The 174,759-nt window shown below is 67.7% G+C and carries 163 protein-coding genes, 9 pseudogenes and 1 riboswitch (1 of these 173 only partly in view); of the genes and pseudogenes, 94 read left to right on the forward strand and 78 right to left on the reverse strand.

All coding sequences use genetic code 11. From position 1 onward, the window contains the following. Positions 1-166, forward strand: the 3' end of a protein-coding gene (locus CFB34_RS31910) for an ATP-dependent DNA helicase (protein WP_089440222.1). It extends 2,084 nt beyond the left edge of the window; 166 of the gene's 2,250 nt are visible here — the last part of the coding sequence; the start codon falls outside the window, past its left edge; its stop codon occupies positions 164-166. A gap of 120 nt (positions 167-286) precedes the next feature. Here the strand turns inward: CFB34_RS31910 and CFB34_RS31915 are convergent, their stop codons facing one another. Continuing rightward, positions 287-1,111 carry an outer membrane protein assembly factor BamD gene (locus CFB34_RS31915; protein WP_027784570.1) on the reverse strand — a complete coding sequence of 275 codons (825 nt, stop codon included), beginning with the start codon at positions 1,109-1,111 and terminating at the stop codon, positions 287-289. A 41-nt stretch (positions 1,112-1,152) separates the two neighbouring features. Between CFB34_RS31915 and CFB34_RS31920 the strand changes: the two genes are divergently transcribed. The 8 genes from CFB34_RS31920 (at position 1,153) to CFB34_RS31955 (ending at position 9,545) form a co-directional block, all read left to right on the forward strand. Next, positions 1,153-2,361, forward strand: a complete 1,209-nt coding sequence (locus CFB34_RS31920; RefSeq protein ID WP_089440221.1) for an RluA family pseudouridine synthase — start codon at positions 1,153-1,155, stop codon at positions 2,359-2,361. A 6-nt stretch (positions 2,362-2,367) separates the two neighbouring features. Next, complete coding sequence (gene pgeF / locus CFB34_RS31925) at positions 2,368-3,207, forward strand: peptidoglycan editing factor PgeF (RefSeq protein WP_089440410.1); 840 nt, start codon at positions 2,368-2,370, stop codon at positions 3,205-3,207. 360 nt (positions 3,208-3,567) lie between these two features. Beyond that, a complete protein-coding gene (phaC, locus tag CFB34_RS31930; protein ID WP_089440220.1) occupies positions 3,568-5,433 on the forward strand; it encodes a class I poly(R)-hydroxyalkanoic acid synthase in 1,866 nt (621 codons plus the stop codon). 99 nt (positions 5,434-5,532) lie between these two features. Next, a complete protein-coding gene (locus CFB34_RS31935) occupies positions 5,533-6,714 on the forward strand; it encodes an acetyl-CoA C-acetyltransferase (RefSeq protein ID WP_089440219.1) in 1,182 nt (393 codons plus the stop codon). Between the two features lie 149 nt (positions 6,715-6,863). Next, positions 6,864-7,604, forward strand: coding sequence for a 3-ketoacyl-ACP reductase (locus CFB34_RS31940; RefSeq protein WP_027784565.1), 741 nt, complete (start codon positions 6,864-6,866; stop codon positions 7,602-7,604). A gap of 119 nt (positions 7,605-7,723) precedes the next feature. Further along, entirely contained in the window at positions 7,724-8,290 is a 567-nt protein-coding gene (gene phaR / locus CFB34_RS31945; RefSeq protein WP_006485265.1) for a polyhydroxyalkanoate synthesis repressor PhaR, read from the forward strand. A 145-nt stretch (positions 8,291-8,435) separates the two neighbouring features. Next, positions 8,436-8,627 (forward strand): hypothetical protein, encoded by a 192-nt coding sequence (locus tag CFB34_RS31950; RefSeq protein WP_089440218.1) that lies wholly within the window; start codon positions 8,436-8,438, stop codon positions 8,625-8,627. Positions 8,628-8,759: 132 nt separating this feature from the next. After that, positions 8,760-9,545: a lysozyme inhibitor LprI family protein gene (locus CFB34_RS31955; RefSeq protein WP_242808715.1), complete on the forward strand. Its 786-nt coding sequence runs from the start codon at positions 8,760-8,762 to the stop codon at positions 9,543-9,545. Positions 9,546-9,672: 127 nt separating this feature from the next. Here the strand turns inward: CFB34_RS31955 and CFB34_RS31960 are convergent, their stop codons facing one another. From CFB34_RS31960 to CFB34_RS31970, 4 genes are all read right to left on the reverse strand, one after another. Further along, positions 9,673-9,921: a hypothetical protein gene (locus CFB34_RS31960; RefSeq protein WP_089440216.1), complete on the reverse strand. Its 249-nt coding sequence runs from the start codon at positions 9,919-9,921 to the stop codon at positions 9,673-9,675. Between the two features lie 116 nt (positions 9,922-10,037). Beyond that, on the reverse strand, positions 10,038-10,163 hold the full coding sequence (locus CFB34_RS39115) for a hypothetical protein (RefSeq protein WP_256979867.1): 126 nt from the start codon (positions 10,161-10,163) through the stop codon (positions 10,038-10,040). 290 nt (positions 10,164-10,453) lie between these two features. Then, a complete protein-coding gene (locus CFB34_RS31965) occupies positions 10,454-11,800 on the reverse strand; it encodes a pitrilysin family protein (protein ID WP_089440215.1) in 1,347 nt (448 codons plus the stop codon). Beyond that, positions 11,800-13,242: a pitrilysin family protein gene (locus CFB34_RS31970; RefSeq protein ID WP_242808716.1), complete on the reverse strand. Its 1,443-nt coding sequence runs from the start codon at positions 13,240-13,242 to the stop codon at positions 11,800-11,802. The genes CFB34_RS31965 and CFB34_RS31970 overlap by 1 nt, the downstream gene beginning before the upstream one ends. 275 nt (positions 13,243-13,517) lie before the next feature. Here CFB34_RS31970 and rimO point away from each other — a divergent pair, with 275 nt between their 5' ends. The 4 genes from rimO (at position 13,518) to CFB34_RS31990 (ending at position 17,757) form a co-directional block, all read left to right on the forward strand. After that, positions 13,518-14,879 (forward strand): 30S ribosomal protein S12 methylthiotransferase RimO, encoded by a 1,362-nt coding sequence (gene rimO / locus CFB34_RS31975; RefSeq protein ID WP_089440213.1) that lies wholly within the window; start codon positions 13,518-13,520, stop codon positions 14,877-14,879. A 3-nt stretch (positions 14,880-14,882) separates the two neighbouring features. Then, complete coding sequence (locus CFB34_RS31980) at positions 14,883-15,809, forward strand: sugar kinase (RefSeq protein ID WP_089440212.1); 927 nt, start codon at positions 14,883-14,885, stop codon at positions 15,807-15,809. Positions 15,810-15,919: 110 nt separating this feature from the next. Then, positions 15,920-16,462, forward strand: coding sequence for a hypothetical protein (locus tag CFB34_RS31985; protein WP_089440211.1), 543 nt, complete (start codon positions 15,920-15,922; stop codon positions 16,460-16,462). Between the two features lie 113 nt (positions 16,463-16,575). Then, positions 16,576-17,757, forward strand: coding sequence for a cystathionine beta-lyase (locus CFB34_RS31990; RefSeq protein WP_089440210.1), 1,182 nt, complete (start codon positions 16,576-16,578; stop codon positions 17,755-17,757). Between the two features lie 87 nt (positions 17,758-17,844). On the opposite strand, the gene serB is transcribed toward CFB34_RS31990, so the two are convergent. Together serB and CFB34_RS32000 are read right to left on the reverse strand one after the other, a co-directional pair. Beyond that, a complete protein-coding gene (gene serB / locus CFB34_RS31995) occupies positions 17,845-18,690 on the reverse strand; it encodes a phosphoserine phosphatase SerB (protein ID WP_089440209.1) in 846 nt (281 codons plus the stop codon). Between the two features lie 166 nt (positions 18,691-18,856). After that, positions 18,857-19,798: a LysR family transcriptional regulator gene (locus tag CFB34_RS32000; RefSeq protein ID WP_089440208.1), complete on the reverse strand. Its 942-nt coding sequence runs from the start codon at positions 19,796-19,798 to the stop codon at positions 18,857-18,859. A gap of 122 nt (positions 19,799-19,920) precedes the next feature. Here CFB34_RS32000 and CFB34_RS32005 point away from each other — a divergent pair, with 122 nt between their 5' ends. The 3 genes from CFB34_RS32005 (at position 19,921) to CFB34_RS32015 (ending at position 22,355) form a co-directional block, all read left to right on the forward strand. Continuing rightward, on the forward strand, positions 19,921-20,937 hold the full coding sequence (locus CFB34_RS32005) for a zinc-binding alcohol dehydrogenase family protein (RefSeq protein WP_089440207.1): 1,017 nt from the start codon (positions 19,921-19,923) through the stop codon (positions 20,935-20,937). Between the two features lie 159 nt (positions 20,938-21,096). Next, positions 21,097-21,648, forward strand: a complete 552-nt coding sequence (locus CFB34_RS32010) for a DUF6013 family protein (protein WP_089440409.1) — start codon at positions 21,097-21,099, stop codon at positions 21,646-21,648. 233 nt (positions 21,649-21,881) lie between these two features. Beyond that, on the forward strand, positions 21,882-22,355 hold the full coding sequence (locus CFB34_RS32015; RefSeq protein WP_089440206.1) for a PliI family lysozyme inhibitor of I-type lysozyme: 474 nt from the start codon (positions 21,882-21,884) through the stop codon (positions 22,353-22,355). A gap of 41 nt (positions 22,356-22,396) precedes the next feature. Here the strand turns inward: CFB34_RS32015 and fetB are convergent, their stop codons facing one another. Both fetB and CFB34_RS32025 read right to left on the reverse strand, forming a co-directional pair. Then, a complete protein-coding gene (fetB, locus tag CFB34_RS32020) occupies positions 22,397-23,200 on the reverse strand; it encodes an iron export ABC transporter permease subunit FetB (RefSeq protein ID WP_089440205.1) in 804 nt (267 codons plus the stop codon). Further along, on the reverse strand, positions 23,197-23,898 hold the full coding sequence (locus CFB34_RS32025; protein ID WP_089440204.1) for an ATP-binding cassette domain-containing protein: 702 nt from the start codon (positions 23,896-23,898) through the stop codon (positions 23,197-23,199). Before CFB34_RS32025 ends, fetB begins: the two co-directional genes overlap by 4 nt. Before the next feature lie 152 nt (positions 23,899-24,050). Here CFB34_RS32025 and CFB34_RS32030 point away from each other — a divergent pair, with 152 nt between their 5' ends. Next, positions 24,051-26,339: an AsmA family protein gene (locus CFB34_RS32030; protein WP_089440203.1), complete on the forward strand. Its 2,289-nt coding sequence runs from the start codon at positions 24,051-24,053 to the stop codon at positions 26,337-26,339. Positions 26,340-26,351: 12 nt separating this feature from the next. Here the strand turns inward: CFB34_RS32030 and CFB34_RS32035 are convergent, their stop codons facing one another. Beyond that, on the reverse strand, positions 26,352-26,804 hold the full coding sequence (locus tag CFB34_RS32035; protein ID WP_089440202.1) for a lipocalin-like domain-containing protein: 453 nt from the start codon (positions 26,802-26,804) through the stop codon (positions 26,352-26,354). A gap of 171 nt (positions 26,805-26,975) precedes the next feature. Here CFB34_RS32035 and CFB34_RS32040 point away from each other — a divergent pair, with 171 nt between their 5' ends. The 6 genes from CFB34_RS32040 to CFB34_RS32065 all read left to right on the forward strand — a co-directional run bounded on the left by CFB34_RS32040 (position 26,976) and on the right by CFB34_RS32065 (position 33,706). Continuing rightward, the gene (locus tag CFB34_RS32040; RefSeq protein ID WP_089440201.1) at positions 26,976-28,568 is read left to right on the forward strand and encodes an ABC-F family ATPase; all 1,593 of its coding nucleotides are present in this window, start codon (positions 26,976-26,978) and stop codon (positions 28,566-28,568) included. Between the two features lie 241 nt (positions 28,569-28,809). Further along, a complete protein-coding gene (locus tag CFB34_RS32045) occupies positions 28,810-29,559 on the forward strand; it encodes an FkbM family methyltransferase (RefSeq protein ID WP_089440200.1) in 750 nt (249 codons plus the stop codon). After that, the gene (locus CFB34_RS32050) at positions 29,560-30,552 is read left to right on the forward strand and encodes an aminoglycoside phosphotransferase (RefSeq protein WP_089440199.1); all 993 of its coding nucleotides are present in this window, start codon (positions 29,560-29,562) and stop codon (positions 30,550-30,552) included. A gap of 22 nt (positions 30,553-30,574) precedes the next feature. Then, positions 30,575-31,432 (forward strand): 4Fe-4S cluster-binding domain-containing protein, encoded by an 858-nt coding sequence (locus CFB34_RS32055; RefSeq protein ID WP_089440408.1) that lies wholly within the window; start codon positions 30,575-30,577, stop codon positions 31,430-31,432. Next, positions 31,429-32,490, forward strand: a complete 1,062-nt coding sequence (locus tag CFB34_RS32060; protein WP_089440198.1) for an asparagine synthase-related protein — start codon at positions 31,429-31,431, stop codon at positions 32,488-32,490. The genes CFB34_RS32055 and CFB34_RS32060 overlap by 4 nt, the downstream gene beginning before the upstream one ends. A 7-nt stretch (positions 32,491-32,497) precedes the next feature. Then, positions 32,498-33,706 (forward strand): glycosyltransferase, encoded by a 1,209-nt coding sequence (locus tag CFB34_RS32065; protein WP_089440407.1) that lies wholly within the window; start codon positions 32,498-32,500, stop codon positions 33,704-33,706. On the opposite strand, the gene CFB34_RS32070 is transcribed toward CFB34_RS32065, so the two are convergent. Continuing rightward, positions 33,663-34,352, reverse strand: a complete 690-nt coding sequence (locus CFB34_RS32070; protein ID WP_089440197.1) for a CmcI family methyltransferase — start codon at positions 34,350-34,352, stop codon at positions 33,663-33,665. The genes CFB34_RS32065 and CFB34_RS32070 overlap by 44 nt on opposite strands. A 25-nt stretch (positions 34,353-34,377) precedes the next feature. On the opposite strand from CFB34_RS32070, the gene CFB34_RS32075 reads away from it, so the two are divergent. Continuing rightward, positions 34,378-35,343 carry a phosphotransferase gene (locus CFB34_RS32075; protein ID WP_089440196.1) on the forward strand — a complete coding sequence of 322 codons (966 nt, stop codon included), beginning with the start codon at positions 34,378-34,380 and terminating at the stop codon, positions 35,341-35,343. A gap of 12 nt (positions 35,344-35,355) precedes the next feature. Here the strand turns inward: CFB34_RS32075 and CFB34_RS32080 are convergent, their stop codons facing one another. Both CFB34_RS32080 and CFB34_RS32085 read right to left on the reverse strand, forming a co-directional pair. Next, on the reverse strand, positions 35,356-35,931 hold the full coding sequence (locus CFB34_RS32080) for a polysaccharide deacetylase family protein (protein WP_089440195.1): 576 nt from the start codon (positions 35,929-35,931) through the stop codon (positions 35,356-35,358). An 85-nt stretch (positions 35,932-36,016) separates the two neighbouring features. Beyond that, positions 36,017-36,565, reverse strand: coding sequence for a hypothetical protein (locus CFB34_RS32085; protein ID WP_089440194.1), 549 nt, complete (start codon positions 36,563-36,565; stop codon positions 36,017-36,019). 284 nt (positions 36,566-36,849) lie between these two features. On the opposite strand from CFB34_RS32085, the gene CFB34_RS32090 reads away from it, so the two are divergent. After that, positions 36,850-37,329, forward strand: coding sequence for a DUF2501 domain-containing protein (locus CFB34_RS32090; RefSeq protein ID WP_089440193.1), 480 nt, complete (start codon positions 36,850-36,852; stop codon positions 37,327-37,329). Positions 37,330-37,448: 119 nt separating this feature from the next. Here the strand turns inward: CFB34_RS32090 and CFB34_RS32095 are convergent, their stop codons facing one another. Then, complete coding sequence (locus tag CFB34_RS32095; protein ID WP_069248063.1) at positions 37,449-37,814, reverse strand: hypothetical protein; 366 nt, start codon at positions 37,812-37,814, stop codon at positions 37,449-37,451. A gap of 314 nt (positions 37,815-38,128) precedes the next feature. Then, positions 38,129-38,890: a hypothetical protein gene (locus CFB34_RS32100; protein WP_089440192.1), complete on the reverse strand. Its 762-nt coding sequence runs from the start codon at positions 38,888-38,890 to the stop codon at positions 38,129-38,131. A 134-nt stretch (positions 38,891-39,024) separates the two neighbouring features. Here CFB34_RS32100 and CFB34_RS32105 point away from each other — a divergent pair, with 134 nt between their 5' ends. The 3 genes from CFB34_RS32105 (at position 39,025) to CFB34_RS32115 (ending at position 42,482) form a co-directional block, all read left to right on the forward strand. Beyond that, positions 39,025-40,461, forward strand: a complete 1,437-nt coding sequence (locus CFB34_RS32105; protein ID WP_089440191.1) for an aldehyde dehydrogenase family protein — start codon at positions 39,025-39,027, stop codon at positions 40,459-40,461. A 123-nt stretch (positions 40,462-40,584) separates the two neighbouring features. Then, positions 40,585-41,775: a nitronate monooxygenase family protein gene (locus tag CFB34_RS32110; protein WP_089440190.1), complete on the forward strand. Its 1,191-nt coding sequence runs from the start codon at positions 40,585-40,587 to the stop codon at positions 41,773-41,775. Positions 41,776-41,840: 65 nt separating this feature from the next. Next, positions 41,841-42,482 carry an OmpW family outer membrane protein gene (locus CFB34_RS32115; protein ID WP_089440189.1) on the forward strand — a complete coding sequence of 214 codons (642 nt, stop codon included), beginning with the start codon at positions 41,841-41,843 and terminating at the stop codon, positions 42,480-42,482. A 75-nt stretch (positions 42,483-42,557) separates the two neighbouring features. Here the strand turns inward: CFB34_RS32115 and CFB34_RS32120 are convergent, their stop codons facing one another. Continuing rightward, positions 42,558-42,761: a DUF1289 domain-containing protein gene (locus CFB34_RS32120; RefSeq protein ID WP_010095552.1), complete on the reverse strand. Its 204-nt coding sequence runs from the start codon at positions 42,759-42,761 to the stop codon at positions 42,558-42,560. A 418-nt stretch (positions 42,762-43,179) separates the two neighbouring features. Here CFB34_RS32120 and CFB34_RS32125 point away from each other — a divergent pair, with 418 nt between their 5' ends. The 4 genes from CFB34_RS32125 (at position 43,180) to CFB34_RS32140 (ending at position 47,261) form a co-directional block, all read left to right on the forward strand. After that, positions 43,180-44,274, forward strand: a complete 1,095-nt coding sequence (locus CFB34_RS32125; RefSeq protein WP_089440188.1) for a polyamine ABC transporter substrate-binding protein — start codon at positions 43,180-43,182, stop codon at positions 44,272-44,274. An 85-nt stretch (positions 44,275-44,359) separates the two neighbouring features. Next, on the forward strand, positions 44,360-45,520 hold the full coding sequence (gene potA / locus CFB34_RS32130) for a polyamine ABC transporter ATP-binding protein (RefSeq protein ID WP_089440187.1): 1,161 nt from the start codon (positions 44,360-44,362) through the stop codon (positions 45,518-45,520). Continuing rightward, a complete protein-coding gene (locus CFB34_RS32135; protein WP_089440186.1) occupies positions 45,517-46,443 on the forward strand; it encodes an ABC transporter permease subunit in 927 nt (308 codons plus the stop codon). The genes potA and CFB34_RS32135 overlap by 4 nt, the downstream gene beginning before the upstream one ends. Further along, a complete protein-coding gene (locus CFB34_RS32140) occupies positions 46,440-47,261 on the forward strand; it encodes an ABC transporter permease subunit (protein WP_089431135.1) in 822 nt (273 codons plus the stop codon). The genes CFB34_RS32135 and CFB34_RS32140 overlap by 4 nt, the downstream gene beginning before the upstream one ends. A 177-nt stretch (positions 47,262-47,438) precedes the next feature. Here CFB34_RS32140 and CFB34_RS32145 read toward each other — a convergent pair whose 3' ends face one another. The 3 genes from CFB34_RS32145 to CFB34_RS32155 are packed head-to-tail and all read right to left on the reverse strand — an operon-like array spanning position 47,439 to position 50,850. Further along, on the reverse strand, positions 47,439-48,245 hold the full coding sequence (locus tag CFB34_RS32145; protein WP_089440185.1) for a sulfite exporter TauE/SafE family protein: 807 nt from the start codon (positions 48,243-48,245) through the stop codon (positions 47,439-47,441). Between the two features lie 18 nt (positions 48,246-48,263). Then, positions 48,264-49,931, reverse strand: coding sequence for a bifunctional protein tyrosine phosphatase family protein/NAD(P)/FAD-dependent oxidoreductase (locus CFB34_RS32150; protein ID WP_089440184.1), 1,668 nt, complete (start codon positions 49,929-49,931; stop codon positions 48,264-48,266). Between the two features lie 34 nt (positions 49,932-49,965). After that, the gene (locus CFB34_RS32155; protein WP_089440183.1) at positions 49,966-50,850 is read right to left on the reverse strand and encodes an MBL fold metallo-hydrolase; all 885 of its coding nucleotides are present in this window, start codon (positions 50,848-50,850) and stop codon (positions 49,966-49,968) included. 249 nt (positions 50,851-51,099) lie between these two features. On the opposite strand from CFB34_RS32155, the gene CFB34_RS32160 reads away from it, so the two are divergent. From CFB34_RS32160 to CFB34_RS32175, 4 genes are all read left to right on the forward strand, one after another. Further along, positions 51,100-52,482 (forward strand): sigma 54-interacting transcriptional regulator, encoded by a 1,383-nt coding sequence (locus CFB34_RS32160; protein WP_089440182.1) that lies wholly within the window; start codon positions 51,100-51,102, stop codon positions 52,480-52,482. Positions 52,483-52,570: 88 nt separating this feature from the next. Further along, entirely contained in the window at positions 52,571-53,101 is a 531-nt protein-coding gene (locus CFB34_RS32165) for a hypothetical protein (protein ID WP_089440181.1), read from the forward strand. 165 nt (positions 53,102-53,266) lie between these two features. Further along, entirely contained in the window at positions 53,267-53,830 is a 564-nt protein-coding gene (locus tag CFB34_RS32170; RefSeq protein ID WP_089440180.1) for a DUF2975 domain-containing protein, read from the forward strand. A gap of 8 nt (positions 53,831-53,838) precedes the next feature. Next, the gene (locus tag CFB34_RS32175; protein WP_089440179.1) at positions 53,839-54,063 is read left to right on the forward strand and encodes a helix-turn-helix transcriptional regulator; all 225 of its coding nucleotides are present in this window, start codon (positions 53,839-53,841) and stop codon (positions 54,061-54,063) included. Positions 54,064-54,201: 138 nt separating this feature from the next. On the opposite strand, the gene CFB34_RS32180 is transcribed toward CFB34_RS32175, so the two are convergent. From CFB34_RS32180 to CFB34_RS32195, 4 genes are all read right to left on the reverse strand, one after another. Beyond that, positions 54,202-55,230 carry a MerR family transcriptional regulator gene (locus CFB34_RS32180; RefSeq protein WP_089440178.1) on the reverse strand — a complete coding sequence of 343 codons (1,029 nt, stop codon included), beginning with the start codon at positions 55,228-55,230 and terminating at the stop codon, positions 54,202-54,204. A gap of 118 nt (positions 55,231-55,348) precedes the next feature. Then, positions 55,349-56,905 (reverse strand): efflux transporter outer membrane subunit, encoded by a 1,557-nt coding sequence (locus CFB34_RS32185; protein WP_089440177.1) that lies wholly within the window; start codon positions 56,903-56,905, stop codon positions 55,349-55,351. A 2-nt stretch (positions 56,906-56,907) separates the two neighbouring features. Continuing rightward, positions 56,908-60,054, reverse strand: coding sequence for an efflux RND transporter permease subunit (locus tag CFB34_RS32190; RefSeq protein ID WP_089440176.1), 3,147 nt, complete (start codon positions 60,052-60,054; stop codon positions 56,908-56,910). Next, positions 60,051-61,160: an efflux RND transporter periplasmic adaptor subunit gene (locus CFB34_RS32195; protein WP_089440175.1), complete on the reverse strand. Its 1,110-nt coding sequence runs from the start codon at positions 61,158-61,160 to the stop codon at positions 60,051-60,053. The genes CFB34_RS32190 and CFB34_RS32195 overlap by 4 nt, the downstream gene beginning before the upstream one ends. A gap of 186 nt (positions 61,161-61,346) precedes the next feature. Here CFB34_RS32195 and CFB34_RS32200 point away from each other — a divergent pair, with 186 nt between their 5' ends. Then, a complete protein-coding gene (locus CFB34_RS32200; RefSeq protein WP_089440174.1) occupies positions 61,347-61,967 on the forward strand; it encodes a TetR/AcrR family transcriptional regulator in 621 nt (206 codons plus the stop codon). 74 nt (positions 61,968-62,041) lie between these two features. Here CFB34_RS32200 and CFB34_RS32205 read toward each other — a convergent pair whose 3' ends face one another. Further along, positions 62,042-63,775 (reverse strand): ClcB-like voltage-gated chloride channel protein, encoded by a 1,734-nt coding sequence (locus CFB34_RS32205; protein WP_218828636.1) that lies wholly within the window; start codon positions 63,773-63,775, stop codon positions 62,042-62,044. A gap of 103 nt (positions 63,776-63,878) precedes the next feature. Then, a complete protein-coding gene (locus CFB34_RS32210) occupies positions 63,879-64,946 on the reverse strand; it encodes a YeiH family protein (protein ID WP_089440171.1) in 1,068 nt (355 codons plus the stop codon). Between the two features lie 112 nt (positions 64,947-65,058). Here CFB34_RS32210 and CFB34_RS32215 point away from each other — a divergent pair, with 112 nt between their 5' ends. From CFB34_RS32215 to CFB34_RS32255, 9 genes are all read left to right on the forward strand, one after another. Then, a complete protein-coding gene (locus tag CFB34_RS32215; protein ID WP_089440170.1) occupies positions 65,059-65,952 on the forward strand; it encodes a LysR family transcriptional regulator in 894 nt (297 codons plus the stop codon). Positions 65,953-66,112: 160 nt separating this feature from the next. After that, complete coding sequence (locus CFB34_RS32220) at positions 66,113-66,877, forward strand: TIM barrel protein (RefSeq protein ID WP_089440169.1); 765 nt, start codon at positions 66,113-66,115, stop codon at positions 66,875-66,877. 28 nt (positions 66,878-66,905) lie between these two features. Continuing rightward, positions 66,906-67,898: a sugar kinase gene (locus CFB34_RS32225; RefSeq protein ID WP_089440168.1), complete on the forward strand. Its 993-nt coding sequence runs from the start codon at positions 66,906-66,908 to the stop codon at positions 67,896-67,898. 261 nt (positions 67,899-68,159) lie between these two features. Further along, positions 68,160-69,440 carry an MFS transporter gene (locus CFB34_RS32230; RefSeq protein WP_046545793.1) on the forward strand — a complete coding sequence of 427 codons (1,281 nt, stop codon included), beginning with the start codon at positions 68,160-68,162 and terminating at the stop codon, positions 69,438-69,440. A 5-nt stretch (positions 69,441-69,445) separates the two neighbouring features. After that, positions 69,446-70,411 carry an NAD(P)-dependent oxidoreductase gene (locus CFB34_RS32235; RefSeq protein WP_089440406.1) on the forward strand — a complete coding sequence of 322 codons (966 nt, stop codon included), beginning with the start codon at positions 69,446-69,448 and terminating at the stop codon, positions 70,409-70,411. Between the two features lie 98 nt (positions 70,412-70,509). Beyond that, the gene (locus CFB34_RS32240) at positions 70,510-70,719 is read left to right on the forward strand and encodes a hypothetical protein (RefSeq protein ID WP_089440167.1); all 210 of its coding nucleotides are present in this window, start codon (positions 70,510-70,512) and stop codon (positions 70,717-70,719) included. 166 nt (positions 70,720-70,885) lie between these two features. Further along, entirely contained in the window at positions 70,886-71,929 is a 1,044-nt protein-coding gene (locus CFB34_RS32245) for a LacI family DNA-binding transcriptional regulator (RefSeq protein ID WP_089440166.1), read from the forward strand. Between the two features lie 54 nt (positions 71,930-71,983). Continuing rightward, on the forward strand, positions 71,984-72,775 hold the full coding sequence (locus tag CFB34_RS32250) for a YhfC family glutamic-type intramembrane protease (RefSeq protein ID WP_089440165.1): 792 nt from the start codon (positions 71,984-71,986) through the stop codon (positions 72,773-72,775). Between the two features lie 13 nt (positions 72,776-72,788). Beyond that, positions 72,789-73,151: a DUF3022 domain-containing protein gene (locus CFB34_RS32255; RefSeq protein ID WP_089440164.1), complete on the forward strand. Its 363-nt coding sequence runs from the start codon at positions 72,789-72,791 to the stop codon at positions 73,149-73,151. 33 nt (positions 73,152-73,184) lie between these two features. Here CFB34_RS32255 and CFB34_RS32260 read toward each other — a convergent pair whose 3' ends face one another. Then, a complete protein-coding gene (locus CFB34_RS32260; RefSeq protein ID WP_089440163.1) occupies positions 73,185-73,616 on the reverse strand; it encodes a PGDYG domain-containing protein in 432 nt (143 codons plus the stop codon). Positions 73,617-73,752: 136 nt separating this feature from the next. After that, positions 73,753-74,304 (reverse strand): Spy/CpxP family protein refolding chaperone, encoded by a 552-nt coding sequence (locus tag CFB34_RS32265; RefSeq protein WP_089440162.1) that lies wholly within the window; start codon positions 74,302-74,304, stop codon positions 73,753-73,755. A 255-nt stretch (positions 74,305-74,559) separates the two neighbouring features. On the opposite strand from CFB34_RS32265, the gene CFB34_RS32270 reads away from it, so the two are divergent. After that, entirely contained in the window at positions 74,560-75,024 is a 465-nt protein-coding gene (locus tag CFB34_RS32270) for an Lrp/AsnC family transcriptional regulator (protein WP_006481526.1), read from the forward strand. A gap of 3 nt (positions 75,025-75,027) precedes the next feature. Here CFB34_RS32270 and CFB34_RS32275 read toward each other — a convergent pair whose 3' ends face one another. The 4 genes from CFB34_RS32275 to CFB34_RS32290 all read right to left on the reverse strand — a co-directional run bounded on the left by CFB34_RS32275 (position 75,028) and on the right by CFB34_RS32290 (position 78,451). After that, positions 75,028-76,458, reverse strand: a complete 1,431-nt coding sequence (locus tag CFB34_RS32275) for a HAMP domain-containing sensor histidine kinase (protein WP_089440161.1) — start codon at positions 76,456-76,458, stop codon at positions 75,028-75,030. Continuing rightward, entirely contained in the window at positions 76,434-77,099 is a 666-nt protein-coding gene (locus CFB34_RS32280; protein ID WP_089440160.1) for a response regulator transcription factor, read from the reverse strand. The genes CFB34_RS32275 and CFB34_RS32280 overlap by 25 nt, the downstream gene beginning before the upstream one ends. A gap of 81 nt (positions 77,100-77,180) precedes the next feature. After that, positions 77,181-77,621 (reverse strand): hypothetical protein, encoded by a 441-nt coding sequence (locus tag CFB34_RS32285; RefSeq protein ID WP_089440159.1) that lies wholly within the window; start codon positions 77,619-77,621, stop codon positions 77,181-77,183. Between the two features lie 47 nt (positions 77,622-77,668). Continuing rightward, positions 77,669-78,451: a hypothetical protein gene (locus tag CFB34_RS32290; RefSeq protein ID WP_089440158.1), complete on the reverse strand. Its 783-nt coding sequence runs from the start codon at positions 78,449-78,451 to the stop codon at positions 77,669-77,671. A gap of 247 nt (positions 78,452-78,698) precedes the next feature. On the opposite strand from CFB34_RS32290, the gene CFB34_RS32295 reads away from it, so the two are divergent. Then, positions 78,699-79,799, forward strand: a complete 1,101-nt coding sequence (locus tag CFB34_RS32295; RefSeq protein ID WP_039357959.1) for a saccharopine dehydrogenase C-terminal domain-containing protein — start codon at positions 78,699-78,701, stop codon at positions 79,797-79,799. Between the two features lie 96 nt (positions 79,800-79,895). Here the strand turns inward: CFB34_RS32295 and CFB34_RS32300 are convergent, their stop codons facing one another. Both CFB34_RS32300 and cydX read right to left on the reverse strand, forming a co-directional pair. Further along, a complete protein-coding gene (locus tag CFB34_RS32300) occupies positions 79,896-80,513 on the reverse strand; it encodes an ATP-binding protein (RefSeq protein WP_089440157.1) in 618 nt (205 codons plus the stop codon). Continuing rightward, positions 80,510-80,656: a cytochrome bd-I oxidase subunit CydX gene (cydX, locus tag CFB34_RS32305; protein WP_043182986.1), complete on the reverse strand. Its 147-nt coding sequence runs from the start codon at positions 80,654-80,656 to the stop codon at positions 80,510-80,512. The genes CFB34_RS32300 and cydX overlap by 4 nt, the downstream gene beginning before the upstream one ends. 177 nt (positions 80,657-80,833) lie before the next feature. Here cydX and corA point away from each other — a divergent pair, with 177 nt between their 5' ends. After that, entirely contained in the window at positions 80,834-81,811 is a 978-nt protein-coding gene (gene corA, locus CFB34_RS32310; protein WP_089440405.1) for a magnesium/cobalt transporter CorA, read from the forward strand. Positions 81,812-81,818: 7 nt separating this feature from the next. Here the strand turns inward: corA and CFB34_RS32315 are convergent, their stop codons facing one another. Both CFB34_RS32315 and CFB34_RS32320 read right to left on the reverse strand, forming a co-directional pair. Further along, entirely contained in the window at positions 81,819-82,112 is a 294-nt protein-coding gene (locus CFB34_RS32315; protein ID WP_039357977.1) for a YciI-like protein, read from the reverse strand. 224 nt (positions 82,113-82,336) lie between these two features. Beyond that, entirely contained in the window at positions 82,337-82,825 is a 489-nt protein-coding gene (locus CFB34_RS32320; protein WP_089440156.1) for an adenosine-specific kinase, read from the reverse strand. Positions 82,826-82,970: 145 nt separating this feature from the next. Here CFB34_RS32320 and CFB34_RS32325 point away from each other — a divergent pair, with 145 nt between their 5' ends. The 19 genes and pseudogenes from CFB34_RS32325 (at position 82,971) to CFB34_RS32415 (ending at position 108,422) form a co-directional block, all read left to right on the forward strand. Further along, a complete protein-coding gene (locus tag CFB34_RS32325) occupies positions 82,971-83,948 on the forward strand; it encodes a cysteine synthase A (RefSeq protein WP_089440155.1) in 978 nt (325 codons plus the stop codon). Between the two features lie 124 nt (positions 83,949-84,072). After that, positions 84,073-84,554, forward strand: a pseudogene (locus tag CFB34_RS32330) (YbaK/EbsC family protein). A gap of 822 nt (positions 84,555-85,376) precedes the next feature. Further along, positions 85,377-86,075 (forward strand): energy transducer TonB, encoded by a 699-nt coding sequence (locus tag CFB34_RS32335; RefSeq protein ID WP_089425491.1) that lies wholly within the window; start codon positions 85,377-85,379, stop codon positions 86,073-86,075. A gap of 86 nt (positions 86,076-86,161) precedes the next feature. Further along, complete coding sequence (locus tag CFB34_RS32340) at positions 86,162-87,073, forward strand: MotA/TolQ/ExbB proton channel family protein (protein WP_089440153.1); 912 nt, start codon at positions 86,162-86,164, stop codon at positions 87,071-87,073. 20 nt (positions 87,074-87,093) lie between these two features. Further along, complete coding sequence (locus CFB34_RS32345) at positions 87,094-87,516, forward strand: biopolymer transporter ExbD (protein WP_089440152.1); 423 nt, start codon at positions 87,094-87,096, stop codon at positions 87,514-87,516. Between the two features lie 226 nt (positions 87,517-87,742). Beyond that, positions 87,743-88,174, forward strand: coding sequence for a biopolymer transporter ExbD (locus CFB34_RS32350; RefSeq protein WP_089440151.1), 432 nt, complete (start codon positions 87,743-87,745; stop codon positions 88,172-88,174). A gap of 40 nt (positions 88,175-88,214) precedes the next feature. Then, the gene (locus tag CFB34_RS32355; protein WP_242808738.1) at positions 88,215-89,381 is read left to right on the forward strand and encodes a tetratricopeptide repeat protein; all 1,167 of its coding nucleotides are present in this window, start codon (positions 88,215-88,217) and stop codon (positions 89,379-89,381) included. A gap of 300 nt (positions 89,382-89,681) precedes the next feature. Next, positions 89,682-90,257, forward strand: coding sequence for a cupin domain-containing protein (locus tag CFB34_RS32360; RefSeq protein WP_011352155.1), 576 nt, complete (start codon positions 89,682-89,684; stop codon positions 90,255-90,257). 335 nt (positions 90,258-90,592) lie between these two features. Then, positions 90,593-93,385, forward strand: a complete 2,793-nt coding sequence (locus CFB34_RS32365) for a TonB-dependent receptor (protein ID WP_089440149.1) — start codon at positions 90,593-90,595, stop codon at positions 93,383-93,385. 238 nt (positions 93,386-93,623) lie between these two features. Beyond that, positions 93,624-95,546 carry an extracellular solute-binding protein gene (locus CFB34_RS32370; RefSeq protein ID WP_089440148.1) on the forward strand — a complete coding sequence of 641 codons (1,923 nt, stop codon included), beginning with the start codon at positions 93,624-93,626 and terminating at the stop codon, positions 95,544-95,546. 13 nt (positions 95,547-95,559) lie between these two features. Further along, a complete protein-coding gene (locus CFB34_RS32375; protein ID WP_089440147.1) occupies positions 95,560-96,609 on the forward strand; it encodes an ABC transporter permease subunit in 1,050 nt (349 codons plus the stop codon). Next, entirely contained in the window at positions 96,563-97,675 is a 1,113-nt protein-coding gene (locus tag CFB34_RS32380) for an ABC transporter permease (protein ID WP_089440146.1), read from the forward strand. The genes CFB34_RS32375 and CFB34_RS32380 overlap by 47 nt, the downstream gene beginning before the upstream one ends. Continuing rightward, positions 97,675-99,318, forward strand: a complete 1,644-nt coding sequence (locus CFB34_RS32385; RefSeq protein ID WP_089440145.1) for a dipeptide ABC transporter ATP-binding protein — start codon at positions 97,675-97,677, stop codon at positions 99,316-99,318. The genes CFB34_RS32380 and CFB34_RS32385 overlap by 1 nt, the downstream gene beginning before the upstream one ends. After that, a complete protein-coding gene (locus CFB34_RS32390; RefSeq protein ID WP_089440144.1) occupies positions 99,311-100,762 on the forward strand; it encodes a TldD/PmbA family protein in 1,452 nt (483 codons plus the stop codon). The genes CFB34_RS32385 and CFB34_RS32390 overlap by 8 nt, the downstream gene beginning before the upstream one ends. Continuing rightward, positions 100,762-102,123, forward strand: coding sequence for a metallopeptidase TldD-related protein (locus CFB34_RS32395; RefSeq protein WP_089440143.1), 1,362 nt, complete (start codon positions 100,762-100,764; stop codon positions 102,121-102,123). The genes CFB34_RS32390 and CFB34_RS32395 overlap by 1 nt, the downstream gene beginning before the upstream one ends. Before the next feature lie 21 nt (positions 102,124-102,144). Continuing rightward, positions 102,145-105,333: a multidrug efflux RND transporter permease subunit gene (locus CFB34_RS32400; RefSeq protein ID WP_242808718.1), complete on the forward strand. Its 3,189-nt coding sequence runs from the start codon at positions 102,145-102,147 to the stop codon at positions 105,331-105,333. A 620-nt stretch (positions 105,334-105,953) separates the two neighbouring features. Then, positions 105,954-107,369 (forward strand): ISNCY family transposase, encoded by a 1,416-nt coding sequence (locus tag CFB34_RS32405; protein WP_143329446.1) that lies wholly within the window; start codon positions 105,954-105,956, stop codon positions 107,367-107,369. 217 nt (positions 107,370-107,586) lie between these two features. Continuing rightward, a pseudogene (locus CFB34_RS32410) lies at positions 107,587-108,057 on the forward strand (helix-turn-helix domain-containing protein); the annotation flags it as partial. Positions 108,058-108,092: 35 nt separating this feature from the next. Next, the gene (locus tag CFB34_RS32415) at positions 108,093-108,422 is read left to right on the forward strand and encodes a hypothetical protein (protein WP_179243608.1); all 330 of its coding nucleotides are present in this window, start codon (positions 108,093-108,095) and stop codon (positions 108,420-108,422) included. Positions 108,423-108,530: 108 nt separating this feature from the next. On the opposite strand, the gene CFB34_RS32420 is transcribed toward CFB34_RS32415, so the two are convergent. Further along, positions 108,531-108,809, reverse strand: coding sequence for a hypothetical protein (locus CFB34_RS32420; protein ID WP_143329444.1), 279 nt, complete (start codon positions 108,807-108,809; stop codon positions 108,531-108,533). 183 nt (positions 108,810-108,992) lie between these two features. Between CFB34_RS32420 and CFB34_RS32425 the strand changes: the two genes are divergently transcribed. Further along, positions 108,993-109,700: an SDR family oxidoreductase gene (locus CFB34_RS32425; RefSeq protein WP_089440141.1), complete on the forward strand. Its 708-nt coding sequence runs from the start codon at positions 108,993-108,995 to the stop codon at positions 109,698-109,700. Between the two features lie 31 nt (positions 109,701-109,731). On the opposite strand, the gene CFB34_RS32430 is transcribed toward CFB34_RS32425, so the two are convergent. Next, positions 109,732-110,697 carry a LysR family transcriptional regulator gene (locus CFB34_RS32430; RefSeq protein ID WP_089440140.1) on the reverse strand — a complete coding sequence of 322 codons (966 nt, stop codon included), beginning with the start codon at positions 110,695-110,697 and terminating at the stop codon, positions 109,732-109,734. A gap of 213 nt (positions 110,698-110,910) precedes the next feature. Here CFB34_RS32430 and CFB34_RS32435 point away from each other — a divergent pair, with 213 nt between their 5' ends. The 5 genes from CFB34_RS32435 (at position 110,911) to CFB34_RS32455 (ending at position 113,232) form a co-directional block, all read left to right on the forward strand. Then, entirely contained in the window at positions 110,911-111,375 is a 465-nt protein-coding gene (locus tag CFB34_RS32435; protein WP_089440139.1) for a RidA family protein, read from the forward strand. 264 nt (positions 111,376-111,639) lie between these two features. Next, positions 111,640-112,059 (forward strand): organic hydroperoxide resistance protein, encoded by a 420-nt coding sequence (locus tag CFB34_RS32440; RefSeq protein ID WP_089440138.1) that lies wholly within the window; start codon positions 111,640-111,642, stop codon positions 112,057-112,059. Positions 112,060-112,130: 71 nt separating this feature from the next. After that, positions 112,131-112,457 carry a DUF4148 domain-containing protein gene (locus tag CFB34_RS32445; protein ID WP_089440404.1) on the forward strand — a complete coding sequence of 109 codons (327 nt, stop codon included), beginning with the start codon at positions 112,131-112,133 and terminating at the stop codon, positions 112,455-112,457. A 64-nt stretch (positions 112,458-112,521) separates the two neighbouring features. Beyond that, positions 112,522-112,848: a DUF4148 domain-containing protein gene (locus CFB34_RS32450; protein WP_089440403.1), complete on the forward strand. Its 327-nt coding sequence runs from the start codon at positions 112,522-112,524 to the stop codon at positions 112,846-112,848. Positions 112,849-112,902: 54 nt separating this feature from the next. Then, a complete protein-coding gene (locus tag CFB34_RS32455) occupies positions 112,903-113,232 on the forward strand; it encodes a DUF4148 domain-containing protein (RefSeq protein ID WP_089440137.1) in 330 nt (109 codons plus the stop codon). Positions 113,233-113,492: 260 nt separating this feature from the next. On the opposite strand, the gene CFB34_RS32460 is transcribed toward CFB34_RS32455, so the two are convergent. Both CFB34_RS32460 and CFB34_RS32465 read right to left on the reverse strand, forming a co-directional pair. After that, positions 113,493-114,209 (reverse strand): rRNA adenine N-6-methyltransferase family protein, encoded by a 717-nt coding sequence (locus tag CFB34_RS32460; RefSeq protein WP_089440136.1) that lies wholly within the window; start codon positions 114,207-114,209, stop codon positions 113,493-113,495. Positions 114,210-114,252: 43 nt separating this feature from the next. Next, positions 114,253-114,780 (reverse strand): VTT domain-containing protein, encoded by a 528-nt coding sequence (locus CFB34_RS32465; protein ID WP_089440402.1) that lies wholly within the window; start codon positions 114,778-114,780, stop codon positions 114,253-114,255. Positions 114,781-115,073: 293 nt separating this feature from the next. On the opposite strand from CFB34_RS32465, the gene CFB34_RS32470 reads away from it, so the two are divergent. From CFB34_RS32470 to CFB34_RS32480, 3 genes are all read left to right on the forward strand, one after another. After that, positions 115,074-115,739, forward strand: a complete 666-nt coding sequence (locus CFB34_RS32470) for a response regulator transcription factor (protein ID WP_089440135.1) — start codon at positions 115,074-115,076, stop codon at positions 115,737-115,739. Continuing rightward, entirely contained in the window at positions 115,736-117,121 is a 1,386-nt protein-coding gene (locus tag CFB34_RS32475) for an ATP-binding protein (RefSeq protein WP_089440134.1), read from the forward strand. Before CFB34_RS32470 ends, CFB34_RS32475 begins: the two co-directional genes overlap by 4 nt. A 74-nt stretch (positions 117,122-117,195) precedes the next feature. Then, positions 117,196-117,912: a GNAT family N-acetyltransferase gene (locus CFB34_RS32480; protein ID WP_089440133.1), complete on the forward strand. Its 717-nt coding sequence runs from the start codon at positions 117,196-117,198 to the stop codon at positions 117,910-117,912. Between the two features lie 47 nt (positions 117,913-117,959). On the opposite strand, the gene CFB34_RS32485 is transcribed toward CFB34_RS32480, so the two are convergent. The 7 genes from CFB34_RS32485 to CFB34_RS32510 all read right to left on the reverse strand — a co-directional run bounded on the left by CFB34_RS32485 (position 117,960) and on the right by CFB34_RS32510 (position 123,041). Continuing rightward, entirely contained in the window at positions 117,960-118,415 is a 456-nt protein-coding gene (locus CFB34_RS32485) for a MarR family transcriptional regulator (RefSeq protein ID WP_089440132.1), read from the reverse strand. 102 nt (positions 118,416-118,517) lie between these two features. Continuing rightward, positions 118,518-118,646: a hypothetical protein gene (locus tag CFB34_RS39120; protein WP_256979858.1), complete on the reverse strand. Its 129-nt coding sequence runs from the start codon at positions 118,644-118,646 to the stop codon at positions 118,518-118,520. Further along, a complete protein-coding gene (locus CFB34_RS32490) occupies positions 118,643-119,014 on the reverse strand; it encodes a GFA family protein (protein ID WP_089440131.1) in 372 nt (123 codons plus the stop codon). The genes CFB34_RS39120 and CFB34_RS32490 overlap by 4 nt, the downstream gene beginning before the upstream one ends. A 199-nt stretch (positions 119,015-119,213) precedes the next feature. Further along, on the reverse strand, positions 119,214-120,314 hold the full coding sequence (locus CFB34_RS32495) for a nitronate monooxygenase (protein ID WP_089440130.1): 1,101 nt from the start codon (positions 120,312-120,314) through the stop codon (positions 119,214-119,216). A gap of 265 nt (positions 120,315-120,579) precedes the next feature. Then, positions 120,580-121,836: an MFS transporter gene (locus tag CFB34_RS32500; RefSeq protein ID WP_089440129.1), complete on the reverse strand. Its 1,257-nt coding sequence runs from the start codon at positions 121,834-121,836 to the stop codon at positions 120,580-120,582. After that, complete coding sequence (locus tag CFB34_RS32505; RefSeq protein WP_179243635.1) at positions 121,833-121,997, reverse strand: hypothetical protein; 165 nt, start codon at positions 121,995-121,997, stop codon at positions 121,833-121,835. Before CFB34_RS32505 ends, CFB34_RS32500 begins: the two co-directional genes overlap by 4 nt. Before the next feature lie 117 nt (positions 121,998-122,114). Further along, positions 122,115-123,041, reverse strand: a complete 927-nt coding sequence (locus tag CFB34_RS32510; protein ID WP_089440128.1) for a LysR family transcriptional regulator — start codon at positions 123,039-123,041, stop codon at positions 122,115-122,117. A 156-nt stretch (positions 123,042-123,197) separates the two neighbouring features. Between CFB34_RS32510 and CFB34_RS32515 the strand changes: the two genes are divergently transcribed. After that, positions 123,198-123,905, forward strand: a complete 708-nt coding sequence (locus CFB34_RS32515) for a 5-formyltetrahydrofolate cyclo-ligase (protein ID WP_242808719.1) — start codon at positions 123,198-123,200, stop codon at positions 123,903-123,905. Between the two features lie 151 nt (positions 123,906-124,056). Here CFB34_RS32515 and CFB34_RS32520 read toward each other — a convergent pair whose 3' ends face one another. Both CFB34_RS32520 and CFB34_RS32525 read right to left on the reverse strand, forming a co-directional pair. Then, positions 124,057-125,190 carry an AAA family ATPase gene (locus CFB34_RS32520; protein ID WP_089440126.1) on the reverse strand — a complete coding sequence of 378 codons (1,134 nt, stop codon included), beginning with the start codon at positions 125,188-125,190 and terminating at the stop codon, positions 124,057-124,059. A 41-nt stretch (positions 125,191-125,231) separates the two neighbouring features. Then, positions 125,232-126,101 (reverse strand): RNA ligase family protein, encoded by an 870-nt coding sequence (locus CFB34_RS32525; protein WP_089440125.1) that lies wholly within the window; start codon positions 126,099-126,101, stop codon positions 125,232-125,234. 733 nt (positions 126,102-126,834) lie between these two features. Here CFB34_RS32525 and CFB34_RS32530 point away from each other — a divergent pair. From CFB34_RS32530 to CFB34_RS32540, 3 genes are all read left to right on the forward strand, one after another. Beyond that, a complete protein-coding gene (locus tag CFB34_RS32530; RefSeq protein ID WP_089440124.1) occupies positions 126,835-127,983 on the forward strand; it encodes an RNA ligase RtcB family protein in 1,149 nt (382 codons plus the stop codon). Further along, entirely contained in the window at positions 127,977-128,591 is a 615-nt protein-coding gene (gene prfH, locus CFB34_RS32535) for a peptide chain release factor H (RefSeq protein ID WP_089440123.1), read from the forward strand. The genes CFB34_RS32530 and prfH overlap by 7 nt, the downstream gene beginning before the upstream one ends. A 382-nt stretch (positions 128,592-128,973) precedes the next feature. Then, entirely contained in the window at positions 128,974-130,437 is a 1,464-nt protein-coding gene (locus tag CFB34_RS32540; RefSeq protein ID WP_089440121.1) for an MFS transporter, read from the forward strand. A gap of 243 nt (positions 130,438-130,680) precedes the next feature. On the opposite strand, the gene CFB34_RS32545 is transcribed toward CFB34_RS32540, so the two are convergent. The 6 genes from CFB34_RS32545 to CFB34_RS32570 all read right to left on the reverse strand — a co-directional run bounded on the left by CFB34_RS32545 (position 130,681) and on the right by CFB34_RS32570 (position 136,379). After that, the gene (locus CFB34_RS32545; protein WP_242808720.1) at positions 130,681-131,439 is read right to left on the reverse strand and encodes a PhzF family phenazine biosynthesis protein; all 759 of its coding nucleotides are present in this window, start codon (positions 131,437-131,439) and stop codon (positions 130,681-130,683) included. Positions 131,440-131,731: 292 nt separating this feature from the next. Further along, complete coding sequence (locus CFB34_RS32550; RefSeq protein ID WP_089440120.1) at positions 131,732-132,625, reverse strand: LysR family transcriptional regulator; 894 nt, start codon at positions 132,623-132,625, stop codon at positions 131,732-131,734. Positions 132,626-132,721: 96 nt separating this feature from the next. Next, complete coding sequence (locus CFB34_RS32555) at positions 132,722-133,549, reverse strand: alpha/beta hydrolase (protein WP_089440119.1); 828 nt, start codon at positions 133,547-133,549, stop codon at positions 132,722-132,724. 246 nt (positions 133,550-133,795) lie between these two features. Continuing rightward, positions 133,796-134,179, reverse strand: coding sequence for a VOC family protein (locus CFB34_RS32560; RefSeq protein ID WP_089440118.1), 384 nt, complete (start codon positions 134,177-134,179; stop codon positions 133,796-133,798). Positions 134,180-134,201: 22 nt separating this feature from the next. After that, positions 134,202-135,164, reverse strand: a complete 963-nt coding sequence (locus CFB34_RS32565; protein ID WP_089440117.1) for a hydroxymethylglutaryl-CoA lyase — start codon at positions 135,162-135,164, stop codon at positions 134,202-134,204. Positions 135,165-135,188: 24 nt separating this feature from the next. Further along, positions 135,189-136,379: a CaiB/BaiF CoA-transferase family protein gene (locus CFB34_RS32570; RefSeq protein ID WP_089440401.1), complete on the reverse strand. Its 1,191-nt coding sequence runs from the start codon at positions 136,377-136,379 to the stop codon at positions 135,189-135,191. Positions 136,380-136,629: 250 nt separating this feature from the next. Between CFB34_RS32570 and CFB34_RS32575 the strand changes: the two genes are divergently transcribed. Continuing rightward, positions 136,630-137,595: a D-2-hydroxyacid dehydrogenase gene (locus CFB34_RS32575; RefSeq protein WP_089440116.1), complete on the forward strand. Its 966-nt coding sequence runs from the start codon at positions 136,630-136,632 to the stop codon at positions 137,593-137,595. A gap of 287 nt (positions 137,596-137,882) precedes the next feature. Here the strand turns inward: CFB34_RS32575 and CFB34_RS32580 are convergent, their stop codons facing one another. From CFB34_RS32580 to CFB34_RS32635, 12 genes are all read right to left on the reverse strand, one after another. Continuing rightward, the gene (locus CFB34_RS32580; RefSeq protein ID WP_006497261.1) at positions 137,883-138,095 is read right to left on the reverse strand and encodes a hypothetical protein; all 213 of its coding nucleotides are present in this window, start codon (positions 138,093-138,095) and stop codon (positions 137,883-137,885) included. Between the two features lie 290 nt (positions 138,096-138,385). Beyond that, the gene (locus CFB34_RS32585) at positions 138,386-138,823 is read right to left on the reverse strand and encodes a hypothetical protein (protein WP_089425443.1); all 438 of its coding nucleotides are present in this window, start codon (positions 138,821-138,823) and stop codon (positions 138,386-138,388) included. Positions 138,824-138,945: 122 nt separating this feature from the next. Further along, positions 138,946-139,878 carry an ABC transporter permease gene (locus CFB34_RS32590; protein WP_089440115.1) on the reverse strand — a complete coding sequence of 311 codons (933 nt, stop codon included), beginning with the start codon at positions 139,876-139,878 and terminating at the stop codon, positions 138,946-138,948. Beyond that, positions 139,878-140,750 (reverse strand): sugar ABC transporter permease, encoded by an 873-nt coding sequence (locus tag CFB34_RS32595; protein ID WP_089440114.1) that lies wholly within the window; start codon positions 140,748-140,750, stop codon positions 139,878-139,880. The genes CFB34_RS32590 and CFB34_RS32595 overlap by 1 nt, the downstream gene beginning before the upstream one ends. Positions 140,751-140,787: 37 nt before the next feature. Continuing rightward, on the reverse strand, positions 140,788-141,873 hold the full coding sequence (locus CFB34_RS32600) for an ABC transporter ATP-binding protein (protein ID WP_089440113.1): 1,086 nt from the start codon (positions 141,871-141,873) through the stop codon (positions 140,788-140,790). Between the two features lie 49 nt (positions 141,874-141,922). Next, positions 141,923-143,089 carry an extracellular solute-binding protein gene (locus tag CFB34_RS32605; protein ID WP_089440112.1) on the reverse strand — a complete coding sequence of 389 codons (1,167 nt, stop codon included), beginning with the start codon at positions 143,087-143,089 and terminating at the stop codon, positions 141,923-141,925. 317 nt (positions 143,090-143,406) lie between these two features. Then, positions 143,407-143,982 (reverse strand): alpha/beta hydrolase, encoded by a 576-nt coding sequence (locus CFB34_RS32610; protein ID WP_089440111.1) that lies wholly within the window; start codon positions 143,980-143,982, stop codon positions 143,407-143,409. A 16-nt stretch (positions 143,983-143,998) separates the two neighbouring features. Next, a complete protein-coding gene (locus CFB34_RS32615; RefSeq protein WP_089440110.1) occupies positions 143,999-145,327 on the reverse strand; it encodes an MFS transporter in 1,329 nt (442 codons plus the stop codon). Between the two features lie 160 nt (positions 145,328-145,487). Then, complete coding sequence (locus CFB34_RS32620; RefSeq protein ID WP_089440109.1) at positions 145,488-146,543, reverse strand: 3-keto-5-aminohexanoate cleavage protein; 1,056 nt, start codon at positions 146,541-146,543, stop codon at positions 145,488-145,490. Between the two features lie 118 nt (positions 146,544-146,661). Beyond that, positions 146,662-147,510: a TauD/TfdA family dioxygenase gene (locus tag CFB34_RS32625; protein ID WP_089440108.1), complete on the reverse strand. Its 849-nt coding sequence runs from the start codon at positions 147,508-147,510 to the stop codon at positions 146,662-146,664. Positions 147,511-147,520: 10 nt separating this feature from the next. Then, positions 147,521-148,501: a quinone oxidoreductase gene (locus CFB34_RS32630; RefSeq protein WP_089440107.1), complete on the reverse strand. Its 981-nt coding sequence runs from the start codon at positions 148,499-148,501 to the stop codon at positions 147,521-147,523. Between the two features lie 19 nt (positions 148,502-148,520). Continuing rightward, positions 148,521-149,465 (reverse strand): universal stress protein, encoded by a 945-nt coding sequence (locus CFB34_RS32635; protein ID WP_089440106.1) that lies wholly within the window; start codon positions 149,463-149,465, stop codon positions 148,521-148,523. A 242-nt stretch (positions 149,466-149,707) separates the two neighbouring features. Here CFB34_RS32635 and CFB34_RS32640 point away from each other — a divergent pair, with 242 nt between their 5' ends. The 3 genes from CFB34_RS32640 to CFB34_RS32650 all read left to right on the forward strand — a co-directional run bounded on the left by CFB34_RS32640 (position 149,708) and on the right by CFB34_RS32650 (position 154,653). Continuing rightward, entirely contained in the window at positions 149,708-152,410 is a 2,703-nt protein-coding gene (locus CFB34_RS32640; protein WP_089440105.1) for a LuxR C-terminal-related transcriptional regulator, read from the forward strand. Between the two features lie 231 nt (positions 152,411-152,641). After that, the gene (locus CFB34_RS32645) at positions 152,642-153,766 is read left to right on the forward strand and encodes a porin (RefSeq protein WP_089440104.1); all 1,125 of its coding nucleotides are present in this window, start codon (positions 152,642-152,644) and stop codon (positions 153,764-153,766) included. 182 nt (positions 153,767-153,948) lie between these two features. Next, positions 153,949-154,653 (forward strand): glutathione binding-like protein, encoded by a 705-nt coding sequence (locus CFB34_RS32650; RefSeq protein WP_069247971.1) that lies wholly within the window; start codon positions 153,949-153,951, stop codon positions 154,651-154,653. 128 nt (positions 154,654-154,781) lie between these two features. Here the strand turns inward: CFB34_RS32650 and CFB34_RS32655 are convergent, their stop codons facing one another. Beyond that, the gene (locus tag CFB34_RS32655; protein ID WP_089440103.1) at positions 154,782-155,699 is read right to left on the reverse strand and encodes a LysR family transcriptional regulator; all 918 of its coding nucleotides are present in this window, start codon (positions 155,697-155,699) and stop codon (positions 154,782-154,784) included. A 139-nt stretch (positions 155,700-155,838) separates the two neighbouring features. On the opposite strand from CFB34_RS32655, the gene CFB34_RS32660 reads away from it, so the two are divergent. Further along, positions 155,839-156,603, forward strand: coding sequence for an SDR family oxidoreductase (locus CFB34_RS32660; RefSeq protein WP_089440102.1), 765 nt, complete (start codon positions 155,839-155,841; stop codon positions 156,601-156,603). Between the two features lie 93 nt (positions 156,604-156,696). Then, the gene (locus CFB34_RS32665; RefSeq protein WP_089440101.1) at positions 156,697-157,404 is read left to right on the forward strand and encodes a pirin family protein; all 708 of its coding nucleotides are present in this window, start codon (positions 156,697-156,699) and stop codon (positions 157,402-157,404) included. 217 nt (positions 157,405-157,621) lie between these two features. Here the strand turns inward: CFB34_RS32665 and CFB34_RS32670 are convergent, their stop codons facing one another. Next, complete coding sequence (locus tag CFB34_RS32670) at positions 157,622-158,137, reverse strand: MarR family transcriptional regulator (RefSeq protein ID WP_089440100.1); 516 nt, start codon at positions 158,135-158,137, stop codon at positions 157,622-157,624. Between the two features lie 133 nt (positions 158,138-158,270). On the opposite strand from CFB34_RS32670, the gene CFB34_RS32675 reads away from it, so the two are divergent. Further along, entirely contained in the window at positions 158,271-159,449 is a 1,179-nt protein-coding gene (locus CFB34_RS32675) for an MFS transporter (protein WP_089440099.1), read from the forward strand. Between the two features lie 202 nt (positions 159,450-159,651). Here CFB34_RS32675 and cobM read toward each other — a convergent pair whose 3' ends face one another. The 5 genes from cobM to CFB34_RS32700 form a co-directional block, all read right to left on the reverse strand. Continuing rightward, positions 159,652-160,380: a precorrin-4 C(11)-methyltransferase gene (cobM, locus tag CFB34_RS32680; RefSeq protein ID WP_089440098.1), complete on the reverse strand. Its 729-nt coding sequence runs from the start codon at positions 160,378-160,380 to the stop codon at positions 159,652-159,654. 43 nt (positions 160,381-160,423) lie between these two features. Further along, positions 160,424-161,155 (reverse strand): cobalt-precorrin-6A reductase, encoded by a 732-nt coding sequence (locus tag CFB34_RS32685; protein WP_089440097.1) that lies wholly within the window; start codon positions 161,153-161,155, stop codon positions 160,424-160,426. Further along, the gene (locus CFB34_RS32690; RefSeq protein WP_089440096.1) at positions 161,152-162,240 is read right to left on the reverse strand and encodes a cobalt-precorrin-5B (C(1))-methyltransferase; all 1,089 of its coding nucleotides are present in this window, start codon (positions 162,238-162,240) and stop codon (positions 161,152-161,154) included. The genes CFB34_RS32685 and CFB34_RS32690 overlap by 4 nt, the downstream gene beginning before the upstream one ends. After that, complete coding sequence (gene cbiE / locus CFB34_RS32695) at positions 162,240-163,493, reverse strand: precorrin-6y C5,15-methyltransferase (decarboxylating) subunit CbiE (RefSeq protein WP_089440095.1); 1,254 nt, start codon at positions 163,491-163,493, stop codon at positions 162,240-162,242. Before cbiE ends, CFB34_RS32690 begins: the two co-directional genes overlap by 1 nt. Before the next feature lie 141 nt (positions 163,494-163,634). After that, positions 163,635-163,931 (reverse strand): hypothetical protein, encoded by a 297-nt coding sequence (locus CFB34_RS32700; RefSeq protein ID WP_143329443.1) that lies wholly within the window; start codon positions 163,929-163,931, stop codon positions 163,635-163,637. 142 nt (positions 163,932-164,073) lie between these two features. Continuing rightward, a riboswitch (cobalamin riboswitch) is annotated at positions 164,074-164,265 on the forward strand. A 106-nt stretch (positions 164,266-164,371) separates the two neighbouring features. Between CFB34_RS32700 and cobG the strand changes: the two genes are divergently transcribed. From cobG to cobJ, 4 genes and pseudogenes are all read left to right on the forward strand, one after another. Then, positions 164,372-165,736 (forward strand): precorrin-3B synthase, encoded by a 1,365-nt coding sequence (gene cobG, locus CFB34_RS32705; protein WP_278190122.1) that lies wholly within the window; start codon positions 164,372-164,374, stop codon positions 165,734-165,736. Beyond that, positions 165,729-166,355, forward strand: coding sequence for a precorrin-8X methylmutase (locus CFB34_RS32710; RefSeq protein ID WP_046545711.1), 627 nt, complete (start codon positions 165,729-165,731; stop codon positions 166,353-166,355). Before cobG ends, CFB34_RS32710 begins: the two co-directional genes overlap by 8 nt. Next, positions 166,352-167,085: pseudogene (locus tag CFB34_RS32715) on the forward strand (precorrin-2 C(20)-methyltransferase). The gene CFB34_RS32710 and the pseudogene CFB34_RS32715 overlap by 4 nt, the downstream one beginning before the upstream one ends. Next, positions 167,082-168,808: pseudogene (gene cobJ / locus CFB34_RS32720) on the forward strand (precorrin-3B C(17)-methyltransferase). The pseudogenes CFB34_RS32715 and cobJ overlap by 4 nt, the downstream one beginning before the upstream one ends. A gap of 6 nt (positions 168,809-168,814) precedes the next feature. On the opposite strand, the gene CFB34_RS32725 reads toward cobJ, so the two are convergent. The 3 genes and pseudogenes from CFB34_RS32725 to CFB34_RS32730 all read right to left on the reverse strand — a co-directional run bounded on the left by CFB34_RS32725 (position 168,815) and on the right by CFB34_RS32730 (position 170,020). Further along, the gene (locus CFB34_RS32725) at positions 168,815-169,519 is read right to left on the reverse strand and encodes an MFS transporter (RefSeq protein WP_347404556.1); all 705 of its coding nucleotides are present in this window, start codon (positions 169,517-169,519) and stop codon (positions 168,815-168,817) included. Continuing rightward, a pseudogene (locus CFB34_RS39215) lies at positions 169,513-169,839 on the reverse strand (MFS transporter); the annotation flags it as partial. The pseudogene CFB34_RS39215 and the gene CFB34_RS32725, both read right to left, overlap by 7 nt. A gap of 43 nt (positions 169,840-169,882) precedes the next feature. After that, positions 169,883-170,020 (reverse strand): hypothetical protein, encoded by a 138-nt coding sequence (locus CFB34_RS32730; RefSeq protein ID WP_242808722.1) that lies wholly within the window; start codon positions 170,018-170,020, stop codon positions 169,883-169,885. Positions 170,021-170,114: 94 nt separating this feature from the next. On the opposite strand from CFB34_RS32730, the pseudogene CFB34_RS32735 reads away from it, so the two are divergent. Next, positions 170,115-171,016 (forward strand): annotated as a pseudogene (locus tag CFB34_RS32735) (LysR substrate-binding domain-containing protein). 249 nt (positions 171,017-171,265) lie between these two features. Further along, positions 171,266-172,617, forward strand: a pseudogene (locus CFB34_RS32740) (chitinase). Between the two features lie 117 nt (positions 172,618-172,734). Here the strand turns inward: CFB34_RS32740 and CFB34_RS32745 are convergent. Further along, positions 172,735-173,475, reverse strand: a pseudogene (locus CFB34_RS32745) (IclR family transcriptional regulator). 60 nt (positions 173,476-173,535) lie between these two features. Then, a pseudogene (locus tag CFB34_RS32750) lies at positions 173,536-174,698 on the reverse strand (acyl-CoA dehydrogenase family protein). Positions 174,699-174,759: the final 61 nt, after the last annotated feature.

Raw genomic sequence — 174,759 nt, forward strand, 5'->3', positions numbered from 1 at the left:
TCGTGCGGAGACGGATCGCGGCGTGCTGATGATCTGCGACACGCGGCTCGTCGACAAGCCCTACGGGCGCCGGATCTGGCAGAGCCTGCCGCCGTTCAAGCGGACCCGCGAGATCGCGGTCGTCCAGGACTTCTTCGACGAGCACCGTTCGGCAAAGCGCACGTGACGGTGCGCGCGGCGATCGTCGCGCGATTGCACCGGCGCCGCCTGAATGCGGCGCCCATAAAAAACCCGGCTCGATGGCCGGGTTTTTTGTTCGTGCGGCGCGTGCCGCACGGTGCTGTCGTCAGAACTGCCACCACGACTTCTTCGCGCCGGGGCGCGAGTGGCCTGTGACGTACGGGCTGTCGGGGAACGTGCCGGCGAGCACGCGCTTCGTGTCCTCGGCGAGTTCCGGCTGGTTCAGCTTGCCGTACGACAGGATCATGATGTGCAGCGCGTCCTCGATCGCCGGGGCGCCCTTGTAGTCCTTGATCGCGAGCTGCGCACGGTTGATGGCCGCGACGTAGGCGCCGCGCCGGTAGTAGTAGTCGGCCGCATGCACTTCGTGCGATGCGAGCGCGTTCACGATATAGCGCATCCGCGCGGCGGCGTCGGGCGCGTACTTGCTCTTCGGGAAGCGGTCGACGACGACCTTGAACGCATCGTACGATTCACGCAGTGCCTGCGGATCGCGCTCGCTCATGTCCTGGCCGGAGAAGCGGCCGAACAGGCCGAGATCGTCGTTGAAGTGGATCATCCCCTTCAGGTAGTACGCGTACGGGATATCCGGATGATCGGGGTGGAGCTGGATGAAGCGATCGACGGCCTGGTCGGCGGCGGCCGCTTCGTTATCCTTCCAGTTGCAGTATGCAACGTTGATCTGTGCCTGTTGCGCGAAATGGCCGAACGGATCGCGACCTTGCAGCGATTCGAAATATTTCGCGCACTTGCCCCAGTCGCCGCCGGACAGTGCGTCCTGGGCCTCTGAGTATAATTTGTTGTTCGACCAGGTAGCCGTCTCGTCCTGCTTCTGCGGCAAGCCGTGGCAGCCGGCGATGAGGGCCACGGCCGCTACCGCCGCAGCCCGGGCGGCGACGGTTCTGGCCGTGCGTTTGGTCGAATTCATCATGCTCGCATGTCCTAGCTTCAAGTCTCGGTGACCCAGTCTAAATGACCCGTTCAAGTTCGCAGAATGCCCAGCCGGGCACACCAAATCGCGAAGATTATAGCCCAAGCGATCGGCCCGCCGACGCTGCCTCGGGGGATTCCCTCGATGACGATCTGACCGGCGACGCAATGCAGCCGCCCGTCGTGCCGTCCGCGGCGGTCGATGAAGCGCCGCGCGTCGTCGAAGTGCCGATGTCGCTCGCGGGCGAACGCCTCGACAAGGCGCTCGCCCAACTGTTCCCCGAATTCTCGCGCAGCCGCCTGCAGAGCTGGATCGAGGCGCAGCGCGTGCTCGTCGACGGCGCGCCGGCAAAGATCCGCCAGCCGGTGCCGCTCGGCGCGAAGATCGAACTCGTGCCCGACCTGCTCCCCGAGCAACTCGCCTTTACGCCGGAGCCCGTGCCGCTCGACGTGATCTACGAGGACGACGCGCTCGTCGTCATCAACAAGCCGGCCGGCCTCGTCGTGCATCCGGCCGCCGGCAACTGGAGCGGCACGATCCTCAACGGGCTGCTGCATCGCTACGGCGACGCGGCGGCCGGCCTGCCGCGCGCCGGGATCGTCCACCGGCTCGACAAGGAAACGTCGGGCCTGATGGTGGTGGCGCGCACGCTGGCCGCGCAGACGGACCTCGTGCGCCAGCTGCAGGCCCGCACGGTGAAGCGCCGCTATTTCGCGCTCGTGTGGGGCACGATGCCCGAGGACGGCACGATCGACGCGCCGATCGGCCGCGATCCGCGCGAACGCACGCGCATGGCCGTCGTCACGGGCGCATCGGGCAAACCGGCGCGCACGCATTTCCGCACGGTTGACACATGCCTGTGGCAACGTCAGCCGGTTTCCGCGATCCAGTGCGATCTCGAGACCGGTCGCACGCACCAGATCCGCGTGCACTGCGCGCACGTCGGGCATCCGCTGCTCGGCGATCCCGTGTACGGACGTGCGCGCGGCAAGCGTTCGGTCACGCCGCTGCCGGACGGGTTCGCGCGACAGGCGCTGCATGCGTGGCGGCTCGGCCTCGTGCATCCGGTCACGGGCAAGGCGATGCAGTGGCGCTGCCCGCTGCCGGACGACATGAACGCACTCGTCGCGGCGCTCGGCTTCGGGCAGGGCGACGAGGAATTCGACGACGATGACGGTGTCTACGACGATGACGATTTCGGCGGCGAGTATCACGATGACGAGCCGGACCTGGACGATGAGGAGGAGTGAGTGCCGATGACGAACCTGGCGCCGCTGACGTGGCAGGACTGCGTACAGCCCGACTGGCAGGTGTCGCCGCGCGTGCGCGCGCTGATCACGACGCGCGACGGTGGGGTGAGCGAAGGCCCGTACGGGCGCTGGCAGCGCGGCGACGCGCTGCCGGGCGGGATGAATCTCGGCCTGCATACCGGTGACGACCCGGCCCATGTGGCAGGGAATCGCGCACGCTTGCTGGCGCTGGCGGGCCAGTCGAGCGCTGCGTGGCTCGAGCAGGTTCACGGCGCGCAGATCGTGCGCGCGGACGAGGTGATCGCGGCGGCGCCGATGGCGACGGCGCCCGTGCAGGCCGACGCGAGCGTCACCGACCGCGCGGGTGCCGTCTGCGTCGTGATGGTCGCGGATTGCCTGCCCGTGCTGCTGTGCGACACGCAGGGCCGTGCCGTCGGCGCCGCCCATGCGGGCTGGCGCGGGCTGGCGGCCGGCATCGTCGAGCAGACCGCGGCGCGTGTCGCGGCACTCGCGGGCGGTGCGACGGACGCGCTTCACGCGTACCTCGGGCCGGCGATCGGCCCGCAGGCGTTCGAGGTGGGCGCCGACGTGCGTGACGCGTTTCTCGACACGGCCCCGCAGTCGGAGCATGATGAAACCCGGCTTGCGTTCGCCGCGATCGATGGCGCGCCGGGCAAATTTCTTGCCGATCTCTATGCGCTTGCGCGCCTGCGTCTCGCGCGTGCGGGCGTTGTGCACGTGAGCGGCGGGACGGCCTGCACGGTCACCGAACAGGCACGCTTCTATTCGTACCGGCGCGATCGCGTGACGGGCCGCATGGCAGCGGCGATCTGGCTGGCCGATTGATGGAATGCGCGTGCGCGTGGAGTTTATTGCGTCGCAAAATCGGGTTATCTCGATATTTCGGCCGCGATGCCGCGCTGCATGCGCGATTGAATGAAAAATCCCGAAGTCAAGTCAACCAAAATGTTTTATGTTTCGCCGGAACCCTTGTCCCGTCTGTTGTGCGAGGATTATCTCCGTACGGAAATGTTCAGTGGTTTGACATGGCGCTTCACATGGGGAAAACGATAATGATAAAAATACCGCACTGCGGCAGAATCTGGAGACGCCTCTCCAGAGCATGACGGCCCGGCTCGCAGCCGGCATGCCGCGCGCGAGCAGGATTTCACGATAGACGCTCACGAATCACCGGTAAGGCAGGTAATGACAGCATCGAAAAAATCGTCGACGTCCGCTCAGGCGGGCACTTCCCCGGGCAGCATTGGTTTCGATCCGGCCGCCCAGCCGATGCAGCAGATGTTCGAGTCGTGGTTGAACGCGTGGCGCGGTTTTGCGGATCCGGCACGCGCCGCGACTGCGTCGGCCACCGTGAATCCGTTCGCCACATTCCAGTTTCCGACATCGTTCCCGTTCCAGATGCCGTCGATGCCCGATTTCGGCGCGATGGCGTCGCCATTCGCCGGGTTGAAGCTGCCGGCCGCCGCGATTCCGCCCGAGCGGCTGCAGGCGCTGCAGGCCGACTACGCGCGCGATTGCATGGCGCTGATGCAGCAGGCCGCCGCGGCGAAGCTGGAGTCGCCCGAACTGAAGGACCGCCGTTTCAGCGGCGATGCATGGAAGGCGTCGCCGGCGCATGCATTCGCGGCGGCCTGGTATCTGCTCAACGCGCGTTATCTGCAGGAACTGGCCGATGCGCTGCAGACCGATCCGAAGACGCGCGAGCGCATTCGTTTCACGGTCCAGCAATGGACGGCCGCAGCCGCGCCGAGCAACTTCCTCGCACTCAATCCCGACGCACAGAAATCGATCCTCGAAACGCAGGGCGAAAGTCTGCGGCAAGGGATGATGAACCTGCTCGGCGACATGCAGCGCGGCAAGATTTCGCAGACCGACGAATCGCAATTCGTGGTCGGCAAGAACCTCGGGTGTACTGAAGGTGCGGTCGTCTACGAGAACGACCTGATCCAGCTGATCCAGTACACGCCGAAGACGGACAAGGTGTTCGAGCGGCCGCTGCTGATCGTGCCGCCTTGCATCAACAAGTTCTACATCCTCGACCTGCAGCCCGAGAATTCGCTCGTCGCGCATGCGCTGTCGAACGGCCATCAGGTGTTCCTCGTGTCGTGGCGCAACGCGGACGCATCGGTCGCGCACAAGACGTGGGACGACTACATGAACGAAGGGCTGCTCGCGGCGATCGACGCCGTGCAGCAGGTCAGCGGCCGCGAGCAGATCAACACGCTCGGCTTCTGCGTCGGCGGCACGATGCTCGCGACCGCGCTCGCGGTGCTTGCCGCGCGCGGCGAACATCCGGCCGCGTCGATGACGTTGCTCACCGCGATGCTCGACTTCACCGATACCGGCATTCTCGACGTGTTCGTCGACGAGGCGCACGTGCAGATGCGCGAGCAGACCATCGGCGGCAAGAACGGCACGCCGCCGGGGCTGATGCGCGGCGTCGAATTCGCGAACACGTTCTCGTTCCTGCGGCCGAACGACCTCGTGTGGAACTACGTCGTCGACAACTACCTGAAGGGACGCACGCCGGCGCCGTTCGACCTGCTGTACTGGAACAGCGATTCGACGAGCCTGCCGGGCCCGATGTACGCGTGGTACCTGCGCAATACCTATCTCGAGAACAAGCTGCGCGAACCCGGCGCGCTGACCGTGTGCGGCGAATCGGTGGACCTGACGCTGATCGACGTGCCGACCTTCATCTACGGTTCGCGCGAGGATCACATCGTGCCGTGGCAGACGGCCTATGCGTCCACGTCGATCCTGTCGGGCCCGCTGAAGTTCGTGCTTGGCGCGTCGGGGCACATCGCGGGCGTGATCAATCCGCCGGCGAAGAAGAAGCGCAGCTACTGGGTCAACGACAGCGACCTGCCCGAATCGGCGGACGACTGGTTCGCCGGTGCCACGGAGCACCCGGGAAGCTGGTGGACGACCTGGGTCGAATGGCTCGACCAGTACGGCGGCCGCAAGGTGGAGCCGCCCGCCCAGCCCGGTACCGCGCAGTTCCCGGTGATCGAACCGGCGCCGGGCCGCTACGTATTGCAGCGCGATTGACGAAAACCGGACAGCGGCGCAGGCTGTCCGGTGCACCGCAGTTTTTTTAACAGGGCCGGTAGCGATGCGCCGTGTCGTGCGGGCCTGGAGGAAAGGGAAATGACGGACGTAGTGATCGTATCGGCCGCGCGGACCGCGGTCGGCAAATTCGGCGGATCGCTTGCGAAGATTGCGGCGCCCGAGCTGGGCGCGACGGTGATCCGCGCGGTGCTGGAGCGTGCGGGCGTGAAGCCCGAGCAGGTCAGCGAAGTGATCATGGGCCAGGTGCTGACGGCCGGTTCCGGGCAGAACCCGGCGCGGCAGTCGCTGATCAAGGCCGGGCTGCCGAACGCCGTGCCGGGGATGACGATCAACAAGGTGTGCGGCTCGGGCCTGAAGGCCGTGATGCTGGCGGCGAACGCGATCGTCGCGGGCGACGCGGAGATCGTTATCGCGGGAGGCCAGGAGAACATGAGCGCGTCGCCGCACGTGCTGCCGGGCTCGCGCGACGGGTTCCGGATGGGCGACGCGAAGCTGGTCGACACGATGATCGTCGACGGCCTGTGGGACGTGTACAACCAGTACCACATGGGCATCACGGCGGAGAACGTCGCGAAGGAGTACGGAATCACGCGCGAGGAGCAGGACGCATTCGCGGCGCTGTCGCAGAACAAGGCGGAAGCCGCGCAGAAGGCCGGCCGCTTCGACGATGAAATCGTGCCGGTGGCGATTCCGCAACGCAAGGGCGAGCCGCTGCAGTTCGCCACCGATGAATTCGTGCGTCACGGCGTGACGGCGGAATCGCTGGCCGGGCTGAAGCCGGCGTTCTCGAAGGACGGCTCGGTGACGGCGGCGAACGCGTCGGGGCTGAACGACGGCGCGGCGGCGGTGCTGGTGATGTCGGCGCAGAAGGCGGCGGCACTCGGCCTGACGCCGCTGGCGCGGATCAAGGCGTACGCGAACGCGGGCGTGGATCCGAGCGTGATGGGGATGGGCCCGGTGCCGGCATCGCGCCGCTGCCTGGAGCGCGCGGGCTGGACGCCGGGCGACCTGGACCTGATGGAAATCAACGAGGCATTCGCGGCGCAGGCGCTGGCGGTGCACAAGCAGATGGGCTGGGACACGTCGAAGGTGAACGTGAACGGCGGGGCGATCGCGATCGGGCACCCGATCGGCGCGTCGGGCTGCCGGATCCTGGTGACGCTGCTGCACGAGATGGCCAAGCGCGATGCGAAGCGCGGGCTGGCGTCGCTGTGCATCGGCGGCGGGATGGGTGTCGCGCTCGCGGTCGAGCGTCCGTAAGCGGCCCTCCGTAGGCGGCTGTTCTCAAGCGGCCATTCGCGACCAGCGAACCGAATTCGTGTGCCGGCCGATTGCGGCTTCGGCCGGCGTCACGTGAAGTCAGAGGGGGCCTCCGGCAGCTCTCGAAACCAAAAAATGGAGTGAGATTTATGTCTCAGCGAATTGCGTACGTAACGGGCGGGATGGGCGGCATCGGCACCAGCATCTGCCAGCGCCTGTCGAAAGACGGCTTCAAGGTGGTCGCAGGTTGCGGCCCGAACTCGCCGCGCCGGGTGAAATGGCTCGAGGAGCAGAAGGCGCTCGGGTACGATTTCATCGCGTCGGAAGGCAACGTCGGCGACTGGGACTCGACCAAGGAAGCGTTCGACAAGGTCAAGGCCGAAGTCGGCGAGATCGACGTGCTGGTCAACAACGCGGGCATCACGCGCGACGTCGTGTTCCGCAAGATGACGCACGAAGACTGGACCGCCGTGATCGACACCAACCTGACGAGCCTGTTCAACGTGACGAAGCAGGTGATCGACGGGATGGTCGAACGCGGCTGGGGCCGGATCATCAACATTTCGTCGGTGAACGGCCAGAAAGGGCAGTTCGGCCAGACCAACTACTCGACCGCGAAGGCCGGTATCCACGGCTTCACGATGTCGCTCGCCCAGGAAGTCGCGACGAAGGGCGTGACGGTCAACACCGTGTCGCCGGGCTACATCGGCACCGACATGGTGAAGGCGATTCGCCCGGACGTGCTCGAGAAGATCGTCGCGACGATCCCGGTGCGGCGTCTCGGCGGCCCGGAGGAAATCGGTTCGATCGTCGCGTGGCTCGCGTCGAACGATTCCGGTTTCGCGACGGGCGCAGACTTCTCGCTGAACGGCGGCCTGCACATGGGCTGAGCGTCCGCGCTGCGCGGGCCGGGTGGCCGCGCAGCCGGGCGTTTTCCGAAGGCCCCCGCCTCCCGGATTCGGGCGGCGGGGATTCGTCACTTCCGCTACGCTGCACTCAAAGGCGTTACATGACTACTACAAAGAAGACGGCCGAACGGCTCATCAAGAAGTATCCGAACCGTCGGCTCTACGATACCGAGACAAGCACGTACATTACGCTGACCGACGTGAAGCAACTCGTGCTGGAGCAGGAGGACTTCAAGGTCGTCGATGCGAAATCCAACGAAGACCTGACGCGCAGCATCCTCCTGCAGATCATCCTCGAAGAGGAAAGCGGCGGTGTGCCGATGTTCTCGTCGTCGATGCTGTCGCAGATCATCCGTTTCTACGGGCATGCGATGCAGGGCATGATGGGCACGTACCTGGAAAAGAACATCCAGGCGTTCATCGACATCCAGAACAAGCTCGCGGATCAGTCGAAGAACCTGTACGAAGGCAATGCGATGAATCCGGAAGTCTGGTCGCAGTTCATGAACATGCAGGCGCCGATGATGCAAGGGATGATGACCAGCTACATCGAGCAGTCGAAGAACATGTTCGTGCAGATGCAGGAGCAGATGCAGAACCAGGCGAAGTCGATGTTCAGTACGTTCCCGTTCAAGCAGCCGGGCGCGTCGGAGCCGGAAAAGAAGTAACGGTTTCGCGGCAGGCCGACCGCGGCGGGCAACCCGTCGGGCGTCGGTGCCGCGAAGCAGCGCGGCGCGGGTCGGCCGATCGTGCATTCTGGCGCGACGATGTGTGCGGCCGCCGCCTGCCGGTTCCTCTCGCCGACGGTCGTTCATGACCGTCGGCACCGAATGCGCATGCCGGGTTCGGGCGTGCGCGGACGTTGTTCAGTCGATCGAGATCCCGTCACTTGCGAAGGAACACTGGGGCGTGTCGTGCCTGATGGTGCGCGTTCGTGCACGCACGCGTACCATGAGCGGCGCCGCGCGGTGTGGCGTGGAAGCTGCGTTCGGCGAAATGCAATGACGCCGCCCGGGCAAGACAGGCCGTGATGCGCGATGCCGCGTCGAGGCAATGCGACCAAGAAAAAACCGACTGAGAGAAAGCATGCGTGGGATTCGAGTGGCACCAGCCGGCCGGCTGGCTGGTTTAGCTTCGATGTTCATGCTGGGCGTTGGCGTGGTGGTGCCTGCCTTTGCGATGGATTGCGCGAAAGCCGTGCAGTCGCTCGAGAAGCGCATCTGCGCGAGCTCCATCCTGCGCGCAGCCGACTCGCGGATGAATTCGGCGTACGCGGGTGCGCTGAAGGCCGCACCGGACACGGCGATCCGCGACATGCTGGTGCGCAGCCAGCGCCGCTGGATCAGCGCGCGCAACAATCGTCTCGACGCCGATTACGAAGGTCGTGCGCTCGCCGTCGACGAAGTGCGCAAGGCAATCGATCGGCGCACCGCCGTACTGGCCGATCAATCGAACAAAGGGTTGATCGCGCGTGCGCAGGCCGAGCGCCAGTGGCTCGCGAAATACACGGGCGGCCCCCTTACCGGTTTCGATGCAAACTGCGATTTCATTCCCGACGATGCGACTGGCGCGCACGTTTCCTACGCATGTTTCGGCGCGGTCCATGTGCAGCATCGCGCGCGGGTCTGCAGCCAGAGCGAGGACTGGGCGACCGGGGCGGTCTATCAGTACCGGTCGGTGAGCACGGCCGATGGCGCGAAGGTGCGCCCCGTTGCGTACTGCGAAGCGCAGGCCCATGGGAGTGCGTGCGACACCGGTGGCGCGCAATCGGCGTGGACGCGTGCGGGGGCTTCTGGCGGGGATAACCGCGCGTCAGCGCCGGTAGCCGGGCTGCCGCAACTCGATGCGGAAATGTGGCCGATCGGCGATGGAGACGATGCCTTGTGGTTCGAGCGGTGCCTGACGGCCGCGAAGTTTCCGTGAGCGCCGGATGGGATTGGTCCGTTGTGTGGGCCCGCTTCGGCGGGCTTTTTTACGCGCGCGTGGTGGGCGGTTCAATACGCGGCGGGCCGGGCGTGCGCAATGGCCGACGTTACCGGCCCGGCTTGTCTTATGCCGGGAATCCCTGCTCGTCGTCGTGCGGCGGCAGATCGAGCACGAGCTTGACCGCGCAGTAGTTCGCCTTGAGCGAAAACACGCGGCCGATCACGAGGAACGTCTGTCGCGAATTCTCGAGCTCGACGAAGTCGCCCGGTTGCGGCACGTGCGCGCCCTGGTCGTAGGAGAAGCTGGTGCTGGTTTGCTCGCCGATGGTTTCGGCTGCGTGTTCGGTGAATTCGATCGTGATGTGGGTGGTCATGCGAACCCCGTTGGGTAATGGAAGAGAGGGAAGAGCGTGGACGCTGCGATTTTCGCATAGCGACGGGGCGGTTCCGGCGGAATTGTCGGGAAGCGACGCGTGCGCGTGGATCCCCGTCACTTCGCCGATTTCCAGTCGAAGGCGGACCGCACGGTCCTGGCCGGCACATTGTGCAGCCCCAGCCAGAGCAGCTTGATCGCCGCCTCGTCGTTCGGGAAGTGGCCACGCATCTTGCCGCACATGGCGTTGACGGTAAGCCGACAGCCCCTCATCCCGCCTCAAACCGACGCGAGCGGCACGCACGTTGCCCATGCGTGTTTCGGCACGGTCCATGTGGAGCATCGTGCACGGATCGGCAGCCAGGGCGAGGACTGGGCGACCGGCGCGGATGATCAGAACCGGTCGGCGATTGCGACCGTCGGCGCGAAGGTACATCCGGTGGCGTTCTGCGAAGCACAGGCGCACGCACGATCGTGCGATGGCAGCGGCCCGGCCGAAGCCGGGCGGGGCACGGAACGAAGCGAGGCGGCGGTTATTTCTCCGCGAACGTGCCAGCTTCCACCAACGTCATCTTGTCGGGATCCAGGTACCTGCGGATGGCGGTGTTGACCTGCTCGACGGTCAACGCGCGGACGCGCTCGGGATAGGTGTCCAGGTCACTCAGCGGGCGATCCTGGAGTACCGTCTGGGCGATCATGGCGGCCATCTGCCCGGTGGTTTCCATCGCGACTTGATGGCGGCCGATCATGCCGTCCTTGCGTGCATCCAGTTCCGCTTGGGTCACGCCCTGTTTCCACCAGGCATCCAGAATCCGGCGCGTGCTGGCGACGCCCTTGTTCAGCAGGGGCGGGGCGAAGCTGCTCGTGATGACGAATCCGCCGTCCATCAGGGAGAGCCCGGACAGGCCGGCGCGGATGCCATAGGTCAGGCCTTCCTTGTCGCGGACCCCTGCCATCAGGCGGCCGGTGAAGCCGTTGCCCAGGATGTTGATACCCGCGCTGAGGGGCAGATAGTCGGCATCGTTGGCGCGCAGGTCGATGGCCTGACCCAGCATCACGCTGACGGATTCCTTGTCCCCCATGGCGATGCGCTGCGTGTCCGGCCGGCTTGCCTTGCGTGGCGGGCCCTGTCGCACGAGTGCCCGGCCCCCGCTCCAGCCCGCGAAGGCTTCGGTCACCATGGACTGCAGGCCGCGAGGGTCCGCGCCGCCGACCACGACCAGCGTCATGTGGGCGGGCCCGTAATAGGCTCGATGAAAGGCCTTGATGTCGTCCAGCGTGGCAGCGGCGATTGCGTCGAGCATCCGTTCGCGCGGCACCGGTGCATTGAGGTGGGCAGCGGGGTAAATGGAACGATCCAGCGCCTCGGTGGCCCGAACCGACGGGTTTTCTCCGGCGTGACGGATCGCGGCCTCCAGCCGGCTCTTGGCCTTGGCCAGCTCTTCCGGCTTGAAGGCCGGCAGGCGTAACTGCTCGGCCATCAGGTCGATCAGCGTCGGCAAATCCTTGGTCAGGCTTTGGCCGTGTATGCCGACATAGCCGCCGTCGGTCTGGAACGACAACTGGGCGCCCAGGCTTTCCAGCAGCGCGGAGATCGCCACCTTGTCGCGACGGGTGGTGCCCTCCTGCAGCAACATGCCCGTCAGCAACGGCACGGCGGGATTGGCCGCCTTGCTGGCCGTGTCGGCATCGCCCAGGGGCATCACCCCGGTCACGGACACCATTTCCTGCGGCGACATCGAATAGGTCAGTAGCGTGATGCTGCCGGCCTGGGCGCGCACGACGCGCTCGGCGATGCCTGCCTGAGCCGCAACAGGCAGGCACAGCACGGCGAACCACACGAGCCACGTCCGCAGAGGGTTGAAACGAACATGCTTCATCACGATTTCTCCGGGACGAACCAGCCGGTGGTGCTCTGGTTTTCAACGAGGTACTTGCGGGCGACGCGCTGCACGTCGGCGGGCGTCACCTTTTCGAGTTCTTCGAGCTCGGTGACGAACCGTGTCCAGTCGCCCTGCGAGACCGCGTTGCCCAATCGGGCGGACGTCGCGCGGACGCCGTCACGCTGGTAGACCTGATCGGCCCGGTAAGGACCCAGCACCCGCTGGATATCCTCGCGAGTGACGCCCTCGGTCTTGATCCGCTCCAGTTCGGTCCAGACGATTTTCTCGGCCTGCTCGTGTTTCGCGTCGGGCGGCAGGCTGATCGTCACGACGAACGGGCCGGGATCGCGCAGTGCATGGAAGCCGGCGCCGGCTTGCGTGGCAACCGTCGTGTCGACCAGTGCGCGGTACAGCCGGCTGCTCTTGCCCTGGCTCAATACCAGGCCCAGTACGGTCAACGCAGGCGCATCGGGGTCGAGCGCGCGCGGCCCCTTGAAGGCGATGATCAGACTGCCCGTTGCGCCCGCGCGTTTGAGCACCAGCCTTCGCGGCCCCTGCTGCGGCGGCTCTTCGGTCGTGACGGCGGGAATGGCCTGGGGCGCGCGCGGGATGCCGCCGTAATACTGCCTGACCCACCCCAACGCCTGGTCCGGCCGGAAATCGCCGACCAGGATGACGGTGGCGTTGTCCGGCCAGTAGAAGGTGTCGTAGAAACGGCGCAGCTTGTCCACGCTCGCATGCTCGATGTCGCTACGCCAGCCGATGGTGGGATGGTGGTAGGGATGCGCCTGGTAAGCCGTGGCCATGACCTGCTGGAACAAGGCGGTGAAAGGACTGTTCTCGCCTCGCTCGTACTCGTTGCGTACCACCGTCATCTCGCTGGCCAGGTCTTCCGGGCGCAGCAGGAGGTTGCGCATGCGGTCGGCCTCGATCGCGATGTAGCCTTCCAGCGCATCGCGCCCGAGCGTGCCGAAGTAGTTGGTGCGGTCCATCGAAGTGGTGGCGTTGAAGGTTGCGCCTACTCGCTCCATGTAGCTGTTCAGTGCATTGCCGAGCGCCTTGTTGTAGTGCTGGCTGCCCTTGAACATCAGGTGCTCGAGCAGGTGAGTGTCGCCGGTCGTGCCCGCGGCTTCGTTGCGTGAACCCACCCGGTACAACACCTGGAAACTGACCACCGTCGCAGCGGAATCGGGCACGGCAAGCACGGTAAGGCCGTTGGCATCCAGGCGGTATTCGTCGATGCCGCCCAGGGAGCGCACGTGGGTAAAGCCCGGTACCTCGACGGGTTGGGCCATCGCCGTGCCTGCAATCAACGGGCACAGCGAGAGCCAGGTGCATATCAAACGTCGTACTGACATGTAGCGTCCTTTTGTGTAGGCGCCGGCTCGGCGGTCAGTTGACTGCGATGCGTCGAGCGCGGCGAACGTGGAGTTTTTCATACTTTTCGATGCGTGTTGACCGATGGCGCGTTGCGGGGGCGTCGCTGCCGTGATGCGTTCGTCGACGGCCGTACGTGGCTTGACCGTCGACGCGTAGCGACAGACGGCGCGATTTCAAAGTGAAAGGGACGTATCGAGCAGTCGTCGCATGACGGCCCGCCGCCGCGTCGTGCATCCAATTCGACTATCGATGCCGCCGCCGATCGCCTGTTTTGCCTCGCCACCCCTAAATGGCTGTAAACTCACGCTTTTGCTGCCACGCCCCCACATTCCAGATGTCCCAATCCCCCAAAGTAGGGTTCGTATCCCTCGGGTGCCCGAAGGCGCTCGTCGACTCCGAACAGATCATCACGCAACTGCGCGCCGAAGGTTATGAAATCTCCGGCACCTACGACGGTGCCGACCTCGTCGTCGTGAACACCTGCGGCTTCATCGACGAAGCCGTGCAGGAAAGCCTCGACGCGATCGGCGAAGCGCTGACCGAGAACGGCAAGGTGATCGTCACCGGCTGTCTCGGCGCCAAGTCGAGCGCAAGCGGCTCGAACCTGATCGAGGAAGTACACCCGAAGGTGCTCGCCGTCACCGGCCCGCACGCAGTGGGCGAAGTGATGCAGGCCGTGCATTCGCACCTGCCGAAGCCGCACGATCCGTTCACCGATCTCGTGCCCGCCGCCGGCATCAAGCTCACGCCGCGCCACTACGCATACCTGAAGATCTCCGAAGGCTGCAACCACCGCTGCACGTTCTGCATCATCCCGTCGATGCGCGGCGACCTCGTGTCGCGCCCGGTCGCCGAAGTGATGCTGGAAGCCGAGAACCTGTTCAAGTCGGGCGTGAAGGAACTGCTCGTGATCTCGCAGGACACGAGCGCGTACGGCGTCGACGTGAAGTACCGCACGGGCTTCTGGAACGGCAAGCCGATCAAGACGCGCATGACGGACCTGGTCGCCGCGCTCGGCGAACTCGCCGCGCAGTATGGCGCATGGGTGCGCCTGCACTACGTGTATCCGTATCCGAGCGTCGACGAAGTGATTCCGTTGATGGCCGAAGGCCCGTTCAAGGGCCACGTGCTGCCGTACCTCGACGTGCCGTTCCAGCACGCGCACCCGGAAGTGCTGAAGCGCATGAAGCGTCCGGCGAACGCCGAGAAGGTGCTCGAGCGCGTGCAGAAGTGGCGCGAGATCTGCCCGGACCTGACGATTCGCAGCACGTTCATCGCGGGCTTCCCCGGCGAGACGGAAGCGCAGTTCGAAACGCTGCTCGACTTCATCCGCGAGGCGGAACTCGATCGCGTCGGCTGCTTTGCGTATTCGCCGGTCGAAGGCGCGACCGCGAACGAACTCGACGGCGCGCTGCCGGATGAAGTCCGCGAGGAACGCCGCGCGCGCTTCATGGAAGTCGCCGAGGAAGTGTCGGCGAACCGCATCCAGCGCAAGGTCGGCAAGACCCTCAAGGTGCTGATCGACGAAGTCAGCGACGAAGGCGGGATCGGCCGCACGGCCGCCGATGCGCCGGAGATCGACGGCGTCGTCTATGTCGAGCCGGCGGCGAAGGCATCTCAGCGCTACAAGGTCGGCGATTTCGTGTCCGTGAAGATCACGGGCGCCGACGGCCACGATCTGTGGGGCGAGGTATAAGCGATGGCCGCCGCATTTCCGGAGATCCTCGCGCTCGGCGAGGCGATGATCGAATTCAACCAGTCGCAGCCGGGCCGGCCTGAATTCCTGCAGGGCTTCGGCGGCGATACGTCGAACTTCTGCATCGCCGCCGCGCGCCAGGGCGCATCGACGGGTTTCGTGTCGGCGATCGGCGACGATCCGTTCGGCCGCCTGCTGGCCGACATGTGGCGCGCGGAACGCGTCGACACGACGTACGTGCGGATCGACCGCACGGCGCCGACCGGCGTGTACTTCGTCACGCACGGCGCCGATGGTCACCAGTTCGACTACCTGCGTGCGGGCTCGGCGGCGAGCCGTTATGCAACCGGTGATCTGCCGCTCGACGCGCTGGCTGCCGCGAAAGCGGTGCACCTGTCGGGCATCAGCCTGGCGATCAGCACGGCTGCGTGTGACGCCGCATTCGCGGCGACTGACCACGCGCGCCGCCACGGCGCGAAGGTCAGCTTCGACACGAACCTGCGGCTGAAGCTGTGGCCGCTGCCGCGCGCCCGCGCGGTGATGCGTGAGGCGCTGCGCCAGACGGACATCTGCCTGCCCAGTTGGGACGACGTGACGGCACTCACGGGCGCGAACGATCGCGATGCGATCGTCGATGCGATGCTCGAACACGGGCCGCAGGTCGTCGCGTTGAAGCTCGGCAAGGAAGGCGCTTACGTGGCGACGCCGAACGAACGGCGCGTCGTGCCGGGCTTCGCGGTCGAGGCCGTCGACGCGACGGGCGCGGGCGATTGCTTCGGCGGTGCGTTCGTCGCGCGGATCGTCGCGGGCGACGATCCGTTCGCGGCGGCGCGTTATGCGAACGCCGCGGCAGCGCTGTCGACGACGGGCTACGGCGCGGTCGCGCCGATTCCGCACCGCGATGCGGTGGAGCGCCTGATGCAGGGCTGACGCGGCATGCGCACGCCGGCCGCGGCAATGCGCTCGTGACGATGTGCATGGGCGGCGGGCAGGGCATCGCCGCGATTTTCGAGCGAATCTGAAGCAAGGAGCAACACAAGGTGGGTCGATATTCGCAATGGCAACGGGCGCTCGTCGTCGCGGGCGCGCTGGCGGCGGGCATGGCGATGCCGGGCGTCTGCGCGGCGCAGGCCGCCACGCCGGGCGCGCAGCAGGATGAACCGGCCATGGCGCGGCCGCTGAAGCCGAATCCCGAGTTCGCCCGCCTGCCGCGCTACGAAGGCACGCTCGGTGACCGGCCGATCGTCGTGCATCTCGGCCCGAAGACGGACGAGGAAGGCGTGCACGGCGAATACCAGTTCGCCGATACGGGCGAGGTCGTGCTGCTCGCGGGCGATCGCGACGGCGACACGCTCGAAATCGAAGAATCGAACGACGGCACGAACATCACGGGCGTGTGGATCGGCCGCTTCGACGCGACGGGTGCCCTGAAGGCCGACCGGATGAATTCGGACGAGTCGGATCCGCAGCCCGTCGTGCTGCGTCTCGCGCCGGGCAAGCGTGCGGCGCTGCAGGTGCGCGACGGCCGCGTGCAGGAAATCGAGACGGTGGGCGGCGTCGTCAACCTGCGCACCGACGACTGAACCCGCGCTGGCTCGGTGCGCGCGGCGCGCATTGTACCGGGCCAATTGCGCCGATTTTGGCTAATCTAGCTGCATATTCCGCAACCGAACGGCCTCGTGCCCGGCTTCCCGTCATGACTGCATCCACTCCCAAGCGCGCACTGCAAACCCGCATCGTTCAACCCGACGACGTGATCCCGGAAGGCTTCCGTTCGTTCGTGCCGCCGGTCGCGCGCGCGTCGACGGTCGTGTTTCCCGATCTGGCGACGATGCGTGCGCTCGTCTGGCACAACGACAACCAATGGCGCTACGGCCTGCATGCGACGCCGACGTCGCTCGCGCTCGCGCAGCGGCTGGCCGAGATCGAGGGCGGCACGCATGCACTGCTGCAGCCGTCGGGCCTCGCGGCGATCATGAACGTCTACTTCGGGATCGTGAAAGCCGGCGACGACGTGCTGATTCCGCACAACGTGTACGGGCCGAACGCCGATTTCGGCAACTGGCTCGCGAAGGATTTCGGCATCACCGCGCGCTTCTACGATCCGCTGATCGGCGCCGGCATCGCGGACCTGATCCAGCCGAACACGCGGCTGATCTGGATCGAGGCGCCCGGCTCGGTGACGATGGAAGTGCCGGACGTGCAGGCGATCACGGCGGCCGCGAAGGCGCGCGGCATCGTCACCGCGATCGACAACACGTTTTCGGCCGGGCTCGCGTTCAAGCCGTTCGAACACGGCGTCGACATCTCGGTGCAGGCGCTGACCAAGTACCAGTCGGGCGGCAGCGACGTGCTGATGGGCGCGACGATCACCGCGAACGCGGAACTGCACGCGCAGCTGAAGCTTGCGCGGATGCGCTGCGGCGTCGGCGTGTCGGTCGACGATTGCTCGCTCGTGCTGCGCAGCCTGCCGAGCATGCAGGTGCGTTTCGACGCGCACAGCAAGAGCGCGCTCGCGCTCGCGCAATGGCTGAAGGCGCGGCCGGAGATCGCGGCGGTATTGCACCCGCAGATCGCCGATTGCCCGGGGCACGCGTCGTTCATGCGCGATTTCACCGGCGCGGGCGGGTTGTTCTCGGTGGTGTTCGACGAGCGCTACAGTGCGGAGCAGGTCGACCGCTTCGTCGAGTCGCTCGAGCTGTTCGCGATCGGCTGGAGCTGGGGCGGCGCGTGCAGCCTCGCGATGCCTTACGATGTCGCGTCGATGCGTCCGGACTGGGCGCATCGCGGCACGCTGGTGCGTTTCTATGTCGGCCTGGAAGACGAGGGCGACCTGCGTGCGGACATCGAGCGCGCGATGCAGGCTGCGCTGGGCTGATCGCCCGCCAACAACGTTCGGCAGAAAAACAAGACGCCGGCGCGATGTTGCATCGCGCCGGCGTTTTTCATGTCGGCTGCCGTGGGATCAGAACAGTCGCAGCAGCCCGTCGAGGCCGACGTGATCGAACGCGACCGACGCCGCATCGCGCACGACGGGCTTCGCGTGGTACGCGACCGACAGCCCGGCTTCGGCCATCATCTTCAGGTCGTTCGAGCCGTCGCCCATCGCGATTGCGCGGCGCGGCTCGAGGCCGAGCGACGCGCACGTGTCGCGCAGCAGGCGCGCCTTCACGTCGGCGTTGACGATCTCGCCGAGCACCTTGCCGGTCAGCTTGCCGTCGACGATCTCGAGCGTGTTCGCATGCGCGTAGTCGAGGCCGAGGCGCGCCTTCAGCCGTTCGGTGAAGAACGTGAAGCCGCCCGACACGAGCAGCGTCTTCATGCCGGCGGCCTTCACGCCGGCGAGCATCTTCTCGGCGCCCGGCGACAGTTGCAGCCGTTCCTCGTACACGCGTTCGAGCGCGTGCGCGTCGAGCCCGGCCAGCAGCGCGACGCGGCGCGTGAGGCTTTCGTTGAAGTCGCGGATTTCGCCGCGCATCGACGCTTCGGTGATCTCGGCGACCTGCGTTTTCAGCCCGCAGAAATCGGCGATCTCGTCGATGCACTCGATCGTGATCAGCGTCGAATCCATGTCCATCACGGCGAGCCCGAAATCGCCGAGCGAGAGGCCGGCCTCGACGAACGCGAAGTCAAGTGCGTGCGTGCCGCAGTAGGCATCGATGTCGAGGCGCTGCGCCGGGTTCGCGTGGTCGATCCGCAGCGCATGATCGTCGGTCTGCACGATGCGGGTGCCGCGCGACAGCGCGAGCAGCGGTTTGTGATGGGTGTCCGACAGCGGCGCAAGACTCTGGATGACGAGGTTGTGGGTCATGACGGAATGGTTGGGAAGCGAATGAAATGCGTCTGCGGCCAACGGGCAGCCGCCTGCCGATGCGGGCCCCGTCCGGCGTCGGGCCCTTGCGTGGCGAACGCGCCATTGTAGCCGGTTGGCCGCACGCGGCGGTCGGGTGAGGATCGAAACCGTGCGCGGGGGGCGGTCATGGCCTGTCCGTGCGATCCCAGTACGGCGGATCGCCGAAATGCTCGGCCAGGAACGTGATGAAGGCGAGCGTCTTCAGCGGAACGTGCGCGCGGCTCGGGTAGACGGCCCAGATCGCGATGTCTTCCGCGAACGGATAGTCGTCGAGCACCGTGACGAGCGCGCCGCTCGCGAGCAGCGGGCCGACGTCCCAGGTCGACTTGATCGCGATCCCGAAGCCGTCGACGAGCGCTTCGCGGATCGCCTCGCCGTTGCTCGCGACGAGCCGGCCGCCCACCCGCACGGTGAGCGGGCCTTGCGGCGTGGCGAACGACCAGTCGCGCTGGTCGCCGAGGATCACGCATTCGTGCTGCGCGAGGTCGGCCGGATGGCGCGGCGTGCCGTGTTCGGCGAGATACGCGGGCGAGCAGCACAGCACGCGGCGGTTCGTGGCGAGCTTGCGCGCGACGAGCGTCGAATCCTTCAGCGCGCCGAGTCGGATCGCGACGTCGTAGCCGTCGTCGACGAGGTCGACGATCTCGTCCGACAGCCGCAGGTCGAGCGACACGGACGGGTAGCGGCGCAGGAACGCGGGAATCACCGGCGCGACATGCTGGCGGCCGAACGACGAGGACATCGACACCTTCAGCCGCCCGTACGGCTCGGAGCGGCCGTGGCCGACCGATGCGCGCGCGGCATCGGCGGCCGACAGCAGCGTGTCGGCGTGCGCCATGAAGACTTCACCATCCTGCGTGAGGCTGATGCGGCGCGTGGTGCGGTGCAGCAGCCGCGCGCCGAGCTGGCGTTCGAGTTGCGCGATGCGCGCGCTCGCGACCGCGGCCGATACACCGAATTCACGGCCGGCCGCGGTGACGTTCGCGAGCAGCGCCGCGCGTACGAACAGCGCGACGTCGAGCAGGTCGAGCGGCTTGTCCGGGGCCGGAATCGGATCGGAGGCCATTATTCTGAAATTCCTGAAAATGTTTCAGGAAATATAGCGCTTTTCTCGAATGATCGGGTTGCCTACGATGACGTTCATGGGGCTGCGCCGCGGCCCACAGGTTTCCTTGAAGGAGTGTCGTGATGAAAGCCGTTGGACTGACCCGTTATCTGCCGATCGACGACCCGCAAGCGCTGCTCGACGTGGAGCTGCCGCAGCCCGTGCCGGGCCCGCGCGACCTGCTCGTGAAGGTCGAGGCAATTTCCGTGAACCCGGTGGACTTCAAGGTGCGCGCGCCGAAGCCGCAGGTCGAGGACACGCCGCGCGTGCTCGGCTGGGATGCGGCCGGCACGGTGGTCGCGGTCGGCGCCGACGTCACGCTGTTCCGGCCCGGCGACGAAGTGTTCTACGCGGGCTGCATCACGCGGCCGGGCGCGAACAGCGAATTCCATACGGTCGACGAGCGAATCGCCGCGCTGAAGCCGCGCACGCTCGATTTCGCCGCATCCGCCGCGCTGCCGCTCACCGCGCTGACCGCATGGGAAGCACTGTTCGACCGGCTGCGTGTATCGCCGCAGGGCGCGGACGCCGGCAAGTCGGTGCTGATCATCGGCGGCGCGGGTGGCGTGGGTTCGATCGCGATCCAGCTCGCGAAGACGCTCGGCAAGCTGCACGTGATCGCAACCGCATCGCGGCCGGCGTCGACCGAATGGGTGCGCTCGCTGGGCGCGGACGCGGTGGTCGACCATTTCGGCGACTTGCCTGCGCAGCTGCGCGAGGCCGGGCACCCGAACGTCGACTACGTGCTGATTTTCAACGACACGGATCGGCACTTTCCGGCCGCTGCGGAGGTCATCCGGCCGCAGGGCGGCATTTGCACGATCGTCGAGAACGACAAGCCGGTGCCGGTCGAATTGCTGAAGGCGAAGAGCGCGGCGTTTCATTGGGAATTCATGTTCACGCGCGCGATGTTCGAGACGCCGGACATGATCGAGCAGCACCGGATCCTCGGCGAAGTCGCGCGGCTGGTCGACGGCGGCACGCTGCGCACCACGGTCGGCGAGCAGCTCGGCACGATCAACGCGGCGAACGTGCGGCGCGCGCACCAGTTGCTCGAGGCCGGGCGTTCGATCGGCAAGCTCGTGCTGAGCGGCTTCTGAGCCTGCCTCGCGTTTAAGGTCGCGGCGTCGCGAACGCAAGCGGGGTAACACCCGATGCGTTTGCGGCGCATTGCGTCCCGCTTGGCGGTAGACTGGCAGCGCATCATGCATCGAAAACCGCGCGGCACGCGCGTGCCGCCGCATACCAAGGAGGTCAGCATGAGCCAACGCAGCTTGTCAGTCGCCGCAACGTGGTCGGTCGTGTTCGCGGCGGCGTGCGTCAGCGCGAGCGTATTCGCGGCGCCGCCGGTCAAGGGCAGCCTGAAGGGCGGCGGTACCGGACAGCTCGAATACACCGTCAAGGTCGACTCGAAGACCTTCGGCAATACGCAGGAGACCCGCAAGATCCGCTCGGGCGAGACGGACGACTTCAACTGGAAGTCGGTGCCGCCGAGCGGGGCGGTCGCGATGCCGGACGGTTGCCCGAACGCCGACGGCCTGCCGCGCGACGAGAACGGCGCGATGGTGCGCCAGACCCAGGTGCGGCTCGCGCCGTCGATCGACGCGAAGGGGATCGCCAACGTGCAGTTGAGCTTCCAGGCGGCCGCGCCGAAAGGCACGCGCAACGTGACGGCCGGCGGCAAGTCGCTGCAGTGTCCGGACGTCGTGTCGGTGAGCCAGGTGAAGTGGGTGTCGATTTCGACCAACGGCGGGTCGAAGTCCGTCACGATGAGCGATGGCTCGAAGGTGACGGTGTCGATCAAGCGTTGAGCGGTGCGCATGGGCCGGCGTCGGAGCCGGTGCGCGCGCAACGGATTCGACTTGCGGTACCACGCGGCGACACGTGACCGTTTCGTGTCGCCGTCACCATGCTTTCTCGCGACCTGCTTCAGCGGCATGGCGGCCGTTCGCCGTGCGGTGGCGTCGCGTAGCGACCCGCGTGACGTCATGAGCGTGTCACGCTATGCTCGCCCGCATCATCACCTTCCTGTCACGACATCCCGATGAAATACCGAATGCGCGCGCTGTTGTGTGTTTTTGCGTTCGTCGCCGCGCACGCGCACGCGGCCGACGATTGCGGGTTCGTGAAGAAAGTCGGGCTGCCGTCGCGGCAGCAGGTGGCGGTCGTGTCGAGCGGCGCGCTCGAACCGTCCTCGACCGGCAGCTACGCGGTGCGCGTGTATTCGACCGCGCATGCCGCCCCCGGCTTCGATACCGACGATTACGTGACGGGCGCGCTGCATGCGCGTGATGGTACGGTCACCGATGCATTCACGGCCGACCTCGGTGCACGTGCGCCGCAGGCGCTCGTCGTGACGACGCGCTCGGCCGGCAGCGGCGGCTATGTCGGCGCGCAGGCCTATGTCACGACACCGCGCGCCGTGGAGCTCGTTGCGTCGGTCGACGGGCTCGCGCCCGACGCGGACATCGCGGCTGCGTTGCGGCAGGCACTCGGCAAGCGCCACGACCCGCGCTGAATGGCGAACCGCGCGAACGCGTCGCGCGATGGCACCGCGTGTCAGTGCGCGCGTTCTTCGAGCCGCGCGGCGAGAAAGCGGTGATCCGCCGAGAACAGCCGGCGATAGGTCATCAGCACCGCACCGACCGTGCCGAGCGCGGAGGCAGCGGCGATCAGGAACATGATCACGATCTGGTAGCGCACGGCCTGCAGCGGCGACTGGCCGGCCAGGACCTGGCCCGTCATCATCCCCGGCAGGCTCACGACGCCGACGACGGCCATCTGGTTCAGCGTCGGCAGCATGCCGGCGCGCACGGCCTGGCGCGCGGCGTCCTGCGCGGCTTCCCAGCGCGTCGCGCCGAGCGCCAGCGCGGTTTCGACGCGGTCGCGGCGCGCCGTGAGCTCTTCCATCATCCGCTCGACACCGAGCGACACGCCCGTGAGCGTATTGCCGAGAATCATCCCGAGGATCGGAATCGCGTATTGCGGCGCATACCAGGGGTGGATGCGGATCACGACGAACAGGCCGACCGCCGCGACGAACCAGCTGCTGAACCAGATCGACGCGATGCTGTCGATGCGCTGGCCGCGATACGTGCGCTTGCCGCGCCCCGCGCCGGCGAACCCGGCGATCAGCGTCATCAGCGCGGTGAGCGGCAGCACGATGTACCAGTGAGGATGACCGAACACCCAGCCGAGCACGTAGCCGATCGCGAGCAACTGCACGACGGTGCGTACGGCCGCGAGCGCGAGCTTGCGGCCGAGGCCGAGCGACAGGGCCGTCGAGATCGCGCCGTTGACCGCGACGAGCGCGGCGGCGATGCCGACGTCGACGAGGCTCAGGTCCTGCAGGGCGGGGCTCATTGCGTGGCCTCCGTCGGGTTGGCCGCGTGCATCACGCCGGCCTGCATCACGAGCCGCTTCGTGCCGATCCGCGCGGCCTGGGCCGGATCGTGCGAGATCCACATGTATGCCCGGGCGTCGGGTGCCGCGTCGAACCACGCGCCGACGAGCGCCTCGATCGCGCGCGCCGATTCGGGATCGAGCGCGGACGTCGGCTCGTCGAGCAGCAGCACGTCGGGATCGAGCTGCAGCACGCGCAGCAGCGCGGTGATCTGCGCTTCGCCGCCGGACAGGTCGCTCGCGCGCTTGTCGAGAAAGTCGGGACTCCGGCCGGCCTGCGCGGCGAGCGCTTCGGCGCGCGCGCGATCGAACGCCACGTCGCGATAGATCGCGAGCGAATACGGATAGCGCAGCTGCGATTCGACGGTGCCGTCCATCTGCGCGGGGCGCTGGCGCACATAGGCGACGCAGCGGCGGTAACGCGGGATCGCATTGCGCCGGATCCGCTTGCCGCGCCACAGGATGTGGCCGCCGTCGAGCGGATCGAGCAGCGCGAGCGCGCGCAGCAGCACGCTCTTGCCGGACCCGGACGGCCCGGTGATAGCAATTCGCGATCCCGCCGCGAGGCTGAAATCGGTCGGGGCGAGCAGGGTCTTGCCACTGCTGGCATCGCGCCGCGTGATGCGCGATGCATCGATGAGGCCGGTGGGGGCTGTCATGTCACAAATGAAAAAAAGCGTTAATGGCGCCGAAACGTCACCATGGCGTGCGTCATAATACCGATTGAAAAGCCGCGGGTGTCGTGCGCCGTTCGTCCACGCAAGCGGCCCGGCATGGTGCGGCAACATTTCAGAACAACAACGGAACCGCCATGACGCTAGCCCGAGCCATCGGCAAATCGGCTGCATGGATCGTCGGTATCGTCGCGGTGCTCATCGCGGCGGCCGGCGTCTTTCTCTTTATCTTCGACTGGAACCGCGCGAAGCCGTGGGTCAACGAGCAGGTCACGGCTGCGCTCGGCCGCCCGTTCGCGATCAACGGCGACCTGAAGGTGGGCTGGCGTCGCCCCGACGGCGAAACCGGCTGGCGCGCCTGGGTGCCCTGGCCGAGCTTCACGGCCACGCAGCTCGAGATCGGCAACCCCGACTGGGCGAAGATGCCCAAGTTCGTCACGCTCGACGCCGCGCACTTCGATCTCGCGATCCTGCCGCTGCTCGCGCATGAAATCGTGATCCCGTCGATCGACGTCGTGAATCCGGCCGTCGACCTCGAGCGGCATGCCGACGGCCGCAACACGTGGACCTTCCAGTTCAAGCAATCGTCGCAGCCGTCGCCGTGGAAGGTGCGGCTCGACAGCTTCGGCTTCGCGAAGGGCACCGTCACGTATCGCGACGCGATCACGAAGGCCGACCTGACCGTCGCGATCGATACGCTCGGGCAGCCGATTCCGCTCGGCGACGTGCTGAAGGAGCAGGAGCAGACATCGCGCGCGGCATCGGCGCAGCGGGTCGGCAAGCATGGCGCCGCGCAGTTGAGCGCGAAGGCCAACGCGGAGGCCGCGTCGAGTGCTTCCGCCGCGCAGGCTGCGAGTGCGGCGTCGGCAACGGGTGCTGCGGCCGGGGCTGCTGTGGTGTCGGCTTCGTCTTCTTCACCTACCTCTTCGGCATCGGCTGCCGCTGCCGCATCGAGTGCAAGCAGCGTCGCAGTGCCCGCGAAGCCGTCCGGCCCGACCTATGCGTTCGGGCTGAAGGTCGACGGCCGCTACAAGAACGTGCCGATCAGCGGCACCGGCAAGCTGGGCGGCGTGCTCGCGATCCAGGACGCATCGCGGCCGTTCCCGTTGCAGGCCGACGTGAAGGCCGGCGACACGCGGCTTGCGATCGTCGGCACGCTGACCGACCCGATGCATCTCGCGGCCATCGACCTGCGACTGTGGCTGCAGGGCACGTCGATGTCGCACCTTTACCAGCTGACCGGCATCACGCTGCCCGATACGCCGCCTTACGCGACCGAAGGGCGACTGATCGGCAACTTCAAGCGCAAGGCCAGCACGTTCCGTTACGAGCACTTCAACGGCCGCGTCGGCGGCAGCGATCTCGGCGGCACGCTCGTCTACGAGCAGCGCGAGCCGCGGCCGAAGCTGTCGGGCGAGCTCGTGTCGAACCTGCTGCAGTTCTCCGACCTCGCGCCGGTGATCGGCGCGGATACGGCCGCGAGCAAGGCCAAGCGCGGCGACACGACGAAACAGCCGTCGGGCCGCGTGCTGCCGGTGGAGACGTTCCGCACCGACCGCTGGCGTGCGCTCGACGCGGACGTCAAGTTCACGGGCCGCAAGCTGATCAAGAGTTCGGACTTGCCGATCACCAACCTGTACACGCACATCGTGATGACGGACGGCGTGCTGTCGCTCGAGCCGCTGCAGTTCGGCGTCGCGGGCGGCACGCTCGCCACGACCGCGCATCTCGACGGCAGCGGTGCGCCGCTGAAGGGCCGCTTCACCGTGGCGGCGCGGCACCTGAAGCTCAAGCAGTTGTTCCCCGCGCAGAAGGTCATGCAGTCGGCGCTCGGCGAGATCAACGGCGATGCGTCGCTGTCGGCGACCGGCAACTCGCCTGCCGCGCTGGCCGCGACGTCGACCGGCGAGGTGAAGGCGCTCGTGACCGACGGCCGCATCAGCCGCCTGCTGATGGAAGCGGCGGGGCTGAACGTCGCGAACGTCGTCTACGAGAAGCTGTTCGGCAACAACGACGTGAAGATCAATTGCGCGGCGATCGACTTCGTCGCGACCAACGGCATTCTCGACCCGAAGGTGTTCGCGCTCGATACGGACGACGCGCTGATCAACGTCGACGGCCCGATCAGCCTGCGCGACGAAACGCTGAACCTGAAGATCCATCCGCACACGAAGGGCTTCCGGATCTTCTCGCTGCGCTCGCCGCTGTACGCGAAGGGCACGTTCAAGAACCCGAACGTCGGCGTCGATGCAGGCGCGCTCGCGCTGCGCGCCGGCGCGATGGTCGGCCTCGGGCTGATCAACCCGTTCGCGGCCCTGATTCCGCTGATCGCGCCGAGCAACAATCGCGAAGTGCCGTGTTCGGAGCTGTTCGGTCAGATGAACGCGAAGGCGGCCCAGCGAGCAGCGGCGAAGGCCGGCAAGTGACGCGCGTGCGCGTCAGCGGCCCGCGCGCACCCAGAGCAGCACGGCATCGACTTCCCGGCCGTCGATCCGTACCGGGGCGGCCGTGCCGAGCTGCAGGCGATCGCCGTCGAGCCTGACGGCGCGCTGCTGGACGTTGCCGAGCCAGTTCGGGAACAGGCTGACGTCCATTTCGTGGGTCAGCGTGCCGTCGTCGGCGACCTGAAAGGGGCCGGAATACGCGATGTAGCCGCCGGCGGCCGCCGCGCGCTCGTCGGCGGTGCCGCCCTGCAGGTCGCCGTCCGCATAGGGCGGCCGGCCGGCGGCCATCAGCTGCGCGGACATGTAGCCGTCCGGCGTGTACAGGATCCAGCCGCGCGCGTCGCGGCCGAGCGGATAGGTGACCGCGCTGCCGTCGCGCGGGCGGACTTCGTAGGACAGGAGGCGCCATGCGCCGACGAGTTGTTCGCGAAGCTGGCTGGCAAGCATGCGGGATTCCGGTAAGGCGGCGGTGGGGCGCGTGCCGTCGTGTTGGCGGGGCCGCCGGGCGGCAGGCCGGGAGGCCGGAAATGCGCTGCCGGAACGGCGTGGTCGGCAGTTTCTCCGACACCTGCTAAAATACACGGTTTTCCGTCGATTTATCCTTTAACGGGACCTGCCGTGCTTTCTACTGCCAACATCACGATGCAATTCGGGCCGAAGCCCTTGTTCGAGAATATCTCGGTCAAATTCGGCGAGGGCAACCGCTATGGTCTGATCGGCGCGAACGGCTGTGGCAAGTCGACGTTCATGAAGATCCTCGGCGGCGACCTCGAGCCGAGCGCCGGCAACGTCGCGCTGGAGCCGAACGTGCGTCTCGGCAAGCTGCGCCAGGACCAGTTCGCGTACGAAGACGTGCGCGTGCTCGACGTCGTGATGATGGGCCACACCGAAATGTGGGCCGCCATGACCGAGCGTGACGCGATCTACGCGAACCCGGAAGCCACCGACGACGACTACATGCACGCCGCCGAACTCGAAGGCAAGTTCGCCGAATACGGCGGCTACGACGCCGAGGCGCGCGCGGGTGCGCTGCTGCTCGGCATCGGCATCGAGGAGAAATTCCACAACGGCACGATGAGCGAGGTCGCACCGGGCTGGAAGCTGCGCGTGCTGCTCGCGCAGGCGCTGTTCTCGAAGCCGGACGTGCTGCTGCTCGACGAACCGACCAACAACCTCGACATCAACTCGATTCGTTGGCTCGAGCAAACGCTCAACGAGTACAACTCGACGATGATCATCATCTCGCACGATCGTCACTTCCTGAACTCGGTGTGCACGCACATGGCCGACATGGACTTCGGCACGCTGAAGGTCTGGCCGGGCAACTACGACGACTACATGCTCGCGTCCGCACAGGCACGCGAGCGCCAGGCCGCGGCGAACACGCGTGCGAAGGAACGTGTCGCGGAACTGCAGGACTTCGTGCGCCGCTTCTCGGCGAACAAGTCGAAGGCCCGTCAGGCGACCAGCCGTGCGAAGCAGATCGACAAGATCAAGATCGAGGAATTCAAGCCGTCGTCGCGCCAGAACCCGTTCATCCGTTTCGAGTTCGAGAAGAAGCTGCACAACGTCGCGGTGGTCGCTGAAGAGATCACGAAGAAGTACGAGCGCACGATCTTCCAGAACTTCAACCTGTCGGTTCAGCCGGGCGAGCGGATCGCGATCATCGGCGAGAACGGCGCGGGCAAGACGACGCTGCTGCGTTCGCTGCTCGGCGCGCTCACGCTCGATCACGGCACGGTGAAGTGGTCCGAGAACGCGAACGTCGGCTACATGCCGCAGGACACGTACGAGGAGTTCCCGAACGACATCACGCTGATGGACTGGATCGACCAGTACCGCAAGGACGGCGACGACGAAACGATGGTGCGCGGCACGCTCGGCCGCCTGCTGTTCACGTCGGACGACATCAAGAAGTCGGTGAAGGTGCTGTCGGGCGGCGAGAAGGGCCGCATGATCTGGGGCAAGCTGATGCTCGGCCGCCACAACGTGCTGCTGATGGACGAGCCGACCAACCACATGGACATGGAGTCGATCGAGTCGCTGCAGATCGCGCTCGAGCAGTTCGAAGGCACGTTGATCTTCGTGTCGCACGACCGCGAGTTCGTGAGCGGGCTGGCGAACCGGATCATCGAAGTGCGTACGGATGGCACGCTGTTCGACTTCGGCGGCAATTACGAGGAGTTCCTGACGAGTCAGGGGCAGGAGTAAGTGTCCTGACGCTTCCGTCCGTGTGTTGCGGTCTGGCGGTGGTACGAAGCCGGAGCGTATAGCAGCGCGAAGCCGCGAGAAGCGCATCGGGCCCGCATCGACAGTGTTGTCGATGCGGGCTTTTTCATTTCCGTGCCGGTGACGCCCGGCAGTGTCGCGATTCCCGTTTCCTCCCGTCAATCGACTTCGGGTAAATTACGCTCCGGATACCACCCTCAATTCCGACCCGGAGCCGCCCTCGATGCAGGACCATCCTCTCCCGCTCGATTTATCCGGCCTTGCGCCAAGCCTCTATGCACAGGGCACCGAGGAAGGCATCCTGGCGCGCCTGATGGAACGGATCGCGCCGACCAACCGCTTCTGCGTCGATATCGGCGCGAGCGACGGGCTGCGCAACAGCAACACCGCGCGGCTGCTGCGCGAACGGGATTGGGCCGGCGTGCTGGTGGAAGGGAGTGCGTACCGCTTCGGCAAGCTGGCCGCCCACTACGCAGGTGTAGACCGCGTTCGCTTGCATCACGACCGCGTTCAGCCCGACACGATCGACACGTTGCTCGCCGATGCGAATACGCCAACCGACCTCGACCTGCTGTCGATCGACATCGACGGCAACGACTACTGGGTCTGGCGCGGCCTGCAAGCGTTCCAGCCGCGTATCGTCGTGATCGAATACAACCCGTACTACACGCCGCCCGAGCGCTGGGTCATGTGCTTCAACCCGGACCACGAATGGGACGGCTCGACCTATTACGGTGCGAGCCTCGAATCGCTCGTCCATCTCGGCAGGCAGAAGGGTTATGAACTCGTCTGCTGCGACGACATGGGCAACAACGCGTTCTTCGTGCGGCAGGACCTGTATCCGCTGCTCGGCATCGCGAACAACGATCCTTCGGTGCTGTTCCGCCCGGCGATGTACAAGGTGCGCTACGTCGGTCACAACACGTTCCTGAGCGGCCATCCGTATCGATACGGACCGGCCGAGCACATCTGAATGGACTCGCTCGCCGCGACCTTCGACGAGATCCGCGCGGCCTATGCGCTCGGCCGCAGCGGGCCGCCGCGCCAAGTCGGCGAACGCGTGTGGCACCTGCCGACCGACGACGGTGGCGTAGCGGTCAAGCTCTACGCGCTCGAACACCATGCGCGTGCGACCAAGGAGGCCGTCGTGCTCGCGCACTTCGAGACGCATCGCGATGCGCGTTTCCATGTGCAGGCACTGAAACGCACGGCGTCCGGCGAGCCGCTGTGGACGGGGCAAGGCTCGCACGCGATGCTGACGCGCTGGGAAGCCGGGCAGTTCAGAGCCTACGACACGTTTTCGCCGGCCGAATGGGATGCGCTCGGCGCGAGCCTGGCCGCGTTGCATCTGAGCCTCGAGCAACTCCATGTACCGCAGCTCGACACGCTCCGCGCACGCCTGACCGCGATCGACGCGGACGCGGTGCGCCGCAGCCTGCATGACGCACTCGATCGCGCACGCGCGAACCACGCCGCCGACAACCTGCGCCGCTACGTCGATCTCGCGCTGCGCATGCTCGACCGCTACTATCCGGGCAGCATCGACGCGTTTCCGGCCGACGATCCGCAGCACCCGATCCACAACGACTACAACCAGTTCAACTATCTGTTCACGGGCACGCTGCCGCCGCTCATCCTCGACTGGGAAGCGTCGATCGGCGCGCCGCGCGAATACGAGCTGGTGCGTTGCCTGAATCATCTGCCGCTGGAGGCGCCGCATCGGGCGGAAGCGTTCGTGCTGGCTTATCGGCGGACGCGGCCGATCGATCCCGCGCGCATTGCGTGGGCGGTCGATGCCGCGTGTCTGCAGCACGCGCTCAAGCTCTGGATCGTGCAGGGCTGGCTCGACGATCCGTCGCGCTTTGCATCGCATCTGAACGGCGCGGTGACGATGGCCGCCGCGATGGTGGATGCGCGCGACCGTCTGGTCGATTTCTTTTCCCGTTGTGTGGAAACAGGACGCTGAAGTGAATGCGAATTTGAACCGGATGTCGAAGCCGACGCCGCCCACCGAACGGCAGCATGTGTTTCCGCCGCCGCTGGATCGCGATTACCGCGTCGAAGATGGGCGCGTGCTGACGCGCTCGCTGGAAGCGCACATCGTCGATCACTGCAACCTGACCTGCGCGGAATGCTGCTCGCTGTCGCCGCTGCTGCCCGAGTGGTATGCCAGCCCCGAATCGATCGAAGCCGATCTGCGCCGCGCGGCGAAGGTGCTGCGCCCGCGTATGTTCAAGCTGGTCGGCGGCGAGCCGCTGCTGCATCCGGCGCTCGTCGAACTCGTCCAGCGCGTGCGCGCCACGGGCATCGCGCCCGTGATCTCCGTCACGACGAACGGCCTGAAGCTCGGCGAGATGAGCGACGCGTTCTGGCAGGCGGTGGACGCACTGACGATCTCGCGCTATCCGAAGCCGTCGCTGGCGCCCGACCTGGTCGCGCACATCGAGCGCCAGGCCGCGCGCTTCGACGTGCGCCTGAACTGGAAGGTGCAGGACGTGTTCACGACGATGAACCGCGCGCAGCCCGGTACCGATCGCGACGAAGCACGGCGCCTCTATCATGATTGCTGGATCCGCGAGCGCTGCCATATGATTCGCGACGGCATGTTCTACACGTGCACGCGCCCCGCGCATTTCCATACGCTCTACCAGGGCGAGAAGGATTTTCAGTCCGACGGCCTGCCGCTGCGCGACGACGCCGGCATGCTCGACGCGATGCTCGCCTATCTGCAACGCGAGGCGCCGCTCGAAGCGTGCCTGCATTGCCAGGGCGGCAGTGCGCCGGTGGCGCCGCATCGCATCCTCAAACGCATTGAAGTGGACGCCTTGAAGGCGCGTTATCCATGATCGTCGGCACGCGCGACCTGTTCGGTTTCGACCGGCTTCACTACCGTCCGCGCAGCGGTGCGGCGGCATCCGGCATCCGGGCCGTCCTGCGCGCGTCGGGGCAACCGGCCGGCGAGCCGGACGCAGCGGCCATCGCGGGCTACCTGAGCGGCGAGCGGCTGGTCGGCCGCACCGTATTGCGCGACGTGCGCGCGGTGCCGCCCGGCCATGCGTTGGTCCATTCGCCGCAAGGGCTGACGGTGCAGCCGGCACCGGGGCAGTCGCAGCACACCGATCTGGAAACCGTGCTGCGCGCATCGCTGCAGCGCGCGCTCGACAGCGGCAAGCGCGTTGCGCTGGCGCTGAGCGGCGGGCTCGATTCGGCGCTGCTGCTCGCGTTGCTGCGCGAACTCGGCGCGCAGCGGCACGTGACGTCCTACGTTCTCGTGACCGACATGCCGGACTATTGCGAGCGCGATGCCGCACTCGAGCTGGCCGCGCAGATGCAGGCGAACGTGAAGATCGTGCGCGCGAACGAGGCCGATTTCGTCGCGGCGCTGCCGAGAACGACGCATGCGGTCGAGGAGCCGATGTTCAATCTGCATCCGGTCGCGAAGCTGCTGCTCGCCGAGGCGATGGCCGCGGACGGCGTCGAGGTGGCCATCACCGGCGACGGCGCGGACCAGGTGCTGCGACGCGACCAGTCGGCGAACTATCTGCCGCTGTGCCATGCGTTGTTCGACGCGGCGTCGGTCGACCTGCATCCGCCGTTCGTCGACGCGGCCGTCGTCGCGCATCTGACGAGCATCGCGCCCGATCCGGACAAGCAATGCCTGCGCGATCTCGGTGCGCGCCTGAACCTGCCGGACCGTCTCGTGCACGGCCCCAAGCGCGGGCGGCTCGCCCCGGCGATGGATCTCACAGCGCTGCTCGAGCGCGACCGCACGCACGCGCTGGCCGATACGCTCGGCCTGGCCGCCCCCACGCTGCAGGCGGATACCGAACGCGTGCTGTGGACGACGCTTTCCCTGCTTCTCGATCATTTCGATTCCCTCGATGCCGCGCATCGCCCAACCTGAGCCGCTCATGAAACGCATCCTGTTCTGCATGGTGCCCGAAAAGGGGCACGTCAATCCGTGTATCGGCCCCGCCCAGCATCTGCGTACTGCCGGCTGCGACGTCGCGTTCTATGCGCCGGCCGATATCAGCGCACAGCTCGACGGTGCCGGCGGCTTCGAATTCGTCGGGCCGCGCGAGACGCCCGAGCGCCACGACCTGTCGCGCGGCGCGAGCTTCGCCGCGAACATCCGCGACGCGGACTGGCTACGGCACTGGATCCGCACGCTGCTGATCGATCTCGCGCCCGCGCAAGTGGACGGTATTCGCACGGTGCTGCGCGACTGGCGGCCCGATGTGGTCGTGATCGATCCGCTGCTCTATGCGGCGGCGATTGCCGCTGAACTGGAAGGGCTGCCGTGGGTCTCGATGTCGAATTCGCTGAATCCGGTGCTGCCGGACGATCTCGATTCGGAACTGCTGCGCACGGTGCGCTGGCTCACGCCGGAACGCACGCGGCTGTTCGCGCGCTACGGGCTCGATGCGCGTTTTCGCGGTTGCGACATCCTTTCGCCGCACCTGACGCTCGCGTTCACGACCGACGCGCTGGTCGGCGCGCCGCCGCCGGGTGTCGAGCTGGTCGGCCCGGCCATGCCGTCCGGCCCGCGCGGCGACGAGACGCCGTTCCCGTGGGATCGCCTCGATGCGGATCGTCCGTTGGTCTACATGTCGCTCGGCAGCCAGCTTTACTACCATCCCGACGTGTTTGCGAAGGTCATCGAGGCGACGCGCGCGACGTCGGCGCAACTGGTGCTGTCGGTGGGCGAGCTGGTCGATTCGGATCTGCTGCCGGCCGACGACGAGCGCGTGATCGCGGTGCGTTACGCGCCGCAACTGGCGCTGTTGCAGCGCACGCACGCGTTCGTCAGTCACGGCGGCGCGAATTCGGTGATGGAGTCGCTGGCGAGCGGCGTGCCGATGCTGCTGTCGCCGTTCTGCAACGACCAGTTCCATTCGGCGCACTTCGTCGAGCGGGCCGGCGCGGGGGGCGTGCTGGATCTGCAGCAGGCCGGCGTGGCGGACATCGCCGCTGCGCTCGAACGCCTGTTGCGGCCCGGGACGTTGCGCGAGCAGGCGGCGCGGATCCGCGCGAGCTACGCAGCGCGCGACGGTTCGGCCGAGGCGGCGCGCCTGATCAGCGCACTCGCTTCAGGAAGCCGCCGGGCGACAGCGTCATGAGGACGCGGTCCTCGATGTCGTAATCGACCTCGAAGCGCTTGTCGCGAGCGAGGAATTCGTGCGCGGCGGTGGCCGGGTTGTTGCCTTTGCCGTACGGCTTGCCGTCGAACATCGACGCGGGCAGGTACTCCATGATGGTGTCCATCACGATCGCGTAACTGCCGGGCGTCACGAGCGGCGCATAGCATTCGAGCTCGCGCAGCACGTGCGCGTGGGTGTGCGTGAGATCGAGGATCACCATCACGCGTGCGTCGTCATCGATCTGCGCACGCACCGAGGCGAGCGTATCGGCCGCGCATGATTCGCCTTGGATCAGCGTCATCCGGTGGGCGAGCCGGTGCGATTGCAGGCGCTGCCTGACTTCGTCGCGCAGGCGCGGCTCGATCGCGACGACGCGGCCGCTGTCGCCAGCGAGTTCCAGCATCGACGCGGAGAATACGACGCCGCCGCCCGCCGCGATCCCGGTCTGCACGATGCAGTCGGGACGCTCGCGCCAGATCAGCTCCTGGAGCGCGAGCATGTCGCCGGGCAGGTGGAAGAAGCGCTCGCCGAGCCAGCGCGTCTGGAACAGATGGTCGAATTCGGCAGCACGCGTCAGCCATTCGATATTGATGTCCCGCATGCGGGCCGAGGGACGCTCTGACATGGTCAATGCAACGAGTAGGAGTGACGTGAAAACGCTGGAACCGTGGCTTCACCGGTACTGGAACATCGGGCCGGCGCACCTGCAGGCGCTGGCGTCGGGCCATACTAACAAAACGTATCTCGTCGAGTGCGATGCGGGGCGCGCGGTGCTGCGCGTGTCGTGGTCCGGCAAGGCGATCGAGCAGGTGCATCGCGAGGCGGCGATGCTCGGCCATCTCGGCCGCTCGCGTGCGGCCGAGATGCTGCCTGCGCTGCCGAAGCTGCGGCCGACCGTGGACGGCCAGTCCGGTGTACAACTGCCTGATGGGAGCTGGCTGCATCTGTTCGAGCATATCGACGGCCGCCCCGGCCTGCCGGACGATGCGGAGGCGGGCGCGATCGATGCGATGCGTGCACTCGTGCATCTGCATGCGGCGATGGCGGCGATGCCCGTGACCGAATCGGCGCCGCTGGCCTGGCTGTCGGCACGCCACGCGCGTGTAGCGGCGCGCGCTGCGCCGTCGTTGCCGGGTGACTTGAGCGGCCACTACGAGACGATGATTCACCGGATCGGCGCACATCTCGACGCTGCTGCCCGCTGGCTGACGGGCGCGGTGCACTGGCTGCACGGCGACTATCACGCGGGCAACCTGCTGTATGTGGGGCACGCGGTGAACGGCGTGCTCGATTTCGACGATGTCGGGCAGGGCGCGCAGTGGCTCGAAGCGGCCTTTGCGCTGTTCGCGCTGTCGCGCGATGCGGGCAGGGACGATCGCTTCGTATTCGATGCGCAGCGCTGGGACGCCGGCCTGCGAGTCTATGCGGCGACGCGGCGCGATGACGTGCCGGACTGGCTGCACGACCGCCGCGATGCGCTGATGGCCTTGTTCTGCGCGGACCAGACGCTGATCCATCTCGAAGCTGCCCAGCGCGGCCTGTGGACACCGGGGCCGGGTATCGGTTTTCTCGGCGGCTGGTGGCAGTTGCTGGATGGTGCGGCGCCGGAACGTTAACCGGCTGCTTTCTCAGCGCGGCCGATTCAGAAACAGGCGCACCGCTTCGACCGTATGGGGCCGCGCCTCGCCGTGCCGCGATCCGTCGTGCATGCAGAACAGCACGTCACGTTGCCGTGCCGCGCTGGCTTCGACGTGCGCGCACATCGCGTCGAACAGCGCCTGCGGTGACGGCGCCGGCCGCTGCCAGTCGTCCAGTATCGCGGTCCAGCCCGTGTGTTCGCGCCGCAGCCGCGCCAGCACGCCGGCGCGACTATCCTCCGGCATCAGGCCGTAAGGCAGGCGCAATGGAATCGTGTCCGGCGCCGGAACGCCGGCTCGACGATAGGCCTCGCGGATCAGCGCGTCGGTTGCGTCGATTTCGTCGATCAGGGCGTCATCCGCCAGCGCGCCCGGCCTCGCGTGCGAATGCGTGTGATTGCCGAGCAGGTGGCCTTCGCTCGCCATTCTTGCCGCGACGTCGAGTGCGCCTGCGAGATTCTGGCCGAGCAGGAAGAAGGTCGCCTGGCAGGACGCGGCGCGCAGGACATCGAGCAAGAGGGGTGTCGAGGGACCGGGCCCGTCGTCGAAACTGAGGCGAATGGACATTGCGGGTGGGGGCGCCGTTCAACGTGTATCGGAGCAACGATAGCGCAAGTCGCGGCGAGCGGCGGCCGGCGCTTTCATCGGTCGGCTACTGGAGCGGCTCGATCGCCAGCGGACAGGTGCCGATCCGACGCAACTGCGTGCCGGTCCACTCGTAGAAGAACCGGGCGGCCTTCGCGCTGTTGTCGTCGCATTCGTCGTTGAAGCAGCCCGCGACGATCAGCAGCCTGCTGCCGGGACGGAAATCGACGCGCTCCTCGTCGTTGCCCATCACGCCTGCGATGGCCTGCACGCCGGGCATCGTGTACGTCGCGCCCGTGTACTTGTCGACGATCGCGAAATTCCGGCAATCCGTTCCGCAACCCCAGATCGCGACCCGATAGTGGCCGGCAAAATTGGCCGGTTGCGTGAATTCGTCGCGAATGACGGTGCGGTAGAGGCGGGTTTCTCTCGTGGTCAGGCGGGGTGCCGCAGCCGGCTTGCGTGGCGCGCTCGCCGCGAGTGCCGGATAGCGGTCGAACGAAGGCGACGGGCATGCGGCGGCCGCCGAGGCCGTCGCCGCGCGGGCGGTGCCGGAACCGCCAAGCAGCGCGGCCGACGCGCCGGCGATCAGCAGCAGTCGATGGGCAAGCATCACGCGAGCATCCTTCAGGTTCGGGATGGGGATCGGGCCGGAGGGTCCGAACGGCCGGCCCGACGATTCTATGACGCTTCACGCGCGCCGACGACCTGGCGCCGCGATCGCGAGCCTGCGTCAAGCCGACGTTGCGCACACGGCGCGCCGTCAAGCTTTGTCAAATTGCGGCGATATCACGATGCCTGACGTTTCAGGCCGCCTTCGAACGCTGTCATGCACGGTTCGATTGAGTATCCTTGGATTCGATTCGCGGTACTCATGCCATCACAACCGGGAGGCTTCACATGAATGCACGTCTATACCGCGCGACCGTTGCCGGCGCGCTGATCGGATTGCTCGCGCCGTTTTCGGTGGCGCATGCGCAGCTGGGCGATGTCCTGAAGCAGGTCGGCGGCGGTGGCGACTCAGGCGGCAGCGCGGGCGGTGCGCTCGGCAATCTCGGCGGCCTCGGCGGTGCATTGACGGGCGGGGGCGGTGCGTCGCTGACGCCGGGCAGCACGGGCAACGTCGCCGGCCTGCTGCAGTTCTGCATCCAGAACAACTATCTCGGCGGGGCGTCCGGCGGTGCGTCGTCGGTGAAGGACGCGCTGATCGGCAAGCTCGGCGGCAACGCATCGTCCGACAGCGGCTATACCAGCGGCGCGAGCGGGGTGCTCGATGCCGGCAACGGCAGCAAGCTCGACCTGAGCGGCGGCGGCCTGAAGCAGCAGGTGACCAAGCAGATCTGCGACAAGGTGCTGACGCAGGCGAAGTCGCTGCTGTAAGCGACTCGTCGCGGGGCGGTGCGATGCGCACAGCTTCCGCAGGCCATTCCGGCCGCCCCGCGCACATCATCGAGGAGAAGGCGGGCGGCCGCGCGATGCCGCGGCCCGCACGCATGGACTCAGTCGGCCAGCCGCTTGTCGGCGAGCGCCTTGCAGCAGTCTTCGTAGACCCATTGCACGAGTTTCGCCCGATAGTCGAGATCGTCGGTATCGACGATTTCCTCGACCGCGTCGCGCGCCCATGACGCATCGACGAACCCGGCATGCCGCTTCGCGATGTCCTGCGCGAGCGCCGCGAGCTTGGCAACGGCCAGCCAATCGGCTTGGCGATGATGGCGGTCGAGCCAGCGGTGCGCGGCCTGGACCTGGAACGTGGCGTCCGGCCACGATTCGTTGAGGTAAAACGCGCCGAGATTGCCGCAGGTGAGCCAGCAAAGCAGTTCCAGGCGGTCTTGCGAGCCGAGGATATGGGGTGCGTCGGACATGGCAGCGCTCACGAAATACGTCGATTCCGGGCGGCGCCGGTTGCATTGGGCCGGTGCCGATAATAAAAACATAGCACGATGCGGGCCCGACCGCGCACCCGGGCGGATGCTGACATCGCGATGGTGAAACGGACGCCGCGCCGGCGAGGATCGCCGACGGCGAAGTGAGGCGGTCGCGGGAACGGAAAGTGCGCCAGCGCGTGAGGCGCGGCGCGGGATGAGGCGGCCAGGGAACGGCCGCCGGCGCCATGAAGCGGGCCCGTTGGCGGGCCCGCCGCAGCCCGGCGCGCGGGCCCGGCTGCCGATGAGCGAACTCAGGTCGTCGTGTGCGTGGCCCGCGCGATCGAGCGGATGCTGCGCTCGACGCGGATCAGGATGATCAGCACCGCGAGCGACACGAACGAATACAGCGCGACGAGCGCGGCGACGCCCGCGTAGCGCGCGGTCTGGCCGTTCTCGGCAGCGGTCTCTTCCGCGGCCTTCTTCTCGTTGTCGAGCGCGGTGCGGCGTGCGTCGTAGCGCTCGGAGAAGTCGCGCATGACCGCCGATACGACGTCGGTGTACGCCTGCTCGCGCGCATATTCGTCGCCGTGACCGGTGACCTTCTTCTTGACGCTGGCCGCGACGTCCGTGCGCGACAGCACCTTGTCGAGATACGCGATCTGCTGCTCGTAGTACGCGACGTCCGGATGGTCGTCGTCGCCGAGCACGCGCTGGAACGACGGCTCGTATGCGTCGCGATCGACCGCGTAGTCCGGCGACAGGGCCGCGCGGCCGTGCTTCTGCACGATGCCCGACAGTTGCGTCGACAGGCGCAGCGCGGGCGACGCGTTGTCGTCCTTGGCTGCGGCGCCGCCGGCGGCCGGCGTGGCCTTGGCGGGCGCATCGTTCTCCCACGCGAACGATGCCGGATCGACCTGGATGGCCGAATCGACCTTCGGCGGTTTCGACAGGCGCGCATCGAGTGCGACCACGCCGAATATGACCCCGCCGATCAGGACTGCGGTCGCGAACAACAGCACGATCACGCGCAATACCTGAAGATAGCCGCCCTCGATTTTGGTCAGGATGCTCAAGGCATTCTCCTTTCTTATGATGAATGAGGCGCCGAGGCTAAAGACCTTTCGAATGGCTGTCAATCGTCACGCCGCGTCACACCGGCGGACGGGAACGCTCGCTAGAATGGCGGCTTTCCTGGAGGCGGAAAGCGATGAAAATCTACGACCAGTTCTATATCGACGGCGCGTGGCGCAAACCGGCCGGCACCGGCACGATCGACGTGATCGACTCGGGCACCGAGGCGGTGATCGGCCGGATTCCGGAAGGCGTCGCGTCCGACGCGCAGGACGCGATCCGCGCGGCGCGCGCAGCCTTCGACGCATGGGCGGCCACGCCGCCCGCGACACGCGCGGGCTACCTGCGCAAGATCGTCGAGCATCTGCAGGCGCGCAGCGAGGAACTCGCGCAGTCGATCACCGGCGAAGTCGGGATGCCGATCAAGCTGTCGCGCGCGATCCAGGTCGGCGGCCCGATCTACAACTGGAAGGCGTACGCGAAGCTCGCCGAGTCGTTCGAATTCGAGGCACAGGTCGGCAACTCGCTCGTCGTGCGCGAGCCGGTCGGCGTCGTCGCGGCGATCACGCCGTGGAACTATCCGCTCAACCAGATCACGCTGAAAGTCGCGCCGGCGCTCGCGGCCGGCTGCACGGTCGTCCTGAAGCCGTCCGAAGTCGCGCCGCTGAACGCGTTCATGCTCGCCGAAGCGATTCACGAAGCCGGGTTGCCGGCCGGCGTGTTCAACCTCGTGTGTGGCTACGGCCCGGTCGTCGGTGAAGTGCTGGCCACCGATCCGGACGTCGACATGGTGTCGTTCACGGGCTCGACGCGCGCCGGCAAGCGCGTGGCGGAACTGGCGGCCGCGGGCGTCAAGCGCGTTGCACTCGAACTGGGCGGCAAGTCGGCGTCGGTGATCCTCGACGATGCCGATTTCGCGACGGCGGTGAAGGGCACGGTCAACGCGTGCTACCTGAACGCGGGGCAGACCTGCTCCGCGCACACGCGCATGCTGGTGCCGGAAGCGCGCTACGACGAGGCACGTGAGCTCGCGAAGGCGGCGGCCGAAACCTACGTCGCCGGCGATCCGCGGCAGGATGCGACGCGCCTGGGCGCGCTGGCATCGGCCGTGCAGCAGCAGCGCGTGCAGGACTACATCCAGCGCGGGATCGACGAAGGCGCCGAACTCGTGACGGGCGGCACGGGCCTGCCGGAAGGGCTGGATAAAGGCTTCTTCGTGAAACCGACCGTGTTCGGCCGCGTCGATCCGAAATCGACGATCGCGCAGGAAGAAATCTTCGGGCCGGTGCTGTCGATCATCACGTATCGCGATGAAGACGAGGCCGTGCGGATCGCGAACGATTCGCCGTACGGGCTCGGCGGCGCGGTATGGGCCGGCAGCGACGAACGCGCGATGGGCATCGCGCGCCGCATCCGCACCGGGCAGGTCGACATCAACGGCGGCGCATGGAACATGGCCGCGCCGTTCGGCGGCTACAAGCAGTCGGGGCACGGCCGCGAGAACGGCGTGTACGGGCTCGAAGAATATCTCGAGTACAAGTCGATGCAACTGAAGCCCGCGAAGCCGGCCTGAGCGTTTGTCACGGCCTGAACCGGAAACGGCACGCTCGCGTGCCGTTTTTTTATTGACGGGCGTCAAGGTGCGCGTCGGTGGATCGTCGATCATCGCGGTTCCGATGTTCCGACGAGGTTTCAGATGACCGTACGCACTTCCTTTCCGCCGCTGACGATTCGCGGCCGCACCTTGTTGCCCGTCGTGCAGGGCGGCATGGGCGTCGGCATTTCCGCGCACCGGCTGGCGGGCAGCGTCGCGCGCGAAGGCGCGGTCGGCACGATCGCGAGCATCGACCTGCGCCACCATCATGCGGACCTGCTCGCGCGTTGCCGCGCGCAACCCGATCGCGCGACGCTCGAGGCCGCGAACCGCGAGGCGCTCGCACGCGAGATCCGCCTCGCGAAGACCTACAGCGAAGGGCGCGGGATGATCGCGGTCAACGTGATGAAGGCCGTGAGCGCGCATGCGGACTACGTGCGGGTGGCGTGCGACGAGGGGGCGGACGCGATCGTGATGGGCGCGGGCCTGCCGCTCGACCTGCCCGACCTCACGCAGGGACACGGCATCGCGCTGATTCCGATCCTGTCGGACAGCCGCGGGATCGCGCTCGTGCTGAAGAAGTGGATGAAGAAGGGACGCCTGCCCGACGCGATCGTGATCGAGCATCCGGCGCATGCGGGCGGCCATCTCGGCGTCACGCAGATCGACGACATGCACGACCCTCGCTTCGATTTCGCGCGCGTGCTCGACGAGACCGCCCAGGTGATGGCGACGCTCGGCCTCGCGCGCGAAACGATTCCGCTGATCGTTGCGGGCGGGATCAACAGTCACGACGCGGTGCGCGCGGCGTTCGACGCCGGCGCGAACGGCGTCCAGGTCGGGACGCCGTTCGCGGTGACGGAAGAGGGCGATGCGCATCCGCACTTCAAGCGCGTGCTGGCCGACGCGACGCCCGAGGACATCGTCGACTTCGTCAGCGTGACGGGGCTGCCCGCGCGCGCGGTGAAGACGCCGTGGCTCGATCGTTACCTGCGCAACGAGACGCGCATCCGCACCAAGCTCGGCGCGCTGAAGCAGCGCTGCCCGACCGCGCTCGAATGCCTGAGCGTATGCGGCTTGCGCGACGGCATCGAGAAGTTCGGCCATTTCTGCATCGACACGCGGCTCGCGGCCGCGCTGCGCGGCGACGTCGCGAACGGGCTGTTCTTCCGTGGCCGCGAAGCATTGCCGTTCGGCCGTGCGATCCGCAGCGTGCGCGATCTGCTCGACCTGTTGCTGACGGGCAGTGCGACCGAGCCTGCGGCAAACCGCCCCACGTTTACGCTGGCTTGACGAATATCAAGATGAAGAAAAGACCCTACAGGGAGAATGGAAACCATTCTTTGGGGGTCCGTACCATGCATAAAACGATTCGAACTTGTGTCACCGCTGCGGCCGTTGCGGCCGCTTTCGCCGCGCTGCCTTCGCTGTCGCACGCAGCCTCGCCGGGCGACGGCATCAACCAGGGCGACGTCCTGGTCCGGCTGCGCGCGATCAGCATCCAGCCGAACGAACGCGCGAGCGATACGCTGGGCGCGCTCAACGTCGGGGTGAACAACGCGATCGTGCCCGAGCTCGACTTCACGTACATGATCCGGGACTACCTCGGCGTCGAGCTGATCCTGGGTACGTCGCGGCACCAGCTGACGTCGAGCATCGGCAATCTCGGCGGCGTGGGCGTGCTGCCGCCGACACTGCTGCTGCAGTACCACTTCAACCATGCCGGCAAGGTGCGTCCGTACGTCGGCGCGGGCGTGAACTACACGTACTTCTACAACAACGGGCTCAACGTCGGCGGCGAGGGCGTGTCGATCAACAAGAGCAGCTTCGGCCCCGCGCTGCAGTTCGGCGTGGACGTGCAGTTGACGAAGAAGGTCTTCATGAACGTCGACGTGAAGAAGATCTGGATGAGCACCGATGCGACGCTGGGCGACAAGGGCATCGGCACGCTGCACATCGATCCGCTGATCGTCGGCGTGGGCGTCGGGATGAAGTTCTAGACGCGGCGGGAAAAAAACAGAGTTGGGGTTGGCGGCATGGCGGTCGGCATGCCGCTCTTTTTTTGCGCGGCGGATTTACAGCTTGTCGTACTGGAAGCGCATCGCGGTGCCTTCGCGCGAGATGCGCTCCCACACCGCGCGCTTTTCGTCGTCGCTCAGGAACACCCAGTTCGACACTTCGGCAGCCGTACGGCCGCAGCCCTTGCAGACTTCGTCGAAGAGGGTCGAGCACACGCCGATGCAGGGGCTGTCGGGCAGGTCGTGGAGATTGGAGGCCATCGGGAGGTTCACGCGGTTGAATCGTCAGCCGCCATTTTAATGCATCGCGGCCGGACGGTCGGACGGGTGCCGCCGGCATGCCGTACCGGTGCAGCGGCGTGACAGTACGGCGGGCTCGGGCACGGCCGCCGGGCGGTTCGCGTCCGGCCGACGGACGCGGGTGCGCCGCCGCCCGTTTTTCCCGGTGGACAGCCGCCGATTACCCGATAGAATTCCTTGGGAACGCCCCGCCGCACGGGCGGCCAGCCTGGCCGGCGGCGGTAATCTGTTCCGTTTGCGCGACACCGGCATGATTTTTTTGTGACGGGGCGCGAATGATGGTAGTTTTCGGGGTTTTCGAGGGGCGGCGCGCCAGAATGCGCCGTCATGACGAGGCAGACGGCAGCCGGACACACGGTCCGGCCGGAGGGAGAGCGGGATGAAAGCAAAGGTAGTGGGCCGGTTCGCAGCGCTCGCGCTGTGCGTGGGTGCATCGGCGGCAGCGGCGAAGGATACGCAGCTCAATGTCTATAACTGGTCGGACTACATTGCGAAGGACACGATCCCGAACTTCGAGAAGCAGACGGGCGTCAAGGTCCGCTACGACAACTACGACAGCGACGACACGCTGCAGGCGAAGCTGCTGACGGGCAGCTCGGGCTACGACATCGTCGTGCCGACCAGCAACTACGCGGGCAAGCAGATCGCCGCCGGCATCTTCGCGCCGCTCGACAAGTCGAAGCTGCCGAACCTCAAGTACCTCGATCCGCAACTGATGGCGCTCGTCGCCGGCGCCGATCCGGGCAACAAATACTCGGTGCCGTGGGCGTACGGCACGACCGGTCTCGCGTACAACCTGACGAAGGCGCAGCAGGCGCTCGGCAAGGTGCCGCTCGACAACTGGGACATCCTGTTCAAGCCGGAAAACATCTCGAAGCTGAAGACCTGCGGCGTGTCGGTGCTCGACGCACCCGACCAGATGTTCGCGGCGACGCTGCACTACATCGGCAAGGATCCGATGAGCACGAACCCGGCCGACTACAAGGCCGCGATGGACGTGCTGAAGAAGATCCGCCCGTACATCACGCAATTCAACTCGTCGGGCTACATCAACGACCTGGTCGGCGGCGACATCTGCTTCGCGTTCGGTTGGTCGGGCGACGTCGTGATCGCAAAGCATCGCGCGATCGAGGCGAAGAAGTCGTACAAGGTCGAGTACTACATTCCGAAGGGCGGCGCGCCGGTGTGGTTCGACGTGATGGCGATCCCGAAGGACGCGAAGAACAAGGATGCCGCGCTGCAGTGGATCAACTACATCGAGGATCCGAAGGTGCACGCGGCGATCACGAACGCGGTGTACTACCCGAGCGCCAACGCAGAGGCCCGCAAGTACGTGCGGCCCGACGTCGCGAACGACCCGGCCGTCTATCCGCCGGCCGATGTCGTGAAGACGCTGTTCCTGCTCAAGCCGCTGCCGCCTGAAATCCAGCGTCTGCAGACGCGTCTGTGGACCGAGCTGAAGTCGGGCCGCTGACGCGAGCCGATGTTCCCGGCAGTCATGAAGCCCCTGGTACCCCCGGGGGCTTTGTTCGTTCAACGCAGGAGAGAAGCAGCACATCATGAATAGCCAGTCGGGTGCGCCGGTCGCGGGCGCGCCGTCCTCCGTTTCCTCCTCCGGCGCCGATGCGCGCGCCGAGAACTTTGTCCAGATCGTCGACGTCGTCAAGAAATTCGGCGACACCGAAGCCGTGCGCAGCGTCAACCTGACCGTGCGCCAGGGCGAGCTGTTCGCGCTGCTCGGCAGCTCGGGCTGCGGCAAGTCGACGTTGCTGCGGATGCTCGCGGGCCTCGAGACGGTCACGTCGGGCAAGATCCTGATCGACGGCGAGGACCTCGCGCAGATGCCGCCGTACAAGCGGCCCGTGAACATGATGTTCCAGTCGTATGCGCTGTTCCCGCACATGTCGGTCGAGTCGAACGTCGCGTTCGGTCTCAGGCAGGAAGGCACGCCGAAGGCCGAGCTGAAGGAGCGCGTCGCATCGGCGCTGGAACTCGTGCAGATGAGCAAGTACGCGAAGCGCAAGCCGCATCAGCTGTCCGGCGGCCAGCAGCAGCGCGTCGCGCTTGCGCGCTCGCTGGTCAAGCGGCCAAAGCTGCTGCTGCTCGACGAGCCGATGTCCGCGCTCGACAAGCAGATCCGCCAGCGCACGCAGATCGAGCTCGTCAACATCCTGAACAAGGTCGGCGTCACCTGCATCATGGTCACGCACGACCAGGAAGAAGCGATGACGATGGCCAATCGCCTCGCGGTGATGAGCGAAGGGCAGATCGTGCAGATCGGCTCGCCGAACGAAGTGTACGAATATCCGAACAGCCGCTTCTCGGCCGAGTTCATCGGCTCGACGAACCTGTTCGACGGCGTGACCGTCGAGGACGAGCCCGACCACGTGTACATCGAGTCGCCGGAGCTGCCGAGCCGGCTGTACGTGAGCCACGGGATCTCGGGCCCGCTCGGGATGCCGGTCACCGTGTCGGTGCGCCCCGAACGGATCGCGCTCACGCGCAAGCCGCCCGAAGGCGCGTTCAACTGGGCGCGCGGCCGGATCAGCAACGTCGCCTACATGGGCGGCTACTCGCTGTATCACGTGAAGCTCGACGGCGGCAAGACGGTGATCGCGAACGTGTCGAGCCTCGCGATTTCGGAGCTCGAGACGCCGGCGCTCGGCGACGAGATCTACGTGCGCTGGAGCGCGACGGCCGGCGTGGTGCTGACGTCATGACCGCGTTCAAGTCCCTGCTCGAGTGGCCGGTGCGGCGCTTCAACCTGACGGGCGCCACGGCGGTTGTCGCCGGGCCGTTCACGTGGCTCGTGCTGTTCTTCCTCGTGCCGTTCGTGCTGGTCGTCAAGATCAGTTTCGCGGAGCTGCAGCTCGGCATCCCGCCGTACACGGAGCTCGCGTCGTACGCAGACGGCGTCGTGCACGTCGCGCTGAACCTGTCGCACTACGCGTTCCTGTTCACGGACAGCCTGTATTTCGCGACCTACGTGAATTCGGTGTGGGTGGCCGCGATCACGACGCTGCTGTGCCTGCTGATCGGCTATCCGATGGCGTACTACATCGCGCGCTCGAACCCGGCGACCCGCAACCTGCTGATGATGGGCGTGATGCTGCCGTTCTGGACGTCGTTCCTGATCCGCGTGTATGCGTGGATCGGCATCCTGAAGAACAACGGGCTGCTGAACAACTTCCTGATGTGGATCGGCCTCATGCATACGCCGATCGAGCTGTATCGCACCAATTACGCGGTGTACATCGGGATGGTGTACTCGTACCTGCCGTTCCTCGTGATGCCGCTCTACGCGCACCTCGTGAAGATGGACCTGCGCCTGCTCGAAGCTGCGTACGACCTCGGCGCCAAGCCGTGGAAGGCGTTCGTGCAGATCACGCTGCCGCTGTCGAAGAACGGGATCATCGCGGGCTGCCTGCTCGTGTTCATCCCGGCGGTCGGCGAGTACGTGATTCCCGAACTGCTGGGCGGCGCGAACACGCTGATGATCGGCCGCGTGATGTGGAATGAGTTCTTCAACAACGCAGACTGGCCGATGGCGTCGGCGGTGACCTGCGCGATGGTGTTGCTGCTGCTCGTGCCGATGGCGATGTTCCAGCACTTCCAGGCGAAGGAGCAGGGGGGCCGCCGATGAAGCCGAACCGTTACCTGCAGTTCGCGGCGCTGTTTGCCGGCTTCGCGTTCCTGTACATCCCGATCATCAGCCTGATCGTCTATTCGTTCAACGAGTCGAAGCTCGTCACCGTGTGGTCGGGCTTCTCGTTCCGCTGGTACGCGGCGCTCGTCGAGGACGACGAACTGCTGACGGCCGCGTGGCTGTCGCTGAAGATCGGCGTGCTGACCGCGTTCGCGTCGGTGTTCATCGGCACGTGGGCCGGCTTCGTGCTCGCACGGATGGGGCGCTTTCGCGGCTTCGCGCTGTTCAGCGGGATGATCAATGCGCCGCTCGTGATTCCCGAGGTGATCCAGGGGATCTCGCTGCTGCTGCTGTTCATCGAGCTGGCGAAGTGGATCGGCTGGCCGGCCGAGCGCGGCGTGTTCACGATCTGGCTCGGCCACGTGATGCTGTGCATCTCGTACGTCGCGATCATCGTGCAGTCGCGCGTGCGCGAACTGAATCCGTCGCTGGAAGAAGCCGCGCTCGATCTCGGTGCGACACCGCTGAAGGTGTTCTTCACGATCACGCTGCCGCTGATCTCGCAGGCGCTGATCGCGGGCTGGCTGCTGTCGTTCACGCTGTCGATCGACGACCTCGTGCTGTCGGCGTTCCTGTCGGGCCCCGGCTCGACGACGCTGCCGCTCGTGGTGTTCTCGCGTGTGCGGCTGGGCTTGAACCCGGAGATGAACGCGCTCGCGACGCTGTTCATCGTCGCGGTGACGGCCGGCGTCGTGATCGCGAACTTCGTGATGCTGCGCCAGGAGCGCAAGCGGATGGCGGGGTTCGCGGCCTGACGTCCGGGTTGGGATTGCTGCCGTAAAAAACGCCCGGTGCCGACGACGAGTCGGGCCGGGCGTTTTGTTTGGGTGGCGCGGCGTGTGGATCGGTGCCGGTCTATACGCGATTGCGACAGATGAACGGCATCGAAGACGGGACGCGGGTTCGATTCCCGCGCCCGGTCGCGCGCCGGCTTACCCGCCGAACGCCGCCTTCGCCAGCAGCCCGAGCGCGACGCACACGAGCACGGTCGCGAACCCGGCCTGCACGTGCCGCGCGGCGAGGTGGCGCGACGCGCCGCGGCCGGCGGCCATGCCGAGCGCGGTCGCGACGGTGAACCACAGCGTCACGTCGAGCGGCGCGCGTGTGCCGGACACAAGCGTGGCGAACACGCCGCCGGTGCCGACGAGCGCGATCACCATCAGCGACGTCGCAACGACGCCGTGCATCGATACGTTCGTGAACTTGCGCAGCATCGGCACGATCACGAAGCCGCCGCCGACGCCGAGCAAGCCCGTCATCAGGCCCGTCATCGCGCCGGTCGACGCCAGCGCGACGCCAACCGGCCAGGACCACACGAGCCGGCCCGTATCGGGATTCACGCGGCCGACGCATAGCGGCGACGCTTCCGCGTCGACCGGCGCGTGCCGCAGCGCCTGCCGCAACAGGCGGCCGGCGACGACCAGCATCGTCAGCGCGAACAGCGCGAGCAGCAGGCGTTGCGGCAGCACGTGCGCAAGCCGGACGCCGAGCGTGGTCAGCGGCACGCCGGCCACGGCCATCAGCAGTGCCGCGCGATAGCGCACGAGCCCGCGGCGGAAACCTTCGAGCGCGCCGAGCGCGGCGCTGCCCGCCACCGCGACGAGCGCGACGGGCGTGGCCTGCTGCATCGGCCAGCTCATGCCGACGACGAGCGCCGGCACCGCAAGGATGCCGCCGCCGGCGCCGGTCAGGCCGAGCACGGCACCGACGAAACCGCCCAGGACGAGGGAAATCAGCATGACGTCATCGTGCTCCGGTCAACGTACGATCGCGGGCTTCGCGAGCCATTCGCGGCCCTTGAGCATCGCCTTCCAGTAGAGCGGCGGCAGCACGCGTTCCTTGAGCAGCCAGGCGAGCCGCGACGGGCGCTTGCCGTCGATCAGCCACGCGGGGAAGGTCGGCGCGACCTTGCCGCCGTACAGGAACTCGGCGAGCACGATCTTGCCGCGCTCGACGGTGAGCGGACACGAACCGTAGCCGTCGTACGCGGCATCGCCGTGCGCGCGGCCGAGCGACGCGAGCAGGTTGTGTGCGACGACGGGTGCCTGCTTGCGGGCGGCCGCGGCCGTTTTCGCGTTGGTCGTGTTGGTGGCGTCGCCGAGCGCGTAGACGTCCGGATACTGCTTGTGCCGCAGCGTCGCCGGATCGACGTCGATCCAGCCGGCCGCGTCGGCGAGCGGGCTCGATCGCACGAAGTCGGGCGCCTTCTGCGGCGGCACGACGTGGATCATGTCGAACGCACGCACGACGGTTTCCTTGCCGCCGTCCGGCAGCGCGCGCGCGAACGTCGCGCGGCGCGCGGGCCCGTCGATCGACACGAGGTTGTGGCCGAACGACAGCGCGATGTCGTAGCTTTTCACGTACTCCATCAGCGCGGGCACGTAGTCGGCGACGCCGAACAATGCGGCGCCCGCGTTCAGGAACTCGACGTTCGCGGCTTCGAGCCGGCCCGCGCGCCGCCAGTGGTCGCACGACAGGTACATCGCCTTCTGCGGCGCGCCCGCGCACTTGATCGGCATCGGCGGCTGCGTGAAGAGCGCGTTGCCACCGCGGAACGTGCGGACCAGCTCCCACGTGTACGGCGCGAGATCGTAGCGGTAGTTCGACGTGACGCCGTTGCGGCCAAGCGTGTCGGCGAGGCCTTCGATCCCGTGCCAGTCGAGCTTGAGCCCCGGGCACACGACGAGCTTGCGATAGCCGATGCGGCGGCAGCCGTCGAGCACGACCGTGTGCGCGTCGGGCTCGAAGCCCGCGACGGCGGCCTGGATCCGGTGCACGCCGCGCGGCAGCACGTCGGTCATCCGGCGCGCGGTGGTCTCGGGCCGGAACACGCCCGCGCCGACCATCGTCCAGCCGGGCTGGTAGTAGTGGACGTCGGCCGGATCGATCACCGCGATGTCGAGCGACGCGTCGCGCGCGAGCAGGCTCGACGCGACCGCGATACCGGCCGCGCCCGCGCCGACGATCACGATGTCGTGCCGCGCGTCGATGGCCGGCGCCGCCTGCCTGCCGCCTTGCGCGACCCGCGATGCGATCGCGTGCAGATCGTAGCCGGCCGCAGCGGCCGTCGCGACGATGTCGTTCAGCGGACGCAGGCCGGCTTGCGACAGCGCCCACAGCGTGGCCGAACGCGTGCCGCTGCGGCAGTACGCGAGCACCGGCCCTTCGAGCGACGCGACGAGCGCGCCGAACTGCGCGGCCTGATCATCGGTCACCTTGCCGGTATCGACCGGCAGGTAATGCACGTCGATGCCGAGCGGCGCGGCGGCCGCGCGGATCTCGGTGACGGTCGGCTGGTCGGGGCCTTCGCCGTCGGGGCGGTTGCAGATGATCGCGCGGATGCCGGCCGCGTGAAGCGCGGGCAGGTCGGCCGCCGCGATCTGCGGCGAGACCGACAGCGTGTCGGTCAGCTTGTGGAGGGTCATGTCGGGGGTCTCCGGAGGGGGCGGGGCGTGTCGCTCAGATCGCGTCGAGCGGGATCTTCAGGTAGCGCACGCCGTTGTCTTCGGGCTCGGGCAGGTGGCCGGCGCGCATGTTGACCTGCACGGACGGCAGCATCAGCACGGGCATCGCGAGCGTGGCGTCGCGCGCGGTGCGCATCGCGACGAAATCGTCCTCGGTCACGCCGTCCTTCACGTGCACGTTCGCGCGGCGCTGCTCGGCCACGGTCGTCTCGAACTGCACGTCGCGCCCGCCCGGCTGGTAGTCGTGGCACAGGTACAGGCGCGTGTCGGGCGGCAGCGCGAGCACGCGCGCGATCGAGCGGTACAGCGTGCGCGCGTCGCCGCCGGGGAAATCGCAGCGCGCCGTGCCGTAATCGGGCATGAACAGCGTGTCGCCGACGAATGCCGCGCGCTGCGTCGCGTCGTCGACGCAGTAGGTCATGCAGGCGGGCGTGTGGCCCGGCGTATGCAGCGCGCGGATCGTCAGCGCGCCGAGCGCGAGCGTGTCGCCGTCGTCGAGCAGCCGGTCGAACTGGCGGCCGTCCTGCGCGAAGCCGGGGCCGGCGTTGAACAGCATGCCGAACACGTGCTGCACGCGGCGCACGTGCGAGCCGATCGCGATCCGGCCGCCGACGTGTTCCTTCAGGTACGGCGCGGCCGACAGGTGGTCGGCATGCACATGGGTTTCCAGCAGCCAGTGCACGTCCGCGCCGAGTTCGGCGACGCGGGCGATCAGCCGGTCGGCGCTCGCGGTGTGCGTGCGGCCGGATTTCGGGTCATAGTCGAGCACGCTGTCGATCAACGCGCACGCGCGGCTCGCGGTATCGAGCAGCAGATAGCTGACGGTATGGGTCGCCGGGTCGAAAAAGCCTTCGACCGACAGCGTGGTGGCATCGCTCACGGGGTGTCCTCGATCGGGTTCTGCATTTGCAATCGGGGGGGGGTAAATCAAGAAGCGTGCCAGCCTGCGCCGACGCACCGGTCGATCCGCCAGGGACTTGATTCGGCTCGGGTTTTCGGTGCAACGGCAGCGATGCGCGCGTGTCGGTGGCGCACAGCTGCCGCTGCCGACTGCCATGTTTGGCAGTGTCGTGGCAGAATTGGCAGTCTGCCTGGCAGTTCGTCGGGCACGCCTTCATCGAGCGTCCGCATGAATCCGCACGACACCATCCCGATCGTCCCCGCGCCGCGCCACGGCGCCATGCCCGACGTGCGCGCGCTCGTCGCGTATCTCGAGCAGGATCCGCAGCCGATGATCGTCGTCGATCCCGACTACCGCATCCTCGCGGCGAACGATGCGTACCGGCGCCAGTTCGGCGTCGCGGGCGTCGAGCACGTGGGCCGGCACTGCTTCCAGGTCTCGCATCACTACGACGTGCCGTGCGACCAGGCGGGCGAGCATTGCCCGATGAAGCAGGCGCTCGAATCGCGCGGGCTGAACCGCGTGCTGCACATCCACCACACGCCGCGCGGCCCCGAGCATGTCGACGTCGAATTGCGGCCGATCTTCGATGCCGACGGCAACGTGATCGCCTATGTCGAGCGGCTGACGACGGTGCGCAGTGCATCCGCACAGCCGAGCGCGGAAGGGCTCGTCGGCGGCGCCGACGCGTTCAACGCGGCGCTCGGCGCATTGCAGCGCGTCGCGCCCTCGATGCTGCCGGTGCTGCTGCTCGGCGAATCGGGCACCGGCAAGGAGCTGTTCGCCCGCGCGCTGCACGAGGCGAGCGACCGCGCGATGGGGCCGTTCGTCGTCGTCGATTGTTCGGGGATCGCCGAGACGCTGTTCGAGAGCGAACTGTTCGGTTACGAGAAGGGCGCGTTCACCGGCGCGAACCAGCGCAAGCCGGGCCTCGTCGAGACCGCGCAGGGCGGCACGCTGTTTCTCGACGAGATCGGCGACGTGCCGCTGCCGATGCAGGTGAAGCTGCTGCGCCTGATCGAGTCGGGCACGTTCCGGCGCGTGGGCGGCGTCGAGGCGCTGCGCGCGGATTTCCGGCTGGTCGCGGCCACGCACAAGCCGCTGCGCGAGATGATCGACGACGGCCGGTTCCGGCAGGATCTCTATTACCGGATCAACGCGTTTCCGATTCCGTTGCCGGCGCTGCGCGAGCGGCGCGGGGACGTCGCGCTGCTGGCCGAGTCGATCCTGCGGCGGATCGCGAACACGCGCGCCAGCGCGGGCGACGCGGGGGCCCGGCCATTCGTGCTGACCGAGCGCGCGCTCGCGTGTCTCGATGCGTATGCGTGGCCGGGCAACATCCGCGAGCTGCGCAACGTGCTCGAACGCGCGTGCCTGTTCGCGGACGACGGGACGATCCGCATCGAGCATCTGCCGGCCGAGCTGGTTGCCGCATCGGCGGCGCCGCAGGACCGGGTTGCCGATGCGCGCGGCGTGTCGGATGCAGAGCTCGTGCGCATCGCGCGCACGTTCGACGGCACGCGCAAGGCGCTCGCCGAGCAGGTCGGGATGAGCGAGCGGACGTTGTACCGGCGGATGAAGGCGCTCGGGCTCGGGATGCGCGAGCGCTGAACGGGCGCATGCGACGGGTGGCTGGCAGTGGCAGGCGGCTTTGTCGATAATGGCGCGTTCGATCCCGATCCCACCTCCCACGTCGCCGATGAAGAGACGCTTCCTTTCGCCTTGCCTGTTTCTCGCAGCCACTGCGCTGTGCAACCTGGCGCAGGCCGCCGCCGAGTACACGTGGACCGACGTGGCCGGCGCGCATGCGGTGACGCTTGCGAGAACCGAGTCCGGCGACGACGTCGAGCTCAAGGTCGCCGCGACGCTCGACGGCCGGCCCGACTGGACCGTGCGCGACTACGTGAAGGCATGCCCGGTCGACGTGATTCTCGACGTCGTACCTGCGTCGATCGAAATGCGCGACCTGCTCGGCAACGGCCGCAAGCAGTTCCTGTTCGCGTACAAGATCGGCTGTCGCGGCGACGTCAGCGCCGACCAGGTCAAATACTTCCTGATCGACCAGGGCACGAAGTACGTGCTGCGCGGCGAGGAGACGGTGACGGTCAACGGCAAGTTCATGGACGGCGGCGCGGCGCCCGTGCCGAGTGCGGACCTGAAAGGCCAACCCGCGTTTCTGCGCTACATGACGAAGCATTGGCACGGGATCAGTGTGCGCGATTATCGGTAGGCATGCGCAGGGCGATTGCGACGGGGCGTGCGACACGTGTCTGCTGAGGCGGGCAGAGAACACGCTGTACGATAATAAATCATGGCGAAGCAACAATTAATTATCGTTTTACGATAATTATCGGTGTACACTCGACGCACGTTCATTCCCCGTCGAGGACTTCGCATGCATTCCGATCGCATTGCCCGTATCAGCCAGTGCATGGCTGCCGTCACGCTGTCGTTGATCGTCGGCTTGTTGGTGCTTAACGCAGCGTTCTGGGCCTTTCCGTCGTTGATCCTGAGTCGAACTGGGCCCGGGTTTGCATTCGGCTTGTCCGACTCGGTGATCTCCAACCTGAACATCGACGTCGCTGCGTTCCCGTGGTGGCAGAAGGTTGGCGGCTTTCTGTTGTCGGGCGTACCGCTCGTCGCGCTTGCGAACGGCCTGCGTCACCTGCGTCTGCTGTTCCGCACGTATGCGCAGCGCGACTACTTCTCCGCGCAAGCGGCCGGCCATCTCGGCAAGACCGGCCGCGCGATCGGCCTGTGGGTATTGCTGAGCGTACTGTGCGAACCGCTTCTCAGTATGTGGGCGACGATGCTCGAACCGGTCGGCCAGCGGATGGTCAGCATCGGCTTCGGTCTGCCGTACGTCGTCGCGCTGTTCACCGCGGCCTGCATTGCCGTGATCGCACACATCCTCCGGCAGGCAAGTACGCTCGACGCCGAGCATCGGCAGTTCGTCTGAGGCGCGCCATGTCGATCGTGGTCAGGCTCGATGTGATGCTCGCGACGCGCAAGGTTCGCTCGAAGGATCTCGCGGCGGCCGTCGGCATCACCGAACAGAATCTGTCGCTGCTCAAGCAAGGGAAGGTCAAGGGCATCCGCTTCGCAACGCTCGAGGCGATCTGCCGCTATCTCGACTGCCAACCAGGCGACCTGCTCGCGTTCAGCGATGACGGTGTCGGCGAGGTGGACTGACGTACCGCTACTGTCACGTGCCGAGGTGACGACGTGGCGGGGCGCCACCGGTCCCGCGCCGCGCACGGGTTGCAGAGGTGAAACGGGCAGCACGCGGAAAACCCGCCTGCCGCCCGCAACCTCATGCGCTCAACCTGCTCAACGCGCCGGCGCCAGCTGCGCCATCGCCTCCCGCACGAAGCCGATCAACGTATCGTCGATCCACGAATCCTTCGTCAGCGACGGCTCGTTCGTCATCGCCTGGCGGAATTTCGCATGCGTGGCCGGATCGTTGCCGGCATAGCTGCAGAACAGCGTGAGCCAGCGCTGCGCGAGCGCGCGGCCTTCCGGTGAATCCGGTTTGGCACCCGCCTCGATCGCGTCGCGCACGTCGCCCATCAGTTGCGGCCATGCCATCGCGCTTTCACCGTAGTGCGCCCGCATGAAACGGATCTCGTCCGGCGTGAGGTACTTCTCGAAGATCCGCATCTTGTTCTCCGACGACGCGCGCAGCACGTAGTCGCGCAGCGCGGTCGAAATCCCGATCTTCGACTGCATCGCCGGTTCGTGTTCGTGCATCAGGTTCAGCTTCGCCAGCAGCCGCGGATCGTTGTTCGTGTCGCGCACGAGCAGCGCCATCCAGCGGCTGGCGAGCGCACGGGTGCGTTCGTCCTCGGCGGGCACGCCCGCGTCGTGCAGCGCGCGAACTTCATCGACGAGCGCGATCCATTCGGCGTCGCCCGTCTGGCTCTTCTGGTACATCGGCAGGCGCGCGAGTTCTTCCTCGGAAAAGTATTTGTCGTACACGGTCATCAACTCCAGTGTGGTGAGCCAATCGGCCAGCTCCGGCTCCGTGCCCGCGGCGAGCTGCGCATGCAGGTTCACGAGCCGCTCGCGCAGCTGCGCGGTCTGCGCGAGCTGACGGTCGAGCAGCGCGATCTGCTTCGCGACGATCTCGACGAGCGGCGTGTCGGGCTGGTTCAGGTGGTCGCCGATTTCGGCGAGCGACAGGCCGAAGCGACGCAGCGCCTGGATCTGGTGGAGCCGGGCGATGTCGTGGCGGTCGTACAGCCGGTAGCCGTTGTCGGCGCGCGCCGAAGGCGTCAGCAGACCGATCGCGTGATAGTGATGAAGCGTGCGGACGGTCAGCCCGCTGCGTTTCGCCAGTTCTCCCACTTTCAGTCGCATTCGTTCCTCCATTCGGGGCGCACACTGGAGTCTCGAACGTTACGCTACGTGAGGGTCAAGCGGAAGATCGGAAATCGGGTGCGCGGCGGAATTCCGCGCACCCGATCGCAGGGCCGGCTTATTGCGGCGAAGGCGGGGTGTCGGCGCCGGCGGCGCGCGCTTGCTGGCCGGTGGCGGAAGCGTCGGCCACCTTCCCGGACTGGCCGGCCTTGTCGACCGGCGGCGTACCCATCGCCTGGTAAAGCCGCGCGGTATCCGCGAACCGTGCGCCGGTCGCCCGGATCTCGTCGAGCCGTGCATTGCGATACTGCAGCTCGCTGGCGCGTGCGGCCGACGGCGGCAGCGCGCCGAGCCGCACGCGGGCCGCCGCGTCGTCGTACGCACCGCGCGCGGACAGCGCGGCGCGGGACGACGCATCGAGCGCTTCCGCGTCGTGCTCGAGCGCGGCGAGCGAATCGGCGACGTTCTGGAACGCGCCGAGCACGGCCTGCTTGTACTGGTCGACGGCGGCCTCGTAGGTCGCCTTCGCCGCGCGGCGCTGCGCGAGCAGCGCGCCGCCATGAAAGATCGGCTGGCTCAGCGACGCGCCGACGTTCCAGATCGCGCCGGCGCCCGACAGCATCGTCGGCCAGCTGAAGCCGCCTTTACCCATTGCGGCCGACAGCGACAGCTGCGGGAACATCTGCGCGGTCGCGAGGCCCACTTCGGCCGCGGCCGCCTTCAGCCCCGCATCGGCCGCCTGGATATCCGGGCGGCTTTGCAGCAGGTCCGACGGCACGACGACGGGCACCTGTTCGGGCAGATGCAGGTCGGCGAGCGTGAGATCGGCCGGCGGCTGGTCAGGCGTGCGGCCGACCAGCACCGCGAGCGCGTGGCGGGCCGAGTCGCGCTGCTGGCGCAGCGCGGGCAGGCTCGCCGCGAACGTGTCGGCGCTTTGCCGCGCGTTCAGCGCGTCGCTGCGCGAGGCGGAACCAAGCGCGTAGCGGCGTTCGGCATCGTGCGCCTGGTCGTTGGCGAGCGCGACGAGCCGCTCGGTCGTATTGATCTGCGCATTCAGCACCGACACCGTGATCGACGCGGTGACGATGTTCGCGGCCAGCGCGCGCCGTGCTGAGTCGAGCTGGAACGCGCTGACGTCGACGCGGCGCGCCAGCGCGCGGTTCGCGAAACGCGACGCGCCGAACAGGTCGATCGTGTAGCTCGCCTGCAGTTGCCCGACGAACGAGTCGTACAGCAGCGTCGAGTCGCCGAGAGCCGGAATCGGCACGCCGAGCGCGCGCTGGCGCGACGCCTGGCCGCCCGCATCGATCGACGGCAGCATCGAGCTGCCGATCTGCCCGCGCAACTGTTCGCGCGCGGCATCGAGCGAGTGGGATGCCGCGCTCAACGTCGGGCTGTTGCGCAGCCCTTCGTCGACGAGCGCGTTCAGCGCGTCGGAGCGGTACTGCTTCCACCAGTCGGGCACCGGCTTCGCGCCGACCTCGAACTGCTGCGTGACGCCTTGCGCGGACACGGTCTGCTGCACTTGCGGCGTGGCGCCGTAGTGCGCGGGCGACGGCATCGCGGGCGGCTCGCCGCTCGGCGCGAACCACGCGCAGCCCGCGAGCGGGCCGGCGAGGCTCGCCACCGCGAGTGCCCGCACGGCTTGGGTTTTCAGGTTCATCGATCGATCCATGGTCAGGCTCCCGACGGCGCGACAGGCGTGCCGCCAGGCGGCGGGCCGTCCTGCGGGTCGCGTTCGTCGTGCTTCACGCGGAACCACGTCGCGTACAGCGCGGGCAGGTAGAACAGCGTCAGCACGGTTGCACTCGTGATGCCGCCCATCAGCGCGGTCGCCATCGGCCCGAAGAAGTTCGAGCGCAGCAGCGGGATCAGCGCGAGCACGGCGGCCGCGGCCGTCAGCGTGATCGGGCGGAAGCGCCGCACGGTCGCGCCGATGATCGCGTCGATACGGCGGTGGCCGGCTGCGATGTCCTGCTCGATCTGGTCGACGAGGATCACCGAGTTGCGCATGATGATCCCGAACATCGCGATCACGCCGAGCATCGCGACGAAGCCGAACGGCTGGCCGAACAGCAGCAGCGTCGCGACCACGCCGATCAGCCCGAGCGGCGCGGTCAGCACGACCATCAGCACGCGCGAGAAGCTCTGCAGCTGGATCATCAGCAGCGTGAACACGGCGATCGCCATCAGCGGCATCTGCGCATTGATCGACTTCTGCGCCTTCGCGCTTTCCTCGACTGAGCCGCCGATGTTGATCTGATAGCCGACCGGCAGTTGCGCGCGCAACGTGTTCAACTTCGCGTCGACCGCGTGGGTGACGTCGATGCCCTGCGCGCCGGCGCGCACGTCCGACTGCACGGTGATGGTCGGCTGGCGGTCGCGCTCCCACACGACGCCGTATTCGAGCGTCGGCTTGAAGCGGCCGAGCGAGCCGAGCGGCACGGGGCCGTTCGGGGTCGGCAGCGCGAGGCCGGCGAGCTTGCCCGGATCGACGCGATCCGCCCGCGGCGCGCGCAGGTCGACCGCGATCAGCTTGTCGCGCTCGCGGTACTGCGTGACGGTCGTGCCGGACAGCGTCATCGCGAGGAAGCTCGACACGTCCTGCGACGTGACGTTCAGCTCGCGCGCCTTCTTCTGGTCGATCTCGAAGCGCACCGAGCGCTCGGCCGGCTCGTCCCAGTCGAACTGCACGTTGACCGTGCGTGCGTCGCCGCGCATCGTCGCCGCGACCTTCTCGGCGATCGAGCGCACCGTCGCGATGCTGTCGCCGCTCACGCGGAACTGCACCGGATAGCCGACCGGCGGGCCGTTCTCGAGCCGCGACAGCCGCGAACGCACGGCCGGGAACTGCTCGCGCAACGTGGTTTCGAGCCAGGTCGCGAGCTTCTCGCGGTCCTTCACCGATTTCGCGGTGATCACGAACTGCGCGAAGTTCGGCAGCTGAAGCTGCTGGTCGAGCGGCAGGTAGAAGCGCGGCGCGCCGCTGCCGACGAAGTTCACCGAATGATCGATCTCGGGGCGCTTGTCGATCGCTTTCTCGAGCTGTTCGGTCTCGCGCAGCGTCGCCGCGAACGACGCGCCTTCGGGCAGCCGCAGGTCGACCAGCAACTCGGGGCGGTCGGAGCTCGGGAAGAACTGCTGCGGCACGAGCGTGAAGCCCATCAGCGCGACGACGAAGAGCGCGCCGGTGATCAGCAGCACGACGAAGCGCCGTTCGATGCACCAGTCGATCCAGCCGCGCAGCCGCCGGTAGAACCGCGTGTCGTAGATGTCGTGCTCGTGGTCGTCGGGCAGGTGCGCTTCATGCGCCTGCCGCTTGCGCTCGGGCAGCAGGTGGAAGCCGAGCAGCGGGATCAGCACGACCGCCGCGAACCACGATGCGATCAGGGCGATCGCCGACACCTCGAAGATCGAGCGCGTGTATTCGCCGGTGCTCGATTTCGCGAGCGCGATCGGCAGGAAGCCCGACACGGTGACGAGCGTGCCCGTCAGCATCGGGAACGCGGTGCTCGTATAGGCGAATGCGGCGGCGCGGGCACGGCTGTAGCCCTGTTCGAGCTTCACGGCCATCATCTCGACCGCGATGATCGCGTCGTCGACGAGCAGCCCGAGCGCGAGCACGAGCGTGCCGAGCGACACCTTGTGCAGCCCGATGTCGAACAGGTACATGAAGAGGGCGGTGACCGCGAGCACGACCGGAATCGAGATCACGACCACCATCCCGGTGCGCAGGCCGAGCGACACGAGGCTCACGACCAGCACGATGGCGACGGCTTCGGCGACGGCTTCGAGGAAGTCGTCGACCGAATGCGCGACCGCATGCGGCATGCTCGACACCAGCGTCAGCTTGAGGCCGGCCGGCAGCTGCGCCTGCAGGTCCTTCGATTCCGCGTCGAGCGCCTTGCCGAGCCGGATCACGTCGCCGCCCGGCTGCATCGTGACGCCGATGCCGAGCACCGCCTTGCCGCCGGCGCGCATCTGCGTGACGGCCGGATCGTCGTAGCCGCGCTTCACCGTCGCGAGATCGCCGAGCCGGAACGTGCGGCCGTTGATGCGGATCAGCGTGTCGGCGATCGCATCGACGTTGTCGAACTGGCCGCTCGGCCGCACGAACACGCGATCGTCGGCGGTCGTCAGCGTGCCGGCCGACGAGACGTCGTTCTGCGCGTTGATCGCCTGCCCGAGCTGCTGCGGCGAGATGCCGAGGCGCGTGAGCTGCGCGTTGTTCACCTCGATGAAGATCCGCTGGTCGGGGTCGCCGAAATAGTCGACCTTGCCGACACCCGGCACGCGCAGCAGCACGGTGCGCAGCTGGTCGGCGTAATCGTGGAGCTGCGCGGGCGTGAAGCCGTCGCCTTCGAGCGTCCAGATGTTGGTGTAGACGTCGCCGAATTCGTCGTTGAAGAACGGGCCCTGCACGCCGGGCGGCAGCGTATAGCCGATGTCGCCGACCTTCTTGCGGATCTGGTACCAGGTTTGCGGCACGTCCTTCACCGGCGCCGAATCCTTCATCGTGAAGAAGATCAGCGATTCGCCGGGGCGCGAGTAGCTGCGCAGGAAGTCGATGGCGGGCGTTTCCTGCAGCTTGCGGCCGATCCGGTCGGTGACCTGTTCCTGCACCTGCCGCGCGGTCGCGCCGGGCCAGAACGTGCGGATCACCATCACGCGGAACGTGAACGGCGGGTCTTCGGACTGCGCGAGGCGGGTGTAGGCAAGCATGCCCGCGAGCGTCGCGAGCGCGATCAGGTAGACGACCAGCGCCTGGTGGCGCAGCGCCCACGCCGACAGATTGAAGCGGCCTTCTTCGTAGGAAACGCTCACGATGCGAAGTCCTCCGGATGCAGCGGCGCGATCGCGCGGACCTTCTCGCCCGCGCTGACCGTGTGCACGCCCTGCAGCACGACGCGCTCGCCGGGTTGCAGCCCGTGCGACACCGTGACCGTGCGCTCGTTGAAGCGCGCGACGTCGACGCGGCGCAGCTCGAGCGTGTCGTCCTTCGTGCGCACGACCCACACGGCCGGTTGCGGGCCGTCGTGGAACAGCGCGGTCGCGGGCAGCGTGATCGACGGCGCGCCGCCGGCGGCCGGTGCGCCGTCGAACGCGACGCTGGCCGTCATCCCGAGCCGGATCGCCGGGTCGGGCGCGGCGAGCGTGAGCTTCACGCGATACGTGCGGCTTTGCGGATCGGCGGCCGGTGCGATTTCGCGCACCTTCGCGGCGAACGGGCGGCCCGGCAGCGACGGCAGCGTGACGGTGGCCGCGTGGCCCGGCGTGAGCGATGCCAGCGCGGCCTCGGGCACGTCGCTGACGACGTCGACGTCGCCGGACCATGCGAGCTGGTAGACGGCCTGGCCGGCCGACACGTTCTGGCCGGTGTCGGCCTGTTCGGCGGTGATATAGCCCGCGTGATCGGCGACGAGCGTCGCGTAGCGGAGCTGGTTCTTCGCGAGCGCGAGCTGCTGCTGCGCCTGCTCGCGCTGCGCGAGCGCCGACGTGTAGCTGTTCTCGGTCTGCTCGAGCTGCGCGGTCGCGATCAGGTTCTCGCGCGCCTGCGCGCGATCGCGGTCGAGCTGCTGCTTCGCGAACGCGAGGCTGTGCGTTGCGGCATCGAGTTGCGCCTGCGCGCTCGCGGCGTTCTTCTCGACATCGGACGGATCGAGCAGCGCGACGACCTGGCCGACCTTGACCGTATCGCCGAGGCGCACCTTGCGCTCGATGATCTTGCCGGCGATGCGGAACGACAGCGGGGTGGCGTAGCGAGGCTGGATTTCGCCGGGGAGCGTGCGGGCGACGGCAGCGTCGTCGGCATGAGCGGGCAGCGCGACGACGGGGCGCGGGGCGGGCGGCGCGGAGTCTTTCGGATGACAGGCGGCGACGACGAGCGCGGCGCCGACCAGCAGCGCGACGCGGGAACCGGAGCGATTCACGAAACCCCCAGATGAGGTGAGAGCGAGAGCGGAACGAAGCCGGCAAGCGCGGCGGGCGCTTGCCCCGAGCGGCGTCGGCACGGCCGTGCGGACACCATCTTTCAGAAACTGTGGCGAATTCTAATGCACACCTGTATCTGAATGCAAAGATGAATCCGTAAGGGAAAGGGTGCTAGACTGCGCGCCATGAAACCTCAGCGCTTAACTCGCGAGCAGAGCAGGGACCAGACGCGTGAACGTCTGCTGATTGCCGCGCACCGTATTTTTCTGAAGAAAGGTTTTGTCGCCGCGAGCGTCGAAGACATCGCGGCCGCGGCCGGCTATACGCGCGGCGCGTTCTACTCGAATTTCCGCAGCAAGTCCGATCTGCTGCTGGCGTTGCTGGAGCGCGATCACGCGGAAGTGCAGGCCGACTTCCAGGCGATCTTCGACGGGGGCGGCACGCGCGAGCAGATGGAGTCGATGTCGCTCGCGTATTACCGGACGCTGTTTCAGGACGACGAATATTCGCTGCTGTGGGGCGAGGCGAAGCTGCAGGCCGCGCGCGACGCGAAATTCCGCGTGCGCTTCAACCAGTTCCTGCATGGCAAGCGCCTGCAGATGGCCGAGTTCATCCGGCGCTTCTCCGAGCGCGCGGGCACGCCGCTGCTGCTGCCGGCGGAGACGCTGGCGTTCGGGCTGATGTGTCTGTGCGATGGCGTGCAGTCGTACTACACGGCCGATCCGCAGCACGTGTCGGCCGAGGCGGCCGAGTCGGTGCTGGCAGGGTTCTTCGCGCGCGTGGTGCTCGGCCGCGCACCGGACTGAGCCGCCCCCGGCCCCGGCCTCGAGCCCCCTTCGTCACGCTGCCGGCCGCGACCCGACCGGTCAGCGTTCGCCGGTCAGCGTTCGCCGGTCATTCGCCGGTACGCATCGAGCAGCGACGTCTTGTAGACGACCCCGGCGAGCGTCGGCTCGGCTTCGCTTTCGATCACCGGCAGGCGTTCGCCCTGGAACGCCATGAAGCGTTCGAGCGCGGTGGCGAGCGGCATGTCGGGCGTGAGCAGCGGAAACGGCGTGTGCACATAGTGCGCGGCCGTCTTGTCGGCCGTGTCGCGCTTGTCGAGCAGGTCCGACGTGATGTCCTTCAGCGCGACCGCGCCGCGAAAGCGCCCGGCGTCGTCGGTCACGTACAGATACTTCACCGGATATTCGAGGAACACGCGCGTCATGTCGGCGACGCTCGCGGTGAGCGGCACGACCGTCTGCGCGGGCTGGATCAGTTCGCGCATCTGCGTGGTGCGGATCCGGCTGCGTTCCTCGGCATCCTGGTGGTGGTGCAGCGTGATCTCGTACATCGACGTCGTGCCGGTCGCGCGCGCGACGAAGTACGCGAATACGCAGGACACCAGCAGCGGCAGCACGACCTGGTAGCTGAGCGTCATCTCGAAGATCATCAGGATCGCCATCAGCGGCGCCTGCGTGGCGCCCGTCAGGAACGCGCCCATCCCGACGATCGCGTACGCGAAGTACGCGGACGTATGGCCGGGCCACACGGCTTGCATCGCGAGCCCGAACAGCGAGCCGAACACCGCGCCGACGAACAGCGTCGGCGTGAACACCCCGCCGATCGCGCCGGAGCCGACGGTGGCGGAGGTCGCGATCACCTTGAACACGAGCACCGCGACGAGTGCCTGCCAGGTCCACGGCGAGTGGAGGATGAGGTTCACCACGCTGTAGCCGTTGCCCCACACGTCCGGCACCCACACCGAGATCACGCCGACGACGAGGCCGCCGAGCGCGAGCCGCACGGGCAGCGGCACGGGCAGCCGCTTGAACTGGTTCTTCGATGCATCGAGCAGGTGCAGGAACTGCGGCGCGAGCACGCCGCACAGCGCGCCGAGCACGACGAACAGCAGCACTTCGGGGCCGGTGACGGCCGGAAACACCGGCATCTCGTACGGCGGCCGGTAGCCGACAAATTCGCGCATCACGATGTTCGCGACGACCGACGAGACGATCATCGGCCCGAGACTTTCCATCGCGATGCCGCCGAGCACGATCTCCGACACGAAGAAGGCGCCGGCGATCGGCGCGTTGTACGCGGACGTGATGCCGGCGGCCGCCCCGCAGGCGACCAGCAGGCGCAGGCGCGGCGGGTCGAAGTGCACGAAGCGGCCGACGAGCGACGCGGCGAGCGCCGCGAGCTGCACCATCGGGCCTTCGCGGCCGATCGAGCCGCCGCTGCCGATCGTCAGCAGCGACGACATGCTGCGCCATAGGCTCTGGCGGACCGGCACGATGCCGTTGCCGAGCGCGACCGATTCCATGTAGTCGGTCTTGGCGGCCTGTTTGGCGCCGCGGGTGGCGAGCAGCAGCACGCAGCCGGCGAGGAAGCCGCCCGCGGCCGGCATCCAGAACCGCACGTACCACGGCAGGCGCTTGGCCATCTGCACGAAGCTGCCGCTTTGCCCGGAGATCAGGTGCTGCATCAGGTCGATGCCTTCGCGGAACGCCATCGTGGCAAAGGCGCCGCCGACGCCGACGATGGCCGACCAGATCAGCATCGTATGGGCGTCCGACAGGCGGAACAGCGTTTGGGCGCGAGTGCGCAGCTTCAGCAGGAACGAGAGCACGGCTGAAAGAGGGCGATGGAAAACGACGCGAAGCATAGCACTGCGCCGCGCCCGCGGGACCTTCCCGTCGGGCGCGGCGCGCGAAGCGTCACGGGCGGGCAGCTCAGCCAAGCCAGTGCTGCACGGCCCAGGTGATCCCGTAGCCGCCGGCGATCAGCCACACGTACAGGATCAGGCCGGTCATCAGCGCCCGGGGGCCGGCTGCGCGGATCTGCGCGACGCGGGTTTCGATGCCGAGCGCGGTCATGGCCATCGTCAGCGCGAAGGTGTCGAGCACGTTCAGCGTGTGGGTGACGTTGGTAGGCAGCACGTTCAGCGAATTGACGATCACGAAGCCGAGGAAACCGAGCGCGAACCAGGGCACGGCCACCTTGCGCTTGCCGTGCGCGCCGCCGGCGGTCGCACGTGCCGAGCGGGCCAGCCACGCGCCGAGCACCAGCAGCACCGGGACCAGCAGCATCACGCGGGTCATCTTGACGATCGTCGCGACGTGCGCGACCTGCGGGCTGATGTCGCTCGCGGCGCCGACCACCTGCGCGACCTCGTGGATCGTGCCGCCGAAGAACAGGCCCAGGCCGGCCGGATCGAGGTTCAGCAGCCCGGCGTGATACGCGATCGGGTACAGGAACATCGACAGCGTGCCGAACAGCACGACGCTGCCCACGGCCATCGCGCTCTGGTGCGGCTTCGACTGCAGCGTCGATTCGAACGCGAGCACGGCGGCCGCGCCGCAGATCGCGCTGCCGGCGGCGGTCAGCAGCGCGGAATCGCGGTCGAGCTTCATGATCTTCATGCCGGCCCAGGTGCCGATCACGAGTGTGCTGACCACCACCAGTACCGACACCGTCAGGCCCGGCAGCCCGACCTGCGCGATTTCCTGCAGGCTCACGCGCAACCCGAAGAACGCGACCGCGATGCGCAGCAGCTTGCGCGCGGAGAAATTGACGCCGGCTGCCCAGCTGGCCGGCATGCCGTCGCGCAGCGCGTTGCCGTACAACGCGCCTGCGACGATGCCGACGATCAGCGGCGACAGGCCGAGCCCCGCGATCGCGGGAAGCTGGGACAGGCTCGTGACGGCGGCGGCGAACAGCGCGACGAACAGCACGCCGTTCAACTGGCCGCGCATCGACGGCGCGGCGGGGCTGAGATGGGGACTCGGAGCAGTGGACATGGAAGCACCGTGATGGAGCGTGTGGCGATGGTGTAATCCTAATTTCGTTATATCGATATGAAAAATTGTGATTTGTGACGTAAACTATCCGGAAAGCCGATAATTTATCCCCATGACCCCGGATCAACTGATAACGTTCGCCGCCGTCGCCGAGCACCTGAACATCAGCCACGCCGCCGTGGCGCTGCATCTGTCGCAGCCGGCCGTGTCGGGCCAGTTGCGGCTGCTGCAGGACGAATTCGGCGAGCCGCTGTACCAGCGCGAAGGCCGCGGCATCCGCCTGACTCCGGTCGGCGAGCAGCTCGCGCAGTACGCGAAGGCGCAGCGCGACACCTTCGCGCAGGCGCGTGCGTTTCGTGACGCGGTACGCGGCCTCGAGGCCGGCACGCTGCGCATCGGCGCGAGTACGACGCCCGCGAGTTACCTGTTGCCGTACCTGATCGCGGCGTTCCAGCCGCGTGCGCCGCGCGTGGCGATCCAGACGATGAGCGGCAACACGGCCGACGTCGTCGCGGCGTTGCCGTCGCTCGATATCGCGATGATCGAAGGGCCGCCCGGCGAGGCGCTGCCGCCGGGCACCGCGGTGCACGCGTGGCGCGAGGACGAGATCGTGGCGATCGTGCCGACCGGCCATCCGCTGGCCGCTCCGGACTATGCGTCGGGGGTCACGCTTGACGCGCTGGCCGCCCATCCGCTCGTGCTGCGCGAGGCGGGCTCCGCCGTGCGGCAACTCGTCGAGCGCGCGTTTGCGCAAGGCGCGGCGCCGATGCGCGTCGCGTTCGAGATCGCGGGCGTCGAGGCCGTGAAGGAGGCCGTGCGGGCCGGGATGGGCGTCGGGTTCGTATCGGCGATGTCGCTGCGTCACGACGATGCCGCGCTCGTCCTGCGCTCGCTCGCGCCCAAGCCGCTCACCCGTCACTTTTCCATCCTCGTGCCGCACGGCGGTGCGCCGTCGCGGGTCGCCGCCCAATTTCTCGAAATGAGCCTCGCGCACGACCTCGCCTGAGCGCCCGAACCCGGCCCGGGAACGCGCGTTGCGCGCCGTCGGGCGCGCGTTTGAGCGGTGCACCGTCTTAGGGATTTCCTCTATGGCGTGGGCCCGAAGCGAGGCGCACCATCCGTCTCAAGCAAATGGAACCGGTTCCATTCCGGTGAAAAAGGGCAACATGACAGACATCGTGATCGTGGCGAGCGCATTCGGAATGGACCGCGTGCGTCAGGAGGGCCACAGCGCATTCATCGCGACCGCGGCGGCAGCGGGTGCGACCGGCTTCGAGGTGCGGCGCGAGCTGTTCGCGTCGGACGAGGCGGCCGCGCCTGGCGCGCTGGCCGTGCTCGGCGCGCAACTGGCCAGCCACGGTCTGTGGTCGGTCTTCTCGACGCCGGCCAACCTGTACACGGAAACGGGCGCACTCGATGCGGACGCATTGCGCAGCGCGCTCGCGGAAGCCGACGCGCTCGGCGCGCGCTTCGTGAAATTCCAGCTCGGCGGCTTCGCCGGCGACGCGCACGCAGCCGAGATCGTCGCGCTGTCGCGCGGCGCGCGGGCCCGCGTGGTGGTCGAGAACGGCCAGCTTCCGGTCGGCGGCGCGCTCGCGCAGTTCCGCGGGCTGTTCGACGCACTGGCCGCGGCGGGCGTGCCCGATGCGCTCGGGATGACCTTCGACATCGGCAACTGGCAGTGGCCGGGCGAAGCGCCGCTTGAGTGCGCGCAAGTGCTCGCGCCGCATGTGGAATACATTCACTGCAAGGCAGTCGCGGGCGAGGGCGCGCGCCGTTTCGCCACCGCGCCGGCCCCGAACGATCCGCTCGTGACCGGCGTGCTCGCGGTGCTGCCGCAACACGCGCCGCGCGGCATCGAGTTCCCGTTCGACGCGGCCGACCTGGCGGGCGATGCATGCCGGCGCGTGGCATGGCTCGCCACGGCGTGACGGCGGCAGGATCCTGGAGAGTTCATTCATGAAAGCAGCACTCGATGTGGTGACCTACGGCGAAGCGATGGCGATGTTCGTCGCGACCGAGCCCGGCCATCTCGCGCACGCGACGCAATTCACGAAGCGGGTCGCGGGCGCCGACCTGAACGTCGCGATCGGCTTGTCGCGGCTCGGCTTCCGGGTCGGCTGGATGAGCCGTGTCGGCCGCGATTCGTTCGGCGGCTACGTGCTCGACACGCTGGCGCGCGAGGGCATCGACGCGTCGTGCGTGAGCGTCGATCCGCGTTACCCGACCGGCTTCCAGCTCAAGTCGCGCAACGACGACGGCAGCGACCCGACCGTCGAATATTTCCGCAAGGGCTCGGCCGCGAGCCACCTGTCGTGCGACGACTACGTGGCCGACTACGTGCTCGGCGCGCGCCACCTGCACCTGACGGGTGTCGCGCCGGCGATCTCCGCGACGTCGTGCGAGCTCGCGTTCAAGCTCGCGCGCGAAATGCGCGCGGCCGGCAAGACGATCTCGTTCGACCCGAACCTGCGCCCGACGCTGTGGCCGTCGGCCGACGTGATGGCGAAGACGCTGAACGCGCTCGCGTCGCTCGCGGACTGGGTGCTGCCGGGCATCGCCGAAGGGCGGCAACTGACCGGGCACGACACGCCGGCCGACATCGCGGGCTTCTATCTTGCACAGGGCGCGCGCGGTGTCGTGATCAAGCTCGGTGCCGAAGGCGCGTACTACCGGACGGCTGACGGCCGTGACGGAACCGTGGTGGGCGAGCGCGTGCAGAATGTCGTCGACACGGTCGGTGCCGGCGACGGCTTCGCGGTCGGCGTGGTCAGCGCGCTGCTGGAAGGCAAGACGGTCGAGCAGGCGGTGGCGCGCGGCAACCGGATCGGTGCGCTCGCGATCCAGGTGATCGGCGACTCGGAAGGACTGCCGACCCGCGCCGCGCTCGATCGATTCGAAAACGTCAGCAATCGCACCGATCGCTTAGAGGAAACCTTCACCGCGCAATGAGAGGCCGGACACGGCACAATCCGCGGACTCATTTCGTCGTGCATGCGCACGGCAAGGTACGGGATCAGAGTAAGCGCTAAAGCGCTAACTTTGATCGACCGCGAAGCATGGGATCCACGTAAGCACTAAAGCGCTAACGTGGATCGACCGCGAAGCATGGGATCAGAGTAAGCGCTAAAGCGCTAACTCCGATCGACCGCGAAGCATGGGATCCACGTAAGCGCTAAAGCGCTAACGTGGATCGACACAGGAGACATTCTGATGGCCAACACACTCGCTGCCCGCCGCTGGTGGACGATCATGCCGATCGTCTTCATCACGTACAGCCTCGCCTACCTCGACCGCGCGAACTACGGGTTCGCGGCCGCGGCCGGCATCAACCAGGACCTCGGGATCAGCAAGGGCCTGTCGTCGCTGATCGGCGCGCTGTTCTTCCTCGGTTACTTCTTCTTCCAGATTCCCGGCGCAATCTACGCGGAACGCCGCAGCGTGAAGAAGCTCGTGTTCGTCAGCCTCATCCTGTGGGGCGCGTGCGCGGCACTCACGGGCGTGGTCAGCAACATCCCGTCGCTGATGGCGATCCGCTTCGTGCTCGGCGTCGTCGAGGCGGCCGTGATGCCGGCGATGCTGATCTACATCAGCAACTGGTTCACGAAGAACGAACGCTCGCGCGCGAACACGTTCCTGATCCTCGGCAACCCGGTCACCGTGCTGTGGATGTCGATCGTGTCGGGCTATCTCGTGCACGAATTCGGCTGGCGCCACATGTTCATCGCCGAAGGCGTGCCGGCCGTCCTCTGGGCCGTGTGCTGGTGGTTCCTCGTGCAGGACAAACCGGCCGATTCGCCGTGGCTCAACGCGCAGGAAAAGCGTGACCTCGACGCCGCACTCGCGGCCGAGCAGGCAGCGATCAAGCCCGTGCGCAACTATGGCGAAGCGTTCCGCTCGCCGGCCGTGATCAAGCTGTGCGCCCAGTATTTCTGCTGGAGCATCGGCGTGTACGGCTTCGTGCTGTGGCTGCCGTCGATCGTCAAGAACGGCTCCGACCTCGGGATGGTCGCGACCGGCTGGTTGTCGGCGCTGCCGTATCTCGCCGCGACGATCGCGATGATTGCCGCGTCGTGGGCGTCCGACAAGGTCGGCTCCCGCCGCGGTTTCGTGTGGCCGTTCCTGCTGATCGGCGCGGCTGCGTTCGCCGCATCGTACGCACTCGGCTCGTCGCACTTCTGGATCTCGTATGCGCTGCTGGTCGTGGCCGGCGCCGCGATGTACGCGCCGTACGGCCCGTTCTTCGCGATCGTGCCGGAACTGCTGCCGAAGAACGTCGCCGGCGGCGCGATGGCGCTGATCAACAGCATGGGCGCGCTCGGCTCGTTCGTCGGCTCGTACTTCGTCGGCTACCTGAACGGGGCGACCGGCTCGCCCGTCGCGTCGTATGCGTTCATGAGCGCCGCGCTCGTCGCCGCGGTGATCCTCACGCTGTCCGTCAAACCCCAGGCGCGCGATACGCATCCGCTCGCGACGCCGCTGCAAGGAAAATGAATCCGATGAAGCCCCGTATCGTCGCGTACAAGCCGCTGCCCGATGACGTTCTCGCGTACCTGCGCGAGCATGCGGACGTCGTGCAGGCCGACGGCGCCGCCGCCCTCGCCGACGCACTCGGCGACGCGGACGGCGCGATCGGCGCGAGCCTGAAGGTCACGCCGGAAATGCTCGACCGCGCACCGCGGCTGAAGGCGTGGTCGACGATCTCGGTGGGCTACGACAACTTCGACGTCGCGGATCTCACGCGGCGCGGGATCGTGCTCGCGCATACGCCGGACGTGCTGACCGAATCGACCGCCGATACGGTGTTCTCGCTGATCCTCGCGTCCGCGCGACGCGTGGTCGAGCTGGCCGAGTGGGTGAAGGCCGGCCACTGGCATCGCAGCATCGGCCCCGACCTGTACGGCACCGACGTGCAGGGCAAGACGCTCGGCATCGTCGGGCTCGGGCGGATCGGCGGCGCGGTCGCGCGCCGCGCGGCGCTCGGCTTCCGGATGCAGGTGCTGTACGCGAACCGTTCCGCGCATGCGCAAGCCGAGACGCAGTACGGCGCGCGGCGCGTCACGCTCGACGAACTGCTCGCGCAATCGGATTTCGTGTGCCTGCAGGTGCCGCTGTCGCCGGAAACGCACCACCTGATCGGTGCGGCCGAATTCGCGAAGATGAAGCGCGGTGCGATCCTGATCAACGCGTCGCGCGGGCCGGTAGTCGACGAGGCCGCGCTGATCGATGCGCTGCGCGCGGGCACGATCCGCGGCGCGGGGCTCGACGTGTTCGAGAAGGAGCCGCTGGCGGCGGATTCGCCGCTGCTGCAAATGAAGAACGTCGTCGCGCTGCCGCATATCGGCTCGGCGACGCACGAGACGCGCCACGCGATGGCGCGCTGCGCCGCGGAAAACCTGGTCGGCGCGCTGGCCGGCACGCTGCGCACGAATCTCGTCAATCCGGACGCGCTCGCACGCGCTTGAGCCGCGGCGGTAGCGGGGCGACCCCGGCCGACCCCCGGCCGGCGGGGCGCCGGCTTCGTTAGAGTCGATGGTCTTGGTGCCGGAGGGCTGGCTGCGTTATGATCCCCGCGCGTCGTATCGACGGCCCGGCAATGCTGCCGGCGGCGTTTCGCGACGGGTATCCGCGCCAGGTCCGGTGCGGCCGACTGCTGTTGCAGGTGACCGGGGTGGATGCCGAAGCGCCGGTGCCGATCATCGCGAAGCAGGGGATCGGCGCAAGCGCTGAAGGGCTAACGCTGGTCGACCGCGAAGCATTGGGGGCAGCGTAAGCGCTGAAGGGGCTAACGCTGACCGACCGCGAAGCATGGGGTCAGCGTAAGCGCTAAAGCGCTAACGCTGACCGACAGGGAGATTCCACCGGGTGGCTTACGTTTCCAACAACAAAGGTCCGTCTGCTCACGAAGCGGCGCGGATCGTACGTCGCGAGGCACGACAGTGACCGATTCGCAACCAACCACGACGCGTCCGGCGACGATCAGCGATGTCGCGCGCGAGGCCGGCACCGGCAAGACCAGTGTGTCGCGCTACCTGAACGGCGAGACGCACGTGCTGTCCACCGATCTGCGCCAGCGGATCGAAGCGGCGATCGCGCGGCTCAACTACCGGCCGAACCAGATGGCGCGCGGGCTCAAGCGCGGCCGCAACCGCCTGCTCGGCATGCTCGCGGCCGACCTGACCAATCCCTATACCGTCGAAGTGCTGCAGGGCGTCGAGGCCGCGTGCCACGCGCTCGGCTACATGCCGCTGATCTGCCACGCGGCAAACGAAGTCGAGATGGAGCGCCGTTTCCTGCAGCTGCTCACGACCTACCGCGTCGAAGGGCTGATCGTCAACGCGCTCGGCGCCGACGAGGACGTGCTGCGCCCGCTGCGCGGCGCCGGCATCCCGGCCGTGCTCGTCGACCGCACGGTCGAAGGCTTCGAGGCCGACCTGATCGGCCTCGACAACGCCGACGCGATCGAGACGGCTCTCGCGCACCTGGTCGCACACGGCTTCGACGCGATCCATTTCGTCGTGCAGCCGTTCGAGCGCGTCAGCTCGCGGCGCCTGCGCGAGGCCGCGTTCCGCACGGCACTGGCGGCGCGCGGGCTGACGGTGCCGTCGACGGTCGTGCTCGACCTGGACGCGCCCGACGCGGTCACGGCGGCGCTGGCCGACATCGATGCCCGCATCGACGACGCGGCACGGCGCGGCGTGCGCGCGGCGCTGTTCGCCGCGAACGCGCCGGTCGCACTCGCGATCGCGCGCCACCTGCGCGCGCGTTTCGGCACCGCATGGCAGCAGCGGGCGGCGCTGCTGTCGATCGACGATCCGGAATGGGCCGAGCTGATCGGGATCACGACGATCCGCCAGCCGACCTACGAAATCGGCTACAAGGCCGTCGAATTCGTGCACGAGCGGATCGACGGCGCGGCGGGCGACGTACGCGTCTCGCTGTTGCCGGGCGAGCTGGTTGCGCGCGCGTCGACCGCAAGCTGAGTATCATTCGGGGCACGCAGCGCGTCAGGTGCGCTGCCCCGAACAAGGAAATACATGACTGTCGCTCCCGTCACGCTGGCGGTGCTGATCGCCGCCACGCTGATCATCGCGCTCCTGCCGCTCGTCCTCTACCGCATCCTGCGCAAGCCGCTGGCGCTGAACCGCCGCGACACGATCGTCGGCGTGGCCGTCTTCACGTTGTTCGCGATGATCCTCGAACGCGCGTTCCACGGGCTCGTGCTGAGCCAGACGCCGCCGGATGGCTGGCTCACGCAACCGCTCGCGTTCGTCGCGTACAGCGCGCTCGCAACGGCCGTATTCGAGGAAGTCGGCCGCTATCTCGGGATGCGTTTCCTGAATCGCCGCTACGGCCCGTCGCCGGCCGGCGACAGCCGCGGAATCGGCTACGGGATCGGTCACGGTGGCGCCGAAGCATGGTTCGTCGGCGTACTCGTATGGGGCCAGTGGTCGTATCTCGCGTGGCTCGCGAGCCGCGGCCAGCTCGAGACGCAGCTCGCCGACCTGCCGGGCGATACCGTCGTGCGGCTGCACGTGATGCTCGCGACGCTGTCGGCGCAGTCGATGCTGCTGTTGCTGCTCGAACGCTGCGCGGCTTTCGTGCTGCAGCTCGCGCTGTCGGTGCTGGTCTGGCGCGGCGTGCGCGCCGGCCGCGCGGGCGTGTTGCCGCTCGCGATCGTGCTGCATGCGCTCGCGGCCGCGCCGGCATTGCTGTACCAGGTGCGCGTGCTGCCGGCCGGCTGGGTCGAGGCCGCGTATTTCGTGCTCGCCGCGATCCTGGTCATCGTGCTGGTGAAGGCGTGCCGGCCGTCGCAATCGGCAGCCTGACGGGAGAGACGGGATGGATGACTATCTGATCGAATGCCAGAGCGCGGAATTCGACGCGCTCGCACGCGTGATCTGCGATCTCTTTCCGGAGCAGACGCGTTTCGCCGAAAGCAGCGACGCACGCGGGCGGTTCCTGTCCGTGCAGTGGCTCGCGATGCGTTTCGGCTCGGCGCCGAAGCGGATGACGCTCGATATCCGCATCGTGCCGGCCGCGCTCGCGCGCTACCTGGCGCTCAAGCCGATGCAACGGGCGCGCAGCCATGCGGTGCTGCATGCGTACACGGAAGCGATGCTCGGGTCGCTCGAGGAGCGTCACGCGGCCGGCGAGGCCGTCGCGCGCGACGCGGAACTCGTACTCGACGAAGACTTTGCGTGACCGTTCGCGCCGGCGCCATGCCGGCGCGCTGCATTACGCGTCGCGGTAGACCTGCGCGAAGCGCTGCGCCTGCACGACACCGTAGTCGCCGGGCGCGTACTGCATCACCCAGTCGCCGGCGACGCCGCGCAGCGTGTCGCCGTTTTCCGAGCGGGCGATCGTGAACGGCTCGTCCATCCGGCGGGCGAGCACGACGGCCGGCCGGTTCCGGTAGGCGCCCGGTTCGCCGTGTGCGAGTGCCGGATCGGCAGGCAGGTATTTGGCGTCGAAGCGCGCGCGCGACACGACCCAGCGGTCGCCGGTCGAGCCCGTGATCAGCGCGTCGCCCGCCGCATAGCGGTTCGGGCCTTCGAGGCTCATCAGTTCGCCGTCGGCCTGCGCGAAGGCGACGGCGACGGTTTCGTCCTTGACGACGTGACGGGCCTGCGGATCGGTACGCAGGTCGAGGTGCTTGAGTTCGAGCATGGCGGGAAAGGGGCGGGAAAGCGGTAAAAGCCGGGAGCTTATCCCGAATCCGGCGCGCCGTGTGACGCGCCGGTCGCCTGGAGGGGCGCTGCGCCGTTCGGCCCGGACGGGCGGTACGGCGCCGGCAGGGCGGTCGTCAGGGTTGCGCGGGTGCGCTGGCGGCCGGCGCGGCCGCCGCCTTGCCATCCGTGCCCTTCGTCTTGCCCTTGCCGCGATGCTCGCCGCCGTGGCGCAGCCAGCTGCGGAACGTCGTGTCGGCCAGCGCCTTCTGGTCGGCCGGGAAGCTCTCGTAGAGCGGGGCAAAGGCATCGGCGAGCTTCTTCGCGCCGTCGGCGTTCGCCTGCGACAGTTCCGCGTACTGCTTCATGTCGTCGAGTGCGGAGACGTCGTGCTTCGCCATCCGTTCGCGATAGAGGCGGCCCATCGTGTCGCCGTTGTCGCGCATCGTGTCCGCGAACGTCTTCCATTGCGGTTCCTGCGCCGACGTGATCTTCAGCTGGTCGTGCAGGTACTTGATGCGCTGCTCGACGCGCGCTTCGTGGCGCGCCGCGCGCTGCTCGGCGCTCGGGGCCGACGCCGCGGCCGTCGTTGCGGGGGCCTGGGCGGGCGCCTGCGGCTGCGCCGGGGTTTGCGCGAACGCACTGGCGGCAACCGCGAGCGTAGCGAGGGTGAGCGAGATTTTCTTCATGGTTGGCTCTCCGGGGTGGTGTCTTGCGAGCGGGCGCGGCGGCAACTGCCGCAAGCGCGCTTCTCGCGTCGCCAGCTATTAGTAGCACGTTGAATGCGGTGCAGCAGCGAATGCGACACTTGCTTACATCCGATACGAATCGAAATTGAAAGGATCCGGCCGGATCGTGGCGGCGCCGTTTGGGCGGGCCGGCGTTCGGCGCTATCATCGCGTCACCTTCCACTCAGCCGGCGCGTCATGCCCCGGCCCAGCCTCATGCGTCCACCCCGCCTCGACCAACTCGACGATCTCGACCGGCAACTGGTCGCGCTGCTGCAGGCCGATGCGCGCGCCAGCGTCGCGGATCTCGCGCGCCAGCTCGATGTCGCGCGCACGACGGTCGTCGCCCGCATCGCGCGGCTCGAACGCACCAACGTGATCGCCGGCTACAGCGTCCGGCTCGGGCAGGACGTGCTCGATGCAAGCATTTATGCGTACGTCGGCATCATCCTCACGCCGAAGTTCGGCAAGGACGTGCTGCGCAAGCTCGACCGGATGCCCGAGGTGCAGCTGCTGTGCGCGGTGAGCGGCGAGTACGACTACGTCGCGTGGCTGCGCGCCGATTCGCCCGAACGGCTCAACGACCTGCTCGACCAGATCGGCACGCTCGAAGGCGTCGAACGCACGACGACGTCGATCATCCTGTCGCGCAAGATCGATCGCGGGACCATCGGCGGCTGACGCTCAGGCGCGGCCTGCGTCGCGTCGTGCGTGTGGCGCCGGGGTATCGGCCCGGCTGCCGGCCTGCGCCGCGCCGGGCGGCCGCACGAGCGGAATCCGCACCGAGATGCGCAACCCGCGCGCTTCCGTTTCATCCGCATAGGCGAGCGCGATGTCGGCACCCATCCGGTCCGCGACGATCTTCACGATCGACAGGCCGAGCCCGGAGCCGATCTGCGCATTGCCGGGCACCCGGTAGAACGGGTCGAACACACGTTCGCGTTCGTGCGGCGCGATGCCCGGCCCGGTGTCGGCGATCGTCACGCACACGTGCGTGTCCGTGCGTTGCGTCGACAGGTCCACGCGTCCGCCCGGCGGCGTGTAGCGGATGGCGTTGTCGACCAGGTTCATCACGAGCGACACGAGTTCGAGCTCGTCGACGGGCACGTGCGTGTCCGGGCCGTCCTCGATGCCGATGTCGAGGGTTTTCGCGTCGGCGAGCGGCATCAGGTCTTCCAGCACACGCCGATAGATCGCATGGACGGACACGTCGCCGGGCGGCGCGGCCGGCGCGCTTTGCGCCCGCGCGAGCGCGAGCAGCTGCCCGACCAGGTGGCGGCTGCGGTCGAGCCCGCCGCGCAGCGCGGCGAGCCGTGCGCGCGCATCGTCCGGCAGGTCGGCCTCGGCGAGGCGCTCGGCCTGCAGCGACATCGCCGTGAGCGGCGAGCGCAGTTCGTGTGCGGCGTCGGCGACGAAGCGGCGCTGCGCGGCGACCGACTGCGCGACGCGCGCCAGCATACGGTTGATCGCGACGACGAATGGCCGCACCTCGACCGGCACGCGCTCGGCCGGCACCGGGCGCAGGTCGTGCTCGTCGCGGGCGTCGATGCCGGCGGACAGCGCGGCCACCGGGCGGAACAGCTTGCGCACGAGATCGGCGACGAGCAGCAGCAGGATCGGGACGAGGATCAGCAGCGGCAACGCGGTGCGCCACGCGCTTTCGCGAGCGACATCGTCGCGCACGCCGGCTTCCTGCGCGACCGCGATGCGCTCGCCGTTCGCGAAGGTTCGAACCATCACGCGATACGTGCTGCCGCCGGCATCGACCGTATGCAGCCCGTCGGCGAGCGTCGGCGCCAGCGCGAGCCGCGGCGTGCCGTCGCTGCCCGGCTGCGGTTGCGGTGCACTGCCGAGCGGCTGCACGAACACGCGCGACAGCTCGTCGCTTTCGCGCGCGGGCCCGGTGCCGTCGGCATGGAGCGACGACACGTGCTCGCGGTCGAGCAGCGTCGCGACCTCGCGCAGCACGTCGTCCTGCAGTTCGTGTGCTTCGTCGAACGCCGATGAAAACGCGAACGCGGCCGCGGCCGTCGCGACGACCAGGATCGCGGCCGACAGCGCGACCGACAGCCGGAAGCCGATCGACTCGCTCAGGCGCTTCTTGAAACCATCCATCCCGCACCCCTGACGTTCTTGATCACGGTACTGCCGAGCTTGCGGCGCAGCGAATGGATCAGGAATTCGACCGCATTGCTTTCGACTTCCTCGCCCCAGCCGTACAGGCGATCCTCGAGCTCGCGCCGCGACAGGATCGCGCCCGGGCGCACCAGCAGCGCGCGCAGCAGCGCGAACTCGCGATTCGACAGCGGCACCGGCGCGTGCCCGTCGACGGCGGCCTCGCGCGTCGCCGGGTCGAGCGACACGATCCCGTTGCTCAACAGCGGCGCGGCCGAACCGGCCCGGCGCCGGATCGCGACGCGAATCCGTGCGAGCAGCTCGGCCATCTCGAACGGCTTCACGATGTAGTCGTCGGCGCCGCCGTCGAGGCCGGCCAGCCGATCGTCGAGCCCGTCGCGGGCGGTGACGATCAGCAGCGGCGCGCTGGCGTCCTTCGCGCGGATGGCGGCCAGCACGTCGAGCCCGTCGCGGCCGGGCAGGCCGAGATCGAGCAGGACCAGGTCATAGGGCTGCGCGGCGAACGCGGTCAACGCGCGCACGCCGTCGGTGACCCAGTCGGTGGCGTACGACGCGTCCTTCAGCGCGGCATGGACGGCCTCGCCGATCATCGGGTCGTCTTCGACGAGCAGTATTCGCATGCGTGTTCTCCGTGCGGCGCAAACGCCGCCAGCGTATGCGATTCCCGCACGGGCGTCACGTGCCGCGGCGCGCTGTGATCCTTATTTGCCGCTGAACCGGTCGAGCGTCGCGAGCAGGTTCTTCATCGCGGCGGCCGAATCGGCCTGGGTCGGATGATCGGCGCGCAGCGCGGCGAGTGCGCGGTCGATCTCCTGGTCGACCATGTGCCAGTCGGCGGCGGCGCGCGGCTTGAGGCCGGCTTCGGCCGAGTCCCACGCGATCTCGAGATCCTTGATGCGCGTTTTCGCGCCGGGCAGGTCGCCCTTGGCGACGAGCGCGTTCACGTCGACGGCGATCGTGCGGAACTGCGACAAGTCGCCGAGCCTCGATGCGTGGGCCGCTGCGGGGGAGGCGGCGGCCGAGGCCGGCGCCGACGTCGCTGCGTTCGCGTCCTGCTGCTTCGAGCAGCCGGCGGCGGCGCTCAGCAGGGCAATCGTGGCAACGGCAACGGCGAGACGGGAAACGGGATGGGGGATGCGCATGGCGTGTCCTCGATTCGATGAATGGAAAGAACGGAAAGGAAAGGGCGTCATTCGGTGGTGCCGGCCTGCGTGCGCGGGCCGCTGCCGAACTGCGCGACGGCGACGAGCAGCACGATCACGGTCAGGAACAGCAGGCTCGTCCAGGCAGCGCCGAAGCCGAGCCCGCCGTAGGCGCGGGCCTGCGTGAGCAGGTCGCCGAGCGATGCGCCGAACGGGCGCGTCAGGATGTACGCGATCCAGAACGCCAGTACCGCATTGGCGCCGAGCCGCCACATCACGAACACGGCCGCGATCAGGCCGCCGAAGCACAGCGCGCCGAGCGTGAAGCCGAGCCCGAGCGCCTCGGTCGCGAGATCGCCCGCGGCGGTGCCCAGCGCAAACGTGCAGAGGATCGCCGACCAGTAGAACAGCTCGCGCCGCGGCGTGACGATCGTGTCGATCGACAGCGTGCCTTCGACGCGATGCCACACGAAGAAGATCGCGGCGAGCGCGACGGCAAACGCGGCGGTGCTCGCATAGAGGCTGACGTTCAGGCCGTCGGTGAGCAGGTCGGTGATCTGCGTGCCGACGATGCTGACCAGCACCACCGTGAGCCAGTAAATCCACGGCACGTAGCGGCGCGTGCGCAACTGCAGCCACAGCGCGATCGCGAGCAGCGAGGCCATCGCGACGCGCGTGACGGTCTGGCCGAGCCCCGCGTTGACCGCGAGAAAGTCCGCGCCGGTCTCGCCGACCGTGGTCGACATGATCTTGATGATCCAGAACGACAGCGCGACGTCGGGCACCTTGTTCAGCCAGTGCGGCGTGCGATGAGCGGGCAGGGATTGCATGCGATGCCTCCTTGGAAGTCGGGTGGTCGGCATGCAGTCTGAAACGGAAGACTTAGGCCAGCCATAGCGGGGCCGGCAGCGGTAAAACGTGTTGTTTCGACACTTCGACGAAATGTGTCGTCGAAACGTCGAAATTATCGGTCGTTTCGCATCATTCTTCGTCTTGGAACTGATTTTGAGCGTCCCTACACTGTGTTCATGGCTCAACGCCGTTCACAACACCAACCCATCATCAGGAGATAAGCGCATGAAAATCGCCATCGTCGGCGCAGGTCTGATCGGCCACACCATTGCTCACATGCTGCGTGAAACGGGCGACTACGAAGTCGTCGCGTTCGACCGTGACGCGGATGCGCTTGCGAAGCTGTCGCGCGAAGGCATCGCGACGCAACGGGTCGATTCGGCCGATGCAAACGCGATTCGCGAAGCCGTGAAGGGCTTCGATGCGCTCGTCAACGCGCTGCCTTACTACCTCGCGGTCAACGTGGCCGCCGCCGCGAAGGCTGCCGGCGTCCACTACTTCGACCTGACCGAAGACGTGCGCGCGACCCACGCGATCCGCGAACTGGCCGAAGGCTCCGACCGTGCGTTCATGCCGCAGTGCGGCCTCGCACCGGGCTTCATCGGTCTCGCCGCACACGAACTGGTGAACGGCTTCAGCGAAGTGCGCGACGTGAAGATGCGCGTCGGCGCGCTGCCCGAGTATCCGACCAACGCGCTGAAGTACAACCTGACGTGGAGCGTCGACGGCCTGATCAACGAATACTGCCAGCCGTGCGAAGCGATCCGCGACGGCCGCAAGCAATGGGTGCAGCCGCTCGAAGGCCTCGAGCACTTCTCGCTCGACGGCACCGAATACGAAGCGTTCAACACGTCGGGCGGCCTCGGCACGCTGTGCGAGACGCTGTCGGGCAAGGTCGAGACGCTCGACTACAAGTCGGTGCGCTATCCGGGCCATCGCGATCTCGTGCAGTTCCTGCTCGAAGACCTGCGCCTGTCGACCGACCGCGACACGCTGAAGTCGATCATGCGCCGCGCGGTGCCGTCGACGAAGCAGGACGTCGTGCTCGTGTTCATCACGGTGACGGGCGTGAAGGACGGCCAGCTGGTGCAGGACGTGTTCACGCGCAAGATCTTCGCGAAGGACGTGTGCGGGATGCACATGAGCGCGATCCAGATCACGACGGCCGGCGCGATGTGCGCGGTGCTGGATCTGTTCCGCGAAAAGAAGCTGCCGCAGAGCGGTTTCATCCCGCAGGAAAAGGTGTCGCTGAAGGCGTTCCTGTCGAACCGCTTCGGCAAGCTGTACGAAGGTGGCACGATGGAGCGCGTGCACGAAGTGGCCTGACCATCCGTCAGCCTCTGGCACGAGGGCCGTACGACGCCGGGAGCGCAACAGCGCTTCCGGCGTTGTTTTTTGCGGGTGACGAAAAGGAGCGGCCGGTCAGGCCGGCAGCGGCGGGACGATCGTGGCCGCAGGCGGAGGCGGCGCGATATGGTACAGCAGCGCCTCGACGTCGGCATCGGAGGGCGCGGTGTTGTCGAACATCACGATGCCGTCGCATTCGTGGCCGGTCGGCACGAAGCGGCGCTGCCGGTATTCGTCCCAGTGCGCGAGCTTGTATGCGTCGTTCGGGTTGCCGCGCGCGACGATCCGCTGGTGCGCGACGTCTTCCGACGTGTGGACCCAGACGACCGTCAGCGCGACGTCGGGCGCGATGCCGAGCCAGGCGCGGTCGAGAATGCGGCGATCGCGCACTTCGCGCGACAGCGGGCCGACCACGAGCGCGCCGATGCCGAGCGCGAGATTTTCGCGGGCCGTGTCGAGCAGCCCTTGATATTCGGGATCGCGCAGGTGCTTCAGGTAGAGCGGGCTGTCGCGGTCGTTCGGATCCGCGGTGAGCGCACCCATCGCGGCCGAGCTGTAGCGGCCGTACAGCGTGTCCTTGTCGAGCAGGCAGAAGGCCTCGCCGGTCGCGCGCATCAGCGGCCCGATGAGCCGCTTCGCGAGCGTGGTCTTGCCGGTGCCGGCGTGACCGCAGAAGAACACCAGATGCGTCACGAAGCCTTGCCTCCCGAGCGCGGGCTCGACGCGCCGTTGCGCTTGTCGCCGCGCGAGAAGACTTCCGCTTCCAGCCACATCGCGTTGATGATGCCGAAGCCGAGCGCCACGCCGATGCCGAGTATCCACGAGAAATACCACATGGGTCTGTCTCCTTGACGGTTGGGCCGCACGGCCGTGCGGCGGGTGGTCCGAACTGCCGGGTGCGCATGCCGCGGCGCACGCAGCCCGATCATGACCAATATCGCCGAGCCGCGCAAGCCGGGCCGCCCGCGCAGCAAACCGGTAAACTGATGCGCAAACCGCAACGTCACAACACCATGCTGATCAACTGTGCTGCATACCAGGACGGCCGCAAGCTGGCCGACATCGATATCGACGCCATCAGCGACTACGTGTCGAAGCCCGAGTGCTTCGTGTGGGTCGCGTTGAAGGATCCGACGCCCGAGGAACTCGACCTGATGGGCGAGGAATTCGGGCTGCACGAACTGGCGCTCGAGGATGCCCGCAAGGGGCATCAGCGGCCGAAGATCGAGGAGTACGGCGATTCGCTGTTCGCGGTGCTGCATACGGTCGAGCTGGACGACGACGATGAATTCAAGGTCGGCGAGCTGAACGTGTTCGTCGGCGCGAACTACGTGCTGTCGATCCGCAACCATACCGAGCACGATTTTCGCGACGTGCGCAAGCGCTGCGAGCGCGAGCCGCATCTGCTCCGGGAAGGTTCGGCATTCGTGTTCTACGCGCTGATGGACCAGGTCGTCGACCGCTATTTCCCGATCCTCGAAACGCTCGGCGCCGAGCTCGAGGAACTCGAGGACCGCATCTTCGCGAAGGCCACGCCCGCCTCGTCGCGCGCGATCATCGAGGATCTCTATTCGCTGAAGCGCCGGCTCGTGATGCTGTACCAGCACACGGCGCCGCTGCTCGAGCCGCTGGCGAAGCTCACCGGCGGGCGCATTCCGCAAGTCTGCAGCGGCATGGAGCCGTACTTTCGCGACGTGTACGACCATCTGCAGCGGATCGTGAAGACGATCGAAGGGCGGCGCGAGATGGTGGTCACGGCGATCCAGGTCAACCTCGGGATGATCTCGCTGGCCGAGAACGAGGTGACGAAGCGGCTCGGCTCGTTCGCCGCGCTGTTCGCGATCCCGACGATGATCGCCGGCATCTACGGGATGAACTTCGCGAACATGCCCGAACTGCACCTGAAATACGGCTTCTACGGCTGTATCGCCGTGATGGTGGCCGCCGACTTCGGGTTGTGGTGGCGCTTCAAGCGGGCAGGGTGGCTGTAGCCACGCGTCACGCGCGGGGCGGCGCGTGCTTGCCGACCACGACGCGCCACGGCCGCACGCGCCACGATTTCACGAGGCCGTTCTGCACGTACGGATCGGCGCGCGCGAACGATTCGGCCGCCTCCGGCGAATCCCCTTCGAACACGAGCACGGCCTGGTCGGCCGGGTCCGACAGCGCGCCGGCGAGCACGAGTTCGCCGCGCTCGGTCGCAGCCTGCGCAAGCGCGAGGTGCTGGGCGCGGAACGGTTCGCGGCGGGACAGGTAATCGTCGACGAGTTCGTAGGTCAACTGGTAATGCATGGCGGCTCCGGGAAGGATCGCGGCGGCCGGTGCGTCAGCGCGCCGTCAGTCAGTCTGCTGCGGGCAGTATAGGGCAGGCGGACGGCGGCGACACGACGGGGAGGGCGGCGCGCTTTTGTGGTTATAAATGCAACTAACGGTCTGAGCGCTAACCGTCCTGGAATTCCGGCCGCAACGCGCCTTCCATGCAGCCATGGTCTACAGGCCACCGGCGGGGCGCATCCCTACGCCTTGTAGCCGATCGTGCGCAGCAGATCCTTGCGCCAGCGGATGTCGTCGTCATTTTCGACACCGAGCGGCCCGAAGCCGTCGACGACGCCGACGATCCCGCGTCCTTGCGCGGTTTCCGCGACGATCACCTCGGTCGGGTTTGCGGTCGCGCAATAGATCCGGCAGACCTCCGGCACCGCCTTGATCGCGTTGAGGACGTTGACCGGAAAGCACCCGTCGCCGAGGAACACGATGAACGCGTGACCGGCGCCGATCGCGCTGGCGTTGCGGCAGGCGAGGTCGACGAGCGCCGCATCGGTGCCGGAGTGGCGCACCAGCCGCTTGCCCGATGCCTCGCAGAAGGCGAGCCCGAAGCGGATGCCGGGCACGGTGCCGACCAGCGCCTCGTGGATGTCCTCGACGGACTTGATGAAATGCGACTGGCCGAGGATGAAGTTCACGGTCTCGGGCTTGTCGACGGCAACGGTTTGTAGTTGCAGCATGGCGGACCTCGTCTCGCGATGCGGCGCGTGGGCCGCAATGGGCGCTTCAAGCTTAGTACGCGGCGTCCGGCGACGAAAGCCGCGCGGGCGGCCTATCCTTGGTTGTGTGTGGCGCTTGCGCCGCACGAAGGCAACGGAGGACGACATGGACGTGCGACAAGGCTTCGTCGACTGCGTGGGGCGCACGCCGCTGATTCGCTTGACGAAGCTCAGCGCCGAGACGGGCTGCGAGATCCTGGGCAAGGCGGAATTCATGAATCCGGGCGGGTCGGTGAAGGACCGCGCGGCACTCTACATCATCCGCGACGCCGAGCGGCGTGGCGTGCTGCAGCCGGGCGGCACCGTGGTCGAGGGCACGGCGGGCAACACCGGCATCGGCCTGGCGCATATCTGCGCGGCGCGCGGCTATCGCTGCGTGATCGTGATTCCCGACACGCAATCGCCGGACAAGCTGGCGATCCTGCGCACGCTCGGCGCCGAGGTGCGCCCGGTGCCCGCGGCGCCCTACCGTGATCCGAACAACTACCAGAAGATTGCCGGGCGGCTCGCGGACGAACTCGACAACGCGGTATGGGCCAATCAGTTCGACAACGTCGTCAATCGCCAGGCGCACTACGAGACGACCGGGCCCGAGATCTGGCGCGATACGGCGGGCACGATCGATGCATTCGTGTGCGCGACCGGGACGGGCGGCACGCTGGCGGGCGTGAGCCGTTATCTGAAAGAGCAGAATCCGGACGTGCGGATCGTGCTGGCCGACCCGCACGGCAGCGGGCTGTACGGGTACGTGAAAACGGGCGACCTCGGCGCGGAAGGCAGCTCGATCACCGAAGGCATCGGATCGACGCGCGTCACGATGAACCTTGCCGGCACGCCGATCGACGACGCCGTGCGGATCGACGATCAGCAGTGCGTGACGATGGTCTACCGGTTGCTGCGCGAGGAGGGGCTGTACGTCGGCGGATCGAGCGGCATCAACGTCGCCGCGGCGGTCTGGGTGGCCCGCCGGATGGGCCCGGGGCACACGATCGTGACCTTGCTGTGCGACCGTGGCGACATCTATCGCACACGGCTTTTCAATCGCGAATGGCTACGCGAAAAGGGACAGGATCCGGGGGACTGAACCCGTGTGTCGAATCGGTGCGAAGCGCGCGAGCGGCGAGGTTTTCCATCCGCCGGAATGCGACCTATGCTGAACGAATCCGGTGCGAACGCCGTTCGCCCGTTTCGTCCAGACGAGGTGTGCCATGCCTGTGTCAGCCACCCTGCAGGATTGCCTGCGTCAGAAGTCATCGCGGTACGAAGTGGTGTACCCTATAGCCATACGAGCATGGAGACGGCCGCCGCCGCGCATATCCCCGGCGATCGCCTCGCGAAAACCGTGCTCCTCGAAGACGACGAAGGCTACGTCGCCGCTGTATTGCCGACCACGCACGCCGTGCGCCTGTCGGATCTCTGGGTGAAGACGGGACGCCATCTCGTGCTTGCCCGGGAGGTCGAGCTGCGCGAGCTGTTCAAGGATTGCGACATGGGCGCGTTGCCGCCGGTGTGCATGGCGTACGGCATGAAGACGTTCCTCGAGGAACGTCTCGCGCAGCAGCCGGAAGTCTATTTCGAGGCCGGCGATCACGAAGCGCTGATCCACATGATGCAGGACGAATTCCTGATGCTGATGGAGACGGCCGAGCGCGCGCATTTCTCGCACAAGATGCAGGGCATGCACTCCTGACGCGCGCGGTGTTTGGGCGCTGGTCGGTGCGTGTCTGACGGGGCGCGTGTAGAGGCGGTAAGTGGTCGTGCGATGGTTAATTCGGTCTGCGAAATTGTTTGCGATGGTTTGTCGAGTGCCCAATCCATCACGAAATTTGTATCGCATTGCAGACTAACTTTCCGGATATCCAGGGTATTTCGGGCGTTCTGAAGAAGCTGTGTCGACCAGCTCGAGGCAGTTGACCAGCGTATCCGGCGACCGATGGGGACGCCGATGAGGAGAGGCGTGAATCTTGGCGATCGCATCCGGAGCGGGCCATTTTGGTGCGGCGCGGGAAATATGCCGATATTTATGCTGAAGCAGATTAATATCCGGTTTTGCATATATCCATACAATTCAATTACCGTTTTTATAATAGAAGTTTGATTTGTGCTTACCGGAATATTATTTGAATAAACCCTCCAAACTTTGTATTCGGGCATCAAATAAAGTTTGACGTCAAAATTTTTTCCTTGCTATTGTCTGCACCCAAGTGAGCGGCGCCACTGACATCACCGTGTAACGAACGGTGGGTCGTCATACGAAATGTAAGGTGCCGCCCGCTCAGCTGACAATTGCCTGAACGTGCTGGCGCGTTTTTTTCGGTGCATAACCGGGCCGCGCCGGCCGGAACGATTCCTTGAAAAAATGAATTTGCATTCGAATTGAATTCTTTCAATTCGGATTGCTAATTGAATTTGAAATGAAATGTTCGGGTTGATGCGGTGGCGATGCCGACCTGGCTTTGCGGCCGGCAGCAATCCGATACTGGGCGAATCGCTTGGGGGATGGATGGTGGGCATGAAAGTCGAAGAACGTCTGGCTACGTCGAACAGCGGACTGGCTACGCTGGGCCGTCCGCGAGAGTTCGGCAAGAAGCAACAGAATCCGGTGCGCCGGTTCGGCGGCATCGGCATCGTCCTGGTGCTGCATGCCGTACTGATCTACGCGCTGCTCAACGGCCTCGCGACGAAAGTCGTGCAGGTGATCCAGCACCCGATCGAAACCCGCATCATCGAGCCGGTCAAGCCGCCGCCGCCACCGCCGATGCCCGTGGTCAAGCTCCCGCCACCGAAATTCGCGCCGCCGCCGCCGCCGTTCGTCCCGCCGCCGGAAGTGCCGGTGCAGGCGCCGCCGCAGGCGACGATCACGCACCAGTCGGCCCCGGTACCGTCCGCACCGGCCGTGCAGGCGCCGGTCGTGGCGCCTCCCGCGCCGGCCAAGCCCGTCAGCCATGACGTGGGGGTGGTCTGCCCGAATTCGGACACGCTTCGCGCGTCGATCCAGTATCCGAAAGAGGCGCAGGAGAACAACATCACGGGCGACGTGACGATCGAGTTCGTCGTGGATGCGGAAGGGAACATCACGAACGAGCGTGTGGCGCAGTCGGCTGATCCGATCCTCGATCGTGCTGCCTTCAACACCGTGAAGCGCTTCAAGTGCGTCGCGCAGGGCCAGTCGGTGCGGGTCCAGGTTCCGTTCTCGTTCAATCTGAATTGATGCAGTGGGCGGCCCGGTGCGATCCGGGCCGGAAAAAACCATCTCGAACTGGGGTATTCAGTTCTTCGAATTAACTGGAGTGGGGTATGACGAAGCGTTCACTGGCCGCGCTGGCGGCAAGCATCCTGATGTCCGTCGCCGCAATCGACGGGTTCGTTGCACCACAGCTCGCCCACGCGCAGGCGAGCGGCGCGGCCGGCACGTCGGCACAGGCCGCGGCGCCGTCGGCTGCGCCGGCCCCGGTTCCGGCCGCCGCCGAGCCGGCTCCGCCGCCCGCGCCGGCCACGACGGAAGCGGTCGAGAATCCGTACGGGCTCGGTGCGCTATGGAAGAACGGCGATTTCGTCGCCCGTTTCGTGCTGATCCTGCTGGTGATCATGTCGATGGGCAGCTGGTACATCATGATCACGAAGTTCGTGGAACAATTGCGCGCCAATCGCCGCGCGAAGCTGGCGGACGCGCAACTCTGGACCGCGCCGTCGCTGGCCGAGGGCGCCAGGCTGCTCGACGAGGCGTCGCCGTTCCGCTTCATCGCCGAAACGGCGATCGAGGCCGGCGAGCATCATGACGAGGCGCTGCTGGAAGCGGTGGACCGCAATACGTGGATCGACGTGTCGGTCGAGCGCTCGATCACGAACGTGTCGAACCGGATGCAGGACGGGCTCGCGTTCCTCGCCACGGTGGGCTCCACCGCGCCGTTCGTCGGGCTGTTCGGCACCGTCTGGGGGATCTATCACGCGCTGACGGCCATCGGCATCGCCGGCCAGGCGTCGATCGACAAGGTCGCGGGGCCGGTGGGCGAGGCGCTCATCATGACCGCGATCGGCCTCGCCGTCGCCGTGCCGGCGGTGCTCGGCTACAACTTCCTGGTCCGTCGCAACAAGTCGGTGATGGAGCGGGTGCGCAACTTCGGCGCGCAACTGCATACCGTGCTGCTGGCCGGCAATCGGCGCCCGGCACGCGCGTCGTCGCCGGCCGCGGCGTCGCTCGCGAACTGACCGGCTGACGGAGACGCGCGATGGCCATGAACGTCGGGCAGGACGATAGCGACGAGGTGATCGCCAACATCAACACGACGCCGCTCGTCGACGTGATGCTGGTGTTGCTGATCATCTTCCTGATCACGATTCCGGTCGTGACGCACACGATCCAGCTTCAGTTGCCGAAGGAGACGGTGCAGCCGCTGCAGACGACGCCGAAGAGCATCGAGATCGCGGTGAACCGCGATGGCGATTTCTTCTGGGGCGAACAGCTGGTGGATGCCACGACCCTGCTCGCGAAGCTGAAGGACGTGTCGCAGCAGCAGCCGCAGCCGAGCGTCCACGTGCGGGGCGACCAGAACACGCGTTACGAGTTCATCGGCCGGGTGGTCACGATGTGCGAGCGCGCGGGGATCGCGAAGCTGTCGTTCATTACGGAGCCGCCGGCGCGCGGGGGATAGTCGCGCAGCGGAATCGGGGTGGGACAGGGGGCTGGCGGTAGGTGGGGGAGCGCTGACGCTGGTCGACCGGGAAGCTTGGGATCTGCGTAAGCGTTGAAGCGCTAACGCTGATCGACCGCGAAGCATGGGATCCACGTAAGCGCTGAAGCGCTAACGTGGATCGACCGCGAAGCATGGGACCAGCGTAAGCGCTAAAGCGCTAACGCTGGTCGACAGGAGTTCGACGATGGGAATGAATGTGCCTTCGGGCGGAAGCAACGCCGAGCCGGAAGTGATGGTCGATATCAACACCACGCCGCTGATCGACGTGATGCTGGTGTTGCTGATCATGCTGATCATCACGATCCCGATTCAGATGCATTCGGTGAAGATGGACCTGCCGGTGGGTAATCCGCCGCCGCCGGCCGCGCCGCCGGAAATCGTGCAGATCGATATCGACTTCGACGGCACGACGACATGGAACGGCGCCCCGGTGCCGGATCGCGCGGCGCTCGAGTCGAAACTGACCCAGGTGGCCGCGGAACCCGTGCAGGCGGAGATCCATCTGCGCCCCAACAAGCTGGTGCCGTACAAGGACGTGGCCGCCGTGCTCGCCGCCGCGCAACGCGTGGGCGCGACCAAGATCGGCCTGATCGGTAACGAACAGTTCATGCAATGACGACACGGACGAGCCGATGAACCAGCGACGATGGAAACGGATGATGGCGGTGACGGCGCTCGGCGCGGCGGGCCTGCTCGGACGCCCGGCGCTGCCGGCGGACGCGCTGCGGCCGGACGTGGCGAAACCGTTGGCGGCCGCGCAGGAACTGTACCGCGCGCACAAGTATCGCGACGCGCTGGGCAAGATCGCGCAGGCGGCCGCCGTGCCGAACCGGACGCCGTACGAAACCACCGTGGTGGAGGAAATGCGTGGCGCGGCAGCGATGGCGGCCGGCGATTCGGGGACGGCCGCGCAGGCGTACGAGAGCGTGCTGAACTCCGGGCGGCTCTCGGGCGACGACGAGCAGCGGACCACGGCGGCGCTGGCGGGCATCTACTTCCAGCAGAAGAACTACCCGCTGGCGATCCGCGTCGCGCAGCGCTACCTGAAGGCGGGTGGCTCGGATCCGGAAATGCGCACGCTGCTCACGCAGTCTTACTACCTGTCGAACGATTGCGCACCGCTCGTGAGCCAGTTGAAAGCGAGCACCGACGCGCAGGCGAATGGCGGACACGCACCGGATGAAGGGCAGTTGCAGATGCTGGCGACCTGCGCGCAGAAAGTGAAGGACGGCAACGCGTATCGCGGTGCGCTCGGGCTGCTGGTAGCTTATCACCCGAGCCCCGCGTACTGGGACGAAATGGTCACGGCCATTCGCGGCAACCCCGGGTATCTGCCGTCGCTCGACCTCGACATCTACCGGTTGCGGCGGGCGACGGGCTCGCTCACGACCGCCAACGCGTACATGGAAATGACGCAGCTCGCGCTGGTAGCGGGCTCGGCCGCCGAGGGCAAGCAGGTGATCGACCAGGGGTTCGCATCCGGCGTACTCGGCAAGGACGCGCAGGCGGATCGCGAGAAGCGGCTGCAGGCGCTCGCGGCGAAGCGCGCGCAATCGGGCGGCGACGCCACGACGCCGGCAGCGCCGATCGACGCAGGCATGAACCTCGTCTTCGAGGGCCATGCACAGCAGGGGCTGCCGATGATGGAGCAGGCGATCGCGAAGGGCGGCCTCGAGCATCCCGACGCGGCGAGGCTGCGGCTCGGCGAGGCGTATTACGTGGCTGGCCAGAAAGCGCGTGCGCTCCAGGTGCTGCGTACGGTCAAGGGCACCGACGGTTCCGGTGATCTGGCACGGCTCTGGACGGTGGTGGCCTCCCGGTAACGCAACGGACGTGCACGGCCGCGCGCAATGCTGGCGGTCGGAAACCGGTGTGCCGCCGCGATCGCGCGGATGCACGACGAGCAGGTCAGCCGATGAAAAGGGGCAAACTTGTTAATTAGTAAACCGAATGAAATGGGCGGGCGATGTGCGGGCGCACCACGCGAGTGCGCTGCCGCACCGCGCGTCGCTTGCACGTCGCGACAGCGTGCGGCGGGGGATCGCGCCGGGCCGGCTGCGTCGCGGCATCGGTCGAGGCTTGACGACATCAAACCGATTTCGACTGCGAGGAACCGTCTTTCCATGGTTTTGCCCCCTGATGAGTCGGTGCTCGTCGCCATGTCGCTCGGCAACAAGATCCGGGCGCTGCGCCAGCGCCTGAAACTCACGCTCGACGAAACGTCGACGATCGCCGGCATATCGAAGCCGTTCCTGTCGCAGGTCGAGCGCGGGCGGGCGACGCCGTCGATCACGTCGCTGGTGCGGATCGCGAAGGCGCTGGGCGTGACGATGCAGTACTTCATCGACACGCCGACGGAAGCGCGCTCGGTATGCCGCGGCAACGCGCTGCAGTATTTCCAGTTCACGAACTCGGCCAGCCGGTTCGCCAGGCTGACGAACCTGGTGGACGGCCGCAAGCTCGACGCGATTCTCGTCCGGATGCCGGCGGGGCAGTTGTCGTCCGAGATGACGACGCACGCGGGCGAGGAGTTCGTCTACGTGTTGCGCGGGCAGGTGGCGCTGACGCTCGAGGATTGCACGTTCACGCTGAACGAGGGCGATACCGCGCATTACGAATCGACGATGCCGCATGCGTGGCGCAACACGGCCGACGAAGAGGCGGTGATCGTCTGGGTCGGCACGCCGAGGCTGTTCTAGCGAAGGCGGCCGGCAGGAAGGAGAAGTGCCCGGTCGACGAAGAGGGTGCGCGGTACGGCGCATGCACAGGTTCGCGTTGTACGGAATCCGCTGCCCGTCGAGCCGGGAAGAAGCAGGCAATGCGCTCAATGTGGGTGTTTAGTATGACGAATAAAAATAGAACAAGACGGTGATGCCGAATGGCGCTGGTGCTACGAGGCCGATCCGTTCGAGTCGTGGCAGTCGAAAGCGTGGCAATCGCGGGTTCCGGTACACGGGCACCCAGGACGCGCAAGGAATTCACAAGGTTCCGGCGCACAGCAGGTGGGGTCTTACTACGAGCGAGAGGGAACAAGATGAAGCAGAGAGTTTTGGCGTTGGCCATCAACAGGATAGTCTGGGCGGAACTGGCGCTGACGGCCGCACTGGCGCCGCCGACGTTCGCCCAGAGCCAGCCGGCGCCGGGCGCCGTCGCGATCGCGGATGCGGTCGCGAGCGGCGCGCCCGTGACCGTTGCACAGGCGGCCGGTACGGCGGGCAGCGCCGCCGCACCGGACGCCGCGGCGCCCGATGCAGCACCCGGTGCAGCGGCCGAGGCGACGCCTGCCGCACCCGCCGCGAACGGGCAGGGCAAGGTTGCGCAGATCAAGCGGTTCGAAGTGACGGGCTCGCTGATCCGGCAGGCCGACAAGACGGGTTTCCAGCAAGTGCAGACGATCACGCCGAAGGAAATCCAGGCCAGCGGCGCGGTGACCGTCGCCGACTTCCTGCGCGATGCGGCAGCCAACTCGGCGAACAGCTGGGGCGAAGGGCAATCGGGCAACTTCGCGGCCGGCGCGGCCGGCATTGCACTGCGCGGCCTCTCGGAGAAGTACACGCTCGTGCTGGTCGACGGCCAGCGCGTCGCGCCGTATGCGTTCTTCTCGAACAGCGTCGATTCGTTCTTCGACCTCAACACGATCCCGCTCAACGACATCGAGCGGATCGAAATCGTGAAGACGGGCGCCGTGTCGCAGTACGGTTCGGACGCGATCGGCGGTGTCGTCAACATCATCACGAAACACAATTTCCGTGGCCTGCAGCTCGACGGCAGCCTCGGCAGCGCGATCAACGCCGGCAACGGCGACGGCACGATGAAGTTCGGCGTGCTCGGCGGCTTCGGCGACCTGAACGCCGACCGCTTCAACGTGACGGCCGCGCTCAGCTACTACAAGTCGAACGGCTTCACGCTGGCCGACCGTGATTCCACGCGCAGCCAGGACTTCACGGGCAAACCGGGCGGCTTCTCGCTGCTCGCGCCGTCCTACTGGAACATGCCCGACGGCAGTGCGCAGGCGCTGAACGGCGGCTGCCCGTTCGGCGGCTCGGTTCATCCGGCCGCGCCGAATTCGCTGTCGGCCGGGTTGCCGGGCACCATCTGCGGGTACAACACGGCGGAAAGCACGTCGATCCTGCCGATGACCGAGCGCCTGAACGCGAAGCTCCACGGTGACTTCAAGATCGACGACAAGACGACCGCGTTCGCCGACTTTATGGAGAGCTACAACACGACCACGACCAACGACGGCCTGTGGAACAACGTGATCGGCAACTCGCAGAACCCGGCGCTCGTCTGGAATCCGCAGACGAAGCTGCTGTCGCCGTTCAACTACACGGTGCCGGTCAGCAACCCGTACAACACGACGGGTGCGGCCACGCCGCTCACCTATGCGTTTCCGAACACGGTCGCGCAAAAGACCTGGGCCAGCTACTGGCGGGCGGCCGCCGGCATCAAGGGGTCGTTCACGCTGCCGTACGGCGACTGGGACTGGGCGACGTCGGTCAGCCATTCGCAGAGCACGGTGTCGAACGTGTTCACGAACCAGCTGAACGTGAACGCGCTGAACAACATCTACCAGAACGGCACACTGAATTTCGCGAACCCGGCCGCGACGCCTAACGCGTTCAACGGTCTCTATCAGGAGGCGAACAACTTCGGCATCTCGAAGCTCGACACGATCGATGCGACGCTGTCGACGCCGAACCTGTTCCATCTGCCGGCCGGCGACGTCGGCATCGGCTTCGGCGCGCAGTTCACGCACCAGAGCGAAACGCTGACGCCGGGTTCCGAATACCTGAGCGGCGCCGTCATCACGCCGGACCTCGAGACGGTGGATGGCCAGCGCAACGTCGCGGCCATCTATTACCAGATCAACATACCGATCATCGAGAACCTGACGTTCAGCCAGGCAGGCCGCTACGACCACTACACCGACGTGGGCGGCGCCTTCTCGCCGCGCTTCGCGTTGCGGTACCAGCCGATCAAGGCGCTCACGTTGTATACGTCGTACAACCGCGGCTTCCGCGCGCCGACCTTCGTCGAGGACAGCAAGTCGCAGACGCTCGGCATCCAGGTCGACCCGGCCACCGGCCAGAACTACACGTCGATCACCGTCGGCAACCCGAACCTCGCGCCGGAACGCACGCGCAACCTCAATATCGGCTTCCAGGTCTCGCCGAGCCGTTACACCGACCTCGGCTTCGACTGGTACAAGATCCGCATCGACAACGTGATCGGCCAGGGCAAGCCATCGCAGGTCGTGACCGACCCGACGACCGGCCAGCTGCTGTACAAGGTGATCCCGTACCAGAACCTCGGCTACCTCGACACGAACGGCTTCGAAGGCACGTTCCGCCAGGGCCTGCCGCTGAAGGGCTGGGGCACGATTACGCTGTCGGGCGACTGGGCTTACGTCAACAGCTACAAGATCGGCTTCCCAGGCGCCGCGCCGGTCAACGGCGCGGGCAACAACTTCACGATCACGCAGCCGTTCGGCGGCAGCTTCCCGCGCTGGCGCGGCAACACGACGCTGGACTGGAACTACCGGAAGTTCGATGCGGCGCTGACGTGGCAGTTCACGGGCCCGTACGCGCAGAACCTGATGCCCGAGCCGAACAAGGTCGGTTCGTACAGCCAGTTCAACCTGATGGTGACGTACACGGGCTTCAAGAACTGGACGATCTACGGTGGCATCGACAACCTCTTCAACCGCACGCCGCCGTTCGACCCGATCTTCGCGAACGGCACGCTGAGCCAGAGCGGGTACGACACGTCGGTGTACTCGTACATCGGCCGGTTCGCACAGGTCGGCGCGACGTACAAGTTCTGATGGCGATCGCGATGCACTGACAGGTTTGGGACAGGCCGCTCCACGTCCACTACCCCCTTTTCGGGGCGGCCTTTTTTCACCTGGCGCCACGACGGCCCGCAACCGGGACGCGCGGCGGTGCAGTTCATCCGATCGTGACCAGCACGAACCATCCGCGGGACGCGGCCGTATGCGGCGTCCGGCACGGGCATCGATTGCGCGCGGGCTTCACACCCGCACGCTTCCGGACAGACTGACCATGAGACTGTTGAATGGGCGACGGGCACGCGTGCCGCGCCACTCGCACCTGACGCGCACGCACGGGCGGATGCGCACCGCCGCGCGCGCCGCGCTGCTCGCGTGCGCCGTGTGGCTCGTGTCGGGCGGCGTCATGCCGCAGGCCGCGCTCGCGGTGCCGGCGATCTCGCAATACGACCATCCGAAGTATCCGCCGGGCTTCACGCATTTCGACTACGCGAATGCGGATGCGCCGGACAACGGCACGCTCCAGTTCGAAAACTACGACGAAGCGCAGAGCTACGATTCGTTGAACCCGTTCCTCGTGCGCGGCGCGCCCGCACCGGACATCAAGAACCTGATGTTCGACACGCTGATGCAGCGCAGCTGGGACGAGCTCGCATCCGAATACGCGCTGATCGCCGACGACGTCGACGTCGCGCCCGACGGGCTGTCGGCGACGTTTCACATCAACCCGGCCGCACGCTTCTCGAACGGCGACCCGATCACCGCGGCCGACGTCAAGTATTCGTACGACACGCTGTCGAGCCCGCAGGCGTCGCCGCTGTACAACGCGCAGTTCGCGATCATCAAGCGCGCGGTGGTGGTCGACGGCCACACGGTGCGTTTCGAGTTCAAGCACGCGGAGCGCGACGCCGCGCTGATCGCGGGCGACCTGCCGGTGTTCTCGCCGAAATGGGGGCAGCGCGCGGACGGCACGCGACCGCCGTTCGACCAGATCGCGAACGTGCCGCCGATCGCGAGCGGCGCGTACCTGATCGACCAGCGCAGGAACGACAAGCAGATCAGCTACGTGCGTAACCCGCACTACTGGGCAGCGAACCTGCCGTCGCGACGCGGCATGTTCCGCTTCGCATACGTGTCGTTCAAGCTGTACCTGGATCAATACACGGCGCTCGAAGCGTTCAAGGCCGGCGACATCGACGCGCGCATGGAATACAGCGCGACGCAGTGGGCGCGCAAGTACGTCGGCAAGAATTTTCGCAACGGCATGCTGACGCGCTGCGAGTTTCCCGACGGCCCCGCGCAGATGCAGGGTTTCCTGATGAACATGCGCAAGCCGATGTTCCAGGACGTGCGGGTGCGGCATGCGCTCGCGCTGGCGTTCGATTTCGACTGGATGAGCCGGATGATGTTCTACGGGCAGTATCGCCGCACCAACAGCTTCTGGGAGGCGAGCCCGTTCGCGGCATCCGGCATGCCGAGCGCGAAGGAGCTGGCGCTGCTCGAACCGTTCCGTGCGACGCTGCCGCCCGAGGTGTTCGGCCCGATGATCCGGCAGCCGTCGACGCTGCCGCCGAACTCGCTGCGCGCGAACCTGAAGGAGGCGCGCGACTTGCTCGCGCAGGCCGGCTGGCATTACCGCGACGGCGCGCTGCGCGACGCGAACGGCACGCCGATGACGATCGAGATCATCGACGACCAGCCCGGCATGGACCGCCTGATTCTGCCGTACACGCAGGCGCTCGCGATGCTCGGCATCCACGCGTATCTCCACGAGATCGACAGCGCGCTCTACCTGAAGCGGCTCGACAATTTCGAGTACGACATGACGACGTACATCTACCTGCCGGTGACGATTCCGGGCGCGGAGCTGACGCGCCGCTTCGGCAGTGCGGCCGCGTCGCAGCCCGGGTCCGAGAACTATCCGGGCGTGAAATCGAAGGCGGTCGATGCGCTGATCCGTGCGGCGCTCGCAGCCGACACGCTCGACGATCTCGAGACGGCCACGCACGCGCTCGACCGCGTGCTGATCAACCTGTACGCGCTGATCCCGCAGTACTACCTGCCGAACGCGCGGATCGCGTACAAGGCGACGCTCGGCCACCCGGCGATCGTGCCGGACTCCTATCAATACGAGGACTGGATCATCGACTACTGGTACGTGAAGCAACCGGCGGCGAAACCCGCACCGGCCGCCTGACGGAGGAACGACGATGCTGGCATACATACTCAGGCGCTTGCTGCTGATGATCCCGACGCTGATCGGGGTGGTGACGATCACGTTCGCGGTCACGCAGTTCGTGCCGGGCGGCCCGGTCGAACAGGTGCTCGCGCAGTTGCGCCACGGCAGTGCGCGCGGCGGGGAGGCGGGCGGCGCAGGCGGCTACCACGGCAGCCAGGGCGTCGACCCGCAGCAGATCGAGCAGATCCGCAAGCAGTTCGGCTTCGACAGGCCGCCGCTCGAACGCTACGTGCTGATGCTGAAAAGCTATGCGACGTTCGACCTCGGCCAGTCCTATTTCGCGCACCGCAGCGTGTGGGCGGTGATCCGCTCGAAGCTGCCGGTGTCGATCACGCTGGGGATGTGGACGGTGATCCTCACGTACCTGGTGTCGGTGCCGCTCGGGATCGCGAAGGCGGTGCGCAACGGGTCGCGGTTCGACACCGTGACGAGCGTGCTGGTACTGGCCGGCTACGCGGTGCCGGGCTTCGTGCTTGGCGTGCTGCTGCTGATGCTGTTCGGCGGCGGCACGTTCTGGCAGGTATTTCCGATGCGCGGGCTCACGTCCGACAACTTCGACGACCTGACGCTGATCGGCAAGGCGCTCGACTATCTGTGGCACGTCGTGATGCCGGTGACGGCGTCGGTCGTCGGCAACTTCGCGATCATCACGATCCTGACCAAGAACACGTTCCTCGAGGAAATCGGCCGGCAATACGTGCTGACCGCACGCGCGAAGGGCGCGCCGGAGCGCGACGTGCTGTGGAAGCACGTGCTGCGCAACGCGGCGATCCCGTTGCTCACCGGGCTGCCGGCCGCGTTCGTCGGCGCGTTCCTGAACGGCAACCTGCTGATCGAGACGCTGTTCTCGCTCGACGGCATGGGGCAACTGTCGTACGACTCGGTGATCCGCCGCGACTATCCGGTCGTGCTCGGCTCGCTGTTCCTGTTCACGCTGATCGGCCTGCTGACCAAACTCATCGCGGATATCTGCTATGTCCTCGTCGACCCCCGTATCCAGTTCAACCGCCTGGACCACTGACCCGGCCTGCGTCGCGTGCGCGGCCTCGCCGTCGCCGTGGCGGCGCACGTGGCTGCGTTTTCGCGCGCAGCCGCTCGGCTACTGGAGCCTCGTGATCTTCGCGGTGCTGTTCGCGCTCAGCCTCGGTGCGGACCTGCTGTCGAACGACCGGCCGCTGATCGTGCGCTACGACGGGCACTATTACTTCCCGATCGTGAAGGACTATCCGGAGACGGCGTTCGGCGGCGACTTTCCCGCGATGACGAACTATCTCGATCCGTATATCCGCACGAAGATCGAGTCGCACGGCAACTTCGCGATCTATCCGCCGAACCGGTATCGCTATGACACGATCGATTATTTCGCGTCGCGGCCGTATCCGGCGCCGCCGTCGTCGAGCAACTGGCTCGGCACCGACCAGTTCGGCCGCGACGTGCTCGCGCGGCTGCTGTACGGGTTCCGGCTGTCGGTGTTGATGGCGTTCGCGCTGACCGTATCGGGCGTGCTGGTCGGCGTGCTGACGGGCGCGCTGCAAGGCTTCTACGGCGGCCGCACCGACCTGGTCGGGCAGCGCCTGATCGAGATCTGGAGCGCGTTGCCTGACCTGTACCTGCTGATCATCTTCGCGTCGATCTTCACGCCGTCGCTGTGGCTGCTGTTCATCCTCCTGTCGATGTTCGGCTGGCTCGTGCTGTCCGACTACGTGCGTTCCGAATTCCTGCGCAACCGCGCGCTCGACTATGTGAAGGCCGCGCGCACGATGGGGCTGACCAATGCACAGATCATGTGGCGCCACGTGCTGCCGAACAGCCTCACGCCGGTGATCACGTTCCTGCCGTTCCGGATGAGCGCGGCGATCCTGTCGCTGACGAGCCTCGATTTCCTGGGCCTCGGCGTGCCGCCGCCGACGCCGAGCCTCGGCGAGCTGCTGCAGGAGGGCAAGAACAACCTCGATGCGTGGTGGATCTCGATCGCGGCGTTCGCGGCGCTGGTGGTGACGCTGCTGCTGCTCACCTTCATGGGCGATGCGCTGCGCAACGCGCTCGACACGCGCACGCGCGGTTCGGCATTCGGCGGAGGGCGGTGATGACGAGACCGTTGCTGCAGATCGACGGGTTTTCCGCGCATTTCGGCGCGAACGCGGCCGTACAGGATCTGAATTTGTCGATCGCCCGCGGCGAGCGCGTGGCGCTCGTCGGCGAATCGGGGTCGGGCAAGAGCGTGACCGCACTGTCGATCCTGCGGCTCGCGCAGCAGGCGACGCTGTCGGGGCGGATGCTGTTCGACGGCGAGGATCTGCTCGCGAAAACGGAGCAGCAGATGCGCGGGATTCGCGGCGCCGACATCGCGATGGTGTTCCAGGAGCCGATGACCGCGCTCAATCCGCTGTATACGATCGGCAAGCAGATCGCCGAGAGCCTGCGGCTGCACGAGGGGCTGCGCCCGGGCGACGCGCGCGAGTGCGGGATCGCGCTGCTGCGGCGCACCGGGATTCCGGAGCCGGAGCGGCGCATCGACAGCTTTCCGCACCAGCTGTCGGGTGGGCAGCGGCAACGCGCGATGATCGCGATGGCGCTGGCGTGCCGGCCGCGGCTGCTGCTCGCGGACGAGCCGACCACCGCGCTCGACGTGACGGTGCGCCAGCAGATCGTCGACCTGCTGATCGAGCTGCAGGAGCAGGAGGCCGCCGCGCGCGGGATGGCCGTGCTGCTGATCACACACGACCTGAACCTCGTGCGGCGCTTCGCGCAGCGCGTGGCCGTGATGGAGAAGGGCGTGCTGGTGGAGACCAACACGACCGCCGCGCTGTTCGCGGCGCCGCAGCATCCGTATACGCGCCGGCTGCTCGACAGCGCGCCGCAACGGGCGGTCGAGCCGGTTGCGGCCGGCGCGCAGACGATCCTCGACGTGCAGCACCTTGCGGTCGACTACCGTATCGCGGCAAAGGGCTGGCGCTCGGTGCTCGGCAAGACGACGTTCCGCGCCGTGCACGACGTGCAGCTGAGCCTGAAGCGCGGCGAAACGCTCGGGATCGTCGGCGAATCGGGCTCGGGGAAATCGACGCTCGCGTCGGCCGTGCTCGGCCTGCAGCGGCCGGCGTCGGGCGGGATCGAGATCGATGGCATGCCGCTGGCGTCGCTGCGCACGACGCGGGGCCGGCGCACGCTGTATGGGCGCATGCAGGTGGTGTTCCAGGATCCGTTCGGCTCGCTGTCGCCGCGCATGACGGTCGAGCAGATCGTCGGCGAGGGGCTCGCCGTGCACCGGCCGCAGGTGGCCGGCGACGCGCGGCGCGCGCGCATCGCCGCGCTGCTGCAGGAGGTGGGCCTGCCGCCCGAGGCGATGTTGCGCTATCCGCACGAGTTTTCCGGCGGGCAGCGCCAGCGGATCGCGATCGCGCGGGCGCTGGCGGTGGAGCCGGAACTGCTGGTGCTCGACGAGCCGACGAGCGCGCTCGACGTGTCGATCCAGAAGCAGGTGCTGAATCTGCTGACGAATCTCCAAAAGAAGTACAAACTCAGCTACCTGTTCATCACGCACGATCTGGCGGTGATGCGCGCGATGGCCCACCGGGTCATCGTGATGAAGGCGGGGCGCGTGGTCGAGGCGGGCGAGACGCTTGACGTACTGCACGCGCCATCCCATCCGTATACGCGGGCGCTGCTCGCGTCGTCCATGCTGGCGCCTGAGCGCGGCCCGCAGGAGCAGCAAGAGAGAACCGATGATTGACGAGAACCGGGCGCCGGGCGTCCGAGCCGTGCAGGCAGCACAGGGGTTGCGCAGCGACGCCGATTTCTGGTCGCTGCGCATCGTCGACGAGACGATCGACGAACATGCGGTGCGCAACGACGTCGCGCAGCCGTTTTCGCGCACGCGCGAGCGTGGTGCGATGCTGACGGCCTGGGCCGGCACGGGCGCCGGCTATGCGGCGACGCCCGACCTGTCCCCGGCCGGGCTGCAGGCGGCGCTCGACATCGCGACCGCGCGGGCCCGGGCCAGCGCGCCGTGGGCGCTGGTCGATCATCGTCAGGCCGCGCGCCCGCAGGCGAGCGGCACCTATGCGTCGCCCGATGTCGACGCGGCATTGCCGTCGCGCGCGGAATGGATCGAGCGTCTCGCGCACGAATGCGCGGCGGCGAACCTCGGCGCGCGCATCGTCGAGCGTTCGGCGAGCGTGATGATCGTGCACACCGAGCAAAATTACGTGACGAGCGACGGCGTGCGGATCGACCAGCGCTTCCGTTTCCTGATGCCCGAGCTGCAGGCCGTCGCCCATGGCGATGGCGACACGCAGACGCGCTCGCTCGGTCAGTCGGGCACGCTCGCGCAGGGCGGCATCGACGTGCTCGCGCGCTACGGTTTCGACGGTGCCGGCGCGCGCGTGGCCGACGAGGCGCTGCAGTTGCTCGCCGCGCCGAACTGCCCGACCGGCCGGCGCGACCTGCTGCTGATGCCGGACCAGATGATGCTGCAGATCCACGAGTCGATCGGCCATCCGCTCGAGCTCGACCGGATTCTCGGCGACGAGCGCAACTTCGCCGGGTCGAGCTTCGTCAGGCCGGAGATGGTCGGCCACTATCAGTATGGTTCGCCGCTGCTGAACGTCACGTTCGATCCGGAGCCGACGGCCGAAGCCGCGTCCTACGCATTCGACGACGACGGCACGCCGGCGCGCAAGCAGTACCTGATCCGCCACGGCGTGCTCGAACGGCTGCTCGGCGGGGCGCTGTCGCAGCAGCGCGCGGGCCTGCCGGGCGTGGCCAACTCGCGCGCGTCGAGCTGGAACCGCGCGCCGATCGACCGGATGGCGAACCTGAACGTCGAACCCGGCGACCAGTCGCTCGATGCGCTGATCGCGGGCACCGAGCACGGGATCCTGATGCGCACCAACACGTCCTGGTCGATCGACGACCACCGCAACAAATTCCAGTTCGGCTGCGAATTCGGGCAACTGATCGAGAACGGCCGGCTCACGCAGGTCGTCAAGCGCCCGAACTACCGCGGCATCTCCGCCCAGTTCTGGCGCAGCCTGCGCGCGGTCGGCGATGCCAGCACGTTCGGCATCTACGGCACGCCGTACTGCGGGAAGGGCGAGCCTGCTCAGATCATCCGTGTCGGCCACGCCGCGCCGGCCTGCGTGTTCGCCGGCGTCGACGTCTTCGGAGGCGCGTGATGACGGGATTCGATCCGATGACACGCCAGGCCGGAATCGACTGGCATGCGTATTTCGCCCGGCTCGCCGAGGAGGCACAACGGCTGACCGCGCCGACCGAAACCGTGCTGCTCGGCTTCTCCGGCGAAACGTCCGACTTCATCCGTTTCAATGGCGGCAGGATTCGCCAGACCGGGCGCGTGACGCAGGGGCGGCTGTCCGTGCGGCTCATCGACGGCGCGCGGCAGGCGCATTCGGCGCTGACCGTGTGCGGCGATCCGGCAGCCGACCTGCGCGAACTGGCGGACGCGCTCGCCGTGCTGCGCGACGGCCTGCGCGATGCGCAGGACGATCCTCATCTGCTGTTCGATACCTCGTCGTGGGTGCAGGAAACGCGCCGCACCGGGCGCCTGCCGAATGCGGACGGGCTCGCGCGAATCGTGGCCGAATGCGCGCGCGGGCTCGACTTCGTCGGCTTTTACGCGGGCGGCACGCTGGCGCGCGGCTTCGCGTCGTCAACCGGCAGCCGCGGCTGGTACGAGGTCGAGAATTTCAACTTCAGCTGGTCGCTGTACGACCCGAGCGGCCGCGCGATCAAGACCGTCTATGCGGGCGACGACTGGCGCGATGCAGCGTTCGCGGCCAAGGTCGACGCGGCCGCCGCGCGGCTGCCCGTGCTCGGCCGCACGCCGAAGGCGCTTGCGCCCGGGCGCTACCGCGCGTATTTCGCGCCGGACGCCATTCACGAGATGACGAGCCTGCTCGGCTGGAGCGGCTTTTCGGCGCGCGCGGTGGCGAGCGCCCGCAGCCCGCTGCATCGCCTGTATGCCGGCGAGGTCGCGCTCGATCCGCGCGTATCGATCACCGAGGATTTCTCGCTGGGCATCGCGCCCGCGTTCAACGCGGACGGCTACCGGCGCGACAGCGTGCCGCTCGTCGTCGAAGGGCGGGCCGCCGGGCAGCTCGTCTGCGCACGCACCGCGCGCGAGCAAGGGGGCACGCCGAACGGAGCGGACAACGGCGAAGCGCCGCAGTCGCTGACGATCGCCGGCGGCACGCTCGCCGATGCCGACGTGCTGGCCGCGCTCGACACGGGGCTCTACGTCGGCAACCTCTGGTACCTGAACTTCTCGGACCCGATCGCGTGCCGGATGACGGGGATGACGCGGTTCGCGACGTTCTGGGTCGAAGGCGGCCGCATCGTCGCGCCGGTCGACGCGATGCGGTTCGACGACAGCTTCTACCGGCTGTTCGGGTCGGCGCTCGAGCAGCTCGGCGCGACACCGATGCTGCTCGCGAACGACGACACGTACGGCGAGCGCGCCACCGGAGGCGCGCAGCTGCCGGGGCTGCTCGCACGTTCATTCGAGCTCACGCTGTAGCGCGTTCGCGGACCCTCGCCGATGCCGTCATTCTTCATCGACCGTCCCGTCTTTGCGTGGATCGTCGCGCTCGCGATCGTCGTCGCGGGCGTGCTGGCCATTCCACAACTGCCGATCGCGCAGTATCCGCGGCTGGCGCCGCCGCGGGTCGTGATTACTGCGTCCTATCCGGGTGCGTCGACCGAGACGGTCGATGCCAACGTCGGCAGCATCATCGAGGAAAGCCTCGACGGCGCCGACGGGCTGCTGTACTACGAGACCAGCAGCGACGGCCACGGCAACCTCGAGATCGACGTGACGTTCGCGCCCAGCACCGATCCCGACATCGCGCTCGTCGACGTCAACAACCGGTTGAAGCAGGTCGAGCCGCGGCTGCCTCAGCAGGTCGTCCAGCAGGGGATCGGCGTGTTCAAGGCGGCGAACACGTTCCTGATGCTCGTCACGCTGACGTCGACCGACGGCACGCGCGATTCCGCGCAGCTCGGCGATTACCTGAACCGCTACGTGCTGCGCGAGCTGAAGCGCGCGCCGGGGGTGGGCGCGGCCGAGCTGTGGGATGCCGACGAGGCGCTGCGAGTCTGGCTCGATCCGGTGAAGTTGCGCGAATACGATCTCGGCGCCGACGACGTGATCACGGCGATCAGCGCGCAGAACGCGACGGTCACGGCCGGCGCGATCGGCGATGCGCCGTTCGTGCGCGGCCAGCAGCTTACCGCGACGGTCGTGGTCAAGGGGCAGCTCACGTCGCCCGAGGAGTTCGGCCGGATCGTGCTGAAATCTAAACAGGACGGCTCGGTGGTACGCGTGGCCGATGTCGCGCGCATCGAGATCGGTCGCGACGACTATTCGTTCTATTCGCGGCTGAACGGCCGGCCGGCCGCGACGGTCGGCATCCAGCTCGGCCCGCGCGGCAACGCGCTCGAAACGTCGAATGCAATCCGCGCCCGGCTCGCGGAACTCTCGCGGACGCTGCCGCCGGGCGTCGCGGTCGAGATTCCGTTCGACGGCGCGCACTTCGTCAAGATCGCGATCCACGAAGTCGTGCTGACGCTGGTCGAGGCCGTGGTGCTGGTGTTCTGCGTGATGTGGCTGTTCCTGCGCGACCTGCGCTACACGCTGGTGCCGACCGTCGTGATTCCGGTCACGCTGATGGGCGCGTTCGTCGCGATGTGGGCGTTCGGTCTGTCGATCAACGTGTTCACGATGTTCGGCCTCGTGCTGGCGATCGGCATCCTGGTCGACGATGCGATCGTCGTCGTCGAGAGCGTGCACCGCGTGATGGAGGAGGGCGTGTCGCCGCGCGACGCCACGCGCCGGGCCATGAAGCGGATCGGCGGGGCGATCGTCGGCGTGACCGCGGTGCTGACCGCCGTGTTCGTGCCGATGGCGTTTTTCCCGGGCAGCGTCGGCGGCATCTACCGGCAGTTCGCGGTCGCGATGATCGCGTCGATGCTGGTGTCGTCGTTCATGGCGCTGTCGCTCACGCCCGCGCTGTGCGCGAACCTGCTGAAGCCGGTTGCGCGACACGATGGCGGCGCCGGCCGTGCGCGGCGACGCGGCATCGGCGCGCGTCTGGCCGACCGGTTCGGTGCGGCTTTCGCGCGCGCCGAAACCGGTTATCGCCGCGTCGCCGTGTTTGCGGTGCGCCGCACCGGCATGGTCGTGGTGGTGTACGCGGCGCTCGTGATCGCGTGCGGGCTGCTGTACTGGATGATGCCGGGCGGCTTCCTGCCGACCGAGGACCAGGGGCAACTGCAGGTGATGATCCAGTTGCCGGCCGGCGCCACGCAGGCGCGCACGCTCGCGGTCGTCGAGCGGGTGGAGGCCATCCTGCACGCGGAGCCGGCGATTGCGAACGTGACGAGCGTGATCGGCTGGAGTTTCGTCGGCAGCGGGCAGAACGTCGGGATGGCGTTCGTGGAACTGAAGGACTGGGCGAAGCGCGACGTCGACGCGATGGCGCTGCGCGACCGGCTCAACGGGCGCTTCGGTGCGATCCTCGACGGCGACGTCGAGGCGGCGCTGCCGCCGTCGGTGCGCGGCATCGGGCATTCGGACGGCTTCACGTTCCGGCTCGAGGATCGCGGCGGGGTCGGGCTCGATGCGTTGAAGGCGGCCCGCGAGCAGCTTGCCGAGCGTGCGAAGGCGAGCCCGTTGCTCTCGGCCGTGCATTTCGAAGACCTGCCGGATGCACCGCGTATCGAGCTTGATGTCGATCGCGCGAAGGCGTATGCGCTCGGCGTGCCGTTCGAGCGGATCGCGGGGCTCTTGGGTGGCACGTTCGGCTCGAACTACATCAACGACTTTCCGGCGTCGGGCCGGATGCGGCGGGTGATCATCGAGGCCGATCCGGTTGCACGCGCAACCGATACGCAACTGATGGCGCTGACCGTGCCGAACCGCACCGGCGACATGGTGCCGCTGTCGGCCATTGCCGCGCCGCACTGGACGATCGGGCCGGTGATGCTGAACCGGTACAACGGCTATCCGTCGCTCGACATCAGCGGCCGGGCGGCGACCGGCACGAGTTCGGGCGCGGCGATGGCGGAGATGGAGCGGCTTGCCGCTGCGCTGCCGGCCGGGATCGGCTTCGACTGGGTCGATGCGGCGCGCGAGGAGCAGGTCGCCGCGCGGCAGACGCCGCTGCTCGTCGGGTTGTCGGTGCTCGCGGTTTTCATGGCGCTGGCCGCGCTGTACGAAAGCTGGACGATTCCGCTGTCCGTGCTGACGATCGTGCCGCTCGGCATGATGGGGGCGATCGCGGCGGCGCTCGCGCGCGGCATGCCGAACGACGTGTATTTCAAGGTCGGGATGATTACCGTGGTCGGGCTGGCGGCGAAGAACGCGATCCTGATCGTGCAATACGCGCGTGATCTGGTCGTGCAGGGCGTGCCGTTGCGGCAGGCGGTGGTCGATGCGGCCGCCGCGCGATTCCGGCCGATCGTGATGACGTCGATGGCGTTCCTGCTGGGCGTCGTGCCGCTGGTGCTGGCGACGGGCGCGGGGGCGGAAAGCCGACGGTCGATCGGCACGGGCGCGTTCGGCGGTGTGCTGGCGGCGACGGTGTTCGGGCTCGTGTTCGCGCCGGTGGCGTTTCGGGTCGTGGCGTCGGTCGGGCGAGGCGGCAGGCGTAGGGCGGTGACGAGATGGACCAAGACAGTACAAGACGATCTGCCTGCTGATCCGAGCGGAACGCATCGCTCGCCATGAAGCCGCAACCCGGCATCACGCCGCCAGTCTAGTCGGACACGGCGACAAGAAAAACCTGCCGAATCGGGACGCGAGGCAGGTCAAAATTCACGGGCCGATTGCTATGTCACTCGGCAAGCGAGCAATCGGAACAGCCCGAATTAGGAGATTTTGATGTCGTGCGAAAAGTGTAGAAACTTTGGCGGAACAAGCTCTAACTATGAATCCCTGGGTATAAATATTTCCAGGCATGCGGAGCTGTACCGGTGCAAGAATTGTGGTCAACTTCTCGAGATCGTTGCGGAAGCTCGAGTTCCGTACTTTCTTACGCTTGAGCAGGCTGAAGAGCACTTTCCGGATGCTCGCAAAGAGCTCCAGAAGATTGCGTCGGGGAAGTGAGAGGTCGAAGCCGCGGGAGCCGTGCTCGGGTCAGTTGCCTGGTGCGGGTGATGTATCTCGCGGTTTATCTACGCTGGCCACACGACGTCTGCAGGCGAAATATCGTATTTGACATAATCAACATTATCGCTGGATTGGGTTGTAGCAGCCATATCCTAATGTCGTGTTCTGGCTATTTACAGATGTCGTGTTTTTGACTGCTGGCATGCTGGACGGCTCGTTGAGCGAGCGCGGAGCCGACCATGCAGCCAGCCGGATTGGTGACACTGACGATGCGAGAGCTTGATCGACTCAAGGTAATCCAGGCCGTGGTGGACACGGGCCTGAAGCCCGGACGTGCGGCCGAACGGCTGGGACTGAGCGTGCGACAGGTGGAAAGGCTGGTCATCCGATATCGAGAGCATGGACCTAGCGGCGTCGCTTCGGGCCGTCGTGGCCGGCCAGGCAACCGCAAGCTCGACGAAGGACTAGCGTTACGCGCCTTGACCACTATTCGAGAGCGTTACGCCGATTTCGGGCCGACGTTGGCCTGCGAGAAGCTGTGGGAATGCCATGGCATTCGGCTGGCCAAGGAGACGGTCAGGAAGCTGATGACGGACGCTGGCTTGTGGATTCCACGTCGGCAGCGTCCGCCGAAGGTTTATCAGCCGCGAGCGCGCCGGGCGTGTCTGGGTGAACTGATCCAGATCGATGGTTGCGATCATCGGTGGTTCGAGGAACGGGCGCCGGCCTGCACGCTGCTGGTGTACGTGGACGACGCGACGAGCCGGCTGATGATGCTGCACTTCACGCAGACCGAGTCGACGTTCAGCTACTTCGAGGCCACGCGAGCGTATCTGGAGCGCCATGGCAAGCCGGTGGCGTTTTACAGCGACAAGTACAGCGTGTTCCGCAATACGAGCGCCAGCAAGACAGGCCAAAGCGTGACGCACTTCGGTCGGGCGATGTACGAGCTGAACATTGACACGTTCTGCGCGAACAGCAGCTCGGCCAAGGGACGTGTCGAGCGAGCGCACTTGACGCTGCAGGATCGGCTCGTCAAGGAGTTGAGACTGCGCGGCATCAGCACGGTCGCCGACGCGAACGCTTACGCGCCCTCCTTCATGGCCATGTATAACGAGCGCTTCGCGAAGCCACCGAAGAGCGGCTTTGATGCGCATCGACCGCTGCGGTCCGACGAGGATCTGGATCTGCTGCTGACCTGGCGCGAGACACGCCGGGTCACGAAGGCGCTGACGGTGCAGTACGACCGGGTGCTCTATCTGCTGGACGATACGCCGGGGAATCGGGCGTGGATACATCGTGACATCGAGGTGTGGGAGTACCCGGACGGACGCATCGAGCTTCGGGCGGCTGGCCAGCTACTGTCGGCACAATCCTACGATCGGCTGGCCGAGGTGGATCAAGGCGCGATCGTGGATCACAAGCGCCTGAGCCATGCGTTGCAGGTGGCACAAGCGTTTCAGGCGCAGCGCGACAGCCGGCGGATCGGCACTGCGCCGTCGCGAACGCATCGGGGGCTGCCGGTGCGGGCAAATGAAGCGCAACCCGGCACGAAGAAACCTCGCCGGTTCACGGTGACTGACATGGAAGCCGCGATTCTGGAAGTTGCGTCAAAAGCAGAAACTGAGCGGCGGTCTGCCAAGGCCCGCGGGTGAGCGTCAGCGCCCTGCCGCCTCAGGCTCGGCACTTCAACACTGAAGGATGGAAAGCCGATGAAACATGCGACATCTGTATTTAGCTGGCGCTACGACATCTGAATCCGGGTATGACATGGGTGTAGGTCCCAAGTTCAGATGTCGCGTTTCCGCTAAATAAAAATGTCGTGTTTTGGCGTGTAGGTTGACCGCCAGCCCCCCTCAAGGAGCGCCGGCGATGAACGCAACTGGGACGATCACCATGACGATGCGCGAAGTCGATCGACTGAAGGTCATTGAGGCGGTAGCCGATTGTCGACTTAAGCCGGGCCAAGCCGCCGAACGGCTGGAACTGAGCGTGCGGCAGGTCGAACGCCTCGTGCTGCGCTATCGAGCGGCCGGCGTCGCAGGATTGGTGTCAGGCAAGCGTGGGCGCCCGAGCAACCATCAATTGCCCGCGGGCAAGGCGCAACGGGCGTTGGCGTTGATCCGTGAGCGTTACGTGGATTTTGGGCCGACATTGGCCAGCGAGAAGCTCCGCGAATGTCATGGCATTGACCTGGCTGTCGAAACGGTTCGTACGCTGATGATGGCTTCCGGCTTGTGGATCCCGCGCAAACAACGCCCGCCGAAGGTCTACCAGCCGCGAGCGCGCCGGGCGTGCCTGGGTGAACTGATCCAGATCGATGGCAGCGACCATCGATGGTTCGCCAGACGGTCGACGTGTACCAGCACGTGCGGACATTGCGCGACGAGCACATTCGGTTCGTCAAGATGCAGATCGGCGTCAGTCCTGAAGACAACACGCCGACTGCCTCGATTTCGGGCGCCAAAAACGCAGCCCAGACCGCGCACAACTTCCGCAGCTCGCACATGAACGATCCGATCGGCCCGCTTTACGAGGCGACGCTCGGCAAACGACCGCCCGCCCCGTTCTCGATCGTCCATCCGGGACGTTTTGACGAGCACATGGCGTTCTTCACGGCGAATGCGGTCAAGGCGATGTATGTCGACGTGCAGCAACGCGCGCAGCGCAAGCGCGACCGCAGGGTCTGCACGGGAGGCGCGTCGTGACGACTTTGCCGCGGGCGATGCTGACCGCGGCATGCTCGGCTACCGACACTGACGCGTTTGCCGACTGGTCAGTTTTGAAATGGAATCACGCTATTGTGATAAGAAAAGTTATCCGGATAGACGTGAAAGATTATCCAACTGCGTGTTTTGTGACAGACGAATAGACCCGTCAAGCCGCAGGAAAATCGTTTCTTTCGGTGAGATCGCGCCACGTTTGAGCGCATCGAGGGCGACGTCGAGCGCCGATCGGGCGAGCAGCAGGCGCAGCGGCGGCGTATCGCAGTTCAGCCGCGAATGTGGCGGGCATTCGGGCCGGCCTCTCGGTGAATAGGCTGAACGCTTGCAGTCGGGCAACACAGTGCCGATGCCCGGCGTCAGGCCGTCCACGCCACGCGCCCACGAGCCTGACTCGCAACCCGCCACCCCACCCCGCATTTGTTCCCCCGACGCAAGACTGTTGCTCCACGGTGGGTATTCGAGATCGCAACCGGCGCGCCTAAAGTTCGCCCATCGGATTCACGGATCCGGTCGGCACCGACGCCGAGAACCCTTCACCTATCGAGGCAAATCATGAGCGCATCCAAAGTCATCATCGTCACCGGCGCATCGCAAGGCATCGGCGCGGCAACGGTCGACGCATTCCGGGCCCGCGGCCATCGCGTCGTCGCAACGTCACGTTCGATCGGGCCGTCGAACGAGCCCGATCTCGTCACCGTCGCGGGCGACATCGGCGACGCGGCCGTCGCACGGCGCGTGGTCGACGCCGCGATCGAACGCTTCGGCCGCGTCGACACGCTCGTCAACAACGCGGGCATCTTCATCGCGAAGCCGTTCACGCAATACACCGCGGACGACTACGCGCAGATCACGAACGTCAACCTGAGCGGCCTCTTCCACGTCACGCAGCATGCGATCGCCGCGATGCAGAAACACGGCGGCGGCCACGTGGTCAGCATCACCACGAGCCTGGTCGATCATGCGAACAGCAACGTGCCGTCGGTGCTCGCGTCGCTGACGAAAGGCGGATTGAATGCGGCGACGAAGTCGCTCGCGATCGAGTATGCGAAGGCCGGCATTCGCGTGAACGCGGTGTCGCCCGGGATCATCAAGTCGCCGATGCACGCGCCCGAGACGCACGCGACGCTCGCGTCGCTGCATCCGGTCGGCCGTATGGGCGAAATGAGCGACATCGTCGACGCGATCCTGTACCTGGATTCGGCGCCGTTCGTCACGGGCGAGATCCTGCATGTGGACGGCGGCCAGAGCGCCGGGCATTGAGACGCGGCGTCGATACCACGAGCCGGCGCGCCTAGCGCGATGCGCCGGCTCGTTTGGCGCGTGTCCCGGCCGGCTGCGTGGCCGGCGCGCGCGCCAGATGCTCGACGAGAAAGTCGACGAACACGCGCACGCGCGACGACAAAAAGCGCGCATGCGGATACAGCAGCATGAACGGCCGCGACCGGCCGCCGAGGCCGGGCAGCACTTCCACGAGCGTGCCGGCCCGCAGATCCTGCTCGACGATGAAGCGATAGGTCTGGAACAGGCCCGCACCGCTGCGCGCGAGCGTCACACCGGCAAGATAGTCGCCCGACGTACCGTAGCTGCCGGTCGTCGCGACGTCGATCCCTTCCGAGCCATCGTTGAACAGCCACGGAATCGCTCGCCCGCTGCTCGGCAGCTCGAACTGGATGCATTCGTGCGCATGCAGGTCGTCGACGGCGGCCGGCATGCCGGCGCGCTTCAGGTAGCCGGGCGTCGCGACGATCACGAGTTCGGCATCCTCCAGCTTGCGTGCGATCAGGTTCGAATCGGCCGGCGCGCTGCCGCGGATCGCGAGATCGTAGCCTTCCTCGGCGAAGTCGATGTTGCGGTTGCTCAGGTGGGTGTCGACGCGCACGTCCGGATACCGCTCGCGAAACGCCGGCAGCAGCGGCAGCACGCGATAGTGCCCGTACGGTGTCGGCATGCTGATCCGCAGCACGCCGGCGGGCGTCGCCTGCTGGCCGGTCGCCTCGCGCTCCGCGTCGACGAGTTGCGACAGCGCGTCGCGACATTGCTCGAAATAGCGGCGGCCGGAATCGGTCAGGCGGATCTGGCGAGTCGTGCGCACGAACAGCCGCACGCCGAGGCGCGCCTCGAGCCGCGCGACCGAGCGGCTGACCGCGGCCGGCGTGACGCTCGCCGCGTTGGCCGCGAGCGTGAAGCTGCCGAGTTCGGCGGCGAGACAGAATAGCTCGATGCTGCCGAGCAGCAGATCGTCGAATTGTCGTTGCATGGGGCGATTCCTGCCGTCTCCGGCGCGTGGCGCGCGATGGAGCCGAGTGTGCATGAATCCCGCCCGGGAAACCAGCGGGCGTGCATGGCGAGATTCGTTACACCGCGTCGTGAATCAATTGCGCCGCTGACATTTACCGGTTTCGGCCGCCTGACTACAGTGACTCACAGGCAGCACCGATCGCCCGAACCCTTTTCCCGCAAGGAGCCCGACATGACCGTCGAACAGAAACTGGCCGACCTCGGCCTCCCGTTACCCGAGCCGCCGAACCCGCTCGGCAGCTATACGGCCGCCAGCGAAGCCGGCAGCCTGTTGTTCGTGTCCGGACAATTGCCGCTCGTCGACGGCAAGGTCGCGTATACCGGCCGCGTCGGCGAGCAGTTGAACGTCGACGAAGGCAAGCATGCCGCCCGGCTCGCGGCGCTGAACGTGCTCGCGCAGATTCGCCGGCACCTGGGCGGGTTCGAGCGCCTGCGCAAGATCGTGCGCGTCGAGGGGCATGTGAGTTCGGCCGACGGCTTTTTCGGGCAGCCGGCCGTGATCGACGGCGCGTCGGACCTGTTCGCCGCCGTGCTGGGCGAAAAGTCGGGCCACGCGCGCTCGGCGTTCTCCCAGCGCCAGTTGCCGGCCAACGCGGCCGTGATTCTCGTCGTGATCGCCGAGATCGACCCGGCCTGACCGATCGGCCGCCCTGCGGGGCGGCCCGCCATTCCCGGAGCGTTTTCACCTGCCCTGCCCGGAGGCGTCGCGCGTCGAATATCGGGGATCGACCGTCGGAATGCCTTATCCCGTAAGGCTGTACACGTTCCAGATACATTGAAATACAAAATATCGCATGCGATTTAATCGAATACGCTTGACTGAGCGGATCGCCTCGACGAAACTCCATCGCATGCGATCGAATCGCATCTGAAACAAACCACCCAACTGACGGAGCAAATGATGAGCAAGATCGAAAAAGTGCTGTACACGGGCAAGACGCATACGACTTCGGGCGGCCGCGACGGCTCGGCGCGCAGTTCCGACGGCCGCCTCGACATCCAGTTGTCGTCCCCGGGCAGCGCCGGCACCGGCACCAACCCGGAACAACTGTTCGCGGCCGGCTGGTCGGCCTGCTTCATCGGCGCGATGCAGCTTGCGGCGCGTGCCGCGAAGGTGACGCTGCCGGCCGATCTCGCGGTCGACGCCGAAGTGGATCTCGGCACCGCCGGCAATGCGTACTTCCTGCAGGCCCGGCTGAACGTGAGCGTGCCGGGGCTCGATCGCGACGTCGCGCAGCGCATCGTCGATGCGGCGCACCAGACCTGCCCGTATTCGAAGGCGACGCGCGGCAACATCGACGTCGACATCCGTATCGCTTGAACGATGCATCAGGCGGCCTGGCGCCGCCTTGCCGAATGCCCGATTTCCTTTCTTTCCTTTTGAGGTGAATGATGAATACCCGACTGATCGCCGCCCTTCTCGTCGCTGTTTCGGCCACGGTGGCCGCACCGGCGTTCTCCAGCGAATCGACCGTGACGCGTGCGCAGGTGCGTGCCGAGCTCGCGCAGTTGCAACAGGCCGGCTACCCGCTGAATCGCGCGACCGACGCCACCTATCCGAATGATCTCCAGGCTGCACTCACGCAGATCCATGTCGTCGATGCGGTCGCCCGCAACGAGCAGGCGTCCGGCTACGGCAGCAACGGCGAGGCGGTAACGCAATCGGGCCGCCGGCATGCGCTCAGCGTGGCCGACCGCTCGGTGTATTTCGGTCATTGAGCGCGACGCATCGTCGATACGCGAACCCTGAATCCCTTCTATTTCTCTTCTGTCGAGGTCAATGATGAAAACCCAATTGATTGCCGCCCTTCTCGTGGCCGTTTCCGCATCCGCTGCCGCACCGGCGTTCGCCGATGCAACCGCCGTGTCCCGCGCGCAGGTGCGTGCCGAACTCGTCCAGCTCGAACAGGCCGGCTATCGTCCGGGCCGCGCGAACGATCCGCACTACCCGGACGATCTGCAGGCCGCGCTGACGCGCATTCACGCGAACGACGCCGCAGTGGCCGACGCAGCGACGTCCGGTTACGGCAGCGACGCCGCCGCCGCGACGCGGTCGGGCCGCCGGGCCACGACGCGAATCGCCGAGCGTTCGATCTACTTCGGCCATTGAACGAAACCGCGCACGGTGCGCAACCGCTGAATTCCCATTTTCTTGTCGAGGTGAATGATGAAGACCCAACTGATCGCTGCCGTTCTCGCTGCCGTTTCGGCTGCCGTTGCCGCGCCGGCGTTTGCCGGTGACGGCACCGTGACGCGCGCGCAAGTGCGTGCGGAACTGGCCGCGCTGCAGAAGGCCGGCTACCTGCCGAACCGGCCCAACGACCCGAACTATCCGGACAATCTTCAGGCTGCGCTGCGCCGGGTCCACGACACCGATGCAATCGCGGCCGAGTCGCAGGCATCGGGTTACGGCAGCGACGCCGGCAGTGCGACGCAGTCGGGCAGCCGCAGCGCGGTTCGCATGGCCGAGCGGTCGATCTACTTCGGCCATTGAGCATGGCGCGTTGGAATCGTCGCGCCGATCCGGGCAGTTCGGTACGGGGGGTGAGAAACGGGAGCGCGCGAGCGCGGCGCGCGCCTCGCCGGTCGTCGGCGAAAAACAGCGTTGCAGGTCGGCACGCACCACGTACTCGTGTCGGCCCGGGATTCGACGGTGCGCCGTGTCGATGCGGCGGCCGGCGCTCGCGGCCCGTGATCGTCGAAGCAGCAACATCAGCCGTGGCAGGCCGGACAACAAGCCGTACCCGAGCGCGTTCACGATGACGCGCTCCCCTCCATCGAGGGTCGCATGCCGCTCGAATCGAGCGATGGCATGGCATCGAAGCCGCGCAAAATAGCGGCTTCCACAACCGTATCGCGCAACGGCCGCGCAACGGGCCTCTGATGGCCGGCCGCATCGATTCGGCGCTCGAAGCGATACACGATGGCGGGCGGGAAGTTCATCCACGCGACACCCACCCGGACGGCGCGAATGCGCATGGCCTCCAGGTCGCACGCCGGGATCGGGCAGCGCGGCACATACGTGAACTGGTAGAACGCGCCATCGGCGGCGAGGTGGCGCGCAAACGCGCAGCGAACGATCGCGACGGCCCGTTCGACCGGCATCGCGACGAGCGGCAACCCGCTCACGATCGCATCCGCACGCGCCCCGCCGAAGAAGTCGCCCGTCATGCCGAGTTGCGCCGCATCCATCTGCATGACCCGCAGCGCGGGAAACTGATGCCGCAGTGTGCTCGCGAAAGCGGGATCGGCTTCCACCAGCACCAGCCGGTCACTCGTGACGCCGCGTGCGAGCAGTGCCCGCGTGAACACGCCGGTGCCCGCGCCGAGTTCGATCACGGTGGCGCCGTCGCGCGGGATATCGGCGGTGATCAGTGCAGCGAGTGCCGGGCCGGATGGCGCAAGCGCGCCGACGCGGCGTGGATGGCGCAACCAGGTACGCAGGAACAGCAACCATTCGGGGATTCGCATCGACAGGCTCCAGACAGGATCGATCGGTCAACGACATGTCGGGCTAGGTGGCAGCTCGTGCAGCCAGGTAGCCGGCCGTGATGAACAGCGTGTTCCAGAGCGCGATGCCGGCCGCGGCACCCGACGCGAACCGCGCGAAACTCGTCTCCAGCAAGCCGGCGAGCGCGGGGGCGACGAGCCGGACGAACGGCACCAGTTGCGACCAGAGTGCGAGCCGCGTGGGCCGCGCGCGGATGCCGTCGATCAGCGCGTCGATTCTTGCGGGCTGCAGCCTGCCCAGCGGCGCGATGCGGCGCAGCAGGGTCAGCACGCTGTCTTCCGGCCACAGGTTGCCGAGCGCGTAATGCAACAGGCAGCCGGCGAAGCTTCCAAGTGCCGTGACGACGATCGCTTCCGGCAATGTCCATACGCCTTGCGCGCTGGCGACGCCGATCATCGTGAGGAGCGCGTGGGACGGCAGCACGGGGATCAGCCGCTCGATCAGCGACAGGCCGACGAGGCAGGCAATGCTGTTGGCGCCGGCCACGCTGAACGCGAGGCCGAACGGGACGAGCGTGGCGAGCTGGTTCATCGCATCGCTCCCGCGCGACCGGCGCGCAACGCCCACCACGCGCACAACGCACGCGGCCTTCCGTGCCAGAATGGCCCGCACCGACGCGGCGCGAAGGTGGAGCGTCGTGCCGCATTGCATTGCAGCAACGGAATTGAAGGACGTGACACGGTCATCGCGAGCCTCTCGAGGAAACGCCAGATGCATTGCACCGGCAATGTGGCGAATGGCACGCATCGTGGCCCCCGGGCTTTAAGAAGTTTTTAATCGCGGTCGGTCAGGCTGGCGACCTCGACAATCGAGGAGCGAAACCGATGCATATCCTGCTGGTGGAAGACGATGTCATGCTGGCCGACGCCGTGTGCGCGGGCCTCAGGCAGAACGGCTGGCGCGCGGACTGGTCGGCCGACGTGCCGGCGGCGCGGCTCGCGCTCGTCGGCCACGACTACGACGCGGTGCTGCTCGACCTGCAACTGCCGGGCGCGTCCGGCTTCACGCTGCTCGCCGCGATGCGCGCGAACTACGACCCGACGCCGGTATTGATCGTGACCGCGCGCGATCAGCTGAGCGACCGGATCCGCGGCCTCGACGCAGGCGCCGACGACTATCTCGTGAAGCCGTTCCAGCTCGACGAACTCTACGCGCGGCTGCGCGCGCTGACGCGCCGCAGCCAGGGCCGCGTGTCGGAACGCCTGGTCTACCGCGACGTGCACGTCGATCCGGCGCGCAAGGAAGTCACGCGCGCCGGCGAACCCGTTGCGCTCAGCATCCACGAGTACCGCACGCTGCTGGCGCTGATGGAGCGGCAAGGCCGCGTCGTCACGCGCACGCAGCTCGAAGCGCGCGTGTACGGCAACGACAGCGATATCGAAAGCAACACGATCGCGGTGTACATCCATCAACTGCGGCGCAAGCTCGGCGACGAGCTGATCGTGACGGTGCACGGCTTCGGTTATCGCGTCGGGGAGAGCCCGGCATGAAGTCGCTACGCGTGCGCCTGCTCGCGACCGTGATGGCGGCGGTCGTCGTGTTCTGGGCGAGCTGGGGGGCGTTTCTCGGCATCGGCCTGTGGCGTGAGCAGCGCGGCTGGCGCGACGGCATGCTCGAGAGCGCCGCGCAACTGCTGCTCCTGGCATTGCCGGATACGATCGATCGCCTGCCCGCGGCGAACGCCCAGGCGGTCGTACCGAACACGGCGTATGGCAACTACGACGTCGCGTTCCAGGTCTGGGTCGATGGCCGGAACGTGATGCACAGCGTGGACGCGCCGGGGCCGGCCCTCAAGGCCGACCTGCGGGACGGATACGGGGTGAGCACCGGGCGTGGCGTCGCGCACGACGAGACCTGGCGCGTGTACTCGCTGTCGGATCCGGCAGGCCGGATTCACGTTCAGACGGGCGGCCCGGCCACGACCTGGCAGGAGAAGGCGAACAATGCGCTGCAACTCGGCCTGTTCAACATGGCGGTGATGCTCGGGATGCTGGGCGTCGTGATCTGGTGGGTGATCCGCTGGTCGTTCGGGCCGGTGCGCGACGTCCAGCAGGCGATCCAGCGCAAGGCGGCCTTCGATTTCTCGCCGTTGCCGCTGGTCACGCTGCCGCGTGAGCTGCGGCCGCTCGTCGAATCGTTCAATCGTCTGCTCGCGCGGCTGAGTCAGGCCGTCGATACCGAGCGCCGTTTCATCGGCGATGCGGCGCACGAGTTGCGCACGCCGCTCGCTGCGTTGTCGGCCCAGGCGGAAGTGGCGTTGCAGGCGGACAGCCTGGCGGACAAGAACGAAGCACTGCGCCGGCTCGCAACGGGCGTCGAGCGCAGCGCGCGGCTATCCGGGCAATTGCTCGAACTGGCGCGGCTGGATGCCGGGTCACGGGCCGACCAGCACGCGCCGGTCGACCTGTCGCGGCTCGTTGCACTGATCGCGAGCGACTTCGACGCGGCCGCGCATGCGCGCCGACAGACGATGCGGATCGCGGTCGAACCGGTGCGTGTCTGGGGCGACCTCGACGAGATCGCCATTGCGGTGCGCAACCTGATCGACAACGCGCTGCGATACGGCCGTGACGGCGGGCGGGTCGAGATTGCGTGCGACGTCCCTGCCGATGCAGACGGCGCACGGGTCAGGCTGCGGATCGCGGACGACGGGCCCGGTGTGCCGGCCGATGAGCGCGAGCGGATCTTCGAACGCTTTTACCGGGTACCGGGGACGGTGCAGCCGGGCAGCGGCATCGGCCTGTCGCTCGTCGCGCGAATCGCCGAGTCTCACGGCGGTTCGGTCGAAGTAACGACCGGGATCGGCGGGGACGGGCTGGCGGTGATCCTGTCGTTCCCGATATGGATGGATCCGCAGCGCTGGCAGCGGTAGTTGGCGCGCCGCGCCCTGCCCGTCCGATCCCGGTCTATGCTGTGCCACCGACACCTTCAATCAAGGAGCGTTTCATGTCCGATGCAACGACCGGAAACCCGCCAGGCAGTGCGCACCCGCTCGACCGTGTGGTGTGGAATGCGCTGACGGGCAGGCAGCGCCGCTTGGCGCTCGGTCATGACCGAGCATGGCGGTTTCCGGTAGCCATCGCGCCGTTTGCCGCGATGGAGGACACGAGCGCGGCGTCGTTCGACGCGTTGCGCGCACTGATCGCCGCCCACGGGCCGGCGGCACTGGTCACGCCGGACGAGATCGAACCGCCGGCGGGATTGTCGGTGATCCGGCGCGCGAACCTGTTGCAGATGGTCTGGCAACGGACGCTCGACCCGGCGCCTCAATCGGGTTACGTCACGCTCGCCGAAGCCGACGTGCCGGACATGCTCGCGCTGACCACGGCCGCCCAGCCCGGCCCGTTCGGCCCGCGCACGGTCGAGCTCGGCCATTACATCGGCATCCGCAGCGAAGGCAGGCTGGCCGCGATGGCCGGCGAGCGGATGCAGGTCGACGGGTATACGGAGATCAGCGCCGTGTGCGTGGATGCCGCGTTCCGGGGGCAAGGGCTGGCGGCGCGTCTGATGCGTGCGTTGATCGCGGAGATCGATGCGCGCGCGGATACGCCTTTCCTGCACGTCCTCACGTCGAACCAGGTGGCGATCGAGCGCTATCTCGCATTGGGTTTCGTCGTACGCCGCGAGATGAACCTCCTGGTGCTGGGCGACGAGCACGCATGACGACGCGGCCGGCACGATGCACGTGCCGGCCGCTGTTGTCCGGGTATTTATTCGTCGGTCGACCGGATCAGGTTGCCGCGCAGCGTGACGATCGCCTTCTGCATCTTCGCGAATTCGTCCGGCTTCAACCCGGTGGCTTCGACCAGATTCATGTCGAGCCCCTTCTCTCTCACGCGGCGGCCGGTCTTCGTCAAGCTGACCAGCACCTGGCGCTCGTCCGACGGATCGCGGTGCCGTTCCAGGTAGCCCATCGCCTCGAGCTTCTTCAGGATCGGCGTCAGCGTATTGGATTCGAGGAACAGCTTCTCGCCGAGCTGGCCGACCGTCTGGTTGCCCTGCTCCCACAGCGCAATGATCGTGATGTATTGCGTATACGTGAGGCCGAGCTCCTCGAGAATCGGCTTGTAGGCCTTGCCGAACGCAAGGTTCGTCGAGTAGATCGCAAAGCACAGGAACTCGGACAGCTTTGGCGCGGCGGCGGATGGGGCTTCGGTCGGTTTCATGAACGTCCTCCAGCGGCACGAACGGCCGCAGATAGACGCATTATATATCGCGTGCGATCTTATCGGAAGCATGATAATCGCTCGCGATGAACCGGCGCGCGGTCAGCCCGCCCTGCGGCGCTTGCCGGTCTGTGTCCGGCTGACCGACAGCATCGAACATTGCACCGGATGCGCGATTTCGGTCGCGAGCCCGCCCGCGGCAAACAGCAGGATCATCAGCCAGCGTTTCATGCGTCCTCCACGACCGAGAGGCTCGCGCCGTTGGCGACCGTTGCATCGAGCGCATACGGGTCGACGCCATCGAGGCAGCCGAGATTGACGCGCCAGCAGGCGGGGTTCATGCGCGTTTGATGGAACGGATAGATGCCGCAATGGCTGCAGAAATAGTGACGGGCCGTGCGTGTGTTGAACTGGTAGCACGTCAGCGCGCCCTCGCCTTCGACGATCTTCAGTTCGCTGGCCGCGAACATCGGGCTCATCAATGCGCCGCGCCGGCGGCACATGCTGCAGTTGCAGCGCGTCGCCGGCGTAATGGCGGTTCGGACTTCGAATTTGACGGTCCCGCAATGGCAGGACCCTTTGAACCAGGTTGCAGACATGGTGCACTCCTGAAGAGGTCATGCCTGCTTTATAACGGACGCTCGAGCGTGCTTTGTATCGCGATGTATCCGGGGTTCGTGCTGATACAGAACATTGCAAATTAGCCGCGGGCGGCGACGTATCGATTCGGCGATCGGGGTGCGTTCACGATCGCCGCTATAGGCCGGCGGCTCGCCGCCCGCGATTCTTGCGATCAAATCATTCCAGCACGTGCTGCAGCCGCTCGATCGCCGCCCGCGTTTCACGTTCGAGCGCGGCGAACAGCTCGGCCGCCGGCAGCGACCGCGCGAGCGGCGCCGCCTGCCCGGCCCACTGCGCGCCGTAGCCGAATTCCCCCTTTGCCTTCGCGGCCGCGTGCAGCGCCTTGCCGGCGTCGTACGCGATCGGGTAGGCGGGGGTGGCCGGCGCGTGCGGGTCGTCGCCGAGCGCGGTGAGCCGGTTCGCGAGGCCGCGTGCGATCCGGCCCGAGATCGCGGCCGTGAACGTCGTGCGGCGGGCCGCGTCGCCCAGCATCGCGCGGCGATAGCCGTCGTCGATCGACGTCTCCGGGCATGCGACGAACGCGGTGCCGAGCTGGGCGGCCTGCGCGCCGAGCGCGAGCGCGGCGGCGATGCCCTCGCCGTCCATGATGCCGCCGGCGGCGATCACCGGCAGCGCGCATTCGCGCACGATCAGGCGCGTGAGCGCGATCGTGCCGAGGCGATCGTCATGCGCGGTCGAATCGAACACGCCGCGGTGCCCGCCCGCTTCGATCCCCTGCGCGACGATCGCGTCGATGCCGGCAGCGGCGATCTGGCGCGCCTCGTCGAGATGCGTCGCGGACGCGAACAGCGTGACGCCCGCGCGCTTCAGCGCGGCGATCACGTCCGCGGACGGCAGCCCGAAATGGAAGCTGACGACGGCCGGCTTCTCTTCGACGAGCAGCGCCTGCATCGCATCGTCGGCGACGAAGCTCGTATAGATCTCGGACAGCGAGGCGGGCGGCGTTGCACCGTATTCGCGGAACGCCGGCGCGAGCCATTCGAGCCACGCGCGTTCGACGGCCGCGTCGGCGTGCGCCGGCTGGTGGCAGAACACGTTGATGTTGAACGGCCGGTCGGTGAGCGCGCGCGTGTCGCGGATCATCTTGCGGGCGCCGTCGGCGTTCGTCGCGCCCACGCCGAGCGAGCCGAGCCCGCCGGCATTCGACACGGCGGCCGCCAGCGCCGGCGTGCTGACGCCGGCCATCGGCGCCTGGACGATCGGGGCGCGCATGCCCAGCGTGCGCAGCAGCGTCCGGTTGTCGGTCGATTGATTCATGTCGCTTGCCTCCTGCAGGATTCGTCATCGAAATGCGTCGGCCGGATGCGGGCCGACACGCGTGTGTCGGGTTCGGATCGATGCGCGTTCGTCGTGCGTGGCGCGCGGCCGGTCACGTGAGCGTGATGTCGAATACGATGGGTCGCACGTGCGGTGCGGCGGTGTCTGCAATGCCGGCGATGGTGCATGTCGTCGCCGCTTCCCGGCGCGACACCGGTCACTGCGCTCATCCTACGCCAGCCCGCGCTCCGCCGCCCAGCCGCTACTATCGGCCGCGCGCCCAGTGCGCGAGCCCCGCGCAGGCCGCCAGCAGCGCGCCCGTCACGAAGAACACCGAATGCAGCCCGAGCGCGACGCCGATCTGCCCGCCGATCACCGGGCCGACCACCTGCCCGCTGAACTGCGCGGACTGCAGGTAGCCGAGCATCTGCCCGGTCGCGCGCTCGTCGACCGATTGCCGCACGAGCTTGCCGATCGACGGCAGCAACCCCGCGAGCGACATGCCCATCAGCCCGCGCAGCGCGGCAAGCTGCCACCAGTGCGTGACGAACGCCTGCGGCACCATCGCGAGCGCGGTCAGCAACAGGCAACCGATGATCACGTTCCAGCTGCCGACACGGTCGGCCAGCGCGCCGAGCCGTGCTGCGGTCAGCATGCTGCCGAGCGCCGAACACGCCATCACGACGCCGGCGACACGCGCAAGGTGGTCGCCGCCCACGCCGAGGCTGCCGATATAGACGGTGATGATCGGTTCGATCGACATGTTCGCGAGCAGCACCATCATCGCCGTCACCAGCAGCGCGGCGACCGCTGCACGATTCGTGCGGTGCGGCGTGCCGGCCGCGGCGCTCGACGTGCGCGTGCCGGCATCGGTGCCGGCATGGAAGTCTTCCTTTACGACGAAGATCGTCAGCAGCGCGGCGACGGCGATCATCGCGCCACCGGCGAAGAACGTGCCGCGAATGCCGAGCCAGCCCGGCAGCAACCCGCCGACGAGCGGCCCGACCAGGTTGCCCGCGAGCGCACCGGTCGACAGGATGCCGAGCGCCCAGCCCGCGCGCTCGCGCGGCGCCTGCGTGCCGACCATCACGGTCGACGCCGACGCGTAGCCGCCGACGAGCCCCGCGAGCAGCCGCAGCGCGACGAGTTCGACGACGTTGTGCGCGACGCCGATCAACGACATCACGATCGCCATGCCGATCGCGGCACGCACGAGCATCGGCTTGCGCCCGAATCGATCCGCGAGGCGGCCCCACAGCGGCGCGGTGACGGCCGTGCCGAGAAACGTCGCGCCGAACGCGATGCCCGACCACTGGATCACGGCCGATTGCGCATCGACGCCGAGTTGCCGGACGTACAGCGGCAGGAACGGCAGCAGCATGCTCAGGCTGACGAGCGTCGTGAACGAGCCGAACACGCAGACGGCGAGATTGCGTCGCCAGTAGCGCGTGTTGCGTTCGGCGTAGCTGGCGGCGGGTCGCTCGGCCCGTGCCGTGGCGGGGGCATGCGAGATCGTGCTCATTGCGCGCTCCCCGTCGAGGCCAGCTGGGCGGGAAGCCCCTGCGTGACGAAGATGGCCGGCAACGGCGCGAATGCGAAACGGGCCCTGCCGATGCCGGTGAGCACGCGGTGGGTCAGTCCGAACGCGCGGGCGCGAGGCTGGACGGGAAGCGCTTGATGCATGTCGACCTCCATTCGCTGAACGGGCGCCATGCGCGACCGTTGGTTGAAGGAAGTCTAGATTGAGCTGGTTATCGGGAGAATCCTCGTCTCACGAAAGCCATTCTTCCGCATCCCGGTTCAATCGCCGTCGGTAATGGCCGCCAGCCGCGCGAAGTGCTCACGCAGGCGCGGCGCCGCGAAATCGACGAATGCGCGCACCTTCGGCACCGCAAGGCGTCCGTAAGGTGTGACGAGATGGATGGGCAGCGGCGCGTGCTCGCTGTCGCTTAGCACGATCCGCAGCGTGCCGTCCCGCACCGGTTCGGCGACGTGATACGAAAAGAGCCGCGTGACGCCGTGCCCCGCGACGGCCGACGCCACCGCGCCGCGGATCGTGTTGATGATGAAGCGCGGCGCGAACTGGACGACCTGCGGCAGCGCCGACGGCGTGGACGGCGGGAAGCTCCACGAGTCGAGGCCGAAATGCGTCATCGAGATGATCCGGTGCTGCGCGAGATCGGCTGGCGTCTCGATTGCCGGATGCTTCGCCAAGTAGTCGGGCGACGCCACGACGACCCGCCGCACCGCGCCGACCGGAATCGCGACCAGCGTCGAATCGGACAGGTGCGCGATCCGCAGCGCGACGTCCATTCCTTCGTCGATCAGGCTGACGGGACGGTCGAGCAACTGCAGCCGGATCGACACGGCCGGATGGCGTTCGATGAATTCGTCGAGGAGCGCGCGCAATACGTCCTCACCCGCGGCGACGGGTGCGGTGACCGTCAACAGGCCGCGCGGCGCCGAACGTTCGTCGGCGACCAGCATGTCGGCTTCCTCGAGATCGGACAGGATGCGGCGGCACGCGGCCGCGTAGCGTTCGCCGGCCTCGCTGAGCCGGATCGTGCGCGTCGTGCGGTACAGCAGCGCGGTGCCCGTGTGTGCTTCCAGGAACGCGATCGCGCGGCTGACCGCCGCCGGCGAGCGGCCGAGCTTCCGGCCCGCGCCCGCGAGGCTGCCCTCGTCCAGCGTGGCGACGAACACCTTCATCGCATCGATTCGATCCATGGCGTGTCAGCGAGTGCGCGCGGTCGTGGAGTGGGCGGTGGGCAAGCGAGCGTTCAGTCTACCGCACGCGGGTGACGCGCTTTGCCGGGGGATACTGCGCTTGCCGTTTTGGCCCTACAATGCGCAGGCGAAGAAACCGCATGATCGGCCGTCAGGGTGCCGCGTTCATCGAACGCAGCGTCCGACATTCAAGCGGTTCCGCAGAATAACCAACAACATCCAACAGCACACATGAAAAGAAGAACATTTCTCGCGCTGCCTGCCGTGGCAGCGTCGGGCATGCTTGTCGGCTGCTCCAATTTCGGTCCCGTCACCAAGGCGTGGATGAAGGATTCGGAATACGACGAAACCTTGTCGACGTTCCTGATCACCGCGGACGGCAAGCAGCTCGTCGTGCTCGGCAAGAAATATCACTACATCTTCGAGATGCCGCCGAGCCTTGCAACGGTGCTCAACGCGCCCTATCGCCCCAAGATCCACACGGCGTTCAACGGTTTCGAGGCGCACGGCGACGAGATCACCGGTCGATACACGATGAGGCTGGACGACTCGGATGCGCCGACTGGCTCCGACGTGCGCGAGCGCGCGCTCGCGGATGGTTTCAAGCAGGAACGTGGCGACCTGACGTCGAAAGGCGCGATCAGCGGCAAGCGCTATCTGCCGAACGACGTCACGCCTTCGTCGGTCCCGCAGGCGTTCAATCGGCCGTACGAGGTCACGGTGACGGACAAGCTGACGGCTGTCGGCCGCGGCGCCAAGCTGGCGTTGTCGCCGATCGCGATGGCAGCCGATGGCGCGTTGGGTCTGCTCGGCCTCGCGCTGTTCCCGATCGCGCTCACCACATTCATCATCGTGGCGAGTTGAGGCCGGAATTCACGATGAAATCACCTGCCGGACACCTGTTCCGGATCGGCTGCGAGCTTGCGCGACGCAGCAGAATGCGTCGCTGAAATGAAACGAGCCGGTACGCCGCGGTGAATTACGGCGTACCGGCTCGTGTCGTGACGTCGCCGCATCAGACTTCATAGCGCACCGCATGCGCTTCGGTGGGCAGCGGCACATCCCAACGCAGCAGCATCGCCTCGAGCGCGCGGTTCGTCAGCGAGGTGTCACGCCGCGCGTTGCGGCGCAACAGTTCCGCGCGCGGCTGTTCGAGGTAGACGAGCGTCACGTCGGCGTGATACGCAAACAGCAGGTCGAGGGTTTTCTTGCGCATCAGCGGCGACAGGTTCGTCGCATTCCACACGAACGGTTGTTGCGCGCGCAACAGCACCTTCGCGGCGTCGACCGCATGGTGTGCGACCGCGCCCTCGTTCTGCCCATGACGCAGCCCCAATGCATCGCGCGCATCGTCGAACGACACGACCGGCAGATCCGGATGATGCCGCGCCACCCACGTGTTCTTGCCCGACGCGGGCAGGCCCGACATCACGACGACCTGCGCGCCCGGTGTGCGAAACAGCGGATAGTCGGGATGCACGTCCGCGCCGCGAAAGTAGCTGAGCGCCGTGTGCGCATCGGCGAATGCACGCGGCTGGCCGTAGCAACCCTCTTCCCGCGCCAGTTCGCGCAACAGTTCGATGTTGTCGAGCACGCGCGGCGTGTCGTCGCAGATGCGCCCGCGGATATCGGCTTCGGCAAGCAGGCACAGCAGCGGCAGGCTGACCTGCCACGACAGCTCGCGCGCGATGAACTCCGGTGTGCCGCGGCGCGCCCCGCTCATCGCGAAGAACGGCACCTGGTGCACGGCGATCATCCGGCAGATTGCCTCGCGCACTGCGAACGGCACGCCGGCATCCCACAGTGCGATCCGCGCATCGATCGCGCCCTTGCGCGAGTGGCCGGGGTGGCCGATCGCACCGGTAACGGGATCGACGACCGTCGTGCCATGCTTCGCGATGTCGTGCAGCAGCGCGGCCAGGAACACGATCTCCTGGTCGCCACGCGACGCGGCCTGGTACTCGGGCAGCGCGAGCAGCGCATCGATCACCATCATCGTATGCGTCCACACGTCGCCTTCGCCGTGGTGCGCGGGCTCCTGCGGGGTCGTTTTCGCGTGTTCGAGCGCGGGAAATGCCGCGAGACACGCGTGATAGTCCGGCTGCCGGCCGGGCGCAGGCACGAGTGCCTGAAGGTGTTCGTACTTCATGATCAAGACTCCTCTCGAAACGGCGTACGGCCGTTCCGCATTCATGGGTTCGGGCGCGCGGCGGGATTCGATGCCCACGTGAGCGTCGGGCGCGGCGCATACAGGTCGACACCCGGCGCGAGCAGGTTCGGGATGAACGGCTGCTCCGAGTGATGGCGCGCCGATTCGAGAATGGCCTGCACGAAATCGTGGCGCACCCACTTCAGGCGCGCGGTCGTCGTGTCGTCCTTCTCGACCTTCACGTAGAGCCCTTCGGAGCGCTCCGACTTGTCGCACTGCTGCCATGCACGCGCGAGGTCGAGCCCCTGCCGCCGCACCGTTTCCTCGAACGCGCGACGCCAGTCCGGCGTCTTCGCGAGCGATGGGCCGAGCATGGCCTTCAGGTCCGCGAGTCGCGCCGGCGCGATGCCTTCGTACAGCACGGGTACCGACAGCACGGGCCCGTCGGCGAGCAGCGCGCGACGCGCGGGTGTCGACAGGAAGCGGCCCGTTGCGCGATCGAACACGTCGAATTCGAAAAAGTGATGCGGCAGCGCGTCGTAGAACACCGCGTGCTTCTTGCTCATCGTCTCGCCGTACATCACGTAGCGATCGCCGAGGCGATCGAGCAGCCAGCCCGCATGGGCGGCGGCCCAGGTCTTCACGAACCCGAACTGCCGCTCGCGGCCGCCGCCGGCCAGATAGTGGCCGCGTGACTGCAGCAGCAGTTCGCCCGCGGGGCTGAAGCTGATGCCCGTGTTCGCGCCGTCGAGCTTTTCCTCGACGACGAGATGCGCGCCCGCGAGGGTGCGATAGGGAACGTGGTCGTGACCTTCGTCGCCGTCCTGCAGGCGCGAGCCTTCGAGGTGCGGCGTGCGTGGGTAACGGGCGAGGTCGAGCGATTGCGCGTAGGCGCGGAAATCCAGCGTCATGGTCTTTCTCCGGAAATATCAGAAAAAGCCGACGACGTGAACGAACGATGGGGTGTGCGTTGCGGTGTCAGTGCGTGTCCGGGCGCGGCCCTGCGATCACTGTTCCGGCGCCGCGAGGCAGACGGGAACGGGCAGGACGACACGCGGCCGGGACGGCAGTCGTCGGCGTATCAGGCGAAGGAACGAATGTTTGCGGGCACTTGGATCACCGATTCGATGAGGGTTCAGGGATGAAGCAGGCGGATGCTACGAAACGGCATGTGCGCTGTCAAGCGTGGTTGAGTACGGTCGCCTCGGTTGTCGGCGTGCGTCGAATGCTTGCTGCGGCGTGCCACGTGCGCCATCGACATGGGAATGATCCGGATTCCTATTTGTGTGTTTTTCGCCACATCGAGCCGTGGTTCAATGGGCAACGACGCGCTCCCCGCTTGTTGCGCGCATCGCATGCATGCTAGAGTCGCCGCCATTCCGATCAACCCCTCACTCGCAAGGAGAAAAAATCATGACGTCACGCCAGCACTCCTCCCGTCGCGGGTCGTAGTTCGGGTTTTTCGCGTCCGTTCGTCTCATCGTTCACGCCAAGCAGCACATCGTATCGCCGTCACGGCGACGAGCCGGGTCGTTCCGATCCGGTCGTGCCGCCCTCTTCCCGACTTCCGATGTCGGGCAGCGCCTGTGTGCGCTGCCTGCGCCATGGCCCGCCGTTCTTCCTTTTCATCGAACGGAAACCTCCATGGGCAATTCCATGCAATACCTGGGCGAGCGCGTCACGTTGTGCGCTTGCGCCACCACCTGGATCGAAGGTGAGGCTATCCGGCAGCTCGAACACGCTGCCACCCTCCCCGGCATGCGGCGCGTCGCCGGCATGCCCGATCTTCACCCCGGACGCGGCTACCCCGTCGGCGCCGCGTTCTTTTCGACGGGCCGGCTGTATCCGGCGCTGATCGGCGGCGATATCGGCTGCGGGATGGCGCTGTGGCAAACCGCGCTCGATGCGCGGCGCGTCAGTGCGTCGAAGCTCGCGAGCCGGCTCGGCTCGATCGACGCCACACCCGATGCAAGCTGGCAGCCGCTTGTCGCGGCCGCCGGGTTCGCGGATCACGCATACGCGGCATCGCTCGGCACGATCGGCAGCGGCAATCATTTCGCGGAGGCGCAGCGGATCGACGCGGTGTACGACACCGATGCCGTTGCAGCGCTCGGCCTCGATCCCGATCGCCTGCTGATGCTCGTGCATAGCGGATCGCGCGGCTTCGGCCAGTCGATCCTCGAGCAGCACATGCGCGAGCACGGCTACAACGGCCTCGACGACACGAATGCCGCCTGCACGGCGTACCTCGCGCGTCACGATGCGGCGTTGCGCTACGCCATCGCGAATCGCGACCTGATCGCGCGGCGCATGCTGGCGCGCTGGCGCACCGACGGCGGGTGCGTGCTCGACGTGAACCACAACCTGGTGAGCCGCGCGAGCGTCGACGGCGAGCCGGGCTGGCTGCATCGCAAAGGCGCGACGCCGGCCGATGCGGGGCCGGTCGTCATTCCCGGGTCGCGCGGCGACTACAGCTACCTCGTCGCGTCGGTGCGGCCCGACGATGCGGCCAGCTTGGCGTCGCTGGCGCACGGTGCGGGCCGCAAGTGGGCGCGCGGCGATTGCAAGGGGCGTCTCGAACGGCGCTTCACGCCGTCGCAGCTCACGCGCACGCCGCTCGGCAGCCACGTGATCTGCGAAGACCGCGAACTGCTGTACGAGGAAGCGCCGCAGGCCTACAAGCCGATCGACAGCGTCGTCGACGCGCTCGAAGCGGCCGGGCTGCTGCGCAAGCTGGCGCGGCTCGCGCCGGTGCTGACCTACAAGACGTCCGGGGAGGCTGGCCGATGCTGATGCAGATTTCTTCGGCACACGGCCCGCTCGAGTGCCAACTGGCCGCGGCCAATGCGTTGCGGCGCCTGCAGGCGGAAGCCGATGCGCAGCACGTCGTCGTCACCGTGCTCGATGCGCAGCCGGGCGAACGCTCCGGCACGCTGCGTTCGGCGCTGCTCGACCTCGACGGCGAAGGTGCGCAGGCGCTCGCGGATCGCTGGACGGGCACGCTGCAATGGATTTGCGCGAGCCCGTACCGGTTGCGCCATCCGCGCAAGAACTGGTTCATCGGCGTCACGCGCTGCGCCGACGCTCAGCCGCTGCCGGATGGCGATGTGCGGTTCGAAGCGATGCGCGCACGCGGGCCGGGCGGCCAGCACGTGAACAAGACGAGCTCCGCGATTCGTGCGACCCATGTCGCGACCGGCTTGTCGGTGCGCGTGGAAAGCGAGCGCAGCCAGCACGCGAACAAGCGCCTGGCGCTGCAGTTGCTGCAGGTTCGCCTGCAGCACGAGGCCGACCGTCACGCGTCCGAGGCGCGCCGGCAGCGGCGGATGCAGCACTTTGCGCTGGAGCGCGGCAACCCCGTGCGCGTGTTTTACGGGGCGGCGTTCGTGCCGGCCGACTGAGCACGAGCGCCTGGCCGCCGGTGGCTTTCGCGCTGGCGGCCACGTAATCCGACTCATGGTTTTCCCGGCCTGCCGGTTGCGCGAGCGCGCCATCGGCTCCGGTGCATGACCGCGCGCCAGGCAGGCTGCACCGGCCTGCCGCGTGCATGCCGGCTGTCGCGTGTTCCGCACCCTTTCTGCGCAGGAAAGGACGCTTGAAGCATCCGCAATTATCACGTGCCGCGGATTTGCCCACCATGTGTCGAACGATCGGGACAGCCCGCCTATTCGGCCCTTTCACTGGACTTGCGATGCCTGCCGCCACGTCGTGCGACCGGATGCAGCGCGCCGGTCGCGAACGGCCGGGCCTCGCGCCACGGCGTATCGATAATCAGGAGACACGATGAACAGCCATTCCCTCGATCTCGGCGGCAACGCGGGCGGACCCGCGTCCGCACGACCGCCGGCCGCTGCCACTGCCGCCGGCGGCGATGCGTCGGCCCGCCCCGCCCGCCGCGTCACGCTCGGCGATTTCATGGACGACCTGCCGGTCGGCGCGTTGCACCGGTTCGTCGTCTGGGTGATCGGCATCGGGCTGTTCTTCGACATGTACGAGATCTTCCTCGTCAGTACGATCGGTTCCGCGTTGCAGAACGAATACGGGCTGAGCCGGCAGAGCACCGATTTCAAGCTGCTGCTGGCATCGGCGTTCATCGGCATGTTCGTCGGCGCGATGTGCCTCGGCAGCCTCGCCGACCGCATCGGCCGGCGCAAGGCGTTCCTGCTGACGCTCACGTGGTACAGCGCCTTCTCGCTGGTCGGCGCGTTTTCGGTGAATGCCGACATGCTCGTCGCGTGCCGGTTCCTGACCGGCATCGGCGTCGGCGCGATCTATCCGGTTGCGGACAGCTTCCTGTCCGAGATCCTGCCGAAGGAAAAGCGCGGCAGGCTCGCCGCGTGGGCCTATACGACTTCCTACGTCGCGGTGCCGCTCGTCGGGTTTCTTGCGCTGTGGTTGAACCCGCTTCATGTGGGCGGCGTGGCCGGCTGGCGCATCATCCTCGCGATCGGCAGCCTCGGCGCCGTGTACGTGCTGTTCGTCCAGCATCGGCTGCCGGAGAGCCCGCGCTGGCTGCTCGCGCAGGGTCGCACAGCCGACGCGCATGCGGCATTGCGGCGCTTCGCGGAAGGCACCGGCGTGCGCGTGCCCGAGCAGTTCGCGGAGCCGGTCGAGCCGCAACGGCCGCTCGGGCTTGGCGAGCGTATCGCGCTGCTGCGACGCGAACCGTACGGCGCGCGCTATGTGATGCTCGCGATCTTTCACCTGTTTCAGGGCTTCGGTTATTACGGGTTCGGTACGCTGGCCGGCACGGTCGTGAAAAGTCGCGGCTTCGACGTGACGGACAGCACGCTGTTCATCGCGCTGTCGTTCATCGGCTATCCGATCGGCTCGTTGCTGTCGATTCCGTTGCTCAACTGGATCGAGCGCCGCACGCTCGTGATCGTGTCGATCCTGTCGATCGCCGCGTTCGGGCTGTGCTTCGCGTATTCGGGCAATACCGTGCTGATCGTCGGCTTCGGGTTCCTGACGACTTGCGCGTCGAACGTGTTCAGCAACGCGTATCACGTGTACCAGGCGGAGATTTTCCCGGCGCGCGTGCGCTCGACGGCGATCGGCAGTACCTATGCGCTGTCGCGCATCGTCAGCGGGGTGTTGCCGTTCGTGTTGTTGCCGGTGCTTGGCAGTTATGGCGCGGGTGCGATGTTCGGGGTGATCTCGGTCGCGCTCGGTATCGTCGCGGTCACGCTGCGCGTGCTCGGGCCGCTGACCACGCGGCGCAGCCAGGATGAGATCAATCCGGTTTGAGCGGATGTCGCCGAGGGGGCACGGAAACGCGCTCCCTCGTCACGATGGATGTTTCGCGGTATCCGTCGCTTGCCGATGCATTGAAGTCGTTCGGACTACCGGGAAGCACACGCTCGACGCAACCTCAGATATCGACCGTGATCGACCGCATGACAACCCCTGTACCGCCGGCCATCAATCGCGAGATCTTGCCACCGTCGACATCAAGGAGCACCTTGACGACGCTTGGCGAAGGCTGTGGCATCAAGTGCCCTTGCTCAATGGTGATTTCCGTGTCGCCTGCCCCATCCGCTCGTACAGCAAGCACGCCAGCGGCCCGGCTGCAGTTCCTGTCGCCGACTCCTCGGCAATGCCGAAGCGCGGCGCGAACATGCGGGCTCCCGCATGACGACCGGGTATTTTCGTCGTCGTCGAGAATACGTAATAGCCAATCAAGTCAAGATCGTCGCTGATCGATTCAATCGCGTGCGGGTCCGGACGAATCGCCGCCACGGACTGCTCGTCGGGCAATGCAATCATCAGAAAGCTGTTGCCGGTGTTGACGACGGTCGGGCTTTCGACACCATGGATCCGGGCAGTCGATACGCCCAGCGATTGAGCGATTTTCGCGGAGAACGGGGAGTCCGCTTCGATTGCGCGATAAGTTGGGGAACGCTGCTCCATTAGAACGGTGTCGCCATCGATCACGATGTCTCGGCATCCGTCGATCGTCTCTTTCGACGACTTGCCGTCACCTACCCTGCCGATTGCGCTCAAGAGGGAAAATGTGGCGATCGTGGCATGGCCGCAATGCGCGATCTGCCGCGTCGGCGTAAAGAATTCCAGCTTGATCGTTGCAATATTCGATTTCGACACGAACGCGGTTTCCGACAATGCGGCCTGCTGCGCAACATGCAGCTTCTGGCCTGCGGTCAGCGCATCGGCATCGATCACCACGCCCGCAGGATTGCCCCCGGCTTTTCCGTCCGTCAAAGCGTTGACGATCTGAACTTCAACTCGCACTAGTCCTCCCGATGAACGAACCTCAAACGAAGCGCGACGAACACATGCGTTCGTGTCATTGATCGGCGATCTTACGTTTGGCGCCGACTGACTGCAACCGCCCAAGGCGGCGCAATCGGCAGAGACTTGCCAACCGGTACTTTCCTGCCTAATCGTTGCTCGTGGTGGGGCGGCAACCATACAAGCCTCGAGTCGCCCCGTTCGCCATCCTCGTTCAGTTGGCTTTGGCAGATGGAATCTTGTGAATTCCCGACGCGTCCTGTCGAAGACCGGAACTGGAGGCAGCCCCGCCTCACCTTGCCGACATGAAATCGAACAGCTTCGCGATATCGGTCGTCAGCACGGCGCCGGCCTTCACCCCCACCCACAGCGTTCTCGTCGCCCACGCGTCGTCGAGCTTTACGACCCCGAGCCGCGCCGCGCGCTCGCCGGTCACCGCATCGCGCGGCAGGATGCCGATGCCGAGCCCCGCCTCGATCATCCGGCTCACGCCGTCGAAATTCGATACCTGGATGCGCAGCTTCAGCGAGCGCTCGACCGCAAAAGCGGCGTCGGTCATGCGCGCGAGCAGCGAGCTGCCGTCGCTGAGTCCCACGTAGTCCTCGTCGAGCGTATCCGCGAAGCGGATGCTGCCGCGCGCGGCGAACCGGTGCGTGCGCGGCACGAGCAGCACGAGTTCGTCGCGCCGGTACAGCCGCCGTTCGATGCCGGGGGCCGGCACGTTGTCGGCGAACACGCCGAGATCGGCCTTGCCGGACGCGAGCGCGTCGACGATCTCGTGGCTCAGCCGCTCCTCGAGGCTCACCTTGATGCCCGGATGGTCGGTGAGGAACGCGGCGAGATCGGCGGGCAGGAACTGCACGATCGCGGACGTGTTGGTCCACACGTGGATGTGGCCGCGCACACCGGCGACGTAATCGCTCATCTCGTGCGCCATCCGGTTGACCTGCTCGATCACCTTCGCCGCATGGTCGAGCAGCGCGCGGCCCGCGGGCGTCAGCTCGACACCGCGCGCATGCCGGACGAACAATGCACTGCCCGTCACGCTTTCCAGCTCGGCGATGCGCTTGCTGACCGCGGACAGCGTGAGCTGGCCGTGTTCGGCCGCTTTCGTCAGGCTACCGTGCTCGGCGACGAGCGCGAACACGCGCAGCGACTGCAGATCGAAATGAAGCGGATTCACCATGTCGTGGGTCCTGGGAAGGCCGTGCCGGCGCCCGCCGTCGGCGCGGCGGCCTGACGCGGATCATACGCCCGGCCGCCCCTGCGCGATACCGCGCGTCTAGCGCGGCGCGATCGACAGCAACGCGGTGAGCATCGCACCGTCCGGCTTCTCGAGATCGTCGAGCACGTCGAAGTGCTGCATGCCGGGCAACCCGACGTGGACGATCCGTTCGCCGGCCGCTTCGCACGCCGTCGCGTAGTCGTGTGCTTGCCGCACGAGTTCGGGCAGCTCGGCTTCGCCGGCCGCCACCACCGTCGGCGCGCCGGGCCCGACATGGCGCAACGGGCTATATGCGTCGACTTCGTGCGCGGTGAGCTGCAGGTTGTCGTTCAGGCAGCACAGCGAGATCGGTTCGAGATCGACGAGCGGACTGATCGCGAGCGCCGAGACGACGGCCGGATGCGCGCGATGCACGGCCGTCAAGTGGCCGCCGGCCGAATGGCCGCTCAGGTGGATCGGCCGCTTCGCCGTGCCGAGGCCGTCGGGATCGCTCGCGAGGTAGTCGAGCAGCGCGCCAATCTCGCCGACGATGTCGGTCATCGTCGCGATCGGCGCGAGCGTGTATTCGGCGAGTATCACGTCGAAACCGCGCGCGAGCGGCCCGCTTGCCGCGTACGCGAAATCCTCTTTCGCGCAGTGCTGCCAGTAGCCGCCGTGAACGAACACGAACAGCGGCGCATCGGGCTGGCCGCACGACAGCCAGTCGAAACGCTGCGCGGGTTGCGCGCCGTAACGCAGGTCGCGCCGGACGGACGCGGTTGCATAGAGCGCTGCGCTGCGCGCCTGCATCGACGTGAGCAACGCGGGGAAATCGGGTACCACCTTCGTGTTCAGATAAGCGGCGTCGAGCGCCGCGCGGTCCATGCCGCGATAGAGGATCGTCATCGGGAATTGCCTGGGTCGGGTTGCGCAAGTGCGGACGCAAGCGTTGCGTCCGCTGCGAAGGCGGCTTCTCAGTCGCCGATGCCTGCATTATCCGCAGCGCGGCATGGGCCGGCTATCCGGAATCGGCGAGCGCGGAAACCGGCTGTCCGATTTCGGCGGGAGATCGGCGCGGCGTGCAGTCGCACCGTGATCAGGTCCGCACGCGTGAGTGCGAAGCGGCGAGACGACGCGGTGATGCGCGGGTGCTCAGATCAACTCGGAAATCTCGATCAGGTTCAGGTCGGGATCGCGCACGTAGACCGACCGGATCTTCTGCGTCGCGCCCGTGCGCTCGACCGGCCCTTCGACGATCGGCCAGTCGACGCGCTTCAGGTGTGCAATCACGTCGTCGAGCGGCACCGACGCGATGAAGCACAGGTCGAGCGCGCCGGGCACCGGCACGTGCGCTTTCGGTTCGAACTCCGCGCCGCGCACGTGCAGGTTGATCTTCTGGTTGCCGAAGCGGAAGGCGATCCGGCCCGCGCCGAAGGTTTCGAGCTGCATCTGCAGCACCTCGGTGTAGAAATGCTTCGTCCGGTCGGGATCGACGCAGGTCAGCACGAGATGGTCGAGGTGATCGATCAGCGCCATGAGGTTCGCTCCTGTTCGTGGTTCATGAGAACGCGCGTTGCGCGGGCATGTCGCCGGCGTCCGCGCGCGGCGGCGGATGCAGGTCCGAGCGGCGCCCGGCTTTCAGGATCTGGCTCGGCACGTCATGACCGATCAGCGCGGGCAGCCGTGCCGACGCGGCCAGCACGGCCGCGAGATCGATGCCCGTGTCGTAGCCGTCGAGTTCGAGCATGTGCACGAGTTCTTCGGTGCACGCATTGCCGGTCGCCCCTGGCGCGTACGGGCAGCCGCCGAGCCCGCCGAGCGACGCGTCGAAGCGGTCGATCCCGGCATCGAGTGCCGCGAGCGTGTTCGCGAGCGCCATCCCGCGCGTGTTGTGGAAGTGCAGCGTGAGCTGCAGCGCGCCGAAGCGTTCGCGTGCCCGTGCCGACAGGTCGCGCACCTGCGACGGAAACGCCATGCCCGTCGTGTCGCACAGCGTGAAGCCATGCACGCCGAGATCCGCGAAGCGCTGCATCCACGCGAGTACGCCTTCGGCTGCGACATCGCCTTCCATCGGGCAGCCCATCGCGGTCGACAGCGACACGTTGATCGCGACACCGGTGCCGCGTACCGCGTCGATCACGTCGCGCAGTTGTGCGAACGACTGCTCGCGCGTCATCCGCAGGTTCGCGCGGTTGTGGCTTTCGCTCATCGACATCACGAGGTTCACTTCATCGACGCCGCACGACAGCGCGCGCTCCGCCCCGCGCACGTTCGGCACGAGCACCGTATAGACGACACCCGGTGCGCGCGCGATGCCGTGCATCACGGCCTCCGCGTCGCGCAACGCGGGGATCGCCTTCGGCGACGTGAACGACGTGACCTCGATCTTCGCGTAGCCGCACGCGCTCAGCGCATCGACGAGCGCGATCTTGTCGTCGGTGTCGACGAAGGCTGCTTCGTTCTGGAAACCGTCGCGCGTTGCGACTTCGTGGAGGTAGAGCCGTTTGCGTTGCCAGATCATGTTGTCTGCTCCTGTTTCCGCATCTCAGATCACGCCGCGCGTGCGCCAGTCGCCGCGCGTCGCCGCATCGATACCGAGCGATTCGAGTACCGCGTCGGTATCCGCGCCGAGCGCGGGCGCCGCGTGTTCGATGCGCCCGGGCGTCGCGCCGAGCTTCGGCACGATGCCGGGCACGAGCACCGGCGTACCGTCGGGCAACGCCGCATCGACGAGCATGTCGCGGGCGCGGTAATGCGGATCGGCTGCGATGTCGGCCACGTCGTAGATGCGCCCGGACGGGATGCGCGCGTCGTTCAGCGCGGCCAGCACGGCGTCGAGATCGTGCTGCGCGCTCCATTCGCCGATCGCCGCGTCGATGCGTTCGACCTGCGCGACGCGCCCGTCGTTGTGCGCGAGCGCGGGATCGTTGCCGAGATCGGGCCGGCCGATCAGCTCCATCAGGCGCCGGAAGATGCTGTCGCCGTTGCCGGCTATCAGTGCGTACTTGCCGTCATGGCAGCGGTACGCGTTGGTCGGCGCGATGCCGGGCAGGCTGCTGCCGGCCGCCTCGCGCACGGCGCCGAACGCCGAGTATTCGGGCAGCAGGCTTTCCATCATGTTGAATACCGACTCGTACAGCGCGACGTCGACGACCTGCCCGTGGCCGCCCTGCTGCTCGCGATGCCGCAGCGCGAGCAGCACGCCGATCACGCCGTGCAGCGCCGACAGCGAATCGCCGAGCGAGATGCCGACGCGCACCGGCGTGCGGCCGGGCTCGCCGGTCAGGTGCCGCAGGCCGCCCATTGCCTCGGCGATCACGCCGAAGCCGGGGCGGTCGCGGTACGGGCCCGTCTGCCCGAAGCCCGACACGCGCAGCATCACGAGCCCCGGGTTGATCGTGGACAGCGCGTCCCAGCCGAGCCCCCAGCCCTCGAGCGTGCCGGGCCGGAAGTTCTCGATCAGCACGTCGGTTTCCGCGACGAGACGGCGCACGACGTCCTGCCCTTCGGGCGTGCGCAGGTCGAGCGTGAGCGAGGTCTTGTTGCGCGACTGCGCGGCCCACCAGACCGAGGTGCCTTCATGCAGCAGCCGCCATTTGCGCAGCGGGTCGCCGAGCCCGGGCGGCTCGACCTTGAGCACGTCGGCGCCGAATTCGGCGAGTATCCGGCCCGCGAACGGCCCGGCGATCAGTTGGCCGAGTTCCAGCACGCGAATGCCGTCCAGGGGGCGTGTCATGGCTGTCTCCGATGCAATCGTGGTGTCGATGAAGGCGATCATGACCGCGTTCGCGCCCGGCGAAAATCGATCGATGCTCAACCCGCCTTTCCGTTTCGGAAAGGCGCGCGTCGCGCCCGTCATGCACGCGTTGCGTCAGCCTTTCCATCCGGGAAAGCGCGCTCGCGCAACGGGCAAACGACGGCACGCGCGCCGCCGGCAGAATCGAACCCGTTCCGCGCCCGCCGGGCGCCTGTCAGCGGGACCCGCCATGTTTTCTGCTTCCTCTCCCGCGAAGATCGTGTTTCTCGACCGCGCGACGCTGTCGCCGCACACCGTGCTGAAGCCGTTTCCGTTCCCGCACGTATCGCAGACCTTCGAGCGGACGGCCGCGCACGAGACGGCCGCGCGCATCCGCGACGCGGACATCGTCGTGACCAACAAGGTGCGGCTCGACGCGGCAGCGCTTGCCGGTGCGCGACGCCTGCGGATGATCGCGATCGCCGCGACGGGCACCGACATCGTCCGTCTCGACGCGTGCGCGGCGCACGGCATCGTCGTGAGCAACATTCGCGGGTATGCGGTCCGCACGGTGCCCGAGCACACGTTCGCGCTGATCTTCGCGCTGCGCCGCAGTCTCGTTGCATACCGCGACGCGGTGCGTGCGGGGCGCTGGCTCGACAGCGGGCAGTTCTGTTTTTTCGATCATCCGATTCGCGACCTGGCCGGCTCGACGCTCGGGATCGTCGGCGACGGCGTGCTCGGGCGCGCGGTGGCCGGCATCGCCCGCGCGCTCGACATGCGGGTGCGGTTCGCGGCGCACGGCGATGCGGCGGGGGACGACTACGTGCCGCTCGACACGCTGCTGCGCGACAGCGACGTGATCACGCTGCACTGCCCGCTCACGCCCGCGACGCGGCACCTGATCGACGTGGCCGCGTTCGCGCGGATGGCGCGCCGGCCGTTGCTGATCAATACCGCGCGCGGCGGGCTCGTGGATGAAGGTGCGCTCGTCGACGCATTGCAGTTGGGGCAGATCGCGGGCGCGGGGTTCGACGTGGTCACGCAGGAGCCGCTGCCGGCTGCGCATCCGTTCCACGCGATCCTGTCGCATCCGGCCTTCATCCTGACGCCGCACATTGCGTGGGCGAGTGACGAAGCGATGCAGGCGCTCGCCGATCAACTCGTGGACAACGTCGCCGCGTTCGTGGATGGCGCACCGCGGCACGTGGTGTGACGTGCGTGGCGCAAAGTGCGGCGGGAGGTCATTTGAACCGCGCAAACAGAACGGCCCCGCTCGATGGCTCGAAGCGGGGCCGGCAGAATGTGGGGCTGCTTACGCCAGCGACTCGGCACGTTACGGGTTCGTGCATCCGCCCTATCTTGCGGCCGGTTTCTGAATTCCTGATGGGCTCTACTTTAAGGAATCCAGACGACCAGCGATATAGGACAAGTCCGAAACTGAATGGGGCCAATTCTGGAAACGGCCGTTTCGATCGCGGTGCGCCGCGACCGACGCAAAGGTCAGTAAGCGGACATCTCGACGCAAGGATCGACCTTGGATGGCGAGCAGATGACCGAATACTTGGCGCTCTCGCGCATCAGCGCTTCGCCTTCGTGCAGCGCGATCTTGATCTCGGGGTGACGCTCGTACGCGAGGAAGGCCGAGCACACGACGGCGGACATCACGACGAGGGAAAACACAAATTTTTCAAGGGTTTGGAAACGTTCAGGCATGGTTCGACCTATCTCTTAGGCCGTGATTATATCTCGAAATAAGGGTTTTCCCTATAATCGAGCCCGCATACCGAGGATGCGTTCGGTCCTTGGGGGCAGGTGTTCGCGCCCCTTTTCGCTGAATCGGTGTCGAACGCGGGTCGCGCCGGTCGATTGGCGCCACCGCGCTGGCCGTGGTCGTACCTGCACGGGGCGATGGTCATCGATGGCTTGAAGAAACGGGGCGATTGCGGCCCGCAGGGACGAAGCCGCGTGCCCGCGGAATCAGGGCACGCCGCGCCGCCGACGCGTCACTGCGGCGCCGACGCCCCGCTCGCGGCATTGCCCGGCCACGCCTTGCCGATTTCGTCGACCAGCGACTTCGCGGTGCCGGTGACGATCGCCGCGTCGACGCCGGACGTCTGCCACGCGCCGTCGGCGGCCTGCACGAAGGTCAGGTTCGCGCGCGAAGGCTTGTAGTCGGCATTGCGCCACGTGACGACGACGTCGCACGAGTAGGTGCGATCGCCGAGCTTCTTGCAGTCGCCGTCGGGTTTCGCCGACACGACATCGGCCGAGACGGGCAGCGGCTGGCCGAACAGCGCGTTCAGGCCGCCGTGGTTTTCCGCCTCGAGCGCGCGGCGCACGGCGGCGTCGACGTCGCTCGAACCGGGGCCGTCGTGGAGCAGGTTGCAGGCAGCCAGCAGCGTCGATGCCCCGGCGAGTGTCAGCAGCGTGTGGAACTTCATGGATATCCGTGATCGGTGGAACGCCGCGTAGTCTGCAACGTCCGCGCGCGGTGCGCGGTATCCATTTGTAACCAATTGCACGGAGGCGCGCGCGGCATCGCGCGCCCGTGCGGCGCCCTCGCCTATTGCCGCCCCTGCTTCACGCGGCTCACGAGCTGCGTCGGGCTCACGAACTGCAGCGCGATCACGACCCACACGAGCGTGATGGCCATGTAGATCATCGCCATCGCGTCGATCGACTGCGGCGCGCGCACGCCGGTCGAGAACACCGCGTAATACAGCGCGACGACGAGCGTCTGCGTGCTCGGCCCCGCGGTGAAGAAGGTCAGCTCGAACATCCCGATCGTGCGCACCAGCACGAGCAGCCCCGCCGCGAGCATGCCGGGCACCAGCAGCGGCAGCAGCACGTAGCGGAAATAGCGCCACGTGTTCGCGCCGAAGATCCGCGCGGCGGCTTCGAGGTTCGGATCGATCTGCTCGATGAACGGCGTCATCACGAGGATCACGAACGGCAGCGCCGGCACGAGGTTCGCGAGGATCACGCCGGGCAGCGTGCCCGCGAGCCCGACCTTGTACATCACGGTGGCCATCGGGATCCCGTACGTGACGGGCGGCACCATCAGCGGCAGCAGGAACACCAGCAGCGCGAAGCGCTTGCCGCGAAACGGCACGCGCGCGAGCGCATACGCGGCCGGCACGCCGAGCGCGATCGACAGCAGCACGACCGCGCCGACGACCTCGACGGTCACCCACAGCACGCTCGCGAGCTGGAAGTCTTCCCACGCCTTCGCATACCAGTGCAGCGTAAAGCCTTGCGGCAGCGGCGTGCCGAACCAGCGGGTCGCGATCGAGTTCACCGCGACGGTCGCGATCAGCAGCATCACGTTCAGCAGGAAGAACGCCATCAGCCCCCACACGAGCGCCTTCCAGGCGCGGCCGGCGAGATTGCTTGTCATCTTCTGCGGTTTCCTCGCGTCGACGGGGCGCGCGTCGGGCGCATCGGGCGTGTCGTGCTTCGGCGGCCAGGTGTGCGCGGCATGATTGTCGGTCGCCATCAGCCCTTGCCTCCCGTCACCGCGCCGGTATAGAAGAAGCGGCGCGCACCGAGCATCGACGCGACCACCAGCAACTGGACGAAACCCATCACGATCGCGATCGCCGACGCCAGCGAATAGTCGTAGCTCTCGAACGCGGCTTCCGCCGCCGCGATCGAGATCACGCGCGTGGGCCCGGCCGGCGCGCCGAGCAGCACGGCCGACGGGAACACCGAGAACGCCTGCACGAACGACAGGCATGCGGCCATCGTGAGCCCCGGCACGAGCAGCGGCAGGTAGATCTGCCGGAACTGCTGCCACGGGTTCGCGCCGAGCGTTGCCGCGGCGCGCGCGAGCGTCGGGTCGATGCCGCTGATGTACGACAGCATCAGCAGGAACGCGAACGGAAAGCCCGACACGATCAGCGACAGCAGCACGCCCCAGTAGTTGTGCGTGAGGCGCACTTCGTCGGTGTACAAGTGCAGCCCCTGCAACGCCTGCGGGAACCAGCCGTTCGGCCCGAAATACGTGAGCATCCCGTCGGCGACGAGCACCGTGCCGAGCGTCACGGGAATCACGAGCAGCGTCGTGACGAACTTCTGGTACGGCGAGTGGCGGCGCAGCGCGAATGCGACGGGCACCGCGATGCCGACGTTGAGCAGCGTCGCCGGCACCGCGAGCTTCAGCGTGACGAGCACGGTCGGCCACATCGCCGTGTCGGTGAAGAACTGCACGTAGTTCGCGAGCGCGCCGCCGCCGTTCATCGGCTGGAACGACAGCACGAGGCCATACGCGAACGGATAGATGAACAGCGCGACGATGAACGCGAGCGCGGGCGTGACGAGCCAGGCTTTCGCGTCGCGCGGCGTGCCGCCGGATGCGACCGTGCTCATGCGGCCTCCCGGTATGACGGCGCGGCGGCTGCGCCGCTCATGTCGGCGCTCCCGGGTAGACGAGCGTGCGGGACGGCGCAACGCGCAGCCGCAGCGGCTCGCCTTCCGTGAATTCGCCGGCGACGCGCGCCCAGATCGGGCCGAATGGCGTGACCGCGCGGATCAGCGAATCGCGGCCGCCATACTCGACCGTTTCGACGGTCGAGTCGAACGCGTTCGTGTTGTCGCCCGCATCGTCTGCCCGCTCGATGTCGTCGGGGCGCAGCGCGACCACGACCTCCTTCGCATCGAAGCCGGCCATCGGCACGCCCGTGACGCGCACGCCACCGGCCGCGACCGTCACGTAATCGCCGGCCATGCCTTCGAGCGTGAACGGCAGCACGTTGCGATAGCCCATGAAGCGCGCGACGTGCAGGTTGTGCGGGCGCGTGTAGACGTCCTTCGGCGTCGCGACCTGCTGCACGACGCCCTCCTTCATCACGACGATGCGGTCGGCCATCGACAGCGCCTCGTCCTGGTCGTGCGTCACGTAGATCGTCGCGCGTTCGAGCTGCGTGTGGATGCGGCGGATCTCGGCGCGCATCTCGATGCGCAGCTTCGTGTCGAGGTTCGACAGCGGCTCGTCCATCAGCACGAGCGGCGGCTCGATCACGATCGCGCGCGCAATCGCGACGCGCTGCTGCTGCCCGCCCGACAGTTGCCCGGGCAGCTTGCCCTCGTGGCCGACGAGCTGCACGAGTTCGAGCGCCTGCTGCGCGCGCCGTCGCGTTTCCTGCTTCGGCACGCCGCGCATCTTGAGGCCGAAGCCGACGTTGTCGAGCACCGACATGTGCGGAAACAGCGCGTAGTTCTGGAACACCATCCCGAAGCCGCGGCGCTCGGGCGGCAGCACGTCGATGCGCGTGTCGTCGAGCCAGATGCCGCCGCGCGTGAGCGGCTGCAGCCCCGCGATGCAGTTGAGCGCGGTCGACTTGCCGCAGCCCGACGGGCCGAGCAGCGCGATGAATTCGCCGCGCCGGATCTCGAGATCGAGCCCGTTCAGCGCGGCGACCTGCGCGCCTTGCGCATTGGTGAAACTGCGGCACACGCCATCGAGCCGCAGCCGTTCGAAACTGTGCTTCATTGCGCGAACTCCCTCGACGCGGGCGCCGCGGCGCCCGCCGGTTCATGCGTCACTTCGACTTCTGCGAACCGATCTCGCGATCCCACTTCTGGAACGCGGCGACCATCGCCTGCGCGTTGAGCGGCTGCACGTGCGGGCGATCCGCGAGCAGCTTCGCGTACTCGGGGCGGCCGAATTTCTTGATCACTTCCTGGCTGTGCGCGGGCGCCATCTCGAGCGTCACGCCCTTCACCGCCGGGCCCGGATAGAAGTAGCCGTCGTCGTAGGTCATCGCCTGTTGCGCCGGTTCGAGCAGGAAGTTCATCAGCTTGAACAGCACGTCGAGCTTTTCCTTCGGCACGCCCTTCGGGATCACCATGTAGTGCGCGTCGTTGACCCACGTCATGTTGTCGAACGCCTGGACCTTGAATTCCGCCGGCACGATGCCGAGCGCGCGCGGGTTGAGGTCCCAGCCGGTGACGGTCACGGTCATGTCGCGGGTGCCCTCGCCGAGTTCCTTCATCACCGCCGACGTGCCGCCCGGGTAGTACGGCACGCAGTCGTTCAGCGCCTTGAGGAACGCCCAGGTCTTGTCCCAGCCGTTGATCGGATCCTGCGGATTCTTGTCGCCGAGCACGTACGGCAGCCCCATCAGGAACGTGCGGCCGGGGCCCGAGTTCGCCGGGCGCGCATAGATCAGCTTGTTCGGGTGCGCCTTGCACCAGGCGAGCAGCTGATCGGGTGTCTTCGGCGGGTCGCTGACCTTCGCCGGGTTGTATTCGAGCAGCGGGCCGGCCGGCATGTAGGTGACTTCGAGGCCGTAGCCCTGCGCGAGATCCTGCATCTTGCGCGGGCCGGGCGCGTACTTGTCGAGCACGCCGGGGAGCGCGGCCGCGTTGTCGGGCAGCAGCTTCTGCCACAGGTTCTGCTCGATGCCGGCGGCCAGCGCGTCGGTGCCCGTCAGCACGAGGTCGATGTCGGCGCGCCCCGCCGCCTGCATCGCCTTGATCTTGCCCGGCAACTGCGGCGCGGGCGCGTTCGTGAACGTGACGTTCGAGACGAGGTTCTGGTTCTTGTCCTTGAAGGCTTCGATGGCCTTCTGCGTGAGCTGCAGGTTGCCCGCGACATCGACGATGTTCAGCGAGACGGGGGCGGCGACGGCTGCCGTTGCAGACAGCGCGAGGCCCAGGGCGAGTGCGATCCGGCGGACACGGCGAGCGATCGGGGTGGCGTTCATGTCTCCTCACTTCGGTCGATGGATGGGACCTTTCTTTTCAGGAAATCATGACGGCGTTATACGATGTCGGTCAACAAAAAACCACGGCGTGCGGGGCGGGACTTTCCCTGACAAACAGCTTCCGTTTGTTGACGATTTGTGTGTCGGACGCTGCTGTAGCGTCGTGCCACGTAGATTGGGCTGCGTGTTAAGACGTCGTATCTCGGCGGGCGGCGAAATGGAATCGGTTCGGGGCTGCATCGCGACCCGACGGTGACGGCGCGCGCGCCGGGCACCCGGTCGGGCGCGGCGCGCGAAAGGCGGGAATATTCAGTCAGTCAGGCCGTGCCGAGAGCGGCCACTTCTTCGATCAACCGCTCTGCATCCCGCCACTCGCCATACCCCGACGCCGGGTTCAGGTGCCCGACCTCCCCCAGATCGACGAGCTGGCTGCCCCACCCGGCCGCCAGCGCCTCGATGCGTTTGAAACGCGCGAGCGGATCGTTGCGGCTCGCGGCGACGATGCTCGGAAACGGCAGCCGTTCGGTCGGTATCGGCGTCCAGCCGTTCGCGGCGATCGCATCGGGCGCCGGATAACCGGCGGGCATCGGCGACTCGAGATCGGCCGGCGTCGCGAGCAGCGCGCCGTGGATCTGGCGCGTGGCCTGCCGTGCCCAGTGCACCGTGATCATCACGCCCGCGCTGTGCGCGACGAGGATTACCGGGCCGTCGATCCCGGCCAGCGCCGCATCGAGCGCGGCAACGCGTGCGGCGCGGCTCAGCTTGTCGGCTTCGAGCGGCGCGACGGCGCGTGCGTTCGGCAGGCGCCGTTCGAGGTGCGTCTGCCAGTGGTCGTCGACGTGATCGCGCAAGCCGGGCACGATCAGGATGGTGGGGGTGGTCGTCAGGGTCATGCAGTCTCCGAAACGTTCAGGAAAGGTGGGACGCGCGCCGTTCGCGTTCGACGCGCGCGAGGTCGGCCGCATAGCTCGCGCGTCCGATCGCGAACAGCACGGCGGCCATGAGCGGCACGACGGGAATCCATTGCAGCGCGCCGACGAGGCCGGCGCGATCGGCGACCCACCCCGTCAGCAGCGGGCCCGGCGCCATGCCGAGCAGGTTGTTGGCGAGCGTGAGCGTCGCGAACGCCGACGCGTGGATCGCGGCCGGCGTCAGGTTCGCGACCATCGCGCCCGATGCACCGGACGCACCCGCGCCGACCAGCATCCCCGCGCAGATCAGCGCGAGCTGCAGCGGCCCGGGCGGCAGCCGGAACGCAATCGCGAGGCACACGCCCGTGAGGACGCAATACGCGATCGCGGTCAGCCACTTGCGCTTGCCGTCGATCTTGCCGACGCGGTCGGTGACGATCCCGCAGCCGACCATCCCGACGCCCGCGAGCAGCACGAAGCCGGCCGCGAGCACCGCCGCGCGGTCGGGCGCCATCGCGTAGTAGCGGTTCAGGTAGCTCGGCAGCCACGCGAACAGCGCGCCCGGCACGAACAGGTGCAGCCCGCTGCCGAGGTACGCGCAGATCACCGAACGCGACGCGAACAACCCGGACATCAGCGCACGCACGTTGCCGCGCAGGTCGCGCGGCGCGCCGGTGTCGCGCCGGCACGGTTCGATCCGATACGCGGCGAGCCGCCGTTCGGTCACGACGCAGCGATACGCGACGAGCAGCACGATGCCGAGCGCGGCCATCACGCCGAACGACCAGCGCCAGCCGAGATGCGCACCGACCAGCCCGCCGAGCGCCATCCCGAACACGGAGCCGAATGCGCCACCGGCCATGAACGCGCCGGTCAGCGTCGCGCGCAGCCGCGCCGGAAAGATGCTGAGGATCAGCGCGACGCCGACACTGCCGTACGCGGCTTCGCCGAGCCCGACGAGGCCGCGTGCGACCAGCATCTCCGCGTAATTCGTCGACAGCGCGCAGCCGAGCGTCGCGATGCTCCACAACGCGGCCATCAGCACGATGCTGCGTACGCGCCCGAAGCGGTCGGCGAGTACCGACAGCGGGAACGTCAGCAGCCCGACCAGCAGCGCGACGACGCCGGACAGCGAACCGAGCTGCGTGTCCGACAGCCCCCACGCGTGCTTGAGCAGCGGGAATATGGCATTGAGCACCTGTCGCGACATGTAGTCCGACAGCAGCAGGCCGACGGTCAGCCCGAACACGAGCCACGCATACGCGGGCGCGCGCCGGCCGGCGGCGGCGACGTCCTGGATCGACGGCTCGACTTGATGGATCAGCATGCGTGTCTCCTCCGGCGCCGGAGGTCGTGCTCCGGCGCGGCTTGCGTGGCCCCGCTCCGTTGACCGGAGTCCGCTCCCGCGCGCTGCGCAGGAGTGGTGCCACGCCACAAACGTCGGCGGGCGGCGGCCGTGACGGCCGCCTGCCCGGATGCGCGGCGCGTCAGGCGGCCCGCAGCGGCACGTTCACCTGGCCGGCGCGGCGGTTCGGCGCCATCCCGAGGTGCGCCAGCGTCTCGTCGATGCCGTCGTACTGCACGCCGATCCGGTAGATCGCCTTCGCCTCATTGCCGGTGGCGATGTCGCGGCCGAGTTCGCGCGCGATCCGCACGCACTGCTCGACCTGCTGCACCGACGTCATCCGGTTGCCCTTCTGGTCGATGATCGTGTCCTCGATCCCGCAGCGCGGATGCAGGCCCAGTGCCATCGCGACCGTGTTGATCGGCAGTACGTTCTTCATCAGCGATTCGAGCGTGATGCACGCGCCGTCCGGGCAGCGCCGCACGAATTCCATGAAGTTGTACGGATTCGGGCCGTCGAAGCCGCCGCCGATGCCCACCCACGTGACGTTCAGCGGGCCGCGATAGACGCCGCGGCGGATGATCCGCTCGAGCGTTTCCAGCGCGTGCATGCCGGTGAGCTGGAAATGCGGCTGGATGCCGGCCGCCTGCAGGCGGCGCAGGTGTTCGTCGACCCAGCCGGGGCCGGCCGGCACGGTCATCTCGCGGTACGCGTCCCAGTAAGCGGCTTCGTTCAGCGACGTGCCGGCGATGTCGCGGCGGTCCATCAGCTCGGTGATGTTCATCTGGACGGTGTTGATCGCGACCGTCACCTGGTCGGGCTTCGGCGTCAGCTCGGCGAGCATGTGGCGCGTGTCGTCGGACAGCCATTTCGCGTCGGCGCCCTCGCCTTCCGGCGCGAACGAGATCGAGCCGCCCACCTGCAGGATCATGTCGGGCACCGCCTCGCGCAGCCGGCCGAGCAGTTCGTTGAACTTCGACAGCCGCTTGCTGCCCTTGCCGTCGAGCTCTCGCACGTGCATGTGCAGCACCGTCGCGCCCGCGTTGTAGCAGTCGACGGCCTTCTGCACGTGCTCGTCCATCGTCACCGGAATGTCTTCGGGAAAGTCGGCCGGCATCCATTCGGGGCCGTACGGCGCGACCGTGATGACTACCTTGTCCTGGTTTTCCGGGTGCAGCGAATCGTCGAGAAATTGCATGTCGTCCTCCAGTGGAAATCGTTGTATTGCGGGTACGGGCGTGCGTATCCCGCCGCGCCGGGCGGCGGGCCCGGCGCGTTGCATGGGGTTTCAGAGATGGGCTACGGTGTTGGCGGGCTCAGAACGGCACGTCGCCGACGATGCCCGCGCGCTCCATCTGGCGCACGCACGGCGGGTAGTCCATCACCGCGTAGTGCTGGGTGCTGCGGTTGTCCCAGATCGCGACGCTGTGCTTCTTCCAGCGCCAGCGCACCTGGTACTCGGGGATGTACGCCTGGCTGATCAGGTATTGCAGCAACTGGCCGGCGCCCGGATTCGCGTCCTGCCCGACCCGCACGCGCGCCGGCGTGTGGAAGTTCGTGAAATGCGTGGTGAACGCATTCACGTACAGCACCTTCTCGCCGGTTTCGGGATGCGTGCGCACGACCGGGTGCTCGGCGTCCGGGTACTGCGCCTTCAGCGCGAGGCGCTTGTCGATCGGCATCGCCGCGCCGAAGCTCGCCTCGATGCTGTGGCGCGCGCGCAAGTCGTCGATCTGCTGCTTCACGTGCTCCGGCAGGCGCTCGTAGGCGAGCACCATGTTCGCCCACATCGTGTCGCCGCCAACCGGCGGACCGTCGATGCAGCGCAGCACGCAGCCGAACGGCGGCGCCACGCGCCAGCTCGCATCGCTGTGCCACGCATTCTCGTAGCGGTCGTTCGGCTGGTCGGGCGACTTGTAGATCCGCACGAGCCCCGGGTGCTCGGGATCGCTGCCGGCCACCGGATGATCCTCGAGCTCGCCGAAGCGCCGCGCGAACGCGACGTGCTCGGCGCGCGTGATGTCCTGGTCGCGCAGGAACAGCACGCGATGCCGCAGCAGTTGCGCACGGATCTCGGCGAACAGGCCGTCGTCGTGCACGGCGTCGGCGAGGCTCACATCCAGCAGTTCCGCGCCGATCGCGCAGGTCAGGGGTTCGACTCGCATGCGCGCCTCCTCAGACGATGAACACCGACGAACCGGTCGTCTTGCGCGATTCGAGATCGCGATGCGCCTGCGCGGCGTCCTGCAGCGCGTAGCGCTGGTTGATCTCGATCCGGATCCGGCCGGCCGCGACGTGTGAGAACAGTTCACCGGCCAGGTCGTTCTTCTCGGCCGGATCGGCAATGTAGTCGGCCAGCGCCGGGCGCGTCAGGTATAGCGAGCCTTTCATCGCGAGGCGCTGCGGATCGAACGGCGGAATCGGGCCCGACGCGGTGCCGACGCACACCATCAGCCCGCGCCGCTTCAGCGAATCGAGCGAGCCTTCGAAGGTGTCCTTGCCGACGCTGTCGAACACGACGTCGACGCCCGCGCCGTCCGTCAGCTCGCGCACGCGCTTCGCGACGTCCTCGCGGCTGTAGTCGATCGTGTGGTCGCAACCGTGTGCGCGGGCGATTTCGGCCTTGTGCGCGCTGGAGACCGTGCCGATCACCGTGAGCCCGAGCAGCTTCGCCCATTGCGACACGATCAGCCCGACGCCGCCGGCGGCCGCGTGCAGCAGGATCGTGTCGCCCGGTGCGAATGCATGGATGCGGCGCAGCAGGTAGGCCGACGTCAGGCCGCGCATCGTCATCGCCGCGGCCGTTTCGCAAGAAATGCCGGCCGGCAGCCGCACGAGCGGCGCGGCGGGAATCAGCCGTTCGGTGCTGTACGCACCGAGCGTGTTCAGGAAGCCCGTGTAGGTCACGCGGTCGCCGACGGCGACGTTCGTCACGCCGGGGCCGACCGCTTCGACCACGCCGGCCGCCTCGACGCCGAGGCCGGCAGGTAGCGGCACCGGATACAGGCCGCTGCGGAAATACGTGTCGGCGAAATTCAGGCCGACCGCGTCGTGCCGCAGGCGCACCTGGCCGGAACCCGGGTCGCCCACGTCGACTTCCTCCCAGCGCAGGACCTCGGGGCCGCCGGTTTCGTGGAATCGCACTGCATGTGCCATCTTTGTTCTCCGTAGGGTGTCAGTCGGATGCGCGTCGCGCATCGTCGGGTTCGTTCGGTTCGTTCGCGCATGGCGGCGTCGCGGCTGCGCCGTCCGCCAGCGATTCATCCAGTCCGGCCCAGTCCGCGTCGCCGAGATAGCGCCGCGCGGCCGGGAAAATCACGCCTTCCATCCGCCCCATCTGCTCGAACGCGCCGTGCGCATAGCGGGCGAGCGCCGTGTCGAACGCGACCGACGGTAGCCCTTCCGCGGCGATCCGCATGAGCGCATCGAGCGCTTGCGCATCGCGCTGCCGCTGGCGGTCGAGTTCGTCCAGTTCGGCCGCGACGCACTCCGCACGGACGCGCAATGCCGCGAACAGGCGCGCTTCGGCGGCCGTGCCGAACCGGGCGCGCTGAAGCACGGCGAGCGATGTCAGCGCCTCCTGCGTGTCGGCTACCTGCTGCCGTGGCTCGCGCGAGGCGGTGCCGGTCGCCGTCAACGCCCGCAGCCACCCTTCGACCGCACGATGCGCATCGAGGCAACGCGCCATCACGCGCGCCTCGGCAGGCGTTCGCCGCGACGTGCACACGAGCACCGGCACGCCGCTGGTCGCGAACAGGTGCAGCCGTTGCGCGCAGGCCGCCGCATCGGCATCGTGCGGCAGCGCCGCGACGCCGATCAGGTCGCAGCCGAGTTCGGCCGCCAGCGCACCGGGCGCTGCGTTGCCGGCCGCCCCCGGATGGCCGGGCCCCGGATGGCCGGCCCCCGCGATCGCATGAGACAACCCTTGTGCCCGCGCGGCGGCTTCCACTTTCGCACCGTGCTCCGGCAGCCGCGCTCCGGATAAACGCGAGTCCGGTGCGGCGCCGGTCAGCATGAACGTGACCCGGGCGCCGACCGCGCGCGCCAGTTCGAGCGCATGGCCGATCGCGTCGATGCCGCCGGGCGAGCCGTCGACCGTCACGAGCAGATGGCGGTACATCGTGCCGCTCCGCTTATCCGGCGAGCGGCGCGCTGCGCCGCGTGCCGGTCGATACGATCTTCATGGGTGGGCTCCTCGTGGTGTTCGTCTTGCATCGGAACCCATGCTATCGATGCGCTGCCGGTGCGGCCCCACTCGTCGCGGGGGGGATTGACGGGCGAACGCGGTTCGACCGATCCTTCCCCCACACCCACCCCGGACGCTGGCCCGCACGGCACCGCCGGAATCCGACTGTTGCCCCGATGGCCCACCCACCCGATCGCGCCGACGCGCCTCCCACCGAACTGGTCCTGAAGACGACCGCGCCGCGCGTGCCGGCGCAGTTGCTGGCCCGCGCGCGGCTGAGCCTCGCCGCGCCCGCTTTCGACGGCCGGCCGGTCACGCTGGTGCAGGCGCCGGCCGGTTACGGCAAGACGTCGCTGCTCGCGCAATGGCGCCGCGAAACCCTCGCGCTCGGCCGTGCGGTCGTATGGCTGTCGGCCGACGAGCGCGACGATGCGGCGCGGTTGCTGCAGGGGCTCGTGCAGGCGGTGCGGACCGGTTGTGCACGGCCCGGCTTCGGGCGCCTGATCCCGATGGGCGCGGCCGACGCGGCGCGCGCGCTGGAGGGCGTGACCGCGTGGCTGGCCGAGGTCGCGCAACTGTCGATCGATGCGCTGCTGATCGTCGACGATGCGGAGCGGTTGCCGCCCGCGGGCCTCGATGCGCTGACCTACGTGCTGCACAACGCGCCGCAAAACCTGCATGTCGTCGTCGCCGCGCGGCGCGGGCTCGATCTCGTGGCCGGCGATCTGCTCGCCGGCGGGCAATGCACGCTCGCGGGCCCCGACTGGCTGCGCTTCACGCTCGACGAGACGATCGCGCTGGTCGGCGCGCGCTTTGCGCAGCGGGTCGACGCCGACGCGTGCGCGCGGCTGTTCGAGCGCGTCGACGGCTGGCCGCTCGGCCTGCAGCTCGCGATGGCCGCGATGGCGCGCTCGGCCGACCCGCGCCAGGCGGTCGACGCACTTGCCGCCCGCGTGGACGGCACGCGCGACCGGCTCGTCGAGCTGCTGCTCGCGAACCTGTCGGCCGACGACACCGCGTTCCTGACGCGCACGAGCGTCGCCGATCGCCTGCATCCGTCGCTATGCGCCGCGCTGCTCGACGACGCAGGCGCACCCGGCCGTCTCGCCCGGCTCGCACGCGACACGCCGCTGTTCATTGCGTCGGACGATTCGGACTGGTGCCGGCTGCATCCACTCGTGCGCGACACGCTGCGTGACCGCCTGGCCGCGGGCTCCGACGCCGAGCGCAGCGCGCTGCATGCGCGGGCGGCTGCCTGGCTCGACGCGCACGGGATGACCGAGGAAGCCGCCCGTCACGCGTATGCGGCCGGCCAGTTCGAGGTGGCGTACGCGCTCGCGCAGCGCTGTCTCGAGGATGCGATCAAGCAGGGCCGCATCAACGACGTGCTCGACTGGCTTGCGCTGCTGCCCGATGCGGAGCTCGACAAGCGCCCGACGCTGCGCGTCGCCGTGGCGTGGGCGCTGGCGCTCGGCGAGCGCCATGTCGAAGCGCAGCGCCAGATCGCGGGCATCCTCGCGGACGCCGGCACGCCCGCGGCGATGCGCTACGAGTGCGCGCTGATCCTCAGCGCGGCCGCGTATTACGCCGACGAAATCGACCGCTTCGTCGAGCTGTTCGAACCGTGGGCCGACTTCACGCCGCCGGCGGCGACCTGGCTCGCGCAAATGCATGCGAACCGGCTGTCGGCGCGCGCGATCATCGTCGGCGAACCGGCGCAGGCACGCCGCTTCCAGCACGCGGCGCCGCGCGGCGAGACGGCGGCCGGGTTCGGCTACGTCGCACGCTGGGGCGAGCTGATCACGGGCCTGAGCTACCTGCGCGAGGGCCAGGTGCGGCTGGCCGACGACGCGCTGTCGCCCGCGCTGGCGCGTGCGGAAGCCGATCTCGGGCGCCGCCATCCCCTCACCTGCATGCTCGCGGCGATGTGCGCGGCGCTCGCGTACGAGGCCGACCGCGTCGACCAGGCCGCCGCGTTGCTCGCGAACCGGCTGGACGTACTCGAACACGCGGGCACGCCCGACACCGTGCTGCTCGGCTATCGCACCGCCGCGCGCATCGCGCTGCTGCGCGGCGTCGAGCACCGCGCGATCGACCTGCTCGAAGCGCTCGACGCGATGGGGGTCGCGCGCCGCCTGCCGCGCCTGTCGGTCGCGAGCCTCGCAGAACAGGTGCGCATTCATGCGGCGCGCTATCGCGAGGCGACCTGCCATGCGCTCGTCGAGCGGATCGATGCGATCGCCGCGGCCGAGTTTCCGTCGCATGGGCCGTTGTGGCGGCGCCCCGTCGTGCTGCTGCAGGCAACGGCGCACGCGGGTGCCGCGCTGGCCGCGCGCCGCTGGGACGACGCAAGCGCAGCGCTCGACGAAGCTGCCGTGCTGGCTCGCGAAATGAGCATGGGCCAGGCGCGCATCGAGATCATGGCGCTCAGCGCGTTCGCGCGCGAACAGTCGGGCGGCGGCGGCCGCGCGTTGCTCGACGAAGCGATGAACCTCGCGGACCTGTTCGGGCTGACGCGCACGCTCGCCGACGCGCATCCGGCCATCGCCGACTGGGCGCGCCGCGCCGGCGACGAAGCGGCCACCGGCAGCGGCCCCGCGCGGCACGCGCTGCCGCTGCCGCGCATCGTGCCGCCCGCGCCGCGTGCCGTGGCCAGCCCGCGCGCGGTGCCGAGCGTCGTGCTGACGCCGAAGGAGCGCGCGATTCTCGAGCTGCTCGCGCGCAACCTGTCGAACAAGGAGATTGCGGTGGCGCTCGCCGTCGGCGAGGAAACCGTGAAGTGGCACCTGAAGAACCTGTTCGGCAAGCTCGACGCCAGCTCGCGCAAGCATGCGGTGCGCCGCGCGCTGGTGCTCGGCCTCCTCGAAAGCGCGCCCTGACGTCGTAACGCCGGTTCCGCCGATCGGGCGCAGCGTCGGGCCCGCCTTCCGCCGATTCTCCGCAACCCTGCCCCCCGCGCATGGGGGGGAGCGGCCGCTCGCCGTTGCGTAGTCTTTCCGCACGGCTCAGGCGGGCGTCGCCTGTCACACCTTCCCGCCAGCCTCCCTGCTTTCCCGCTTCACCCGGACGGGCTCGATCCCGTCCGGTCCAATACGCCCCTGGAGACTTCGATGAAGACGAAACTGGCCGCGCTCGCGGCGCTTGCCGGCTGTTCGGCGCTCGCGCATGCGCAATCCTCCGTCACGCTCTACGGCGTGATCGACTCGGGCCTGCTGTACCAGAGCACGTCGGCGGCGTCGTTCAGCCCGACCGCGCCGAACACGGGCAAGGTGTTCCGCATGAAGGACGGCGGCATCTACTCGAGCTTCTGGCGCATCAAGGGCAGCGAGGACATCGGCGGCGGCTACAAGGTCAACTTCAAGCTGCAGGGCTCGTTCGACAGCGGCAGCGGCAAGCTGCAGCTGAGCGACACGCCGGGCGCCGTCGCGATCTTCAACCAGGTCGCGTCGCTCGGCGTGTCGGGCCCGTTCGGCACATTCACGGCCGGCCGCCAGATCGTGCCGATGATCTACGCGATGGCCGACACCGACGTGCGCAACGCGCAGTTCTTCGGCAGCGTGCTGATTGCGTGGCTCGGCCTGAACACGGCGGCCGGCTGGTCGGGGGCGAGCACCAACGCAGCGATCGGCGCGCTCTACGACAGCAATGCGCTCGTCTACCAGTCGCCGACCGTCGCGGGGGCGTCGATCGCGCTCGAATACGCGCCGGGCGGCGTGGCCGGGCAGTTCCAGGGCGGCACGCGCGAATCGGTCGTGCTCAGGTATGCGAACGATGGGCTCAATGCTTCGGCCGCCTACTACAACGGCCACGACACGAGCCCGGCGCCGGGCGTCGCGCCGACCGGCGTCGACAACAACCGCTTCATCTACTTCGGCGCGAAATATACGATCCACGATTTCTCGGTGTCGGCGTCGTACGGCAACGGCCGGAATCCGTCGCATGCGGACAAGGTGAACCTCGACATGCTGTCTGCCGGCCTCGGCTATCGCTTCACGCCCGCGCTGCAGGTGACGTCCGCGGTGTATTACCTGAAGGATCGCAACGTGTCGGCGAACAAGTCGACGGCGGTCGTGCTCGCGGCCGACTACAGCCTGTCGAAGCGGACGATGGTCTATGCGCAGGTCGGCCACGTGAACAACCGCGGCACGATGGACCAGATGCTCGTGTACGGGCAGCCGGTCGCGCCGGGCGTCGGCACGACGGCCGCGATGGTCGGGCTGCGGCACAACTTCTGACGGTTGCCGGCGGCGCCTGGCGATGCCGCGGCGGTCGCGCGTGGCCACCACCTGCATCGATCGGCGGGATCGGCTACAGTGGGCGTTTTCGGCGCGCTCCGCCCTGCCGTCTCGCCGTCGACCGTGGCGCATGCGGCAGCAGGAACGGGGCGCGGATCCTTCACTTCGACGAGCGACCCTCCATGTCCGACCTGTCCGCCTTCCCGATCACGCAAAAGTGGCCGGCCCAGCATCCCGACCGTCTCCAGCTCTACTCGCTGCCGACGCCGAACGGCGTCAAGGTGTCGATCATGCTCGAGGAAACCGGCCTGCCGTACGAGCCGCACCTCGTGCGCTTCGACACGAACGACCAGTTCTCGCCCGCTTTCCTGTCGCTGAACCCGAACAACAAGATCCCGGCGATCATCGATCCGAACGGCCCGGACGGCAAGCCGCTGCCGCTGTTCGAATCGGGCGCGATCCTGATCTATCTCGCGGACAAGACGGGCCAGCTGATCCCGAAGGATCTCGCGGGCCGCTACGAGACGATCCAGTGGGTGATGTTCCAGATGGGCGGCATCGGGCCGATGTTCGGCCAGGTCGGGTTCTTCCACAAGTTCGCCGGCCGCGACTACGAGGACAAGCGCCCGCGCGACCGCTACGTCGACGAATCGAAGCGCCTGCTCGGCGTGCTCGATGCACATCTCGCGAATCGTCAGTGGGTGATGGGCGATACCTATACGATCGCCGATATCGCGATTTTCCCGTGGGTGCGCAACCTCGTCGGCTTCTACGAAGCGGGCGACCTGGTCGGCTTCAGCGAGTTCCGGAACGTCAAGCGGGTGCTCGACGCGTTCGTGGCGCGTCCGGCGGTCGAGCGCGGGCTCAATATTCCGGCGCGCGGCTGACGGGTCAAGCGGATGCACGCCGTGCAGGCCGCGATCTGAAGAACCCGCCGCATTGCGCGGCGGGTTTTTTATTTGAAGTTCGTTGCGAATTTCCGGGAAGGCGGTCGGTGTTCAGTTGCGCCGGCGCATCACCTGGGCCACCGCCACGACGGATCGGACAGGTGTTCCGCAAAGTAATCGGACAGCGCAGCCACCTTGGCCGGACGGGCGCGCGCGGACGGCGTGACGAAGTAAAGGCCGCCCTTCGTCAACGACCAGTCGGTCAGGAGCGCCTCGAGGCGGCCATCGGCCAGATATTCGCCGGCGATGAATTCGGGCAGTTCCGCAATCGCGAGGCCATCGAGCAGCGTGGGCAGCAGCGCATCGGCATTCGTCACGCGCAGCGGTCCGGTCGGCATGACCGGTTCCTCGTCACCCGCGCCGTTCGTGAACCGCCACACATCGCCGCGTGCGCGATACGCATAGGAAAGGCACGGCCGATCCACCAGTTCGCGCGGATGGGCGGGCCGTCCTTCCCGCTTCAGATACGCCGGCGACGCCACCAGGAACTGGGTGACCGCGCACAGCCGCCGCGCGACCAGCGAGGAATCCGGCAGCGCGGCGATGCGCAGCGCGGCGTCGAAACCGTCGGCGACCAGATCGACCGACGCATCGGAAAGATGCAAGTCGATCGACACCTCGGGATACGCGCGAAAGAAACCGGGTAACAGCGGCGCGACCCAGCGCAGCCCGAACGACATCGGCACGGCGAGCCGCACCAATCCACGCGGCTGCGACGACATCTCGCGCGCGGCGCTTTCCGCCTCCTCGGCCCGGCGATAAATCTCGCCGGCCGTCTCACAAATGGTCCGGCCGAACTCGGTCAGCGCGAGCTGGCGCGACGTGCGATTGAAGAGCCGCGCACCCAGCCGGTCCTCCAGACGGGCGACGCCCCGCGAGACTGTCGCGACGGACACCCCCATCGCACGCGCCGCCGCCGCGAACGATCCTTCCTCGGCGACCTTCGCGAACATCGCGAGTCCTTCGAAATCCGGCAGCTTGGCCATCGTCCCTCATCTTTTCATTTATGCAACGTTAGGTTGCAATCAATTCTATTTCGAAATGATCGGGGCGTCGATATTCTCCTCACATCGCAGCACGCCACACCGAACGCAGTCCCACTTATCGAATGCAAGGAGAAGCAAAATGGCACGCAAACTCGACAGCAAGATCGCCCTCGTGACCGGCGCAACCAGCGGCATCGGTCTTGCCACCGCCCAACGCTTCGCGGCAGAAGGCGCGCACGTCTACCTCACCGGTCGCCGTCAGGCCGAACTCGATGCCGCCGTGAAAGGCATCCAGGCAGCGGGCGGGAACGCGACCGGCGTCCGTGTCGACTCCACGAAGCTCGATGAGCTCGACGCGCTGTACGCGCAGATCAAGGAAGAACAGGGGCGCCTCGACGTGCTGTTCGCGAACGCCGGCGGCGGTTCGATGCTGCCGCTCGGCGACATCACCGAAGCACACTACGACGACACCTTCGATCGCAACGTGAAAGGCGTGTTGTTCACGGTGCAAAAAGCGCTGCCGCTGCTCGCCGAAGGCGCATCGGTGATTCTCACCGGTTCGACCGCGGGCAGCGCCGGCACCGCTGCCTTCAGCGTGTATTCGGCGTCGAAAGCCGCGGTGCGCGCCTTCGCACGCAGCTGGATTCTCGACCTGAAGGACCGCCGCGTCCGCGTGAACACGATCAGCCCGGGGGCGACCCGCACGCCCGGCCTGCTCGACCTCGCCGGCGACGACGCCGCCCAGCGCCAGGGTCTTGCCGATTACCTGGCGGCCCAGATCCCGATGGGACGCCTCGGCGAACCGGGCGAGATCGCGAGTGCCGCGCTGTTCCTCGCGTCGGACGACGCGAGCTTCGTGAACGGCGTCGAGCTGTTCGTCGATGGCGGCCAGCAGCAGATTTAAGCATTGCGCTTAAGCATTGCGCCGGGTGCGGATGCGATCGTCGACGATCGAGCCCGCGCCCGGCGCGTACGCGCGTTTGAATCCGGACACCTCATGATCGAACATCGATCGTTTCAGTTGCTTGGCGCGACCCGGAGCGACTGGCGCGACACGCGGATGCATTTCCGCCTCGGCGCCTGCGGCCGCCCCGATCATGGTTCGCTCGGCGCGCTCTACGCCTGGAACGACGAAGCGTTCGCTCCGCATGCCGGCGTTGGCCTGCACGTTCATCGGAACGTCGAGATCGTGACCTGGGTGCGCTCGGGCGCGATCACGTTCGAAGATGACGCGGGCAATCGCACACGGCTGGTCACCGATTCCATCCAGGCGATGCGTGCGGGCGCCGCGGTCCACTTTGCCGAGCGCAACGACGAGAATGTCCCTGCGCGGCTGTTCCGGATCTGGCTGCATCCGCGCACGCCTGGCGGCACGCCGCGTTCGGCGACGCGAACCTGTTCACGCGAATGTCGCGAAGGCCGCTTCGTCACGCTGGCGAGCGGCGATCCCGATGACGTGTGCGCGGGCGCGCTGCCCATCCACGCCGACGCGCGCGTGCGCATCGCGACATTACGCGCAGGCACGACGGTGCATCACGTGTTGCCGGGGTCAGGCGTGGCGTACCTGGTTGCAGATCATGGCCGGCTCGATGTCGGCGACGTCCGGCTCGCGCCGCGCGACGGGGTTGCCGTTCGCGACGAATCGCGGCTCACGTTGGTGGCACGAGACGACACCGATGTCGTGATGGTCGAGCTTTTTCGGTAAGGAAACCGTATCTTTCGGTTCGATCGCAACGACATGCTTTAATAGTGGCGCGTCGTACGAAAAGCTCGGTTTGGTCGCTTTATTGGCCGTTTTTCGCTGAGGCGCAGACGTGGATTCCGCGTGACGGGGGGCGTCTGCAACCGCTCGGCAAGCGACGTCTACGATCCTTCACGACGATTTTTCCGCCTCGTGTGTTCGCCTCGCGCATTCTGCGGCGCTACTTTCCCTCCGCCCCTTTCGACGCCCCGTCTCCCAGCCCCGCCAGCAACTTTCCCAGTAGTTCGGACAACTGTGCCTGTTCCGCATCCGACAACACGGCCAGCAATTCCCGCTGATTGTCGATATGCGCGACGACTGCCTCATCGATCAGCGCGCGGCCGGTCTCCGTCAGCGCGACGAGCGTGCCGCGCCCATCCGCCGGGTTCGGCCGGCGCTCCACCCACCCGGCCTTCTGTAACCGGTCGATGCGCGCGGTCATCCCGCCCGACGACATCATCAGCGCGTCGTACAGCGCCGTCGGCGTCAGCGCGAACGGCGCCCCGCCGCGCCGCAGCGTGGCCAGCACGTCGAACTCACCCGGCTGCATCCCGTAGCGCGCGAACAGCGGATTGAGACGGTCGCGCGCGATCACGAGCGCCGCTTCCTGCAGCCGCCCCATCACCACCATCGACGACGCGTCGAGATCCGGACGCTCGGCGCGCCATTGTGCGAGTGCATGCGCGGCTCGATCCATTAACCCTCCTCGGCTCACCAGTTATCTTGACGTCGAGATAAATCAGCATTTATCTTGATGTCGAGATACTTTACATGAAAAGCGCGCGGCACCTCCCCCGAGGCGGCCGCGCACCGATATCGAGGGCCTTGCAATGAATCGCTTCACTTCCCCCGGATGGCGGCTTGCCGCCATCGTCCTCGTCGGGCTGAACCTGCGGCCGGCGCTAGCCGCGGTCGGCCCGCTGCTCGACATGATCCAGCGCGCGACTGGCATCAGTGACGGCGCGGCCAGCCTGCTGACGACGATCCCGATCCTGCTGATGGGCCTCGGCGCACTGAGTGCGCGGCGCCTGCAGCGCCTGACCGGCATCGCGGGCGGCGTCTGGCTCGGCGTCGCGTTGATCGGGCTCGCCTGCGTGTCGCGCATCGGCGCGCAGCATGCGTGGCTGCTGCTCGCGAGCGCCTGCTGCGCGGGCGTCGGGATCGCGATGGTGCAGGCGCTGCTGCCCGGCTTCGTGAAGGCGCATTTCGCGTCGCGGATCGGTGGTGCAATGGGCGTCTATTCGACGTCGATCATGGGCGGCGCCGTGCTCGCGAGCGTCGTCGCGCCGTTCGCCGCGGCCCAGTGGGGCTGGCTCCCCGCGCTCGCGGGCTGGGCGCTGCCGGCCGGGGTGGCCGCGCTGGCGTGGCCGCTGGCCAGCCGCGGCGGCGACGCGCTCGCCGCCGGGCCGACGTCGGCGTCGAACGCGCAACCGTCGCGCTCGACGCGCGCGTGGCGGCTCGCGCTGTTCTTCGGCATTGCGACGGGCGCGTACACGCTCGTGCTCGCGTGGCTGCCGCCGTACTACATGCGGCTCGGCTGGTCGCCGACGGCGGCCGGCAGCCTGCTCGGCGGCGTGACGCTCGCGGAAGTCGTCGCGGGGCTGACGATCTCGGCGACGATCGACCGCCTGCCCGATCGCCGGCCCGCGCTGCATGCGGCGATCGCGTCGCTGTTCGTCGGCTTGCTGGTGATGCTGGCCGCACCGGAAGCGCTTGCGCTGCCGGCCGCGCTGCTGATGGGCGCAGGGATCGGCGCGCTGTTTCCGCTGTCGCTGATCGTCACCGTCGACCATGCGGCGACGCCGGCCGACGCCGCATCGCTGACCGGGTTCGTGCAGGGCATCGGCTACCTGATCGCCGGGCTGTTTCCGTTCGCGGCGGGCATCGTGCGCCAGCATCTCGCGGATCTGTCACCGGCGTGGATCGCGATGGCCTGCCTGTGTGTCGCGCTGTTTGCGCTGGCGGCGGGGTTTGCGCCGAAGCGGGTGCTGCATGCGGCGCGTGCGTAGCATGTGTCCCGCGCAATGTTGCCCCGCCGCGATCGGACAGGACGGTGGGCGTGCTCAACCGCTCAACCTGGTCCCTGTCGTCGGCATTCTCGGTGAATCGGCGTCGCCGATCCACTTCGTTGGTGGCGCGGTCACGATCGGCGCGGCGCGCGACACACCCCTGCGCGCACGCCGTACCGAAGCCGGGCCGCCCCGCGCGTGATCAGCCCGCGCTCGCGTACAGCGTCGAATCGGCGAACCCTTCGGCATCGAGCACGCGTCCGATCAGGATCAGCGCCGTGCGCTCGATCTGCGTGCCCTGCACCTTGGCGACGATGTCGGCGAGCGTGCCGGTCACGCGTTCTTCATCCGGCCAGCTCGCGCGATAGATCACCGCGACCGGGCAATCGGCGCCGTAATGCGGCAGCACTTCGTCGACGATGCGGGCGAGATGGCGCACGCCGAGATGGATCGCGAGCGTCGCGCGGTGCGCGGCGAGCGCGCCGAGCGCTTCGCCTTCCGGCATCGTTGTCTTACCCGCGAAGCGCGTGAGGATCACCGTCTGCGCGACGCCGGGCAGCGTCAGCTCGACGCCGAGCGTCGCCGCGCACGCGGCCGTGGCCGTGACGCCGGGCACGATTTCATACGGAATCCCGAGCGCTTTCAATCGGCGAATCTGCTCGCCGATCGCACCGTACAGCGACGGGTCGCCCGAATGCACGCGTGCGACGTCCTGCCCTTTCACATGCGCGCCGGCGAGCAGCGCGACGATGGCGTCGAGGTCGAGTTCGGCCGTATTGACGACCTGCTCGGCGCGATGGCCGTCGAGCACGGCCGCCGGCACCAGCGAACCCGCATACAGGATCACCGGGCAGGTGCGCACGAGGCGCTGGCCCTTCACCGTGATCAGCTCCGGGTCGCCGGGGCCCGCGCCGATGAAATACACCGTCATCGAAAAATCTCCGTCAATTCATGGGATGCCCGGCCGCGCGGCGTCATGCGCGTGCGGCCGGATCGAGCGCGTCGATGAGCGCCGCGGCCGAATCGAACGCGCGGTCGGCGTCGGGCAGCGGCGGCCGGCGCAGCATCACGACCGGCAGCCTGCGTTCGCGCGCGACCTCGAGCTTGGCTTCCGTGGCCGCGCCGCCGCTGTTCTTGCTGACGACGACGTCGATGCCCATCAGCGCGAACAGCGCGCGCTCGCCGTCGAGCGTGAACGGCCCGCGCGCGGCGACGATCTGCGCGCGGGCATTGCCGGGATGCGCGTCGAGGCAGCGCACGAGCCAGAACTGGTGCGGCGGGATCGCGTCGAGATGCGCGAGCGGTTCGCGGCCGAGCGTGAACAGCGGCCGCCTGAACGGCGCGAGCGCGGCTTCGATGCCGGCCCAGTCGTCGACCATGCGCCAGTCGTCGCCGGGTTGCGGCAACCATGGCGCGCGGCGCAGCGCCCACAGCGGCACACCCGCTTCTCGCGCCGCGGCGGCGGCATTCGCGCTGATTTGCGCCGCATACGGGTGGGTCGCGTCGATCACGAGGCCGATGCCGGCGTCGCGCAGATAGGCGGCCAGCCCGGCCGCGCCGCCGAAGCCGCCGACACGCACGTCGCAGCGCAGATCGTCGGGCACCTTGCCGAGGCCGGCCAGGCTGTAGACGTGCCGAGGCCCGAGCGCGCGCGCGATCTTCAGCGCGTCGCCGGTGCCGCCGAGCAGCAGGATGCGCAGGCTCATCGCGCCTCCCCGACGAAGCGGCCCTGCCGGTCGATCGCGAACATCTCGACCGCGACCGACGGCGGCACGATGTCGCGCGCGACGCGCAACGCCTGCGCACAGACGAGATCGCCGAGCGGCACGCCGTCGGCGTGCGCGAGCTTCAGCGCTTCCTGGCTGGTGTTCGCGGCGCGCATCGCGGCCTGCAGCGTGTCGCTTGCGCCGGCTTCGGCCGCCCACTGCGCGAGCAGCGGCAGGTCGATGCTCGAATGGCGGCTGTGCAGGTCGAGATGGCCGGCCGCGAGCTTGCTGAGCTTGCCGAAGCCGCCGCACATCGACAGCCGTGCGACCGGCGCGCGCCGCAGGTGCTTGAGCACCGCGCCCGCGAAGTCACCCATCTCGATCAGCGCCATGTCGGGCAGTTGATAGTGCGCGCGCATCGCGTCCTCGCTCGCGTTGCCGGTGCACGCGGCAATATGCGCGATGCCGTTCGCGCGGGCGACGTCGATGCCCTGGTGGATCGACGCGATATAGGCCGAACACGAGAACGGCCGCACGATGCCGGTCGTACCGAGGATCGACAGCCCGCCGACGATGCCGAGGCGCGGGTTCATCGTCTTCAGCGCGAGCGCTTCGCCGCCTTCGACGCCGATCGTCACGTCGAAGCCGCCCGCATAGCCGTGCTCGGCCGCCAGCGCGTCCAGGTGCGTCGTCATCATCTGGCGCGGCACCGGGTTGATCGCCGGTTCGCCGACCGGCAGCGTCAGCCCCGCGCGCGTGACCGTGCCGACGCCCGGCCCCGCATGAAACCGCACGCCGGGCGCCGCCGCGAGCGCGACGCGCGCGAAGATCAGCGCGCCGTGCGTAACGTCCGGATCGTCGCCGGCATCCTTGATGGTGCCGGCTTCCGCACCGTCGGCGGTGGCCCGGCAGAACGCGAGCCGCATCATCACGCGCTGCCCCTTCGGCAGCACGATCTCGACCGCGTCGTCCGCACGACCCGCGAGCAGCAGCCGCGCGGCGGCGAGCGACGTCGCGGTCGCGCAGCTGCCGGTCGTATAGCCGAAGCGTAGCGGCGCGGGCTGTTCGGGAGTCTCGTCGCGCATCACGCGTCCGTTGTGTTCGTCGCGGCCGACGAGGCGGATATGTCGGCCGCGTCGGGCTTGCGCACGTCGTACAGCGTGACCGGCAACGTCTGTCGCCACGTATCGAAGCGGCCGAGCGGCTCGGCGTGTGCGAGCGACACGCGCGTGAGCGTGCCGCCATGCGCGTCGCGCCAGGCGGCGAGCATCATCTCGCCTTGCAGCGTGACCGCGTTCGCGACCAGCCGGCCGCCGGGCTTCAGCGTGGCCCAGCACGCGTCGAGCACGCCGGGCGCGGTCGCCCCGCCGCCGATGAAGATCGCGTCGGGCGCGGCGAGTCCCGCGAGCGCGTCGGGCGCGCGGCCCGCGACGAGCTGCAGGCCCGGTACGCCGAGCGCGTCGCGGTTGTGCTCGATGAAGCGCTGCCGCTCCGCATGCGCTTCGATCGCGATCGCCTGGCATGACGGATGCGCGCGCATCCATTCGATGCCGATCGAGCCGCTGCCGGCGCCGACGTCCCACAGCAGTTCGCCGGGCGCCGGTGCGAGACGCCCGAGCGTCATCGCGCGCAGGTCGCGCTTGGTGAGCTGGCCGTCGTGACGGTACGCATCGTCCGGCAGGCCGGGCGTGAGCGCGCGGCGCGGCGCGTCGGGGCCGGGCTGGCAGTCGAGTGCGACCAGGTTGAGCGCGGCCGTTTCGTCGATGCGCCAGTCCTGCGCGAGGCCGTCGAGGCGCCGCTCGAGCGGGCCGCCCAGATGTTCGAACACGCTGATGCGCGTCGGCCCGAAGCCGCGAGCGACGAGTTCGGCCGCGACGGCGGCCGGCGTGCGTCCGTCGGCGCTCAGCACGAACAGGCGGCGCCCGGGCAGCAGGTGACGCGCGAGCGTCGCCAGCGGCCGGCCGACGAGCGAGACCGCGCCGACATCCTGCAGCGCCCAGCCGAGGCGCGCGGCCGCGAGCGACAGCGACGACGGCGCGGGCAGTACGCGCCATTCGTCGGGGGAAAGCCGGCGCGCGAGCGTGGCGCCCACGCCGAACAGCATCGGGTCGCCGCTGGCGAGCACGCAGACGGGCGACGCGCGCCGCGCCAGCACGCCCGCGAGGTCGAACGGCGACGGCCACGTTTCGCGCGCGGCCGGCAGCCGTGCGGGCAGCATGTCGAGATGCCGCTTCGCGCCGACGACGAGCGTCGCGTCGAGCAATGCGCGCCGCGCACTGCGTCCGAGCCCCGCGTAACCGTCGTCGCCGATGCCCACTACCGTCAGCCACGCCGTCATGCACCCTTCCCCATCGTTCGATTTCCTACCGTGTGTTGCGATGCGCGGCGGCCGGGCTGCCGCGCGTTGATTCGTTGATGATCCCGATCCGCCCCCGCGCCGTGCGTGCTGCCCGCCCGCCGGTGCGATGCGACGACGACGTCACCCGAGCGGCACGCCGACGACGAACGTCAGCAAGGCGAGAACCATCCCGCCGATCGACGCGATCAGCAGCCAGCCGAGCAGCAGCCACGTGAGCGAGCGTGCATCGGTTTTCCGGTACAGGAACGTGCCGCCCGCCACGATCGGCACGCCGAGGCCCGCGAGGCCGACATTCTTCGGCCACTCGGCCGACGGCGCAAGCGGGATCAATACGCACGCGAGCAGCATCCAGGCCGGGATGGCCAGCAGGCCGAGCGCAATGCCCATGCCGAACAGCTCCGTCCTGGCGAGTCTCATCGCGGATACCGGCGGTCGCCGGCCTGGTGTCGAGCTGCCAATCGTACCATTTGCGAGATAGAGCAAAACCGGCTGAAACTGCGCTGTGACGCGGTTGTGCGGCAAATCGACAATGCCGGATCGTCTCGAAAATCGGGTATCCTACGGCCGTTCGTTCGCCGGTGCCCCTCGGGGCCGAAGAGGGAACACAGGGCGCGCCACGCGCCGCTGTGGCTGCCCCCGCAACTGTAGACAGCGAGCCGATCTCCCCCTCATGCCACTGGTTCCACCGGGAAGGCCGGGAGCCGGCGCCGACCTGTCAGCCAGGAGACCTGCCGGCCAGAAAGTGCGTGCGTGCCAGTCGGCGTCGGGCGGGGTGTACCGATACGTTGGCCGCGGCCCGACACTGTCCCGGTACCCCGTTGAGTTCCGCCCCCGTTTCGATTCCTGCGTCGCCCGTCGTGCGCCCGTCGGCCTGCCCGGGGCTCGTGCGCGTGGTCGCGGCCGTCGACGGCGGGCTGTGCCGGATCAAGCTGCCGGGCGGCAGGCTCGACGCGCGTCAGGCACGTGCGATCGCCGCCGCCGCGCGCGCCTTCGGCTCGGGCGCGATCGACGCGACCAATCGCGCGAATCTCCAGCTGCGCGGCATTCGCGACGGCGCGGCCGACGCGCTGACGCGTGCGTTGCTCGAAGCGGGTCTCGGCCCGCCCGTCGACGCCACCTCGAATGCAGACGCCGATGCGGCCGCGCTCGCCGCGAGCGACGACGTGCGCAACGTAATGCTCAGCCCGCTCGCCGGCCACGACCCTGCCGCACTCGTCGACAGCCGCGCGCTCGCCGCGCCGCTCTTCGACATGCTGGCGCGCGAGCCCCGCCGCGGCGAGCTGTCGCCGAAATTCTCGATCCAGCTCGACGGTGGCGAATCGGTTGCGGCGCTCGACCATCCGCACGACATCTGGCTGGCCGCCTGGCGTCGCGGCGATGGCGCGGTGCGCATCGCGGCCGGGCTGACCGGCTGTCCGCCGGTTGCATACGACGATCCACCCGCTTCGGTCGATGTCGCGCCCGATCAAGCTACCGCGCTGGTTCGCGCGCTGCTGCTCGCATTCCTCGATCTCGCACCGGCCGACGTCACGCGGATGCGCGCGCTGCTCGCAATATGCGGCGAACGTGTGCTGCTCGAACGCGCGCAGCACTACCTGCCCTTTCCGCTTGAAGCCGATCCGGCGCTTGCCGGCTGGCGCCGCACGTGCACCGACCCGACGTTGCGTTTCGGCGTGCGCCCGTCGCTCGATGCGACGCGCTGCAACGTCGGCGCGCAATTCGTGCTCGGCCGGCTCGATGCCACCCAACTGGAACGGCTCGCCGCGCTGGCCGAAACCGACGGCGACGGCACGCTGTCGATGACGCCATGGCAAGGCGTATTCCTGCATCGCGTATCGCGCGAACGCGCACCGGCCACGCGCGATGCGCTCGCGTCGCTCGGCCTCGTCTGCGCGTCGTCCGACCCGCTGGCGACGCTCGTCGCGTGCACCGGCAGCGCGGGCTGCGCGAAGGCGCGCGCCGACACGAAGCACGACGCCCTCGCGCTCGCCGCCCGCATCGGCCACGCAGTCGACGTGCACCTGACCGGCTGCGAGCGCCACTGCGCGCTGCCGCATCCCGCGACGCACACGCTCGTCGCGGTTGCGCCCGCGCACTACGACCTTTACCGGCGCGACGCCGCGGCGGGCCTCGGCGCCCCGCTCGCGCGCCATCTGACGATTGACCAGGCCGCGGCCCGACTGACGGGCGCGCGGCACAGCCAGGACACCACCGATGCTTGACTACATTCGCGACGGGCAGGAAATCTACCGCCAGTCGTTCGCGACGATCCGCGCCGAGGCCGACCTGTCGCAGGTTCCGCCCGACCTCGAGAAACTCGCGGTGCGCGTGATCCATGCGTGCGGGATGGTCGACGTCGTCTACGACTTGCGTTTCTCGGCCGGCGCCGGCACGGCGGGCCGCACGGCGCTCGCGGCCGGCGCGCCGATCCTGTGCGATGCGCGGATGGTCGCCGAAGGCATCACGCGTGCACGGCTGCCTGCCGACAACCGCGTGATCTGCACGCTCGGCGAGCCCGAGGTGCCGGATCTCGCGCGGCATCTCGGCAACACGCGTTCGGCCGCCGCGCTCGAGCTGTGGCGCCCGCATCTCGCGGGCAGCGTCGTCGTGATCGGCAATGCGCCGACCGCGCTGTTCCACCTGCTCGACATGATCGACGCCGGTGCGCCGCGCCCCGCGCTGATCCTCGGTTTCCCGGTCGGCTTCATCGGCGCGGCCGAATCGAAGGCGCTGCTCGATGCCGACAGCCGCGGCGTGCCGTACGTCGCCCTGCTCGGCCGGCGCGGCGGCAGCGCGATGGCGGCGGCTGCGGTCAACGCACTCGCGACGGAGGTCGAATGACGACCGCGCGCGGACGCCTGTTCGGGGTCGGCGTTGGCCCCGGCGATCCCGAACTGATGACGATCAAGGCGCTGCGCGTGCTGCAGGCCGCGCCCGTGGTCGCGTATTTCGTCGCGAAGGGCAAGAAAGGCAATGCGTACGGCATCGTCGAAGCGCACCTGCAGGACGCGCAGACGCAACTGCCGCTCGTCTATCCGGTGACGACCGAGGCCTTGCCGCCACCGCTGTGCTACGAGACGGTGATCGCCGACTTCTACGACACGGCTGCCGAGATCGTTGCCGCGCACCTCGACGCGGGGCGCGACGTCGCGGTGATCTGCGAAGGCGACCCGTTCTTCTACGGCTCGTACATGTACCTGCACGACCGCCTCGCGCCGCGCTACGACACCGAGGTGATCCCCGGCGTGTGTTCAATGCTCGGGGCACCGCGGTGCTCGGCCAGCCGCTCGTCTATCGCAACCAGAGCCTGTCGGTGCTGTCGGGTGTACTGCCCGAGCCCGAACTGCGCGAGCGGCTCGCGCGGGCCGACGCGGCCGTCGTGATGAAGCTCGGCCGCAATTTCGACAAGGTGCGCCGCGTGCTCGACGAACTGGGGCTCGCGAAGCGCGCGCTGTATGTCGAGCGCGCGACGATGGCGAGCCAGCGCATCGTGCCGCTCGACGAAGTCGATCCGATGGCGTCGCCGTATTTCTCGCTGCTCGTCGTGCCGGGGGAAAAATGGCAAGGATGACGACTCCGCCCGCGATCGTGATTCTCGGCGCGGGCGCGCTCGATACCGCGCGGCGCATCCAGGCGCGCTATCCGGGCGCGCGCGTGCATGGCCTCGCATCGCGCGTCGCGGCCGACGTGCCGTTCGACGATCTCGGCGCGCACCTGCGTGAACTCTATGCGCGCGGGCTGCCGATCGTCGCGCTGTGCGCGGCCGGCATCGTGATCCGCTGCATTGCCGCCTCGCTCGCCGACAAGGGCGTCGAGCCGCCCGTGCTCGCGGTGGCGGAAGACGGCTCGGCGGTCGTGCCGCTGCTCGGCGGGCTGACGGGCGTCAACGTGATCGCGCGGGAAATCGCCGCATGCGTCGGCGTTGCGCCGGCGATCACGACGAGCGGCGAACTGCGTTTCGGCGCGTGCGTGCTCAATCCGCCGGAAGGCTATGCACTCGCCGATCTCGGCCAGGGCAAGCGCTTCGTGTCCGATCTGCTCGCGGGCGCGTCGACGCGCATCGACGGCGCGGCGCCGTGGCTCGACGATGTCGCGCTGCCGCGCGACGATGCGGCCGCGCATGCGATTCGCGTGACACCCAACGCATGGCGCGGGTCGCGCGACGAACTCGTGATTCATCCGCGCAGCGTGGTGATCGGCGTCGATGCGCAGGCTATCCACGCGGATGAAGCGCTTGCCGCACGCATCGATGCGGCACTCGATTCGCAAGGTCTCGCACGACTGGCGCTCGCGGCGATCGTTGCGCCCGCATCGGCAATCGGTGATGCCGTGCTGGAAGAAGCCGCGGACACGCTCGACGTGCCGCTGCGTTTCGTCGATGCCGATACCGATAAAGGCGGCGACGCTGACGCGACGGATGATGCGGCCACCCTGCTCGGTCGCGCATTGCGCGTCGCACACACGCTGCGTGCCACGACGAACGGCATCGCATGCACGGTCGCGTCGCATCCGGTCGATCCAGCCACGCTCGGCCGTGCGCGCGGCCGGCTGACGGTGCTCGGCCTCGGCCCGGGCGGCGCCGCGTGGCTCACGCCGGCTGCGCGCGCCGCGCTCGCGGACGCGACCGACATCCTCGGCTACACGACCTACGTGAACATGGCCGGCCCGTTCCGCGACGACCAGCGCGTGCACGGCACCGACAATCGCGAAGAGATGCAGCGCGCCCGCCATGCGTTCGAGCTTGCGGCCGAAGGCCGGCGCGTCGCGGTCGTGTCGTCGGGCGACCCGGGCGTGTTCGCGATGGCCGCGGCCGTGCTCGAAGCGCTCGACGAAGCGCGCGACCCGCATTGGGCCGCGGTCGACCTGCGCATTGAGCCCGGCATCTCGGCGTCGCTCGCGACGGCCGCGCAGGCCGGTGCGCCGCTTGGCCATGATTTCTGTGCAATCTCGCTGTCGGACAACCTGAAGCCTTGGGACGTGATCGAGACGCGCCTGCGGCATGCGGCGCAGGCCGATCTGGTGATGGCGTTCTACAACCCGATCTCGCGCGCACGACCGTGGCAGCTCGATCGCGCGCTCGACGTCGTGCGCGCGCACCGCAGCGCCGAGACGGTGGTCGTGCTCGGCCGCGACATCGGCCGGCCGGCGCCACGCTCACGACGACGACGCTCGGCGCGTTGCGCAGCGACCAGGTCGACATGCGCACGATGGTGATCGTCGGCTCGTCGACGACGCGGCGCTTCGCGGTCGGCAACGCACGCGAGTGGGTCTATACGCCGCGCTGGTATCGCTGAACCCGGTCAGCGCGTCGGCGTGACGCCGCGCGTGTCTGCCTGCGCAGTGCCGGCTGCACCGTCGGCATGCCAGAACCGGCATACGAGCACGCCGACGATGGCCTGCGCCGCGACCACGAACGCGACGCAGCCGGCCCATCCCCACCGATGCCAGCCGGGCACCGGCAGGATCGAGCCGAGGCTGCCGCCGAAGTAATAGCAGGACAGGTAGATGCCGATCGCCGTCGAGCGCGCGCTCGACGCCGCCTGCGAGATGAACGTGTTGGCCGACGCCTGTTCGACGAACACGGCGGTCGAGCTGAGCGCGAGGCCGGCCAGGATCACCGGCACGTGGTCGGACAGCGTGAACAGCGCCCCGCCGATCGCGAGCGCGGCCGCGGCAAGCCCCGGCGCGCGCGGGCCGCGATGCCGCGCGAGGCGTCCTGCCAGCGGGGTCACGACCACCGCCACCAGAAACACCGCATAGATCGCGCCGATCCCGACCGTGCCGAAGTTGAACGGCGCGCGGGCGAGGCGCAGGCCGACGAACGTGAACGTCGCGACCTGCGACGCGAGTACGCATGCGCCGATCGCGAACGACGCAAGCAGCGGGCCGCGCGTGACGATGCGCCAGGACGGCCCCGCGCCGCGATCTGCCTCATGCTCGACGCGCCGCGCGGTTGGCCGGACGCCGGCAGGCTCGCGTAGATCGCGACGCCCGTGACGAGACACAACGCCGCGACGACGTCGAGCGCATGCCGCCAGCCCCAGATCGACGTCATCAGGTTGGTCGCGAAGCGGCCGGCGAAACCGCCGAGCGTCGTGCCGGCGACGAACAGCGCGCTGATCTCGGCCGACGTGCCGCGATCGAAGCGCTCGGCGATATACGCGATCGACAGCGCGAAGATGAACGGCATGACGAGACCGGCCGCAAAGCGCGCGCCGAGGAACGACGCGAAACTGCCCGCCTGCGCGGACCACACGACCGGCAGCGCGACGGCCACCGCCGCGAGCGAGATCGCGACGCGCCGCTCGATGCGCGCGGCCAGCACGCCGACGAACGGCGCGATAATGGCGACGGCCGTGGTGTGGCGCTCACGCCCTGCCCGCGTGCTCCGCGCTGACGCCGAAGGTGGCCGCGAGTTCGTGCAGGATGCCCTGCGTCGAATACAGATTGAGAAACGCGGCGAAGCCGCAGAGAAAGAACGCGATGCGCGTGGTCCTGTCGTTCATCGGAGCTGCCTGGTCGTCGATACCGACAGTCTGACGAGCGCGCCGCGTGCACGCCAATACCGTTTTCATCGCGATTGATACCGGAACGACAACAATGCTCGACCTGCGCCGCCTCCGCTATTTCGTGGTCGTCGCCGACGAACTGCACTTCGGCCGCGCGGCGTTGCGCCTGCGGGTCGCGCAGCCGCCGCTGACGCGCCATATCGCCGCGCTGGAAAGCGAGCTCGGCGTCCGGCTGTTCGAGCGTTCGACGCGCGCGTGCGGCTGACGCCGGAGGGCGCCGCGTTCCTCGACCATGCGCGCCACGTCGTCAGCGCGGCCGCCGAGGCCGAGGCGAGTGCACGCAAGATCGCGCAGGGCATCGCCGGGCGGATCGTGATCGGCTATGCGAGTTCGATTCCGATGTCCGACACGTTCCCGGACGTGATCCGCGTCGCGAGCCGGACGATGCCCGATGTCGAGCTCGCGTTCCGCGAGGTGGCGACCGCAAGCCAGCGCCAGCAGATCGCGGACGGCACGATGGACATCGGTTTCGGCTGGGCATGGCACGGTGCGCCCGGCGCGCCGGTGGCGTCGCTCGTCGTGTCGCGCGAACCGCTCGTCGCGGCCGTGCCGGCCGGCGATCCGCTCGCGAGCCGTGCGAGCGTCGACGTCGCAGCGCTTGCGCACGCAACCTTCGTCACCTTTCCGCCCGGTTACGGCTCGGCATTGACCGCGGCACTGGACGACCTGTGCGCGCAAGCCGGATTCACGCCGCGGATCGGCGCGACCGCCGCACAGATCACGACGCTCGTGTCGCTGGTGGCCGCCGAGCGCGGCATCGCGATCGTGCCGGGCTTCACGGCGACGCTGCAGCGTCCGGGCGTCGTCTACGTGCCGCTCGCCGGCACGCGCGCGGTCGAGCAGATCGTGTCGTGGAACGAGCCGTTCGCATCGGTGTGCGTCGAACGCTTCGTCGCGCTGGCACGCTCGCTCGTGCAGCCGCCATCGGCTTGAAGCACGGCGAGCAATACGCGGCGGGCCTCACCCGGTCGATCGGAAAAATCACCCGCGTCGCGCATGCCGGAACTGTGTCGAATCGGCAAGATCGTTACGTATCGGGAATCAAATAACAAAAAGAACTCCTGACCATTCACTATTCGACGCGAATCCTCCAAGATGAGCACGCCGTCGGCCGGGCATGCCCGGTCGCCCGACCGGCGGCGATACGCGGGCCAGCGTATCCTCTTCCACTTGGAGAACACAATGAACAACAATGTGTTGCCGCGTTTCATCCCGCGCGCATTTGCGGCGGGTTGCCTGCTTGCCGTGGCGAGCGTGTCCCAGGGCGCCGGCGTCTATGCGCCCTATGTCGACGTGACGCTCTATCCGACGCCGCTCGTCGACCAGATCGGCGTCCGGCAAGGCATCCAGCAGTTCACGCTCGCGTTCGTGGTCGCGGGCAACGGCTGTGTGCCGTCGTGGGGCGGCGTGCAGCCGATCGGCAACGGCTCAAGCGGCGGCCTGCTGACCGCGCTGTCGACGTCGATCGCGAGCTATCGCGCGAAAGGCGGCGAAGTCGCCGTGTCGTTCGGCGGCGCGAACGGCACGCCGCTGATGCAGGCGTGCACGACGGTCCCCGCGCTGGCGAGCGCGTACCAGACCGTGATCGACACGTACGGCTCACGCACATCGACTTCGACATCGAAGGTGCGTCGCAAACGGACACGGCCGCGGTCGCACGCAACTTCCAGGCGGTCACGCAGCTGCAGGCGAGCTATGCGGCGAAAGGCAAGCCGCTGCACGTCACGCTGACGTTGCGACGATGCCGACCGGGCTCACGCAGGACGGCCTGAACGTCGTCAACGCGGCGATCTCGAACAAGACCGCGTTCGATGCGGTGAACGTGATGGCGATGGACTATGGCCCGCGAACCTCGACATGGGCGCGGCCGCGATCAGTGCCGCGCAGGCGCTCTATTCGCAGCTCGATACGGCCTTCAAATCGGCCGGCCAGCCGAAGACGAATGCGCAGCTCTGGCAGATGGTCGGCGTCACGCCGATGATCGGCGTGAACGACGTGCAGGGCGAAACCTTCACGCTCGCGAATGCGCAAAGCGCGCTGAACGCGGCGGTCGGCAACGGCTACGGCTTCTTCGGCAACTGGTCGGTCGGTCGCGACCAGGCCTGCCCGTCGGGCGGCTCGTATGCGTCGCCGACCTGCTCGGGCGTCGCGCAGCAGCCGTATGCGTTCGCGACGATCTTCAAGCAGCTCGACGGCAAGTGGGGCGCGGGCGTCACGCAGGATCCGAACTACGGCGGCGGCTCGAACGGCGGCACGCCGCAGCCGGGTGCGCCCTGGGCGGCCGGCCAGGTCTATACGGCCGGCGCGACGGTCACCTACCAGGGCACGACGTACCAGGCGCAATGGTGGACGCAGGGCGACGTGCCCGGCCAGGCCGCCGTGTGGAAGGCGGTCGGCGGCGGCACCGCACGTGGTCGGCCACCACCGCGTATTCAGGCGGCACCTGCGTGATGTACCAGGGCGCGAAATACTGCGCGAAATGGTGGACGCAAGGCGACAACCCGAGTGCGGGCGGCGTGTGGGTGAAGTCGTGATGCGGCGTAGCGGCCGGCGCTAGGCTTCAGGCCCGTGCATCGGGGGCCGTTCACGGCGATCGCCCGCTACGGGATCGCCGGCGGACGGCCCGCTGATCGGTAGCACCCTGCCCGCTTTCAGTCGCGCGCGTGCTCGGCCAGCAGCCTCGCCTTCGCGTCGACGAGCAGCGCCGCATGCGTGTCGCGATGCTGGCGAATCCGCTCGGTCGGCCCGACCACCGACAGCCCGTACCAGTCGCCGTCGAGCGTCAGTGCGACCGCAATGGCCGACAGCTCGGGCGCGCTCTCGCCGAAGTTCTCGGCCCAGCCGAGTTCGCGAAACCGGCGGTTTGCGCGACGAGCGCGGGCAGATCCGCCACCGTCGCGTCGGTGAAGCGCTCGAACGGCAACTGCGCGCCGAGCGCCTGCTGCGCGTCGCCGGCCAGTTCCGCGAAGATCGCCTTGCCGATCGAGTTCGCATGCAGCGGCGCAGTTCGCCGGCGCGCGCGTATAGCGGATCGCCTGCTCCGATTCGACGACGTCGAGATACGTGACCGACACCCCCTGGATCTTGCCGAGCACCGCCGTCTCGCGGCTCGCGTCGCGCAGCGCGACGAGATGCGGATGGACGATGTCGACGACCGGATCGGTCGCGTCGATCGCGGCGGCGAGCGTCTGCAGGCGGCGCGTCGGGTAGTAGCCGCCGCGCTTGCGTACTTCGTACAGGTAGCCGCGGCTCACGAGCGTGCGCGCCATCGCGAGGCAGCTCGACGCCGGCACATTGAGCAGGCGCGCGAGTTCGGTGAGCGGCAGCGGCCGCCGTTCGGCGGCGAACAGCTCGAACAGGTCGAGCGTGCGGGCAACGAGTTTGACGTCCATGACGAGTGCTTGAATCGGAACGGGACACCGCGCACCGGGCCGGCTGCCAGGTCGGACCGGTCAGTACGACTTCGGCAGCCCGAGCACCTTCTCCGCGATGTAGCACAGGATCAGTTGCGGACTCACGGGCGCGAGCCTCGGAATCATACACTCGCGCAGGTAGCGCTCGACATGGTATTCCTTCGCATAGCCCATCCCGCCGTGGCGTCGCGACCGCCGTCTGGCAGCCTGGAACGCGGCTTCCGCGCCGAGTATTTCGCGGCGTTGGCCTCCGCGCGCACGACTGCCCCGCGTCGTAGCGCGTCGCGGCCTTCATCACATCAGCCACGCGGCCTCGAGCTGCATCCACGCTGCGCGAGCGGATGCTGGATCGACTGGTTCTGCCCGATCGGCCGCCCGAACACGACGCGCTCGCACGCATACTGCGTCGCGCGGCGCAGCGCGGCCTGTCCGAGCCCGATCGCCTCCGCGGCGATCAGGATCCGCTCGGGATTCAGCCCATGCAGCAGGTAGCGGAAGCCGTCGCCTTCGTTGCCGATCAGGTCGCTTTCCGGCACGCGCAGGTTGTCGATGAACAGCATGTTCGAATCGACCGCCTTGCGGCCCATTTTCTCGATCTCGCGCACCTCGACGCGCGAGCGGTCGAGGTCGGTATAGAACAGGCTCAGCCCGTCGGTCGGCTTCGCGACCTGGTCGAGCGGCGTCGTGCGTGCGATGATCAGCATCTTGTTCGCGACCTGCGCGGTCGAGATCCAGATCTTGCGCCCGCTCAGCACGTAATGGTCGCCGTCGCGGCGCGCCTGCGTGCTCAGGTGCGTGGTGTCGAGGCCCGCATCGGGTTCGGTCACCGCGAAGCACGCCTTGTCGCGCCCGGCGATCAGCGGCGGCAGGAAGCGCGCCTTCTGTGCGTCGGTGCCGAACACCTGCACCGGATTCAGCCCGAAGATGTTCATGTGGACGGCAGACGCGCCGGACAGGCCGGCGCCCGACGCGCTGATCGTGCGCATCATCAGCGCGGCCTCGGTCATCCCAAGCCCGGCGCCGCCATGGGCCGGGTCCATCGCGATGCCGAGCCAGCCGGCCTCGGCGAGCGCCGCGTGGAAGTCGGCCGGAAACCCGCCCGCGCGGTCGCGTTCGAGCCAGTAGTCGTCGCCGAAGCGCGCGCAGATTTTCTCGATCGCGCTTTCGATCGCGCGCTGGTCATCGGTCAGGTCGAACTGCATGGCATGCACTCCTGGAAAAGGCGAAGCGGCTGCGCCGCTTTCAAAAGGAAAACGCCCGGCG

Origin of the sequence: Burkholderia sp. HI4860, assembly GCF_002223045.2 — a bacterium.
GTDB lineage: Bacteria > Pseudomonadota > Gammaproteobacteria > Burkholderiales > Burkholderiaceae > Burkholderia.

Bases quoted from the DNA above. Each gene is read 5' to 3' on its own strand.
- CFB34_RS31915 (WP_027784570.1), bottom strand. From the start codon at position 1,111: ATGATGAATTCGACCAAACGCACGGCCAGAACCGTCGCCGCCCGGGCT.
- CFB34_RS31920 (WP_089440221.1), top strand. From the start codon at position 1,153: ATGACCCGTTCAAGTTCGCAGAATGCCCAGCCGGGCACACCAAATCGC.
- pgeF (WP_089440410.1), top strand. From the start codon at position 2,368: ATGACGAACCTGGCGCCGCTGACGTGGCAGGACTGCGTACAGCCCGAC.
- phaC (WP_089440220.1), top strand. From the start codon at position 3,568: ATGACAGCATCGAAAAAATCGTCGACGTCCGCTCAGGCGGGCACTTCC.
- CFB34_RS31935 (WP_089440219.1), top strand. From the start codon at position 5,533: ATGACGGACGTAGTGATCGTATCGGCCGCGCGGACCGCGGTCGGCAAA.
- CFB34_RS31940 (WP_027784565.1), top strand. From the start codon at position 6,864: ATGTCTCAGCGAATTGCGTACGTAACGGGCGGGATGGGCGGCATCGGC.
- phaR (WP_006485265.1), top strand. From the start codon at position 7,724: ATGACTACTACAAAGAAGACGGCCGAACGGCTCATCAAGAAGTATCCG.
- CFB34_RS31950 (WP_089440218.1), top strand. From the start codon at position 8,436: ATGACCGTCGGCACCGAATGCGCATGCCGGGTTCGGGCGTGCGCGGAC.
- CFB34_RS31955 (WP_242808715.1), top strand. From the start codon at position 8,760: ATGTTCATGCTGGGCGTTGGCGTGGTGGTGCCTGCCTTTGCGATGGAT.
- CFB34_RS31960 (WP_089440216.1), bottom strand. From the start codon at position 9,921: ATGACCACCCACATCACGATCGAATTCACCGAACACGCAGCCGAAACC.
- CFB34_RS39115 (WP_256979867.1), bottom strand. From the start codon at position 10,163: ATGTGCGGCAAGATGCGTGGCCACTTCCCGAACGACGAGGCGGCGATC.
- CFB34_RS31965 (WP_089440215.1), bottom strand. From the start codon at position 11,800: ATGAAGCATGTTCGTTTCAACCCTCTGCGGACGTGGCTCGTGTGGTTC.
- CFB34_RS31970 (WP_242808716.1), bottom strand. From the start codon at position 13,242: ATGAAAAACTCCACGTTCGCCGCGCTCGACGCATCGCAGTCAACTGAC.
- rimO (WP_089440213.1), top strand. From the start codon at position 13,518: ATGTCCCAATCCCCCAAAGTAGGGTTCGTATCCCTCGGGTGCCCGAAG.
- CFB34_RS31980 (WP_089440212.1), top strand. From the start codon at position 14,883: ATGGCCGCCGCATTTCCGGAGATCCTCGCGCTCGGCGAGGCGATGATC.
- CFB34_RS31990 (WP_089440210.1), top strand. From the start codon at position 16,576: ATGACTGCATCCACTCCCAAGCGCGCACTGCAAACCCGCATCGTTCAA.
- serB (WP_089440209.1), bottom strand. From the start codon at position 18,690: ATGACCCACAACCTCGTCATCCAGAGTCTTGCGCCGCTGTCGGACACC.
- CFB34_RS32000 (WP_089440208.1), bottom strand. From the start codon at position 19,798: ATGGCCTCCGATCCGATTCCGGCCCCGGACAAGCCGCTCGACCTGCTC.
- CFB34_RS32005 (WP_089440207.1), top strand. From the start codon at position 19,921: ATGAAAGCCGTTGGACTGACCCGTTATCTGCCGATCGACGACCCGCAA.
- CFB34_RS32010 (WP_089440409.1), top strand. From the start codon at position 21,097: ATGAGCCAACGCAGCTTGTCAGTCGCCGCAACGTGGTCGGTCGTGTTC.
- CFB34_RS32015 (WP_089440206.1), top strand. From the start codon at position 21,882: ATGAAATACCGAATGCGCGCGCTGTTGTGTGTTTTTGCGTTCGTCGCC.
- fetB (WP_089440205.1), bottom strand. From the start codon at position 23,200: ATGAGCCCCGCCCTGCAGGACCTGAGCCTCGTCGACGTCGGCATCGCC.
- CFB34_RS32025 (WP_089440204.1), bottom strand. From the start codon at position 23,898: ATGACAGCCCCCACCGGCCTCATCGATGCATCGCGCATCACGCGGCGC.
- CFB34_RS32030 (WP_089440203.1), top strand. From the start codon at position 24,051: ATGACGCTAGCCCGAGCCATCGGCAAATCGGCTGCATGGATCGTCGGT.
- CFB34_RS32035 (WP_089440202.1), bottom strand. From the start codon at position 26,804: ATGCTTGCCAGCCAGCTTCGCGAACAACTCGTCGGCGCATGGCGCCTC.
- CFB34_RS32045 (WP_089440200.1), top strand. From the start codon at position 28,810: ATGCAGGACCATCCTCTCCCGCTCGATTTATCCGGCCTTGCGCCAAGC.
- CFB34_RS32050 (WP_089440199.1), top strand. From the start codon at position 29,560: ATGGACTCGCTCGCCGCGACCTTCGACGAGATCCGCGCGGCCTATGCG.
- CFB34_RS32055 (WP_089440408.1), top strand. From the start codon at position 30,575: ATGTCGAAGCCGACGCCGCCCACCGAACGGCAGCATGTGTTTCCGCCG.
- CFB34_RS32060 (WP_089440198.1), top strand. From the start codon at position 31,429: ATGATCGTCGGCACGCGCGACCTGTTCGGTTTCGACCGGCTTCACTAC.
- CFB34_RS32065 (WP_089440407.1), top strand. From the start codon at position 32,498: ATGAAACGCATCCTGTTCTGCATGGTGCCCGAAAAGGGGCACGTCAAT.
- CFB34_RS32070 (WP_089440197.1), bottom strand. From the start codon at position 34,352: ATGTCAGAGCGTCCCTCGGCCCGCATGCGGGACATCAATATCGAATGG.
- CFB34_RS32080 (WP_089440195.1), bottom strand. From the start codon at position 35,931: ATGTCCATTCGCCTCAGTTTCGACGACGGGCCCGGTCCCTCGACACCC.
- CFB34_RS32090 (WP_089440193.1), top strand. From the start codon at position 36,850: ATGAATGCACGTCTATACCGCGCGACCGTTGCCGGCGCGCTGATCGGA.
- CFB34_RS32095 (WP_069248063.1), bottom strand. From the start codon at position 37,814: ATGTCCGACGCACCCCATATCCTCGGCTCGCAAGACCGCCTGGAACTG.
- CFB34_RS32105 (WP_089440191.1), top strand. From the start codon at position 39,025: ATGAAAATCTACGACCAGTTCTATATCGACGGCGCGTGGCGCAAACCG.
- CFB34_RS32110 (WP_089440190.1), top strand. From the start codon at position 40,585: ATGACCGTACGCACTTCCTTTCCGCCGCTGACGATTCGCGGCCGCACC.
- CFB34_RS32115 (WP_089440189.1), top strand. From the start codon at position 41,841: ATGCATAAAACGATTCGAACTTGTGTCACCGCTGCGGCCGTTGCGGCC.
- CFB34_RS32120 (WP_010095552.1), bottom strand. From the start codon at position 42,761: ATGGCCTCCAATCTCCACGACCTGCCCGACAGCCCCTGCATCGGCGTG.
- CFB34_RS32125 (WP_089440188.1), top strand. From the start codon at position 43,180: ATGAAAGCAAAGGTAGTGGGCCGGTTCGCAGCGCTCGCGCTGTGCGTG.
- potA (WP_089440187.1), top strand. From the start codon at position 44,360: ATGAATAGCCAGTCGGGTGCGCCGGTCGCGGGCGCGCCGTCCTCCGTT.
- CFB34_RS32135 (WP_089440186.1), top strand. From the start codon at position 45,517: ATGACCGCGTTCAAGTCCCTGCTCGAGTGGCCGGTGCGGCGCTTCAAC.
- CFB34_RS32140 (WP_089431135.1), top strand. From the start codon at position 46,440: ATGAAGCCGAACCGTTACCTGCAGTTCGCGGCGCTGTTTGCCGGCTTC.
- CFB34_RS32145 (WP_089440185.1), bottom strand. From the start codon at position 48,245: ATGCTGATTTCCCTCGTCCTGGGCGGTTTCGTCGGTGCCGTGCTCGGC.
- CFB34_RS32150 (WP_089440184.1), bottom strand. From the start codon at position 49,931: ATGACCCTCCACAAGCTGACCGACACGCTGTCGGTCTCGCCGCAGATC.
- CFB34_RS32160 (WP_089440182.1), top strand. From the start codon at position 51,100: ATGAATCCGCACGACACCATCCCGATCGTCCCCGCGCCGCGCCACGGC.
- CFB34_RS32165 (WP_089440181.1), top strand. From the start codon at position 52,571: ATGAAGAGACGCTTCCTTTCGCCTTGCCTGTTTCTCGCAGCCACTGCG.
- CFB34_RS32170 (WP_089440180.1), top strand. From the start codon at position 53,267: ATGCATTCCGATCGCATTGCCCGTATCAGCCAGTGCATGGCTGCCGTC.
- CFB34_RS32175 (WP_089440179.1), top strand. From the start codon at position 53,839: ATGTCGATCGTGGTCAGGCTCGATGTGATGCTCGCGACGCGCAAGGTT.
- CFB34_RS32180 (WP_089440178.1), bottom strand. From the start codon at position 55,230: ATGCGACTGAAAGTGGGAGAACTGGCGAAACGCAGCGGGCTGACCGTC.
- CFB34_RS32185 (WP_089440177.1), bottom strand. From the start codon at position 56,905: ATGGATCGATCGATGAACCTGAAAACCCAAGCCGTGCGGGCACTCGCG.
- CFB34_RS32200 (WP_089440174.1), top strand. From the start codon at position 61,347: ATGAAACCTCAGCGCTTAACTCGCGAGCAGAGCAGGGACCAGACGCGT.
- CFB34_RS32210 (WP_089440171.1), bottom strand. From the start codon at position 64,946: ATGTCCACTGCTCCGAGTCCCCATCTCAGCCCCGCCGCGCCGTCGATG.
- CFB34_RS32215 (WP_089440170.1), top strand. From the start codon at position 65,059: ATGACCCCGGATCAACTGATAACGTTCGCCGCCGTCGCCGAGCACCTG.
- CFB34_RS32220 (WP_089440169.1), top strand. From the start codon at position 66,113: ATGACAGACATCGTGATCGTGGCGAGCGCATTCGGAATGGACCGCGTG.
- CFB34_RS32225 (WP_089440168.1), top strand. From the start codon at position 66,906: ATGAAAGCAGCACTCGATGTGGTGACCTACGGCGAAGCGATGGCGATG.
- CFB34_RS32230 (WP_046545793.1), top strand. From the start codon at position 68,160: ATGGCCAACACACTCGCTGCCCGCCGCTGGTGGACGATCATGCCGATC.
- CFB34_RS32235 (WP_089440406.1), top strand. From the start codon at position 69,446: ATGAAGCCCCGTATCGTCGCGTACAAGCCGCTGCCCGATGACGTTCTC.
- CFB34_RS32240 (WP_089440167.1), top strand. From the start codon at position 70,510: ATGATCCCCGCGCGTCGTATCGACGGCCCGGCAATGCTGCCGGCGGCG.
- CFB34_RS32250 (WP_089440165.1), top strand. From the start codon at position 71,984: ATGACTGTCGCTCCCGTCACGCTGGCGGTGCTGATCGCCGCCACGCTG.
- CFB34_RS32255 (WP_089440164.1), top strand. From the start codon at position 72,789: ATGGATGACTATCTGATCGAATGCCAGAGCGCGGAATTCGACGCGCTC.
- CFB34_RS32260 (WP_089440163.1), bottom strand. From the start codon at position 73,616: ATGCTCGAACTCAAGCACCTCGACCTGCGTACCGATCCGCAGGCCCGT.
- CFB34_RS32265 (WP_089440162.1), bottom strand. From the start codon at position 74,304: ATGAAGAAAATCTCGCTCACCCTCGCTACGCTCGCGGTTGCCGCCAGT.
- CFB34_RS32270 (WP_006481526.1), top strand. From the start codon at position 74,560: ATGCGTCCACCCCGCCTCGACCAACTCGACGATCTCGACCGGCAACTG.
- CFB34_RS32275 (WP_089440161.1), bottom strand. From the start codon at position 76,458: ATGGATGGTTTCAAGAAGCGCCTGAGCGAGTCGATCGGCTTCCGGCTG.
- CFB34_RS32280 (WP_089440160.1), bottom strand. From the start codon at position 77,099: ATGCGAATACTGCTCGTCGAAGACGACCCGATGATCGGCGAGGCCGTC.
- CFB34_RS32285 (WP_089440159.1), bottom strand. From the start codon at position 77,621: ATGCGCATCCCCCATCCCGTTTCCCGTCTCGCCGTTGCCGTTGCCACG.
- CFB34_RS32290 (WP_089440158.1), bottom strand. From the start codon at position 78,451: ATGCAATCCCTGCCCGCTCATCGCACGCCGCACTGGCTGAACAAGGTG.
- CFB34_RS32295 (WP_039357959.1), top strand. From the start codon at position 78,699: ATGAAAATCGCCATCGTCGGCGCAGGTCTGATCGGCCACACCATTGCT.
- cydX (WP_043182986.1), bottom strand. From the start codon at position 80,656: ATGTGGTATTTCTCGTGGATACTCGGCATCGGCGTGGCGCTCGGCTTC.
- corA (WP_089440405.1), top strand. From the start codon at position 80,834: ATGCTGATCAACTGTGCTGCATACCAGGACGGCCGCAAGCTGGCCGAC.
- CFB34_RS32315 (WP_039357977.1), bottom strand. From the start codon at position 82,112: ATGCATTACCAGTTGACCTACGAACTCGTCGACGATTACCTGTCCCGC.
- CFB34_RS32320 (WP_089440156.1), bottom strand. From the start codon at position 82,825: ATGCTGCAACTACAAACCGTTGCCGTCGACAAGCCCGAGACCGTGAAC.
- CFB34_RS32325 (WP_089440155.1), top strand. From the start codon at position 82,971: ATGGACGTGCGACAAGGCTTCGTCGACTGCGTGGGGCGCACGCCGCTG.
- CFB34_RS32335 (WP_089425491.1), top strand. From the start codon at position 85,377: ATGAAAGTCGAAGAACGTCTGGCTACGTCGAACAGCGGACTGGCTACG.
- CFB34_RS32340 (WP_089440153.1), top strand. From the start codon at position 86,162: ATGACGAAGCGTTCACTGGCCGCGCTGGCGGCAAGCATCCTGATGTCC.
- CFB34_RS32345 (WP_089440152.1), top strand. From the start codon at position 87,094: ATGGCCATGAACGTCGGGCAGGACGATAGCGACGAGGTGATCGCCAAC.
- CFB34_RS32350 (WP_089440151.1), top strand. From the start codon at position 87,743: ATGGGAATGAATGTGCCTTCGGGCGGAAGCAACGCCGAGCCGGAAGTG.
- CFB34_RS32355 (WP_242808738.1), top strand. From the start codon at position 88,215: ATGATGGCGGTGACGGCGCTCGGCGCGGCGGGCCTGCTCGGACGCCCG.
- CFB34_RS32360 (WP_011352155.1), top strand. From the start codon at position 89,682: ATGGTTTTGCCCCCTGATGAGTCGGTGCTCGTCGCCATGTCGCTCGGC.
- CFB34_RS32365 (WP_089440149.1), top strand. From the start codon at position 90,593: ATGAAGCAGAGAGTTTTGGCGTTGGCCATCAACAGGATAGTCTGGGCG.
- CFB34_RS32370 (WP_089440148.1), top strand. From the start codon at position 93,624: ATGAGACTGTTGAATGGGCGACGGGCACGCGTGCCGCGCCACTCGCAC.
- CFB34_RS32375 (WP_089440147.1), top strand. From the start codon at position 95,560: ATGCTGGCATACATACTCAGGCGCTTGCTGCTGATGATCCCGACGCTG.
- CFB34_RS32380 (WP_089440146.1), top strand. From the start codon at position 96,563: ATGTCCTCGTCGACCCCCGTATCCAGTTCAACCGCCTGGACCACTGAC.
- CFB34_RS32385 (WP_089440145.1), top strand. From the start codon at position 97,675: ATGACGAGACCGTTGCTGCAGATCGACGGGTTTTCCGCGCATTTCGGC.
- CFB34_RS32390 (WP_089440144.1), top strand. From the start codon at position 99,311: ATGATTGACGAGAACCGGGCGCCGGGCGTCCGAGCCGTGCAGGCAGCA.
- CFB34_RS32395 (WP_089440143.1), top strand. From the start codon at position 100,762: ATGACGGGATTCGATCCGATGACACGCCAGGCCGGAATCGACTGGCAT.
- CFB34_RS32400 (WP_242808718.1), top strand. From the start codon at position 102,145: ATGCCGTCATTCTTCATCGACCGTCCCGTCTTTGCGTGGATCGTCGCG.
- CFB34_RS32405 (WP_143329446.1), top strand. From the start codon at position 105,954: ATGCAGCCAGCCGGATTGGTGACACTGACGATGCGAGAGCTTGATCGA.
- CFB34_RS32425 (WP_089440141.1), top strand. From the start codon at position 108,993: ATGAGCGCATCCAAAGTCATCATCGTCACCGGCGCATCGCAAGGCATC.
- CFB34_RS32430 (WP_089440140.1), bottom strand. From the start codon at position 110,697: ATGCAACGACAATTCGACGATCTGCTGCTCGGCAGCATCGAGCTATTC.
- CFB34_RS32435 (WP_089440139.1), top strand. From the start codon at position 110,911: ATGACCGTCGAACAGAAACTGGCCGACCTCGGCCTCCCGTTACCCGAG.
- CFB34_RS32440 (WP_089440138.1), top strand. From the start codon at position 111,640: ATGAGCAAGATCGAAAAAGTGCTGTACACGGGCAAGACGCATACGACT.
- CFB34_RS32445 (WP_089440404.1), top strand. From the start codon at position 112,131: ATGAATACCCGACTGATCGCCGCCCTTCTCGTCGCTGTTTCGGCCACG.
- CFB34_RS32450 (WP_089440403.1), top strand. From the start codon at position 112,522: ATGAAAACCCAATTGATTGCCGCCCTTCTCGTGGCCGTTTCCGCATCC.
- CFB34_RS32455 (WP_089440137.1), top strand. From the start codon at position 112,903: ATGATGAAGACCCAACTGATCGCTGCCGTTCTCGCTGCCGTTTCGGCT.
- CFB34_RS32460 (WP_089440136.1), bottom strand. From the start codon at position 114,209: ATGCGAATCCCCGAATGGTTGCTGTTCCTGCGTACCTGGTTGCGCCAT.
- CFB34_RS32465 (WP_089440402.1), bottom strand. From the start codon at position 114,780: ATGAACCAGCTCGCCACGCTCGTCCCGTTCGGCCTCGCGTTCAGCGTG.
- CFB34_RS32470 (WP_089440135.1), top strand. From the start codon at position 115,074: ATGCATATCCTGCTGGTGGAAGACGATGTCATGCTGGCCGACGCCGTG.
- CFB34_RS32475 (WP_089440134.1), top strand. From the start codon at position 115,736: ATGAAGTCGCTACGCGTGCGCCTGCTCGCGACCGTGATGGCGGCGGTC.
- CFB34_RS32480 (WP_089440133.1), top strand. From the start codon at position 117,196: ATGTCCGATGCAACGACCGGAAACCCGCCAGGCAGTGCGCACCCGCTC.
- CFB34_RS32485 (WP_089440132.1), bottom strand. From the start codon at position 118,415: ATGAAACCGACCGAAGCCCCATCCGCCGCCGCGCCAAAGCTGTCCGAG.
- CFB34_RS39120 (WP_256979858.1), bottom strand. From the start codon at position 118,646: ATGAAACGCTGGCTGATGATCCTGCTGTTTGCCGCGGGCGGGCTCGCG.
- CFB34_RS32490 (WP_089440131.1), bottom strand. From the start codon at position 119,014: ATGTCTGCAACCTGGTTCAAAGGGTCCTGCCATTGCGGGACCGTCAAA.
- CFB34_RS32495 (WP_089440130.1), bottom strand. From the start codon at position 120,314: ATGAATCAATCGACCGACAACCGGACGCTGCTGCGCACGCTGGGCATG.
- CFB34_RS32500 (WP_089440129.1), bottom strand. From the start codon at position 121,836: ATGAGCACGATCTCGCATGCCCCCGCCACGGCACGGGCCGAGCGACCC.
- CFB34_RS32505 (WP_179243635.1), bottom strand. From the start codon at position 121,997: ATGCATCAAGCGCTTCCCGTCCAGCCTCGCGCCCGCGCGTTCGGACTG.
- CFB34_RS32510 (WP_089440128.1), bottom strand. From the start codon at position 123,041: ATGGATCGAATCGATGCGATGAAGGTGTTCGTCGCCACGCTGGACGAG.
- CFB34_RS32520 (WP_089440126.1), bottom strand. From the start codon at position 125,190: ATGAAGTACGAACACCTTCAGGCACTCGTGCCTGCGCCCGGCCGGCAG.
- CFB34_RS32525 (WP_089440125.1), bottom strand. From the start codon at position 126,101: ATGACGCTGGATTTCCGCGCCTACGCGCAATCGCTCGACCTCGCCCGT.
- CFB34_RS32530 (WP_089440124.1), top strand. From the start codon at position 126,835: ATGGGCAATTCCATGCAATACCTGGGCGAGCGCGTCACGTTGTGCGCT.
- prfH (WP_089440123.1), top strand. From the start codon at position 127,977: ATGCTGATGCAGATTTCTTCGGCACACGGCCCGCTCGAGTGCCAACTG.
- CFB34_RS32540 (WP_089440121.1), top strand. From the start codon at position 128,974: ATGAACAGCCATTCCCTCGATCTCGGCGGCAACGCGGGCGGACCCGCG.
- CFB34_RS32550 (WP_089440120.1), bottom strand. From the start codon at position 132,625: ATGGTGAATCCGCTTCATTTCGATCTGCAGTCGCTGCGCGTGTTCGCG.
- CFB34_RS32555 (WP_089440119.1), bottom strand. From the start codon at position 133,549: ATGACGATCCTCTATCGCGGCATGGACCGCGCGGCGCTCGACGCCGCT.
- CFB34_RS32560 (WP_089440118.1), bottom strand. From the start codon at position 134,179: ATGGCGCTGATCGATCACCTCGACCATCTCGTGCTGACCTGCGTCGAT.
- CFB34_RS32565 (WP_089440117.1), bottom strand. From the start codon at position 135,164: ATGATCTGGCAACGCAAACGGCTCTACCTCCACGAAGTCGCAACGCGC.
- CFB34_RS32570 (WP_089440401.1), bottom strand. From the start codon at position 136,379: ATGACACGCCCCCTGGACGGCATTCGCGTGCTGGAACTCGGCCAACTG.
- CFB34_RS32575 (WP_089440116.1), top strand. From the start codon at position 136,630: ATGTTTTCTGCTTCCTCTCCCGCGAAGATCGTGTTTCTCGACCGCGCG.
- CFB34_RS32580 (WP_006497261.1), bottom strand. From the start codon at position 138,095: ATGCCTGAACGTTTCCAAACCCTTGAAAAATTTGTGTTTTCCCTCGTC.
- CFB34_RS32585 (WP_089425443.1), bottom strand. From the start codon at position 138,823: ATGAAGTTCCACACGCTGCTGACACTCGCCGGGGCATCGACGCTGCTG.
- CFB34_RS32590 (WP_089440115.1), bottom strand. From the start codon at position 139,878: ATGGCGACCGACAATCATGCCGCGCACACCTGGCCGCCGAAGCACGAC.
- CFB34_RS32595 (WP_089440114.1), bottom strand. From the start codon at position 140,750: ATGAGCACGGTCGCATCCGGCGGCACGCCGCGCGACGCGAAAGCCTGG.
- CFB34_RS32600 (WP_089440113.1), bottom strand. From the start codon at position 141,873: ATGAAGCACAGTTTCGAACGGCTGCGGCTCGATGGCGTGTGCCGCAGT.
- CFB34_RS32605 (WP_089440112.1), bottom strand. From the start codon at position 143,089: ATGAACGCCACCCCGATCGCTCGCCGTGTCCGCCGGATCGCACTCGCC.
- CFB34_RS32610 (WP_089440111.1), bottom strand. From the start codon at position 143,982: ATGACCCTGACGACCACCCCCACCATCCTGATCGTGCCCGGCTTGCGC.
- CFB34_RS32615 (WP_089440110.1), bottom strand. From the start codon at position 145,327: ATGCTGATCCATCAAGTCGAGCCGTCGATCCAGGACGTCGCCGCCGCC.
- CFB34_RS32620 (WP_089440109.1), bottom strand. From the start codon at position 146,543: ATGCAATTTCTCGACGATTCGCTGCACCCGGAAAACCAGGACAAGGTA.
- CFB34_RS32625 (WP_089440108.1), bottom strand. From the start codon at position 147,510: ATGCGAGTCGAACCCCTGACCTGCGCGATCGGCGCGGAACTGCTGGAT.
- CFB34_RS32630 (WP_089440107.1), bottom strand. From the start codon at position 148,501: ATGGCACATGCAGTGCGATTCCACGAAACCGGCGGCCCCGAGGTCCTG.
- CFB34_RS32635 (WP_089440106.1), bottom strand. From the start codon at position 149,465: ATGTACCGCCATCTGCTCGTGACGGTCGACGGCTCGCCCGGCGGCATC.
- CFB34_RS32640 (WP_089440105.1), top strand. From the start codon at position 149,708: ATGGCCCACCCACCCGATCGCGCCGACGCGCCTCCCACCGAACTGGTC.
- CFB34_RS32645 (WP_089440104.1), top strand. From the start codon at position 152,642: ATGAAGACGAAACTGGCCGCGCTCGCGGCGCTTGCCGGCTGTTCGGCG.
- CFB34_RS32650 (WP_069247971.1), top strand. From the start codon at position 153,949: ATGTCCGACCTGTCCGCCTTCCCGATCACGCAAAAGTGGCCGGCCCAG.
- CFB34_RS32655 (WP_089440103.1), bottom strand. From the start codon at position 155,699: ATGGCCAAGCTGCCGGATTTCGAAGGACTCGCGATGTTCGCGAAGGTC.
- CFB34_RS32660 (WP_089440102.1), top strand. From the start codon at position 155,839: ATGGCACGCAAACTCGACAGCAAGATCGCCCTCGTGACCGGCGCAACC.
- CFB34_RS32665 (WP_089440101.1), top strand. From the start codon at position 156,697: ATGATCGAACATCGATCGTTTCAGTTGCTTGGCGCGACCCGGAGCGAC.
- CFB34_RS32670 (WP_089440100.1), bottom strand. From the start codon at position 158,137: ATGGATCGAGCCGCGCATGCACTCGCACAATGGCGCGCCGAGCGTCCG.
- CFB34_RS32675 (WP_089440099.1), top strand. From the start codon at position 158,271: ATGAATCGCTTCACTTCCCCCGGATGGCGGCTTGCCGCCATCGTCCTC.
- cobM (WP_089440098.1), bottom strand. From the start codon at position 160,380: ATGACGGTGTATTTCATCGGCGCGGGCCCCGGCGACCCGGAGCTGATC.
- CFB34_RS32685 (WP_089440097.1), bottom strand. From the start codon at position 161,155: ATGAGCCTGCGCATCCTGCTGCTCGGCGGCACCGGCGACGCGCTGAAG.
- CFB34_RS32690 (WP_089440096.1), bottom strand. From the start codon at position 162,240: ATGCGCGACGAGACTCCCGAACAGCCCGCGCCGCTACGCTTCGGCTAT.
- cbiE (WP_089440095.1), bottom strand. From the start codon at position 163,493: ATGACGGCGTGGCTGACGGTAGTGGGCATCGGCGACGACGGTTACGCG.
- CFB34_RS32700 (WP_143329443.1), bottom strand. From the start codon at position 163,931: ATGAGACTCGCCAGGACGGAGCTGTTCGGCATGGGCATTGCGCTCGGC.
- CFB34_RS32710 (WP_046545711.1), top strand. From the start codon at position 165,729: ATGCTTGACTACATTCGCGACGGGCAGGAAATCTACCGCCAGTCGTTC.
- CFB34_RS32730 (WP_242808722.1), bottom strand. From the start codon at position 170,020: ATGAACGACAGGACCACGCGCATCGCGTTCTTTCTCTGCGGCTTCGCC.